This is a genomic window from Polaromonas sp. JS666 (genome assembly GCF_900103405.1).
In the GTDB taxonomy this organism is placed as follows: Bacteria; Pseudomonadota; Gammaproteobacteria; order Burkholderiales; family Burkholderiaceae_C; genus Polaromonas.
In genome coordinates this window covers 4,496-231,042 of the sequence record NZ_FNHX01000002.1, presented here as the reverse complement: position 1 = coordinate 231,042, position 226,547 = coordinate 4,496, and the positions used below count along the sequence as shown (strand labels likewise).

Here is a 226,547-nt window from a genome sequence, read left to right as displayed (position 1 = left end):
GCCCAGCTGTTCGGCAGCGAGCGCGCCATGCGCATCTGGCTGGACCCGGCCAAGCTGCAGGGCGTCAGCCTCTCGGCCAACGACGTCAACACCGCGATCCGCGCGCAGAACGCCCAGGTATCCGCCGGCAGCATAGGCGACCGGCCCAACGTGGCGGGGCAGGGCATCGCGGCCACGGTGGTGGTCAACGGCCAGCTCGCCAATGTCGAGCAGTTCGGCAACATCGTGCTGCGCGCCAACACCGACGGCTCGTCGGTGCGCCTGAAAGACGTGGCGCGCATCGAGCTGGGCGGCCAGTCCTACGCGACCTCGGCGCGCCTGAACGGCAAGCAGGCCATCGGTATCGGCGTGCAGCTCGCACCCAGCGGCAATGCCCTGGCGTCGGCCCAGGCCGTGCGCGCCAAGATGACCGAGCTCGAGCGCTATTTCCCGCAGGGCATGAAGTGGAGCATTCCCTACGACAGCTCGCGTTTCGTCAAGATCTCGATCTCGCAAGTGGCCGAGACCCTGTTCGAGGCTGTGGCCCTGGTGTTCCTGGTGATGTTCCTGTTCCTGCAGAACTGGCGCTACACCATCATCCCGACCATCGTGGTGCCCATCGCGCTGCTGGGTACCTTTGCCACCTTGCTGGCGCTGGGTTTTTCGATCAACGTGCTGACCATGTTCGGTATGGTGCTGGTCATCGGTATCGTGGTCGATGATGCGATCGTGGTGGTCGAGAACGTCGAGCGCATCATGACCGAGGAAGGACTGCCGCCGCTGGAAGCCACACGCAAGGCCATGCAGCAGATTTCGGGCGCCATCATCGGTGTGACCGTGGTGCTGATCTCGGTGTTCGTGCCGCTGGCCTTCTTCGCCGGCTCGACCGGCAACATCTACCGCCAGTTCTCTGCGGTGATGGTGTCGTCCATCGCCTTCTCGGCCTTCATGGCCCTGTCGCTCACGCCGGCGCTGTGCGCCACGCTGCTCAAACCCGTCGAGGCCGGACACCACCACGCCAAGACCGGCTTCTTCGGCTGGTTCAACCGCGGCTTCTCGCGCACCGCCAAAAGTTATGAAGGCGTTGTCGCGCGCATCCTCAAGCGCGCGGCGCGCTACCTCATCATCTACGTGGCCATCATTGGCGCGGTCGCGGTGGTTTACCTGCGCCTGCCGACTTCCTTCCTGCCCAACGAAGACCAGGGCAACCTGCTGGTCAACGTGCAGCTGCCGCCGGGCGCGACCTACGAGCGCACGCTGTCGGTGATGCAGACCGTCGAAGGCTTCATGCTCAAGCAGCCCGAGGTCGAAAGCATGGTCGGCGTGCTGGGCTTCAGCTTCTCCGGCCAGGGCCAGAATGCGGCGCTTGCCTTCGTGACCCTCAAGGACTGGAAGGAGCGCGACGGCGACGCGCACTCGGCCAGCGCCGTGGCGGGCCGCGCCTTCGGCGCGCTCATGGGCGTGCGCGACGCCTTCATCTACCCGCTGAGCCCGCCGCCGATTCCGGAGCTGGGCACGGCTTCGGGCTTCAGCTTCCGCCTGCAGGACCGCGGCGGCGCGGGCCACCAGGCGCTGGTCAACGCGCGCAACCAGTTGCTGGGCATGGCGTCCAAGAGCCCGGTCCTCGCACAGGTGCGCCCCGACGGCCTGGAAGATGCGCCGCAGCTGCAGATCGACATAGACCGCGACAAGGCCAACGCGCTGGGCGTCACCTTCGACTCGATCAATTCGGTGCTGTCGACTTCGCTGGGCTCGAGCTATGTGAACGACTTCCCGAACCAGGGCCGCCTGCAGCGCGTGGTGGTGCAGGCCGACGCGCCGGCGCGCATGCAGCCCGACGACCTGCTCAGGCTCAACGCCAGCAACAGCAAGGGACAGCCCGTGCCGCTGTCGGCGTTTGCCACCACGCGCTGGATCACCGGCGCGATGCAAACGGTGCGCTACAACGGCTACCCCGCGATGCGCATAGGCGGCAGCGCCGCGCCGGGCTACAGCACCGGCGCCGCCATGGCCGAGATGGAAAAACTCGCGGCCCAGCTGCCGCAGGGCTTCGGCTTTGAATGGACCGGCCAGTCGCGCGAGGAAAAACTCGCCGGCTCCCAGGCCACGCTGCTCTACGGTTTCGCCATCCTGGCGGTGTTCCTCTGCCTGGCCGCGCTGTATGAGAGCTGGAGCATCCCGCTGGCGGTGATCCTGGTCGTGCCGCTGGGCGTGATCGGTGTGCTGCTGGCGACCTTGTTCCGCGGCTATGCGAACGACGTGTACTTCCAGGTCGGCCTGATCACCATCATTGGCCTGTCGGCGAAGAACGCGATCCTGATCATCGAGTTCGCCAAGGACCTGCAGGCCCAGGGCCGCAGCGTGATCGAGTCCGCCCTGGCGGCGGCCCATTTGCGATTCCGTCCCATCATCATGACCTCGCTGGCCTTCGGCCTGGGCGTGGTGCCGCTGGTGATCGCCTCGGGCGCGGGCTCGGCGAGCCAGCGCGCCATCGGCACCGGCGTGATTGGCGGCATGGTCACCGGCACGGCCCTGGCGGTGATTTTTGTTCCCGTGTTCTTCGTGGTGGTGCGCGGCCTCTTCAAGGGCAGCGAACGGCAAAACAGGATGTATTCCGAGCATGCCAAGGCGGCGGGCATCACCGGAGAGGAAGGAAATGAAGGTAAGGTCCATGAGTAAATCCCCATCCAGGTTCCCGCAGCTTCTGGCGCTGGGCGCGGCGGCGTTGCTGGCCGGCTGCTCCATGATCCCGAAGTACGAGCGGCCGGCCGCCCCGGTGGCCGACCAATACCCCACTGCCTCGGGCTGGATCGCCGGGTCGGCGCGGACGCAGCCTAGCGCCAACACGCCGGCCGCGGCCGACATCGAGTGGCAGACCTTCTTCAGCGACCCGCAGCTGCGCAAGCTGATCGACGCGGCGCTGCGCAACAACCGCGACCTGCGCATCGCCGTGCTCAACATCGAGCAGGCGCGCGCGCAGTACCGGATACGGCGTGCCGACCAGTTCCCGACCATCAATGCGGGCATCACCGGTTCGCGCCAGCCCAATGCCAACGGCAACGGCAGCATCACCAGCGCCTACACCGGTGGTTTGATCATGACCTCCTACGAGCTGGACTTCTTCGGCCGCGTCGCTGCCCTCAAGGAGTCGGCGCTGGCACAGTACCTGGCGACGGAAGAAGGGCGCAAGACGACCCAGATCAGCCTGATCGCCGCGGTGGCCAACACCTACCTGAGCCTGCTGGCCGACGAGGAGCTGCTGGCGATCACGCAGCAGACGCTGGCCACCCGCGAGGAATCCTTCAAGCTCAGCAAGCTGCGTTTTGACAACGGCGTCAGCTCCGAACTGGACTTCCGCCAGGCCGAGTCGCTGACCGAGGCCGCACGTGTCTCGCTGGCCCAGCAGGTGCGCCAGCGCGCGCTGGACCAGAACGCCCTGACCTTGCTGATAGGCCAGCCGCTCGCCGGCGAGCTGGCTGTGGCGTTGCCGGCCGGCAAAGGCCTGGCCGATGCGCCCATGATGGTTGACGTGCCCGCCGGCCTGCCTTCCGACCTGCTGACGCGCCGCCCCGACGTGCGCCAGGCCGAGCAGCAGCTGCTGTCCGCCAATGCCGACATAGGCGCGGCACGCGCGGCATTTTTTCCGCGCATTTCGCTCACGGCCAGCGCCGGCAGCGCCAGTTCGCACCTGTCCGGCCTTTTCAAGAGCGGCTCCTACGGCTGGACCATGGCGCCGCAGCTGATCCTGCCGCTGTTTGACGCGGGCCGCAACAGCGCGGGCCTGGATTCGGCGAACGCCGGGCGCGACATCGCCGTCGCTCAGTACGAAAAATCCATCCAGACGGCTTTCCGCGAAGTGGCCGATGCCCTGGCCGGCCGTGCCACCCTGGGTGAGCAACTGCGCGCCCAGCAGGCCCAGGCCAACGCCGAAGCCACGCGCTTCAAGCTGGCCGACCTGCGCTACCAGAACGGGGTGGCCAGCTACCTGGACCAGCTCGACGCCCAGCGCGCGCTGTTCACCGCGCGCCAGGCCGTGGTGCAAACCCGCCTGGCCCAGCTGCAAAGCCAGGTCACGCTCTACAAGACGCTGGGCGGAGGTTGGAAGGAGCCGCCCCCTGAAGAAGCCCTGAGCCTGAAGGCTGACACCCAGCTCAGCCGCTAAAATCGTCCGCCGCCAAACCCGGCCGCCCGCTCCCAGTTCTGGGGGCGGGCTTTTTTTTGTCGGTTTCCAGGCCGCGCGCCCCATCGCCATGCGCGCCCGGCATTCATTTGTGAGCAAGTGTGCCGGATGTATCCGTGCTGGCCTTGCGATGCGAGGTCTCTTAAGAGACACGGCATGCTAATTGCTGAAGGGTTACTCCCTACGAAGCGGCCTCGGGGGCGGCGGTATATTCGCGCCGACCGACAGGCCAAACGTCGAGCCTCCGATGGGAGGCGAGATGCTCCATCCACCACGGCGGGCCATAAGCTCGCCGGTTTTTTTATTCGGGAGTGCAAACAAGCATGAACTCAAACTGGACGATGAAAACCCTGGCCAGCGCCGTGCTGCTGGCCTGTGCCGGCCTGGCCGCCGCGGCCAGCGTGCCCGCGGGCGTGAAGCTGCATGAAACCCAGGAACTGGTCCGCAACAACGGCTCCGAGCCCGAAACCCTGGACGCCGCGCTGGCGACGGGCGTTCCGGCCAACAACGTGATCCGCGACATGTTCGAAGGCCTGTGCGCCGCGGACAACAACGGCAAGATCGTGCCCGGCGTGGCGGAAAGCTGGAAGCAGGTCGACCCGCAAACCTGGGTCTTCAAGCTGCGCAAGAACGCCAAGTGGTCCAACGGCGACCCGGTGACCGCCGACGACTTCATCTACAGCATGCGCCGTTTCGTCGACCCGGCGACCGCCTCCAAATATGCCTCCACTTATGGTGTCTTCCTGCTCAATGCCAAGGAGATCATTGAAGGCAAGAAGCCCGTCACCGAACTGGGCGTCAAGGCCGTCGATTCCTACACCCTGGAAATCAAGACACCTTTCCCGGTCAACTTCCTGCCTGAGGTCGTGTCCAATCCCCAGCTCGCGCCCCTGCACAAGGCCACCATCGAAAAATTCGGCAAGGACTGGACCCGGCCCGCCAACATGGTGAACAACGGCGCCTTCTCGCTCAAGGACTGGCAGGTCAACAGCAAGATCATCCTGGCCAAGAACCCCGCTTACTGGGATGCGAAGAACGTCCAGCTCACCAAGATCACCTATCTGTCGGTCGAGGACGGCAATGCCGACGTCAAGCTCTACGAGTCTGGCGAAAACGACTGGGTCTACCAGCTTCCCCCCGGCACTTACGACAAGTACAAGGCGCAGTACCCCAAGGAGATCCGCAACACCGACATGCTGGGCCTGCGCTACTACTCGCTCAACAACGCGGACCCGGCCCTCAAGGACATCCGCGTGCGCAAGGCGCTGTCCATGGCGCTGGACCGCGATATCCTGGCGCAGCGTGTCACGGCCGACGGGCAGACCCCGGCTTACGGCGTCATCGTCAAGGGCACCTCGGGCGCCGACGTGACGGCCTACGACTGGGCCAAGTGGCCTGCCGACAAACGCATTGCCGAAGCCAAGAAGCTGCTCAATGAAGCCGCGCTGCCGCCCGGCACCAAACTCAAGTTCTCCTACAACACCAGCGATTACCACAAGAAGATGGCCATCTTCGCGGCCTCCGAGTGGAAGACCAAGCTGGGTCTGGACGTTGAGCTCGAGGCCATGGAGTTCAAGGTGCTGATCAAGAAGCGCACCGACAAGGACTACCAGATCGCCCGCAACGGCTGGATCGCCGACTACAACGACGCCACCACCTGGCTGACCCTGGTGCAGTGCGACTCCGACCAGAACTACCACAACAGCTGCAACCGCAAGGCCTCCGCGCTGATCGATGAAGGCAACCAGCAACTGGACCCGGCCAAGCGCAAGGTCCTGCTGACCCAGGCGGCGAAGATGATCATGGAAGACTACCCCATCATCCCGCTGCTGCAGTACACCGTGCCGCGCCTGGTCAAGCCCTATGTGGGCGGTTATTCAACCACCAACGCGCTGGACCGCTACCGCGGCAAGGACCTGTACATCATCAAGCATTGAGGGCCGGCCGGGCGGGCGCCGCCGCGCGCCTGCCTGTCCCTGACCTGCTTTTCACCGCTTTCCAAGATCTTTCTGATGCCATGCCGGCCGTTCAGGGCCAAGCTGTACCCGGCCCGCGCGTTCCATGCGTTCATGCACTCATGCCCTCATGCCCTCACACTAGCCCGGAGATATCCTCATGTGGTCATACGCCTTCAGGCGCGTCCTGGCGACCCTACCGACCTTGCTGGCAGTCGTCACCGTCTGCTATCTCCTGCTGCACGGCACGCCCGGCGGCCCTTTCGATGAGGAGCGCAAGGTGTCCGCCGCGGTGCTGGCCAACCTGCAGGCCAAGTACCACCTCGACCTTCCGTTGTGGCAGCAATACCTGTATTACCTCAATAGCCTGCTGCATGGCGACCTGGGCGCATCCTTTCGCTACGCCGACTGGTCGGTCAACGAGCTGGTGGCCAAGGCGCTGCCGGTTTCCGCGGCGATAGGCGGGGGCGCCATCGTCATCTCTCTCTTTGTCGGCGTCTTCCTCGGCACCATGGCCGCCTTGCGGCAGAACAGCGCCATCGACTACCTTGTCATGCTGCTCGGCAACGCGGGCCATGTGTTCCCGTCTTTTGTGATCGGCCCGGTGCTGATCCTGGTGTTCGCGGTCTGGCTCAAGGTCGCGCCGGCCGGCGGCTGGGACGATTTTTCGCCGCGTTTCATGGTGCTGCCCATGCTGCTGCTGATCTTCATCAACGTGGCCACCATAGGGCGCGTCATGCGCGGCAGCCTGATCGAGGTGCTGCACAGCAACTTCATACGCACCGCGCGCGCCAAGGGCCTGCCCACGCGCACCATCATCCTGCGCCACGCCCTCAAGCCCGCGCTGTTGCCGGTGGTGTCCGTCATGGGCCCGCTGGCGATTTCCTCGATCACCTCGGCCATCGTGACCGAGTCGGTGTTCTCGCTGCCGGGCATAGGCAAGCTCATCGTCAACGGCGCCGCCAACCGCGATTACACCCTGGTGCTGGGCCTGGTGGTGCTGGTGACTGTGATCGCCGTGACGCTCAACCTGCTGGTCGACCTGGCTTACGCCTTGCTTGACCCGAAGATCCGGTATTGAGGCGGGACGCCATGCTGTTCAGGAACAAAAACAAACAGGACCGTCTGGCCGCGGCGCTGGGCAATGCGCTGCCAACATCGCCGGCCGACATCGCGGGGCGCAGCCCCTGGACCGACGCCCGCGTGCGCTTTCTGCGCAACAAGGCGGCGGTGTTCAGCCTGGGCCTGCTGGCCTTGATCACACTGTGCTGCATCGCCGGCCCGTGGCTGCTGCCGCATGCCTTTGATGCCGCCGACTGGGACGCCATGAGCTTGCCGCCTACGTTCAAGAACGCGCATTTTTTCGGCACCGACGAGTCGGGCCGCGACCTGCTGGTGCGCAGCCTGGTCGGCGGCCGCGTGTCGCTGCTGGTGGGTTTTCTGGCCACCTTGTCGGCCGTCACGCTGGGCATTGTCTGGGGCGCGACAGCGGGCTTCATCGGCGGCAAGGTGGATGCCTTCATGATGCGCGTCGTCGACATGATGTACGCCGTGCCCTATCTGCTGATCGCCATCCTGATGGTGACCATTCTGGGGCGCGCTTTCTACCTGGTGGTGATCACCATCACCGTGTTCTCCTGGATGGACATGGCGCGTGTGGTGCGCGGCCAGACCCTGTCGCTGCGCTCGCGCGAGTTCATCGAGGCGGCGAGGGCGCTGGGCGTGCCGACGCGGCGCATCATCTTCCAGCACATCGTTCCCAACCTGCTGGGCATCGTGGTGATCTACACCACGGTCACCGTACCGGCCGTGATCCTGGTCGAGTCGGTGCTGTCTTTCCTGGGGCTGGGCATCCAGGAGCCGATGACAAGCTGGGGCGTGCTGATCCACGATGGTGCATCCGTCATGGAGGTGTCGTCCTGGATGCTGCTGTTCCCGGCCGGCCTGCTGTCGCTGACCCTGTACTGCTTCAACTACATCGGGGACGGCCTGCGCGATGCGCTGGACCCCAAGGAACGCTGAGCCGCACCATGAGCCTGATCGAAGTCAACAACCTCGGCGTGCAGTTCCAGACCCAGGACGGGCTGGTCTACGCCGTCAACGGCATCAACTTTTCGTTGGACCGGGGCCAGACCCTGGGCATCGTCGGCGAAAGCGGTTCCGGTAAAAGCCAGAGCGTGCTGGCCATGATGGGCCTGCTGGCCAGCAACGGCAAAGCCACCGGCCAGGCGCTTTACCAGGGCCGCGACCTGCTGGCCATGCAACCGGTCGATCTCAACAAGATACGCGGCAACCGTGTGGCCATGATCTTCCAGGACCCCATGACCTCGCTCAACCCTTACCTCACGGTGGAGCGGCAGATGACCGAGGTGCTGCAGTTCCACAAGGGCCTGGACCGCAAGGCGGCGCGCGCCCGTTCGGTGCAGCTGCTTGATGCTGTCAAGATTCCCGATGCGGCGGGCCGCATCACCCTGTACCCGCATGAGTTTTCGGGCGGCATGCGCCAGCGCGTGATGATCGCCATGGCCTTGCTGTGCGAGCCCGAGGTGCTGATCGCCGACGAGCCCACGACCGCGCTGGACGTCACGGTGCAGGCGCAGATCATCGCCTTGCTGCGCGAGCTGCAGCGCGATTTCGGCACCGCCATCATCATGATCACGCACGACCTGGGCGTGGTGGCGGGCCTGTGCGACGAGGTGATGGTGCTTTACGGCGGGCGCGTGATGGAGCAGGGCAGCGCCGACAGTGTTTTTTACCGCGCCTCGCATCCCTATACCGTGGGCCTGCTGGGCGCCATACCGCGCCTGGACGCGGAAGGCGAAACGCTGGTCGCCATTCCCGGCGCGCCGCCGAATATGGCGAAGCTGCCCAGGGGCTGCCCGTTCAGCGAACGCTGTACCTTGTCCAGTGAGCAGTGCGTTGAGATCTTGCCCGCGCTGCTGCCGGCCGAACACGATGCGGCCGTGCTCAGGGCCTGCCACCGCTCGGTCCAGGCTGTGTCGGAACTCGCGGCGAAGGAGCCCAGCCATGCATGAGGCCGCCCAACCCATTTTGTCGGTGCGCGACCTGCAAGTGCACTTCAGGATCAAGGCCGGCGGCGCCTGGCCCTGGTCGCCGGCCCGCATCCTCAAGGCCGTGGACGGCATTTCCTTTGACATCCATGCCGGCGAAACCCTGGGCGTGGTGGGCGAGTCGGGCTGCGGCAAATCGACGCTGGCGCGCGCGGTGCTGAACCTGATCCCGGCCACCGCCGGCAGCATTGCCTGGATGGGCCGGGAGATGACCACGGCCTCCAGCGACACCTGGCAGGCGGCCAGGGCGGACATCCAGATGATCTTCCAGGATCCGCTGGCCTCGCTGGATCCGCGCATGACCATCGCGCAAATCATTGCCGAGCCGTTGCGCACGCACCGCCCGGCCATGCCCGAGGCCGAGGTGATGCAGCGCGTCAAGGCCATGATGGGCCGCGTCGGCCTGATGCCGCAGCAGATCAACCGTTACCCGCACGAATTCTCCGGCGGCCAGTGCCAGCGCATAGGCATTGCGCGCGCGCTGATCCTGGAGCCCAAGCTCATCATCTGCGACGAGCCGGTGTCGGCGCTGGACGTCTCCATCCAGGCGCAGATCATCAACCTGCTCAAGGAACTGCAAAAGTCCATGGGCCTGGCGCTGATCTTCATTGCCCACGACCTGGCCGTCGTCAAACACATCAGCGACCGTATCCTGGTGATGTACCTCGGGCACGAAATGGAAGTGGCGCACAAAAAAGCGCTGTACGCGGCGCCGCGCCATCCCTACACCCAGGCCTTGCTGTCGGCCATCCCGATTCCCGACCCGGCGCTGGAGCGCAAAAAAGTGATCCAGCTGCTGCAGGGCGACCTGCCTTCGCCCATGGCGCCGCCTTCAGGCTGTGTGTTCCGCACGCGCTGCCCGCTGGCGATTGCGCGCTGCGCCGAGGAGGTGCCGGCCTTGCGCCGACTGAGCGATGAGACGGAGGCGGCCTGCCTGCTGGCCTAGCGCCTTCTCAACGGAAGACGCACAGGTAGAGCACGAAGATGGCGACCAGCCACAGCGTCTCGACCAGCATCAGCGCCATGGGCCGCCAGCCCAGCTTGACCAGTTCCTCGAAGGAGGTCTTGATGCCCAGCGCCGCGATGGCGACCACCAGGCAGACGCGCGAGACCTGGCCCAGCGCCTCGTTGAGCCGCGGCGTGACCACGCCCAGGCTGTTGGCCAGCACCAGGGCCATGAATCCGACCAGGAAAAAGGGCAGCAGCGGCGTGCGCGGGCCGGCGTCGCCGGTGCTGCTGCGCCTGCGCCAGTACCAGGCCAGCACGGCGACCACGGGCACCAGCAGCGTAACGCGAAACAGCTTGACGATGACCGCGACGTCGCCGGTCTCGTGCGACATCATCAGGCCCGCGCCCACGACCTGCGCCACGTCATGGATGGTGCCGCCCAGAAAGATGCCGGCGCCGCTGTCATCCAGCCGCAAAATTCTGGCCAGCAGCGGGTAGACCACCATGGCCAGCGTCGACAGGCCGGTGACGCCGACCACGGTCAGCAGCGTGTGGCGCTCGTTGTCCGGCGTTTTGGGCATGACCGCCGCCACGGCCAGGGCCGCCGATGCGCCGCAGATGGACACCGCGGCGCCGCACAGCAGGCCGAAGTCGGTGCCCAGGCCCAGCCGACGCGCCAGCCAGGCACCCAGCGCGATGGCGCTGGCAACGGCGATCACCGCGGTGGCCAGCGGCCCCATGCCCAGCTGCCCGATCTGCGCCAGCGTGATGCGCGCGCCCAGCAGGGCCACGCCTATGCGCAGCAACGTCCTGGCGCAGAACTCGATGCCGGGCCGGCAGCGCGCGTCCTGGTAGAGGAAGTGAAAGGCCAGGCCGAACAGCAGGGCGTACAGCAGCTGCGGGCCGCCGTAGTGCTCGGAAAGAAAGGTCGCGCCCAGCATGATGAGCAGCGGCAAGGCCAGGCCCGGCCACAGGCTGCGGGTGCGAAGAAACCAGGGACGCGCAGCGCTAGGCATGGTCGTGCAAACCTCGTGGAAAAGAAACGAAGGGAAGAGGCGCCCGGAAGGCGCGAAAGACATGGAACAGGGGGCTCGGAGGGCCCCCGGGGCTCAGGCTTGCAGCGCGGCAAAGCCCTGCTGCAAATCGGCCAGCAGGTCGGCCGGGTCCTCGAGCCCGATGTGCAGGCGGATGATCTGGCCGCGGCCCGACCAGTCGGTCACGCTGCGGGCGTTGCGCAGGTTGGCCAGCGTGACCAGGCTTTCATAGCCGCCCCAGGACGCGCCCAGGCCGAACAGCCGCAGGCCGTCGATCAGGCGCTCGGCGGCGGCCTGATCGAAGCCCTGCCGCAACTCGAAAGACAGCAGGCCGTTGGTGCCCTTGCAGTCGCGTTGCCAGATGGCGTGGCCCGGGTGGCTTGGCAGGGCCGGGCAGAACACGCTCGCCACTTCGCTGCGCGCCTGCAGCCAGGCCGCCACCTTCAGCGCGCCGCTTTCATGCACGGCCAGGCGCGCGGCCATGCTGCGCGTGCCGCGCAGCACCAGGAAGGCGTCGTCGGGGCTCACCGTCATGCCGAAGGCGTCGCTGCGCTCATTGAGCGCCTGCCAGGCGGCTTGCGTGGTGGCGACGGTGCCCATCATCACGTCGGAATGGCCCGACAGGTATTTGGTCGCGGCCATGACCGACACGTCGGCGCCCAGTGCCAGCGGCCGGTACTGGTAGCCGGATCCCCAGGTGTTGTCGGCCACCAGCAGCGCGCCCCGCGCATGGGCGATGGCGGCCAGGCGCGGCAGGTCGCACATCTCATAGACCAGCGAGCCCGGGCACTCGGTGTACACCATGCGTGTGCCCGGCTCGATTTTTTCCTCCACGTCGCTGCCGTCGGCCGCAAAAAAAGTGCAGCGGATGTTGTAGGGCGTGAGGAAGGACTCCACCAGCTTGCGCGCCGGCTCATAGACGCCGTCCGACATCAGCACATGGTCGCCGGGCTTGAGGTAGGCCAGCAGCGTCATGGCGATGGCGGCCAGGCCCGTGGGGAACAGCCGCGTACGATAAGCGCCTTCAAGTTCGCTGACCATGTCTTCCAGCGCGTAGTTGGTCGGGTTGCCGCGGGCCCCGTAGGTGAACACGCGCTCCTCGCCGCGCCGCTGGCGCATCTCGCGCTGGTGCGCCGTGCTGTCGAACAGCACGGTGCTGGCGCGCACCACCGGCGGGTTGACCGGCCGCCCGCCCTCATAGGCCGGCTGCTTGCCGGCATGGACCAGGCGGGTCAGGGCGGACGGGCTGGGCAAGTCGGCCGGCGGCGATTTTTTATTCATGTCGGGGAAGCCTTGGTGAATGAGCGATCAGTCTAGCTTGGCGCCCGAGAGTTTGACGACGCGCGACCAGCGGGCGATGTCGGTCTTGAGCTGCGCGGCGAAGGCTGCAGAGGTGTTGCCGACCACTTCGCTGCCGCCCTCGGTGATCAGCTTGCTGACTTCCGGCGTCTTCAGGGCGCGCACGATGCTGTCGTGCAGGTAGGCCACGCGCTCAGGGGGCGTGCCGGCCGGCGCGAAGAAACCGTACCAGTCTTCAAAGGTGGTGTTCTTGTAGCCCAGCTCTTCCAGCGTCGGGACCTTGGTGAACACGCCGATGCGGCGCGGGCTGGTGACGGCCAGGGCGCGCATCTTGCCGTTCTGGATGAAGCTGGACACCGAGGCGGTGGAGGTGATGAGCACGTCCACCTGGCCGCCCAGCAGGTCGGTGATGGCGGGCGCCGCGCCCTTGTAGGGCACGTGGGTCATGCCGATGCCACTGTCCTTTTCCAGCACCACGCCGACCAGGTGCGAGAGCGTGCCGTTGCCGGGCGTGGCATAGGTGACGCGTCCGCCGGGGGCCTTGGTTTGCGCGGCCAGGTCGGCAAAGCTTTTCAGGGGCGAATTGCTGGGCACCACCAGCACCAGCGGCGCGGCGTTGATCTGGGTGATGGGCAGGAAGTTCTTCAGCGGATCGAAGCCCGGCGAGGCGTACAGCGTCGGGTTGACGGCCATCAGCGAGACCTGGCCCGTGAGCACGGTGTAGCCGTCGGGCTTGGCGTCGGCCACGGCCTTGGCGCCAATGTTGCCGCCGGCGCCGCCGCGGTTGTCGACGATGGCGCTCTGGCCGGTGATGTCGGACAGGCGGGTGGTGACAAAACGCGTCGTGGCGTCATTGCCGCCGCCGGCCGGGAAGGGCGAGACGAATTTGATGGCCTGGTTGGGGAAGCCGCCGATCTGGGGCATGGGCTGTGCGGATGCGGCGCCGTGCACGGCGAGCAGGGCGCAGCAAAGCGAGGCGGCGGTGAATTTCAGCTGGGCAAGCATGAGGGCTCCTGAATGGATGGAAGCAAAAATGAAAAAAGAAGAGCGAGGGCGCCGGGTCGGCGAACTCAGGCGTGGGCGGCGGCTTCGGGCAGATGAAAGGCCTTGAGTTCCTGCGCGTCCAACTGCCCGATCAGGTTGACTTCCCAGGCCAGGTACTGGCGGGCCGCCTCCTTGTTGCCGTCGTGCCGGTCGTGCACGAAGAACAGGTAGTCGATGCAGTCGCTGTCGGCCGGGATGTTTTCAGAGGCCTGCAGCGGCAGGCCGGCGGCGCGCCAGCCGTCCAGGCCGCCTGCGAGCAGGCTGGGCTTCAGGCCCAGTGCCTGCAGGTCCACCGCCGCGCAGGCCGCCACCGCGGGCTCATCGGCAATCAGCACCACCGGGCGGTGCTCGCCGGCCAGGGTCTGCGCCAGGCGCGGCCGTATGGACCAGCGTGTGCCCGCGATGTGTTTCTGGCGGAACTGCATGCTGGGGCGCAGGTCCACGGCGCAGACGCTGCCGTCGGCCAGGCCGTCCTTCAGCGCCTGCGCGCTGGTGGCGGGCAGCGCGGGCAGGCCCACGGGCGCCGCGGCGGGCAGGGCCAGGCCGCTGGCCAGGCCCTGGCCCAGCACGCTGGCATCGTGGCCCAGCTGGCGCAGCCAGCTTGCCACCGTGAGCGCGCGCATGCCGTCGGTGTCGAACAGCACCAGGCGGGCCTTGCGCACGCCCACATACTGGTCGGTGGCCTGGATCAGCTGGCCGCCCGGCGTGTGCTGCGCGCCGGGCAGGCTGCCCTGCGCGAATTCCTCGGGGCTGCGGACGTCGCACAAAAACAGCGTGCGCTGCGCGTCGCCGGCCCAGCTGCGAACCGTTTGCGCGTCGACGACGGGCACGTTGAAGCGCTTTGCCAACGCCTGGGCTGCCGCGCGCATGTCGGCGGTCCCCTGCGGTTGCGCCGATTCGGGGTAGCGGCGCGTACCGCCGTGCTCGAGCTTGAGGTCGGCCAGGTACCAGCCCTGGGTGCCGTTTTCGAGTGCCGACACGGGGTTGCGCACCCCCAGGTTGATCAGCGTCTGCGCGCCTATGATGCTGCGCGTGCGGCCCGCGCAGTTGATCACGATGTGGGTGCTCTCGCTGGGCACCAGGTCGCGTATGCGCAGGGCCAGCTCGCCGTTGGGGCAGCTGATCGCCGTCGGTATGTTCATCTTGCGGAACTCCGAGAACGGCCGCCCGTCCAGCACCACGACGTCGTCCTTGCGCTCTATCATCGCCGCCAGTTCGGTCGCGCTGACCCGGGGCGTGTGGTAGACCTGCTCGGCCAGTTCGCCGAAAGTCTTGGACGGCACGTTGACACCCGCGAACAGCGCAAAGCCGGCCGCCTGCCAGCCGGCGGTGCCGCCTTGCAGCACCTGCACATCGCTGTAGCCGATCGCGGCCAGGCGGCGCGCGGCCAGGGGTGCGGCGCCCTTGCCGTCGTCGTCATAGACCACCAGCCGCACAGCTTTGCGCGGCGCCAGGCGCGGCGCGTCCAGCTCGAGGCGGCTGTAGGGCAGGGTGATGCCGTAAAACAGATGCGACTGGCCGTACTGGCCGTGCTCGCGCACATCGAACAAGGCGATTTCTTCGCCGTCGTGCAGCCAGGCTTTGAGCGTGGCCGCGTCTACAAAACGTGTCATGGAATAGATGCGTGTGGGTTCGAGAGATTCGGGGAGGGGAAAGGAGGCGCGGGTGCTCAGCGGCGGGTCTGCACGCCTATGCCCATGGTTTCGTAGGTGCCTTTTTCCAGGTCGTAGCTGGTGCGCGAGGTCAGGGTCTCGAGTGCGCGGCCGTACATGTGCAGGTGGCGTATCACCTGGCCCGCGGGAATTTCCACCGAGTGGATGTCCTCCGGCAGCAGCGCGATGCCCGTGCCGGGTTCGACCACGACGGAGCTGACTTCCTTGAGCTGGGCCTTGCCCGGCATCGAGCCGTCGTCCTGGCGTTCGTACACGCGGTTGAGTTCCGTGCCTTCCACGGCGCTGATGCAGGCCCAGGTCGTGTGGTTGTGCGGCACGATGCGCTTGCCGGGGCGCATCACATTGAGGTAAAGCGCAAAGCTCTGGTCGGCGTCTTCGGCGATCAGGTAGCGCGCCTGCAGTTCGGGACTGACAGGGGCGTTGAACTCGGCCTCGCTCCAGAGTTCCCTGCGGTCGGCCAGCTGGTTCAGCACCGCCAGCACCTTGGCCAGGGACTGGCGGTTGGCTTCGCCGCTTCCAACAATAAGTTTAATGTTTTGAATGGCGGCGCCAACGGCCTGGCTGCGCTCTGCTTTTGCGGTGTTCATAGGCGTTTCCTGGGTGAAATTCCGGTTTGAAGGGCCTAATATAGTCAAGTCATATTTTTCAAACAACTCAGAAATAGAGATAAACGCATTAGCATTCGTAATATGAAGACAGCCCCGAGGAGGGTCCTCGCATGAAAACCCTTGACCTGGAATTGTTGAGGTCCCTGGTCGCCATTGACGAGCAGGACAGCTTTGCCGGCGCCGCCGTGCAGCTGGGCAAGACGCAGTCGGCGGTGACGCAGCAGATGCAGCGCCTGGAAGACCAGATCGGCCACGCGCTGTTTGAAAAACAGGGGCGCAGCAAGCGGCTGACGCCGCATGGGCAGAAGCTGCTCGAGTACGCGCGCCACTTGCTGGCCATCAACGACGACGCGCTGCGCAGCCTGCAGCAGGGCAGCCTGGAGGGCGTGCTGCGCATAGGCGCGCCGCACGATGTGGCCGACAACTTGCTGCCGACGCTGCTGGCGCAGGTGGCGCGCGTCTCGCCGCTGCTGCAGCTCGACATCCACGTGGGGCGCAGCCCCTTCCTGATGGAGTCGCTCAAGCGCGGCGAGATCGACATGAGTATTTCCAACCGCAACGACCCGGGGCTGGACGGCGTGGTGCTGCGCACCTCGCCCACGGTGTGGCTGTGTTCGGCCAACTATGTGCACGACCGCTCCAAGCCGGTGCCCTTGATCCTCGTGGAAGGGCCCAGCGTGTATCACCGGCTGGCGCGCGAGGCGCTCGATGCGGCCGGCATCGCATGGTCGCCCAACTACACGGCTTCCAGCCTGATCGGCATCAAGGCCGCGCTGCGCGCCGGCCTGGGCGTGACCGCGCGCGGCATTGAAACGGCGGGACCCGAGCTGCGTGTGCTTGGTGAAAACGACGGACTGCCGCGGCTGCCCGACCTCGACTATTACCTGTTCATCCGCAGGAACGTCATCAACCCGGTCACGCGCAAAGTCTTCGACATGCTCAAGGCCAACCTCGGTTTGATCCGCAGCGCGGCTGACCCGGTCTCGCCTGCGGGCAGGGCAGGGTCGATGCCGGGTGACTAGTGCATTGCCGGCGAATTGCCGACGTTCTACTTTCTACTTACTTGCGCAAGAGCGCGTGCGCAAATCCATGGTGGTCGTGGTTCTAGTAACCATGAGGCCGTAACAAATTGTTGGACGCAAGCCACATGAAGAGGCCAAACTCGCGAAGGGATGCGGCGCTTGCATCGGCACGGTGTACCCTTGCCGGACGCGGATGACTCACGGCATGGATCGGAGTTATCGGGCGTATGAGAACACATGCAAGGAGTGAGAGTTAATGTCTGTTTCAAAATTCCCCATCAAGCGGCGCACGCTGCTTGCTGGTTCCGCGGCCACCCTGGCGCTTGGCGCCGCACCCGCGTGGGCTGCCTATCCCGACAAACCCATCAAGATCATCGTTCCCTGGGCTGCCGGCGGCAGCACCGATGCCATTACCCGCGTGCTGGCGCAGCGCCTGAGTGAGGGCTTGAAGCAGCCCGTGGTTGTGGACAACAAGCCGGGCGGCGCGGGCCACGTCGGCATGGACCAGGCCGCCAAGTCGGCGCCCGACGGCTATACGCTGGCGATCATTGAGCTGTCCCATGTCTACGCGCCCGCGGTTGTCGCCAACCTACCCTACGACATCCTGCGCGACTTCACGCCGGTCACGCTGGTGGGCACCTCGCCCATGGTGCTGTTCACCGGCCCCGACGTCACCGACTTCAAGAGCTTCCTGAAATCCGTTTCCAATCCCAAGGGTGGGCCGTCCGCCATGGCGAACAGCGGCACGGGCTCCATCAGCCACCTGGTGGGTGAGCTGTTTTCCCAGGAGACCAAAGTCAAGTTCAACATGGTGCCTTACCGCGGCGGCGCGCCGGCCATGGTGGACCTGGCTGCCGGCCAGGTGTCCTCTTACTTCGCCACGCTGGCGACCGGCTCCAGCCTGATGGCTTCGGGCAAGGTCAAGGCGTTGGCCGTCACGGGCCGCAAACGCTCCGATGTTCCCATCCTGCGCTCCCTGCCGACGATGACGGAACTCGGCCTGAAAAACATGGACGTCGCCCAGTGGTGGGCGTTGGTGGCCCCGGCGACCACGCCGCTGGAAGTCACCGAACGGCTTCGCCTGGAACTGCTGTCCGCGATGTCGGACTTGAAGGTGGTGGAGAAGATGTCCGCCCTGGGTGTTGAAATGAAGGGTACTTCGCGCGACCAGCTGCGTAGCTTCCTGCGCTCAGAGTCCGAGCGCTGGCGCACCCTGGCCCGCAACGTGGGCCTCAAGCCGCAATAAGCGGCACCCGGCGCGACAGCGCTACAGGCCCAGCCAGCGTTGTGCGGCCGCCTGCAGCGCCTCTTGCGCGCCTGTCGTCAGCAAGGTGGTGTGGCCGGGCAAATCGCCCGGCCGCAACTGCCCGGCGGCCTGCAGCAAACGGCGGGCCTGCCGTGCGACAGGCTCGCCGGTTTCCACCAGCCGCACATCGGCTCCCACCAGCGCCTGCAGCGTGTCCCACGCGAAGGCGTAGTGCGTGCAGCCCAGCACCAGAGTATCTATCTGGCCGGCCTGGTTGCCGAAAGGCCCCATCGCCCGCGTGTATTGCTCGCACAGCACGCGGATCCGCGCAAGGTCATGGTTCTGTATCGCATCGGCCAGCCCGTCGCAGGGCTGCAGGATGAACTCGGCCTGGCCTTTTAATGACTCGTGCAGGGTGCGCAGCTTGGTGCTGGTCACGGTGCCGCGTGTCGCCATCACGCCTATGCGGCCTGTCCTGCTCAAGGCGGCGGCCGGCTTGAGCGCCGGCTCCACGCCGACCAGCGGCAGGTCCGGGTGCTCGGTGCGCACAAGATGGCCGGCGGCCGCCGTCGCTGTGTTGCAGGCGATCACCAGCGCCTTGATCGCATGTTCGTCGCGCAATTGGCGCACGACGGCGCGCGTGCGCTCTATGACAAAGGCGTCGCCGCGCTCGCCATAGGGCGCGAAACCCGCGTCGGCCAGGTAGATGAAAGACTCGGCGGGCAGTTGTTCCCGCAGCGCCTTGAGGATGCTCAGGCCGCCCACGCCGCTGTCGAACACGCCGACCGGCCGGGCGGCGCCGGTCTGGCTTTCGCTCACGCCGCCGCGACGGGAATGTTCTTGAATTCCCCGCTGGCGATTTTTTTCTGCCACTCGGCCGGGCCGGTGATGTGGGCGCTGGTGCCGCCCGAATCTACCGCCACAGTGACGGGCATGTCCACCACGTCGAATTCGTAAATCGCTTCCATGCCCAGGTCGGCGAAGCCGATGACCTTGGCGGTTTTGATGGCCTTGCTGACCAGGTAGGCGGCGCCGCCCACGGCCATCAGGTAGGCGCTCTTGTGTTTCTTGATGGCCTCGATGGCGACCGGGCCGCGCTCGGACTTGCCGATCATGGAGATCAGGCCGGTTTCAGCCAGCATCATTTCCGTGAAGCCGTCCATGCGCGTGGCGGTGGTCGGGCCGGCCGGACCCACGGCTTCGTCGCGCACAGGATCGACCGGGCCGACGTAGTAGATGACGCGGTTGGTGAAATCGACCGGCAGCTTCTCGCCCTTGGCCAGCATGCCCTGGATGCGCTTGTGCGCGGCGTCGCGGCCGGTCAGCATCTTGCCGCTCAGCAGCAGGGTCTGGCCGGGTTTCCAGCTGGCGACTTCTTCCCTGGTGAGCGTGTTGAGGTTCACCTTTTTGCTCTTGTTGTAGTCGGGAGCCCAGTTCACGTTGGGCCACAGGTCCAGCGAAGGCGGGTCCAGGTAGACCGGGCCGCTGCCGTCCATCACGAAATGTGCGTGGCGCGTGGCGGCGCAATTGGGGATCATGGCGACGGGCTTGCTGGCCGCGTGCGTGGGGTACATCTTGATCTTGATGTCGAGCACGGTGGTCAGGCCCCCAAGGCCTTGCGCGCCTATGCCCAGCGCGTTGACTTTTTCGAACAGCTCCAGGCGCAGCTCTTCGGTCTTGCTCAGCTGGGCGCCCGAGGACGACTTGGCCTGCAGTTCGTACATGTCCAGGTCGTCCATCAGGCTTTCCTTGGCCATCAGCACGGCTTTTTCGGCGGTGCCGCCTATGCCTATGCCCAGCATGCCGGGCGGGCACCAGCCGGCGCCCATGGTGGGCACGGTCTTGAGCACCCAGTCGACCACCGAGTCGCCGGGGTTGAGCATCACCAGCTTGCTTTTGTTTTCGCTGCCGCCGCCCTTGGCGGCCACGGTGACCTCGACCTTGTCGCCGGGGACCAGCTCGGTGAAGATCACGGCCGGCGTGTTGTCCTTGGTGTTCTTGCGCTCGAACTGCGGATCGGCGACGACCGAGGCGCGCAGTGTGTTGTCGGGGTGGTTGTAGCCGCGGCGCACGCCTTCGTTGACGGCGTCGTCAATGCTGCCGCTGAAGCCTTCCCAGCGCACGTCCATGCCGATCTTGAGGAACACGTTGACGATGCCGGTGTCCTGGCAGATGGGGCGCTGGCCGGTGGCGCTCATCTTGCTGTTGGTCAGGATCTGCGCGATCGCGTCCTTGGCCGCCGGGCTTTGCTCGCGCTCGTAGGCGCGCGCCAGGTGGGCGATGTAGTCCGTGGGGTGGTAGTAGCTGATGTACTGCAGCGCGGCGGCTACGGATTCGATGAGGTCGGCTTGCTTGATCGTGGTCATGGTGGGGTGGGGGGTCGTCGTTTTGGGGAATTCGGGCAAACCTTGCAATTATCCGTCTTCGCAAAACCCCTCAGATGAGAATTCTTCTCGTCTGCGGTCATACTTCAGTTTTCCCCCTTTTTGACAGCGCAGGACATTCCATGACGACAAGCAGCAGCACGCGCACCGAGCGCGACACCTTCGGCCCCATCGCGGTGCCGTCCGACAAACTCTGGGGCGCGCAGACACAGCGTTCCCTGCAGAACTTCGACATCTCGGGCGAGCAGCAGCCGCGCGAGATCATCAAGGCGCTGGCCCAGGTCAAGCGTTCCTCGGCCAGGGTCAACCATGCGCTGGGCCTGCAGGACGAGAAAAAAACCCAGGCCATCGTGGCCGCGGCCGACGAGGTGATCGCGGGCCAACATGCGGATGAATTCCCGCTGGTGGTCTGGCAGACCGGCTCCGGCACGCAGACCAATATGAACGTCAACGAGGTGCTGGCGAACCGCGCGAGCGAGATCCTGGGCGGCGAGCGCGGTGAAGGCCGGCTGGTGCACCCCAACGACGACGTCAACCGCAGCCAGTCCTCCAACGACGTGTTTCCGACCGCCATGCATGTGGCCGCGGTGGAGGCGCTGACCCACAAGCTGCTGCCGGCCATCGCGAAGCTGCGCGCCACGCTGGCGAAAAAGGCCCAGGACTTCGACGGCATCGTCAAGATTGGCCGCACCCATTTGCAGGACGCCACGCCGCTCACGTTGGGCCAGGAGTTTTCGGGCTATGTGGCGCAGCTGGACCACGGCGAAAAACATGTGCGCGCCGCCTTGCCGCACCTGTGCGAGCTGGCGCTGGGCGGCACCGCCGTCGGTACCGGCCTGAACGCGCCCAAGGGTTATGCCGTGCAGGTGGCGGCCGAGCTGGCCAGCCTCACGGGCCTGCCTTTTGTCACGGCGCCCAACAAGTTCGAGGCGCTGGCCTCGGTCGACGGCCTGGTGCATGCGCACGGCGCGCTCAAGACCCTGGCGGCCAGCATGATGAAAATCGCCAACGACGTGCGCTGGCTGGCCAGCGGCCCGCGCAGCGGCATCGGCGAGCTCAGCATTCCCGAAAACGAACCCGGCTCGTCCATCATGCCGGGCAAGGTCAACCCGACGCAGAGCGAAGCCGTCACCATGCTGGCGGCCCAGGTGTTCGGCAACGATGTGGCCATCAACTTCGGCGGCGCCTCGGGCAACTTCGAGCTCAATGTCTTCCGTCCCATGGTGGCGCACAACTTCCTGCAGAGCGTGCGCCTGCTGGCCGACGGCATGGTGAGCTTCAACGACCACTGTGCCGTGGGCATAGAACCGAACCGCGAACGCATCACCGAACTCGTGGATCGCTCGCTGATGCTGGTGACGGCGCTGAACACCCACATCGGCTACGACAAGGCCGCCTTCATCGCCAAGAAGGCGCACAAGGAAGGCAGCAGCCTGCGCGACGCGGCGCTGGCTTCGGGTTTTGTCACGGGTGAGCAGTTTGACCAGTGGGTTGTCCCCGGAAATATGGTTTAACCCCCGTCCAGGCTCACTTCGTGTAGCCTGTTCCCCCCTTTCAGGGGGCGGCGCCTGCGGCCTGGCGAAGCCAGTTCCGCGGCCCCTGCTGGCGCGGGGGCATCGGATACCGTTGACTTGTGCGTGTCTGGGAGAATAGGCGATGCTCAAATTTGTCCACCGCACACTGAACCAGTTCATCAACTCGCAGTCGCTGTCGGGCGTGGTGCTGGCGCTGGCGGCCGTGCTGGCACTGGTCGCCAGCAACTCGCCGTGGAGCGAAGCCTATATGCGTTTTGTGGAGCTGCCCGGCGAGCTGCGCCTGGGCTCCGACGCGCTGCTGCTGTCCAAGTCGCTGCTGCACTGGGTTAACGACCTGTGGATGGCGGTGTTCTTTTTCCTGGTGGGGCTGGAGATCAAGCGCGAGCTGCTGGACGGCGAACTGGCTTCGCGCAGCCAGGCACTGCTGCCGGTGGGCGCGGCGCTGGGCGGCATGGTGGCGCCGGCGCTCATCTATGTGGCGATCAATGCCGGCAATTCCGTCGCGCTGCGCGGCTGGGCCATTCCGGCCGCCACTGACATCGCGTTCGCGCTGGGCATCCTGGTGCTGCTGGGCAGCCGGGTGCCGGCTTCGCTCAAGGTGTTTTTGACGGCTGTCGCCATCATTGACGACCTGGGCGCCATCCTGATCATTGCCTTCTTCTACACCGACAAGCTTTCCTTGTCCGCCCTGGCCGCCGCGGGCGCGGGCGTGCTGGTGCTGCTGGCCCTGAACCGCACGAAGGTCATGGCGATAAGTCCTTATGTCGCGGTGGGGCTGGTGATCTGGCTGTTTGTCTACAAATCGGGCATACACGCCACCTTGGCCGGGGTGGTCACCGCGCTGGCGATTCCGCTGTCCGACGGCAAGGGCGGCTCGCCGCTCAAGGCGGCCGAGCACGCGCTGCACCCCTGGGTGGCGTTTGCGGTGCTGCCCATGTTCGCCTTTGTCAACGCCGGCGTGTCGCTGCAGGGCGTGACGCCGGCGACCTTGCTGCAAAGCGTGCCCATGGGCATCACGCTGGGCCTGCTGGTGGGCAAGGCGATAGGCGTGTTCGGCGCGTCCTGGCTGTTGATCCGCTTTGCCGGCGCGCGCCTGCCGGCTGGAGCCGGCTGGCGGCAGTTTTTCGGTGTCTGCCTGCTCTGCGGCGTGGGTTTCACCATGAGCCTGTTCATAGGCGCGCTGGCCTTTGCCGGCCAGGATGCCGCCTATGAAACGCAGCTCAAGCTGGGGGTGCTCTGCGGCTCATTGCTGTCCGGCGCGCTGGGCGCGCTGATGCTGTTGCGCAGCAGCAGCGCCGTGGAGGCGGTGAAGACACCCGCCTGAGGCTCAGTGCTTTTGCGCGGCGATGCCTGACATGATTTTGTCGGTGTAGGCGATCGCGATGGCCGACAGCAAGAAGGTGATGTGGATCACGGTCTGCGCGATCAGGACCTTGTCGGTGTAGTTGTCGGCGTTGATGAAGGTCTTGAGCAGGTGGATGGAGCTGATGCCGATGATCGCCGTGGCCAGCTTGACCTTGAGCACCGAGGCATTCACATGGCTCAGCCATTCCGGCTGGTCGCGGTGGCCTTCGAGGTTCATGCGGCTCACAAAGGTTTCGTAGCCGCCGACGATGACCATGATCAGCAGGTTGGAGATCATGACCACGTCGATCAGGGCCAGCACCACCAGCATGATGACCGTCTCGTTGAGGGACGCGACGGGTATGGCGGTTTTGTAGCCTATGCTGGTGATCAGCGATTGCAGGGCGGTCTGGCTGCCGAAGGCGGCTTCTATCAGGTGCCACAATTCGACCAGGAAGTGCATCACATACACCGCCTGCGCGGCGATCAGGCCCAGGTAGAGCGGCAATTGCAACCAGCGGCTGGCGAAAATCAGGTTGGGCAGCGGGCGCAGAGGGGAAATTTTGCCGGTGCTTGGGGTCTGGGTAGGTTCAGTCATGATGGCGTAAGCTGGGAGGGTTGCGGCATTGTAAGAGGGCGGCAGGCCACCCCCGGATTTGAGGCATTTGTAAGGTTCAAGCCAGTCAGTGGCTTGTAAGTGCGGCAGAAGACAGTACCACGCATTCAGTGACAAACAGGAGACAAAGCCAAATGAGCGCCCCCAATTCCGCGATTGAATCAACCCTGGTGGAGAACCGCGTTTTTCCGCCCGCCGCCGCCACCGTGAAGGCCGCGCGCATTTCGGGCATGCCGGCCTACCAGGCTTTGTGCGCCGAGGCTGAAAAGGATTTTGAGGGTTTCTGGGCGCGCCTGGCGCGCGAAAACCTCAGCTGGAAAAAACCCTTCACGAAGACGCTGGACGAATCCAACGCGCCTTTCTACAAATGGTTTGCCGACGGCGAGCTCAACGCCTCCTACAACTGCCTGGACCGCCACCTGGGCACGCCGACCGAGAACAAAAAAGCCATCATTTTTGAAAGCGACGACGGCAAGGTCACCAGCGTCACCTACAAGGAACTGCACGCCAGGGTCAGCCAGTTCGCCAGCGCGCTCAAGGGCGCGGGCATCAAGAAGGGCGACCGCGTCATCATCTACATGCCGATGACAGTGGAAGGTGTGGTGGCCATGCAGGCCTGTGCGCGCATAGGCGCCACGCATTCCGTTGTGTTCGGTGGCTTCTCTGCCAAGAGCCTGCAAGAGCGCATCCAGGACGCCGGCGCCGTGGCCGTCATCACCGCCAACTACCAGTTGCGCGGCGGCAAGGAATTGCCGCTCAAGGCCATCGTCGATGAAGGTATCGCCATGGGCGGCTGCGAGTCGATCAAGAACGTGATCGTCTACCAGCGCACCGCCACGGCCTGCAATATGGTGGCCGGGCGCGACAGCCTGATGCACGAAATCACGGCCAAGGCGGCGCCGGTGTGCGAGCCCGAATTCGTCGGCGCCGAGCACCCGCTGTTCATCCTCTACACCTCGGGCTCGACCGGCAAGCCCAAGGGCGTGCAGCACAGCACGGGCGGCTACCTGCTGTGGGCCAAGCTCACGATGGACTGGACCTTCGACATCCAGCCCGCCGACGTGTTCTGGTGCACGGCCGACATCGGCTGGATCACCGGCCACACCTATGTGGCCTACGGCCCGCTGGCGGCCGGCGCGACGCAGATCATCTTCGAGGGCATCCCGACCTTCCCGAACGCGGGGCGCTTCTGGCAGATGATCGAAAAACACAAGGTCACGATTTTCTACACCGCGCCCACGGCCATCCGTTCGCTGATCAAGGCCGCAGAGGCCGACGAGAAAGTGCACCCGGCACGCTCCGACCTCAGTAGCCTGCGCATCCTGGGCTCGGTCGGCGAGCCCATCAATCCCGAAGCCTGGATGTGGTACTACAAAAACGTGGGTGGCGAGCGCTGCCCCATCGTGGACACCTTCTGGCAAACCGAAACCGGCGGCCACATGATCACGCCGCTGCCCGGCGCCACGCCGCTGGTGCCCGGCAGTTGCACCCTGCCGCTGCCCGGCATCATGACCGCCATCGTCGATGAAACCGGCAAAGACCTGCCCAACGGCTCGGGCGGCATGCTGGTCGTCAAGCGTCCCTGGCCGTCCATGATCCGCACCATCTGGAACGATCCCGAGCGTTTCAAGAAGAGTTATTTCCCGGAAGAAATGGGCGGCACGATTTACCTGGCCGGCGACGGCGCGGTGCGCAATGCCGACAACGGCTATTTCCGCATCACCGGCCGCATCGACGACGTGTTGAACGTCTCGGGCCACCGCATGGGCACCATGGAAATCGAATCGGCGCTGGTGGCGCATTCCGCGCTGGTGGCCGAAGCCGCCGTGGTGGGGCGGCCTGACGATTTGACCGGCGAAGCCATCGTGGCCTTCGTGGTGCTCAAGCGCGCGCGCCCCACAGGCGAGGAGGCCAAGGCCATCGCCAAGGAACTGCGCGACTGGGTCGGCAAGGAAATCGGCCCCATCGCCAAGCCCAAGGACATCCGCTTCGGCGACAACCTGCCCAAGACACGCAGCGGCAAGATCATGCGCCGCCTGTTGCGCGGCATCGCCAAGGGTGAGGCTATTACGCAGGACACCTCCACCCTTGAGAATCCCGCCATCCTGGAGCAGCTGTCCGAGAAGCAGTGATTTGAATCTGCGTCAGGCATAAAAAAAGCCCGTCATCGACGGGCTTTTTTGCGGGCTTGTGAGCCGCTTATTTGGTTGCCAGGACCCAGGTCGCCAGTTTCTTGGCTTCTTCAGGGTTGACCTGCGCGTTCGCGGGCATGGGGACCGGGCCCCAGACGCCGGAACCGCCCTTGATGATTTTGGCGGCCAGCTTGTCGGCGGCGTCCTTCTGGCCGGCGTACTTGGCGGCGACATCCTTATAGGACGGACCGACCAGCTTCTTGTCGATGGCGTGGCAGGCCATGCAGTTCTTGGCGGTAGCCAGTTGCAGGTCGGCCAGGGCTGGCGTCGACACGGCAAAACCCGCGGTCACAAAAGCGATTACCGAAAGAATGCGTTTCATGGATTGTCCTCGTGGGGGAAGTTGTGGATTCGGTTACAGTCAATCAACGTGATTGTAGTGGTGCCGGTTGACCCTTGTTTCAAGGGGATACCCCTTGGCGCGGGTAGACATATTCAGGAGAAATTTCATGTTCTTTTTATTGCTGGGCATTGCCGCGTTGGTGCTTAAATACCTGGAGATCGGGCCGGTGGCTACTTTGAACTGGTTCATCGTGCTGTCTCCCTTTGCGATGGCCGTCGCCTGGTGGGCCTGGGCGGATGCATCGGGTTATACCAAGCGCAGGGAAATCGACAAGATGGCCAAGCGCAAGGACGACCGGATCGAAAAACAGCGTGAAGCCATGGGTATGCTCTCGGCCAAAAAGAGGAAGAAGTAGGCCCGAGCCGCCGCAAGTCCTTTATTCAAGGTACGACACCAATTTATCCGCTGTTCGCAAACTGCGAAGCGGCCCAAAGCAAAGAGCCCGTGAAGTCTGTAACTTCACGGGCTCTTGTCGTTTCAGTGGACCGGGGTCGGTTCAATAGTCGTCCAGCACCGCGCCCTTGCTGGCACTGGAGGCATTGAAGGCAAACTTGGCCTGCACGCCGCGGGTGTAACGTGGTGCCGGTGCCTTCCAGCCGACCTTGCGCTTGGCGAGTTCAGCATCGCTGATGTTCAGCTGCAGCAAAAGCTGCTTGGAGTCGATGGTGATGGAGTCGCCTTCGTTGATGAAGGCAATGTTGCCCCCGGCCGCGGCTTCGGGGGCGACGTGGCCGACCACCATGCCCCAGGTGCCGCCGGAGAATCGGCCGTCGGTGATCAGGCCCACGCTTTCACCGAGGCCGGCACCTATCAGCGCGCCGGTGGGGGCCAGCATTTCAGGCATGCCGGGACCGCCCTTGGGGCCGAGGTAGCGTAGCACCATCACGTCGCCGGCCTTGATCTTGCCGGCCAGGATCGCGGCCAGGGCCGACTGCTCGTCGTCAAACACGCGCGCCGGGCCGGTCATGACCGGGTTCTTCAGGCCGGTGATCTTGGCGACGCAGCCCTCGGGCGAGAGGTTGCCCTTGAGGATGGCCAGGTGGCCCTGGGCGTACATGGGCTTGTCGATGGGGCGGATCACGTCCTGGTCGGCGCGCGGCACATCGGGCACGTCCTTGAGCGTCTCGGCAATGGTCTGGCCGGAAATCGTCAGGCAGTCGCCATGCAGCAGGCCGGCGGCCAGCAGCGTTTTCATCACCTGGGGAATGCCGCCGGCGCGGTGCAGATCCACGGCGAGGTATTTGCCTGAGGGCTTGAGGTCGCACAGCACCGGCGTGCGCTGGCGCACGCGCTCGAAGTCGTCGATCGTCCATTCGACGCCGGCCGCGTGGGCGATGGCCAGGAAGTGCAGCACGGCGTTGGTGGAGCCGCCGGTCGCCATGATCACGGCGACCGCGTTTTCAATCGCCTTCTTGGTGACGATGTCGCGCGGCTTGATGTCTTTCTTGATGGCCTCGACCAGGACCTTGGCCGACTCCTTGGCCGAGTTCATTTTCTCGTCGTGCGGGTTGGCCATGGTGCTGGAGTAGGGCAGCGAAATGCCCAGGGCCTCGAAGGCGCTGGACATGGTGTTGGCCGTGTACATGCCGCCGCAACTGCCGGTGCCGGGAATGGCGCGGCGCTCGATCTCCAGCAGGTCCTCATCGCTCATGCGGCCGGCGGCGTTCTCTCCCACGGCTTCGAACACGCTGACGATGTTGAGGTCCTTGCCCTTGTAGCTGCCCGGCAGGATGGTGCCGCCGTAGACGTAGATCGCCGGCACGTTGGCGCGCAGCATGCCCATCAGGCCGCCCGGCATGTTCTTGTCGCAACCGCCGACCACCAGCACGCCGTCCATCCACTGGCCCTGCACGCAGGTTTCGATGCAGTCGGAGATCACCTCGCGGCTCACCAGCGAATACTTCATGCCTTCGGTGCCCATGGCCATGCCGTCGGAGATGGTCGGCGTGCCGAAGACCTGGGCATTGCCGCCGGCCTCCTCGATGCCGGCAATCGCCGCATCGGCCAGTTTTTGCAGGCCGCTGTTGCAGGGGGTGATGGTGCTGTGGCCGTTGGCCACGCCGACCATGGGCTTTTTGAAGTCGTCGGCCTCGTAGCCCATGGCGTAGTACATGGAGCGGTTGGGCGCGCGTGATTTGCCCTCGGTGATGTTTTTGCTGCGCGGGTTGGCAACGATGTTGACGGTTTTGGTGTTCATAGTGCGTCTCGTGGTGGATGTCTGTTTGGGTGTGCCCGGGCTGTGCCGCGGCAATCAGGAAAGCAGAGTATGCGTGCTTTGATTGATTCTTTCTAATCCATTATTTATGATCTATTAATATGTAATGCATATGAATGATGCCCTCAAGGCCGTGCACACGGCTTCCCGCAAACCGCCCCTGATCGAGCTTCGCCTGTGGCGCCAGTTCCTGGCCGTGGCCGAGGAGTTGCACTTCGGCCGCGCGGCGCTGCGCCTGAGCATGACCCAGCCGCCGCTCACGCAAGCCATTGCGCAGCTGGAGGCCTTGCTGGGCCTCAAGCTGTTCGACCGCACCAAGCGCAGCGTGCAGCTCACGGCGGCGGGCGCCGCCCTGGTGCCCGAGGCGCGCGACCTGCTGGCGCGCGCCCAGGCCTTGCCGGCGTATGCGCGCGCCAGCGCCGACGGCGAGGCAGGGCGTTTGCGGCTGGCTTTTGTCTCCACCGTGGGCTTTGAGTTGCTGCCGCGCTGGGTACGGGCCTTTCGCGAGCACTACCCGAAAGTGCAGCTGGAGCTGCTGGAGGCGACCGGCGACGTGCAATTGCAGGCCTTTGAACGCGGCGAGATCGACGCGGGCTTCATGCTGCATTCCCCTGGTTTTGCGCCGCCTGGCCTGGCCTGCCGGCGCATCAGCCAGGACCCGCTGGTGGTGGCGCTGCCCGAGCAGCACCCGCTGGCAAACAAGGCTGAACTGACTCTTGCGGACCTGCTGGACCAGGCCCTGGTGATTTTTCCGCGGCGCATCGTTCCTTCTCTCTACGACGCGATTTTTGCGATGTACCACGCGGCCGGGCAATTGCCGCAGGTCGCGCAGGAAGCCATCCAGATGCAGACCATCGTGAATCTCGTATCCGCCGGGCTGGGCGTGGCCTGGGTTCCCGAGAGCGTTCGGCAGTTCCAGCGGCCCGGCGTGGTGTACCGCAGCCTGCCGGCCGGCAGGCCTTCCATGCGCGGTGGGGCTCGGGGGGCTTCAGTCGCGGTACCCGGCTGCGAGACCAGCCTGGTCTGGCCAGGCGCCAGCGCCAACCCGGCGCTCGCGCGCTTTACGGCCTTTATCGGCGAGTAGAGCGGTAAAAGGCTTCGTCCTGTTCGCGTTGCCGGCGCGCCGCCACCGCGCTTTGCTGCTGCTGCCTTTCCGACGCGGTGAGTTCGCGCTGCTCCATCCGGCGCTGGGCTATTTCGCCCGCGCTGCTGCAGCGCGCGCCATGGTTGGCCTCGCAGTTGGCAATGATTTGTTTGTCGGTGAGCTGGGCTTGGGCAGCACCTTTGCGCAAGCCGCCCGGTGCCGGGGATGTGCCCTGGCGCGATGCGCCGGCGGCAGCTTCGGCGGCCGCCGCGCGCGCGTCGGCGGCCGCGTTTTCCGCCGCCCAGTCCTTTGGCGCGGCTGCGGCAGCAGCACCGGCGTTGCCATAGGGCATGCCGTCGGCCGGCGCCGGGGGAGCGGCGGACTTCGCGGGCGCCTGCATGATGAGTTTTTCGCTGCCGCCCTGGGTCGCGCAAGGTATTTGTGAAAACACTTTTTTGCCGTTCGCATCCAGGCATTGGTAGACCTGCGCGGCGGCGGGCTGCGTGAAGAACAGGCCCAGCAGGCAGAAAGCAAGGGCAGGGTGGAGGGCGTAGCGCATGGCGGGGTCCGTGACGGTGTTGCCGGCAGTCTAATCCAATGCAGTCGTCGCGTAAGCCCTTTCCTACGAGGCATGCGTGCAAAATACCGCCCATGCTTATCCACCCGCAAATCAATCCCGTCGCGCTCCAACTCGGCCCGCTGGGCATCCACTGGTACGGCCTGACCTACCTGGCAGCTTTTGGCCTGTTTTTCTTCCTGGCGACGCGGCGGCTGCGCCACCAGCCTTTTGCTTCCATCACCGGCCCGGGCGCCTGGTCGCGCAGGGATATTGAGGACATGCTGTTTCTGGGGGTGATGGGTGTGGTGGTAGGCGGGCGGCTCGGTTACTGCCTTTTCTACAAGCCCGGCTATTACCTCACGCATCCGCTGGAGATCTTTTTTGTGTGGCAGGGCGGCATGAGCTTTCACGGCGGCATGCTGGGGGTGCTGGCCTCGCAGTGGTGGTTTGCCCGCTCGCGCCAGCGGCCCTGGCTGCAGGTGATGGATTTTGTGGCGCCTTGCGTGCCCACGGGCCTGGCGGCGGGGCGCGTCGGCAACTTCATCAATGGTGAGCTGTGGGGGCGTTTTAGCGACCCGGCCCTGCCCTGGGGCATGGTGTTTCCGGGCAGCGGCTCCCCGCTGCCGCGCCATCCCTCGCAGGTCTACCAGTTCCTGCTCGAAGGCCTGCTGCTGTTCGTGCTGCTGTGGCTGTACGCGCGCAAGCCGCGCAAGACCGGCCAGGTCTCCGGCGCCTTCCTGCTGGGCTACGGCGTATTTCGTTTTATTGCCGAGTTTTTCCGCGAACCGGACGAGTTCCTCGGCATCCTGGCCCTGGGCATGAGCATGGGCCAATGGCTTTGCGTTCCCATGATCATCGGCGGCGCCTGGCTCTGGGTATGGGCGACAAAACGCGCTGAGCCGGCCTGAGGCCCGGCAAGACACCACAGGTGTGCTGCCCCGGGCGGGCGGCGCGCGCTGTTCGTATCCACGATCCGCAAGTCGGAGTCCGCAGCCTCCACTAGGGTTTCTCCCTGTCGTTTTCAGGCACAGCCTCTTGATTGCGCTGGGTTTATTTTTCATAATTACACGTAATTACTTGAAATTACCGTGGAATTGAGCGTTAAAACGCCGACGGTAAAGCGAGTTTCAGCAGGGGTTCGCCGTGCCGGCGGGCCGGGTCAGTCAAAGGGTCATGCCATGCGTCTTGTCCAGAATTCACTGCACCAGGAGGTCGCCGATACCCTGCGCGAGCAAATTTTCGCGGGCCAGCTGGCGCCCGGGAGCTTTCTGGACGAGGTTGCGCTGTGCGGGCGGCTGGAAATTTCGCGCACGCCGCTGCGCGAGGCGCTCAAAGTGCTGACTTCCGAGGGGCTGCTGCGCCATGAACCCCGGCGCGGCTGCTTCGTCAACGAAGTGACCGAAAAGGACCTCGACGACATCTTCCCGGTAATCGCGCTGCTGGAAGGGCGCTGCGCCTACGAGGCGGCGCGCAACGCGACCGACGCCGACCTCGCGGCGCTGACCACCCTGCACGAGCGCCTCAACAGCCATGCGGCGGCCGGCCGCATCAACGACTACTACGCCACAAATTTCGCGATCCACGAGGCCATCATCCTGCTGGCCGACAACCGCTGGCTGGCGCAGGCCATTGCCGACCTGCGCAAAATCCTCAAGCTCGCGCGGCTGCAGCAGCTTCACGCGCCGGGCCGGCTGGCACAAAGCCTGTCTGAGCACATGACGGTATTTGCCGCCCTCAAGAGCCGCGACAGCGAAGGCGCGGAAGCTGCCATGCGCACGCACCTGACGCGCCAGCGCGAAGCGCTGCGCGAGCTGGCCCGCAACCAGCGCTCCAGGGTGGCATCATGAGCGCCGCCGAGTGGCTCAGCCGCAGCGTTTCGCGCTTTACCAGCGACAAGGGCTCCGCGGGGAATACGGCGGCGCCAGCCGCTCCGGCGGCCAAAAAAGCGGCGCCCGGCGCAAGCCTGCCCGCGCGCAGCACGCATGAGCGGCTGCAGGCGACGCTGAGCCAGAAAGACGAGGCGCTGTCGCCGCGCGTGCTGCGCCGCACCTTGCAGGAGCTGCAGGCCATCATCGACCCGCGCGTGAGCGAGGTCGAGGGCGGCCGCCGTGCCATGGCCATCGCGGCCTGGTACGAGGGCGCCACGGCGGCGCGCCGGCGCGACCTGTGGATGCTCATGAGCGAGCAGTTCGTTGCCAACCCGCAAAAGGTCAAGGCCGCGCAGGCGCAGTTCGCGGCGGCAGTGGGCACGCCCGAGGAGGCGGTGGCCGAGGTGCGCTACCGGCGCGCCACGGTGTCGCCGCGCCGGCGCCTGTTGCAGCGTTTCAGCGTCTACCCGGGCGGCATCCAGTTCCTGGTCGACATGCGGGCCGAGATGCAGCCCAGCCTCAAGTCCGACAAGCGCCTCCTGGCGCTGGACGTGGAAATGGAATACATGTTTTCCACCTGGTTCGACGTGGGCTTTCTCGACCTGCGCCGCATCACCTGGGATTCGCCGGCCTCGCTGATCGAGAAGCTCATCAAGTACGAAGCGGTGCATGACATCAAGGGCTGGGCCGACGTGAAGAACCGGCTCGACAGTGACAGGCGCTGCTATGGTTTTTTCCACCCGCGCCTGCCCGAGGTGCCGCTGATCTTCGTCGAGGTCGCCATGGTCGAGCAGATTGCGGGCGACATCATGCCGCTGCTCGACGAACTGGCCGCGCCTTCGGACCTGAGCCGCGCCACCACGGCCATCTTTTATTCGATCAGCAACACCCAAGCGGGGCTGCGCGGCGTGAGTTTCGGCGACTCCCTGATCAAACGCGTGGTCGAGACGCTGAAGGAAGAATTTCCCAAGCTCAAGACCTTTGCCACGCTTTCGCCGATTCCGGGTTTTCGCAACTGGCTGGGCAAGAACGCCGGCGCCATGCTCGAAAAGCTGGGTGAAAAAGAACTCACGGCGCTGGGCCGGGCCGTGGGTTTCGAGCCGCCCGGCGCGGGACATTTACTCACGGCCATCGAGAATCCGCTCGCGCTCGGCGAAAAATCGCCGGTGCGCAAAATGCTGCTGCACTGCGCCGCCCATTACCTGGGACGGACCCTGGAAGAGGGCAAGCCGCTGGACCCGGTGGCGCGCTTTCATCTGGGCAATGGCGCGCGCATAGAACGCATCAACTGGGCGGGCGACCCCACGCCGAAAGGGCTCAAGCAGTCCTACGGCCTCATGGTGAATTACCTCTACGACCTCAAGCGCCTGGACAGGCACCGCGCGCAGCTCGCACAGGGGGAAATCCCCGTGTCAGGCGACATCGAAGATTTGTACATTTGAATGTGTACTTAAGAACACGGTTGAGGACGTATTGAAGATAGGTTTGGGTGGCGGCGGGCCGGGTTTATCACCCTTGAACTTCCGGTTTGCCTTTTTCTGATTTCGACAACGACAGGAGACAACAATGACTTTCAGTTTTCATGCCCGGGCTTCCCGGCGCGACATCTTGCGCGCCGCGGCCGCCGGCGCCGCGACACTGTCCTTCGGCAGCCATGCGCAGTCGGGCTGGCCTACCAAGCCTGTGACGATGATCGTGCCTTTCCCGGCAGGCGGCGGCACTGACGCCTTCGCCCGCCCCCTTTCCGCCCAGTTCGCGAAGCTCACCGGCAAGCAGCTCATCATCGACAACCGCGGCGGCGCCGGCGGCACGCTGGGGGCCAGCATCGCAGCCAGGGCCCAGCCCGACGGCTACACGCTGTTCATGGGCGCGGTGCACCATACCATCGCGCCTTCGATGTATCCCAAACTCGACTACGACATCGAGAAAGATTTTGTGCCGCTGGCCTTGATGGCCAACGTGCCGCAGGTGCTGGTGGTCAACCCCCGCAACCTGCCGTTCCCCGATTTCAAGGCTTATCTTGAAGCTGTGCGCAAGGCACCGGGCAAGTACAACTACGGATCAGCCGGCGCGGGCACTTCGCATCACCTGGCCGGAGAACTGTTCAAGCAGCAGACCAAGACCTTCATTACCCACATTCCCTACCGCGGCGCGGGCCCTGCGCTGCAGGACTTGATCTCGGGCAATGTCGACATGATGTTTGACGGCCTGGGTTCCTCGGCCAACCACATCAAGGGCGGGCGTATCAAGGCGCTGATGGTGTCCGGCACCAAGCGCAACCCGGCATTTCCGGATGTGCCCTGCGCCGGTGAGCTGGGCCTGCCCGACTACACCGTGACCACCTGGTACGGCATGTGGGCACCCAAGGGTACGCCGGCCGACGTGCAGGCGCGCATCGTCGAAGACCTGCGCAAGGCCGCCACCACCGACGAGCTCAAGGCCATCTGGGCCAGCAACGGCGCGGACTTCGGCAACCTCACGCCGCAGCAGTTCGGCGCTTTCGTGAGCAGCGAAGTCAAGCGCTGGTCGGCGGTGGTGAAGGCCTCCGGCGCCAAACTCGAATGACCGATTGATGGCTGGAGCTGTTTTACTCGAGGTGAAGGGCTCCCTGGCCTTTGTGACCCTGTCCCATCCGGGCAAGTTCAATGCCATGAGCCGCGCTATGTGGCGCGAGCTGCGCGCGGCCTTCGAAGGCCTCCAGCAGGCTGGCGATGTGCGCGGTGTGCTGGTGCGGGGCGAGGGCGGGCATTTTTGCGCGGGAGGCGATATCTCTGAATATGCCGGCTTCCGGTTTGAAGAATCCGCCTTGCGTGATTTTCACGAGCGCGATGTGTGGGGCGGCCTGCAGGCCATGCTCGATTGCGATGTGCCCATGGTCGCGCAGATCGACGGCAACTGCATGGGCGCCGGCCTGGAGATTGCCAGCTGCTGCGATATCCGCATCGCGGCCGACAATGCGAAGTTCGGCGCGCCCATCGCCAGGCTCGGTTTTCCGATGGCGCCGCGCGAAGCTGCGCTGGTGCTGCGTGCGGCGGGCGAGCTGACCGCGCGCGAAATGCTGCTGGCGGCCGCAGTGCTGGACGCTGATGAGATGAAGCGGCGCGGTTTCCTCAACCAGGTGCTACCTGCTGATGAGGCGATCGCCGCGGCCATGGACTGCGTGGAACGCTGCGCCGCCCTGGCGCCTGGTGCCGCCAGGCTGAACAAGCAGGCTTTGCGGGCGTTGGCCCAGGCCGGCAGCGAGCAAGCCGTGATGGAACTGGCAGCAAGTGCTTATCGCTACGCTGCGTCGCCCGAACACCGGGAAGGCGTGACGGCCTTTACTGAAAAACGCCAGCCCCGGTTTGACGGCCGGGCCGCTGAATCTATGACCACTGACAGCCTGAGCCATGAAAAACCATAACCTGTTCGCGGCACTGCGAGCCGCCTTCCCTTCCTCGCTGGACGATGTTGCCGTCGAAACCGACAATGGCCTGCGCTATTCATGGCGCGACCTTGAACGGGGCACCGCGATGGTGGCCAACCTGCTGGCCTCGCTGGGCTTGCCCGCGGGGGCCAGGGTGGCGGTGCAGGTCGAAAAATCGGTGGAAGCCATGATGTTGTACCTGGCGACCTTGCGCGCCGGTTATGTGTTCCTGCCGCTCAACACCGCCTACCAAAGCGCCGAGATCGAGTACTTCATCGGCAATGCCGAGCCTTCGGTGGTGGTATGCAGCAGCAAGAATTTCGGCTGGGTCAGCAAGATTGCCTTCAAGGCCGGCACGCGCAACGTCTTCACGCTGGACGACGACCGCACGGGCTCGCTGCTGGAGCGCGCCGCGCATTGCAGCGACCGGCATGAACCCGTGCAGCGGCAGGCCGACGACCTGGCCGCCATTCTTTACACCAGCGGCACCACGGGCCGTAGCAAGGGCGCCATGCTGACGCACGGCAATATGCTGAGCAACGCACTGGTGCTGAAAGACTACTGGGGCTGGAAGAAGGGCGACGTGCTGATCCACGCCTTGCCGATTTTCCATGTGCACGGCCTGTTTGTCGCCATCCACGGGGCGCTGATCAACGGCAGCAAGATGATCTGGCTCGCGAAGTTCGACCCCAAGCTGGTGGTCAGCAAGCTGCCCGAAGCCACCGTGTTCATGGGTGTGCCCACGCTTTACGTGCGCCTGCTGGCCGAAGCTGGCCTGACCCGCGAGGCCTGCCGCAACATGCGTCTTTTCGTCGCGGGATCGGCCCCCTTGCTGATCGAAACCTTCAACGAATGGAAGGAGCGCACCGGCCACACGATCCTGGAGCGCTACGGCATGTCTGAAACCGTGATGCTGACCTCCAACCCCTACCAGGGCGCCGAGCGGCGCGGCGGCACCGTGGGCTTTGCGCTGCCGGGCGTCAGCCTGCGCGTGCAGGGCGACGACGGGCAGCCCCTGCCGGCCGGCGAGATAGGCGGCATCCAGGTCAAGGGGCCGAATGTCTTCAAGGGCTACTGGCGCATGCCGGAAAAGACCAAAGAAGAGTTCACGGCGGACGGTTATTTCAAGACCGGCGACGTCGGCAAGATCGACGAGCGCGGCTACATCGTCATCGTGGGCCGCAGCAAGGACCTGATCATCAGCGGCGGCTACAACGTCTACCCGGCCGAGATCGAGGGCTATATCAACGACATGCCGGGCGTGGCCGAAAGCGCCCTGGTCGGCGTGCCGCACCCGGATTTTGGCGAAGTGGGCGTGGCCGTCGTGATCGCCAAGCCCGGCGCCGCGCTGGAAGGCGGCCGGATTGTGGGCGAACTCAAGTCCAGGCTGGCCAACTTCAAGATTCCCAAGCAGTGTTTTGTGGTTAGCGAGCTGCCGCGCAACACCATGGGTAAGGTGCAGAAGAATTTGCTGCGCGAGCAATACAAGGGCCTGTTTGCTTAAAACAGGCTAGGGCGCGAAATCGTCGACCTGGATGACCTTGTCCGCCGCACGCAGGTAGGCCAAGGCCAGTTCAGGGTTGCTTGAGGCCTGCGCGGCGCGCTCCATGGACGCGCTGCGGCGCACGGCCTTGTTGAGCTCCACCGTTTCCTCCCCCAACTGTTCGGCCAGGGCCAGCGCATCCATCAAGTCCCGCAAGCCGCCGCCGGCCGGCGTGGCCAGGTCGGGGCACAGGCCCCGCAAGAGCGCATTGTTGGTGCGTAGCCGCCTGGCCAGGTCCAGCAGCTGGACATCGCGCAGCGGTGCCAGCCGCGTGCTGCGGTTAAGCACCAGCGCGCCCACCACCCGGCGCAGCGGCGATGGAAAGTTGGCATAGAGCGCTTCCAGCGCATTGCCGGCCTGGTCGAGCTGCATGCGAATGGCGGCCCTGGCCACCGGCAGCATGTCGCCGTCCTTTTCAACGGCATATCGCCAGACGCAGGCGCTGGCCATATAGAGGTGGGCCAGCACATCGCCCAGCCGGGCCGACAGCAATTCCATGTGCTTGAGCTTGCCGCCCAGCAAGCCCATGGCCAGGTCGCAGGTGAGCGCGTACTGGCTGCTCAGGCGGGCGATCAGCCGGGCTTCCTTTTCCAGGCCCGCGGGCGGCGTGCCCCGCAGCGGTGCGCCCGCGATGCTGTGCCAGAAATTGCGCAGCACATGCCCGCCGTGGCCGATCAATGCTTCGCCCAGCGCCTGGGCGTCTTTGTCCCGCACCGCCTGCATTTCCTTCATCACGTAAGGGTGGCAGCGCACCGCCCCCTGGCCGAAGATGATCAGCGAGCGGGTCAGGATGTTGGCGCCTTCCACCGTGATGGCGATCGGCGCGCCGCGGTAGGCCACGGACAGCAGGTTGGAAGGGCCCTGGATGATGCCCTTGCCGCCCAGTATGTCCATGCCGTGGTTGACGGCGCGGCGGCCGGCTTCGGTCAAATGCACCTTCAGGATGGCGCTGGCCACGCTGGGCTGCTCGCCGTGGTCCAGCACCGCGGCGGTGTAGCGGCGCGCGGCGTCCGTTGCATAAAGCTCGCAGGCCATGCCGGCGATCACGCCCGCAATCGCATCGAAACGCCCGATCGGGAGCCCGAACTGCTCGCGCACCTGGCCGTAGCCATTGGTGACAAAGAGCGCGGTCTGCTGCATGGCCGAGCCCAGTGCCGGCAGCGAAATGGCCCGCCCGGCCGCCAGGCATTCCATGAGCATGCGCCAGCCCTGGCCGACCCGGGCCTCGCCGCCTATGACCCAGTCCATGGGGATGAAGACCTCGCGGCCCTCGATAGGGCCGTTCATGAAAGCCGCGTCCATGGGCCGGTGCCGCCGGCCGATCTCCATGCCGGGTTGCGGCACCGGGATCAGCGCGCAGGTGATGCCCAGCTCGCGCTGGCCCTCGGGCAGGCTTTCGTCGATGGCGTTAAAGGCCAGGCCCACGACGGTGGCCACCGGTGCCAGGGTGATGTAGCGCTTGGAGAAGTTCAGGCTGAAGCCGCGTACCACCCGGCCTTCAAACTCCCGCTCCACCAGCAGGCCGCGGTCGGGGATGGAAGCCGCGTCGGAGCCCGCATAGGGCGAGGTCAGCCCGAAGCAGGGCAGGTCGCGCCCGTCGGCCAGGCGCGGCAGGTAGTGCTGCTTCTGGGCATCCGTGCCGTAGCGCAGCAGCAGTTCGGCCGGGCCCAGGGAGTTGGGCACCATGACGGTCACGGCCGCGGAAATGTTCAGCGTGGCGATGCGCGTGACTACGGCGGCATGGGCATAGTGGCTGAAGCCCAACCCGCCATGCGCCTCGGGAATGATCATGCCGAAGAAGCGGTGCTCGCGCAGATAGGCCCAGACCTCGGCGGGGAGGTCCCCGGCCTGGTCGATGGCGAAGTCGTCCAGCATGGCGCATAGCGCGGTGACTTCCTTGTCCAGAAAGGCCTGTTCCGCGGCGCTGAGCACATTGGGCCCGGCGGCCAGCAGGGCGCCGAAATCGGGCCGGCCGGAGAACAGCCGGCCTTCAAAGCCGACAGTGCCCGCCTCGAGCGCGGCGCGCTCTGTGTCGCCCATCACAGGCAATGCCCGGGCAAAGGGTTTCATGGCGGCCCGGCCCAGCCAGCGGGAAAATCCCATGGGGTGTCTTTCGGAAGGGAAGTGAAAGCTTGCCCCAAAAGCGTACGCGGGGAGGGGGAAAGGCGCCTAGCGCCTTCGGCCCGTCCTGCTGTAGGCAGATTTGCCGGGCGGCCCACGGCAAGCCCTGATGCAAAGGCCGCATAGGAAGAAAGGTTCCCGTGCCTTCGACCCTCTTATACAATTGCTCCGGTCTGATTTTTGCTAGTGTTTCCTGGTTTTTACTTCCAAGTTTTTATAAGAGGAGTTGAGGACATTATGAAAAAGCATCTTGGGTATTGGGCGTTTTCGGCCATGCTGGTGGCGGCACTGACCGCCTGCGGTAAAAAAGACGAAGCGCCTGCTGCTGCCGCCCCGGCCGCCGCCGCGAGCGCACCGGCCCCCGTGGCCGCCGAGGAAAAGGTACTCAATGTCTACAACTGGCCTGACTACGTCGCCAAGGACATGGTGGCCAACTTCGAGAAGGAAACCGGCATCAAGGTCAACTACCAGACCTTCGAGAACAACGAAGCCCTGCATGCCAAGCTGGTCGCCGGCAACACCGGTTACGACATCGTCGTGCCGGGCGCCGTGTTCGCCAAGCCGCAGATCGACGGCGGCCTGCTCGCCAAGCTCGACAAAACCAAAATTGCCAACTATGGCAACCTGGATCCGGCCATCATGGAAAAACTGGGCACCATTGACCCGGGCAATGCCTACCTCGTGCCCTGGGCCTGGAGCTTCACCACGGTCGGCATCAACAAGGCCAAGGTCACCAAGGCCCTGGGTTCCACCCCTATGCCGGAAAACGCCTGGGACCTGGTGTTCAACCCGGTCTACACCGCCAAGCTCAAGGCCTGCGGCATCGCCTACCTCGACTCGCCCACCGAAGTGCTGCCGCCGGCCATGCACTACCTGGGCAAGAACGCTTACTCCAACGACCCGGCCGACCACAAGGCGGCGGCCGAGATGCTGGCCAAGGTGCGCCCGCACATCCGCATGTTCTCCAGCACCATGATTGACGACCTGGCCGGCGGCAAGGCCTGCGTGGCCCTGGCCTGGGCCGGCGACATCAACATCGCCCGCGGCCGCGCGCTGGAAAACAAGAGCGGCAACGAAGTCGAGGCCCTGCTGCCCAGCACCGGCGGCCTGATCTTCTTTGACACCCTGGCCATCCCCAAGGATGCCAAGCACCCCAACAATGCGCTGGCCTTCATCAACTACTCGCTGCGCCCTGAAGTGTCCGCCTCCCTGACCAACGAGCTGGGCTACGCCACCGCGAACAAGGCCAGCCTGGCCAACGTCAAGCCCGAAATTGCCAAGGACAAGGCGGTGTTCCCCGATGCCGACAACCTGAAGAAAATGGTGTCACCCGCAAGCTTCAGCAACGAAGCCCGTGAATCCATGAGCAATGTGTTCACCGCCTTCAAAAAAGGCAAGTAACGTTTTACTGATCCCTGGCAAGCGCTGATTTCAGTGTGAACCCGGCTGTGCATGCAATGTGTTGTGTGCACAGCTTTTTTTCATTTTGATGAAGGCAGGAAATCCTGTTCATGAATCTACCTCTCTCGGCCGGCGACGGGTTTTTGCGGACCGACCAGCTGGTCAAGCGCTTTGATGGCGTGGCAGCGGTCGATGATGTCTCGCTGTCCATCCACAAGGGTGAAATCTTCGCACTGCTGGGCAGTTCCGGCTGCGGCAAGTCGACCCTGCTGCGCATGCTGGCGGGTTTTGAAAAACCAACCTCCGGCGCGGTCTTCCTGGACGGCGTGGACATCGCGTCCTTCCCGCCCTACGAGCGGCCCATCAACATGATGTTCCAGTCGTATGCGCTGTTTCCGCACCTGACGGTCTGGGACAACATCGCCTTCGGCCTCAAGCGCGAAGGCATGCCCAAGCCCGAGATCGAAGCCCGCGTGCAGGAGATGCTCAAGCTGGTCCAACTCGAGGCCTTCGCCAAACGCAAGCCACACCAGCTCTCGGGCGGCCAGCAGCAGCGTGTGGCCCTGGCGCGCAGCCTGGCCAAGCGCCCCCAGCTGCTTTTGCTCGACGAACCCCTGGGCGCGCTGGACAAAAAGCTGCGAGAACGCACGCAGTTCGAACTTGTCAATATTCTTGAGTCGGTGGGCGTGACCTGCGTCATGGTCACGCACGACCAGGAGGAAGCCATGGCCATGGCTTCCCGTATCGCCGTGATGAGCCATGGCCGGGTGCTGCAGGTCGGCACGCCCAAGGAAATCTACGAGCACCCCAATTGCCGTTTTGTGGCCGACTTTATCGGCAACGTCAATATGCTGGAAGGTGAGCTCACGCTGGACGAGGCCGACCGCTGCGAAGTCACCACCGACCAGGGCGTGGTGAGCGTGGGGCACGGCATCAGCGGCACGCTGGGCATGGCGGTGGCCATCGCGGTGCGGCCCGAGAAGATCCATATCGCCAAGGCCCGCCCGCCTGGGGTCGGCAGCAACCTGTTCACCGGCAAGGTGCGCGAGATTGCCTATTTCGGCAGCTACAACACCTTCATCGTGGAAGCGGCCGGAGGGCGTACCCTCAAGATCACCGAGACCAACACCACGCGCCACGACAGCGACACGATCACCTGGGACGACCAGGTGTTCTTCTGGTGGGACGGCTCCGCGCCGGTGGTGCTGACGCAGTAGGCGCAGCCCACAGGCCTCAACGATTCAATTCCCGGCGATGAACAACATCCCCTCCTGGCTTCAGCTCAACCTCGGGCGGCGCTTCGTGATCGCCGTGCCCTATGTCTGGCTGCTGCTGTTTTTTGTGCTGCCTTTCCTGATCCTGCTACGCATCAGCGTGACGGACATGGGGGGCGGCGTTGATCCTTTTGCGCCGCTGATAGAGACGGTGAAGGGCTCCTGGCACGTCCTGCTGCGCTACAACAACTACGCGTCCATCTTCATCGACAACGCGCAGGACGCCGTGGGCGGCTTCGGCAACACCATCTACATGGAGGCTTACAAGACCTCGCTGAAGTACGCCTTGCTGACCACGCTGTCCTGCCTGGTCATAGGCTATCCCTTTGCCTACTTCATCGCGCGCTCGCGGCCCTCGATACGCCCGGCCTTGCTGATGCTGGTGATGCTGCCGTTCTGGACGTCTTTCCTGCTGCGTGTCTACGCCTGGAAGGGCATACTGGCCGACCAGGGTGTGCTCAACAACCTGCTGCTGTCGCTGGGCATCATCCAGGAGCCCATGGTGATGCTCTATACCGACGTCTCCATGCTGGTGGGCATGACCTATGTGTACTGCCCCTTCATGATCCTGCCGCTCTATGCCAACCTGGTGAAGATGGATTTTCGCCTGCTGGAAGCCGCGCACGACCTGGGCGCCAGCGCCTGGAAGGCCTTCTGGCTGATCACCGTGCCGCTCAGCAAGTCGGGCATCGTGGCCGGCTCCATGCTGGTGTTCATTCCCAGCGTCGGCGAGTTCGTGATCCCCTCGCTACTGGGCGGCGCCGAAAACATCATGATTGGCCGCGTGGTCTGGGACGAGATGTTCAGCAGCAACAACTGGCCGCGCGCGTCGGCGCTCGCGGTGGTGATGATTTTGCTGATCCTGGTGCCGCTGGCGTTTTATTACCGCTCCAGCAGCGACCGCGGCGCGCGGGGAGGGCACTGAGATGAAACTCAGCCTAAGGTTTTTTTCGCGGCTGGTGGAAAACAACGTGGGTCGGCTCTGGATGGGGCTGGTCTACCTCTTTCTTTACATCCCACTGTTTTTTCTCATCGTCTTTTCTTTCAACAGCACGCGGCAGGACGGTGTTTTCACCGGCTTTTCCACGCGCTGGTACGAGGCATTGCTGGCGGACTCGCGGCTGGTCGAAGGTTTCTTCCTGTCGCTCAAGGTGGCGCTGATCACCGGCACGCTGTCGGTGGTGCTGGGAACCTTTGCAGCCTTTGTGCTGGTGCGCTACCTGCGTTTTACTGGGCGCACCCTGTTTTACGGGCTGGTCAACGCGCCCCTGGTCATGCCCGAGGTCATCATCGGGCTGTCTCTGCTGCTGCTGATGGTGGCGGTGCAGCGCGCCGTGGGCTGGCCTGACCGCGGCTTCATCACCATCGTGACCGGCCACACCTTGCTGGGCATGGCCTACGCGACCGTGGTGGTCCAGTCGCGCCTGAGCGAAATGGACCGCACCCTCGAGGAGGCCGCCATGGACCTGGGCTGCCGGCCCATGCAGGTGTTTTTCCTGGTGACCCTGCCCAACATCGCGCCGGCTCTGGTGTCGGCCTGGCTGCTGACGTTCACGCTCTCGTTCGACGATGTGGTGATTTCGGAGTTTTTGTCGGGCCCGGGCGTGACGACCCTGCCGCAGGTGATCTTCAGCTACGCCCGCCGCGGCGTGAACCCGTCGATTTACGCGGCGGCGACGATCCTGATCACGGTGGTGTCGCTGGGCATCATCAGCTACAGCATTTATGTGATGCGCCGGCAAAAGCGGCTGGACCGCGAAATCAGTGCGGCGGCTCGACCGGAGCAGGCTTTTCCAGACCCCGTCCCGGCAAAGTAGCCAGCACCACGCCGGCCAGCGCGATGCCGAAGGCGCCGATCTGGGTGGGGTTCAGTGTTTCGCCCAGCACCATGACGCCGACCGCGGCGGCGCTGATGGGCAGCAGTACGGCAAACACGCCGGCTTCGTTGGCCGGGATGGTTTTGAGGCCTGTCATCCAGAGCCACACCGTCCAGACGCTGGCGGCCAGCGAATAAAACACCAGCAACAGCCAGAGGGTAGGCGCGACTCCGCCGAAGTCAAAACGCAAGGCCGCCCACAGGCCCAGCGGCGTGACGAGCGCAAAACCCCAGAGGTTGATCAGGGCCGAAATGCGTTTGGGGCTCAGCACACCGGTCAGCTTCTTGCCGATCACCGCATAGAAGGCCTCGCACAGGACAGCGCCCACCAGCAACAGGTTGCCCAGCCAAGCGTAGCTTGGCGCCAGTCCGCTTTGCGGCCCCGCTGCGGCGTGCCCCGCCGCTGGATTTTTGGCCAGCGACACCAGCGCGATGCCGACCACGGCACAGGCGACCGCGCCCCATACCCGCAGGCTGATGCGCTCGCGCAGGAAGAGCCAGCTCATGAGCGCGACGGCGGCCGGGATGGAGGCCATGATCACGCCGGCCGCGACGGCGCTGGTCATGCTCACGCCGAACAGCATGCAAATGGAAAACAGGAAGTTGCCCAGGAAGGACTCCAGGAACAGCAGGCGGGTGGTCTGCCGGCTCATGGGAGCCTCTCCAGCCGGCTTTTTGAGCCATCGCAGCATGGCTGCTCCTCCTATGCCAAAACGCAGCCAGGCGAGCAAAAAGACGGGCAGGGCGGCGACCAGTGGCTTGGACAGCGCCACATAGCTGCCCACCAAGGACATGCTGAGCCCGAGACAGGCGTAAGCCACAATGCGGTTCATTAAACTGGGAGTTCCTGTTGCAGCGGCCCTGCGGCCCGTCGGTTGCATGGGCCGGCAGGGGATGCCGACGCAGGCCGGAATCATGCCTTAGTTTTGAGGACCGAATTTCCCCGCCTTCCGATACCCAGGGCTTCACGCGATGACACCTTCCGCCACCCGCCATGTTTTTGTTTACGGCACCCTGCGCAAGGGGGAGGAGCGTGACATCAACCGCCTGCGGCCCGCGCCGCAGTGGGTGGGGCGGGCCCAGGTGGCCGGCGTCCTGCATCACCTGGGAAGCTACCCGGGCCTGGTGCTGGGCGGGACGGGTGTTGTGCATGGCGAGGTCTATGCCGTCAGCCCCGAGTTGGAGCGGGTGCTCGATGAGATCGAAGAGGTCTGGCCGCAGCAAACCGGTGAATACACCAAGTGCGAAGTGGCGGTGCAACTGGACACCATGCCCCCGCGCGAACTGCTGTGCGTGCTCTATGAAATTTCGTTGGAGCGCACCCGGGGCAAGCCCGTCATTGCCGGCGGTGACTGGGTGCTGCACCGCGCCGGCCGCCAAACCTGAACTCCAGGGCGCCTGCTGCAAGCGCGCCGGACCCCTCTTTGCTCCTGACTCAACCGCGCTGCTGCCGCGCCGTTCCGCCCTGCGCGGGCGGCGCCGGATATTTCACGATCCAATAAATTAATTTCACAATACAAAAATCATAAATGCTGCGCTGCGGAAATATTTCTCAATCCGAGAAATATGATTTTGTATTGCGATATTTTATTGATAGTTCTTTGATTTTGTTGAATTTTATTTTTGTCTTATATAAGACATAAGAGCTTCACAAAGTCTTGTAGAAGACTTAAAGTGAGTCCATCGCAGTCACCACTTTTTCTCTTCTTCAATTCTTTCAACTTCAAGGAGCCCACCATGCCACAAACCCTGACTGAACAACTGAGCCGCGACCAGCAGATTTCCGCCCTCGAAAAAGAATGGGCCACCAACCCCCGCTGGAAGGGCATCAAGCGCGGTTACAGCGCGGCCGACGTGGTGCGCCTGCGCGGTTCCTTCCCGATTGAGCACACGCTGGCACGCCGCGGTGCCGAAAAACTCTGGAACCTGGTCAACAACGAGCCTTATGTGAACTGCCTGGGCGCGCTCACGGGCGGCCAGGCCATGCAGCAGGTCAAGGCCGGCGTCAAAGCCATTTACCTCTCGGGCTGGCAAGTCGCCGCCGACAACAACAGCTACGCCTCCATGTACCCCGACCAGTCGCTGTACCCCGTCGACTCCGTGCCCACCGTGGTTGAGCGCATCAACAACACCTTCCGCCGGGCCGACGAGATCCAGCACTCCAAGGGCATAGACGCCGGCGACAAGGGTTATATCGACAACTTCGCGCCCATCGTGGCCGATGCCGAAGCCGGTTTCGGCGGCGTGCTCAACGCCTTCGAACTGATGAAGGCCATGATCAAGGCCGGCGCCGCCGGTGTGCACTGGGAAGACCAGCTCGCCTCGGTCAAGAAATGCGGCCACATGGGCGGCAAGGTGTTGGTGCCTACGGCTGAAGCCGTGCAAAAACTCGTGGCAGCCCGTATGGCTGCCGACGTCTGCGGCGTGCCCACGCTGGTGATTGCCCGCACCGACGCCGAAGCGGCCGACCTGCTGACCAGCGATTACGATGAAAACGACAAGCCTTTCATCACCGGCGAGCGCACGTCCGAAGGCTTCTACAAGACGAAAAAAGGCATTGACCAAGCCATCAGCCGCGCCATCGCCTACGCCCACTACGCCGACCTGGTGTGGTGCGAAACCGGCACGCCCGACCTGGAGTTCGCCAGGAAGTTTGCCGAGGCCGTGCACAAGGTGCACCCCGGAAAATTGCTGGCCTACAACTGCTCGCCGTCCTTCAACTGGAAGAAAAACCTCGACGACGCGACCATTGCCAAGTTCCAGAAGGAGCTGGGCGCGATGGGCTACAAATACCAGTTCATCACCCTGGCCGGCATCCATTCGATGTGGTTCAACATGTTCGACCTGGCCCAGGACTACGTCAAACGCGGCATGTCGGCCTATGTCGAGAAGGTGCAGGAGCCCGAGTTCGCGGCGCGCGACCGCGGCTACACCTTTGTGTCGCATCAGCAGGAAGTCGGCACCGGCTACTTCGACGAAGTCACCACGGTGATCCAGGGCGGCAAGTCCAGCGTGACCGCGCTGACCGGTTCCACCGAAGAAGAGCAGTTCCACTGAACTGGCTTCATTCCAACGATTACCCAGACGCTGGAGCCTTCACGGGCGCAGCTTTCAGCCCGGACAGGAACTTAGGGCCTGTCCGGGCTTTTTTGCGGCTGCTTTTTGGCGTAGAGTGATGTTTGTTACATAAAACACGACTTTGAACATCAACTGGAGGGGCTGCCGTGTCGGACTTAACCGTGGGTTTCAAGCGTATTTCCTGTCCCGATTGCGAGGGTTCCGGTGAACTGCGCATCGAGAGCGAAAACATCAACGAACACTTCGAGGTCGAGAAGCAGACCGTCATCACCGAATGCCCGCGTTGCCTGGGCCTGGGCTTTTTGCCGCCCAGCTCGCCGCAATAGCACTTCACCCGCCCGATAGGCCTGGCGGGCGGCCCCCCGGCAACCTGCCGTAAAATACGCGCATGCAATCAATCAAACTGGAAACAGGAAGGATCGTTCGGGTTATGACACCGCGAACTACGACCTCGTCCGTTTTCTGGAGTCATCCAGGGCGCTAGTCCGCACCCCTCGGTGATTATTTGCTACATAATTCATAGCTAACCTCCAAATACTTCTCCATCAAAGCGCGGCATGTTCCGCGCTTTTTTGTTTTCCCATTTTTCCCAAAAATTCATCCCATGATTCAGATCACGCTCCCCGATGCCTCCAAGCGCGAATATCCGCAAGCCGTCACGGTCGCCGAAGTCGCCGCCTCGATAGGCGCCGGCTTGGCCAAAGCCGCCCTGGGCGGCAAGGTCGACGGCAAGGTGGTGGACACCAGCTACCTGATCGCCAAGGACAGCGCGGTTTCCATCATCACAGCCAAGGATGCCGACGGGCTGGAGATGATCCGCCACTCCACGGCCCACTTGCTGGCCTATGCCGTGAAGGAGTTGTTCCCGGATGCGCAGGTCACCATTGGCCCGGTGATTGAAAACGGCTTTTTCTACGATTTTTCGTACAAGCGCCCGTTCACGCCGGAAGACCTGGCCGCGATCGAAAAACGCATGACGGAGCTTGCCGCCAAGGACGAGCCGGTGACGCGCCGCGTGCTGCCGCGCGATGAGGCCGTGGCCTACTTCAAGAGCATAGGCGAGCACTACAAGGCCGAGATCATCGCCAGCATCCCCGCCAATGAGGACGTGTCGCTCTATCGTGAGGGCGCTTTCGAGGATCTGTGCCGCGGCCCCCACGTGCCCAGCACGGGCAAGCTCAAATTTTTCAAGCTCATGAAGGTAGCCGGCGCCTACTGGCGCGGCGACCACCGCAACGAGATGCTGCAGCGCGTTTACGGTACGGCCTGGGCCACCAAGGATGAACTCCAGCAATATCTGACGATGCTGGAGGAGGCCGAAAAACGCGACCACCGCAAGCTCGGCAAGGAACTGGACCTGTTCCACATCGATGACCATGCGCCCGGCCTGGTGTTCTGGCACCCCAAGGGCTGGACGGTCTGGCAAGGCGTGGAGCAGTACATGCGCAGGGTCTACCAGGACAACGGCTACCAGGAGGTAAAGGGTCCGCAGATCATCGACAAGACGCTGTGGGAAAAAACCGGCCACTGGGACAAATACCGCGACAACATGTTCACGACCGAGAGCGAAAAGCGAGAGTACGCGCTCAAGCCCATGAACTGCCCCGGCCACATCCTGATCTTCAAGCAGGGCATCAAGAGCTACCGCGACCTGCCGCTACGCTACGGCGAATTCGGCCAGTGCCACCGCAACGAGCCTTCGGGCGGGTTGCACGGCATCATGCGCGTGCGCGGCTTCACGCAGGACGACGGCCATATTTTCTGTACCGAGGACCAGATCCTCAAGGAATGCGTGGACTACACCACCCTGCTGCAAAAGGTGTACGCCGACTTCGGCTTCAAGAACATCATCTACAAGGTCGCCACGCGCCCCGAGGCGCGCATCGGCTCGGATGAAAGCTGGGACAGGGCCGAGCATGCGCTGATGGAGAGCCTGCGTGCCTCCGGTTGCGAGTTTGAGATCGCCCCCGGCGACGGCGCGTTTTACGGCCCCAAGATCGAATACACGCTGAAAGACGCCATAGGCCGCCAGTGGCAGTGCGGCACCATGCAGGTCGATTTTTCGATGCCGGAGCGCCTGGATGCCGAATACGTCGGCGAGGATGGCAACCGCCACCGGCCGGTGATGCTGCACCGCGCGATTGTGGGCAGCCTGGAGCGGTTTATCGGGATTTTGATCGAGGAACACGCCGGCGCACTGCCGACCTGGCTGGCTCCCGAGCAGGTTTCGGTCCTCAATATCACCGATTCCCAGGCCGAATATGCCCGGGAAGTTGCCAAAACGCTGCAAAATCAAGGGCTTAGGGTCAACCTGGACCTGCGCAATGAGAAAATTACGTATAAAATACGGGAGCACTCGATGAAAAAGCTGCCTTACATCCTGGTCGTGGGCGACAAGGAGAAGGAAGCCGGATCCGTTGCAGTGCGCGCCCGGGGTAACAAAGACCTTGGAGTGATGCCTCTCGATGCGTTTGCCCAGCAAATTGCCTCTGACATCGCACAAAAAGCCTGAATTGCCGACAAACTCACCGGAGTTTGCTGGGGTTGAGCTTCTCGTCCTTGTGAGACGGGCGCAAGCCGCTATAGCTTTTATAGCAAGAGTTAAAGGATAGAACCATCGCTACTGAATTTCGTGACCGCCGTCACCGTGAAGAACGCAAGCACCGCTTGAACCGTGAAATCATGGCCCCCGAAGTGCGTCTGACCGGGCCGGACAACGAGCCTTTAGGCATTGTCAGCATCGCGGAGGCCTTGCGCCTGGCAGGTGAGGCCGACGTTGACCTTGTTGAAATCTCCCCCACGGCGGTTCCGCCCGTGTGCAGGTTGATGGATTACGGCAAGTTCAAGTACGCCGAGCAGAAGAAGGCGGCGGAAGCGAAGTCCAAGCAAAAAGTGATCGAGATCAAGGAAGTCAAATTCCGGCCCGGCACTGACGATGGGGACTACAACATCAAATTGCGCAACATCAAGCGCTTTTTGGAAGAGGGCGACAAGTGCAAGATCACCTTGCGCTTTCGCGGCCGCGAGATCACGCACCAGGAACTGGGTTTGGCCCTGCTGGCGCGGATTCGCGACGAATTGGCGGATTTGATCGTGGTGGAGCAGTTTCCCAAGCTTGAAGGCAGGCAGATGGTCATGATGATCGCGCCGGGCCGCAAGAAGCCCGGCGGCAAGCCGGCCGCGGAAACTGCGGCAGCACCGGCGCCCTCGGCCGCGGCCTGAGGGTAGCCAGAAGAGATACGGGTTTGCCGGATTGATCCGGCGGGCCTTTGAGGGGATGCCGCAAGGTGTTTCCTGTGAGGGTGGGCGACAAGCCTGCTTTCCGAAAGCGATGGGGTCAAGCCCGTCGCGACCAGCGGATGTTGCAAGACATCCGCCGGCAGTGGCAGGTGTCATCACCGGCCACTGACAAGTGGCTCGGGGCCATCAAGTCTGCGGAAGGTTCGCAGCGCCTCACGAGCACAAATGAAAAGGAGCATTTACATGCCCAAAATGAAGACCAAGAGCGGCGCTAAAAAGCGTTTCCGCGTTCGTCCGGGTGGTACCGTCAAGCGCGGCCAAGCCTTCAAACGTCACATCCTGACCAAGAAGACCACCAAAAACAAACGCCATCTGCGTGGTGCGGTGACTGTCCATGAGACCAATATGGGTCACATGGCACAGATGCTCCCAGGCCAGGGCATTTAATTAACGACGAACAAGGAGTACACACATGCCTCGCGTCAAACGTGGTGTAACGGCTCGCGCCCGCCACAAAAAAGTTTTAACCCTTGCAAAAGGTTTCCGCGGCCGCCGCGGCAATGTCTTCCGTATCGCCAAAGAAGCGGTAATGAAGGCCGGGCAATATGCCTACCGTGACCGCCGTACCAAGAAGCGCGTGTTCCGCCAGTTGTGGATCGCCCGTATCAATGCTGCAAGCCGTTCATTCGGCCTGACCTACAGCCAGTTCGCCAACGGCCTGAAGAAAGCCGGTATCGAGATCGACCGTAAGGTTCTGTCCGACATGGCCATCAATGACAGCGCTGCTTTCGGCGCCATCGTTGAACAGGTGAAAGCCAAGCTGGCCGCCTGATTTTCAGGCCAGGCAGTATTGACGCTATCAATCACTGCCTACGCAAGAAAATAAGGGCTGGAGCTTGAAAAGGCTCTGGCCCTTTTTTATGGTTTTTTCCGCAGTGCTTACTCTCAGTCGGCGTGATGCGAGTGCTGCCGAAAGCGCCTTTGCCGTTTTGTATTTCGAACAAGAGAACGTATGACCCAACCTGATGCCCTCCAAGAACTGGTCAGCAGCGCCCAGGCCAGCTTTGCGCAGGCCAATACGCCCGCCGACCTGGAAAACGCCAAAGCGCAGTTCCTGGGCAAGACCGGCCGTGTGACCGAGTTGATGAAGGGCATGGCGGCCCTCACCGTGGAAGAGAAAAAATCGCGCGGCGCCGCCATCAACCTGGCCAAGCAGGCCATTGAGGCAGCGCTGAACGCGCGCCGCCAGGCGTTGGCCGATGCCGAACTGCAAAAGCAGCTCAAAGCCGAAGCGCTCGACGTGAGCCTGCCCGGCCGCCAGCGCGTGCAGGGCGGCCTGCATCCCGTGTCGCTGACGCTGGAGCGTATCGAAGGCATTTTTGGCTCCATGGGCTTCGACGTCGCCCAGGGCCCCGAGATCGAGACCGACTGGTTCAACTTCACCGCGCTCAACACGCCGGAAGACCATCCGGCGCGGTCCATGCACGACACCTTCTACGTCGAAGGCGGCTCCGAGGCCGCGCCCAACTTGCTGCGCACCCACACCAGCCCGATGCAAATCCGCTATGCGGTGCAGCATGTCAAGAAGCACCGTGCCCTGATTGATGCCGGCGGCCGCATGCCTGAGATCCGTGTCATCGCGCCGGGCCGCACCTACCGCGTCGACAGCGACGCCACCCACTCGCCCATGTTCCACCAGTGCGAAGGCCTGTGGATAGGCGAGAACGTGAGCTTCAAGGACCTCAAGTTCGTCTTCACCGATTTTTGCCGCACCTTCTTTGAAAGCGACGACCTGGTGCTGCGTTTTAGGCCCAGCTTTTTCCCCTTCACCGAGCCCAGCGCCGAGATCGACATCCAGTTCCAGACCGGCCCGCTTGCCGGCCGCTGGCTGGAAGTAGCCGGCTCCGGCCAGGTGCACCCGAACGTGGTGCGCAACATGGGCCTGGACCCCGAGAAATACATCGGCTTTGCCTTCGGCATGGGCCCGGACCGCCTGACCATGCTGCGCTATGGCGTCAACGACCTGCGCCTGTTCTTCGACGGTGACATCCGCTTCCTCTCGCAGTTCCAGTCATAAGCCACAAGAACAAGAACAACAAGGTCTCACCATGCAATTCCCAGAATCCTGGTTGCGCGAATTCTGCAACCCGCCGCTCAATACCCAGCAGCTCGCCGACACCCTCACCATGGCCGGCCTCGAGGTCGAAGAGCTCAAACCCGTGGCGCCGCCTTTCACCAAGATCGTCGTCGGCGAGATCAAGGAGGCCGTGCAGCATCCTGACGCCGATCGCCTGCGCGTCTGCCAGGTCGACGTGGGGCAGGGCAGCCTGCTCAACATCGTCTGCGGTGCGCCCAACGCCCGCGTCGGCATCAAGGTGCCCTGCGCCCTGGTCGGCGCCGAACTGCCGCCTGGCGAAGACGGCAAACCTTTCCTGATCAAGGTCGGCAAGCTGCGCGGTGTCGAAAGCCAGGGCATGCTGTGCTCGGCGCGCGAACTCAAGCTCTCCGAAGACCATGGCGGCCTGCTCGAGCTGGCCGCCGATGCGCCGCTGGGCCAGGACATCCGCGAACACCTGCGGCTGGACGACACCCTGTTTACCCTCAAGCTCACGCCCAACCTCGCGCATTGCCTGAGCGTCTACGGCGTCGCGCGTGAAGTCGCCGCGCTCACCGGCGCGCCGCTGCACACGCCGTCCATCCCGGCCGTGGCCGCTGCCGATGCCACCAAAGTGCCGGTCAAAATCAGCGCGCCCGATCTCTGCGGCCGCTTTTCGGGCCGCGTGGTGCGCAACGTCAACACCAAAGCCGCCACGCCGCAATGGATGGTGGACCGCCTGGCACGCTGCGGCCAGCGCAGCGTGACCGCGCTGGTCGACATCTCCAACTATGTGATGTTCGAGCTGGGCCGCCCCTCGCACATCTTTGACCTCGACAAAATCCACGGCGGGCTTGACGTCCGTTGGGGCAAGCCCGGCGAGACGCTCAAGCTGCTCAACGGCAACACCGTGACGGTCGATGAAAAGGTCGGCGTGATCGCCGACGATGCCCAGGTTGAGTCCCTGGCCGGCATCATGGGCGGCGACGCCACCGCGGTGTCCGACGACACCAAACATGTTTACGTGGAGGCCGCTTTCTGGTGGCCCAAATCCATTGCCGGCCGTTCGCGCCGCTACAACTTCTCGACCGACGCGGGCCACCGTTTCGAGCGCGGCGTTGACCCCGGCCAGACCGTGGAGCACATCGAGCGCATCACCCAGCTGATCATCGACATCTGCGGCACGCCGCAAACCGTGTGCGGCCCCATGGACGACCAGCAGGTCAATGTACCCAAGGCGGCACCCGTCACCCTGCGCGTGGCACGTGCCGCCAAGGTGATCGGCATGCCGCTCACCCAGGCGCAGTGCCTGGACGCGCTGCAGCGCCTGGGCTTGCCGGTGACGCAGGGCGAGGGCACCCTCACGGTGACGCCGCCCAGCTACCGCTTTGACCTGCAGATTGAGGAAGACCTCATCGAAGAGGTGGTGCGCATGGTGGGCTACCAGCAGTTGCCCGACATGCCGCCGCTGGCGCCCATCACGGCGCGGCTGCGCCTTGAGGCCGAGCGCAGCCCCTTTGCCGTGCGCCGCGCGCTGGCTTCGCTGGGTTACCAGGAAACCATTAACTTCAGCTTCGTGGAAGAGCGCTGGGAGCACGAACTCGCCGGCAACGCTAACCCCATCAAGCTGCTCAACCCGATTGCCAGCCAGATGAGCGTCATGCGCTCCTCGCTGCTGGGCTCGCTGCTGCAGGTGCTCAAGTTCAACCTGGACCGCAAGGCCTCCCGCGTGAACGTGTTTGAGCTGGGCCGTGTCTTCCTGCGCGATGCCCAGGCCCAGAACACCGACACCAGCGTAGCCGGCTTCAACCAGCCCATGCGCGTGTCGGGTCTGGCCTACGGGCCGCGGGCCGCCCTCAATTGGAGCCAATCTGACAAGACGGTGGATTTCTTTGACGTCAAGGGCGATGTCGAGGCTTTGCTCGCGCCGCTCCAGGCGGTCTTTGCGCCCGCCGCGCATCCCGCCATGCACCCCGGCCGCTGCGCCAGCGTGTCGGTGGGCGGCAAGGCCATAGGCTTTGTCGGCGAGCTGCATCCGCAGTGGCGCCAGGGTTATGACCTTGCCCAGGCGCCTTTGCTGTTCGAGCTCGAACTGGACGCGGTCCTGCAGCGCCCGGTGCCCGAATTCAAGCCGGTCAGCAAACTGCAGCCCGTGGAGCGCGACATCGCCGTCATCGTGCCGGAGGGCGCCACGCACGCCGCGCTCATGGCGGCCATCCACGGCGCAGCCACGCAAGGCCTGCTCAAGGACGCCACCCTGTTTGACGTCTACAGGCCGCAGCAGGCCAGCGCCAGCATGCAACTGGGTGAAAAAAGCCTGGCCGTGCGCTTGGTGCTTTCGAGCGACACCGCTACACTGACCGACGAGGAGATTGAGGCGGCCGTTCAGGCGGTTCTCGCGAATCTGCAGGGTCAACTCGGGGCGCGCCTGCGTGCCTGAGGCTTCCACGAACCTTCCAAAATAAAAAACGCCAGGAGCACTGCCGCATGGAATTTTCTGTAGAAAGCCTGGAGACCCCGGCACTGACCAAGGCGCACCTCGCCGAATTGCTGTTTGAGCAGATCGGGCTCAACAAACGCGAATCGAAAGACATGATCGATGCGTTTTTCGACCTGATTTCAGACAGCCTGGTGGACGGAAATGATGTAAAAATTTCCGGTTTTGGCAATTTCCAGATCCGCACCAAGGCCCCGCGCCCCGGCCGCAACCCCCGCACCGGCGAAGCCATCCCCATCCAGGCCCGCCGCGTGGTCACTTTCCACGCCAGCCACAAGCTCAAAGACCAGATCCAGGGCGAAAACCCGGCCGAATAGCCTGGGCCCGCGCTCCCGGCGGCGCGGACACCGCCTTATTGCACCGTAGCGATGGATTGGTAACTTCGTGTTACTTGTGTGACGGAGCAACAGATTTCAAAAAAGCCAAGCAACTCTTTGCGCTAACTTTCGACTTAGAGTAGATTTGGAGGTTTCCTCCTTAGCGCATTGATTTAATTGGAGAAAACTCTTCCACCCATTCCGGCGAAACGCTATTTCACTATCGGTGAAGTCAGCGATTTGTGCGGCGTCAAACCTCACGTGCTCCGTTATTGGGAGCAGGAGTTTACGCAGCTGCGCCCGATGAAAAGGCGCGGCAACCGGCGCTACTACCAGCACCATGAGGTGCTCATGATCCGGCGCATCCGCGACCTGCTCTATGACCAGGGCTTCACGATCAGCGGCGCGCGCAACAAGCTCCAGGAAATCGTCCAGATCGAACGCGACAAGCGACGCAACGGGGAGGTCATGCTCGACGGTGTTGAAGTGCTTGAAGGCGGCGATTCGCTGCTCGAGGATTTTGAGGATTCAACCGATCACGCCGACTTTGAAGACAGCGAACCCGAGGGCGCCGACCTGCCCACAGGGGCTGCCGCGCAGCAAAGGTTGCTGCTGGTGCGCCGCGAGTTGTTCGAAATCCGTGATCTCCTGAGCAACAACCACTGAGAAGTGCTTTGCGGCAGGCTATAATCTAAGGCTTGTCGGTGTGTGGCGCAGCCTGGTAGCGCACTTGCATGGGGTGCAAGGGGTCGAAGGTTCGAATCCTTTCACACCGACCATTAAAACCAGCAGAGAGCCGGTTAGCGTTTGCTAACCGGCTTTTTTGTTTCTGCTTGCGATTACACCGCGGCGACAGTGCCCTGCACCGCCCGGCGAAGCGCGGCCCGCGCCAGCAGGCGCGTCGAGTCCAGAGTCGGCAAGGGCGAGTTCGCGTCGCTCATGATCAGCGGAATCTCGGTGCAGCCCAGCACCACGGCATCGCAGCCCGCGCCTTTCATGCGCGACATGACTTGCTGGAAATAGGTGATTGCCTCGGGTTTGAACACGCCGTACACCAGCTCGTCCATGATGATGCGGTTGATCTCGTCGCGTTCGGCGTCGGTGGGCCGCAGGTAGTCCAGCCCGCGTGCACGGAGTTTTTCAGGATAGACCTCGCTGCCCACCAGCCAGCGGGTGCCGGTGATGCCCAGGCGCAAAAATCCGCGCTGCGCGGCCTCCGCGGCGACGACCTCGGCAATGTGCAGCCAGGGCAGGGGCGAGCGCGCCTCCACGTGGGCGAAGGCCTGGTGGATGGTGTTGTCGGGGCAGACCAGGAACTCGGCGCCCGCCGCCTTGAGCTTGTGGGCCGAGGCCAGCATGATGTCGCCCACACCGCGCCAGTCGTTTTGGTAAATGCAGGCCATGTAGTCGGAGAGCGAGGGCGTATGCAGCGATACCTCGGGATGTGCGTGCGGGCCCAGCAGTTTGGCGCCTTCGGCGCAGATGGTCTGGTAACAAAGCGCCGCGCCTTCCGCGGAGCAGCCGACGATGCCGATGTGTTGGGGTTTCACCATGGTGTTCACGACCTTGTGCGAGGGATGCCGCCGCAGCGGGAACTCGCGCGGCTACCTGTTCAATTGGCGCCGCCACCGCGGGATTTCAACTCCCGGAAAACCCTGAGTGCTCAGGCGGGTTCAGGGGCCAGTTCGGGCGGGGCCGCGACTTCAGCTTGCCCGGCAGCGGCCTCGCCTTCGCCCAGTTCGCCGCCCAGCGCATCGAGCACATCGGGGATCAGCGAGGACAGCTCGCCGGTGATGATGGCCGCGTCGGTGTCAAAACCGTCGTCGTCCTTGCCGCTTTCCTGCACACCGTCCAGCACCACGTCGAGCAGCTTGAGTTTTTTGAGCTGCGCGGTTTCGGTCAGGACAAAGGACACACGCTCGTTCCAGGTCATGGCCAGCTGTGTGGGCAGCTTGCCGGCGGCGATGTGCTGGGCCACCTCGTCGATGTCCAGGGTGTGGCGCGAATAGCGCACCGTGGCCTTCTGGTCGTCGGGTGTCTTGAGTTCGCAGTCGCGGTCCACGGTGAAGTTGTAGGGCGCTTCGCGCGTCGACAGCCAGTGCGACATCGCGGCGGCGGCCGACATCTGCGTCTGTATGGGGCTGGCCTTGAGGCCGGGCAGGGCGCCGGGGATTTCGCTGAGCGCCTCCACCAGGTAGCTGATGACCTTGTCGGCGCCCGTGAGGTTGCCGGAATCGACCACCAGGAATTTGTTCACCGGGTCTATCCACAGCGTGGTGGTCGATCGTTTGGTGAAGGCGCGCGGCAGCAGGTCCAGCATGACTTCCTGCTTGAACTCTTTTTTGATCTTGGCGCCCACGCGCTCGCGGCCGGTTTCTTCCTTGTACTTCTCAATGCGCTCGTCCACCGCGGCCTTGACAGCCGAGGAGGGTACGGGCCGGCGCTCTGTGCACAGCCGCGCGATCACCGAGCGGCCCACGCTTTCGAGCAGCACGGTGCTTTTGTTGCCGCGCGGCGGGACCCAGCCGCTGGACTCGGGCTCGGTCGCGCCGCAGGGCACAAAGCGGTGGGACTGGAAAATTTCTTCCAACGCCTCCAGGGGCGGCAACACAAAATCATCGGCAATGCGGAAAAAGATCGCGGTATTGAACATGGATTCCGGGGAGGGTGTGGGAGACAGGGAAAGGAACCTGGCCGCGGGGCCGGGTGAAAGCGAAGGCCTTGTAGGGGATTCGCCGGTATGCGGGAAATTCTACCGGGTCTGCCCGGACGGGTTGCGCGGTCTGCCAGCGCTCAGGTGATGTCGGCGGTATGGATACCGAAGGCGCCCTTGCGCCTGTCTTCAAAATAACGCTCCAGGGTTTCCTTGACCGTCTTGAAGGCGATCTCATCCCAGGGAATTTCGGCCTCAGTGAACAACCGTGCCTCTATGGTTTCGTGGCCGGGATTGAACTCGGTGCTCAAAAGCCGCGCCCGGTAAAACAAATGGACCTGGCCGACGCGCACCACGTTCATCACGGTGAAAAGGCCCAGCATTTCAAACTGCGCGCCGGCCTCTTCATCGGTCTCGCGGGCCGCGCCCTGGGCGGTGGTTTCGCCCAGTTCCATGAAGCCCGCGGGCAGCGTCCACTTGCCCCATCGCGGCTCGATATTGCGTTTGCAGAGCAGCACCTGCGCGCCGTCCTCGCCCCAGGTGGGCACGGTGCCGACCACGTTGAGCGGGTTTTCGTAGTGGACGGTGTTGCAGGCCGGGCAGACCGCGCGCTCCTTGGTGTCGCCGTCATCCGGCAGCCTGTAGGCCACGGCGGTACCGCAGACGCGGCAGTGTTTCAGGGGAAGGCGGTGCATCAAATGAGTGTAGCGGCTTCGTGCCCGGCCCAAACCGCCCGGGCACGCGGCCGCCCTCAGGGCTTTTGCCTATTTGAGCGAGGAGTAGTTGAGCGGTACCCAAGCGTAGGACTTGCCGGCCGCCTTGCGCACATGGCCCAGGCCCGGGAAGGAGATGTGGGCCGAGCCGACCAGGTAGCCGCTCTTTGCCGCTGCGGCATAGGCCAAGGCGCGCTCTTTGGCGGCCGGTGCGGAATCGCTGTCGAACTTGATGGTGACGCCGGGGTCGTCGAACTGGACGGCCGCCACATGCATCAGGTCGCCCCACAGTACCAGCTTCTCGCCCTTGCTTTCCACCACATACACACTGTGGCCGGCCGTGTGGCCGTGGGTGGGTTGCGCGCTGATGCCGGGCACAAGTTCGGTGCGGCCCTCAAAAGTCTTGAGCTTGCCGGCTGCCGCGTAGGGCTTGATGGAGGCCATCGCGCCCTGGAAGAAGCCTTGCGACTCCTTGGGCGCCGCGTTCATCTTGGCTTCGTCCAGCCAGAAATCGGCGTCGGCCTTGTCCACGCGCACGATGGCGTTGGGAAAGGCGACAGCGCCGCCCGCCACCAGGCCGCCCACATGGTCGGGGTGCATATGGGTGATGTAGATCTCGTCGACCTGCTCGGGCTGGTAACCGGCCGCCTTGAGGTTGGCCTGCAGGCTGCCCAGTGTGGGGCCGAAGAGGCCCGCGGCGCCGGTGTCTATCAGCACCAGCTTGCTGCCGGTGTTGATGAGGTAGGCATTGACCGAGGTTTCCACCTTGTCGCCCAGGAAGGCGCGTTTCAGGGCCGCATCGACCTTGGCTGGTGTGGTGCGGGTCAGCAGGTCTTTGACGGGCAGCTTGACGGTGCCGTCCGACAGCGCGGTGACTTCAAAGTCGCCGAGCATGACGCGGTAATAGCCCGGGGCCTGGGTCTTGACCATGGGGCCAGCGGCAAAGGCGCTGAGCGCGGCGCCAGCCAGCAGGACGCTGAGGGCGAGGTGCTTGAAAGTGAAAGGACGCGGCATAAAGTTCCCTGTAGTTGTTGCTGTGTTGCGAATGATGTCGGAGCGCGTGTGAATGTAGGGGCTGGCCGGATTTTTTGCGCGCTGCTTTGGGCAATCCCCTGCTCGCGGATGGGCAACTCAGTGGCCCCGGGCGTTGAAACGCCATAAAAAAACCGGGCCTTGGCCCGGTTTTTGTGGGACTGTGCGCAAGCACGGACGGGGCTCAGGCCTTGGTCGTCTTGGTATGCTTTTCGATGAGGCTGCGCGCCGTGTCTAGCAGCTTCTTGCCGTCGAAGCCCTTTTTGTTCATGTCTTCCACCCACTCGACTTCCACTGTGCGCGATTTGCGGCGGAAGTCCTGGGCTTCGGCCGCGCTCACGGTGTAGATCGTGTTGCCGCGGTCGCTGGCCGTCTTGCGGCCGGGCACGTCGTTGCCCTGCTGCACCTTGCCGAGCCAGGCCGAGGTCGCCATGCCGGAATTGTTGTCGATGACTTTTTTGAGCTCGGGCGCCAGCGAGTTGTACTTGGCCTTGTTCATGGCCATCACAAAGGTGGTGGTGTAGAGGCTGCCGCCGGCGGGGTCGAACTCGGCGTGGAACTTGGTGAGTTCGTTGACCTTGACCGAAGGCACGACCTCCCAGGGAATCACGCAGCCGTTGATGGTGCCCTTGCTCAGCGCGTCGGGGATCTGCGGCAGCGGCATGCCGACCGGCGTGGCGCCCAGCACGCCCATGAGTTTGGTCACCTGCCGGGTAGGCGCACGCAGCTTGAGGCCGCGCATGTCGGCGATGGACTTCACGGGCTTGTCCACCGTGTGGATCACGCCGGGGCCGTGCACCTGCAGCGCCAGCACCTGGGTGTCCTTGAACTCGTCGGGCGCGACGGTCTGCACGTATTCCCAATAGGCCTTGGAAGTCGCTTCGGCGTTGGACATCATGAAGGGCAGTTCAAACACCTCGATGCGCGGAAAGCGCCCGGCGGTGTTGCCCGGCAGGGTCCAGACCACGTCGACCACGCCATCCTTGACCTGGTCGTAGAGCTGCACGGGCGTGCCGCCCAGCTGCATGGCCGGGTAGCCCTCGAACTTGATACGGCCGCCCGATTCCTTTTCGACTTTTTCCATCCAGGGCTTGTGCATGGCCAGCCAGACATTGGACGAGGGCGACATGAAGGTGTGGAACTTCAGGGTCACGGCCTGCTGGGCCAGGCCCGAGAGGGCCGGTGTGCCCAGCGCGGCGGCGGCGCCGGTTTTAAGAAGGGTTCGTCTTTGAATCATGGCGTGTCTCCTGTGGGCAATGGGGATAACTTAAGGCAAGCGAGCGGGTTTGAGAAGCGGTGAAAGCCCTAGCCGATGTATTTCACCAGCCATAGCGATATGCCGGGGAATAGCAGCAGCACCGTGGTGCGTATCGTGTCGCTGATGAGAAAGGGCATGACGCCCTTGTAGCTTTCGCTGATGGGCACGTCTTTCGCCAGCCCGTTGACCACATAGACGTTCAGCCCCACCGGCGGCGCCAGCATGCCGAAGCCCACCGTCATCAGCACCATGATGCCGAACCAGATCGCGGTGGATTCCTTGGCCATGCCGAAGTCCAGGCCCATGACCATGGGGAAAAAGATCGGTATGGTCAGCAGCAGCATGGACAGCTCGTCCATCACCGCGCCCAGCACCACGTAAAACAGCAGGATGGCCGTGACGACCATCAGGGGCGACAGGCCCCAGCTGCCGACCACGCCGGCGAGCTGGTTGGGCACCTGGGTCAAAGCCAGGGCGGAATTCATCAAGTCGGCGCCTATGAAGATCAGGAAAATCATGGCCGAGCTTTCCGCAGTGGCGTAAAAACACAGCTTGAACTTGGCCCAGGTGATCTCGCGCTTGAGCAAGGCGGCCACAAAGGTGGCTGCCGCGCCCACGGCCGCGCCTTCGGTGGGCGTGAACAAGCCGCCGTAAATGCCGCCGAAAACGATCATGAAGATGATGGCGATGGGCAGTATGCCCATCAGGGAAGCCAGGGTCATGGGCGGCCTGTCGTCGTCGACCTTGGGTGCCTGGCCGGGCACCAGCCGCACGTAGATGGCGATGGCCACCATGTAGCCGAACATCGCGATGATGCCCGGCACCATGGCCGCGGCAAACAGCTTGGCGATGTTCTGCTCGGTGAGGATGGCATAAATCACCAGCGGCACGGACGGCGGGATCAAGATGCCCAGGGTGCCGCCGGCCGCCAGAGTGCCCGTGGACAGCCGGCCCGAGTAGCCGTGGCGCTTCATCTCGGGCAGGGCCACGCCGGTGATGGTGGCGGCCGTCGCGACCGAAGATCCGCAGATGGCGCCGAAGGCCGCGCACGCGAGGATGGAGGCCATGGCCAGCCCGCCCTTGAAGCGGCCCATCACACCGGCCGCGAAGCTGAACAGCGCGCGGCTGATGCCTCCCTGCGTCGCGAAATGGCCCATCAGGATGAAGAGCGGGATCACCGACAGGTCATAGCTGGCAAATCGCGCGAAGGCCTGGGAGTTGAGGAAACTGGAAAATGGGCCCCAGCCGGTTTGCATCACGTAGCCGATGGCGCCCGCGGCGAACATGGCGACCGCAATGGGCACACGGATGGCCATGAAGACCAGCATGATGCCGAAAATGACCAGGGCGAGCGTGATGGAGCTCATATGTGCGCCTCCAGCTCGTCCAGCGCGTCGTGCGCGCCATGGTCATCGCCGAAGCCGAAAACGGCCTGGTAAAAACCGATCACGCAGGTCAGCACGAAGGGCGGGACCATGGCGGCGTATACCGTCCATTCCGGAAAGCCCAGAATCTGGGTTTCCGAGTGTGTCGCGTAGGAGTTGAGGCCGCCCAGCAGCGTGCGCCAGGCCAGCAGGCCGAAGATGATGCCCAGCAGCGCCGCGCCGAAACGGTCCAGCCTGTCGTTGGAGGTCTGGCTGAGTTTGGCCGTGAAAAAGTCCACGATGATGTTGCCGCGCTTGATCTGGCAAAAAGGCATAAAAAGCGCGATGGCCGCGCCGGTCACCACGCCGGTGAGTTCAAAGTCGCCGACCAGCGTGGCGCCCAGCAGGTTGCGGCCTATCAGGCTGGCGCAGGTCATCAAGGTGATGGCCGTGAGCAGCACGCCGGCCAGCACGGCGCAGAGTTTTGCGAGGAACTGCAGGATTTTCAAGAAGGGTCTCCGAAAAGCAGGACAGGATCTCGGGAACACCCCCAGACCGCATGCGCCGATTATCAGAATTGCGGCTTCATCCGGGCAGGCGGCTTACCCGAAGAGGCCGGGGTATTTGCGCGGTGATTACAACAGATGCGCGTTCATCGCGCAAACCGCCAGTCATAAAAAACAGCCGCGCGAGGCGGCCGTTCATGCTTGTCGCCGCCACCCGTGGTGTAGGCGCGGACATGGGCAAAGGTGTGCTTATGCGACCTTGATGGTCAGCGTGCCCAGGCCGGCCACGCTGCCGACCATGGTGTCGCCCGAGACCACCGCCGCCACACCTTCGGGCGTGCCGGTGTAAATCAGGTCGCCGGGCTGCAGTTCCCAGGCGGCCGACAGGTGCTCGATGGTTTCGGCGATGTTCCAGATCAGCTTGGACACATTGCTGCGCTGGCGGTCCGTGCCGTTGACCTGGATGTACAGCTCGGCGTTGTTCACGTCGCCGGCCTGGGCCGCGGGCGTGATCGGGCCTATGGGCGCGGAGTGGTCGTAGGCCTTGCCTATGCACCAGGGGCGGCCCTGTTTTTTCATCTCGCCCTGCAGATCGCGGCGCGTCATGTCCAGGCCCACGGCGTAGCCGTAGATGTGCTTATGCGCGTCGGCGGCCTTGATGTTTTTGCCGCCCGTGCCTATGGCCACGACCAGCTCGATCTCATGATGCAGGTTTTTGGTCAGGCTCGGGTAGGGAATGGTGCCGGTGCTGCCGGCGTCCACCGCGACGATGGCGTCGGCGGGCTTGAGGAAGAAGAAGGGCGGCTCGCGGCCGGTAAAGCCCATTTCCTTGGCGTGCTCTTCGTAGTTGCGGCCCACGCAGTAAATGCGGTGCACGGGAAACCGCTCTTTGCTGCCGACGACCGGGACGGACACCGTGGCCGGTGGGGTGATGACAAAACTCATGACAACCTTTCTTCTCTGTGTATGCCCAGGGCCTGGTGCACCGGGCGGTCTGAAAAACTGAACAGCACACACGATTGCGCCGAACGCAATTGCGCAGTGTGCCACGACGGAATCACAAAATGGTCGCGCGGGCCGAATTCAAAAGTCCGGGTTTCGCCATCGCGTGTGATGTCGACCGAACCCGAACCCTCGACCACGCTGAACACGGCGCCGTCGGTCTGGCGCCAGGGCTTGCCGGCAAAACCCGCGGGCAGGCGCTGCATGAAGGTCGCCATGGTGGGCATGGGCGAGCCGCCCGTGGCCGGGTTCACATAACGCAGCTTGACGCCGTCCCAGGCATCGATGTCGCCATGCATCTCCAGCTGGTGCAGGGTCTCGCGCGTGCGCTCGTAGGGATAGCTGAAGATGGGCGAGGTCTGGCCGAAAGGCGCGTCGTAGCGCATCGGCAGCATGTTGGCGCCGTAGCGGTGGCCGCTGATGCCCAGGGGCTTGGTGACCTCTTGCTGCCTGGCGCCGCCGTTCTCGGCAAAACCCGCGTCGAAAAAGCGCAGCATGGGAATGTCCAGGCCGTCCAGCCAGACCACCGGCGCGTCGGATTCGACGCGGCCTTCATGGCCGTGATCGTGCCAGGTCCAGCTGGGCGTGATGATGAAGTCGCCGGGCTTCATCAGCGTGCGTTCGCCGTCGACGGCAGTGAAAGCGCCGTGGCCTTCGACGACAAAGCGCAGCGCGCTTTGCGTGTGGCGATGGCTGGGCGCGATTTCACCGGGCATGATGACCTGCAAGCCGGCATACAGCGACTGCGTGATGCAGGACTGCCCGCGCAGGCCGGGGTTTTCCAGGATCAGCACGCGCCGCACCGCTTCTTCGGCGGTGATCAACTCGCCCGACTGCATCAGGAAGGGACGCACGTCGGCATATTTCCACAGCGCCGGCTGGCAGGGCGTGTTCGGCGACTGCGGCACCAGGGCGTGCAGCACTTCCCAGAGCGGCGTCATGCTGTGCGCCGAAATAGCCTCATAAAAAGCCTTGCGCGCGGCACCGCTGGGCACGGCGCTCTGGCCGTGGGCGGGAGGGGGCGTCATGTCCATGGGGGTGTCCTTCTTTGGTTAAAGAGCGCCGTCGTTGTCGAAATACACACCGTCCCGTGTGAGCAACTGCTGCAGCCGCTTCACGTCGGTCTCGGCAAAGCTCCGGCCCGCGCTGGGCATGGCCGCCGCCGTGCCGGCCGCCTGGCCCATCACAAAGCAGCCGCCGCTGGCGCGCGCGGCCGACTGACCCTCATGCGTCATCGAGGCGCAGCGCCCGGCCACCAGCAGGTTGGCCACGCCTTCGGGCACCAGCATGCGCCAGGGCAGCTCGTTGTAGGCGCGGCCTTCAGCGGCGTCGACGCTGCGCGGAAACTGCCAGTCGATGCGGCCGTCGGCATGCAGCTCCATGGGCCAGGCGTTGATGCCTATGGCGTCGTCAAAACTGGCCGAGGAAAGAATGTCTTCGCCGCTCAGGGCATACAGGCCTTTGATGCGGCGCGTCTCGCGTATGCCGACCTGGGGCGCGATGTCCACGATGGCGGAATCCGCGAAACCCGGCACCTCATTGCGCAGGAAGCGGAAGTATTCAGTGATCTGGCGCCGGCCTTCGAGTTCGCCTTCGCTCAACTGGCGCGCGTCGGTGGCGTCCATGGCCTTGCCCTGGGCATTGCGGATTTGCGTGACGTTGGCGCGCCATTCAGCCGGGTTCTTCTGCGGCCTCAAGATGGCGCCCTCGCGTGGAAACTTGTAGCGGCCCGGTTCGCGCGCCTGGCTCTCGGCCATCAGCGTGTTGATGGCCTTGAATTCGCCGACGGCCGCCAGCGCGAGCTGTGCGTCGACATGGCCGACACGGAACATGGTCGAGGGAAACAGCGCGCTGCCGTGACCGTCGCCGAGCTCAAACGGCACACCCGCGAAGTTCGCCACATCGGCATCGCCCGAGCAGTCGATAAAACGCGTGGCGCGTATCGCCTGGCGACCGGATTTGGTCTCCACCACCAGGGCGTTGATGCGACCACTCTCCATCACCACGGCCGCGGCCCAGGCATGGAAGAGGATGTGCACGCCGGCGGCCACCAGCAACTGGTCGGCCGCGCATTTGTAGGCCGACACGTCATAGGAGCGCACGCGTATGCGGCCCTGCATGCCGTCCTGCGGTGCGTTCAGGCCGCCCAGCGCGTCTATGCGCTGCAGCAGCTCGTCGGCAACGCCGCGCACCACTTGCGTCATCTGGCCGTTTTTGCGGCCGTAAAGGCCTGCGAAATTCGTGACACCGCCGGCCGTGCCCATGCCGCCCAGGAAACCGTAGCGCTCCACCAGCAAGGTGCGCGCGCCATGCCGCGCGGCGCTGACGCTGGCGGCCAGGCCGGCGGGACCGCCGCCCACGACGACCACGTCAAACTCGCCGTAAATCGGCAAACTGCGCGCGGGTTCAGTGATGGAGGACATGGCTGTCTTCAGCTGCCTATTCAATTTTGATACCACGCGACTGAATGATGCCGCCCAGGATGGCGGCCTCGTCCTTCACGCGGCTCTTGAGGCCGTCGGGCGAGGTGCCCACGGCCTGCCAGCCCTGGTTGAACAGCTTTTGCCGGGTGTCGGCATCGCGGATGATGCGCGGCACTTCCTGGGCCAGCCGCGCCTGCGCGGCTTTGGAGAGGTTTGCCGGGCCTATCAGCGCCGTCCACACCTCAAGGTTGAGCTTGGTCACGCCGGCATCGGCCAGCGGCGGCACTTCGGGCACCAGCGAGGAGCGCCCGCCGGCCAGGCCTATGGCCTTGAGCTTGCCGGCGCGCACATGCGGCATGGCCACGCCGGGCGGGATCAGCGCCATCTGGATCTGGCCGCCCAGCATGGCGGTGACCACCTGCGGGTTGCCGGCAAAAGGCACGTGCACCGGCGTGAGGCCGGGTACGCGGCTTTTGAGCAACTCCATGCCCAGGTGGGCGACCGAGCCGTTGCCGACCGAGCCGTAGTTCCATTGGGCGCCGCCCTGGCGCGCGGCGGTGAAGAAGTCGGCCCCGCCAGGCTCGTTCGCGGGTGCCACCAGCACCAGCGGCGCGGTGGCCAGCAGCGAGATGGGCGTGAAGTCTTTGGCCGGGTCGTAAGGCAGCTTGGGGTAGAGCAACTTGGCCGAGGTCAGGTTGCCGTTGATGACGACGCCCAGCGTGTGGTCGTCGGTGGCTTTGGCGACCTGGTCGGCTGCGATATTGCCCGATGCGCCGGGTTTGTTCTCGATGACCACCGGCTGGCCCAGCACGCGGCTTAGCGGCTCGGCCAGGGTGCGGGCCGCCATGTCGGGTGTGGAGCCGCCGGGAAATCCCACGAGGATGCGCACTGGCTTGCTCGGCCAGGCGGCGGGGGAGGCGGCCGCGGCGGATTGCGCGCAGGTGGCCAAAAAAACGGCGGAAAACACGCTGGCAAAAGGCTTCATCACAACAGTCCCTGGAGCTTTAAAACCGTCATTGGAACAGTTTTGACGGCTCGATTCCGTCGTACATCCACTTCAGGCCCGCAAAGCCCGCGCTTTCGGTGCCGCTCTGGAACATCTGGTTGCGAAGTTCGCGTTGCACGCCGGCCGCGTGGTAAATATCACCATAAAAGCGCGCGGTCAGCTGCACGCGGCCGGTGCGCAGGTAGCGCTTTTGCTGGTACTTCTGGAACGCTTTTTCCACGTCGCCGCGGGTATGGCGCAGCGCTTCGCGCAAGACCACCGCGTCTTCGATGGCCTGGCCGGCACCCTGGGCCAGGTATTGCAGCATGGGGTGGGCCGCGTCGCCCAGCAGGGTCACGCGCCTGTCGGTCCAGTTCTGGACCGGCTCGCGGTCGCACAGCACCCACATCTTCCAGGTCTCTATCTTGCCTAGCAGTTCCTTGACCTGCGGGCAGGCCTGGGCGAAACGCTCATTGAGTTCGGCCGTGTCGCCAAAGGTGTTCCAGCCTTCGTCGTATTTGTTGCTGTGGAAGACCGCGACCAGGTTGAACAGCTCGCCGCGGCGCAGCGGGTAGTGCACCAGGTGGGTTTTTTCACCGCCCCAGAGCAGCACGTCATCGCTCCACAAATGGGCCGGGACATCTTCGCGCTTGAGCACCGCGCGATAGGCGATGTGGCCGGACACGCGGGGCTTGCCGTCGCCGACCACGGCCTCGCGGATGCGGCTCCACATGCCGTCGGCGCCTATCAGCGCGCTGCCTTCTACGGCCTCACCGCCTTCGAGCCGCAGCGTCACGCCGCCGGCTGACTGGTCAAAGGACTCCACCTTGGCGCTGGTACGCAGGGTGATGTTGGGCAGGGCGCGGCAGGCGTCCAGGAAGACCTGGTGCAGGTCGGCGCGGTAGATCACGCCGTAAGGGAAGCCGTAAGTCGCACGGGCCAGGTCGCCCAGCGGCACCCGCACCACTTTTTCGCCGGTGCGCACGTCGTTCATGCCAAGGCCGGTGGGGAAGAAGGCCACGCGGTTGATGGCTTCGGTCAGGCCCAGGTAGTCGAACATGCGGAAGATGTTGGGGCCCAGCTGGATGCCGGCGCCGATCTCGCCGAAGCTCGCCGCCTGCTCGAACAGGGTCACGCGGTGGCCGTCCTGGGCCAGCACCATGGCCGCGGCCAGACCGCCGATGCCGCCGCCCGAGATGAGAAGAGGAAGTGCGGATGTGCGTGCCATAGGTGAGCGGTGGGGTGAGGGCTGAACCAGAGAGGGTTTGGGTTGGATGTCTTTATGATAAGTATACTTATTAATAAGGCGCTTGGTACCTTGGTACTTACCCTGAATGGCAAAGTGGGCCGTTAAACTCCGCACATGGCAAAAACATTTAATTTCAGCGAAGCTCCCGGGCACCTGATCCGTCGCGCGCAACAGCTCGCGGTGGCGATTTTCATGGAGGAAACGGCCGGTTTTGATGCCACGCCGGTGCAGTTTGCCATCCTGAACGCCTTGATGGACGACCCCGGCGAAGACCAGATCACGCTGTCGGGCCGGGTGGCCTTCGATCCGGCCACCTTCGGCTCGGTGATAGGGCGGCTGGAAGCCAAGGGCTGGGTCAAGCGCGAGGCCGATCCCTCCGACAAGCGCCGCAAATTGCTGTGGACCACGCCTGAGGGCGAAAAAATCGCGCTGCAGATGAAACGCGCCGTCAGCAAGACCCAGCAGCGCATCCTGGCCCCGCTGGAGGAGAACGAGCGGGTCCAGTTCAACCAGCTACTGGCCAAGCTGGTCACCGGCCACGAGAACGACGGCCGCTAAGCCGGCATGCCAATAAAAAACGGGGCTTTTCAGCCCCGTTTTTTATTGGGTTCAACCAGGCTTCAGGCTGACTTGGCGAGCAGGTCGAAATGCTCCACTGTGGGCGGGCCGGCAAAAAACGGCCCGACGATGGCGCGCCAGTCGGCAAATGCCGGCGACTGGCGGAAGTCGACGGTGTGGTTTTCCAGCGTATCCCAGAAGATCTGCAGGATGTAGCGCTCGGGGCTTTCAATGCCCTTGTTGACCTTGAAGCCCTGGAAGCCCTTGGACTTGGAAATCACTTCCCGCAGGCCGCGCTGTATGGCTTCGTCAAAAGCGGCCTGCTGGCCGGGGTGGATGCGGATGTCGGCGAGTTCGAGGATCATGAAAAAAGCACTCCTTTGCTTCGATGTCTCAGTATTGGGTTGCCGGTAACTGTACCGTCAATCCGTCCAGCGCCGGCGTGAGCTTGATCTGGCAGCTCAGGCGGCTGGCGGCGTTGCGTGGCGCGGCGGTGAATTCCAGCATGCCCAGCTCCTCGCCGTCGGGCGGCGGCAGGCTGGACGCGAAGGGCTCCTGAACATGTAGATGGCAGGTGGCGCAGGTCAGCAGGCCGCCGCAGTCGGCGGCGATGCCGTCTATGCCGGCCGCCACGGCGGCTTCCATCAGGCTTTTGCCGGGCTTGCCCTGTACCGAGGTGGCGCGGCCGTCGGCCGCGATGAAATGAATCGTGATCATGGTGTGGGGTAATGCCGTCTGAGGTCGTCAGATGCGGCTGAAGTATTCGCGGCGCTGCCAGTCGTCCTTGTCTTCGGCGCCATCGTGGCGGCTGATTTCCGCCTGTTTGATGTGTGTGAAGCAGTCGATGAAAGTATCGCCCATGCCCGCCGCCAGCGTGGCGTCGGCTTTCAGCGCCTCCAGGGCCTCGCCCAGGCTGCTGGGGATTTTCTCGGCGCTGCCGCCATAGGGCGCGTCGGTGGCCGGCGGGGCCTCGAGGCGGCGCGTGATGCCGTCCAGCCCGGCATGGATTTGCGAGGCGATGTAGAGATACGGATTGGCGGCGGGCTCGCCCAGGCGGTTTTCGATGCGTGTGCTGTTGTCATTGCACTGGCCGATTACGCGCAGCATGGCGCCGCGGTTGTCGCGGCCCCACAAGATGGACTGCGGCGCCAGCGCATTGGGCCGAAAGCGCCCGAAGCCGTTGAGGGTGGGCGTGCAAAAAGCCGTCATGCCGCGCGCATGCGCGAGCAGCCCGGCCAGGTAGTGCTCGCCGGTTTCCGAGAGCGTGAATTGCGCATCCGCCGGCGTACTGCCGGCGGCCGGGCTGGCGCGCTTGAACAGGTTGGCGCCGGTTGTCAGGTCCACCAGCGATTGGTGCAGATGCCAGCCGCTGGACATGATGTTGGGAAAGGGCGGGCGGCACATAAACGTCGCGTGGTAGCCGGCGCGCCGCAGCGCCTGTTTCACCGCGCTGCGAAACAGCACCATGTTGTCGGCCGCTGCCAGTGCGTCGGTGGCCTCGAACACCGCCTCGACCTGGCTGGGGCCAAGCTCGATTTCCAGCGACAGCAGCGGCAGGCCCAGCGCCTGCGCCGTGCGTTGCACGATGCGCAGCGGCTCCTCTGCCATGTCCGCCCACTGCTCGGACAGCAGCTGGTAGCCGGGGTGGATCATGCTCACCTCTGGGGGTAGGCCGGGCCAGCCGGCCAGTTCGGGGTCCAGTTGCGGGTTCGGCCCGCCTTCGTTGATGCGGTAGATATGGAACTCGATTTCCAGCCCGCACTTCATGCCGTAGCCGGCTTCGGCCAGCTTGGCCAGCGCGTCTTGCAGCACTCGGCGTGTGTCGAGTGTGACCGGCCTGCCGTCGGGAAACCAGGGCTGGCATTGCAGCCAGCCGGTTTTCTCTGCCCACGGCAATTCTTTCAGGCTGGCCGGGTCGGCCAGCAGCATCACATTGCCGCCGAATTCAAAACCGGGCAGGCCCGCGGCACCGCCGGCCTCGAACACCTTGTAGGCGGTGCGGTCGGCCGTGTCCTTGAGCAGCAGCGTGCTGACCATGCCCACGCCGTCGGCCATGGCTTGCGCCGCGGCGGCGGCCACCAGCGTCTTGCCGCGCAGCATGCCGTGCAGGTCGCACCAGGCAAAACGCAGCAGCTCCAGGCCGCCGGCCTCGATGCGCCGCAGCGCCTCGGCCTGGGCGGCTTGCCGCGCGGCGTCGTGCACGCCGCATTGCGCCGCGAAGCTCATGGTTGTGTGGCGGTGTCGGCCGGCGCGGGCGAGCTGGCTTTGGCGTCCAGCCAGGGCGCGCCCTCACGCTTGGCGCGGGCGTTTTGCTGCCACCACTGGTCCCATTCGCCGGCCGGGGCGATGCCGTCCACCGTGTCCGGGCCGGTGATCATCGCGGCTTGCGCGGGGTCGGCGATGCCGGGCGCCACGCCGCCGTTCTGCACGGTCTCAATCGCTTTCAGCAGCACGCGCCGGTTGGCCATGATGACCTTGTCGGAGGTGGCCAGGTGCTCGCGCGTGCGGTCCTGGATCGCGCCCATGCTTTCCACCGCCCACTGGTCGTGCACATTGATGTCTTCCTCGCCCATGCCCAGGTAGGTGGTGCTCATCTGCTCTTCGGCATTAAAGCCCCAGTCGTTGTGGCGGCCGGCCTTGGGGATGTAGTCGGGCAGGGCGATGAACTGCTGGCGCTGCGCGCGCATGCTTTCGCGGTCCAGAGGGCCGGCAAAGCTCGTGAAGAAGGTGTACCAGTAGGTGTGGGTGTCGTCCACCGGCACATGCATCTGGGTGATGGTCATGGTCTCCGACAGCGGGATCACAAAGGTGGCCGGGAAGATGGCGTTGGTCACGCGCACGTGGGTGAGCTTGTCGGTCATGGCGCGCAGCGCGGTCAGCTGCATGCCCCAGGGCTTGTTCTCGAAGCTGATGTCGGGCTGAGCGAACTCGCGCATGATGCGTGTCATCGGCCACTGCTCGCCGTCCTTGCTGCCGGCGCTGGCGCTGCGAAACTGCTTGCCGGCCGGGTTTTCGCCGATCTGCTCCAGCGGGTCGTCCTGCAAGAAGCGATGCAAAAAGGACGGATGCGCCGGGTCTATGCCCACCTCAAAGGACTGCAGCCAGTTGGCGTTCCACAAACCCTTGAAGGCAAAGCTGTGCGTGGCCGGCGCGGTAAAGCAGTCAAACGCCGGGAAGGGCGGCGGCGTGCTGCCCTCGTCGCCCAGCCAGGCAAACAGCACGCCGGCCTTTTCCATCACGGGGTAGCTGCGCTGGCGTATGCGCTCGCACAGTTTGCTGCCGGTGGGTTCGGCCGGCGTTTCGAGGCAGCGGCCGTCGGTCGCGAACTTCCAGCCGTGAAAGGGGCAGCGCAGGCCGCCGCCTTGTTCCAGGCTTTCGCGCCGGCCGAAGGACAGGTCGGCGCCGCGGTGCGCGCAATCGCGGTCCAGCAGGCCCCAGGCGCCGGAGGCATCCTTGAACAGCACCAGGTCCTGGCCGAAGAGCTTGAGTGCCTTGACCGGGCGGATGGCCATGCGCGGGTCCAGCGCCGGGTTGAATTCGTCGACCAGCGCGGCGGGCTGCCAGTACTGGCGCAGCAGCTTGCCGCAGGGCGTGCCCGCGGTGATGCGGGTCAGCAGTTGGTTTTGTTCGGCGTTCATGGCGGGGCCTTGTGGTGCAGGGTAAACCTAAAAACGGTATACCAAATTTAAAATTCAGTGTACATTCACGGCCATGAACTTGCAAGAAACCGTTTTGATGCAGTTGCGCGACCTGATCCTGCGCGGCGAGTTCGAGCCCGGCCAGCGGCTGGCCGAGCAGCAGCTGGCCGAGCGCCTGGGCGCCTCGCGCACGCCGGTGCGGGCCGCGCTGGTCACGCTGGAGCAGGAAGGGCTGGTCGAGGCCAACGACACCGGCAAATACCTGGTGCGCCAGTTCACGCCGCGCGAGGTGTCCGACGCCATCGCGGTGCGCGGCCACCTTGAGGGCATGGCGGCGCGCCTGGTGGCCGAGCACGGCGTGTCGCGCCAGCTGCAGCTCGATTTGCAGTCCTGCCTGGATGAAGGTGACAGGGCGCTGACGGCCAACCCGCTGGGCTATGAGAACTACGCGGCCTATGCCGCCATGAACGACCGCTTCCACGCGCTGATCCTGGAGGCCAGCGGCAACCGCGCCTTGCAGCGCGCGATCCAGCTCAACGACAAGCTGCCGTTCGCCTCAGCCTCGGCCATGCTGCCCATGCAGTCCACGCTGGAGCAGGACCGCGACTGGATGCACTATGCGCACCGCCAGCACCACATGCTGTTCGCCGCGCTCAAGGCCGGCGAGGGCGCGCGCGCCCAAGCCCTGGCTGTGGAACACACCGAGGTGGCGCAAATGAATATGCGCATGGCGCTGGAGCGGCGCGCCGAGACCGAAAGTGTGCTGCCGGGCTTGCGTCTCGTCGTCGGTCGTTAAACCTTAGCGCTCGCCCAGCAGCAGCTTCAAGTCCACCGAATCGGCAACGGCCTTGTTGCCGGCATCGCCCAGGTGCAGGTGGTCGCCCGAGTCGTAGGCGGGCAATATCCTGAGCGGATTTTTCGGGTCGCGCACCACCGCATCAAAGTCCAGCACCGCGTCGAATTCGCCGCTGCCGCGTATCCACGCATTGATACGCTGGCGCAGCGCGTCTTTCTCGGGGCTGTAGTAGTTCGCAACCGGCGAGCCTGGCATGGTCAGCGCTCCTTCAAAAGGCGTCAGCGTGGCGCCGGCGATGCGCACGCCGCGGCTGCGCGCGCGGGTGATCAGCTGCCGGTAGCCGGCAATCAGCGCTTCGGCCTGCGTGGCCGGCTCCGTGGGTTCAAAGGTGCTGCCGGGCCAGCTGATGTCGTTGATGCCCATGAGCAGCACCACGCCGGCCACGCCGGGCTGGCCCAGCACGTCGCGCTCAAAGCGCGCCAGCGCATTCGGGCCCATGTGGTTTTTGAGCACCCGCCCGCCCGAGATCCCGGCATTGAGCACGGCCACGTTTTGGCCGGCCAGGCGGCGCGCGAGGAAATCGGGCCAGCGGCTGTCGCTGCCCGGCGTGGAGGCCGCGCCGTCCGTGATGGAATCGCCAAAGGCCACCACGCTGCGCGTGCCGGGCGCAGCCTCCACGAGCACCGCGCTCAGGAAGAGGCGGCTGTTCACCACGCTGTCGGCTTTTACGGTGGCCGCGCCGGCCACATTGCCCGACACGATTTGCGCGGGCTGCAGGCCGTCCCAGTGAATGGTCGTGAGGGCTGTTGTTTGCGGAAAGTAGAGGCTGACAGCCAGGCGCTGCAGCGGCGCGACGGTGAAGTCGACCGGGTCGCTCACGAGGGGCGCGCCCGCAGGCACGGTGGCCGTGGCCTGGCCGCCAAACGTCAGGGCCAAGCTGGGGCCGCGGGTGCTGCCCGCGGCATCGCCCGCCGCCGCGATATGGGCCGCGCCAATCCGCAAGGGCTGCGTGCCGTATTCGTTGGACAGCACAATGCGCACGCGCAAGCCTCCCACGCCGGCGCGCACGATCTGGCGCACGGTCTGGTCCTGCAAGCTGGCCGGAAGGCCCAGGGGCAGGGCGAAATCGCCGGCCCAGATGGGCTGGGGGCTGGCGGTCCAGCCTGGAATCCAGTTGCCATCGGCCGCTTGCGCCGGTGGAGCCAGCGCGGCGCTGAGCAATGCGGCGAAAAGGACGGGCTTCAAGGCGCGGAGTTTGAGCAAGGTATTCATGGCGATGTTGCTCAGCAGGTGGCGGGAATGGCTTGCAGTTCGGCCTTGTCGCGCGACAGGCTGTACAGCGTGACGGCGATGCCCGCCACGGTGATCAGCGCGGCCAGCCAGCTCAGGCCGCCCAGGCCGAAGGTACTGCTCACGACCAGGCCGCCCAGCCAGGCGCCCAGCGCATTGCCCACGTTGAAGGCGCCTATGTTGAGGCTGGCCGCCAGGTTCTGGCCCGCGCCGTGGGCCTGCTGCAGCACGCGCATCTGCAGCGGCGCCACCGTGGCGAAAGAGGCCGCGCCCAGCAGCCCGACGAAAAGCACCGTGGCCACCGGCGAGTGCAGCACAAAACCCATGGCGCCCAGCACCAGCGCCGTCGCGCCCAGCGTCACCAGCAGGGACATGCGCAGGCCGCGGTCGGCCAGGCGCCCGCCCAGCAGGTTGCCGATAAAGATGCCGCCGCCGAACACCAGCAGGATGGGCGACACCGCGGCTTCGCTAAAGCCGGTGAGCCGGGTTAGTATGGGCTGGATATAGGTGAAGATCGCGAACACGCCGGCAAAACCGAAGACCGTCATCAACAGGCCCAGCATGACTTGCGGGCGGGCCAGCCCGGCCAGTTCCTGGCGCAGCGAGGCGCCGCCGTTTTCCGCCGCGCTGCGCGGCACAAAGACCGCCAGCACCAGGAAGGCCAGCAGGCCTATCAGCGCCACCACCCAGAAGGTGGCGCGCCAGCCATGGTGCAGGCCCAGCCAGGCGCCGGCCGGCACGCCCAGCAGGGTGGCCAGCGACAGGCCGCTGAACATGATGGCAATCGCCGAGGCCTTGCGCTCGGGCGCGACCAGGCCGGTGGCGACGATGGAGCCCACGCCGAAGAAAGTGCCGTGCGCCAGCGAGGTGATCACGCGCGCCGCCATCAGGCTGGCGTAGTCGGGTGCCAGCGCGCAAGCCAGGTTGCCCAGCGTGAAGATGGCCATCAGCGCCAGCAGCACGGTTTTGCGCGGCAGCTTGCGCGTGGCCAGCGTCAGCACCGGCGCGCCCACCGCCACGCCCAGGGCGTAGCCGGAAATCAGCAGCCCAGCCGAAGCGATGCTGACGCCCAGGTCGGCTGAGACCTGCAACAGCAGGCCCATGATGACAAACTCGGTCGTGCCTATGCCGAAGGAGCCGACGGTGAGGGCCAGCAGGCCTAAAGGAAGGGAGGGTGATTTTTGCGCAGCCATGAAAGTCGCCAGAAAAAATGAAGATGCGGCTAGTGTGGAGGTGCGAGGACATCTTGACTAGAATGGCCTGGAGACAATCATTTGTGAATTGAATTCACAGTAATCCGGTGAAAATAGCCCTACCGTGCCCCGCATAGACGTCAACCGCTCCGGCGAAATGGAAGCCTTTGTCCAGGTGGTGGACAAAGGCGGGTTTTCCGCCGCCGCGCGCCAGCTGTGCATGACGCCATCGGCCGTCAGCAAGTTGGTCACCCGGCTGGAGGCGCGGCTGGGCACGCGCCTGGTCAACCGCTCCACCCGCAAGTTGCAGCTCACGCCCGAAGGCACGACGTTTTACGAACAAAGCACGCGCGTGCTGGCCGACATGGACGAAGCCGAGCGCGGCGCGGCCGCCGGCGCCATGCCGCGCGGGCGCGTCAGCATCAACGCCAGCATGCCGACCGCGCACTGCCTGCTACTGCCGCTGGTGCCGGCCTTCCACGAGCGCTATCCCGACATCTCGCTGGACATCACATTGACCGACCGCGTGGTCGACCTGCTGGACGAACGCACCGACGTGGCGATACGCTGGGGCGCGCTCGCCTCGTCCCAGCTGGTGGCGCGGCACCTGGGCGATACGGCGCAGCACATCGTCGGCAGCCCGGCCTACCTGGCGCGCCACGGCACGCCGCGCACGCTGCAGGAGCTGGAGGCGCATCAGCGCCTGGCCCATACCTTCAAACGCAATATGCATTACTGGCCGGTGCGCGTGGACGGCCAGATCCAGCAATTGCCCATCACCGGCTATGCGCGCGCGAGCGACGGCGAGGCGTTGCGCCACCTGGTGCTAGCCGGCGCGGGCCTGGCCCGCATGTCGCTGTTCCACATACGCCGCGACCTGGACGCGGGCCGCCTGGTGGCCGTGGCCGAGGACCTCAACCCGGGCGAGCGCGAACCCATCCACGCGGTGTTTGTCGGCCGCGGCGGCCGCCTGCCGGCGCGTGTGCGCGTGCTGCTGGATTTCCTGGTGGAGCAGGTCACGCAGGAGGTGCTTGATGCCGGCGGCGTGGGGCCAGATTACCTGCCCTGACCGCCCTGGTAGCCGGCAGCCTGCGGCTGGCTAGGTACAAGCCACTAGATAGCTTTCCCTATGGTTGCCTGCCCGGGACCTGCCTAGTATTCCCATATGGGGCCGCTCCCGGCCATGGAGAATTGCTATGCACCGCCTTTCGTTTCGTACCCTGGGATTTGTCCTTGTGTTGCTCTCATCGGCCGGTGCCAGCCTGGCGCAGGAGCGCTTTACGCCTTCCGCAGACGGCCAGGAAGTCACCGACAGCCGCACCGGCCTGATCTGGCGCCGCTGTGCCGAGGGCATGGTCTTCAAGGGCAAAACCTGCACCGGGCAGGCGGCCTTCCTGAACCAGCCCGATGCGGCGGCGCGCGCCAAGGCGGCTTCCGCGCCGGGGGCCGAATGGCGCTTGCCCATTCTCAAAGAGCTGTCCAGCATTGTTTCTGCACGGGAAGCCGACGTGGACAAGGCGGCGATAGATCCCAATGCCTTTCCCGCCACGCCGGTGGCCCGTTTCTGGACTTCCAGCAGCACCGGCCCGGGCTATTTCACCTTTGTGGGTTTCAGCGACGGCAGCGCCGGTGAAGCCCCGCGCGCCACGTCGGCCGCGGTGCGCCTGGTGCGCGGCGGGAAGTAAGAACTACTCTTTCGCGACCTGCAGCACCAGCTTGCCGAAGTTTTCGCCGTTGAAGAGCTTGAGCAGGGTTTCGGGGAAGGTGTCCAGGCCGACGACCACGTCTTCCTTGCTTTTCATGGTACCGGCCTTGAGGTAGCCCGCCATCTCGGCCACGCCCACGTGGTAGCGGTCGGCATAGTCGAAGACCACGATGCCTTCCATGCGGGCGCGGTTCACCAGCAGCGACAGGTAGTTGGCCGGGCCCTTCACCGGCGTGGTGTTGTTGTACTGGCTGATCGCGCCGCAGATGATGATGCGGGCGCCGCGCGCCAGGCGCGCCAGCACCATGTCCAGGATCTCCCCGCCCACGTTGTCGAAGTAGATGTCTATGCCCTTGGGGCAGTGTTCCTTGAGCCCGGCGCGCACGTCGCCGTTCTTGTAGTCGATGCAGGCGTCGAAGCCCAGCTCCTTGACCACCCAGTCGCACTTGGCCTTGCCGCCGGCGATGCCGATCACGCGGCAGCCCTTGAGCTTGGCGATCTGGCCCACGGTCTGGCCCACGGCGCCGGCCGCGCCCGACACCACCACAGTTTCGCCGGCCTTGGGCAGGCCCACTTCCAGCAGGCCGAAGTAGCCCGTCATGCCGGGCAGGCCCAGCACATTGAGCCAGGACGTCAGGCCCAGGCGCGGGTCAATCTTGAACATGCCGCTGCGCTTGACCTGGTCGGCCGGGATCAGGCAGTACTCCTGCACGTCGAGTGCGGCGTTCACATAGTCGCCCACGGCGAAGGCCGGGTTCTGCGAGGCGATCACCTTGCCCACGCCGCCGGCGCGCATCACCGCGCCGATTTCCACCGGCGGGATGTAGCTCTTGGCGTCGTTCATCCAGCCGCGCATGGCCGGGTCCAGCGACAGGTACAGGGTTTTGACAAGCACGCCACCCGGGCCGGGTTCGGCCACGGGTTCGGTGGTGAAGCTCCAGTTGTCGCGTGTGGGCAGGCCGACGGGGCGGCTGGCCAGGCGAATCTGGTGGTTGCTCAGGCTGGTGATGGCGCTCATGGGTGTCTCCGCTGTATCTGTTGAGAGGGGTGTCGCAGGCATGGTAGCGGCGGGGCGGCCCGGCGTCAGTCGCGCAGGCGATTCGCCCTGCCCCGCCACAGGGGGCGCTTGAAGCCACACGAGATGTGCGATGGCTAGGAGGTATTCAATCCAGCCGGGGCCGCGGAACCGGCTTTGCCGGGCCGCAGGCGCAGCGGCCCCCTTTCGTGATGAAAGGGGCAGGGAGATGCCGCAGGCTCACGAAGTGCGCGACCGTGGGGGCCATGGTTTATGCTTTAGAGATGAAACTCCACAACTATTTCCGCTCTTCCGCATCGTTTCGTGTACGCATCGCGATGGAGCTCAAGGGCCTGAGCTACGACTACATTCCCGTGCACATCGCCAAGGGAGAACACAAGCAGCCGGCTTATGCCGGCCTGTCCGCCGACACCCTGGTGCCGCTGCTGGAAGTCGATGGCGAAAAACTCTCGCAGTCCATGGCCATCATCGAATACCTGGACGAAAAATACCCCACGCCGGCCCTGCTGCCGGCCGATGCGCTGGGCCGCGCCAAGGTGCGCGCGTTGGCCCAGTCGATTGCCTGCGAAATCCATCCCGTCAACAACCTGCGCGTCCTCAAATACCTGGTGAAAGAGCTCAAGCTCGATGAGACGGCCAAAAACGCCTGGTATGTGCACTGGTGCCGCGAAGGGCTGGAGGCCTTCGAGCGCCAGCTGGCGCAATTGCCGGCATCGACCTATTGCTACGGCGACACCCCCACACTGGCCGACTGCTGCCTGGTGCCGCAAATCTTCAACGCCAAGCGCTTCAATGTGAGCTTTGACGGCCTGCCGCGCACCATGGCCGCGTTTGACGCCTGCATGGCGCTGCCGGCCGTCCAGAAGGCCCAACCTTCGGCTTGCCCCGACAACGAGGCTTGATCTGCTTGTGCATGCGGACTGGCTGATTCCCGACTGGCCGGCGCCGGCCGGCGTGCGCGCGGTGTTCACCACCCGGGCCGGTGGCCTGTCGGCCGCGCCTTACGACAGCCTGAACCTGGGCGACCATGTCGGCGACTTGCCGGCCAAGGTCGCGGCAAACCGTACCTTGCTGCGCCAGGCCCTGGGCAGCCGCGCGGTCTTCCTGCAGCAGGTGCATGGCAGTGAGGTGCTCGCGCTGGACGCGGCTACGGAAGACGGCCAGCAGGCCGATGCCTGTGTGACCCAAGAGACCGGTGTGGCCTGCACCATCATGGTGGCCGACTGCCTGCCGGTGCTGCTGGCATCAGCGGACGGCACCAGGGTTGCCGCCGCGCATGCCGGCTGGCGCGGGCTGGCGGGGCAGGGCGGGCAAGGCGTGCTGGAAGCGGTTCATGCCGCCATGAAGGCCGACGCCCGCACCCTCGCATGGCTGGGCCCCTGCATAGGGCCTTCAGCCTTTGAGGTCGGCGTCGAAGTCAAGGCCGCCTTCGAAGCCGCCCAGCCTGAAGCCGCCAGCCTCTTTGTACCCACCGGTGCCGGCAAATACCTGGCCGACCTTCCGGGGCTGGCGCGGCTGCGTTTGCAGGCGCTGGGCATGACCCGCATCTATGGCAATGACGGCAGCGATGCCTGGTGCACCGTGCGAAACCCCGCGCGGTTTTTCTCGCACAGGCGCGATGCCGGGCCGGCGGGCAACGGTTTTGGCACGACGGGGCGCATGGCCGCCTGCATCTGGCGCGCTTGAAGCGCCGCGGTCAGGGGCTCTTGGGGGGGTCTTGCGCGGCGGGCATGTGGGCTTGCGCTGCTTTCTCGCGGGCCGCGTCTTCGGCTGCAGTTTGCTGCAGGAGTTCCTGCGCCGCGCGCTTTTTGAGGGCCTTGCTGCGCGCAGGCGCGCCCATCAGGTAAACCACCAATGCCACAGGCCCCAGTCCATAGAGTACAAAGGTAAACACCGCCCCGAGGACCGTGCCGTTGCTGTTTGTCGCTTCGGCAACGCTCATCATGAGCACAACGTAAATCCAGGCGATGACAACCAAATACATAAATACTTGAAACTGGGCGTGCAGTCGGAAATTTTTAAAGCAAATCCTACGATACTGGTGGTGTGCTCAAAAGAGTCACCGAGACTCAACATGATCGGGGATATAAATGGATTCTGACGCAAACCGGGCCCAGGCGGCCCGTCAGATGCAAGAGACTTTTGCCGCGGGCCTGCAACAGGCCATGGGGGCCATGGCAAGCGGCATGCCGGCGGGCTTTGGTTTTCCCAACGGCGTGAGCGGCGCGAACGGCGCCCAGGGCCAGCCCCTGCTGCAGTTCGACCCGGCCAAGCTCCAGGAACTGCAGCAGCGCTACATCGCGGATGCCTCGGCGCTCTGGAACCAGGGCCTGCAGGACGGCGCTGATACCCTGGTGGCTTCGGACCGCCGCTTCTCCAATGAAGCCTGGAAAACCAATCCGGTCTCGAAATTTTCCGCCTCTACCTATTTATTGAACGCCCGTACCTTGATGGAGCTGGCCGACGCCGTGCAGGCCGATGCCAAGACGCGCGCGCGCGTGCGTTTTGCCGTCGAACAATGGATGGCGGCCACCGCGCCCAGCAACTTCCTGGCGCTCAATGCCGAGGCGCAGCAAAAAGCCATCCAGAGCCAGGGTGAAAGCATCGCCCAGGGCATCACCAACCTGCTGCACGACATGAAGCAGGGCCATGTCTCCATGACCGACGAGCGTGTGTTCGAGGTCGGCAAGAACGTCGCCACCACCGAAGGCGCGGTGGTATTTGAAAACGAATTCTTCCAGCTGCTCGAATACAAGCCGCTCACGGCCAAGGTCTATGAAAAGCCCTTTTTGCTGGTGCCGCCCTGCATCAACAAGTTCTACATCCTGGACTTGCAGCCCGAGAACTCGCTGATCCGCTATGCGGTCAGCCAGGGCCACCGTACCTTTGTGGTCAGCTGGCGCAACCCCGACGAGTCCATGGCCGGCAAGACCTGGGACGACTACATCGAGCATGCCGCCATCAAGGCCATCGAAGTGGTGCAGGACATCACCGGCGCCAAAACGCTCAACGCCCTGGGCTTTTGTGTGGGCGGCACCATCCTGGGCACGGCGCTGTCGGTGCTGGCCGCGCGCGGCAAAAAACCGGTGGCCAGCGCCACCTTGCTCACTTCCTTCCTGGACTTCACCGATACCGGCATCCTGGACATCTTCATCGACGAGACCTCGGTCAAGTACCGCGAGGCCGAGATGGGGCAGGGCGGTTTGCTCAAGGGTCAGGACCTGGCTTCGACCTTCAGCTTTTTGCGGCCCAACGACCTCGTCTGGAACTACGTGGTGGGCAACTACCTCAAGGGCGAGACACCGCCGCCCTTTGACCTGCTCTACTGGAACAGCGACTCCACCAACCTGCCCGGGCCTTTTTATGCCTGGTACCTGCGCAACACCTATTTCGAGAACAACCTGATCAAACCCGGCAAGGCCGTGGTCTGCGGGCAGAAGGTCGACCTGCGCAAGGTCGACATCCCGGTCTACCTCTACGGCTCGCGCGAAGACCACATCGTGCCGATTGGCGGCGCCTACGCCTCCACCCAGCACCTGCCGGGCCCCAAGCGTTTTGTGATGGGGGCCTCGGGCCACATCGCCGGCGTGATCAACCCGCCGGCCAAGAAAAAACGCAGCTACTGGACCCGCGACAAGCTGCCGCAGGGCAAATTCCCCGCCACCCAGGCCGAATGGCTCAAGGGCGCGACCGAGCACCCCGGCAGCTGGTGGACCGACTGGTCGGACTGGCTCAAAGGCCATGCCGGCAAGCAGGTCGCCGCGCCCAAGGCCTACGGCAGCCGCAAATACCCGGTCATAGAGCCCGCGCCGGGCCGCTACGTCAAGGCCAAGGCCTGAGCGCCGGCGCCCGCGGCCCTGTCATCATTGTTTAAAAACCACTCCAGAAACTTCAAAAAGGGAACACACCATGGAAGACATCGTTATCGTTGCAGCCGGCCGCACCGCGGTGGGCAAATTCGGCGGCTCGCTGGCCAAGATCCCCGCGACTGAACTCGGCGCGGCCGTCATCAAGGGCGTGCTGGAGCGCTCGGGCCTGAGCGCCGAGCAATTGGGTGAAGTCATCCTGGGCCAGGTGCTCACGGCCGGCGTCGGCCAGAACCCGGCGCGCCAGGCCGTCATCAAGGCCGGCTTTCCCAACGGCATCCCGGGCCTGACCATCAACGCGGTCTGCGGCTCGGGCCTCAAGTCGGTCATGCTCGCGGCCCAGGCCGTGGCCACGGGCGACAGCGAAATCGTGATCGCCGGCGGCCAGGAAAACATGAGCGCGGCACCGCATGTGCTCAACGGCTCGCGTGACGGCCAGCGCATGGGCGACTGGAAGATGGTCGACTCCATGATCGTCGACGGCCTGTGGGACGTCTACAACCAGTACCACATGGGCATCACCGCCGAGAACGTCGCCAAAAAATACGGCATTGACCGCGCCGCGCAGGACGCGCTGGCCCTGGCCAGCCAGACCAAGGCCGCGGCCGCACAGGACGCCGGCAAGTTCAAGGACGAAATCATCCCTGTCACCATTCCCCAGAAGAAGGGCGATCCGGTGGTGTTCGCCGCCGACGAATTCATCAACCGCAAGACCAGCGCCGAAGGCCTGGCGGGCCTGCGCCCGGCCTTCGACAAGGCCGGCGGCGTGACGGCCGGCAATGCCTCGGGCCTGAACGACGGCGCCGCCGCCGTGATGGTCATGACGGCCAAGAAGGCCGCCGCGCTGGGCCTGAAGCCGCTGGCCCGCATCGCCAGCTACGCCACCACCGGCCTGGACCCGGCCTACATGGGCATGGGCCCGGTGCCGGCCTCGACCAAGGCGCTGCAGCGCGCCGGCTGGAAAGCCCAGGACCTGGACTTGCTCGAAATCAACGAAGCCTTCGCGGCCCAGGCCTGCGCGGTCAACAAGGAAATGGGCTGGGACACCAGCAAGGTCAACGTCAACGGCGGTGCCATCGCCATCGGCCACCCGATTGGTGCGTCCGGTTGCCGCATTCTGGTGACGCTGCTGCACGAGATGGCGCGCCGCGACGCGAAAAAAGGCATCGCCAGCCTGTGCATAGGCGGCGGCATGGGGGTAGCCCTGACCCTGGAGCGCTGAGCCAGGGGTCACAATGTCCCAACCGGCACACATCCTGCATACGCAGTGATCGCAGCCATGGCGCGCGTTGGGACATTCAACGGTTTTCAGGCAGTTCAAAGCGTTAAAGACAGTTCACAAAATCAATCAAGGAGATCGCAATGGCAAAAAAAGTAGCGTACGTCACGGGCGGCATGGGCGGCATTGGAACCGCCATCTGCCAGCGCCTGGCTAAAGACGGTTTCACGGTGATCGCGGGCTGCGGCCCCACGCGCGACTATGCCAAGTGGCTCGATGAGCAGAAGGCGCTGGGCCACACCTTTTACGCCTCGGTGGGCAATGTCGGCGACTGGGACTCCACCGTCGCGGCCTTCGACAAGGTCAAGGCCGAGCACGGCCCGGTGTCGGTGCTGGTCAACAACGCCGGCATCACGCGCGACGGCCAGTTCCGCAAGATGAGCAAGGCCGACTGGGACGCGGTGATTTCCACCAACCTCAACAGCATGTTCAACGTGACCAAGCAGGTCATCGAGGGCATGATTGAAGCGGGCTTCGGCCGCATCATCAACATCTCTTCGGTCAACGGCCAGAAAGGCCAGTTCGGCCAGGTCAACTACTCCACCGCCAAGGCCGGCCTGCACGGCTTCACCATGGCGCTGGCGCAGGAGGTCGCGGCCAAGGGCGTGACGGTCAACACCGTGAGCCCGGGCTACATCGGCACCGACATGGTGAAAGCCATCCGCCCCGACGTGCTCGAAAAAATCGTCGCGGGTGTTCCGGCCAAGCGCCTGGGCCAGCCCGAAGAAATCGCCTCCATCATTGCGTGGATTGCGTCCGAAGAGGGCGGCTATGCCACCGGCGCCGACTTCTCGCTCAACGGCGGCCTGCACATGGGCTGAGGCCCGCCGGGCGCTTTGAAGAACCCCGCCTCGGCGGGTTTTTTTGTGCCCAATGCACGCGGGGTTGAAACGAACACCCTGCGAAGCTGTGGGGACTTGGCGGGTGGGCGCTCACGCGTCTGTAGTAAATTAAAGCCACGTGTTCTACGGGGACAGCCCGCCTGCCGGGCTGCGTCGCAGGCCTTAGAACCTGTTCACGGCCTAAACGGGGCCGCGCAAGTACCTTCTCGGGATGGGATGCAAGGCGCGGTGCGCCGCCCATAGTTCATCTATGGGCTAGCGCCGCAACGCCGCAGACCGCCCGAGAAGGCACTTGCCCTCCGGGTTGGGGTGAAATCGGGCGATTGAGCCACCCAGGCCCTTGCATGGGCATGAGCCCATGCGGCGGTCCCGGTCGGCCCACTCATCCCGATTGCACCCCAACGCGGCCCCGTTTAGGCCGTGAACAGGTTCTTAACCACTCTCCAAAAGGAATCCCTCCCGCATGCCCCACAGCGTCTCCCTGATCAGCACCATCGCCGCCGGCTTGGGCCTGGCGCTTGTTTTTGGTTTTCTCGCGGTGCGGCTGCGTTTGCCCGCGCTGGTGGGTTACCTGCTGGCGGGCGTGATCATCGGGCCCTTCACGCCGGGCTTTGTGGCCGACGCGGAGATCGCCAGCCAGCTTGCTGAAATCGGCGTGATGCTGCTGATGTTCGGCGTGGGCCTGCATTTTTCGCTCGACGACCTGCTGGCGGTGCGCAAGATCGCCGTGCCCGGCGCTGTCGTGCAGATGACGGTGGCCACCGCCCTGGGCATGGGTCTCGCGCACTGGTGGGGCTGGAACCTGGGCGGCGCGCTGGTGTTCGGCCTCTCGCTTTCCGTGGCCAGCACCGTGGTGCTGCTGCGCGCGCTGGAAAGCCGCGGCATCCTCGATTCGGTCAACGGGCGCATCGCCGTGGGCTGGCTGGTCGTCGAAGACCTGGCCATGGTGCTTGTGCTGGTGCTGCTGCCGCCGCTGGGCGGCTGGCTGTCGGGCAAGGTCGATGCCGACGTCAACGCGCTGTGGAAAACGCTGGGCATCACCTTGCTGCAGGTGGGCGGCTTTGTGGCCCTGATGCTGGTGGTGGGGCGGCGCTTTTTTCCGTGGGTGCTGTGGCAGGTGCAGCGCACCGGCTCGCGCGAGTTGTTCACGCTGTGCGTGGTGGCGGCCGCCGTGAGCATCGCCTTCGGCGCCACGGCGCTGTTCGGCGTGTCCTTCGCGCTGGGCGCCTTCTTCGCCGGCATGGTGATGCGCGAGTCCGAGTTCAGCCACCGGGCCGCCGAGGAGTCGCTGCCCCTGCGCGACGCTTTCGCCGTACTGTTTTTTGTGTCGGTGGGCATGCTGTTCGACCCCTGGGTGTTGCTGGAGCGGCCGCTGCAGGTGTTGGCCGTAGTGGCCATCATCATCGTCGGCAAGACGCTCGCGGCCGGCGTGCTGGTGCTGGCTTTCCGCTACCCGCTCAACACGGCGCTCACGGTCTCGGCCAGCCTGGCGCAGATCGGCGAGTTCTCCTTCATCCTGGTCGGCCTGGGCGCCTCGCTGGGCCTGCTGCCGCCCGAGGGGCAAAGCCTGGTGCTGGCCGGCGCCCTGATTTCCATCGCGCTCAACCAGCTGGTGTTCAAGGCGGTGCAGCCCCTGCAGCAATGGATACTGGCGAAGTCGCCGCTGGCGCGCAAGCTCGAGGCGCGCGACGACCCGACCGCCGAACTGCCAGCCAGCACCGACGAAAAATATCTGTCCAACCACGTGGTGCTGGTGGGCTACGGGCGGGTGGGGCGGCGCATTGCCGAGGCGCTCAAGGCGCACCACGTCCCCTTTGTGGTGGCAGAGCAGAACCGCGAGGCGGTGGAGCGGCTGCGGGCCGAGGGAACGGCTGCCGTGTCAGGTGATGCCGTGGAGGCCGAAGTGATGGTGCAGGCCCACATCGCGCAGGCGCGCATGCTGGTCATCGCCACGCCCGACACGCTGGACGTGCGGCAGATGGTGGCGACGGCGCGCGCGCTCAACCCCGCCATTGAAATCGTGGTGCGCACCCACAACGAGGCCGAAGCACGATTGCTTGACAGCGAGAAGGCCGGCAAGGTCTTCCTCGGCGAGCAGGAACTTGCCCAGTCCATGACCCGCCATGTGCTGGAGCGCTCCGGCGCGGCCGCGGCGCCGGGCGCAAGCCACTAGTGCTTCAGGCCGTGGCGAGCGGCGTGTCGATGAAAGGCCTGATGTTGCGCATCGCGCGCGCGACGTAGTCTTCTTTTTCTCCCACGGGTGCGACGTAATGCATCGCACCGTGCGCCTCCGCCAGGCCCACCAGGCGGGCAATGACCCAGGCGGCCAGGTATTGCGAGGCCAGGCAGCCGCCCGCCGTCGCCACATTGCCCCTGGCCACAAAAGGCTGGTTCAGCACGGTGACGCCGGCTTCCTCGACCCAGGGTTTGGTCGTCAGGTCGGTGCAGGCTGGTACACCGGCAACCAGCCCGAGTTTTGCCAGCACCAGCGTGCCCGAACACTGCGCGCCCAGCAGTTGCCGCGCAGGGTCCAGCCGCAATTGCGCCATCAAGGCCGCATCGGCCACCACCTCGCGCGTGCGCATGCCGCTGCCGACGATGACCGCGTCGGCGGCGCTGGCCTCGGCCAGCGATGCCTGCGCCTCGAGCACCACGCCGTTCATGGACTTCACGCGCGCGGTGGGGCTGGCGATCGACACGCGCCAGCCCGGCTTCCTGACGCGGTTGAGGATGCCGAGCGCGATCAGCGAGTCGAGTTCATTAAAACCTTCAAAGGTGAGGATGGCGATGTGCATGGTGGCGGTTTCTCCGTGGTGTATGGATTCAGGTGGGGCCATCGTAGACATGCAACGCAATACAATCAAATGATTGTCATGGATACATCGCCCTATGGCCCAGGCCCGCTACAAACAACTGGTTGATACGCTCGCGGCGGACATTCGCGCGGGGCGATTGCCGCCGGGCACGCGCCTGCCCACCCACCGCCGGCTCGCCGAACAGCATGGCCTGGCGCTGGTGACGGCGACGCGCGTTTATGCGGAGCTCGGGGCCATGGGCCTGGTCAGCGGCGAAACCGGCCGCGGCACCTTTGTCAGGGAGAGCACGCTTGCGCGCGAACTGGGCATAGACCAGCACGTCGTGGCTTCGGGCATGGTGGACCTGAACTTCAACTACCCCTCGCTGCCGGGCCAGGCCGAGTTGTTGCGGGAAGGCTTGCGCCAGCTTGCCGCCTCCGGCGACCTGGAGGCCCAGCTGCGCTACCAGCCGCACGGAGGGCGCCCGCATGAGCGAGCGGCCATGGCGCGCCACCTCGCATCCCGGGGCTTGAGCGTTGGCGCGGACCAGGTGATGATTGTGAACGGCGCCCAGCAGGGCCTGGCCATCACCGCCATGGCGCTGCTGCAGCCGGGCGATGTGGTCGCGGCCGACGCGCTGAGCTATCCGGGCTTCAAGGTGCTGGCCCAGGCGCATCGCCTGGAACTCGCGCCGATTCCGGCGGCCGGCAACGGCCCCGACCTGGATGCGCTGGAACGCCTGTGCCGGCGCCGGCGTGTGCGCGCCGTCTATGCGATGCCGACGCTGCACAACCCCCTGGGCTGGGTCATGGGCGCGAGCCGCCGGCGCCAGCTGGTGGCCATTGCCCGGCGCCATGGCCTGCTCATCATCGAGGATGCGGCCTATGCTTTTCTCGCCCAGGACCCGCCAGCCCCGCTGGCGGCGCTGGCCCCCGAAATTACGGTTTATGTGTCAGGGCTTTCCAAGAGTGTGGCGACCGGTTTGCGCGTCGGCTTTGTTGCCGCGCCCGCTGACGATGTCCCCGGGCTGGAGCGCGCGATCAGGGCCAGCACCTGGAACACACCCGGCGTGATGACGGCGCTGGCCTGCGGCTGGCTGGAAGACGGCACGGTCGCCCGCCTCGAATCGGAAAAACGCGGCGATGCTGAAGCCCGCCAGAGGATTGCCGCCGAGGTCTTCGCGGGGCTGCGCTGTGTGCGCCATCCGGCGTCTTATTTTGTCTGGCTGCCGATGGTGGAGGAGCAGCGGGCCGACAAGCTTGCCGCGGCGCTCATGCGCGAGGGGATTTCGGTGTCCACGGCCGAAGCCTTTGCGACCACCGCCCAGGTGCCGCATGCCATCCGACTGGCCCTGGGCTCGGTAGCGCTGGAAACGCTGCGCGAGGCGCTGCAAAAAGTCAGGCGCGCTGTAGATGCGCAGGCCTGGTGAGCGCGCGGCCTAGTTCTTCGCCCTGGCCCGCAGCACGGCCGAGCGCACCAGTGGCAGCCTGTCGTTGCCGAAGTACATGTCCTCGCCCACAAAAAAGGTGGGCGAGCCGAAGGCGCCCCGGCGTATGGCTTCGTCGGTGTTGGCCTTGAGTTGCTCCTTGATGTCGGGTCTGGCGATGCCCGCGAGAAACGCTTCGGCATCAATGCCCACCTGCCGGCAAATCGCGGCCAGCACCTCGTCCTGCGAGATGTCTTCCTCGCGCGTGAAATAGGCCGCGAAGGTGGCTTCGATGAACGCCAGGTAGTGAGGCTGCGCCGCGGCATCCTGCGCGATCCACAGGCAGCCGCGCATGGCCTTGACGCTGTTGACCGGGAATATCCTGGGCGGAAAGGCGATCTTCAGGCCGGCTTCGCGCGCGTTGTCGCGCACATCCTTGAGCATGTAGCGGTTCTTGGGCGTGTCCATGTCTTCGCGCGCTGCGTAAATGCCTTTGTTGACGCTGTTGAAGATGCCGCCGACCAGCACGGGCTTCCAGTTGATGCCCTCCTGGAGTTCGGCCGCCAGCGGCTGGATGTTGCGAAAGGCGATGTAGGTCCAGGGGCTGGAGCAGTCGAAGAAAAATTCAATCATGGTGTGTCTCTTGGGGCTGTTTCTTTGTTGGGAAGGTCAGGACATCTTGTGCGCGCCTTCGCGCACGCTTTGCGCGGTCTGGCCGAACAGGGCCTTGCGCGCCTCTTCGGTCAGGGCCGGCGCGCGCAGTTCCTTGCCCAGGTCCAGCCCGCGTTTGATGGCCAGCCTCTCGAACAGGGCGTCGTACCAGCGCTGCACATGCGGAAATTTTTGCAGGTCCACCTGCTGCGCCTTGTGGGTGCGCACCCAGGGGAAGATGGCCATGTCGGCAATGGAGTAATCGGCGCCGGCCACAAACGCGCCCGTGCGCGCCAGCTGCGCATCGAGCACACCGTAAAGGCGGTCCACCTCCTTGCCGTAGCGGTCTATGGCGTAAGGAATCTTTTCGGGCGCGTACAAAAGAAAGTGGCCGTTTTGCCCGGCCATGGGGCCCAGGCCGCCCATCTGCCACATCAGCCATTGCAGGGCCTGGTAGCGCTCGCGCAGGCCTGAGGGCAGGAAGCGGCCGCTTTTTTCGGCCAGGTAAAGCAGGATGGCACCGCTTTCAAATATCGCCACGGGTGCGCCGCCGCCGGCGGGTGCGTGGTCGACGATGGCCGGCATGCGGTTGTTGGGGCTGATGGCCAGGAAGTCCGGCGCGAACTGCTCGCCCTTGCCGATGTTGACCGGGTGCAGGCGGTAGGGCAGGCCGCATTCCTCCAGCATGATGGAGATCTTCCAGCCGTTGGGCGTGGGCCAGTAATGCAGGTCAATCATGGGAATCCTCAAAAAAGAAGTGCGTCAGATCAGGTAGGCCAGCTGCGGGTGGTCGGCGGCGAGACGCCGCGCTTCGCTGCCGCCCGGCGTCATCATGCTGAAGTCCGAAAAATCAAAGCCCGGCCCGACCATGCAGGCCACCAGTGTGTAGCCCGCGGCATCAGCGGCTCGGGGCCTGGCGGCTTGCCACAAGCCGGCCGCCACGACATGTTGGGGCAGGGTGGCGGTGCTCACGGGGCCCAGGACCACGCTGTGCAGGCGGCTGTCCGCCGCGTCCCAGGTCCAGAGGTCCAGCGGCGCGCCTTCCAGGTGCACCCAGGCCTCGTCGGACAGCACGCGGTGCCAGCGCGAGTGCTGCGCGGTTTCGAGCAGGAAATAAATCGAGGTCAGGGCGCTGCGCGCGGGCCTGCCGTCCTGCGGCGCCACCTCGCCCGCGGAGCGGAACACCTCGCGGTACCAGCCGCCTTCCGGGTGGGGCTGCAGTTGCAGCTGTTCAATCAGTTGCCGGGTGCGGGGTGTCGGTGTCGATGGCATGAGGCGCAGTGTGCCTCAAACCCGCCAGGGCTTTCAACCGGCAAGGATTGCCCCCGCATCTTGCGGGGCAGCCTCTCTATTCGAGGTCTTCAATGGCCAGGCTGTGGTACTTCTGCGCGTAAGAGAAAGGCACTTTGCGCACCACCTCCATGATGCGTTCCGTGGCATCCTTGTTGGGCACGGGAATCATCAGCGCATGGTGGCCCTCGCGGGCCAGGTCCACGTATTTGTGGACGGTGGCGCCCTCCGTGCCGACGCGCGGCAGGTGCACGTCCGAATGGCCATCGGCGCGGCCGAGGTCGGCGATGATGTCTTCCGGCGTCAGCAGCATGACGCCGTCGCTGCCCACTTCCAGCTCATGCGCCACTTGTTTGGCGTCTTCGGCGTCCGGGAACATGATGAAGGCGTATCCGGTGGGGTAAAACACACCGCCCATACTGAGCATTTTTTTGGTCAGCTCAAAGTGCTTCATGGCGAATCCTTTCATGCTTGCGTTGCAACAACGAATCATTAAGGCGCGGAAACTGGGTATTTCCGGTCAGCGCTTACATCCTCTTCCTGTAAGACATGAACGTCAAGGCCCCCACGGTCGCTCACTGCGTGTAGCTCCCGAGGCCTTGCAGGCCGCGGCTCGCGAGACGCTTCGCCTCTGTCGCCCGTCCAAGCCTGCGCAAGCAGGCTTGGAGCCGCGGGCTCCAGCCCCTCGGGGGCCGCCCGCCTGTGGCCCGGCAAAGCCGGTTCCACGGCTCATGCTTGCATGAAGAGTTTCAGTAGTGCAATGAGCTGCAAGCTACATGCAGTCATGTGGCCGTAGGAGCTAGTTCAGTTCTTCAAGCTTGATGGTGGGGTCTGCCATTACCCGCACCGTGCTTTGCAGCCCCTGCAGGATCTGGTTGGCAAAAAAGCTGCTCTGGGTGTCGGGCTCCAGCGCCGCCATCACGAGGTTGGCCATGGGCTGGTTGAGCGGCACATAGTAGCTGCCGCGCGGCACGTCGACCACACCGCGCGCCAGGCTGACCTGCACCTTGATGATGGCATTGCCGTCGGCGATGGCCCCGCGCACATCCTGGCGTTCGCCCGAGGTGCTGGCCGTTTCGCGGTAGCTGTCGCCCAGCATGGATCCCTGCTCGGCAACGCGCATGACCTGCACGCCGTGCAGGCGCAGCCTGTCGACGGCCACGGTGGACGCGGCCGACAGCCAGTAGCCGCAGGGGCGGGCCCGGGCCTTCAGGGTGCGCAACGCCAGCGCGGAATCCCAGTCCACGCTGACGGCCTTGTCGGCGCCGGTGACCGGGTCCAGCATCAGCAGTTCGTACTGGGCGGCGGTGGGGGCGGCTTCGACGATGGCCTGCTCCTTGCAGGCCTGGGTGCTAACTTCCTTGTCGAGGTAGGGGCGCAGCTGCTGCAACTCGCCCGCGCGCTGGGCGGTGCTGGCCAGCACGCTGGTGATGGCCGTGACCTGGGTGTGCACGCGCCGCTGGATATGCAGCCGGCCTATGCCGACGCCGCGCGTCTCGATCAGCAGGCTGATGGCGTTTTTCAGCCCGCTCACGTTACGGCCGGTGTCGGGCTGGGTGCCCCCCATGGAGATTTTTTTGTCGGCCAGGTCGCTGGAGGTGGTGTAGTACCACTCGCTGCTGAGGTTCTGGCCCTTGAGCGCGGCCAGCAGCGGGCGGCGGTACCACTCTTCGGCGGCCTTGGTCAAAAACTCGGGCAGGTTGGCGGTGGTGGCGTACTGGAACAGCGCGTCGAACTTCTGCACCGCGCCGAATTTCTGCAGGTAGCGGCCCACCACCGTGTATTCATGGGCATCGACCACCACGGTCGGGTTGTAGTCGCGGGCCAGCCGGGCCAGTGCCTGGGCTTCGGGTGTGTTCAGCAGCAGGTGGTCGCGGTTCATGTCCAGGCCGCCACTGGTGGCGCGCTGGTCGATGGCGGCGCCGTCGGGATTGCCGCGCGGAACGATGACCACGTTGATGCGCTCGAGCGCCGGCTGCAGCAGGCCCTGCGCGAGTTCGCGCGCGATCACCAACAGCGCCTCGCTGCCGGCCGGCTCGTCGCCGTGCTGCTGGCCGACCAGCAGCACCGTGGGTTTGCCGGCGGCCTGCATGACAGCCGGGTCCGTACCGCCGGCACGCGTCAGCACCAGCGCCTCCAGCGTTTCGCCGCGCTGCGAGCGGCCTATCGGCAGCACGCTGGCTCGCAAGCCCGGCGTGCGTGTGGCGGCCGCCGCCTGTTCCCGCAGCCAGGCCTGGATTTCGGCCTGGGTGGTGAAGCTGCTACGGCCTGCTTGCAGGCCGGGTGTGTTGTAGCTCACCGAAGGCGCCGGGAAGCGGGCGGCAACGGCGGCGCTGTAAGGAGCGGGCGCCTCAGCCTGGGCGGCGGGCGAGGAGGGCGGCGCGGCCGGTACGGGCGCTACCTGCACGGCGGCCGGCGGGGCAGGGCGCGGCGCGGCGGGTGCCGGAGCGACAGTGGCAGGCTGTGCCGAAGGCGGTGTCCATGGCGGCAGCGGAACGGAGGTGCAGGCAGCCAGCAGGGCCAGCGGCGCGAGCAAAGCCAGCGGGCGCAGGCGCTGAACGTAGGGGGTGGGGCGTTGCGTGGCCCGGGTTCGCGGCATGGTGGTCGTCATGGATTTTTGCGTCTCAAGCATGGCCTGGTGCTACAAAGAATGGAGCGCTCATATTACCCGGCTTGCCGCCCCGGCCGCATGGCGGTTTGACGAAAAATGGCGGGTGTCCGTACATGTAACGGCCGTGCCGGCGCCGGCGCAAAACCCTTGGCGCCGCGGGTAGAGGCCTTTCTGGGAAAATGCGGCCATGCCTCTTGCGGTTTCCACCACTTCTTTCTCGCACCCTCCGGTTGCCGGCCATCCCTGGCGCCTGAGCGTGGCCCCCATGATGGACTGGACTGACAGGCATTGCCGCCACTTTCACCGGCTGCTGTCGCGCCATGCCCTGCTTTACACCGAGATGGTGACCACGGGTGCGCTGATCCACGGCGACGTGGAGCGCCACCTGCGCTTCAATGCCGAAGAGCATCCCGTGGCCCTGCAGCTGGGCGGCAGCGAGCCGGCCGACCTGGCGCAGTGCGCCAGGATGGGCGAGCAATGGGGTTATGACGAAATCAACCTTAACTGCGGCTGCCCCAGCGAGCGCGTGCAGCGCGGCGCCTTCGGCGCCTGCCTGATGGCCGAGCCGCAGCTGGTGGCCGATTGCGTGAAAGCCATGGTCGACGTGGTAGCTGTGCCGGTCACGGTAAAGCACCGCATCGGCATCGACAAGGGCGAGAGCTATGAATTTGTGCGCGACTTTGTGGGCACGGTCAGCGAGGCCGGCTGCAAGGTCTTTATCGTGCACGCCCGCAATGCCTGGCTCAAAGGCCTCTCGCCCAAGGAAAACCGCGAGGTCCCGCCGCTGCGCTATGAACTCGTGCACCGCCTCAAACGGGAATTTCCGCACCTGGGGATTTGCATCAACGGCGGCATCAACACGCAGGAAGAGGTGGCCGGGCACCTGGCCGCGCTTGACGGCGTGATGATAGGCCGCGAGGCCTACCACAACCCCTGGTGGCTGGCGTCCTGGGACAGCGCTTTCTTCGGCGCCGCCGAATCCCCGCTGAGCCGCGAGGCTGTGGAGTCGCAGATGTGCGACTACATGGTGCGCGAGGCCGCCGAGCACGGCACGCCCAAGAGCGCCATCGCGCGCCACATGCTGGGCCTGCGCAACGGCCTGCCCGGCGCGCGGCGTTGGCGCCAGGTCTGGAGCGACCATCGCCTGCGCGATATGCCGCCGCATGCCGTGATGACCTTGGCGCATGAAATGCCGGCTTCATCGCCATCGGCGCCCGCCGATGCCACCGCCATGGCCCATGCCTGATTCCGCGCAAAAACAGGCGCGCCGGGCGCTGGCCCTGCTCTGGTTGGTGCCGGCGCTCTGGACAGTCAACTACATCGTGGCGCGCAAGGCACCGGGCGTGATAGGCCCTTATCTGCTGGCTTTCGGCCGCTGGGGCCTGGCGGCCTTGTTGCTGCTGTTGCTGACCCGGTCCGAGTTGTGGCGCCAGCGGGAGCACATCGCCAAGGTGTGGTGGCAGTATGTGGTCTTGGGCACCCTGGGCATGGTGATCTGCGGCGCCTGGGTTTACCAGGGGGCGCGCTCCACGGGCGCGATGAACATCGCGCTGATTTATTCGGCCTCGCCGGTGCTGATAGGCCTGGGCGCGGTGGTCTGGCTGGGCGAGCGCCTGAGCCTGCGCCAGGGCCTGGGCGTGGTGCTGGCCATTGCCGGGGTGGTGCATGTGGTGGTCAAAGGCCAGTGGACCGCGCTGGCCGGCGTGCAGTTCTCGGCCGGAGACCTGTGGATCGTGGCCGCCACGGTGTCCTGGGCGGCTTATGCCTTGCTGCAAAAGCAGTGGCCCAGCCCGCTGGGCGCCACGGCCCGCCTGGCCGCCATCTGCATAGGCGGCACTTTGGTGCTGTTTCCCTTGACGATGTGGGAAATGTCACGAGCCGAGGCCTTGCCGCTGAGCGGCTACGGCCTGTGGCTGATCGTGGTGGCCGCGATTGTGCCGGGGCTGGGCGCTTACTGGATTTACGGTTGGGCGCAAAAAATCCTGGGGGCCAGCCGCGTGGCGGTGTCGCTTTATCTCGGGCCTTTGTATGCGGGGCTGGCCGCCTGGGGTGTATTGGGCGAACCGTTGGGCTGGCACCACGCGGTGGGTGCCGCATTGATCTTGCCCGGCGTATTTTTTGTAACGGGCGCCGGCAAGGGGCTGACGAAAAAACATTCAAGGCCCATACTGACAGAAGGAACTTGAAATTCCTGACACGCGTTGGCGACTTCGGCTTGCGTCCTGCTGTTTGTCTGTGCAACGCGTGTGCATGAGTTTTGTCTTTTGAATGCGCCCGGGCCTTGAAATGGATCACATCCAGCGATCGCACTCTTCAAGAAGATCTCCCGGAGCTGCCTGATCGCCTGCACGATCAGCTACTGAAAATATAGCAAGCTCAAGGGCCGGCATGACAGGCACACACCGTTGCCGGCATGTGCACAGAAGCACACACATCATTCGCATTCGTTAAAAAATACGCTGTACCTATTCGCGCATTTGGAAAATAATGGAGTCGATAGTTCGTTGGAACTTTCCATTGAAGTTGCGATCTATCAGTCACCTGGTGTGAGACAAAAGTTCGATGCATAGCGCGGAATCTGGAGCAGGTTTCCATCTCGAGTCGGGGTTCTTCGGTACCCGCGCGCAAAGGAGGATTTATGGATGTCGTCCGTAATTTTCTGACGCGTTATGAGCAGACGCGAGAAGAGGAACTGTCCATCGAGGACTACCTCGATGCCTGCAAGCGCGATCCTCTGGTCTATGCCACCGCGGCCGAGCGCATGCTCGCCGCCATCGGCGAGCCTGAGCTGCTGGACACCCGGCACGAGCAGCGCCTGTCGCGCGTGTTCGGCAACAAGGTCATCAAGATCTACCCGGCATTCAAGGACTTCTACGGCCTGGAGGATCCCATCGAGCAGGTGGTTTCCTACTTCCGCCACGCCGCGCAGGGCCTGGAGGAGAAAAAACAAATCCTGTACCTGCTGGGCCCCGTGGGCGGCGGCAAGTCGTCGATCGCCGAGCGGCTCAAACAGCTGATGGAGCAAGTGCCTTTTTATGCGCTCAAAGGCTCGCCGGTCAATGAGTCGCCTCTCAGCCTGTTCAACAACACCGAGGATGCTCCCTTGCTCGAAGCGCAGTACGGCATCGCGCCGCGCTACCTGCAGCGGGTGATGTCGCCGTGGGCGGTCAAGCGCCTTGAGGAATACGGCGGCGACATCCGGCGTTTTCGCGTGGTCAAGCGCTTTCCTTCCATCCTGAAGCAATGCGCCATTTCCAAGACCGAGCCCGGCGACGAGAACAACCAGGACATTTCCTCGCTGGTCGGCAAGATCGACATCCGCAAACTGGAAACCTATGCCCAGGACGATCCCGACGCCTACAGCTATTCCGGCGGCCTGTGCCTGGCCAACCAGGGTTTGCTGGAGTTTGTCGAGATGTTCAAGGCGCCCATCAAGGTACTGCACCCCTTGCTGACCGCCACCCAGGAGGGCAACTTCAAGGGCACGGAAGGCTTCGGCGCGATTCCCTTCGACGGCATCGTGATGGCGCACTCCAACGAAAGCGAGTGGAAGGCCTTCAAGAACAACCGGAACAACGAGGCTTTCCTGGACCGGATCTACATCGTCAAGATTCCCTACTGCCTGCGCGTGTCGGAGGAAATCCGGATCTATGAAAAACTGATCCACAACTCCTCGCTGCGCGAGGCCATCTGCGCGCCCGGCACTTTGAAGATGATGGCGCAGTTTGCCGTGCTGACGCGCCTGAAGGAGCCCGAGAGTTCCAGCATCTTCAGCAAGCTGCAGGTGTACGACGGTGAAAACCTCAAGGACACCGACCCGAAAGCCAAGAGCTACCAGGAATACCGCGACTACGCGGGCGTCGACGAGGGCATGAACGGCATCTCGACGCGATTTGCCTTCAAGATTCTGTCCAAGGTGTTCAACTTCGACTCCACCGAGATTGCGGCCAACCCGGTGCACCTGATGTATGTGCTGGAGCAGCAGATAGAGCGCGAGCAGTTCCCGCCGGAGACCGAGCAGAAGTACCTGGCTTACATCAAGGAAATCCTGGCCATGCGTTATGCCGAGTTCATCGGCAAGGAAATCCAGACGGCCTACCTGGAGTCCTATTCGGAGTACGGCCAGAATATTTTCGACCGCTACGTGACCTACGCCGACTTCTGGATCCAGGACCAGGAATACCGCGACACCGATACCGGGGAGATCTTCGACCGCTCGGCGCTCAATGCCGAGCTCGAAAAAATCGAGAAACCGGCCGGCATCAGCAACCCGAAAGACTTCCGCAACGAGATCGTCAATTTTGTGCTGCGCGCGCGCGCCAACAATGCCGGCAAGAACCCCTTGTGGACCAGCTATGAAAAGCTGCGGACCGTGATCGAGAAAAAAATGTTCTCGAACACCGAGGACCTGCTGCCGGTGATTTCCTTCAATGCCAAGGCCAGCGCGGACGAGCAGCAAAAGCACGAGGACTTCGTCAACCGCATGGTCGCCAAGGGCTACACCACGCGCCAGGTCCGCCTGCTGTGCGACTGGTACCTGCGGGTGCGCAAGAGTTCCTGAGTCCATGGCGCGCCGCGGCGGACGCGCCATGTGTCATGTGTATGTGACCGGAGATCACCGTGCTCCAGCAAGTCATTGACAGGCGGTTGTCGGGAAAGAACAAGTCCATAGGCAACCGCGAGCGTTTCCTGCGCCGCTTTCGCGAGCAGATACGCGATACCGTGCGCCGCGCCGTCGCGGGCCGCAGCATCCATGACATCGAACAGGGCGAAGACGTCACCCTGCCGCGGCGCGACGTTTACCAGCCGGTGTTTGAGCACACCGGCGGCACGCGCGAGAGCGTGCATCCCGGCAACCGCGAATACGTGCGCGGTGACCGCATTGCCAAGCCGCAGGGCGGCCGCGGCGGCGGCTCGGGCGGCGAGGCCAGCCCCGACGGCGTGGGCGAAGACGATTTTGTCTTTCGTATCACGCGCGAAGAGTTCATGCAGTACTTCTTCGACGACCTCGCGCTGCCAGACCTGATCCGCACCCAGCTCCTGCCCGATGCGCCGGAATGGAAATCGCGCCGCGCCGGTTTCATCTCCGACGGAACGCCGACCAACCTGCACGTCGTGCGCTCGCTGCGGGTTGCGCTGAGCCGCCGTATCGCCATCGGCGGGGAAACCCGGCGGCAATTACATGAGATGGAAGCGCAACTGGCGCTGGCTGAGCGCGGGGCGCCCGGTTTGCCGGGCGAGATTTTGGCCCTGAAAACACAGATCGAGGCGCTTCGCCGGCGGCTCAAGACCATCCCGTTTTTTGATCCCTTCGACCTGCGCTACCGCAACCGGGTCAGGGTGCCGCAGCCCAGCGCCAAGGCGGTCATGTTCTGCCTGATGGATGTCTCGGGTTCCATGGATGAAACACGCAAGGACATTGCCAAGCGGTTTTTCATCCTGCTGTACCTGTTCCTCAAAAAGCATTACGAGAGGACCGACGTCATCTTCATCCGCCACCACACCCAGGCGACCGAGGTGTCCGAAGAAGAGTTTTTCCAGTCGACCGAGACTGGCGGCACCGTGGTGTCCAGCGCCCTGGCCTTGATGCACCAGATCATCCAGGAGCGCTACCCGCCCGGCGACTGGAACATTTATGGCGCCCAGGCCTCGGACGGCGACAACTGGCACCAGGATTCGGCCCGCTGCCGCGAGCTGCTGGTTGGCAAGCTGCTGCCGGTGTCGCGGTATTTTGCCTACGTCCAGGTTGGTGAAGAGGACCAGAACCTCTGGGAGGAGTACACCCAGGTGCAGGAGGAGCACCGGAACTTCGCGATGCGCAAAGTCGGCGCCGCCGACGAGATCTTTCCGGTGTTCAGGGAACTGTTCAAAAAAGGCGTCAAGCCATGACAAAGACCAGCGCGAAAAAACCTGCCGAAGTGGCCGTACCCGGTTTTTCGGGCTTGTCCGGTGTATCCGGTTTGTCCGATACAGGGCGCCGGCGCGCCTGCCTGCCCAGCCCGTCCGACTGGTCCTTTGAGTTGATCGAGCTCTACCACGGCGAGATCGCGCGGACCGCGAAGTCCTTCGGCCTGGACACTTACCCGGTGCAGCTCGAAGTCATCACCGCCGAGCAGATGATTGACGCCTATGCGTCGGTGGGCATGCCGGTCAACTACCGGCACTGGTCCTTCGGCAAGCAGTTCATCTCGACGGAAAAAAATTACCGCCGCGGCCAGATGGGGCTGGCTTATGAAGTCGTGATCAATTCCAACCCTTGCATCGCCTACCTGATGGAAGAAAACACCATGCCCATGCAGGCGCTGGTGATGGCCCATGCCTGTTACGGCCACAACTCCTTCTTCAAGGGCAACTACCTGTTCCAGATGTGGACCGATGCCGCCGCCATCATCGATTACCTGGTCTACGCGCGGGCCTACATCAGCGAATGCGAGGAGCGCCACGGCTGGGAGCCCGTCGAGCAGTTGCTGGACTCCTGCCATGCGCTGATGAGCCATGGCGTGGACCGCTACCAGCGCTCGCAGAAGCTGTCGCTCGCGGAGGAAGAGAGCAGGCGCAAGGACCGCGAGGCCTATTTGCAGCAGCAGCTCAACGACCTCTGGCGCACGGTGCCCAAGCCCGCCGACAAGCCGGCCGAAAAACCCAATCGCCGCTTCCCGCCGGAGCCGCAGGAAAACATCCTGTACTTCATCGAAAAAAACGCGCCCCTGCTGGAGCCCTGGCAACGCGAGGTGATCCGCATCGTGCGCAAGATAGGCCAGTACTTTTACCCGCAGCGCCAGACCCAGATCATGAACGAAGGCTGGGCCACGTTCTGGCATTACACGCTGCTCAACAGCATGTACGAAGAGGGCTTGCTGACCGACGGTTTCATGATCGAATGCCTGCGCTCCCACACCAATGTGATTTACCAGCCGCCGGTGACGCACCCGGCCTACAGCGGCATCAACCCTTATGCGCTGGGTTTTGCCATGTTCACCGACCTCAAGCGCATTTGCGAGTCCCCCACCGACGAAGACCGGCTATGGCTGCCGGATGTCGCGGGTTCGGACTGGCGGGAGACGCTGAATTACGCGATGCGGCATTTCCGCGACGAGAGTTTCATCGGGCAATACCTGTCGCCCCATTTGATACGCGAGTTCCGCCTTTTTTCCGTGGTGGACGATGCCGGCCAGCCCGAGCTGGAGGTGGCGGCCATCCATGACGCCGATGGTTACCGGCATGTGCGCGAGGCGCTGTCGCGCCAGCATGACTTGAATTACCGCGAGCCCAATATCCAGGTCTGGGACGTGGACGTGCGTGGGAACCGCTCGCTAACGCTGCGCCACAGCCGCCACAACGACAGGACACTCACCGACGACGTCCAGGAAGTGATCAAGCATGTCGCGCGCCTCTGGGGTTTCCGCGTGCTGCTCGAAAGCGTGGACAAGCATGGCAAGGTGGTGCAGCACTGGGAGGCGCAGCCGCACGCCTGACGCCAGCCATGGGCCTGTCAGGCTGCCGCTTCCAGTCCGTTCTTGAAGTGTTCGCGCATGCGCTGCGCGGTGGCCTCGGCGTCGCGCGCGGCCAGCGCCTGCATGATGGCGCGGTGTTCGGCCAGCGACTCTTCGATGCGGCCGCTCTTGAGCAGGGAGTTGTGGCGGTTGAGCTTCATCACCTTGCGCAGGTCGGCCACCATCTGGTCGCGCCAGCGGTTGTTGGCGATTTCCAGCAGCCGCATGTGAAAGGCCTCGTTGATCTCGAAAAAGCGTTCGCGGCTGCCGGCGGCTTTTTCAAGCTCCTCGTGCAGGCCCTGCAGTTCCTTGAGCTGCGATGGTGTCGCTTGGGCGGCCACCACGCCGGCCGCGTCGCTCTCGAGCAGGGCGAGCAGGTGGTAGACGTCGGCCAGGTCGCGTTCGGAGACTTCCGTCACGTAGGCGCCGCGCCGCACCTTCATGGTGACCAGGCCTTCGGTGGCCAGCACCTTCAGGGCCTCCCGCAGCGGCGTGCGGCTGATGCCGTATTCCTCGGCCAGCTTGAGCTCGTCTATCCAGCTGCCCGGCGCCAGCTCGCGGCTGAAAATGCGCTGGCGCAAAAGCTCGGCGACTTCTTCATAAAGCGCTCGGGGAGTCAGGGACACGGCGGCCATGGACATAGGGTGTTTTTGGGTGGGGCAGGAAGCTTCAGCAGGGCGCTGCTTCCTGTCAGCGCTGGCGGTATCTTAACTGAAACTGAATTTTGCATCAATAATTATAAATGATGTAAACTTGCCTCCGATTCATGTATTCATCTCGGCTTGAGCCTATGCTGCTGGCATCGCAGCCCCTGGCCTGAAGCCCTGTACGGTAACAACATCCCATGTCCAAGCCCCATTCCGAACCTGAATTTCCCGCTGCCAGCCTTGAGGCCTGGGCCAAGGCCGCCGCCAAGTCGGCGCCCGGCGGCGACCTGGGCGCACTCAACTGGCAAACGCCGGACGGCATCAGCGTCAAGCCGCTGTACACGGCCGAGGACGTCAAAGACCTTCCGCATACCAATACGCTGCCGGGCTTTGAGCCCTTCATTCGCGGCCCGCAGGCCACCATGTACGCGGTGCGGCCGTGGACGATTCGCCAGTACGCGGGTTTTTCCACCGCCGAGGAATCGAATGCCTTCTACCGCAAGGCGCTGGCCGCTGGCGGACAGGGTGTCTCGGTGGCCTTCGACCTGGCCACGCACCGCGGCTACGACAGCGACCACCCGCGCGTGACCGGCGACGTGGGCAAGGCCGGCGTGGCCATCGATTCGGTCGAGGACATGAAAATCCTGTTCGACCAGATTCCGCTGGACAAGGTCAGCGTCTCCATGACCATGAACGGGGCGGTGCTGCCGGTGCTGGCGGGTTATGTGGTGGCGGCCGAAGAGCAGGGCGTGAGCCAGGACAAACTGAGCGGGACCATACAGAACGACATCCTCAAGGAGTTCATGGTCCGCAACACCTACATCTTCCCGCCCCAGCCCAGCATACGCATCATCGGCGACATCATTGAATACACGGCGCAGAACATGCCCAAGTTCAATTCGATCTCGATCTCGGGCTACCACATGCAGGAAGCCGGCGCCAACCAGGCGCTGGAGCTGGCCTTCACCCTGGCCGACGGGAAAGAGTATGTGAAGACCGCGCTGGGCAAGGGCCTGGATGTCGATGAGTTCGCCGGGCGGCTGAGCTTCTTCTGGGCCATAGGCATGAACTTCTACCTGGAGGTCGCCAAGATGCGCGCCGCGCGCCTGCTGTGGTGCCGCATCATGAAGGGCTTCAATGCAAAAAGCCCCAAGAGCCTGATGCTGCGCACCCACTGCCAGACCTCGGGCTGGAGCCTGACCGAGCAGGACCCCTACAACAACGTGGTGCGCACCACCATAGAGGCCATGGCCGCGGTCTTCGGCGGCACGCAAAGCCTGCACACCAATTCCTTTGACGAGGCGATTGCTCTGCCCACCGAGTTCAGCGCCCGCATCGCCCGCAACACCCAGCTCATCATCCAGGAAGAAACCCACATCCCCCAGGTGATAGATCCCTGGGCCGGCAGCTACATGATGGAAAAGCTGACCCAGGACATGGCCGACGCCGCCTGGGCCATCATCGAGGAAGTCGAGGCCATGGGCGGCATGACCAAGGCCGTGGACAGCGGCTGGGCCAAGCTCAAGATCGAGGCCGCCGCGGCTGAAAAACAGGCGCGCATCGACAGCGGCAAGGACGTCATCGTCGGCGTCAACAAATACAAACTCAAGACCGAAGATGCCATCGAGTCGCGCGACATCGACAACGTGGCCGTGCGCGAGGGCCAGATCAAAAGGCTCAAGGCCATCAAGGCCGGCCGCGACAACGCGGCGGTGCAGGCCGCGCTGGACGCCTTGACGGCGGCCGCCGAAAATAACAGCGGCAATCTGCTGGACCTCAGCATCAAGGCCGTGCGCCTGCGCGCCACGGTGGGCGAGGTCAGCGATGCCCTCGAGAAAGTCTACGGGCGCCACCGCGCCGATACACAAAAGGTGACCGGTGTGTACGCTGCCGCTTATGACTCGGCCGAAGGCTGGGAAACCCTCAAGACCGAAATCAACGCGTTTGCCGAGGAGCAGGGCCGCCGCCCGCGCGTGATGATCTCCAAGCTGGGCCAGGACGGCCACGACCGCGGCGCCAAGGTGGTGGCCACGGCCTTCGCCGACCTGGGTTTCGACGTCGACATGGGGCCGCTGTTCCAGACGCCCGAAGAGTGCGCACGCCAGGCGATTGAAAACGACGTGCATGCGGTGGGCGTCTCCACGCTGGCCGCCGGCCACAAGACGCTGGTGCCGGCCATCATCGCTGAGCTCAAGAAGCAGGGCGCCGACGACATCATCGTGTTTGTGGGCGGTGTGATTCCGCGCCAGGACTACGACATGCTTTACGAAGCCGGCGTGAAGGGCATCTACGGCCCGGGCACACCGATCCCGGCCAGCGCCAAGGATGTGCTCGAACAAATACGGAAAGCCGTTAATGCCTGACTCTCAAAAAAAGGATCCCGTTGGGCGGTGGGTCTGCGCTGGCCTACTTTTCGTTATTCTGTTTCCCATTGGGATCTTCATGATGATTGCAGGCCAGACTTTTGGGGCGGTTCTCATGCTGTTTCTGCTGTTTGGGTTTGTTGGCGCTTTGCTTTTTGGCTCCGATGAACTGCTGAAAAAAATGGCACGGTGGCCGAGTTTCTGATGTCGCCGATTGTTGATTTTCATGATGGCCTGTTGGGGCTGAGTGAGGGCACCGCCCAGCGCCGCGCCATCGCCAAAGCCGTCACGCTGGTGGAGTCCATCCGCGTTGATCCTGGCCGGCACCGGGAATGTGCGGGACCAGATTCAAGCCGCTGTTGTGAAAGGAGCGTGCGGTGACGGACATCAGTGTGCGCCTGTCCCTGCAGCCGGTGCTTGCCGCCGACTTCGAGGACATGCTGGCCTTGCGCATAGACGCGATGCGGCCCAGCCTGGAGCGTGTCGGCCGCTTTGACCTCGCACGCTCGCGCGAGCGCTTGTCCGCCGGTTTTTTTCCGCAGTACATGCAACACATCCTGCTGGACGGCGAGCGCATCGGGTTTTTCACGCTCAAGCCCGAAGGCGCTGAAGGTGAAATGGCCCTGCGGCTTGACCATCTGTATCTGCGCAGCAGCGCCAGCGGCCAGGGTATAGGCTCCTGGGTGCTGCGCCAGGTGCTGGCGCAAGCGCGCGAACGCGGCCTGGCCGTGAAACTGACCGCGCTCAAGGAAAGCGACGCCAACCGTTTCTACCTGCGCCATGGTTTTGTGCTGCAGGGCGAAGAGGGCGTGGACCTGCACTATGAATGGCCCGTGGTGGAGCGCGTGGCGTGATGGCAGCGCCAGACTTCCTCCAGGCCATCCTGGGCCCGGACGCCATGGCCCAGCGCCGCGCGATCGCCAAGGCCATCACGCTGCTGGAGTCCACGCGTGCCGACCACCGCGCCCAGGGCGACGAACTGCTCACGGCCTTGCTGCCGCACACCGGCAAAGCCACGCGCCTGGGCATCAGCGGCGTGCCCGGCGTTGGCAAGTCCACTTTTATCGAGGTACTGGGCCTGTACCTGATTGCACTTGGCCATCGCGTCGCGGTGCTCACCGTCGACCCTTCTTCCTCCGTCTCGGGCGGCTCCATCCTGGGTGACAAGACCCGCATGGAAAAGCTCTCGGTGCATGAACGCGCCTACATCCGGCCCAGCCCCTCCAGCGGCAACCTGGGCGGTGTGGCCGAAAAAACGCGCGAAGCCATGCTGGTGTGCGAAGCCGCCGGCTACGACGTGGTGATCGTGGAAACCGTGGGCGTGGGCCAAAGTGAAACCGCTGTGGCCAACATGACCGACATGTTTGTGCTGATGCAGTTGCCCAATGCCGGCGACGACCTGCAGGCCATCAAAAAAGGTGTGATGGAGCTAGCCGACCTGGTCATCATCAACAAGGCCGACATCGACGCCGATGCGGCCATGCGGGCCGAAGCCCAGATCACCTCGGCCATGCGCCTGTTCGGCCTGGTCAACAACGCCATGAGCAGCGAACAGGCCGCCAACTTCGACAAAAACTGGCACCCGCAGGTGATCCAGCTCAGCGCGCTGCACAACAAGGGCGTGGACCTGTTCTGGACGGCGGTGACGCGGTTCAAGGACTTGCAGACCGCCAACGGCCAGTTCGCCGAGCGGCGCAGGCAGCAGTCGCTCTCCTGGATGTGGGAGCGCATAGATGCCGGCCTCAAGCAGGCCTTTCGCCAGGACCCGCAGGTGCGTGAGCGCCTGCCCGGGCTCATCGCCGAAGTGACGCGCGGTGAAGTTGCGGCCTCCACCGCCGCACGCAGCCTGCTGGCCCTCGCTGCCAAAGGATGGGACCGATGAAAAAGGCGGCCATCTTTTGCGCATTGCTTTTGCAGGCCTGCTTCGCCTGGGCCGGTGGCCTGCCGGCCGGCGAGCCGGGCAGCTTTGTCTTCACCGACAGAGGCTTTTTCGCGGACAAGCCCGTCACCGTGTATTACTACAAGGCGCGCAGCGCCGGGTCCGATGCCCGGGTGATGATGGTGATCCACGGCATGGAGCGCCAGGGCTCGCGCATGCGCGACAACTGGCTGCCTTTTGCCGAGAAAAACAAGCTCATCGTGTTGGCCCCCGAATTCGACGAGGCGCGCTTTCCCTCGCGGCTGTTCAACATGGGCGGCATCGAAGGCCGCGACCGCAGCCAGTGGTCCTTCCAGATCGTCGAGCACTTGTTTGATTTTGTCCGCGCCGATGAAGGGCTGTCGGCACCCGACTACCTGCTGTTCGGCCATTCGGCGGGCGGGCAGTTCGTGCACCGCTTCATGCTGTTGACGGAGGCGCCGCGCGTGTCCGTCGCGGTGGCGGCCAACGCCGGCAGCTACACCATGCCCAGCTACCCCGGCGCCATGGACGACAAGTTTCCTTATGCGCTCAATGAGGGCATCGTCAGCCCCGACAAGCTCAAACAGGTCTTTGCGCGCAAGCTGGTCGTGCTGCTCGGCGAGGCCGATATCCAGACCGACGCGGCCAACCTGCCCAAGGCCAGGCAGGCCACGGCCCAGGGCGTGAACCGATTCGAGCGCGGCAGCAACTTCTTCGCGCAGGCCCAGGCGCAGGCGCAAAAGCTGGGCGCGCCCCTGGCCTGGGAGCGCGTCACCGTGCCGGGCGTGGGGCACGACTCGCGCCGCATGAGCCAGGCCGCCGCGCGCCTTTTGTTTGAATCAGCCCGTTAAATTCTCATCGTCCAATCGCGGAACACACCATGCAAGAAATCCTTGAACAACTCGAAAAGAAACGTGCCGCGGCCCGCCTGGGCGGCGGGCAGAAGCGCATAGACGCGCAGCACGGCAAAGGCAAGCTCACGGCGCGCGAACGGCTGGAGCTGCTGCTGGACGAAGGCACGTTTGAAGAATGGGACATGTTTGTCGAGCACCGCTGCACCGACTTCGGCATGCAGGACAACAAGATTCCCGGCGACGGCGTGGTCACCGGCTACGGCATGATCAACGGCCGCCTGGTCTTCGTCTTTAGCCAGGATTTCACCGTGTTCGGCGGCGCCCTGAGCGAAGCCCATGCCGAGAAAATCTGCAAGGTGATGGACCAGGCCATGAAGGTGGGCGCGCCCGTCATAGGCCTGAACGATTCGGGCGGCGCCCGCATCCAGGAGGGCGTGGCTTCGCTGGGCGGTTATGCCGACGTGTTCCAGCGCAATGTGATGGCCAGCGGCGTGATCCCGCAGATCAGCATGATCATGGGGCCCAGCGCCGGCGGCGCGGTGTATTCACCGGCGATGACCGACTTCATCTTCATGGTCAAGGACAGCTCCTATATGTTTGTCACCGGCCCCGAAGTCGTCAAGACCGTGACGCATGAGGAGGTCACGGCCGAGGAACTGGGCGGCGCCACCACCCACACCACGCGCAGCGGCGTGGCCGACCTGGCGTTTGAGAACGACGTCGAGGCGCTGCTGATGCTGCGCCGCCTCTACAACTACCTGCCGCTGAACAACCGCGAAAAAGCCCCGGTGCGCCCCAGTGCCGACCCCGCCGGCCGCATGGACCTGAGCCTGGACACCCTGGTGCCCGAGAACCCGAACAAGCCGTACGACATGAAGGAACTCATCGTCAAGACGGTGGACGACGGCGACTTCTTCGAGATACAGCCCGAATACGCGAAAAACATCATCATCGGCTTTGCCCGCATGGAAGGACAGACCGTGGGCATCGTCGCCAACCAGCCGCTGGTGCTGGCCGGCTGCCTGGACATCAAGAGTTCCATCAAGGCCGCGCGTTTTGTGCGCTTTTGCGATGCCTTCAACATTCCGGTGATCACCTTTGTCGACGTGCCCGGCTTCATGCCCGGCACCAGCCAGGAATACGGCGGCATCATCAAGCACGGCGCCAAGCTGCTGTACGCGTATGCCGAATGCACCGTGCCCAAGATCACCGTGATCACGCGCAAGGCCTATGGCGGCGCCTACGACGTGATGGCCTCCAAACATTTGCGCGGCGACGTCAACTTCGCCTGGCCCAACGCCGAGATCGCCGTGATGGGCGCCAAGGGCGCGGTGGAGATCATCTTCCGCGAAGACAAGGGCGACCCGGCCAAGCTGGCCGCCAAGGAAGCCGAATACAAGGCCCGCTTTGCCAACCCTTTTGTGGCCGGTGCGCGCGGTTTTATCGACGACGTGATCCTGCCGCATGAAACGCGCAAGCGCATCTGCCGCTCGCTGGTGATGCTGCGGGACAAGAAGATCGAAAACCCGTGGCGCAAGCACGGCAACATTCCGCTGTGAGCGCGCCGTGATCAGCCACTACCCCCGATTCCGCGCAGGCGCGGCGCCCGGCCTGGTGCCCAAGCTGGGCGGCCTGCCCTGGGGGCTGCCGGTGCGCCTTTGGCCCGTCTGCAAGGAGTGCGGGCGGCCCATGAGCCATCTTGCGCAGCTGCCGGCCGCCGCGCCCGAGCTGCCGCTCGCCGATGGCGAAGTGCTGTTTCTTTTCAAGTGCGAGTGGGACAGCGTCTGCAGCTTCTGGGAGCTTGATGCCGGCGCCAACACCGCTTTCACGGTGCCGCGAAGCGAACTGGGCGCGCTGGCCACCGAGCCGCCGACTGATTCCAAGGACGGACCGCCGGCCGTGCTGCCCGAGCTGGGCGTCGTGAGCTGGCGTGCTGACGACGACGGCGCGCCGCCCGAGCTTGAGGATGCGTTCTACGACGATACCCGCTATTTTCAGTTGCCTGAGGAAGTTGCGCATCCGCACAACTGGGCGAGCGCCTGGCGTACCAAGAGCGGGGGCGTTCCCTATTGGACGGCCAATGGTGTGCAGCAAAGCCCGCCCGGCAGGATGCTGCTGCAAATCGACAACTGGGTGGAACTGGAAGGCGGCGGCACGGCCGAGGTCGCCAACTTCTGCTCGGACGGCACCGCCTATGTGTTTGTTGATCACTCACAAAGTCCACCGGTCTATTCCATGTTTATCAATCGCTGACCCCGATAGAGAGAGCTTATGTTCAAGAAAATACTGATCGCCAATCGAGGTGAAATCGCCTGCCGGGTCATCAAGACCGCCCGCAAGATGGGCATCCAGACCGTCGCCGTGTATTCCGATGCCGACAAGGACGCGCGCCACGTCGAGCTTGCCGATGAGGCCGTCAACATAGGCCCGGCGCCCAGCCGCGACAGCTATTTGCAGGCCGACAAGATCATCGCGGCGTGCAAGCAGACGGGCGCGCAGGCGGTGCACCCCGGCTACGGCTTCCTGAGCGAGAACGCGGGTTTTGCCAAGCGGGTCGAAGAAGAAGGGATTGTCTTCATAGGCCCCAAGCATTATTCGATTGCCGCCATGGGCGACAAGATCGAGTCCAAAAAGCTGGCCGGCGCGGCGGGTGTCAACTGCATCCCCGGCGTGAACGACGCGATTGACAGCGCCGAGAAGGCCGTGGAGATCGCCAAAGGCATTGGTTACCCGGTGATGATCAAGGCCAGCGCGGGCGGTGGCGGCAAGGGCTTGCGTGTGGCTTTTAATGACAAAGAGGCCCTGGAAGGTTTTACCTCCTGCCGCAACGAGGCGCGCAACAGCTTTGGCGACGACCGCGTCTTTATCGAGAAGTTTGTGGAGGAACCTCGCCACATCGAAATCCAGCTGCTGGGCGACAGCCACGGCAATGTGGTCTACCTCAACGAACGCGAATGCTCGATCCAGCGGCGCCACCAGAAGGTGATTGAAGAGGCGCCGTCGCCTTTTATCAGCGACGCGACACGCAAGGCCATGGGCGAGCAAGCGGTGGCGCTGGCCAAGGCGGTGAAGTACCAGAGCGCCGGCACGGTGGAGTTTGTGGTCGGCAAGGACCAGAGCTTTTATTTCCTCGAAATGAACACCCGCCTGCAGGTGGAGCACCCGGTGACGGAATGCATCACCGGGCTGGACCTGGTGGAGCTGATGATCCGCGTGGCCGCCGGCGAGAAGCTGCCGATCGCGCAGAAGGACGTGCAGCGCAATGGCTGGGCGATTGAATGCCGCATCAATGCCGAAGACCCTTTCCGCAGCTTCCTGCCTTCCACCGGCCGGCTGGTGCGCTTCCAGCCGCCCAAGGAAACCATGTTCGCGGCCGACACCGCGCAGCTGTACGGCGTGCGTGTCGACACCGGCGTGGAGGACGGCGGCGAGATCCCGATGTTTTACGACTCGATGATCGCCAAGCTCATCGTGCACGGTAAGGACCGCAAGGAAGCCATCGCCAAAATGCGCGAGGCGCTCAATGGTTTTGTGATCCGCGGCATCTCGAGCAACATTCCCTTCCAGGCGGCCTTGCTGGCGCATCCCAAATTTGTCGCGGGCGATTTCAACACCGGTTTTATCGCCGAGAACTACGCCAAGGGTTTCCAGGCCGAAGATGTGCCGCATGAGGACCCGTCCTTTCTGCTGGCGCTGGCGGCCTACGTGAATCGCCGCATGCTGGGCCGTGCGGCCGGCATCAGCGGCCAATTGCCGGGCCATGGCGTCACGGTGGGCGAAGAGTTCGTCGTCGTCAGCCTGGGAGCGGCGGGGCAGAACACGCCGCACCCGGTGACGGTGGGCGACTACCAGGCGCAAACCGGTTCCGGCACGGTGGAGGTAGGTGCCAGGAGTTATGAGATCTGCAGCAACTGGCATCTGGGCGGCGCGCGCATTCGCGGCACCGCCAACGGCCAGCCTTTTGCCGCGCAAGTTGAGCGCGGTGTCGGTCGTAACCCGCTGGCCATCCGTATTGCCCATAACGGCACACGGTTGGACGCGCTGGTACTGACGCCGCGCGCGGCGCAGCTCCATGCCCTGATGCCCTACAAGGCGCCGCCCGACATGAGCCGCTATGTGCTGTCGCCCATGCCAGGCCTGCTGGTGGACGTGGCGGTGCAGGTCGGCCAGAAGGTGCAGGCCGGTGAGCGCGTGGCGGTGATTGAAGCCATGAAGATGGAAAACGTGCTGTTCGCCATTGCGGACGGCGTGGTCGGAAAAGTGCTGGCCGCCAAGGGCGAGTCGCTGAGTGTGGACCAGCCCATCGTGGAATTTGTCTGAGGGTAGCCAGAGGAGTGCGCCATGGACCAACAGGAATTTGAATCCGGCTTGCAGCGTGACGGTTTTGCCGCCGCAGTGCGGGTGGAACGGGCGGTGGGCTACAGCCTCGCCGAGCATCAGCATCCTTTTGATGCGCGGGCCTTCATTCTTGAGGGTGAGATCACCTTGACTGTGGCTGGCGTTGCGACAACCTACAGGCCCGGCGATGTGTTCCGCCTTGCGGCGGGCACCGAGCATCTTGAAAGCGCCGGCCCTGCCGGCGTGGTTTATCTTTCCGGCCGCAGGGAGGCGGCTTCCTCATGACGCGTCCATTCAAGGTATTGGGTATCCAGCAGATCGCCATTGGCGCCACAAGTAAAGACCGGCTGCGTACGCTGTGGGTCGACATGCTGGGCCTGGAAGTGACCGGCAATTTTGTGAGCGAACGCGAAAACGTTGATGAGGACATCTGCGCGATCGGCAGCGGTCCCTTCAAGGTCGAAGTCGACCTGATGCAGCCGCTGGACGTGGACAAAAAGCCCGCGGTGCACACCACGCCGCTCAACCATGTGGGCCTGTGGATAGACGACCTGCCCAAGGCCGTGGAATGGCTGGGGGCCAAAGGCGTGCGCTTCGCGCCCGGCGGCATACGCAAGGGCGCGGCGGGTTTTGACATCTGCTTTCTGCACCCCAAGGCCAGCGAGGAGTTTCCGATCGCGGGCGAGGGCGTGCTGATCGAGCTGGTGCAGGCGCCGCCCGAAGTAGTCAAGGCGTTTTCCGCCCTGGGCTGAAAAGCGGGCTTACTCTTGTGTGCGCTGCGCCCGGGCCCGGGCCAGCGCGGCTTCGATCACGGCGCGTTTGCGGTCCACTACGGCGGGGTCGGTTTCGGGGCGTGCGGCGGAGGCCGTCGGCGCCACGGGTGTTGAACCGGTGGGCTTGCCGTCTTCTTTCTTCTGCCGGGCCTGATGGCCTGCATAGCGCGCCTTGGCCGTGTCGGCCTCCTGCTGCGACCAGGCTTGCCAGCCGGTGCGCGAGCCGGTGACGTTTTCCAGGCTGATGCAATCGACCGGGCACACCGGGATGCACAGCTCGCAGCCCGTGCACCAGGGCTCGATCACGGTGTGCATCATCTTGTTGCTGCCCATGATGGCGTCGGTCGGGCAAGCCTTGAGGCACAGGGTGCAGCCTATGCACCAGTTCTCGTCGATGATGGCCAGGGCGCGCGGGCCTTCCGTACCGTTGGCGGGGTTCAGGGGCAGGGCGGGCAGGCCGGTGATGGCCGAAAGGCGCCGCACGCCTTCGGCGCCGCCCGGCGGGCATTGGTTGATGGCGGCCTCGCCCGCGGCCATGGCCTGCGCGTAGGCCGCGCAGTCGGGGTAGCCGCAGCGGGTGCACTGGGTCTGGGGCAGGGCGGCGTTGAGGCGCTCAAAAAGGCGCAAGTCGGTAGGGGAGCTCACCGGCCTATTGTCCTACCAGTCACGGCCTTGCGGCCCGGCCGTGCCGTACAGGCCTTCAGGCTTGTTTGCCGCGCGCCGTCTTTTTGGCCGCCGGCTTTGCAGCGGACTTGGCCGTGGATTTTGCGGTGGTTTTTGCCGCCGCTGCCCGTTTGGCTGGAGCCGAAGGCCGGTTGTTCGCCTGGATAAAGGCCTTGACCTGCGGGTAGACGATCTCGCGCCAGCGGCGGCCGCTGAAGATGCCGTAATGGCCCGCACCCTTGACTTCCAGGTGCTTTTGCAAGGCCTTGGGGATGTTGTGGCAAAGGCTGTGGGCCGCCTCGGTCTGGCCTGAGCCGGAGATGTCGTCCAGTTCGCCCTCGACGGTGAAGTGGGCCGTGGTCTTGATGTCCTGGGGCCGCACGCGCTCCAGTTCCCCGTCCACGTTTTTGACGTCCCAGGTGCCGTTGACCAGCTTGAACTCCTGGAACACCGTCTTGATGGTGTCCAGGTAGTAATCGGCGTCCATGTCGAGCACGGCGTTGTATTCGTCGTAGAACTTGCGGTGCGCCTCGGCGCTGGCGTCGTCGCCCTTGATCAGGTCCTTGAAGTAGTCGTAGTGGCTGCTGGCGTGGCGGTCGGGGTTCATCGCGACGAAGCCGGTGTGCTGCAAAAAGCCGGGGTAGACGCGGCGCCCGGCGCCCGGGAAGTTGCTGGGCACGCGGTAGATCACATTGTTCTCAAACCACTCGTAGCTCTTGTTCATGGCCAGGTTGTTGACGGCGGTCGGCGACTTGCGCGCATCGATGGGGCCGCCCATCATGGTCATGCTCAGCGGCGTGGTTTCGCCGCGGGAGGCCATCAGCGACACCGCCGCGAGCACCGGCACGGTGGGCTGGCACACGCTGATGACGTGGCAATTGCCGTAAATGCCCTGGATGTGGCGGATGAATTCCTGCACGTAGTTGACGTAGTCGTCCAGGTGAAAGGAGCCGTCGGACAGCGGAACGGTGCGCGCGTTTTTCCAGTCGGTGATGTAGACCTTGTGGTCCTTGAGCATGGTGCGCACGGTGTCGCGCAGCAAGGTGGCGTAGTGGCCGGACAGCGGTGCCACGATCAGCACCGCGGGTTCGCCCTTCAGGCCCGTCAGCGTGGCCGGGTCGTCGGTGAAACGCTTGAAGCGGCGCAGTTCGCAAAAGGGTTTATCGATTTCCACGCGTTCGTGGATGCTGACCTCGGTGCCGTTGACGTCGACGGTGCGGATGTCAAAAGCCGGTTTTTCGTAGTCCTTGCCCAGCCGGTAGATCAGGCTGTAGCCGGCGGCCACGCGCTGGGCAAAGGGGTTTTGCCCGAGGGGCGACAGGGGGTTGCCGTAGAGCTTGGCGGCGGCCTGCGCGAAGTCGACAAAGGGCTCCATCAAGGTGCGCTGGGTTTCATAGACTTGGTACAGCATCGGGGGTCAACCTTGGGTTATGTCGTTGTGATGTCGTTATGACAGGTAAATCGTAGTATGTTGCAGTGCAATATAACAGGGGCTGGCCGCACTGTTTTGAGGAAAACCACCAATTCCGGGCTCTTTTCACGGCTTTGGTGCCAAAGCACCACGAGGCGGCGGCCGGGCTTGTTTTTGCGATAAACCGCCGCCACCTGCGGAATTGAAGGAACACTTACTATTTTGCCTCCCGGCCGGCGGTTTTGCCCGCTCCGATGCCGTACTTCGCGAACAGGAAACAACAATATGCTCCCCACCATCGACGCCTCGGCGCTGGACCGAATCGCCTCCCTGAAGAAATCCGACAGGATGCCGGTGGTTTTTGTGGGCCACGGCAGTCCCATGAATGCCATCGGCGACAACGAATACCGGCGCAGCTGGCAGGCGCTGGGCGCCGAATTTGGGGCCAAATACCCCAGGCCGCAGCTGATTTTGTGTATTTCCGCCCATTGGCTGACCGAAGGCTGGTGGCTGACCGCCATGGACAAGCCCAAGACCATCCACGATTTCGGTGGTTTTCCGCAGGAGCTGTTCGACCAGCAATACCCGGCGCCGGGCGACCCGGCCGCCGCGCAGGCCATCAGCCAGTTGGTACGCCAGCGGGCCTCGGCGCCGCTGGGGCTGGACGAAAGCGAGTGGGGGCTGGACCATGGCGCCTGGTCGGTGCTCAAGCCCATGTTCCCGGACGCGGACATCCCGGTGATCCAGCTCAGCATGGACTACGGCCGCGCGCCCGAGGACCACTATGCGCTGGCCAAGCAGCTCAAGGCCTTGCGTGAGCGCGGGGTGCTGGTCGTGGCCAGCGGCAACATCGTGCACAACTTGCGCCAGATGCAGCGCGGCGCGGCCGGCAACCAGGCCTATGACTGGGCGCTGGAATTCGACCAGATCACGGGCGGCTATCTGCAGCAGGGCAACCTCGATGCGCTGCAGAACTTCCAGAAGCTGGGCCAGGTCGCCAAAATGGCCCACCCCACTTATGAGCACTACCTGCCCTTGCTGTATGCGGCCGGCGCTGCCGACGGCAAGGAGCCCATGCGCTTTTTCAATACCAGCTTCCAGGCTGGTTCGATTTCGATGCGCTCTGCGGTCTGGGGCTAATCAAACCCGGATCAAGCCTGGATTTGCAGCCAGGGCCAGCGTTCCTGGTAGGCGCTGGCTTTTTTCTCAAACAGTGGCCGGTGCGGGCACAGCGGGTTCGGGCTGAGCCGGCCCTGGTAGAGCTCGTCCAGGCTGTTGGGCGCGTAAAGCGCCAGGCCTGAAGCGCCGGCTTGCAGGCCCACGCAGGTGCTGGTGACCAGGAAACGGTCTATGCCGTCCCGGGAACTGCGCAGGGCAGGGTAGGGAAAGCCGAAGTAGTCCTGGTACCAGGTATGGACCCGGGCCTGGTTTTTTGCTTCCACCGTGATGCCCAGATCGGCAAAAGTGGACTGGACCCGCGCATGGACCCGGGCCTCGGCCGCCTCCGAAAGGTCGGCGGGGTCGAAGTAGAACAGGTCATAGTCCTTGATATGGGCTTCGGGCGAATTGCCCGAGCGCACATTCCAGACCGTCTGGAACAGGCAACCCGCGACCAGCCAGGCATCCGGCAGGCCCAGGGCGGGTAGCTGCTGCAGGATGCGCTGGTTGTGGCGGTTTTGCAGGGCGTCCCGGATGAAACCATCCGGGCTGGGAGGAAGAGAGATCGGCAGGGAAATCAGACGACCTTGGCGATGGCCGCGCAGACGTAGTCGATGTTCTTGCTGTTGAGCGCGGCCACGCACATGCGGCCGGTGTCAGTACCGTAGACGCCGAACTCATTGCGCAGGCGCACCATCTGGTCCTTGCTGAGGCCGGAATAGCTGAACATGCCGATCTGGGCGGTGATGAAGCTCATGTCCTGCTTGACGCCGGCGGCCTTCAGGCCGTCCACGAGCTTTTGGCGCATGGCCTTGATGCGCACGCGCATTTCCGCCAGTTCCTGCTCCCACTGGGCGCGCAGCGCCGGCGTATTGAGCACCGTGGCCACCACCATGCCGCCGTGGATCTGCGGGTTGCTGTAGTTGGTGCGAATGACCAGCTTGAGCTGCGACAGCACGCGGTCGGCTTCTTCCTTGGATTCGCAGAGCACTGACAGGGCGCCCACGCGTTCGCCGTAGAGGCTGAAGCTCTTGGAAAACGAGGTCGACACAAAAAAGCTGAGGCCTGCAGCCACAAATTTGCCGATGACGGCGCCGTCTTCCGCGATGCCGTGGCCGAAGCCCTGGTAAGCCATGTCGAGGAAGGGCGTGAGCTTGCGTGCCTTGACGGCGGCGATTACCTGGTCCCACTGGGCCGCGGTGATGTCGTAGCCGGTCGGGTTGTGGCAGCAGGCGTGCAGCACGACGATGGTGCCTTCGGCCGCGGCGTTCAAGGCGGCGAGCATGCCGTCGAAGTTGACGCCGCGCTTGGCGGCATCGTAGTACGGATAGCTTTCAACCACAAAACCGGCCTGGCTGAACAGCGCGCGGTGGTTTTCCCAGCTTGGGTCGGAAATCAGCACCTTGGCGTTGGGGCTGAGCTTTTTGAGGAAGTCGGCTCCCACCTTGAGGCCGCCCGTGCCGCCTATGCCTTGCACGGTGGCGACGCGGCCGCTCTTGACCGGTTCGCTGTCGGCGCCGAAGACGAGGCCCTTGACGGCCGCGTCGTAGGCGGCGATGCCGTCAATCGGCAGGTAGCCGCGGGCCTTGGGCGATTCCATCATTTGCTTTTCGGCCGCCTGCACACATTGCAGCAAGGGGAGCTTGCCGTTGTCGTCGTAGTACACGCCCACGCCCAGGTTGACCTTGTTGGGATTGGTGTCGGCATTGAACTGCTCATTCAGGCCCAGGATGGGGTCACGCGGGGCCATTTCGACAGCGGTAAACAAAGACATGAAATATCCTCAGAAAAAGTGAAAAAAGGCGAAAGCGACGGTACGGGATTCAGGTCAAAGATTTAGGTCACAAGTTGACCGGAAAAAAGGCTACAAGAGGTATCAACACGGCGGTCGGAGGGCGATGGGGGATTGCAATTCCCATTTTCGGCCGAATGTCGTATTCTGTTTGGTTGCCCCGAATTTTAACGGGGCTTGATCGAGGTTTTATGCCAGAAGCTATTGAAGTCATAACCGAGGTGGTGGATCCGGCCCCGCGCGAGGGCCAGTTTGTCCGTTTCCCGGATTCGCCGTTCGAGTTGTTCCAGCCCTATCCGCCGGCGGGCGACCAGCCGGTGGCGATCGAGCAGCTGGTCGAGGGCGTCAGGGACGGCGAGGTGTTCCAGACCCTGCTGGGCGTGACCGGCTCGGGCAAGACCTTCACCATGGCCAATGTGATCGCCCGCCTGGGCCGCCCGGCCATCGTATTTGCGCCCAACAAGACGCTGGCGGCGCAGCTGTACAGCGAATTCCGCGAGTTTTTCCCCAAGAACGCGGTCGAGTATTTCGTCAGCTACTACGACTACTACCAGCCCGAGGCCTACGTGCCACAGCGCGACCTTTTCATTGAAAAGGACTCGGCCATCAACGAGCACATCGAGCAGATGCGGCTGTCGGCCACCAAGAGCGTTCTGGAGCGGCGCGACACCATCATCGTCGGCACCGTCAGTGCGATTTACGGCATAGGCGCGCCCGAGGATTACACGCAGATGCGTTTTATCGCCCGCATAGGCGACAAGATGGGCCAGCGCGACGTGATTGCGCGGCTGATCCGCATGCAATACACGCGCAACGAGCAGGATTTCGCGCGCGGTACCTTCCGGGTGCGCGGCGACGTGATCGACGTCTTTCCGGCCGAGCATTCCGAGCTGGCCATACGCATAGAGCTGTTCGACGACGAGATAGAGTCGCTGCAGCTGTTCGACCCGCTGACCGGCCGTATCCGCCAGAAAATCCCGCGTTTTGTGGTCTACCCCAAGAGCCACTACGTCACGCCGCGCGACAAGGTCATGACGGCGGTGGAGACCATCAAGCTGGAGTTGTCCGAACGGGTGGCCCAGTTCGTCGCCGACGGCAAGCTGGTGGAGGCCCAGCGCATCGAGCAGCGCACCCGCTTTGACCTGGAGATGCTCAGCGAAATCGGCCACTGCAAGGGCATCGAGAACTACACCCGCCACCTGAGCGGCTCGCCGGCCGGATCGCCGCCCTCGACGCTATGCGACTACCTGCCCAAGGACGCGCTGATGTTCCTGGATGAAAGCCACGTCATGATCGGCCAGCTCAACGCCATGTACAACGGCGACCGGGCGCGCAAGACCACGCTGGTGGAATACGGCTTTCGCCTGCCCAGCGCGCTGGACAACCGGCCGCTCAAATTCGAGGAGTTCGAGTCCAAGATGCGGCAGGCCATCTTCGTGTCGGCCACGCCGGCGGCCTATGAGCAGGAGCATGCCGGCCAGGTGGTGGAGCAGGTGGTCCGGCCCACCGGCCTGGTCGACCCGCAGGTCGAGGTGCGGCCGGCCACCCACCAGGTCGACGACGTGCTGCAGGAAATCCGCATCCGCGTCGAGAAGAACGAACGGGTGCTGATCACCACGCTGACCAAGCGCATGGCCGAACAGCTGACTGACTACCTGAGCGACAACGGCGTCAAGGTGCGCTATTTGCACAGCGACGTGGACACGGTGGAGCGCGTGGAAATCCTGCGCGACCTGCGGCTGGGCGCTTTTGACGTGCTGGTGGGGATCAACCTGCTGCGCGAAGGCCTGGATATTCCCGAGGTCTCGCTGGTGGCCATCCTGGACGCCGACAAAGAGGGCTTTCTGCGCGCCGAGCGCAGCCTGATCCAGACCATAGGCCGGGCGGCCCGCAACCTCAACGGCCGCGCCATCCTGTATGCCGACCGGATCACCGACTCCATGAAAAAAGCCATGGGCGAGACCGAGCGGCGGCGCAACAAGCAGATCGCCTTCAACCTCGAGCACGGCATCACGCCGCGCAGTGTGGTCAAGCGCATTCGCGATCTGATTGACGGCGTCTACAGCGAGAAATCCGGCAAGGAAGCCGAAAAGCTCGAGATGCAAAAGGCGCTGGTCGAGGACATGAGCGAAAAAGACATTGCCCGCGAAATCAAGCGCCTGGAAAAGCAGATGATCGAACACGCCAAGAACCTGGAGTTCGAAAAAGCCGCCCGGGTGCGGGACCAGCTGCACAGCCTCAAGGAACAGGCTTTCGGCGCCCCCGGCGTCGACAATGTGCTGCCTTTGCCCGCTGCGGGCCAAGCCCGGGCTTGAGCTGAAACGTCCCCCAGTCATCAAATGCACCATACCGGTGCATTTGATGACTGGGGCTACGGGTTAGTCCTCATGTTTTTGGGGCGCCCAGCGGGAAAACCCCTGCTTGTGTTAAACTTGACGAAAACAGTCAAGAACAATACCAGAACAACAAAAAGCCCCCGCGATACCGGTTGACTGACCTGGGCGGCTGGAGGAAGAGTTCCCTGTAAGCCACAAGTTTGCAGGGTGAAAACGACAGTCAAGCCATTTAAAGGAGCTTGTTATGCGCCTCACAACCAAAGGCCGCTTTGCGGTCACTGCGATGATTGATTTGGGACTGCGCCAGAACAACGGCCCGGTCACCTTGGCCGCTATCAGCCAGCGCCAACAGATTTCCCTGTCCTATCTCGAACAGCTGTTCGGCAAGCTGCGCCGCCATGAGCTGGTGGAGTCCACCCGGGGTCCCGGCGGCGGTTATACCCTGGGCCGCAAGGCTTCGGAGATCACCGTGGCCGACATCATTGTCTCGGTGGACGAGCCGATCGACGCTACCCAGTGCGGCGGCAAGGAAAACTGCCTGGGCGAGGGCGGCCGCTGCATGACGCACGAACTGTGGGCATCGCTGAACAGCCGCATGGTGGAGTTCCTGGATTCCGTGACCCTGCAAAAACTGGTGGAAGACCAGCTCGCCAAGGGCGTGGTGATCGAAAACACCCCGCAGGTCAAGAAGGCCATCTTCACGGCGCCGGCCGTCAAGCCGGTACGCGTGAATGCGCCCAACTCGGTCTTCGCACTGGGCAACGCGTTCTCCAAATCCTGATGGAGCCGGGCCGGCATTTGCCCGGCCCCATCCCTTCGTGAACTGATTGCATGACCTTGGATCGCGCTGCCAGCCAGCCCGTGAATAAAAAGAGCTAGCCACATGGACACCCCACACTTTCCCATTTACATGGACTACAGCGCCACGAACCCCTGCGACCCGCGGGTGGTGGACGCCATGATTCCCTGGTTGCGCGAACACTTCGGCAACCCCGCTTCGCGCAGCCACGCCTGGGGCTGGGAGGCGGAAGCCGCGGTCGAAAAGGCGCGCGGGCAGATCGCCGACCTGATTGGCGCCGACCCGCGCGAGATCGTCTGGACCAGCGGCGCGACCGAGTCCAACAACCTGGCGCTCAAAGGGGCGGCCCATTTCTACAAGACCAAGGGCAAGCACATCATCACGGTCAAGACCGAGCACAAGGCCGTGCTGGACACCTGCCGCGAGTTGGAGCGCCAGGGTTTTGAGGTGACTTATATGGACGTGCAGGCCGACGGCCTGCTGGACCTCGAAGCACTCAAGGCCGCCATCCGCCCCGACACCATCCTGGTCAGCGTCATGTTCGTCAACAACGAAATCGGCGTGATCCAGGACATCCCGGCGATCGGCGCCCTGTGCCGTGAAAAAGGCATCATCTTCCATGTGGACGCCGCCCAGGCGACCGGCCGCATCGACATCGACCTGGCCACCTTGCCGGTCGACCTGATGAGCTTGACCTCGCACAAGACCTACGGTCCCAAGGGCATAGGCGCCCTGTACGTGCGCCGCAAGCCGCGCGTGCGGCTGGAAGCTCAGATGCACGGCGGCGGCCATGAGCGCGGCATGCGCTCGGGCACGCTGCCCACGCACCAGTGCGTGGGCATGGGCGAGGCCTACCGCATCGCCAAGGCCGAAATGCACGAAGAGAACAAGCGCATACGTGCCCTGCACGAGCGCATGCTCAACGGCCTCAAGGACGTCGAAGAAGTGTTCCTCAACGGCCACGCCGACAAGCGCGTGCCGCACAACCTGAACATGAGCTTCAACTTTGTCGAGGGCGAGTCGCTGATCATGGGCATCAAGGGCCTGGCGGTGTCCAGCGGTTCGGCCTGCACCTCGGCCAGCCTGGAGCCCAGCTATGTGCTGCGCGCCCTGGGCCGCAGCGACGAACTGGCGCATAGCAGCCTTCGCATGACGATTGGCCGCTGGAGCACCGAAGAAGAAATTGACTACGCGGTCGCCACCATCAAGGAAAACGTGGCGAAACTGCGCGAACTGTCTCCCCTGTGGGAGATGTTCAAGGATGGCGTGGACCTGTCCACCATCCAGTGGGCTGCACACTGAGCAGCGCGCCCGACAGCTTAAAGAGGTAAACAAAATGGCATACAGCGAAAAAGTGGTGGACCACTACGAAAACCCCCGCAACGTCGGCTCCTTTGAAAAGGGCGACGAATCGGTAGGCACCGGCATGGTCGGCGCGCCGGCTTGCGGCGACGTGATGAAGCTGCAGATCAAGGTCAACCCGGTGACGGGCGTGATCGAGGATGCACGCTTCAAGACTTACGGCTGCGGTTCCGCTATCGCTTCCAGCTCGCTCGTGACCGAATGGGTCAAGGGCAAGACGCTGGACGAAGCGGCCAGCATCAAGAACAGCGCGATCGCCGAAGAGCTGGCCTTGCCGCCGGTCAAGATTCACTGCTCCATCCTGGCCGAAGACGCCATCAAGGCCGCCGTGAACGACTACAAACAAAAGCACGCGCACTGATCAAAACCGCGTTACCCGTCAGCTGTTTCATTTCCGAGTGATTTAAATGTCCGTAACCCTCACTGATGCAGCCGCAAGGCACGTGACCCGCTACATGACTAAGCGCGGCAAAGGTGTTGGCGTGCGCCTGGGCGTCAAGACCACCGGCTGCTCCGGCCTGGCTTACAAACTGGAATACGCCGACGAGATCGCGCCGGAGGACGTCGTGTTTGAAGACAACGGTGTCAAGGTGTTGGTCGATCCGAAAAGCATGGCTTATATCGACGGCACCAAGCTGGACTTTGTGCGTGAAGGCTTGAACGAAGGTTTCAAGTTCATCAACCCCAACGAGCGTGACCGTTGCGGCTGCGGCGAAAGTTTCCGGGTTTGACGGGCCGGCGGTCTTACGCGTGCCGCACCCTTACCCAAGCCGCCTCCACTGATGGTGCTGGCGGCTTTTTCTCGGCATGAACCTTCAATCCACTGATTTCGAGCTTTTCGGCGTGCCCCAGCGTTTCGCGCAGGATCGCGCCGCGCTGGACGCGCGCTGGAAGGACCTGCAGCGCGAGGCGCACCCCGACAAGTTCGCTGCCCAGGGCGCGGCGGCGCAGCGTGTGGCCATGCAGTGGTCGGTGCGCATCAATGAGGCCTACCAGCGCCTGAAGGACCCGCTGAAGCGGGCGAGCTATCTGTGTGAGCTCAATGGCGCGCCCATCGACGCCGAGAAAAACACCGCCATGCCGCACGATTTCCTGGTGCAGCAGATGCAGTGGCGCGAAGCGCTGGATGAGGCCGAGACCGCCGAGGATTTTGAAGAAATCGCCTCGCAGGCGATGTCGAGTGGGCGCGAGAAGCTGTCAAAAATAGCGCAATTGCTGGACGTGGACAGGGACTTTCCCGCGGCCGCCCGGCAGGTCAGAAGCCTTATGTTTATTGAGCGCTTTGCCAGCGAAGTCGATGCGCGCATCGACCTGCTGGGACAATAGGAACCTGTTCAAGGCATTACAGAAAAAGTACGACAAGCACGCATGGCACTCCTGCAAATCTCCGAACCCGGCCAGACGCCCGACCCGCACCAGCGGCGCATTGCGATCGGCATCGACCTGGGCACCACACACTCGCTGGTCGCCAGCGTGCGCAACGGCGTGTCCGAATGCCTGCCGGACGAGCAGGGAAGGGTGCTGCTGCCCAGCGTGGTGCGCTATCTGGAGGGCGACAAGCGCCAGATCGGCTATGAGGCCCTGGCGGCGCAGGTCGAGGACCCGCGCAATACCATTTCTTCGGTCAAGCGCCTGATGGGGCGCGGCATTGACGACATCGGCAGCCGTACCCAGCTGCCTTACGAGCTCAACGACAAGCCGGGCATGGTCACGCTGCAGACCGTTGCCGGCGAGAAAAGCCCGGTCGAGATCAGCGCCGAGATCCTGGCCACGCTGCGCTACCGCGCCGAAGACACCTTTAACGACGACATCTACGGCGCCGTGATCACCGTGCCGGCTTACTTCGATGACGCCCAGCGCCAGGCCACCAAAGACGCCGCGCAACTGGCGGGCCTGAATGTGCTGCGCCTGCTCAATGAACCCACGGCGGCCGCGATTGCCTACGGCCTGGACAACGCCAGCGAAGGCGTTTACGCCGTCTACGACCTGGGCGGCGGTACTTTCGATATTTCCATCCTGCGCCTGACGCAAGGCGTTTTCGAGGTGGTGGCGACCGGCGGCGATTCGGCGCTCGGCGGTGACGACTACGACCGCGCGCTGGTCGACTGGGTGCTGGCCAAGGCGGGCCTGGCGGCCGATACCCTCACGCCTGCGGACAAAGCTGCCCTGCAGCGCACCGCGCGAAACTGCAAGGAAGCGCTGTCGGCCGCCGATCCCGTGCCTTTTTCGGTGCAGCTGGCCAAGGCCCTTGTCAACTTCGAGATGAAGGCCGAAGACTTCGAAACCGCGACGGCCCATCTGACCCAGCGCACGCTGGCAGCCGTCCGCAAGGCGCTGCGCGATGCCAGGCTGGCCAAGGAAGACATCCAGGGCGCGGTGCTGGTGGGGGGCTCCACGCGCATGCCTCAGGTGCGCAAGGCGGTGGCCAGTTTCTTCGGCCGTGAGCCGCTGGTCAACCTCAATCCCGACGAAGTGGTGGCGCTGGGCGCGGCCATTTCCGCCAACCAGCTGGCCGGCAACAACACCGGTGATGAGTTGCTCTTGCTGGATGTGATTCCGCTGTCGCTGGGCATAGAGACCATGGGCGGGCTGGTCGAACGCATCGTGCCGCGCAACCAGACCATTCCCACGGCCATGGCGCAGGACTTCACCACCTACCAGGACGGCCAGACCGCCCTGGCCCTGCATGTGGTGCAGGGCGAGCGCGACCTGGTGGCCGACTGCCGCAGCCTGGCCCGCTTCGAATTGCGCGGCATTCCGCCCATGGTGGCCGGCGCCGCGCGCATCCGCGTGACTTTTACGGTCGATGCCGACGGCCTGCTCAGCGTCAACGCGAAAGAGCAGGTCAGCGGTGTCGAGGCGCGCATTGACGTGAAGCCTTCCTACGGCCTGTCCGACGAAGACATCGCGCGCATGCTGCAGGACAGTTTTTCGACCGCCCAGCAGGACATGAATGCCCGCGCCCTGGCTGAGGCCAAAGTCGATGCGGACCGCATGATCCTGGCCACACAAAGCGCGCTGGCCGCGGATGCCGACCTGCTGAGCCCTCCTGAACGCGCACAGATCGACAGCCTGATCACCGGCCTGGCCGACACGCGCGCGCACGGCGACGCGGCCGCGATAGAGGCAGCCACCCAGGCCCTGGCCAAAGGCACAGAGGCCTTCGCCGCCCAGCGCATGAACCGGGGCATCAAACAAGCCCTGGCCGGTAAAAACATCGAGGCGGTTTGAGCCGACTGACTGAGACAACCATGCCCATCATCAAAATACTGCCTCACCCCGAATACTGCCCGCAGGGCGCTGAAATCAGCGCGCCGGCCGGCACCTCGATCTGCGAAGCCCTGCTCGACAACAAGATCAACATCGAGCACGCCTGCGACTTGAGCTGCGCCTGCACCACCTGCCACGTTGTCGTGCGCGAGGGCTTCGACTCGCTCAACGAGCTCGACGAAAACGAGGAAGACCTGCTGGACCGCGCCTGGGGCCTGGAGCCCAATTCGCGCCTGAGCTGCCAGGCCGTGCTGGCCCAGACCGACGTGACGGTGGAAATACCCAAATACTCCATCAACCACGCCAAGGAAAACCACTGAGTTTTCGGGGAAAACCGGGCGTGGGCGGCCCTGCGCGGAGGCGATAATCGAGCCATGCGCCAAATCGTTCTTGACACCGAAACCACCGGTCTTTCCGCCGAAAACGGCGACCGCATCATCGAAATCGGCTGTGTGGAGTTGGTGGCCCGCAAGCTCACCGGCAACAATCGCCACTTCTACCTGAACCCCGAGCGCGACAGCCATGAGGACGCGCTCAAGGTCCACGGCATCAGCAACGAGTTCCTGAAGGACAAGCCCAAGTTCGCCGCCGTGGCCGACGAGCTGCTGGAATACCTGCAGGACGCCGAGATCATCATCCACAACGCGCCCTTTGACGTGAGCTTCCTCAACAAGGAACTCGAACTCATAGGCCGCCCGCCCATCAAGCATTGCGTGGCCAAGGTCACCGACAGCCTGATGATGGCCAAGGAGCTGTTTCCGGGCAAACGCAACTCGCTGGACGCTCTGTGCGACCGGCTGGAGGTCGACAATTCAGGCCGTACCCTGCACGGCGCCTTGCTGGATGCTGAACTGCTGGCCGACGTCTACATCAACCTGACCCGTGGGCAGAACGCGCTGGTCATGGATGTGGGCGATGCGGCCCAGGAGGGCGACAACAACGTACCGCAGATAGACCTGAGCCTGTTTGAACTGCCTTTGCTGGCGGCCAATGAGCAGGAAGCCGCCGAACATGAAAAATTGCTGGCCGGGATCGACAAGGCGAGCAAGGGAAAAACGGTCTGGCGCGCCCTGGCGGCCTGAACTGAGACGCAATTCCGGAGGTGGGTCGGAAAAATGGCCCAAAACACCATATAATCATAGGCTGACCGATAGGGCGGTTAGCTCAGGGGTAGAGCACTGCATTCACACTGCAGGGGTCGCAAGTTCGAAACTTGCACCGCCCACCAGAATTTGACGAAGAAAAAGGCCAAGTCTTGCGACTTGGCCTTTTTTCATTGGGCGCCGTTTTTTCGCGGACTTAGAGCACTTCGCTCGCGAAATCAGCCAGGCGTGAACGCTCGCCGCGCGCCAGCGTGATGTGCCCGCCATGCGGCCAGCCTTTGAAGCGGTCCACGGCAAAGGTCATGCCCGAGGAGCCTTCGGTCAGGTAGGGCGTGTCAATCTGCGCCAGGTTGCCCATGCAGATGATCTTGGTGCCCGGGCCGGCCCGCGTGATCAACGTTTTCATCTGCTTGGGCGTCAGGTTTTGCGCCTCGTCGATGATGACGTACTTGTTCAGAAAGGTACGGCCGCGCATAAAGTTCATGCTTTTGACCTTGATGCGCGAGCGGATCAGCTCGTTGGTGGCGGCGCGGCCCCATTCGCCAGAACCGCTGTCGGTCTTACCCAGCACTTCGAGGTTGTCGTCCAGCGCACCCATCCAGGGGCCCATTTTTTCCTCTTCGGTGCCGGGCAGGAAGCCGATGTCCTCGCCGACGCTGACCGTGGCCCGCGTCATGATGATTTCGGTGTAGCGCCGGTCGTCGAGCACCTGCGTGAGGCCGCTGGCCAGCGCCATCAGCGTCTTGCCGGTGCCCGCCGTGCCGGCCAGCGTGACGAAGTCGACTTCGGGGTCCATCAGCAGGTTCATGGCGAAATTTTGCTCGCGGTTGCGCGTGGTGACGCCCCAGACGGCGTTTTTGAGGTGGTTGTAGTCCTTCAGGGTCTTGAGCACCGCGGTTTTCGCCCGGATTTCCGTCACACGGGCATACAGCGGCGGCTCGCCAGGGGCCTCAAAGAACACAAACTGGTTGATCAGCAGGCTGCCCACAATGGGGCCGGTGATGCGGTAGAAGGTGTGGCTGCCTTGCTGCCAGCTTTCGATGGTCTTGCTCTGGCGTGTCCAGAAATCCGCGGGCAGGGCCAGCGAACCGGAATACAGCAGGTCGCCGTCTTCCAGGGTTTTGTCGTTCTGGTAGTCGTCGGTCGCCAGGCCCAGGGCGCGCGCCTTGACGCGCATATTGATGTCCTTGGACACCAGGACCACCTCGCGCGGCGCATATTCCTTGCGCAGGGCCTCGACCACGCCCAGGATCTGGTTGTCGGCCTTGCCCTGCGGCAGGCTCATGGGCAGCGTGTAGTCGAGCGGCTTGGTCTGGAAAAACAGGCTGCCGCCCGCTTCAGGGTGGCCGGTGGTGTCCAGCTTCAGGCCCTTGCCGATATCGGCGCCCTGGGCGCCTGCCAGCGCGTCCAGCGTGCGGCTGGTCTGGCGGGCGTTGCGCGCCACCTCGGTCATGCCCTTTTTATGGCCGTCGAGCTCTTCGAGCACGATCATGGGCAGGAAGATGTCATGTTCCTCGAAGCGGAACAGGCACATCGGGTCGTGCATCAGCACATTGGTGTCCAGCACGAACAGCTTGGCTGGGCCGGTGCGTTTGGGCTTTTTTGGCTTGACCGGCTCGGGCAGGGCAATGCTCTCTTTTTTACGGCTGTTTGCAGGCGTTCTGTCTGGGTTGGAAGGCTCTTTGCCTTTGAAGGCCACCGGGTGGCTGCCTTCTCCTGCCGCGCGGCTGTCAAACAGGTCCATTACCGGGGGTTTCTGGGCGGATTCGGTACGCTCCGTTTTCCGGGCGACTTTCGAAGGCGAGCGGGCGGGCGCGTCGAGCGCATCAGGCGAGAGCAGGGCGGCACGTTTGGTCGGGGCGGGGGGGAGGGGCATAGTGCTTAAAACTCTCTAAAAAAGAGGGGTTCCAGAAGCGAAAAAGCCGCCTTGAAACCAGGGCGGCTTTTTCTTTTGGCGCAGTTGCGAAGGTCAACAGCATGAGTTCATTATGCACAACTCAAGTGACAGGGCAATCCTTTGTTGCTAACTGGCCTCAGTGGGGTTTCAGGCGGCTTTTTTGAGGGCCTTGACGGCCTTGAGCACGTCGTCCACATGGCCAGGCACTTTCAGGCCGCGCCACTCCTCTTTGAGCAGGCCGTCGGCACCCACCAGGAAGGTGCTGCGCTCTATGCCTTTGACCTTTTTGCCGTACATGATCTTGTTCTTGACCACGCCGAACATGTGGCACATTTTTTCTTCGGTGTCCGCGATCAGCTCGAACGGCAGTTCAAGCTTGGACTTGAACTCGTCGTGGGATTTCATGTTGTCGCGCGAGACGCCGAAGACCGTCGCGCCGGCCTTCACGAAGTCCTTGTAGCGGTCACGGAACTGCATGGCTTCCGTGGTGCAGCCAGGCGTGTTGTCCTTGGGATAGAAGTACAGCACCACGACTTTGCCGAGGTGGGACTGGTTGGAAACCTTGATGCCGCCGGTGGCGATCGCTTCAAATTCGGGGAGTGGTTTATTGACGACGACTGCCATACTGAGTAGACCCTGACGAAAGTAGTTGTAATTGGCCGCGCCTTTTGACAACCGACCCGGGACGTCATCCCGGGATGTGGTGCCAAGTGCAACCCTAGATTTTACCCTGAAAGAGAGGTCATTTCAGGCTTCTGTTCCTTCTGTTTCAATCAGCAGGGCGGCAATCACCTGGCGGCCTTCACCCGCGAGGATGTTGTAGGTGCGGCAGGCGGCAAGCGTGTCCATGGTTTCAACGCCAATGCGCTGCTCCATCAGGGCGCGCAGAAACGCGGGAGGCACAAAGCGCAGGCGGGCGCCGCTGCCGAAGATCACGAGTTCGGGCCGGGTTTCGGCCAGCAGGGCGAAGTGCTCGGCGGTGAGCTGCTCAAAGCGTGCGCAGTTCCAGTTGAATTTCTCGCCGCGCGAGCCGATCACGACGCTGTGCTCGATTTTTTCGGCCACACCCTCGCGCCCCAGGCCCACCCAGCCGGGGCCGTAGCCGAGGATGGACTGGACGTCGAGGCGGTCTGGCTGAAGTTTCATGCGGAAAGGGTCCGGGCGTTGTGAGGTGTGGCGCGGCTGTGCGCGGGGGCTTGTGTGCGGCTGTTTTGCCAGCGAAAAGCCTCTTTTATGTGGTCAAATTATAGATTCCGCCCGAATTCCACGCTGCAATGCGCCGTATCGCCCCGGTTGGCGGCAGGGTGAGCGGCGCGGCCTCCGTCCAAAGTCTTCTTAACGCTTCATGAAACCGATCACCAAATCCGCCAAGCTTGCCAATGTGCTGTACGACATCCGCGGCCCGATCATGGACGCCGCCAAGCAGATGGAGGAAGAGGGCCAGAAGCTCATCAAGCTCAATATTGGCAACCTCGCGGTGTTCGGTTTTGACGCGCCCGAGGAAGTCCAGCAGGACATGATCCGCAACCTGCCCGCCTCGGCCGGTTATTCGGACAGCAAGGGCATTTTTGCGGCGCGCAAGGCCGTGATGCATGAAACCCAGAAGCAGGGCATCAAGGGCGTCACGCTGGACGACATTTACCTCGGCAACGGCGCGAGCGAGCTGATTTCCATGGCCACCAACGCCTTGCTCGACGACGGCGACGAATTGCTGCTGCCGGCGCCCGACTACCCGCTGTGGACCGCGTCCACCAGCCTTTCGGGCGGCACGCCGGTGCACTACCGCTGCGATGAAAACAATGGCTGGATGCCCAACCTGGACGACATCCGCGCCAGGATCACGCCCAAGACCAAGGCCATCGTGGTCATCAACCCCAACAACCCCACGGGCGCGCTGTATTCCGACGAGCTGCTCAAAGGCATCATCGGCATCGCGCGCGAGCACGGCCTGGTCATCCTCGCCGACGAGGTCTACGACAAGGTGCTGTACGACGGCGTCAAGCACACGGCGATTGCCAGCCTGTCGACCGACGTGCTCACGTTGACCTTCAATTCGCTGTCCAAAAGCTACCGCTCCTGCGGCTACCGCGCGGGCTGGCTGGTGGTGTCCGGCCCCAAGAAGCAGGCGCAGGACTACATCGAAGGCCTGAACATGCTGGCCAACATGAAACTGTGCTCCAACGTGCCGGGCCAGTGGGCCATACAGACCGCGCTGGGCGGCTACCAGAGCATCAACGACCTGACCTGCGAGGGTGGGCGCCTGCGTCGCCAGCGCGACATGGCCTACGAACTCATCACCGCCATTCCCGGCGTCACCTGTGTCAAACCCAGCGCCGCGCTCTACATGTTCCCGCGGCTGGATCCCGAGGTCTACCCGATCAAGGACGATCGCCAGTTCTTCCTGGAACTCCTCAAGGAGACCAAGGTCATGCTGGTGCAGGGCACGGGCTTTAACTGGGCCGAGCCTGACCACTTCCGCATCGTTTTCCTGCCGCATGAGGAAGACCTGCGCGAAGCCATAGGCCGCATTGCGAAGTTCCTCGAGAACTACCGCAACAACCGAACTTGACCCTGTATTCGGCCCCTCTCCTTTTTTCGCACCCCTTGGGGTGCGGGCATCCAAGATCAACGTAAAGCAAGACCCGAGCGACTATGAAACCGACGAATTTGAGCCCCATCCGCGTAGGCCTCCTGGGCATAGGCACGGTGGGCAGCGGCACCTACAACGTGCTCCAGCGCAACCAGGAAGAAATCCGCCGCCGTGCCGGCCGGGGCATTGAAATCACCATGGTCGCCGACCTCGACGTGGCGCGCGCCAAGGCGGCCGTCGGCGCGGGTGTGCAGGTGGTGGACGACGCGCGCAAGGTCGTGGCCAGCCCCGACGTCGACATCGTGATCGAGCTCATAGGCGGCTATGGCATCGCCAAACAACTGGTGCTGGAAGCCATTGAGGCCGGCAAGCACGTGGTCACCGCCAACAAGGCGCTGCTGGCCGTGCACGGCACCGAGATTTTCGCGGCGGCCCACCGCAAGGGCGTGATGGTGGCGTTTGAGGCGGCCGTCGCCGGCGGCATCCCCATTATCAAGGCGCTGCGCGAGGGCCTCACGGCCAACAGCATCCAGTGGATCGCCGGCATCATCAACGGCACCACCAACTTCATCCTGTCCGAGATGCGCGACAAGGGCCTGGACTTCGACGCGGTGCTCAAGGAAGCACAGCGCCTGGGCTACGCCGAGGCCGATCCCACCTTCGACATCGAGGGTGTGGACGCCGGCCACAAGGTCACGCTGATGTCGGCCATCGCCTTCGGCATCCCGGTGCAGTTCGACAAGGCTTACGTCGAGGGCATCACCGGCCTGGCCGCGCAGGACATCCGCTATGCCGAGCAGCTCGGCTACCGCATCAAGCTGCTGGGCATCACCAAGCGCGCCGCCAACGGCATCGAGCTGCGCGTGCACCCCAGCCTGGTGCCGGCCAAGCGCCTGATCGCCAACGTGGAAGGCGCGATGAATGCCGTGGTGGTGCAGGGCGACGCCGTCGGCACCACGCTGTACTACGGCAAGGGTGCGGGCAGCGAGCCGACCGCCAGCGCCGTGATCGCCGACCTGGTGGACATCGCCCGCCTGCACACGGCCGATCCCGAGCACCGCGTGCCGCACCTGGCCTTCCAGCCGGACGCCATGAGCGACCTGCCCGTGGTGCCCATGGCCGAGGTCGTCACCAGCTACTACCTGCGCCTGAAAGTCGCCGACGAGGCCGGCGTGCTGGCCAAGGTCACCGGCATCCTGGCCGGCGCGGGCATCAGCATAGACGCCATGCTGCAGCGTGAAGCCGATGAAGTGGGTGGCGAGGGTTCCACCCACACCGACCTCATCATCCTCACGCACGACTGCGTGGAAGCCAAGATGAACAGCGCCCTGGCGCAAATGCAGGGGCTGCCCACGGTGCTGGCGCCCATCACGCGCATCCGCAAGGAGGAGCTGGCCTGATGCTGTACATCTCCACCCGCGGCCACGCCGACCGCAAGCGCTTTTGCGAAATCCTGCTCGAGGGCCTGGCGCCGGACGGCGGCCTGTATCTGCCCGAAAGCTATCCGCAGGTTAACGAGGCAACCCTGGCCAAATGGCGCGGCCTGGCTTATGCCGACCTGGCCTTCGAAATCCTCTCGCTGTATGTCGACGACATTCCCGCTGTCGATCTCCAGGCAATCTGCCGCAAGACCTACACCGAAGAGGTGTTCGGCACAAAAGCCATCGTCCCGCTGAAGAAGCTCGAGGGCGGCCTCTACCTCGAAGCCCTGTCCAACGGCCCTACGCTGGCCTTCAAGGACATGGCCATGCAACTGCTGGGCAACCTCTTTGAGTACGAGCTGGCGCGGCGCGGCGAAGAGCTCAACATCCTGGGCGCCACCAGCGGCGACACCGGCAGCGCGGCCGAATACGCCATGCGCGGCAAAAAAGGCGTGCGCGTCTTCATGACCTCGCCGAACGGCCGCATGAGCCCCTTCCAGCAGGCGCAGATGTTCAGCCTGCAGGACGAGAACATCCACAATATCGCGATCGAAGGCGTGTTCGACGACTGCCAGGACATCGTCAAGGCCGTGTCCAACGACCTGGCCTTCAAGCGCCAGTACAAGATAGGTACGGTCAACTCCATCAACTGGGCGCGCCTGATGGCGCAGGTGGTGTACTACTTCGCCGGCTACTTTCAAGCGACCCGTTCGAACGCGGAGAAGGTCGACTTCACCGTCCCTTCCGGCAACTTCGGCAATGTCTGCGCCGGCCATGTGGCCCGCATGATGGGCCTGCCCATAGGCAAGCTGGTGGTGGCCACCAACGAAAACGACGTGCTCGACGAGTTCTTCCGCACCGGCGTCTACCGTGTGCGCAGCAGTGCCGACACGCATGAGACCTCCAGCCCCTCCATGGACATTTCCAAGGCCTCGAACTTCGAGCGCTTTGTGTTCGACCTGTTGGGCCGCGATGGCGCCAAGACCAGGGCCTTGTTCCACGACCAGCTCGGCAGCCAGGGCCGTTTTGACCTCAGCGCCGAGCCGGCTTTCAAGGCCGCCGCGCAGCGCTACGGCTTTGTCAGCGGCAAGAGCATCCATGCCGACCGCCTCGCGACGATTCGCGACACCCACAAGCGCTTCGCCACCACCATAGACACGCACACTGCCGATGGCGTGAAGGTGGCGCGCGAGCAGCTCCAGCCCGGTGTGCCCATGGTCGTGCTGGAGACCGCGCTACCCATCAAGTTCGCGGCCACGATTGAAGAAGCGCTGGGCCATGCACCCGAGCGGCCCGCCAAGTTCGAAGGCATTGAAGAGCTGCCCAAGCGCGTCAAGGTGCTGCCCGCCGATGCGGCCGTGATCAAGCGCTACATCGCCGACCATGTGCATTGATCCGGGCCGCAGCCCCGCCTGGAAAGCCCGGCCATGAACGTCGTCGGCTTCGCCGGCTACTCCGGTTCGGGCAAGACCACGCTGGTCGAAAAGCTGATCCCCGCACTCAAGGCGCGCGGCCTGCGCGTGTCGGTGGTCAAGCATGCCCACCATAAATTCGACATCGACCACCCCGGCAAGGACACCTTCCGCCACCGCGTGGCCGGCGCCTTCGAGGTGGTGGTGGCTTCGCAGAACCGGCTGGCGCTGATGCGCGAGTTTGAAAAACCGGCCGAGATGTCGGTGCACCAACTGATCGCCGAGCTCTACGGCGGTGTGGACTGGGTGCTGGTCGAAGGCTTCAAGAGCAGCGACCTGCTCAAGATCGAGGTCTGGCGCGGCCCCTCGGCCGACTATGCCGGCAAACCCTGTCTCTACATGGATGACGACTTCATCGTCGCCATCGCCACCGACGCCCCCGGCCAGTTGCCTCAGGCAACCTTGCGCCCTGTGCTGGATTTGAACGACGGCGATGCCGTGGCCGAGTACCTGGTCAACAATCAGGAACGCTTTGCCTATTCCTTCGAAGACCGCTTCGGCTAGGCCTGGGTAAAGGTCAGCTCCAAGCCAGCCAACTTTGTTCTGTTCATGCCCTTGTTCCGGACACCCCGACCATGAGTTCTGCTTCCACCACCACGCCCGCCAGCCCCGCGCCCCAGCCCGGCCGCGCGCCCCTGAAGCCGCTGGATCAGGCGCTGGCCGAATTGCTGGCCCGCGCGGCGCCCTTGGCCGGCGCTGAGGCGGTCTCCACTTTTGACGCGGACGGCCGTGTGCTGGCGCAGGACCTGCTCTCCAGCCTCGACGTGCCGGCGCACGACAACAGCTCCATGGACGGTTATGCCGTGCGCGCTTCCGACTGGGTTGAGGGCGCCGTGCTGCGGGTCGGCCAGCGCATCCCGGCCGGCAGCAGCGGCCATGCGCTGGCGCCGGCCTCGGCGGCGCGCATCTTCACCGGCGCGCCCATTCCGCCCGGCGCCGATGCCGTGGTCATGCAGGAAGACTGCGAGGCTGTGGATGAGGGCGTGCGCATCAAGGCCCAACCCCAGCCCGGCCAATGGATCCGCCGCCGCGGCGAGGACGTCGCCGCTGGCGCCGTGGTGCTGCGCCGCGGTGAACGCCTGACACCCGCCTCGCTGGGCCTGGCCGCCAGCATAGGCTTTGACAAACTGCAGGTCGCGCCCCGCGTGCGTGTGGCCCTGTTCTCGACTGGCGATGAGCTCGTAATGCCCGGCGAGGTCGCGCCGGCCGACATGAAGCCCGGCGCCATCTACAACTCCAACCGTTTCTTTTTGCGCGCCTTGCTGTTGCGCCTGGGCTGCACGGTGACCGACCTCGGCATCGTGCCCGACCGGCTGGACGCCACCATCGCCGCGCTCAAGGGCGCGAGCCAGGCGCACGACCTGATACTCACCAGCGGCGGCGTGTCGGTCGGCGAGGAAGACCACATCAAGCCGGCCGTGCAGGCGCTGGGCGAACTCGCCCTCTGGCAGATCGCGATGAAGCCGGGCAAGCCCTTTGCCTACGGCAAACTCGGCGGCGCGCATTTCATCGGCCTGCCGGGTAACCCCGTGTCCAGCTTTGTGACCTTTCTGGTGCTGGTGCGTCCCTTCCTGCTCAAGCTGCAGGGCGCGGCCGAGGTGGCCCCCAGCCCCATCGCATTGCCCGCGCATTTCGACTGGCCCAAGGCCGACAAGCGCCGCGAGTTCTTGCGCGCCAGGCGCAATACCGCCGGCGGGCTGGAGCTGTTCGGCAACCAGAGCTCGGGCGTGCTGACCTCGGCCGTCTGGGGCGATGGCGTGATCGACAACCCGGCCGGCCAGGCGATTGCCCATGGCGACATGGTGCAGTTCATCCCGTTTTCGGCGCTGATGGCCTGACGCGCCACATCAAGGCCTTCCCATGAAAGTCACCGTCAAATACTTTGCCTCCATCCGCGAAGCCATAGGGCAGGGCAGCGAGCTGCGCGACACCCGCGCCACCACGCTGGCGGCCCTGCGCGACGAACTGCTCGCGGCCACGCCCGCGCATGCCGCCAGCCTGGCGCGCGGCAGGTCGGTGCGCATGGCGCTCAACCAGGTGATGTGCGATGAAACGGCCGCCCTCAGTGAAGGCTGCGAAGTCGCTTTCTTTCCGCCCGTGACCGGCGGCTGAGCCCGCCCCTTCAGGCGGCCAGCAGCGCGTCCAGCCCCTGCAGGCGCTCGGCCAGTTCGGTGGAGGCTCGTGTCATCGGGCTGCGCAGCTCATTGCGAAGCAGGCCTTGCCCGGCCAGGACGGCCTTGAGCGGTCCGGGGTTGGGCTCGGCGAACAGGCCTTCAATCAGCGGCTGCAGCGGTGCCCACAAGGCCTCGGCCCCCGCCAGGTCGCCTGCCTGGATGCGCCGCAGCACTTGCACAAAACGTTCCGTGTGCAGATGGGCTGCCGCCGCAATCGCGCCCCGGCCGCCCTGCGAAGCAGTCGCGAAAATATTCACATCCTCGCCCGCCAGCACCTGCAAGCGCCCATCGGCAATCAGCGCCCGCGTTTTCGCCGGGTCGCCGCCGCAGTCCTTGAGCGCCTGTATGCGCGGGTGGCCGGCCAGCGCCAGGATCGTTTCAAGCTCCATGCGGCTGCCCGTGCGATAGGGAATGTCATAGAGGATCACCGGCACGGCGCTCACGTCGGCCAGGGCGGTGAACCATTCGATCAGCCCGGCCTGCGAAGGCCGGATGTAGCTGGGCGCGGGCAGCAGGATGCCGGCCAGGCCCAGTGTGCCCAGAGCCTTGATGCGCGCCGCCATCTTGCCCAGGTGGTAGCCCGACAGGCCCATGACCACCGGCAGGCCGGGGGCTTGCGCCATCACGGTCTGCAGTGTTGCCAGCTGCTCGTCCTCGTCCAGCGCGGCGGCTTCGCCGGTGGAGCCGCAGACCACCAGTCCGGCGATGCCGCTGCCGCGATAGTGCGCGACCAGGCGCTTTAAGGCGCCGTGGTCGACTTTGCCCTGGTCAAACGGGGTGACAAGAGGGATCCAGAGACCCGAAAAATCGGTGTTGGCCTGATCGGCGCTGAGCGCTGTTTGCATGAAGACACATCCCAAAAAACTGACCGGCTTGAAAGGCCGTCGTCAGAACAAGAGAAGGTGCCCGCAAAAGACTAAGAGTAATAACCGGCGGTTCCATCGCTCATTCGACGACGGAACCGCAGCCCCGGTCAAATGAGCAACGGTTTTTTCGATTTGCTGGCGCACAGCCCAAGGCCGCGGGCGCTGTCGTGCGTCCGGGTGGCGAAGGGGCGGGTGGGGCCAGTCATGCGGCAAATCTTACCGTAGGCGGCTGCTTTGAGGGTGGGCGAGTGGCAAAATTGCCACTATGGCTTCACCGCGCGTCCTGATCACCACCGATGACTTCAACCTCGCCGACGAGGTGGCCGCACTGCGTGCCGGCGACAAGCGGGTGGGCGCTGTCTGCACCTTCACAGGCACGGTCCGTGACCGCAATGACGGCCTGAGCGTCAGCAGCATGGAGCTGGAGCACTACCCCGGCATGACCGAAAAAGCCATAGAGGCCATGATCGACGAGGCCATGGCGCGCTTTGACATCTTCGGCGCGCGCGTGATCCACCGCGTCGGCCTGCTGCAGCCGCTGGACCAGGTGGTGATGGTGGCCGTGACCTCGGCGCACCGCGGCGAAAGCTTCAAGGCCTGCGAGTTCCTGATGGACTACCTCAAGACCCAGGCGCCGTTCTGGAAAAAAGAACAAACGCCCGAGGGTGCGCGCTGGGTCGATGCGCGCGTTGCCGACGACGCGGCGCTGGCCAAATGGGGCATCACGGCATCCAACGCCTGATGTTCAGTAGCTGACCGGGTCCCGGTACACCGCTTCGTCGTGAATCGCCCAGTAGGCCTCATACAGCCGCGTCGTGATGGGGCCGGGAAACTGCGGCAGGGGTACGCCATCAAGCTTTGCAATCGGCAAAATGCCGCCACCGGTCGAAGTTAAAAACACTTCGTCGGCACTGCGCAGCAGCGCGGCGGGTACCGGCGCTGCCCTCAGCGGGATGTCCAGGCGCCCGCACAGCTCCATCGCGGTGCGCCGCGAAATCCCCTCAAGCACGCCCTGGTCGGCCGTGTACACGATGCCATCCTTGGCCATGAACACGTTGAAGCCCGGGCCTTCGGTGATGTTGCCGGCAGCGTCCACCACGCAACTGGTATCGCGCCCACGGTCGTAGGCGTCGAACATGGACTGCACCATGTCCATCCAGTGGTAGTTCTTGACGGTCGGGTCCACCGAGGCCGCCGGAATGCGTTGGCGGTCGCTGATGTGCAGGTCCAGCCCGGCCAGTTGCTTTTCTCGCGAGGCGATCCAGACATAGGGCAGGGCATAGGCGTAAAACCGGTTCTGCGCCAGGCGCGGGTCGCGCGCGCCGCGCGGCGGCACACCGCGGGTGCAGACCATGGCAACGTAGGCGTCCTGCAGGCCGCCGGCGCGCACGCAGGCGTGCAGGATGTCCCGCAGCTCACTGCGGCTGTAGGGGATGGCCAGGTGCATCTTTTCCATGCTGGCGAAAAAGCGCTCGATATGGTCGCCGAGCCGGAAAAAAGCGCCTTGCCAGGTGCTGGCCACGTCGTAGGTCACGTCCGAACGGGTGAAACCCCAGTCAAACAGGGAAATCTTGGCTTCCGACAGGGGCACGAATTCGCCTTCGACAAAGGCGCAACCGCCCTCGAATTCACCGGTTTTGACATCACGCATGGCGGTTTTCCTTAGTTAACTTGGAATGGGAGAGGAGCTTGCGAATTAATTGTACGAAGTTCAATATTAATTGAACGCTTTTCAATAAACCATAAAATGGCGCATTATTTCTGCTTCTGGAAACCGCCTTGCCCACCAAACCGCCTCCACCCCGTCGCGCCGGGCGTCCGCGCAAAACCGGCGACGCGGCAGGCGGCGCGGCACTGAGCCGCGAGTCCATCCTGCAAGCCGCGCTGGCCCTGATAGACCGCCAGGGCCCGCAGGCCTTCAACATCCGCGAACTGGCCCAGGCGCTCAAGGTGTTTCCGTCGGCGATTTACTGGTATGTGCCCAGCCGCAATGAACTGATTTCCGGAGCGGTGGCGCTGGCCATGAACGGCGTGGCCGACGACCTGGTCACGGGCCGCTGGCAGGCGCGCCTGGCCGCCTTGCTGCGGCGCTACCGCGAGGTGCTCAGGCGCCACCCCAGGCTGGCTCCCCTGGTGGCCAGTGAACTGATCTACAACGCGACCTTTGACGCCACCATGCTGGACCACCTGGTGCAATTGCTCGAAGACGCCGGTTTTGCCGGCGCCGACCTGGTCGATGCCTACAACGTGGTGTTTGCTGCCATGTGCGGTTTCGCGACCATGGAGCTGTCCACCGCGCCGGCCGAAGACGCCCAGGCCTGGGAAAGCGCCTGCCGCGCCCAGATCGCCCGCGTCGACGCGGCTCGCCAGCCCGCGCTTGCGCGGCATCTGGACGCAATGCAGAACCGGGCGTTTGTGTTGCGCTGGTCCAGTGGCGACGGTCAACCGCTGGACAGCGGCTTTGAGGCCTGGGTCGATGTGATCGTGCGCGGCGTCGAGTCGCGGGCCAGAGCCTTGCGCACCACGGCGAAAGCTTCAAGGCCCGCGAGTTCCTGATGGACTACCTCAAGACCCAGGCGCCGTTTTGGAAAAAAGAACAAACGCCCGAGGGTGCGCGCTGGGTCGATGCGCGCGTTGCCGGCGACGCGGCGCTGGCCAGAGGGGGAATTTTGACCAATAACGCGTAAGCTACGCGATCTTTTAATTGCGAAGGGGAGGCATTCGATGTTTCGTCGTTACAGCGTTTTTTCACTGTTTATCTGCTTTATTGGCTTGACCGGTTGTGCAAGCAACATCACACGACAAACGCCCGATGTGCAGACCAGGCGGGTTAGCAGCGCCGAGGTCGTCTGGGTTAATCCCGGTGCTATACCCATGGCCGTCACCACCTCTTCTTATGGCCTCTACTCCTCACCGCCCGCTCCAAATATTGGATACGCCACGAAGGAGGTCGGAGAATTGTTGACTGAAATCCGGTCGCAAATGAGTACCCAAATTGAAACAGCCCTGAAAGAAGGCGGTGCGATACGCGGCGACGATGCGCAAATTCACATCCGGGTCACTGGGACACACCACACCATCACGGGTCCAGGAGCCGTTTTGGTTGTTTCTGTTCATTTCAAGGAATCACCGCCAGGCGCGAAGCCATGGTCCGTTGAAATTAAGGGCGGCACACCCATCGGCAGTGACAACAAAAGCGTAGCAAGCAAGTTTGCGAGAACGGCTGTTGAGGAGTTGGCCGCAGCAGGAATTATTAAGGCAAAGCCGCAATAATTTCGGCCGCTTGGCTTGTCAATTCAGGTAGCGGGGCTTTTCCGCCTGTTCCAACGGCTCCTCGGCATCGGTTGCCGCTTCAAGGCTTGCCGTCTGAGGTGACTTGAGCCACTGGGATTTTTTGAGGCACTTGTTCAGGAGCTGCAACAAACCTTGAGCAAGCTGGGTGCTGATGGCGATCCGCACATGGCGCCCCGGCTCCGGCCCTTTTTCGGTGAAGTCCAGCTGCAGCTTGCCGGATTTCAGCAAGGCCATCTTGACTTCCGTCACCAGCAGCGGTTCCTTGCCCAGCGGCAGCGCGGCATCCTTGGCCTGGTAGGGCGTCTTGAAATCGCCGGCATAGGTCTGGGCTTCTTTTTTGAAGTTCTCCACCATGCGCTGGCGCTGGACGTCCTGCGGCGCCGCCGGGTCAATACCCTCAGCCTGCCGGGCCAGTTGGTCGGCGGCGGTCCGGGTCAGGACCGGCATCAGGGAGAGTGTCATGCGGCGGGTCAGCCACAGGCGCAATTCCTCGCTGTCATGGCTGCTGATGCGCACCAGGAGCCTGTCCTGCTCCTGGTGGTAGGTCACTGAGACCTGGTGGATGTTCATGGGGCGATTTTAGGGGCGGCGGGAAAATGCTTGAAAACCGGCCCCGGCTCCCCAGATACTGTGCAACACCCATCCGGATGGGCTTGGAGCCAGGCCTGCCGGAATCCACGGAGCCCTATTCATGCGACAAGACAAACTCACGACCAAATTCCAGGAAGCCCTGAGCGACGCGCAATCCCTCGCGCTGGGCAATGACAACGGCTACATCGAGCCGGTTCACCTGCTGGCTGCCATGCTGCGCCAGGACGACGGCCCGCGCGCGCTGCTGGAAAGGGCCGGCGTCAACGTGGGCGGCCTCACGCAGGCCGCCGACGCCGCCGTCAAAAAACTGCCCCAGGTGCAGGGCCAGGACCAGATCCAGGTCGGCTCCGAGCTCGCCAAGCTGCTGCAGGCCACTGAAAAAGAAGCCATCAAACGCAATGACCAGTTCATCGCCGGTGAACTCTTTTTGCTGGCCGTGGCCGACAGCAAGAGCGACGTGGGCCGCCTGGCCAAAGAGAACGGCCTGACCCGCAAGGCACTCGAAGCGGCGATTGACGCGGTGCGCGGCGGCCAGGGCGTGAACAGCGCCGACGCCGAAGGCCAGCGCGAAGCCCTCAAGAAATACTGCATGGACCTGACCGAGCGCGCCCGCCTGGGCAAGCTGGACCCGGTCATAGGCCGCGATGATGAAATCCGCCGCGCCATCCAGGTGCTGCAGCGCCGCACCAAAAACAACCCCGTGCTGATCGGCGAGCCCGGCGTCGGCAAGACCGCCATCGTCGAAGGCCTGGCCCAGCGCATCGTGGCCGGCGAAGTGCCCGACTCCCTCAAGGGCAAGCGTGTGCTCTCGCTTGACATGGCCGCGCTGCTGGCCGGCGCCAAGTTTCGCGGCGAGTTTGAAGAGCGCCTGAAATCCGTGCTCAATGAACTGGCCAAGGACGAAGGCCAGACCATCGTCTTTATCGACGAGCTGCACACCATGGTGGGCGCCGGCAAGGCCGAAGGCGCGATGGACGCCGGCAATATGCTCAAACCGGCGCTGGCGCGCGGCGAACTGCACTGCGTGGGCGCCACCACGCTGGACGAATACCGCAAGTACATCGAAAAAGACGCCGCCCTGGAGCGCCGCTTCCAAAAAATCCTGGTGGGCGAGCCCACGGTGGAGGCCACCATCGCCATCCTGCGCGGCCTGCAGGAAAAATACGAAGCGCACCACGGCGTGCAGATCACCGACCCGGCCATCGTGGCCGCGGCCGAACTGAGCCACCGTTACATCACCGACCGCTTCCTGCCCGACAAGGCCATCGACCTGATCGACGAAGCCGCCGCCAAGATCAAGATCGAGATGGACTCCAAGCCCGAGGTCATGGACAGGCTGGACCGCCGCCTGATCCAGCTGCAGATCGAGCGCGAAGCCGTGCGCCGCGAAAAAGACGAAGCCTCGCAAAAACGCTTCGAGCTCATCGAAGAGGAAATCGCCAAGCTGCAAAAAGAGATCTCCGACCTCGATGAAATCTGGCAAGCCGAAAAAGCCCAGGCACTGGGCTCCAAGGACGTCATGGAGGAAATCGACCGGATCCGCTTCCAGATCGAGGAGTTCACCCGCAAGGGCGACTTCAACAAGGTCGCCGAGCTGCAATACGGCAAGCTGCCTGAGCTTGAAAAGCGCCTCAAGGAAGCGCAGGACAGCGAAGCCAGCAAGGGCAAGTCCAACGCGCCCACGCTGCTGCGCACCCAGGTCGGCGCCGAAGAGATCGCCGAGGTTGTGGCGCGCGCCACCGGCATCCCGGTCAGCAAACTGATGCAGGGCGAGCGCGACAAGCTGCTGCAGATGGAAGGCAAGCTGCATGAGCGCGTGGTCGGCCAGGACGAAGCCATCAGCGCGGTGGCCAACGCCATACGCCGCTCGCGCTCGGGCCTGAGCGACCCGAACCGCCCGACCGGCTCCTTCCTGTTCCTGGGCCCCACGGGCGTGGGCAAGACCGAGCTGTGCAAGGCGCTGGCCGGCTTCCTGTTCGACAGCGAAGACCACCTGGTGCGCGTCGACATGAGCGAATTCATGGAAAAGCATTCGGTGGCCCGCTTGATAGGCGCGCCCCCGGGTTATGTGGGCTATGAGGAGGGCGGCTACCTGACCGAGGCCGTGCGCCGCAAGCCCTATAGCGTGCTGCTGCTCGACGAGGTCGAAAAAGCCCACCCCGACGTGTTCAATGTGCTGCTGCAGGTGCTGGACGACGGGCGTCTCACGGACGGGCAGGGCCGCACGGTGGACTTCAAGAATACCGTGATCGTCATGACCAGCAACATCGGCTCGCCCATCATCCAGTCCATGGTCGGCAAGCCGACGGAAGAGATCAAGGAAGCGGTGACCGATGAGCTCAAGAACTATTTCCGGCCCGAGTTCCTGAACCGGATTGACGAGACCGTGGTGTTCCACGCGCTGGATGCGAAGAACATCGAGTCCATCGCCCGGATACAGCTCAAGGTGCTGATCGCCCGGCTGCGGAAGATGGACCTCACGCTGGATGTGTCGGAAGCGGCAATCGCCGAGCTTGCCAAGGTCGGCTTCGACCCGGTGTTCGGCGCCAGGCCGCTCAAGCGCGCCATCCAGCAGCGCATCGAGAACCCGCTGAGCAAGCTGCTGCTCGAAGGGCGCTTCTCGCCCAAGAGCACGATACCGGTGGACGTGGACCCTATCCGCGAGCCGGGCGTGTTCAGGTTTGAATCGACGGTTCACTAGAGGCCTGTTGACAGGCTCCGGGCCACCGTTTTCATGGTGAGCCTCACAGCCCGCTCCGGCTCCCGTCGGGGCGGGTTTTTTTACGGCTGTGCCATGGGGAAATGCTGGAATCGTCCTACAGCAGCACTGCCGCGCGCGTCCTACCATGGGCTTCTGCCCATCGGATACGCCATGCCCAATCGCCTTGCCCGCGCCGCGCTGCGCACCGCCTGCCTGGCGGCAGGCATGGCTGTTGCCCCGCAGGCCGGTGCCCAGGCCCCTGGCACCCCGGACCCGGGCGTGCGCACCCTGCGGCCGGTGACCATCAGTGCCAAGGCCAACAGCGACCCGGTCGAGAAGTCCTACCGGAAAATGATTCGTGGCATGGACCTCTTTGAGCGCGAAAAAAGCCTGGCGCCCAATGCCTCGCTGCGCTTCAAGCTGCTGCCGCGGCGGCGCGAGACCGACATGAATGCGATTGCCATGGAGGTCATTGGCACGACCGTGGACTTTCCCGTGGCCATCGCGCCCGACCAGACTTTCAGCCTGCCGCGGGATACCAAGGCTTTTGCCGAGGATGCGCAGGTCATTCCCAACCGCAAGGCGCAAAGCATGACCTGGCGCACAGAGATCCGCACGCCGGGCCTGCCGCCGGGCACGCGGCGCCTGGGTGATTTACGGCTGGAGTGCAGGGTGGGCATGGAGGCCGGCCTGGTCTCGCGCAGCGGCGGTGTGGTGGATCGGATTGCCGGCGCCGTGTTCGACACGCCGGCTTATTGCGACAAGAAGGTGCCGCTCTACCTGTTCTTTTCCGAGCGGCCGCTGTTCAGCGTCACGCTGACGGCCGGCGCGCGCCGGGAAGTCTTGCCCCTGGTCATGCTGTACGCCGCCGCGAGCGACGACCCCAAGCTGGACAAGGACCTGCCCGACTGCGACTGCGAAGTGCTGGTGGACCGCACCTATTTCCTGCCGCTGGGCGACCGCAGCTGGCCCGACGACACGCTGGTCGAGTTTGACTACATGGAGGGCGGGTGATGGCACCGGGCAAGCTGCTGGCCTGCATCAGCCTGGTGCTGGCGGGCTGCGCGGCCACGCCTGAGGAAACACGCCCGCCTTTCCGCGACAGCCAGCTGTCCATGCAGGGGGCGCAGGCCCTGTTGGTCCCGGGCACCAGCACCAAGGCCGATGTCGCTGCCGCACTGGGCCCCGCCACCGTGGTCCGCTTTGACAGCGGCTATGAGGTCTGGGCTTACCGGGAGAAGCCCCCCAAAAGCGAAACACCGGGTGCCGAGTTCGTGGTCCTGTTCACGCCGGCAGGCGTCGTGCAGAAAACCCGGATACGGCCCCGCTACGAGGTGCCAGCCAAGTAGCCGGCTCAGTCGCCCAGGCCCACAAAGATGTTCTGCACGTCATCGTTGGCATCGACGGCCGCCAGGAAGGCCTCGACCTCTTCGAGTTCGGCGGCGCTCAGGCTGGCTGGGCTGATGGGGTTTTTGGCCTTGTAGCCCAGCTTGGCCGACAGCACGGTAAAGCCTTGCGCAGGCAGGGCGCGGCTCACGATGTCCAGGTCGGCGTGGTCGGTCAGGAAGGTCGTCGTGCCTTCTTCATGGCCCGGCTCAAAGTCCTGGGCGCCCGCTTCAATCGCGGCGAGTTCGGGGTCGGCGCCGGCCACTTGCGGCTCGGCTTCAATCATGCCGACGTGGTCGAAGTCCCAGGAGACCGAGCCCGAGGTGCCCAGGTGCCCCTTGCGGAACAGCACGCGGATTTCCGAGGCCGTGCGGTTGAGGTTGTCGGTCAGGCATTCGACCATGAGGGGCACGCGGTGCGGCGCGAAGCCTTCATAGATCACGTGCTCGAAATGCACGGTGTCGCCGGTCAGGCCGGCGCCTTTCTTGATGGCCCGCTCCAGGGTGTCCTTGGGCATGGAGACCTTGCGGGCCTGCTCCACCACCAGGCGCAGGCGCGCGTTCGAGGCCGGGTCCGCGCCGTTGCGCGCCGCCACCATGATTTCCTTGGCCAGTTTGCCGAACAAGCGGCCCCTGGCGTTCGCGGCCAGTTCCTTGCCTTTTGCTTTCCACTGCGCGCCCATGTCTGTTCTTCCTTGCTGTTGTTGTATCCGGGGGGCCCTGCGGCAAAGCGTCAATCACGCGCCGCGCGACCCGGGGGTCTCCGGTTATACACCCATACGGCGCGACCGGGACAGTAGGACGGCACCGACGCGAATTTCAGTCGCTTTCCGCCTGAACGCCGGCGGCGCGGCGCCTAAGTTGGACCCCTGTCAACATGGAAAGGAGCTGACATGCCAAGAGGTGACAAATCGGCCTATACCGACAAACAACAGCGCAAGGCGGAACACATCGAGGAAGGCTACAGGGACCGCGGCGTCGGCAAGGAAGAGGCCGAGCGGCGCGCCTGGGCCACGGTGAACAAGGAAACTGGCGGCGGCAAAAAATCCGGCTCGGGCCGCGGCAAGGCGGAAAACCATGCGCCTTCGCGCAAGGGCGGGCGGCTAGGCGGCGCGGCGGCTGCGTCACGCCCCGCGGCCGAGCGCTCGGCCTCTGCCAAAAAGGCCGCGGCGACGCGCAAGCGGAACGCCGCTTCGAAATAAGGCTAGCTGGTTTACTTGACCGGGATCACGGTGCCGGCCGGCACCGGAACGGCCGTGACGCTGTTTTGCGGCGAGCCTTCAATGACGCGGTCCGAATAGGTCAGGTAGACCAGCGTGTTGCGTTTGGTGTCTATCATGCGCACCACGCGCAGCCGCTTGAAGACCAGCGAGATGCGCTCGCTGAACATCTCTTCCTGCTTGTCCAGCGGCTTGTCGCCAAAGCTGATGACGCCGGTCTGCCGGCAGGCGATGGAGGCTTCGGCCTTGTCCTCGGCCAGGCCGAACGCGCCCTTGAGGCCGCCGGTCTTGGCGCGCGACACATAGCAAGTGACGCCGGCGACCTTGGGATCGTCATAGGCGTCGACCACGATCTTGTGGTCCGGGCCTATGAACTTGAACACGGTGTCCACCGCGCCGATTTCCTCGCCGCCCGCGCCGCCGCAGGCGGACAGGAGCAGCAGCAGGCTTAGCGTGCTGAAGGCGGGGCGCAGGCGCCGTAGGTATTGGGTGCTCATGGAATATCCCTCCTGGTATGTGTTGGATGCCGTGGGCTCGCGCGGCCCGGGTTTCTAATGTACAAAACCCGCGCGCCGTGCAAACCGCCCCTGTGCAAGAAGGGCAAGCAAATGTCAGCTCAAGGCTTTAAAAGCTCAAAAAAGCCGCTGGCCAGGCGCTCGCCATTGACCATGATGTCCACCTCATGGCGGCCCGCATGGTGCACGCGGGTCGTGAAGTCGCGCACCACCTGGCTGCGCGAAAGCTGCAGGCTCTGGCCCGGCGCCAGGTCCAGTTCCTTGAGCTTGAAGACCTTGGCCGAACTGCTGCCGGCCTTTTTGACGTAGTGGATCGCGTAGTCCACCACCAGGCGCTGGCTCCGGCGCGAGGTGGACTGCAGCGTGAACGACAGCTCCAGGCGCTCGCCCAGGCTGAGTTTTTTTGGGCTGACGGAAAAGCCGCTGATGCTGACGGCCGCTTTTTTGCCGGCGCCTATCACGCCCAGCGCCTGTTTGTCGCCCTGTTTGATCAACGTGCGCAACGCATGCCGCGCGATCCACGCGGTGTGCGGGTTCTCCAGCGGCCAGCCTTTCAGGCGCCCCAGCACCCACGCCGGGTGCAGCTTGGTGATGTCGTTGAGGTGGTTGGCCACCGACTTGCGCACATAGAGGCTGCCGTCGGCCTTGAGCGCTTCCAGGATGGGCGCGGCCAGCTCAGGGTCGGCCATCAAGGCATCCAGCCGGAAAGACCAGGGCAGGCGAGGGCGGCTGCCTTCGCTGGCCAGGCGCCGCACATGCTCGCTCTTGTCCTTGGCCCAGGTCTTCATCACGGCCAGCGTGCGCCCAGGGTCCTGGCGGATGAATTCGCGAATTGCGAACTCCGAGCTGCCGAAGGTGGTGAAAAATTTGAGCGCCTCCATGGAGGTGTCAAAGTCCTCGCGCCCGTACAGGCCCACATAGTCCGGCAGCACCAGGGTCACAAAGCCGCTGTTGATGCGCGGCGCGAGCTTGCGCAGGATGGCGATGCTCTTGCGGTAGTCGGCGGGCAGCGTGGCGTGCAGGCATTCGCTGGTGCGCCGCAGGCGCTGCATCAGCGACAGCGCGTCCAGCCCGGGCAGCGCCAGCGCCAGGAATTGCTTGCTGTCAAAACGCGGGTAGACCGCCGCGGTCTCCGCCGCGATGTGGCGATAACGCGCGGGATCGAAGATGTTTTTCAGGGCGGGTGCGGCGGTGTCGGGCATGGCGACCGATTCTGCCATCGCACGCTTTTTTCCAGGCTGCTTATTGCAAAGCGGTCCGTGGGTCGAAGGTCTTGAACGCCTCGGCCATGTCTTCATAGGCCTTTTTGGCGGCCTTGCTGCCGGCCGGCGGCTGCGCCAGTTGCAGCACAAAGTAGAAGTCGCCCGCTGGCTTGCCCGGCAGGCCCCGGCCCTTGAGCCTGAGCTTGCTGCCCGGCGACGAACCCGCCGGGATGGTGACTTCGACCCAGCCCGTGGGCGTGGGTGCCTCGACCTGCGCCCCCAGGGCGGCCTCCCAGGGCGCCACGGGCAGAGTCATGGAGACGTCGCGGCCCTCGGCGCGGTAGAGCTTGTGCGGCAGGAATTCCACCTCCAGGTAGAGGTCGCCGGCGCCGCTCTTGCCGGTGCCGGGCGCGCCCTGGCCGGCCAGGCGGATTTGCTGGCCGGCGCGTATACCCTTGGGGATGGTGAATTCAATGCTGCGCGCCTGGCCGCGCTTGCCGGGCACGCTGAGCTGCAGCGTGCGGGTGGCGCCCTGGTAGGCGTCCTCGAGGGTGATCTGTATCTTCGCGTGCTGGTCCTCGCCGCCCGTGTCGAAACCACCGAAGCCGCCGCCGCCCAGGTCGGCACCCATGCCGCGGAAGATGGCGTCAAAAAAGTCGCTGTGGTCAAAGCCCCCGGCCTCGCCGAAAAATCCGCGGCCTTCGGCTTGCTCGCGGGCCTGCCAGCCCGGCGGCGGCCGGAACTCCTGCCCGGCCTGCCAGTTGGCGCCCAGCCTGTCGTAGGCGGCGCGTTTTTCGGGGTCGCGCAGCACCTCGTAGGCTTCGGCAATTTCCTTGAAGCGCGCCTCGGCGTTTTTTTCCTTGCTGACGTCGGGGTGGTATTTGCGCGCCAGCTTGCGATGGGCTTTTTTGAGCTCATCGGGCGTGGCATCGCGCGCCACGCCCATGATCTTGTAATAGTCCTTGTATTCCATGAAATACCTTTGCCAGGATGGGTTTAGCTGGCGGCCGCCCTGTCGGGCAGCCGCCGTCAACCTCATAAATGGGGACGGCAGCCCCAGGGTCAACCCGCAGTCGCGCTGGAGTTGCGCCCCTACTGCGCGGGCCCGGCGCTCCCTATCATGGCCGGATGATTTCCAGCACCCCCCGGACACCGCTTCGTACCCTGTTTGACGCCCAGCACCAGACCAGCCGCGCACAGGCCGAGGTACCGCTGGCGCTGCGCCGGGACCGCCTGCTGCGCATACGCGCCTTGCTGGACCAGCACGGCGCCGAACTGGCGCAAGCCGTCAATGCCGACTTCGGCGTGCGCTCGCCCCAGCTCACTGAAATCGCCGACATTTTTGTGCTGCGCTCGCTGCTGTCCAGCACGCTCAGGCAACTGCCCCGCTGGATGAAGCCCGTCAAGGTGCGCACGCCGCTATACCTGCAGCCCGCACGCGCCTATTTGCAGCGCCAGCCGCTGGGCGTGGTGGGCGTGATCTCGCCGTGGAACTATCCGGTGCAGCTTTCGCTGGGCCCGGTCATCACGGCGCTGGCCGCGGGCAACCGCGTGATGCTCAAGCCCAGCGAACTGACGCCGCGCACCTCGGAACTGCTGGCGACGCTGCTGGGGCAATCCTTTGCGCCCGACGAGCTTTGCGTGGTGCAGGGCGACGGCCAGCTGGCCGCCGAATTCGCCGGCCTGCCGTTTGACCACCTGTTTTTCACCGGTTCTACCGCCGTGGGCCGCAAGGTGGCCGAGGCCGCCGCCGCCAACCTGACGCCGACCACGCTGGAGCTGGGCGGCAAGTCCCCCTGCATCATCGATGCCTCCTGCGACATCGACAAGGCCGCCATCAAGATCGCGCACGGCAAGCTGCTCAACGCCGGCCAGACCTGCATCGCGCCCGACTACGTGCTGCTGCCCCGGGGCAGCGAAACCGCGTTTGGCGAGGCCTTTGCCCGCGCCGTGGCGACGCTGTTTCCCACCATCATCGGCAACCCCGACTACGCGGCCATCATCAGCCCGCGCCACCTGGAGCGGCTGCAGGCGCTGCTGGCGCAGGCCGAAGGCGAGGGCGCGCGCCTGCAGGCCGTCCAGCCCGACACCGCAGGTATGGCTGGCGTGGCTGCGGCTTCGCGGCAGATGGCGCCGGTGCTGGTGTTTGACCTGCCGGCCGGCTCGAAACTGCTCAGCGAGGAAATCTTCGGCCCCATACTGCCGGTGATTCCCTACACGGCCATCGACGAGGCGATCCGCTACGTCAACGCCAGGCCGCGGCCGCTGGCCCTGTACTGGTTCGGCACCGACACCGGCTCGCGCGACCATGTGCTGGCGCGCACCGTGAGCGGCGGCGTCACGGTGAACGACACGCTGATGCACATCGCCCATGAAAACCTGCCCTTTGGCGGCGTCGGCGACAGCGGCTGGGGTGCCTACCACGGCGAAACCGGCTTCCTGCGCCTCTCGCAGCAAAAACCGGTGATGCTGCAATCGAAGTGGGCGCGCGGGGATTTGTTTTACCCGCCTTATGGCAAGCGGTTTGAGCAGGTGATGGGCTTGCTCAAGCGCCTGATCTAGCGCTGGGCCGTCAAGGCGCCGTCCCGAACACCTGCGTCCAATAAATCCCCTGGCTGCTCTGCCTGTTCACCACAAAGGCGGCGCCCATTTCGCTGAAAGCCGGCGACATGATGTTGGCGCAGTGGCCGGGACTGTTCATCCAGCCGCGCATGGCCGCATCGGCGCTCAGCTGGCCGGCGGCGATGTTTTCGCCGATGGCCTCCCAGGCGTAGCCGGCGCGCGTGGCCCGGCCGTCCACCGTGCTGCCGTCGCGGCCGGTGTGGCTGAAGTAGCCGTGGCGCGCCATGTCGCCCGCATGGGCGCTTGCAATGCCGCTCAGCGTGGGGTTGAGCCGCAGCGGCGGCGCCGGCGCGAATGCCTTGTCGCCGCAGCGCTGCGGCCGGGAGCGCGCTTCGTTGACCAGTGCCAGCACCCGCGCCTGCACCTCTTCGGCCTGCGCTGCGGCCGGCGGCGAAAAGGGCGCGGCTAGCACGACCCAGGTTTGGGTGCCGCGCTGGTGGAAACCGGCCTCCAGCAGTTCAGCGTGCAGGGCGGCGCCGCAAGAGCCGCCCAGCGCCTTGGGCGCCAGGGCCGCGGCCCCGCTGGCGCCGCGCACCGTGATCTGCAGGGTACTGACGGCGCGGTAGTCCACGGTTTGGAGCGCGCTGTCGAGCTTGCGGCCGTCCGCGATCAGGGAGGCGGCGCGCGACAGCGCGGCATTTTCACGCAGCGGGGCGGCCGGGCGGCTGCCTTTTCCGCAGCCTTGCTGGCGCAAGGCGTTCAGCGCGCGCAGCAGCGCCGGGTGGCTTTGTGCCGCGGATTGCGCTTGCGCCGGGCCGGTGGCGGCCAGCAAAAAGGCCAGCGCCGCGCAGCCGGCGGCGCGCGGCCATCCGATTTGCGCTTTCGCCAGCCCGCTCAAGATATGCATGCACCCATGATAGCCAGCCGTGCAGCGCGCGCGGCACGGGCTCCCGGCATAGTCACGGCGAGCCGATACGATAATTTCGACGAATCCGAACCCTTTTGGCATCGGCGGGCCTCTTTGTCAGCATTCACCACAGCCAAGGAGTTCCTGATGTTTTTCCTGCAACGAAATCTTCCCGCCTGGGAGCGGGCCCTGCGTCTGGGCGGCGCGCTGCTGCTGGCCTGCGCCGGCCTGCTGTGGCTGCCGGCCGGCTGGCCCATGGCGCTTGCCCTGGCCGGCGCGGCGGGGCTGGGCCTGACGGGTATTGCCGGCTTTTGCCCCGCTTGCGCGCTTGTCGGCCGCAAGCCCGTGGCCAAAGGTAAACCATGAAAGCCAGCGCCCAACTCGTGGATGCCGCGCGCGGCGGCGACACCCAGGCCATCGCCCAGTTGCTCACGCAGTGCCAGCCCGACCTCAAACGTTTTGCGCGCCGCACCTGTTCCAGCGCCGAGGATGCCGAAGACGCGGTGCAGGCCGCGCTGTGGCAGCTTTACCGCAAGATAGGCGCGCTGCGCACCGCGGCGACCTTTGCCGTCTGGCTGTTTCGCATCGTCGAGCGCGAATGCTTTCGCCTGTTTCGCGGCCGCAAGGGTGCGCAGGGCCAGGAGGGCGTCGATGTGGAGGCCGTCGCGGCGCAGGCGCTGCCGCTGGACTTGCGGCTGGATTTGAGCCGCGCCATCGCCGCCTTACCCGAAGCCTGGCGGGAGGTGCTGATCCTGCGTGACGTCGATGAGCTCACGGCGCCCGAGGTGGCGCAGCAACTGGGCCTGGGCGTGGAGGCGGTCAAGAGCCGGCTGCACCGGGCGCGCGCCATGGTGCGGGAGCGCCTGATGGCCAGCGGCTACTGGAACAAGGATGGCGGTATCGACGGCCTGCGATGAGCACCGGCTACCGGTCGTCCTCGGAACCCCCACCGGCGGTCGAAAGCATGGGGTAGCAGCCTTGGCACCCCCGTAGAATGGCCCCCAAAATAACCTGGAGGGGTGGTCATGCCTTTTGTCGGATTGGGATTGCATTTTTTTGTGGCGGTGTTCTTCGCCGTTCACGCCCTGCGCAGCGGCCAGCAGCTGTACTGGCTGATCATCCTGTTCTCCTTCCCCCTGCTGGGCAGCATTGTCTACTTCCTGGCGGTCTACCTGCCGGACTCGCGGCTCGAACGCGGCGCGCGCAAGGTGGTGGCCGCCGCCGCGAAGACACTCAATCCCACGCGCGAACTCAAGGAGGCGCATGCCGCCTTCGACTACACGCCGACCGCGCAGAACCAGATGCGGCTGGCCGCCGCGCTGCTGGAAGCCGGCCAGCCCCTGGAGGCCGCGCAGAGCTACGACGCCTGCCTCAAGGGCCCGTTCGCGTCCGACCTGGAGATCAGGCTGGGCGCGTCGCGCGCCTATTTCGCCTGCGAACGTTATGCCGAGGCGATTACCCACCTGGAGTTCATCCGAAAGACCGACGCCGGCTTCCGCGCGGAACAGGTTTCGCTGTTGCTGGCGCAGGCGCTGGCCGGCGCCGGCAGGGGCGTGGACGCCAGGGTGGAATTCGAATCCGCGGTGGAGCGTTTCGGCAGTTTCGAAAGCCGCGCCGAATACGCCATCTGGGCCGCGACCACCGGCGACACCGCCACCAGCGCGCGCCTGCAAATTGAACTGCAGCGCTCCATGGACCGCTGGAACCGGCACACCCGGGAGCTCAACAAGCCCTTGCTGCGCCGGCTGAATGCGGCATTTGACCGCCGCTGAAGACCACGTGCCCGGGCCTTGTCGCTGACCGGCATCGAATGCGCCTGGGCCGCCCCTCATTCAAAGTCCGCCTGCTGGTGATGCTGGCGGCGGTACCCTTGATCACCTGGTTCGCGGTCAAGCCCGTGCGGGTGGTCGCGCCAACTCTGGCGGGCGTGAGCTGCCTGAACGCGTCGGTCTGCGTCGACGACCCCACCCGGCTGGTAGAGGCCGCCGGCCTGTACGCGGAGGCCGTGGCTTTTGTGCCGGAACTGCTGGGTCCCTTCAAAGGCAAACCCCGCGTGATTTTTTGCGCGACGCAAGCCTGTGCCGACGCGTTTGGCCTGGGTGCGCGCGCGGCGGTCACCGTGGGCACGCTGGGCACAGTGATAGGCCCGCGCGCCTGGGAGTCTTTTTTTGTGCGCCACGAACTGATCCACCATGCGCAGGCTGAGCGTATCGGCACCTTGCGCCTGCTGTTCAAGCCCCAATGGTTTGTGGAGGGCATGGCCTATGCGCTGAGCCAGGACCCGCGGCAGCCGCTGACCGAGCCTTTTGAAAGCCAGCGCAGGCGTTTCCTGGCCTGGTATGGCGCCGTCGGCAAGCAGGGCCTGTGGCAGGCGGCCCGGGAGCTTTAGGCCCGCTGCACCTATTTCTGGAAATGGCTGGGCGGCTGTCCCATCGCCGCCTTGAACATCGCGGTGAAGGCGCTGTCGCTGGCATAACCACTGGCCGCCGCCACGGCGCTGACCGACAGCCCGCGCGTGAGCAGGGGCAGGGCGTGGGCCAGGATGGCCTGCTGGCGCCATTGCTGGTAGCTCAGGCCCAGCTCGTCGCGGAACAGCCGGGCCACGGTGCGCTCGCTGGCGCCGGTGTCCGCCGCCCATTCGGCCAGCGTGGCCCGCTCGGACGGCGCGCGCAGCACCGCCTCGCACAGGGCGCGCAGCCGCTTGTCGCCGGTTTGCGGATGCGGCATGGGCACGCCCAGGGCCTGGATGTCGGCATGCGTGAGTTCGTCCAGCACCAGGCCGCTGAGCAGTTGTTCGCGTGATGGCGCCAGTGGGCGTTCGGGTGAGGCCGCGTCGAGTGCACTGATCGATTCGCGCAGCAGTGGCGACACCACCAGCACGCGGCAGCCGCTCCAGCCCTTGGGCGTGGCGCTGGCGTCAATGTAGAGCGTGCGGAATTCGGCGGCCTCCAGCACGGTGATGTGGTGCTGCGCGCCGGGCGCGATCCACACCGCGCGCGAGGGCGGCACGATGTAGGTGATTTCGCCGCCCGCGCCGTCGCTCTCGGCCGTGACCTGCACGACGCCGGTGGCGCAATAGGCCAGCTGGGCCCAGGCGTGGGAATGCGGCTCGAAGTGGGTGTCGGCCGGCATGGAGCGGGCGCGCACGCGCACCGGCCGCTTGGGGCTGGGCGTGAAGCTGTCGGTGTCGCCCACCGGCATCAGGCGAAGAGGGGTGCTACGCGGCATGCTGGATCGTGGTTTCGGTGGCTTGCATGGGTTTGTCTGAAATTCGATGAATCATGGCTATTTGTCGCATTTCAGCAGGCAAGGCCAATACTACGATAGCGCCATGAACACTTCAAGCACCGCGGCCGCGCCCGCCGGCAACGCGATTTCACTCAAGCAGGACGCCAGCGTGATCGGCCTGGTCGGCACCGCCCACCTGATCAGCCATTTCAGCCAGCTGCTGCTGGCGCCGCTGTTTCCCTGGCTGAAGGAAGCCTTTAACGTCAGTTATGCCGAGCTCGGCTTTCTGATGACCCTCTTTTTCGTCACCTCTTGCGCGGTGCAGGCGCTGTCGGGTTTTGTGGTCGACAAATTCGGCCCACGCCCCATCCTCTTCGGTGGCCTCACTTTGCTGGGCCTGGCGGCCTTCGGTTACTCCATCAGCACCAGCTACTGGATGATGGCCGGCTTTGCCGTGATCGCCGGCGTAGGCAACGGCGTCTTCCACCCTGTGGACTACACGCTGCTCAACCGCAAGGTCAGCGCGCCGCGCCTGGGCCATGCCTACAGCGTGCATGGCATCACCGGCAGCCTGGGCTGGGCATTGGCCCCGGCCATGCTGGTACCGCTGACCTTCGCGTTTTCCTGGCGCGTGGCGCTGGCCTGCGCGGGTGTGTTGGCCTTTGCGGTGCTGGCGGTGCTGGTGGCCAACCGTGACAAGCTGACCTTGAGCGTGACGGCGCCGGCCAAGGGCGCGCCGGCGGCCGACAGCTCGCTGGGCTTTTTGAAGATTCCCGCGGTCTGGATGTGTTTTGCCTTTTTCTTCTGGTACGCGATCGTGCTCAGCGTGGTGCAGGCCTTCGCGCCCGAGGCCGCGCGCCACCTGCATGAGGTGCCGCTGCCGCTGGTCGCCATGTGCCTGACTATTTATATGGTGTGCAGCGCCGGCGGCATGGTGTTCGGCGGTTTTCTCGCCTCGGACCCGGCGCGCTGCGAGCGCATCGTGGGCGCGGGTTTTAGCGTGGCGGCGGTGTTCGCGCTGCTGCTGGCCCTGGGCAGCTACCCGGCCTGGGTGGTGCCTGTGCTGTTCGGCGTCATGGGTTTTGCCTCGGGCATCGCCGGGCCCTCGCGCGACCTGCTGGTCAAGCGCTCCACGCCCGAAAATGCCTCGGGCCGCGTCTATGGCGTGGTCTACGCGGGCCTGGACATTGGCCAGGCCGTTTCGCCGCTGGTTTTCGGCGCGATGATGGACCACGGCCAGTACCGCGGTGTGCTGCTGGGCCTGGCGCTGATGCAGGCGGTGCTGATCGCCAGCGCCTTCAATGTGCGCCGCGTGCGCCGCACGGCCCTGCCGGCCGCGGGCCGGCTGCCCACGGCCGTCTAGAAAGCCGGGGCCGGGCCGCGGCTTGTGTGCGCGGCAGCAACGGTTTTTGGGTGGAGTTGCGCGCGCCCGTGGCCTGAAAAGGAGGCCAGGCCTATACTGATTTGCATGACTCTCGACAGGCATGCAACCAAGTTTTCGGCCTGCGCCCTGCTGGCCGCAGGCCTGCTTTTGCCCACATTGGCCGCCGCGCAGATCGCGCCGCTGAAGTACGAATTGACCGGCGACCTGGGCGGCGCCGTTTACGGCACACAAAGCGTGATCCGCAGCAAAGGCAGTGAAACCCGTTTGCTGCCCTACGGTTTTTTTGACTACGGCCGCCTCGCCGTGCGTGTGGACACCCTGAGCCTGAAGACCGTCAAATTCGGCTACGGCTACCTCGAGTTCGCAGGCCGTGTCAGCCAGGACGGCTGGCGTGCCGACACCGCCGCGCTGTCGGGCCTCAAAGACCGCAAGACCCCGATTCCGCTGGGCATAGGCACTTTCCAGGAAACGCCTTACGGCGCCTTGTTCCTGAACGCTTTTGTCGATGCCAACAAGTCGCACGGCAGCCTGCTGGAGGCCACGTACGCGGCGGAGTTCAAGGTGGGAAGCTGGTCCTTCTTTCCGCAGCTGGGGCTGGAATACAGCAACGCCAAATACAACAACTACCTCTATGGCGTCAGCGCAGCGGAGTCCGCCGCCAGCGGCTTCTCGGTCTACAACGCCGGCGCCTCGACCTCCCCGGTGCTGGGGCTGGGCGTGGACGTGCCGCTGGGCGAACCCTGGACGCTGACCATGCAAGTGCGCCGCAAATGGCTGGATTCTTCGGTGCGCAACAGCCCGCTGATCAGCCGCCGCACACAGGACACTGGCTTTATCGCCGTGTCTTACCGCTTTAGATAAGCGGGCTTCAGACCGCGGATTTGTGCCGGGCGATGCAGGTGTCCAGCACCTCGCCGCTGCCCCGCTGCCACCAGTTGCCCGTCGAAAAAATCTCCACCTCGCTATAACCCGCGAAGCCCTGGGCTTCCACCCAGTCGCGGATTTTCGGGATATCGATGACGCCGTCGCCCATCATGCCGCGGTCGTTGAGCAAATCGGTGGTCGGCGTCAGCCAGTCGCAGACGTGGAAGGCCAGCAGCCGCTCCTTGCCGGCGCGCCGGATCTGGGCCTGGAGCTTGGGATCCCACCAGACGTGGTAAACGTCCACTGCCACGCCGAGCGCGCCGCTTCTGGCGGGGTCCAGCGCATCACAGACGTCCAGCGCATGCTCCAGGGTGTTGATGCAGGCGCGGTCGGCTGCATACATGGGGTGCAACGGTTCTATCGCCAGCGGCATGCCTGCGGCCCTGGCGTATTCCAGCAGGGTGGCGATGCCGTCAAACACCTGGCTGCGCGACAGCGCGATGTCCTTGTGCGCCGCCTTGCCGGCCAGCGCGCCGGGCAGGCCGCCCACCACCAGCACCAGGCAGGCGGCGTTCAACTCGCAGGCCTCGTCGACGGCGCGGCGGTTGTCGTCGTGCGCGGCTTTGAGGCCCGCCGCATCCGCCGCGGGAAACATACCGCCGCGGCAATAACCCGAGAGCTGCAGCCCATGGGTTTTGACCAGTTTTGAAATGAGCGGCAAGCCGGCGGCGGCCACCTGGTCGCGCCAGGGCGAGATCGCGCGTATGCCGCGCGCCGCGCAGGCTTCGAGGATGTCCGTGAGCGGCTGCTCGACGCCGCGGTGCTTGCGCACGGTCGCGGTGTTGATGGAGAGCCAGCGGTGGTCTTGGGAGAAATTTCTCATGGCGACGTTTGATTCGGGTCGATGGGAGGCGGCGCGGTTTTGCGCCGGCGCAGTTCGCGGATGATGGCCGCGTTGTCGAGTTCGCCGTCACCGGCGGCGACCGCCGCGCGCAGCAGGGCTGCATGGGTTTCGGACAAGGGCAGTTTCTGGCCTTCGGCCGCGGCGCCCTGGATCATCAAGTTGACGTCCTTGAGGTGCTGATGAATGCGTGACTGCGGCGCAAAATCTTCCTCCGCCATCATCCTGCCCTTGGCCTCGGCGGCGCCGGACGTGGCGGGGCTGGCCAGCACCAGCGCCAGGAACTGCTCGGGGCTGATGCCCATGTTTTCGGCGAAGACCATGCCTTCGGCCAGCGCCGCCCGGTTCAGGCCCAGCACGAGGTTGGTCGCGAGCTTGGCCTTGGCACCCATGCCGGTGCCGCCGACGTGGATGCGTTTGCCTGAAATGGCGGACAGCACGGATTCGCATGCCTGCAGTCCACCGGCCTCACCACCCAGCAGCAGGGTGGCTTCACCGGCGGCTATTTGCTGGCTGGAGCCCGAGAGCGGGGCTTCGATGAAGGTGATGCCGCGCGCCCCCAGCCGCGCGGCCAGGGCTTCAAGCTCATGGGGTGTGCCGGTGGAGCAATCGATGATGCTGCGAACGCCGAAGATGGACAGCAGGCCTGCCGGCCCTTCGACCACTTTGAGTACGTCATCGGTATGAAAGACGGCCAGCACCGTGCAAGAAGCCGCATTGGCAACTTCGACCAGGGAGCTGGCAGCGCGGCCGCCCTGGGCGGTGAGGGCCGCCCGAGCTTCTTCGCGCAGGTCAAACCCCGTGACCTGGAAACCGGCAGCCATCAGGCGCCGCGCGAGCGCCATGCCGACCAGGCCCAGGCCGACGATGCCTATGGAGTTGTCCGCCGCCATGGGTTCACGCCGCGAGCGACGCGCCTCCGCAGATCTGGATGTCCTGGCCGGTGATGGCCGCGGCATCGGGTGAGAGCAGGAAGGCGACCAGCGCGGCGATCTCCCCGGGCTGGATCAGCCGGCCCAGGGGCGGCAGCTTGGGCGGGGTGTTGGCGCGCGCCGGGTCGGCGAGCATGGCGGTTTCGGTGGCCGCCGGGGACACCACATTGACGGTCACGCCCGAAGCCGCGGTTTCCGCGGCCCAGCTGCGCGCCAGGGCCACCAGCGCCGCCTTGGTCGCCGCATACTGGCTGCGGCCGGCCATGCCGCGCGCCACGCGGCTGCCGACCAGCACCACGCGGCCTGCGCCGGCCTGCGCCATGGCGGGGACCACCCGGTTGGCGATGCGCGTGACGGCATCGACATGGAGCTGCCACATCAGCTGTGAATCCTCGTTGGACAGCTCACCGAGCCGGCCCACGCGCAGCACGCCGGCGGCATGGACCAGGGCCTGCACGGTGCCCGCCGAGCGCAGGACGCGCTCCGTGGCTTCAACCTGGCACAGGTTGACCTCGGTGGATGAAAACGCCGGGTGCACGATGCGCGCGGGCGCGATGTCCAGGCCTATCACGTCCCAGCCCCGGTCCAGCAGGGCCTGGGCGATGGCCAGGCCTATGCCCGAGCTGCTGCCCGTGACGAGTGCGCGTTTCACATCTTCAGCGGCCATGGCGGGAAACCTTATTCGACACGGATGTTGCCGTCCGTGATGATTTTCTGCGAACGCGCCATGTCGGTGTTCTGGAATTTCGCGAAGTCCTCCGGGGTGCCCGGCGTCAGAACCAGGCCTTGCTGTATGAGTTTTTCGCGCATGTCGCCGGCCAGCGCCTTGCTGGTCTCGGCGTTGAGCTTGTGCGTGATCTCGGCCGGCAGTTTGGCCGGTGCCCAGAGGCCGTACCAGCTGTAAAACTCAAAGCCCGGAATCGTCTCGGCCACCGTCGGTACATCGGGCAGGCTGGGGGCGCGCTTGTCGCCGGTGACAGCGACGACGCGCAGCATGCCGCTCTTGTGGTACTGCAGCGAGCCGAGTATGGGATCTATGAAGCCGTCGATCTGGCCGCCTATCAAATCCTGGAAGGCGGGCGCCGTGCCCTTGTAGGGAACCACGGTGTATTCGATGCCGCCGGCGCGCTTGAGCAGCTCGGTCGAAAGATGGCCCGCCGAGCCTATGGAGCCGACCGCGAAGGTCATTTTTCCGGGGTTGGCCTTGGCGTAAGCGATCAGCGATTTCACGTCGGTGACCGGCAGGTTTTTGTTGATGGCCACCGACAGCGGCGCCTTGGCGACCAGCGAGATGGGTGTGAAGTCCTTGACCACGCCATAGGGCACGGACTTCATGGTCATGGGCGCGGTCGTGAAGGTGGAGGCGTTAAAGAGCAGGGTGTAGCCGTCCGCGGGCGCCTGCGCCACCAGGCCGGCGCCTATGGTGCCGTTGCCCCCCGCGCGGTTTTCCACGACAAAGGGCTGGCCCATCTGCTCGCCCAGCTTTTGCGCAAGTTGCCGGCCCACCGCGTCCAGCGTACCGCCGGGCGGGAAGGGGATGATGACCTTGACCGGTCGGGAGGGGTAAGCCTGTGCCGCGGCGCCGAAGGCTGCGGCTGCCAGGCCGGCGGCCAGGGTGGCCTTGAGGAAAGTGCGTGTCTTCATGCTTGTCTCCAGGGTTTGTAATGAGAGGCTGGCGGAAGCTTCTGGCGGCTTCTTTGCTATGTTTTCTACTGAATTCCGTGCAGCGACAACAGCGTCTTCATGCGCTGGGTGGCGAGTTCGGGGTGTTCGAGCAGGTTGGCCGCATCGGCCAGGCGAAACAGTTCCGCAAAATGCTGCAGCGAACGTGTGCTCTGCTGCCCGCCCACCATGGTGAAGTGGCTCTGGTGGCCGTTGAGCCAGGCCATGAAGACCACGCCGGTTTTATAAAACCGCGTGGGCGCGGCAAAAATGTGGCGCGACAGTGGCACCGTGGGGCCCAGGATGGCGTGGAATTTCTCCACATGGCCCTGCGCCAGTTCGCCGAGTGCCGCGCTCGCGGCCGGTGCGATGGCGTCGAAGATGCCCAGCAAGGCATCGCTCTGGCCGTGCGTTATTTCCTTGCCGAAACCGTCGCCGGCAATCAGCTCGGCGTAGTTGAAATCGTCGCCGGTGTACATGCGCACGACAGACCCGTCAGCCCCTCCGGTAGCGGGCAGCCTGCGGCGCATCGCGATTTCCTTGTCCTTGTCGAGCAGCGAGATCTTGATGCCGTCGACCTTGCCGGCATGGGCGTTGATGATGCCGAGCGCGGTGTCCATGGCTTTTTCCACATCGCCGCTGCCCCAGTAGCCGGCCAGCGCCGGGTCGAACATGTCGCCCAGCCAGTGCAGCACCACGGGCTGCCTGGCCTGGCGCAGGATGCGGTCGTAGACGCGCTCGTAGTCGGCCGGGCTTTTGGCCACGCGGGCCAACGCGCGCGAAGCCATCACGATGAGCTTGCCGCCCAGCTTCTCGATGGCCTCCATCTGCTCTTCGTAGCCGCGAATGACCTCGTCCACGCTTTTGACGTTTTCCAGCACCAGGTGGTCGGTGCCGCAACCGGAAGCGACGAACGCGCCCGGAACATCCTTGGCGGCGTCCAGCGAGCGGCGTATCAGCTCCAGCGAGGTCGGCCAGTCCAGGCCCATGCCGCGCTGCGCCGTGTCCATGGCTTCGGCCACGCCCAGGCCCAGCGACCACAGGTGGCGGCGGTAGGCGATGGTGGCGTCCCAGTCGATGGCGCAGGCCAGCCACGGGTCCACCGCCGCCAGCGGGTCGGCCACCACATGCGCGGCGGAATAGGCGATGCGGTTGAACTTCAGCCCTGCGGCGGGTTTGACGGGTGTGCTGCCGCGCAGCGTGTAGGGCTTGAGGCCGCCGCTATCGCCGGCATGGGGCAAGGTCAGTGTCAGTGCCATGGCATGCCCCTCAAACCTTCAGCGGCGGCACGTCTATCCAGCGCCGCTCTTTCCAGCTTTGCAGGGCCGCCTCGACCAGTTGCACGCCCTTGGCGCCTTCGGGCAGCGTCCACTTGTAGGGTTCGTTCTCGACCACATGGCGAATGAAGTGCTCCCACTGGATCTTGAAGCCGTTGTCGTAGGTCTGCGAGTCCGGCACTTCCTGCCATTGGTCGAAGAAGTTCATCATTTGCTTCTCGTCGGGGTTCCACACCGGGCGCGGCGTGGTCACGCGCGACTGGGCGCGGCAGCTTGAGAGACCCGCCACGGCCGAGCCGTGCGTGCCGTCCACATGGAAGGTGACCAGGTCGTCGCGGCGCACGCGGGTGGCCCAGGACATGTTCATCTGGGCGATGACCGGCTCGCCGTTGTGGCCTGTGAGCTCCGCCGTGGCATAGGCCGCGTCGTCGGCGGTGGCCTTGTAGGGCTTGCCGGCTTCGTCCCAGCGTTCGGGAATATGGGTAGCGCCTATGCAGGAGACGGATTTGACCTCGCCGAACAGGTTGTCCAGCACATAGCGCCAGTGGCACATCATGTCCAGGATCATGCCGCCGCCGTCTTCGCTGCGGTAGTTCCAGCTCGGGCGCTGTATGGGCTGCAGGTCGCCCTCGAACACCCAGTAGCCGAACTCCAGGCGCACCGACAGCATCCGGCCGAAGAAGCCGGCGCGGCGCAGCATGTCGAGCTTGCGCAAGCCGGGCAGGAAGAGCTTGTCCTGCACGGCACCGTGCTTGAGGCCGGACTTTTCAGCCAGGCGGGCAATTTCGACGGCCTCGTTGAGGTTGGTGGCGATCGGTTTTTCGCAGTAGACATGTTTGCCGGCGCGTAGGGCCTTGGCCAGCAGGGTGGGGCGCATCTGCGTGGTGCCGGCATCGAAGAGGATCGTGTCGTCCTTGGTTTTCAGCGCTTCGTCGAGATCGGTTCCCCAGCGCGCGAGGCCATGGGCCTTGGCCAGGGCCTCGATCTTTTCGGCGTTGCGGCCGATCAGGATGGGGTCGGGCATGACCTTGTCGCCGTTGGAGAGCGTCACGCCGCCCTGTTTGCGGATCGCGACGATGGAGCGGATCAGGTGCTGGTTCATGCCCATGCGTCCGGTGACGCCGTGCATGATGATTCCGAGTCGTTGGGTGGCCATGGGGTCCTTCTCTCTTGGGTTTGGGTAATGCGGCGGCCGCACCCTGGTCCGGCCAGGGGTGTTGAAAGGGTGCGGGGACGCTGCGGGGAAACTTGCCGGGTGTTACTGGGTGGGTTGCAAGCCGGCGGCCTTGACCAGCACGGCATTGCTCTTGATTTCGTCCCTGATGTAGGCGTCGAACTGCTCGGGCGGGAGCGTCCATGCATCGGCGCCCAGGGCGGCGAAGCGTTCCTTGACTTCGGGGGTGTTCAGGGCCTTGGTCACTTCGTCGTGCAGGCGGTTGACGATGTCGCGCGGCGTCTTGCCGGGGGCCATCATGCCGATCCAGAAGTTGAATTCCGAACCCGGAACGCCGGCTTCCGCCGTGGTGGGAACCTGGGGCAGGGCGCTGGCGCGTTTGGGTGAACCGACCGCAAGGGCGACGAGCTGGCCGTTCTTGATCTGGCCGATGACCGGCGCGATGGGTGAGAAGTAGTAGTCGACGCGGCCGGAGATCACTTCAGTCACCGCTTCGCCGGAGCCCTTGAAGGGAATGTTGGTGGCTTCGATTTTTGCGGCGAGCTTGAACTTTTCGGCGTTCAGGTGGGTGGCGCTGCCCTGGCCGGCCGATGCGAAGTTCATGCTGCCGGGCTTGGCGCGCGCGGCGGCCAGCAGTTCCTGCAGCGTCTTGATGTTTTTGGACGGCGACATCACCAGCACATTGGGTGTGCTGGAAATCGGCGTCACGCCCGCGAAGTCGGCCACGGTGTCAAAGGGCAGCTTGGCGAAGGTCGAGGGGCTGACCGTGTGCGAGGACGAGTGGATCATGATGGTGTAGCCGTCCGGCGCGGCCGTGGCCACGGCCTGCTGGCCTATGGTGCCGCTGGCGCCGCCGCGGTTGTCGATCACCAGCGTCTGGCCCATGCTCTGGCTCATCTTGTCGGTGATGGCGCGGGCAATGATGTCGGTGGTGCTGCCGGCGGCGAAGGGCACGATGACACGGATGGGCTTGTTGGGATAGGCGCCCTGGGCGCCCGCGATCAGGGGTGGCAGCGCCGCCAGGCAAGCAAGGCAGGCCAGAGCGGCGCGACGTGTGAAGTTCATGGGCTTTGTCTCCTGAAAGAGGTCATTGAAGGGCTGCCAAAGGCCTGTCCATGCCGCCGGTGTTGTTGGGATGCCGGTGTGCAGTTTACGCCTAATTCACCATTAAGTGAATTACGAATTGTAAAAACAGCCTTGTCGCCGCGTCAATGACGGCCAGGATCAGCTTCTAAGGACATACCCTAGGATCACCTCGCACATGTGCGAGAGCCGCTCGTGGCGGGCTTTGGGCGCCATCAGGTCGCGCCCGAAGATGGCCGACAGCGTGTGGTTGTTCGACAGGTAGAAATACGACATCCCGGCGATGGACACGTAAAGCTGCACCGGGTCGATGCCGCCGCGAAACAGCCCCTCCGCGCGCCCGCGCTCGAGGATTTCCGCCAGGGTCTGAACCAGCGGCGAGTTCATTTCCTGCACCCGGCTGGACATGGCCAGGTGCCGGCCCTGGTGCAGGTTTTCACTGTTGAGAAGCGTCAGGAATTCGGGGTGGGCGATGTAGTACTCCCAGGTGAATTCCGTGAGGCGGCGTATGGCCTGCGCCGGCTCCATGTCGCGCAGGTGCAGCTCCGTCTCCGCCGCGCGGATGTCGGCGTAGGCCTTCTCCAGCACCGCCAGGAAGAGCTCGTCCTTGCTCTTGAAGTAGTAGTAGATCAGGCGCTTGTTGATGTCCGCGCGCTCGGCGATCCGGTCCACCCGCGCGCCGCCAAGCCCGTGCTGCGCGAACTCGTCGCGGGCGGCCAGCAGGATGGCCAGTTGGGAGCGGTCGGCATCGCGCGAGCGGGGTTCGGCGGGCTTTGTTTTGAGGGGCGGCATGGCGAGAATTTAACTGTTTGGTGAATTAAAGCAAGAAATCTTCCAGCGATAGCGCCGTCGGATGTACACAGGGTGGAAGGGTACCTCCATAATTCGACAGGTACCGGCCGTCCGCGCCGGCGCCCTGGGCAAAGGAGATGGCCATGAGCAATTCAGACACACCTAAAGACGGCGACTTCGCAAACTGGATAGACCAGAAGGCCGAGGCGCTCAAATTTCAGTTGGGTGAAAAATTCCCCGTGCCGCCGCCCGAGCTGCATTCTCCCTCGGTGCATGTGGAGACCGGCCGGCAAAAGCTGGAAGAAGTACTGCTCGAACACGAAGAGCCCACGGAAGAGTTTCTCGAGGAACTCCGAGCCCTGGAAGGCGCACCGCCCTTGAGCGACGAAGAGCTGGCTCGCCAGGCCCTGGAAGCCGGCGGCGGCGACGGCGACGCTGCCACGCCGGAATAAGCGCAAGGATGATGGCTCGCTGTTACCTCAAGCCAGGCAGGCGAATGGACCCTCGGGGATATCCGGTCAGCACTTGAGGTGCGCCAGGGGCAGCTCGGTGCTGCTCTTGATGCGGTTGAGCACGATATTCGACCGGATGCTGCCCACGCCCTGGATGCGGGTCAGGCGGCGCAGGACTTGCTCCGATAGCACGCCGAGGTCAGCGGCGACGATCTGCAGGATGTAGTCCGACTCGCCCGCTACCGAATAGCATTCCAGCACTTCCGGAAAGCCGGCTATTTCGCGTTCGAACGCCGAGCCCTCCTCACCGCTGTGCCGGGTCAGGGTGACATAGGAGATGGCACGCACGCCAAGGCGTATGGCCTTCGGCTCCAGCAGGGCCACATAACGGCGGATGATGCCGGCGGCCTCCAGGCGCTGCACCCGGCGGCTGACCTGCGATCCCGACAGGTGCACCTGTTCCCCAATTTGCTGGTGGGTGGCGTGCGCATCGCGCTGCAATGCGGCCAGAAGACTGATATCAAAGCTATCAAGCAGCGAATCATCGTATTTGTCTGATTTCATGCGTGAATTATGCATGTTCGGCCCATTCCAGCCTGCAACTTGCACACCCTTTGCACGGCCAATTCACCACAATCAAAGGCTCTAAACAGCGTTTGAGGAGCACGATCTTGGCCGCAGCCACAAGTGATTTATTGGATAAACCCGTCGGCCTGGCCGTGCGTGATGTGAAGGGCGTGCTGTATGGAGCGCATTGATCCAGGCACATTTGGCCGCCTGCAGGCCGATTGGCCCCATTGGCATTTCAGCACCGAGCGCGGTGGCCTCATGGCCCGCAGCCTGGTGTTTGCCGACTTTGCCCAAGCCTTTGGTTTTATGGCGCAGGTGGCGGTGACGGCCGAGAAGCGCGACCACCACCCGGAGTGGCGCAATGTCTACAACCGCGTGGAGATCACGCTCACCACACACGATGTGCAAGGCCTCTCGCCGCGCGACCTGGAACTGGCGCGCGTGATCGACGCGGCTTGTGATGGCCGGCTGCAGGAGATGCCAGTATGAACACGCAGCTCAGCTCTAGCAAACACGGCCTGGCCGCGGGGATGAAGCCCACACGGGCCGACTGGACCATAGACCAGGGGTGGGACCACTACAGCGCCGCGGAGCATGCCACCTGGAAAGTGCTTTTCGAGCGCCAGAGCCGTTTGCTGCCGGGTCGTGCCTGCGACGCTTTTGTACAGGGAATGCGCGATCTGCCTATTGCCGCGGACCAGATTCCGGATTTCCGCCGTCTCAACGAGGTGCTGCTGCGCCGCACGGGCTGGCAGATCGTGGCGGTGCCGGGGCTTGTGCCCGACGAGGTGTTTTTCGAACACCTGGCGAACCGGCGCTTTCCGGCCGGCCATTTCATTCGCAAGCCGCATGAGCTGGATTACCTGGAGGAGCCCGATGTGTTCCATGACGTGTTCGGCCATGTGCCCATGCTGATGAACCCGGCCATTGCCGACTACATCCAGGCCTATGGCGCAGGCGGGTTGCGAGCGCAAAAGCTGGGCGTGCTGGCCCAGCTGGCCCGGGTGTACTGGTACACCGTGGAATTTGGCCTGGTGCAGCAGCAAGACGGGCTGCGTATCTATGGCGCGGGCATCGCATCTTCCGCGTCGGAAACGCTGTTTGCGCTGGACGACGCTTCCCCCAACCGTGTGCGTTTTGACCTGCCGCGCGTGATGCGCACGCACTACCGGATCGATGATTTTCAGGAAACCTATTTCGTCATCAACGATCTTGACGAGTTGATGTCCCTGGCAAGCATTGACTTTGCGCCGCTGTACGCCCAGGTTCGGCACCAGCAGGAGTTTGTGCCGGGCCAGCTACTGCCCGGCGACGTGGTGCTGAACCGCGGCACGGGGCGCTACCACGACACCCGACGGGGAGGAGAGTGAGATGGATTTTTCCAAAAAAACCGTGTTGATCACCGGCGCGGCGGGCAATCTTGGTGCTGCGGTCGCCGAATTGCTGTCGGCGCGCGGAGCCCATCTGGTGCTGCTGGATTTGCGGCGCGAGGGGCTGGAGCAGCGCTACGGCCAAACCGCCGATCGGCATATGCTGCTGCCCGTCAACCTGCTGGAGTCCGCGGACGTGCAGGCAGCGGTCCTGGCGGCGCAGGAGCGGTTTGGCCGCATTGATGTGTTGTGCAACCTGGCGGGTGGTTTTCGCATGGGGCCACCCGTACACGCGACCCAGGACGGCGATTGGGATTTTCTGATGGATGTCAATGTCCGCACGCTTTTGAACATGGTGCGTGCCGTCGTGCCCGGCATGCTGGCGGCGGGTGGCGGCAGCATTGTCAATGTCGGGGCGCAGTCGGCACTGCGCGGTGCCGCCCACATGGGGGCGTACTGCGCTTCCAAGGGCGCCGTCATCCGTTTGACCGAATCCATGGCGGCTGAATTGCGGGAGCAAAACATTCGCGTCAACTGCGTGCTGCCTTCCATCATCGACACTCCCGAGAACCGGGCCGCCATGCCGGAGGCGGACCCCGCGCGCTGGGTGTCTCCGCAAGACCTGGCCCAGGCCATCGCGTTTCTGGCATCCGACGCCGCGCGCGCCGTGCACGGCGTTGCCTTGCCGGTCAGCGGGCTCAGCTGAGGCGGGGCTCAAAGATGTTCCAACACATAGAAGCTTTTGCGGGCGATGCCATCGTGGCGTTGAACGAAGCGTTTCACCGGGATCCCCGGCCGCACAAGGTTAATTTGTCGATCGGCATTTACTGCGACGAACAAGGGCAGGTACCCGCGCAGCATGCCGTGTGTGAGGCCGAGCGACACCTGGCTGCGGCCAGGCAGCCCAAGCCCTATTTGCCGATGGAGGGGATCGCCCGTTTTCGCAACGCCATGCAGGAATTGCTGTTCGGCGCGGGGCATGCGGTGTTGCTCCAGGGGCGGGTCGCGACCGTGCAGACCGTGGGCTCCAGCGGAGCGCTTAGGGCGGGGGCTGAGTTCCTGCGCCAGTGGTTTCCTTCCAGCGGTGTCTGGCTGAGTGATCCCACTTGGGACAACCACCGCAGCCTTTTTGAGAGCGCGGGCATTGTCGTTGGCACGTACCCGTATTACGACCCTGCCGGCGGCGTGCGTTTCGACGCCATGCTGGCCGCCTTGCGAGAGTTGCCGCCCCGCAGTGTGGTGCTGTTGCATGCCTGCTGCCACAACCCCACAGGTGTGGATTTGACCCACGCCCAGTGGCTGGAGCTGATTCCCCTGATCCAGGATCGCCAGTTGATTCCGTTTCTGGATCTGGCCTATCAAGGCTTCGGCGAAGGTATTGAGGAGGATGCTTTTTCCGTGAGGCTGCTGGCGCAGGCGGGTATCCAGTTTTTGATCGCCAATACCTTGTCCAAAAGCATGGGCTTGTACGGAGAGCGGTGTGGTGCCTTGAGCGTGGTGTGTGCGGATGAGCGGCAGGCCGAACGAGTGCTCGGGCAAATCAAGTTCACCGTACGCCAGAATTACTTCAGCCCGCCCGCGCATGGCGGGCAGATCGTTGCCCATGTGCTGGGTGACCCGGTGCTCCGCGCATCATGGGTGCGCGACCTCACGGGCATGCGCGAGCGTATCCGGTCGCTGCGCCGGCAGTTGCATACAGCACTGGGCCGAAAGTTGGCGGGAGGCGATTTTGCTTACCTGCTCAGCCAGCGCGGCATGTTCAGCTATACCAACCTGAGTGCAGAGCAGGTCCGGCGCTTGCGTGAGGAACACGCGATTTATCTGGTGAAGTCGGGCCGCCTCTGTATTTCCGGCTTGAATGCGGCTAACGTGGAGCGGGTGGCCGATGCGATTGTTGCGGTGCAATAGGGCTTGCGGGTAGCGCCGGTTTCTTCCATACGGCCGGGGGTGTGGCCGTGGCGCAAACAAGGTGGATTCACGATGTCGGTGCGATCCGGCAGACATTCCCAATGGCTGCACAATAGCAGGCATGACTGTAGCGACATCCTCCTCCATTTCATCCCCTGGGTCGAAGCTTGCCACTGCGCAGCTTGCCGGCCACCTCCTCGTCGATTGCCTTTTGGCCCAGGGCGTCACCCACGCATTCGGTGTGCCCGGTGAAAGCTACCTGGCCGTGCTTGACGGCCTGCATGCGCGCCGGGACAAGATCCAGTTCGTCACCTGCCGGCAGGAAGGCGGCGCGGCTTTCATGGCCGAGGCCCACGGCAAGCTGACCGGCCGGCCCGGTGTGTGCATGGTCACGCGCGGCCCGGGCGCCACCAATGCCTCCATCGGCGTGCACACGGCCTTCCAGGACTCCACGCCCATGGTGCTGCTGGTGGGCGACGTGGCCAGCGACTGCCGCGACCGCGAGGCCTTCCAGGAGGTGGACTACTTCAACTTCTTCGGCCCCAGCACCAAGGGTTTCGCCAAACGCGTGGAGCGCATCGACGAAGCCGACCGCATTCCCGAATACGTGGCGCGCGCCTTTGCCACCGCGATGAACGGCCGTCCCGGCCCGGTGGTGCTGGTGCTGCCCGAAGACATGCTGACCCGCATGACGGCCGCGCAGCCGCTGCCGCGCGTGGAGGCGGTGCAGGCCTGGAGCGACCCGGGCTCGCTGCGCACGCTGCGCGAGATGCTGCTCAAATCCGAGCGCCCGCTGATCATCGCGGGCGGCGGCGGATGGACGCCGCAGTCGGCGCAGGCGCTGCAGCGCTTCGCCGAAAACTGGAAGCTGCCGGTGGGCAACGCCTTCCGCTTCCAGGACACTTTTGACAACCACCACCCGCTTTATGCGGGCGACGTGGGCATAGGCCTCAATCCCAAGCTGGCCGCGCGCGTCAAAGCCAGCGACCTGATCATCGCCATAGGCCCGCGCCTGGGCGAGATGACGACCGGCGGCTACACGCTGCTGCAGGCGCCGCGCCCCGCGCAGAAACTGGTGCACATCCATGCCAGTGCCGAGGAGCTCAACCGTGTCTACCAGGCCGACCTGGCGATCAATGCCACCATGAATGCCGCCGCGCGCTCGCTGGAAGTGCTGACGGCGCCGGTGAGCGTGGCCTGGGAGGCCTGGACGGCTTCAGCCAATGAGGACTACCTGGAAAATCTCAAGCCCACGCCCTCGGCCAACCTGCCGGGCGACATCGACATGCCGGCCATCGTCGGCCTGCTGCAAAAACATTTGCCGCTTGACGCGGTGCTGACCAATGGCGCGGGCAACTTCGCGAGCTGGGTGCACCGCTTCTTCCGGCACCACGGCCTGGTCAAGGGCCACAAGACACAGCTGGCGCCCACGGTGGGCGCCATGGGCTACGGCGTGCCGGCCGGCATCGCGGCGGCCATCACGACGGGCCGGGTGGCCTTCACCATCGCGGGTGACGGCGACTTTTTGATGAACGGCCAGGAGCTGGCCACGGCCGTGCAGCACGGCGCCAAAAGCATCATCGTGCTGCTCAACAACGGCATGTACGGCATCATACGCATGCACCAGGAAAGGGAGTACCCGCGGCACGAAAGCGGCTCGCGCCTGAACAACCCGGACTTCGCCGGCCTGGCGCGCGCCTACGGTTATGCGGGTGTGCGCATCACGCGCACGGCCGAGTTCGAGGCCGAACTGCTGGCGGCGCTGGAACGCAAGGAGGGCACGCTGATCGAGGTGACGCTGGATCCGGAAGTCATCACCACGCGCGGCACACTGTCGTCCATCACCCAAAGCGCGCTGGCCAGGGTGTCGCAGCAATCGCAGCAGTAGCCCAGCCTCTGGGCATAAAAAAAGGCCGGGGTGACCCGGCCTTTTTTGTGGGCGGCGGCTTCAGGATGAAGCCGCCTTGTGCACCCAGGATTACTCCTTGATGTCCACCGCGTAGAAGTTGTGGCGGCCGAAGGGGCTGTTCTTGTAGCCGATCACGCTCTTGCGCACGGGCTTGAGCTGCACCGCGTGGGCGATCGTGAACCAGGGAGCTTGCTCCTTGAAGATGACCTGGGCCTGCTGGTAGAGCTTGTTGCGCTCCGCGGGGTTGGTCACGGTCTTGGCTTTCAGGACCAGGTCTTCATAAGGCTGGTAGCAGAACTTGGCGATGTTGGAGCCGCTGGCCGACTGGGCCGAAGCGCAGCCGAGCAGGGTGTACATGAAGTTGTCAGGATCGCCGTTGTCGCCGGTCCAGCCCAGCATGCCCATCTGGTGCTCGCCGGCCTGCAGGCGCTTGCGGTACTCGCCCCATTCAAAGCTCTTGATCTCGGCGGTCACGCCGACCTTGACCAGGTCAGCCTGCATCAACTCGGCGATGCGCTTGGCGTTCGGGTTGTAGGGGCGCTGCACGGGCATGGCCCACAGGTCGGTGGTGAAGCCGTTGGGGAAGCCGGCCTGGGCCAGCAATTTCTTGGCGGCTTCGGGGTTGTACTCGTCGTCCTTGATGGCGTTGTTGTACGCGGCCATGGTCGGCGGGATCGGGTTCTTGGCGGCAACGCCGGTGCTCAGGTACACGCCCTCGACAATGGCTTTCTTGTTGATCGCCATGTTGATGGCCTTGCGCACGCGCACGTCGTCAAAAGGCTTCTTGGTGGTGTTGTAGGCCATATAGCCCACGTTCAAGCCGGCCTGCTCGACGATGGTCACGTTGGGGTCCTTGCGGATCGCGTCCAGGTCGGCGGGGTTGGGGTAGGGCATGACATGGCATTCACCCTTTTGCAGCTTGGCCCAGCGCACCGACGCGTCAGGCGTGATCGAGTACACGAGGTCGTCGATCTTGGCCTTGCCGCCCCAGTACTGCGGGAAGGCCTTGTAGCGGATGATCGCGTCTTTCTGGTACTGCACCAGGTAGAAGGGGCCGGTGCCGACCGGGTCCTGGTCGATTTTTTCCGGCGTGCCGGCCTTGAGCATGGCGTCGGCGTATTCCTTGGACTGCACGGCCGCGTAAGGCATGGCCAGGTTGGCCAGGAAAGGCGCTTCAGGCTTGTCCAGCGTGATCTTGACGGTGAGGTCGTTGACCTTTTCCACCGACTTCAGCAGCTTGGGCATGCCCATGTCGCTGAAGTAGGAGTGGTTGGGGCTGGTGACCTTGAAGAAGGCGTTGTCTTCTTTCCACTGGCGCTCGAACATGAACAGCACGTCGTCGGCGTTGAAGTCGCGCGTAGGCTTGAAGGCCTTGTTGGAGGCGTGCCATTTCACACCCTTGCGCAGGTGGAAGGTGTAGGTCAGGCCGTCGGCGGAAATGTCCCATTTTTCGGCCAGGCCGGGGACGACCTTGGTGCCGCCGTATTCGAATTCGACGAGGCGGTTGTAGACGGGTTCGTTGGCATCGAACGAGGTACCCGTGGTGTTGACGCCAGGGTAGAAGTTCTCGGGGCTGCCTTCAGAGCAGAACACCAGCGTCTTTGCGGAGACGGGTGAAAGTGCCAGCAGCGCTGGCAGGGCGACGGCGCACAGCAATGCGCGCTTGACCGGGCGTAGCCGGCTTGCACTTGGTTTGGTCTGAATCATTTGACGATCCCTTTGGAGGTTAATGCTGCTTCGCAGCGGGGCTTGCGGCCAGATTGCGCAACATTTGTGACGTTGAGCGCTCTGGTCATTAAAAAACGTGGCCTGGAAACCATGCAGGGTGTGCACGGTTTTGGGTCACGCAGTGAGAAAGTTTTCAGCATAGTGGCATGCAACCTGCCGGTCCGCAACCTCGCGCAGCTGCGGCCTTTCGGCGCGGCAGCGGTCGGTGACGTGCGGGCAGCGGGTGGAAAAGACGCAGCCGGTGGGCGGGTTCAGCGGCGAGGGCAGCTCGCCCTTGAGCACGATGCGCTGCCTGACGCCGGTGCTGCCGGCCAGGCCCGGCGTGGAAGCCAGCAAGGCCTGGGTGTAGGGGTGCAGGGGCCGGTTGAACAAGGCGTTTTTCTCGCCTTGCTCGACTGCGTGGCCCAGGTACATGACCAGCACGTCGTGGGCGATGTGGCGCACCACGCCCAGGTCGTGCGAGATGAACAGGTAGGCCAGGCCCATGGACTGCTGCAGGTCGGCCAGCAGGTTGAGCACCTGGGCCTGGATGGAGACGTCCAGCGCCGAGACGGGCTCGTCGGCCACTACCACCGTGGGGTTGAGCATCAGCGCGCGCGCGATGGCGATGCGCTGGCGCTGCCCGCCCGAAAACATGTGAGGGTAGCGGTCGTAGTGCTCGGGGCGCAGGCCCACCATGGCCAGCATGGCGCGGGCCTTGGCGGCGCGCTCCTCGGCATTGAGGCTGGTGTTGATCTCGAGCGGCGCTTCCAGGATGGCGCCGATTTTCTTGCGCGGGTTCAGCGAGCCGTAGGGGTTCTGGAATACCAGCTGCACGGCTTTGCGCAGGCCCTTGCGTTCTTCCTGGGCGCCGTTCACCGCATCGATGCCGGTGATGGTCAATTCGCCACCAGTCGGGGTTTCGATCAGTGACACCATGCGGGCGAGGGTCGACTTGCCGCAGCCCGACTCGCCGACCACGGCCAGCGTCTTGCCGGCATGGACCGAGAAGGACACGCCGCCGACGGCCTGCAGGTGGTCGGACTTGCGCATGAAACCGCGGCGGATCTCATAGACCTGCCTCAGGTTTTTGGCCTCGACGACGGGGCCTGTGGGCAGGGCGGGGTTGGTGATGGCGGCGGTGCTCATTGCGCGGCCTCCACCAGCGGGGTGTCGCGTTCGATGTTGGCCTGCCGGCTGGGGTCGCCCAGCGGATAGTGGCAGCGCACCATGCCGTCCTTCCAGGCGCGCAGCAACGGGCGCTCGTTGCGCGAATGCTCGGTGGCGTAGGCGCAGCGCGGGGCGAACAGGCAGCCCTTGGGCCGGTCGTAGAGGCCGGGCACCATGCCGGGAATGGTCGCCAGGCGCGCGCTGCCGTCGCTGCGCTCGGGCAGGGCCGACAGCAGGGCTTCGGTATAGGGGTGCTGGGGCGTGTTGAAGAGGGCGTGCGCGGCCTGCTCTTCCATGATCTGGCCGGCGTACATAACCGCGATGCGCTGCGCCATTTCGGACACCACACCCATGTTGTGGGTGATCAGCACCAGGGCCATGCCGCGCTCCTTCTGCAGGCTGCGCAACAGGTCCAGGATCTGCGCCTGGATGGTCACGTCCAGCGCCGTGGTCGGCTCGTCGGCGATCAGCAGGCGCGGGTTGCAGGCGATCGCCATGGCGATCATCACGCGCTGGTTCATGCCGCCCGAGAGCTGGTGCGGATAGGCCTTGAGCCGGGTTGCGGGCGAATTGATGCCGACCTGCTCGAGCAGTTCGATGGCCTTGCGCGTGGCGGCTTTTTTGTCCATGCCGAGGTGTAGGCGCAGGGTCTCGGTGATCTGGAAGCCGATGGTGAAGCAGGGGTTCAGGCTGGTCGTGGGTTCCTGGAAGATCATCGCCACGTCCTTGCCGATGAGCTTGCTGCGCTCGCCGGGCGACAGCGTGAGCAGGTCGTGGCCGGCAAAGCGCAGTTTGTCGGCCTTGACGCGGCCGGGGTAGGCCACCAGGCCCATCAAGGCCATCATGGTGACGCTTTTGCCGGAGCCGGATTCACCGACGATGCCCAGGACTTCGCCTTCCTCGAGGGACAAGCTGATGCCGTCAACGGCGTGCATGACGCCGTTTTGCGAGGGGAACTCGACAGAGAGGTTTTCTATTTCTAACAATGCCATACGAAATCTTTCAGCGCTTCAGCTTGGGGTCGAACGCGTCGCGCAGTCCGTCGCCCAGCAAATTGAAGGCCAGCACAGTGATCAAAATTGCGAGGCCGGGGAAGGTGACCACCCACCAGGCGCGCAGCACGAATTCGCGGGCATCGGCCAGCATGGTGCCCCATTCGGGGGAGGGCGGCTGCGCGCCCAGGCCCAGGAAGCCCAGGGCGGCCGCGTCCAGGATGGCGGTGGACACGCCCAGCGAGGCCTGCACGATCAGCGGGGCCGTGCAGTTGGGCAGGATTTCGCTGAACATCAGGCGGATGCGGCTGGCGCCGCTCATGCGCGCGGCTGTCACGTAGTCGCGCGAGGTCTCGGCGATCACCGCGGCGCGTGTGATGCGCACGTAATGCGGCAGCACCACGATGGCCACGGCCAGCATGGCGTTCATCAGGCCGGGGCCGAGGATGGCCACGATCACGATGGCCAGCAGCAGGCTGGGCAGGGTCAGGATGATGTCCATCAGGCGCATCACCGCGATCTCGAAGATGCCGCGGAAAAAACCCGCCAGCAGGCCCAGCACCGTGCCGACGATGACCGACAGCGCCACCACGGCCAGGCCTATGACCAGCGAGAGGCGGGCGCCGTACATCAGGCGTGAGAGGATGTCGCGGCCTATCGCGTCGGTGCCCAAGGGGTAAGTCCAGGAGCCGCCCGCCTGCCAGGCCGGCGGCTTGAGGAACACCGAGTTGTCGGTGATGTTGGGCGCGTGCGGCGCCAGCAGCGGCGCGAACAGCGCAACCAGCAGCACGCCGATCACGATGGCCAGGCCGATCACGGCGCCGTTGTTGGCGCTGAAGTAGTTCCAGAATTCGCGCAGCGGGTGCGGCGGCGCGGGCGCGGTAGCGGGTTTCAAGGTGGCCGTGCTCATCGCTGGTGCCTGATGCGTGGGTTAATGATGCCGTAGGTGATGTCCACCAGCAGGTTGACGGCCATGACGATGGCGCCCAGCAGCAAGATGCCGCCCTGCAGCACGGGGTAGTCGCGGCGGCTGATGGCTTCAATCAGCCACTTGCCGACGCCCGGCCAGGAAAAAATGGTTTCGGTCAGGATGGCGCCGGTAAACAGCACGCCGACCTGCAAGCCGATCACGGTGATCACCGGGATCAGTGCGTTGCGCAGCGCATGCAGGGCCACCACACGCAGGTTGGACAGCCCCTTGGCGCGCGCGGTGCGGATGTAATCTTCGCCCAGCACTTCCAGCATGGCCGAGCGCGTCATGCGCGCGATCACCGCCAGCGGGTTGGTGCCCAGCACGATCATGGGCAATATCAGGTGCGAGGCCGCCGACCAGAACGCGCCCTTGTCGTCCGAGAGCAGCGAGTCGATCAGCAAAAAGCCGGTGGTGGGTTCGATGAAGTACTGCACCGACAGCCGACCCGAGACCGGCGTCCAGCCCAGTTGCACCGAGAACAGCAGGATCAGCAGCAGGCCCCACCAGAAAATCGGCATGGAGTAGCCCGTAAGGGACACCCCCATGACGCCGTGGTCGAGTATGGAGTTTCGCTTGACCGCTGCCAGGATGCCGGCCGGGATGCCGATCAGCAGCGCGAACAGGATGGCGCACAGGGCCAGCTCGATAGTGGCCGGAAACAGCGTGAGGAACTCGCGCAGCACGGGCTCCTGCGTGATCAGCGACTTGCCGAGGTCGCCCTTGAGCACGCGGCCGATGTAAATGCCGTACTGCACCATAACGGGCTTGTCCAGGCCGTACTCCTTGAGCAGCTGGGCATGGCGCACCGGATCGATGCCGCGTTCGCCCGCCATGGTTTCAATCGGGTCTCCCGGCACCATGCGGATCAGGAAAAAGGCCAGCAGCGTCATCCCCAGGAAGGTGGGAATGATCAGGCTCAGACGGGTAAAGATGAAGCGCAGCATTATCGCGAGATGGAAAAACGCGGGATGCTAAAGCAGCGTTTAACGCGTGCAGGGAAATTTGCGTCGCGAAGGCGACAGGTGGGGCGCGCGGAAACGTCCGCCGCCCCGGTCTTCAAATGCAATGGCATCAACATGGGGAATCTTGTCTTGTCTAGTCAGGCCCGGGGCAGTGCCGCGGGGAATTTTTTATCTTAGCAACATTAGCTTCATTTTTCGGTATTGCCGCCGCCGGCGGGCTACCGAGTAACCCTATGGCATCAGCACGCCTACAGCGGCGCTTGCGGCGCTAATGAAGCCTGCCTGGAAGGCAAAAAGAGTAATGCAGGATGCGTGCCAGAGGGCATGTGCCGCGCCTCGATGCAGGAAGAAGCGGGCACAAAAAAAGGCCGGTGAAACCGGCCTTTTCGAAATCGGCGAAAGCCGATTACTTGACGTGCTTGCCGATCAGGCCAGCCATCTCGAACATCGACACTTGCGCCTTGCCGAAAACGGCGCGCAGTTTTTCGTCGGCGTTGATCATGCGCTTGTTGATCTTGTCCTGCAGGCCCTTGGATTTGATGTAAACCCACAGCTTGCTGACAATCTCGGTGCGTGGCAGAGGCTTGTCGCCCACCACGGCTGCCAGTGCGGGGCTCAAGGTCAGCGCCTTCATGAACGCTGCATTGGGCGTGCGCTTTTTGGCGGGCGCTTTTTTCGCTGCTGGCTTTTTGGCCGCAACCTTCTTGGCGGGAGCTGCTTTCTTCGCGGCTACCTTTTTCGCAGGCGCTGCTTTTTTCGCAGGAGCCTTCTTCGCTGGAGCTGCTTTCTTTGCAGCTACTTTCTTTGCCGGAGCAGCCTTTTTAGCAGGCGCTTTTTTAGCCGGAGCTTTTTTTGCAGTTGCCATGATTGATTTTCCTTCTAGAAGTTGATAAATCACCACCCGGATAACTACTTCCTTGTGGCAATGCGGATGCTACTGGAGAAAAACGCAGTTTCCTAGCGAAAAACCACTTTATTTGCGCCCGGATGTTGCAGATTTACCTCTGAAAATCAGGAAAACGCCCATGAGAATCACGCCGCAGGCGGCCCATTCGCCCCCTGTGACCCGCTCTCCGGCGAAAAAAGCGCCCAGGAAAATCGCGATCAAGGGGTTCACAAAGGCGTAGCTGGTAGCCACCGCGGGCGAGGCATTGGCCAGCAAATACAGGTAGGCGCTGAAGGCGATCAGTGAGCCGAACACCACGAGATAGAGCCAGGCGAGCAGCGCCTCGGGCTGCGCCGGCCAGTTCGCGGCGGCCTCGCGGTGTTCACCCAGTGCAAGAGAAATCAGCATCAACACCGCGCCGCCGCACAACATTTCGCTGGCAAAACCGGCGGGACCACCGGCCAGCGGCAAGCGCGTGGCGGACAGCACCGAGCCCAGCGACCACAGCAGCGTGGCGCCCGCGATGCAGGCCAGACCCACGGGCGCCGCGCCGAAACTCGCGCCCCGCACCAGCATCAGCACGCCCGCCAGCCCCACCGCCATGCCGATGAACTCCAGCCGGCTGGGCCGCTGGCCCAGCAGCAGGCCCCAGGCCGACACCAGCATGGGCACGATGGCGATGAAGGTGGCGATCAGGCCCGAGCCGATGTGGACTTCGGCCGAGGCCGTCAGCCCCATGCCGCCGCCCAGCATCAGCGTGCCGATGACGGCCGCATGGACCCATTCGCGCCGGCTGGGCAGCTTGTGCCCGCGCGCCAGCACCCAGGCCATCAGCAGCACGCCGGCCGCCAGGAAGCGTGTGCCCATCTGGAAAAACGGCGGAAAACTGAGCAGCGCGAAGCGGATCGCCAGGTAGGTCGAGCCCCAGACCAGGTAGCAGGCGAGCAGGGCCGGGATCAGCAGCGCCGGCGCTTTGCCGGCGGAGGGGGAGGAGAGGGTGGTGGAAGTCATGCCGGGATGTTAGGTTGCCCTGCGCGCCCGGGCCATGCAAAATTAACGGCAAAACCGCAAGCGGCCTTTGAATTTAAAGCTTGAAACCCACTATGACCGAAACCACCGAATGGGACCACTACGACAGCCGCATCCTCGGCGAGCTGCAGCGCGACGCGCGCATCACCATGGCCGAGCTGGGCCGCCGCGTGCACCTGAGCCAGCCGGCGGTGACCGAGCGCGTGCGCAAGCTCGAGCTCGGCGGCGTGATCAAGGGCTACCGGGCCGAGGTCGACCTGAGCCGCCTGGGCTACGGCATACGCGCCATCGCCCGCGTGGGGCGGGTCGAATACGCCCGCGTCGTCAAGCTGATCGAGCAGACGCCCGAGGTCATCAATGCCTACAACGTCACCGGCGAGGACAGCTGGGTGCTGGAAATCGCGGTGATCGACGTCGCCCACCTGGATGCGGTGGTGACCAAGTTCTGCATCCTCACCGAGACCTCGACGTCCATCGTGCTCAACGCCCCGCGCGAAAACGCCGTCGTGCTGCCGGCACGGCGTGAGGACATCAAGCCGGTGATCAAGAAGGTCACCGGGAAATAAGCCCGCCTGACCCCTGCTTGGGGTCAGCCCTTCAGACCTTTGTAGAGCATGTAGGCAGCCAGGACGTAGAGGATGCTCGCAAACACCCGCTTGAGCTTGCCCACCGGCAGGTTGTGCGCGGCCTTGGCGCCCAGCGGCGCCGTGAGGAAGCTGCACACGGCGATCACCAGCAGCGCCGGCAGCCAGATGTAGCCGAAAGAGTTGGCCGGCAGGTCCTGCACGCTCTGGCCGCTGACCACATAGCCCAACACATTGGCCACGGCGATCGGAAAGCCCAGCGCCGCCGAGGTCGCCACCGCGCTGTGGATGGCCACGTTGCACCAGGTCATGAAGGGTACGCTGATGAAGCCGCCGCCCGCGCCGACCAGACCCGACAAAAAGCCGATAAAGCCGCCGGCCGCGAACTGGCCCGCCGTGCCCGGCATCTGCCGCGTCGGTTTGGGTTTTTTGTCCAGGAACATCTGCGTGGCGGAAAAGCTCACGAACAGGCCGAAGAAGATCGCCAGGTAGGAGCCCTTGAGCAGCGCGAATACGCCCAGGCTGCCGATGATGCTGCCGATCACGATGCCGGGCGCCAGCCGCTTGACGATGTCCCAGCGCACCGCGCCGCGCTTGTGGTGCGCGCGCACGCTGGAGATCGAGGTGAAGATGATGGTGGCCATGGAGGTGGCGATGGCCATCTTGACGGCCAGGTCCGGCGCCACGCCGCGATTCGACATGATGATGGTGATGAAGGGCACCATCAGCATGCCCCCGCCTATGCCCAGCAGTCCGGCGAGAAACCCGGTGCCCACGCCCAGCAGGGCCAGTTCAACAATCAGGAGGGGTTCAAGCATCATGGAGCGTCAGGCATGTGGCCGCGGGCCTGCGGCGCTTCGCGGGAAGCGCTGCCGCACACGGTGGGGTTGGTGGAGGGGAAAGAGGGAGGGCGCAAGGCGATGGCGGGAAATAAGGTGTCTGCGAGTGCCACTGGACCGTCATCCTGAACCGGGGGTTCAGGTGGGCGAGGGCAGTCGGGTTTCGGGTTCGTCTGACGCGAGACGATCACACCTGCCGGACAATTTACCAAGCCCGTGCTCAAAGAGCATTGGTTCAAGGAAATATAAAGCCCAATGCGCATCGCAGACGTCTTCATTGTAGGCCTTTGCGGCCTTGCCCGGGACGCGATGAAGGGATCTGCGACGGGATAGAGGGGCAAGCGCCGCTGCCGGCGCGCGCCCGACTTCAAAGCAGGCGGCCGTCTATGCCCAGGGCGGTGTCCAGACGCTGCAGCAGGGCCGCGAGCTGCGGGCTGTCGGCATTGCCGGCGGCCTCGGCCGGCGCGGCCGCCGGCACGGGGGCGGCGCCCGGCGTGCGCTCGGGAAGCTCGAAGGCCAGGTTCAATGCCGCCAGCACGGCGATGCGGTCGCGCGCCTTGATTTTTCCGGCGTCGCGGATCCGGCACATGGCCATGTCGACGCGGTTGACCGCGTCCAGCATGCGCGCGTCGCCGTTTTCGGGGCAGCCCAGCAAATAGCTTTGGCCCATGATTTGTACTTCGAGCTGCTTCATGACTCGCTTCCCGCGGTGGTTTTATGGCCGTGGCCGCTGCTTTCGGGCAGGCGCTCGAGCAGGGCATCGACGCGGGCGCGGGCCGCGCCCAGGCGCGACTTGAGGGAGTCGCGCTCCTGCGTCAGCAGGCCGACCTGCTCGGCCAGCAGCTCGTTGGTGCGCTGCAATTCCTCGTAGCGCAGCAACAGGCGCTCGACGCGTTCGGTGATCTGGTCGATTTGGGTTTGGTTCGCCATGGCAAGCCCGATTGTAGGGTTTGCGGCCTGAACTGGGGAAGGGCCGCGTAGAATCGCCCCTGTTGGTGCCCGCAGTGTGGTTCACATGCTGCAGTTCAACGGGAAGCAGGAGAGCGTCAAAGCCAGGCATCGGGTCAAGCCCGAAGGCCGGCGCCCAGACCTTCAACCTGCGCTGCCCCCGCAACGGTAAAACGGACGAATGCGCTTTTCCGGCCTCACGGCCAGCGCGCATTCAGCTTTCATCATCAGCCACTGAGCGCCTTGAACAAGCGTTTGGGAAGGCGATGGAGGCAGCTCCGTCAGCCCGGATACCGGCCAACAAGGTGAACGCGCACGTCCAGTCCCTGGACTGGGTGTTTGTAACGCTCACACACCGGCGGGGAAGCCGGTGAGGGCCCATTGCTGACTGTTGATTCATGAAAATTGCTCCCCACGCACGCCTGGCCGTGCTCCCGACGGCGCTGGCCGCCGCATTCCCGCTGGCCTTTCTGGCGGCGTCTCCCGCCCTGTCGCAGACCGCCCAAACCGCGCAGGCCGCCCCGGCCGTTGTCGCGCCGCAGCTCAGGGAAATGGTGGTGAGCGCCACGCGCAGCGCCCAGCCCATCGGCGACGTCGTTGCCGACGTCACCGTCATCGACCGCGAAACCATAGAACGCGCCGGCCCGGTCGGGCTGGCCGACATCCTGGTGCGCGTGCCGGGCATACAGATCACCCGCAACGGCGGCACAGGCGCGAACACCAGTGTGTTTGTGCGCGGCGGGGAAAGCCGCCACACCCCCGTCTTCATCGACGGCGTGCGGGTGGAGTCGCAGGCGACGGCCGGCGGTGCTTCGTGGAGCAATATTCCGCTGTCGCTGATCGACCGGATCGAGGTCTTGCGCGGCCCCAGCAGCGCCATTTATGGCTCCGACGCCGTGGCCGGCGTGATCCAGATCTTCACCAAACGGGGCGAAGGCCCCTTCTCGCCCTCCGTGTCGGTGGGCTATGGCTCCTACAACACCAGACGGGTCGAACTCGCCGCCAGCGGGTCGGCGGGTGCATTCGACTATGCGCTGGGCTTGAGTCAGGGCCAGAGTGACGGCTTCAACGCGCGGACCATCGCGAGCCAGAACCCCGATGCCGACGGCTACAAAAGCCTGGGCGCCAACGCCAAGCTGGGTTTGCAGGTCAACCCCGACCACCGCATTGAAGCCAACGTGATGCAAAGCCACACGGACTCCCAATACGACGGCGGCCCCACCCGCGACTACCGCCGCATCGCCGACCTGCAGACCCTGGGCCTGCAGTGGGAGGCCAAATGGTCCGACCGCTACAGCACCAGGCTGGCCCTCACCCAGGGCACTGATTCCGGCGAGGAGGGCCTGAACGGCTCGACGCCCCAGATTTCCTACGACAAGAGCACTATCAGCACGTTGCTGCTCCAGAACGAATACCGCCTGGGCGCCCACCTGCTGAGCGCCGCACTCGAAAGCCGAAGGGATGTGTTCCGCCTGGTTGGCTCCGCGGTCATACCGGGGGGCGCGAGTGTGCTCAACAAGAACCGCTCCCTGGACGGCGTGAGCCTGGGCTACGGCTGGAGCGGCGGCGCGCACACCGTGCAGCTCAACGCCCGCCACGACAGGGACAGCGAATTCGGCGGAAAGACCACCGGCTCCGCGGCCTATGCCTTTGCGCTCACGCCGCAGTGGAAGGTGTCCGCCTCCGCCGGGACGTCTTTCCGCGTCCCCACGCTGTACCAGCGCTTCAGCATCTACGGCACCTCGACCCTCAAGCCCGAATCCGGCCGCAGCGTGGAAGCGGCGCTCAAATACAGCCAGGGCACATCGCAGTACGGCATCACGGTGTACCGCAACCGCCTGAGCAACCTGCTGAGCTTTGTCACGGGCAACGGCCCCTGCACCAACGGCGGGCCGCCGACGGTGCTGGCCAACCGCGGCTGCTATGCCAATACCGCGCAGGCCCAGTACACCGGGCTGACGCTTACGGCGGCAGAAATGGTGGGCAATGTCCGCATCCACGGCTCGCTGGATTTGCAGAACCCCAAGAACCGGATCACCAACCGCACCCTGCAGCGCCGCTCGCGCCAGTACGCAACGCTGGGCGCCGAAATGCCGCTGGGCGGCTGGCAGCTCGCGACCGACCTGGTGATGGCCTCGCATGCCTTCGACAGCGATAACACCAACGTGGTGCTGCCCGGCTACTCGGTCATGAACCTCAGTGCCACGACGGCGCTGTCCCCTGACTGGAAGCTGGTGGCCAAACTGGAGAATCTGACCGACAAGATTTACCAGACCGCCAACACCTATGCGACCGCCCGGCGTAACCTCTATGTCGGTGTGACCTGGGCACCCCGCTAAACCTTTATCCCGACCCTCCATGCCACAAACCGTCCGCTGTCCCGCCATCCTTGTCGCCGCCCCGGCCTCCGGCCAGGGCAAGACGACGGTGGCCTGCGCGCTGGCGCGGCTGCATGCGCGCCAGGGGCGGCGCGTGCGGGTCTTCAAGTGCGGGCCGGATTTCCTGGACCCGTGCTGGCACGCCCTGGCGAGCGGCGCGCCGGTGTACCAGATGGACCTGTGGATGACCGGCGAGGCCGACTGCCGGGCGCGCTTGCATGAGGCCGCGCAGGAGGTGGACCTGATCATTGTGGAAGGCGTGATGGGCCTGTTTGACGGCGAGCCCAGCGCGGCCGACCTGGCGCAGCGCTTCGGCCTGCCGGTGCTGGCGGTGGTGGATGCCTCGGGCATGGTGGCGACCTTTGGCGCGCTGGCCTTTGGCCTGCAGCACTACCGCCCCCACATGCCCTGGGCCGGGGTGCTGGCCAACCGCGTGGCCAATGCGCGCCATGCGGCCATGCTGCAAGCCAGCGTGGCGCCCGAGCAGTGGCTGGGCGCGGTGTTGCGCGATGCCGCCATGAGCCTGCCCAAGCGCCACCTGGGCCTGACCGTGGCCACCGAAGTGGCGGACGCCATGGAGCGCCTGGACGCCGCGGCCGACGCGCTGGCCGATACGCCACTGGGCCGGATGACGCTGGAAGATTGGCAGCGCTGGGCGGTGGACTTCGCGGCCCCTGAAACCCCCGCTCGCATGGTGCCGGCGCTGCGCGGCAAGACGATTGCCGTCGCGCGCGATGCCGCCTTCTGTTTTATCTATGCCGCCAACCTCGACACCCTGCGCGCGCTGGGCGCCGAGCTGGCGTTTTTCTCGCCGCTGGCCGATGCGGCGCTGCCCGCCTGCGACGCGCTGTGGCTTCCCGGCGGCTACCCCGAGCTGCATGCGGAGACGATTGCCGCCAACACCGCGCTGCGCGGCAGCCTCGTAGCGCATGTCGCCGCGGGCAAGCCCGTATGGGCCGAGTGCGGCGGCATGATGGCGCTGTTTGACACCCTGGTCACGCTGGACGGCCGGCGCCATGCGCAGTGGGGCGTGCTGGCTGGCGAGGTGAGCATGCAAAAGCTGCTGGCCGGCCTGGGCCCGCAGCAGCTGCAACTGGCCGGCGGCACCTTGCGCGGCCATACCTTCCATTACTCGACCACGGCCACGCCTTTACAGCCCGTGGGCCGCACCTCGCGGCCCGGCACCACGCCGGCGCCCGACGCGGGCGAGGCCGTGTGGCAGCATGGCGCCGTGCGCGCCAGCTACTTCCACGCCTGGTTTCCCTCCTGCCCCGAAGCCGTGGTGGAACTGTTTAGCGCGCCCGCCGGAGTGCCCGCATGAGCGCCGACCTGCTGCATTTCAATCCCGGCCCGCAGCGCATCGTCTGCCTGACCGAGGAGACCACCGAGTGGCTCTACCTGCTGGGCCAGGAGCGGCGCATCGTGGGCATCTCGGGCTACACCGTGCGGCCCAAACGCGCGCGCGACGAGAAGCCGCGCGTCAGCGCCTTCCTGAGCGCCAAGCTGGACAAGATCATGGAGCTGCAGCCCGACTGCGTGCTGGGCTTTTCGGACCTGCAGGCCGATATCGCGGCCGACCTGGTCAAACGCGGCGTGCAGGTCACCATCTTCAACCAGCGCAGTGTGGCCGAAATTTTTTCCATGTTGTTCCAGCTCGCGGCCATCGTGGGCGAAGCGGAGCAGGGCGCGCGGCGCATCGCGCAGATGCAGGACGGCCTGCGCGCCATGCAGGCGGCCGCGGCGGCCAGGGTGGCCGCCGGCGCGCGCCGCCCCAAGGTGTTTTTTGAAGAATGGGACAGCCCGCACATCAGCGCGATCCGCTGGGTGTCCGAGCTGCTGGGCATGGCCGGTGGCGACGATTGTTTCCCCGAGCTGGCACAGGAGTCCCTGGGCAAGAACCGCATCATCGCCGATGGCGCCGAGATAGCCCGCCGCAACCCCGACATCATCCTGGGCTCCTGGTGCGGCAAAAAATTCCGGCCCGAGAACGTGGTGGCGCGGGAAGGCTGGGGCGCGGTGAACGCCGTGCGCCATCAGCAGCTGTTTGAAATCAAGTCGCCCGACATCCTGCAGCCCGGCCCGGCCGCGCTGACCGATGGCGTGGCCAGGATGCACCAGATCGTCCTGCAGTGGATGGACGCAGAGCAGGCCGGAGCTTTCAAGCCATGAGCACCATGACGATCGCCAAAAGCGAACTGGTCCTGGGCGGCCAGAAAAGCGGCAAGTCGCGCCGGGCCGAAATGCTGGCCCAGCACTGGCTTGCGCAGTCGCCCGGCCACCGTGCGGTGATGATCGCCACCGCCAGGCCTTGGGATGAGGAGATGCGCGAACGCATACGCCGACACCAGCAAGACCGCGCCGAGCGTGTGCCCGGCATGGCGACCGTTGAAGAGCCGGTTCAGCTGGCCCAGGTCCTTTCCCAGCACAGCGCCGCCGACACCCTGGTCGTCGCTGACTGCCTGACGCTGTGGCTCACCAACCTGCTGATGCCCGCGCCGGGTATGGAACTCAAAGACCCCGCCCAGGCCGCGCGTGAACAGGCGGCCCTGCTGGTCAAGGCCCTAGCCTCCGCCCCTGGGCCGCTGGTGCTGGTCGGCAACGAAATCGGCCTGGGCGTCATTCCCCTGGGCCGCGAAACCCGTGCTTTTGTCGATGCGCTGGGCCTGCTGAACCAGCAAGTCGCGGCTGCCTGCGAGCGCGTGACCTTGATGGCCGCGGGTCTGCCGCTGACCTTGAAAGCTCCTTTGTGAAACGCATCGCCTTTCTTTTGTTTCTGCTCTGCCTCGCCCTGGGCTCACCCGTGCGTGCGCTGCAGCTGACCGACGACCGCGGCACGACCGTCACGCTGCCCCGGGCGCCGCAGCGCATCGTCAGCCTGCTGCCTTCGCTGACCGAGACCGTCTGCGAGCTGGGCCGTTGCCAGAACCTGGTCGGGGTGGACCGCTATTCCAATTTCCCCGCCAGCGTGCAGAAGCTGCCCCAGGTCGGCGGCGGGCTGGATCCCAACATCGAGATGATCGTCGCGCTCAAACCCGATGTGGTGCTGCTGGCCACCTCTTCGCGCGCGGGCGACAGGCTGCAGGCCCTGGGCCTCAAGGTGGTGGCGCTGGAGCCCCGAAGCCATGCCGACGTGCAGCGCGTGATGCTCAAGCTGGGCCAGCTGCTCGAAGTGCCCGATGCCGCGCGCATCTGGCGCGCGATCGACGCCGGCGTCTCGGCCGCGGCCCAGTCGCTGCCGCCCCAAGTGCGCGGCACGCGGGTCTACTTTGAGGTCAACCAGGGCCCGTATGCGGCCGGGGAGTCGTCCTTTATCGGCGAGACGCTGGCGCGGCTTGGCGTCAAAAACATCGTGCCGGCCAAGCTCGGGCCTTTTCCCAAGCTCAACCCCGAATACATAGTCCGCGCCAATCCCGACCTGATCATGGTCGGCCAGCGCAGCGCCGACGGCCTGCAGGCGCGGCCGGGCTGGCAAGGCATTCGCGCGCTGCGCGAGCAACGCGTTTGCATCTTCCCGACCGAAGAGGCCAATGTGCTGGTGCGCCCCGGCCCGCGCATGGCCGAGGGCGCGCGCCTGATGGCCCGCTGCCTCATGGATAAGGCCCCCAAGGGAGCCAAACCATGATGCAGGCCCGCGTGTGGTGGCTGGTCTGGGCTGGTGTGCTGGGCGCGCTGGCCCTGGTGGCGCTGGGTATCTGCGTGGGCAGCGCCGGGCTGGAGAACCTGATCGGGCCGCTGCTCAATCCCGCGCAAGACCCGCCGCAAACCGCGATGGCGCAGCAAATCCTCTGGCAGATCCGCCTGCCGCGCACCCTGGGCGCCTGGGCCGCCGGCGCTTTGCTGGGCCTGGCGGGCGCGGTGGCGCAAGGCCTGTTCCGCAACCCGCTGGCCGATCCCTACTTGCTGGGCAGCGCCTCGGGCGCCTCGCTCGGTGTGGCGCTGGCGCTGGCCGCCTTGGGCGGCGGCGCCGGCATGTTGGGCGGCAACATGATGAACGGCGGCGTGGCCGTCAGCGTGTTCTCCAGCAGCCTGTGGGTGCGCCTGGGCCTGACCGGGGCGGCCTTCCTGGGCGCCGTGTTCGCGGTGATGCTCACGCTGGTGCTCTCGCGCGGCGTCGGCCACACCCTGCGCCTGCTGCTGGCCGGCGTGGTGGTGGGCGTGGTGCTGGGCGCCATGACGCACCTGGTGCTGCTGTTTTCACCCGAATCGCTGCAGGCCATGCAGGCCTTCATGCTGGGCTCGACAGCCTTTGTCGGCTGGACCTCGTGCATCCTCATGGCCAGCGTGTGGGGTGTCTGTGTGCTGGCCGCCTGGCTGCTGGCGCGTGTGCTCGACGGCCTGAGCCTGGGCGACGCCACGGCCGTCAGCCTGGGCCTGCCGGTGGCGCCCATGCGCGCGGCGCTGGTCGCGGTGCTGGCGCTGGCCACGGGCACCGCCGTGGCGCAGACCGGGCTGATCGCTTTTGTGGGCCTGGCGGCGCCGCACCTGGTGCGCTCCGTGGTCAAGACCACGCATGCCCACCTGATGCTGCTGTCCAGCCTGATGGGCGGCGTGCTGCTGATGGCCGCCGACACGCTGGCGCGCGGACTGATGGCGCCGCAGGAGCTGCCCGTGGGCATGCTCACCGCGGTGCTGGGCGGCGGCTACCTGCTGTGGCTGATGCACCGCAGCAGCAACCTGGGCGGAGGGCGCGCGGCATGAGCACCGTGACCACCCCCATTGCCCTTGGCGCGCAGTCCATCTCGGCCAGCCTGGGCCATGGCGTGCAAAGGCAGCAGGTGCTGCACGGCATAGACCTGGACATCGCCGCCGCGCGCTGGACCAGCATCGTGGGCCCCAACGGCGCGGGCAAGTCCACCTTGCTCAAGGCTCTGGCCGGCGTGCTGCCGCACGGCGGAAGCGTCACGCTGCTGGGCCAGCCCCTGCAGCAGCTGCCGCACCGCGAGCGCGCTCGCCAGCTGGCCTGGCTGGGCCAGAACGAAACCTCGGCCGACGACCTGACCGTGTGGGACGTCGCCATGTTGGGCCGGCTGCCGCACCAGGCCTGGCTAGCGCCGCCCAGCGCGGCCGACCGTGCGGCGGTGGAGCAAGCCCTGCGCGCCACCCGCGCCTGGGACTGGCGCCAGCGCGCGCTGGGGCAGCTGTCGGGCGGCGAGCGCCAGCGCGTGCTGCTGGCCCGCGCCCTGGCGGTGCAGGCCCAGGTGCTGCTGATGGACGAGCCGCTGGCCAACCTGGACCCGCCGCACCAGGCCGACTGGCTGGACGTGGTGCGGGCCCTGGTGGCCGAGGGCAAGACCGTGGTCAGCGTGCTGCATGAGATCACCATGGCACTGCACGCCGACAGCCTGGTGGTGATGGCCGAAGGCCGCGTCACCCACCAGGGCCCCTGCGCCGACCTGGCCACCCACCGGGCCCTGGAAGATGTATTCGACGGGCGCATTGCCGTCCACCCCTTGCAAGGGCAGTGGATCGCATTGCCCAAAGTTACCCAACCTCCCAAGAGGGCTCCCATGCAAATAGAAAACCCACCTTCGGCCACCCCCTACGAAAAGCCCACCGGCGAACGCCGCGGCCTGGTCCTCATCAACACCGGCCACGGCAAGGGCAAAAGCACGGCCGCCTTCGGCCTGGCCTTGCGCGCCCACGGCCGCGGCAAGGCCGTCAAGGTCTACCAGTTCATGAAGGTGCCCAGCGCGCGCTTTGGCGAGCACCGGCTGTTCGAGCAACTGGGCATCCCGATTGAAGGCCTGGGCGACGGCTTCAGCTGGAAGAGCCGCGACCTCGAGCACTCGGCCCAACTGGCGCTGGACGGCTGGGCCCGGGCCGAAGCCACGATACGCGCCGGCGAGCACTTCATGGTGGTGCTCGACGAAATCATGTACCCCTTGCGCTACGGCTGGGTTCCGCTGGAGGCTGTGCTCAGCTGCCTGCGCGAACGGCCGCCGCATGTGCATGTGGTGCTGACCGGCCGCAATGCGCCGGCCGAGCTGGTCGATCTGGCCGACACGGTCACTGAAATGACCTTGATCAAGCATCACTTCAAAGCCGGCGTCCCGGCCCAACGCGGCATCGAAGACTAGAGCCATGTTTTCCTCCGTTTCCCATTCGGCCAGGCGTCTGCTGCCTTCCGCGGCATCGCTGGCAACACTGGGGCTGCTCTCCAGCTTCGCGATGGCGCAGGGCACGCAGCCGGTGTCGCGCATCGTCACGCTGGCGCCTTCGCTGACCGAGGCCGTGTGCGCGCTGGGCCACTGCGCGCAGCTGGTGGGTACGGACCGCCATTCCACCTGGCCCAATTCGGTGCAGGTGCTGCCCAAGGTGGGCGGGCTGGAAGACGCGCAGATCGAACGCATAGTCACCCTGCGCCCGAATATGGTCCTGCTGGGGCCGCGCAGTCGCGCCGGTGAAAGGCTTAAGGCCCTGGGCGTGCCGGTCATGATGTTTGATGCCCGCACCCATGCCGATCTCAGACGCATGCTGCTCAAGCTCGGCGAGACGCTGGGCGAGCCGGCGCGTGCGAGCGAGCTGCTGGCCCGCATGGAGGCCGAGCTCGACGCCGCGGCCGCGCGCATGCCCGCCGCTCTGCGCGGGCGCAGCGTGTATGTGGAAGTGGGGGCGGGCTCGTCCGCCGCCAGCGACAAGAGTTTTATCGGCGAGACCGTCGCCAGGCTGGGCCTGGTTAACGTCGTGAGCGGCGAGCTGGGCCTGTTCCCCCGGATCAACCCCGAGCTGCTGCTGCGCCGCCCGCCCGACATCATCATCGGCCCGCGCGCCACCTTGTCCAACCTGTCGGACCGTCCCGGCTGGAGCACGCTGCCCGCGGTGCGCCAGCAGCAGCTGTGCCTGCTGGACACCGAGCGCATGGACCTGCTGTCGCGCCCCGGCCCGCGCCTGGGCGAGGCCGCACAAATGCTGGTGGAGTGCCTGAGCGCACTGCCGCCCCGTTAATTTTTTCAACCGAGACACATCATGCAAACCCGAAAAATCCCCGCCACTATCGTCACCGGCTTCCTGGGCAGCGGCAAGACCACGCTCTTGCGCCACCTGCTGGCCAACGCGCAGGGCCGCCGCATCGCGGTCATCGTCAATGAGTTCGGCGAGCTCGGCATAGATGGCGAACTGCTGCGCGGCTGCGGCATAGGCTGTGGCGAGAACGGCGAAGAAAACGGCCAGCTCTACGAACTGGCCAACGGCTGCCTGTGCTGCACCGTGCAGGAAGAGTTCGCGCCGGTCATGGAAAAACTGGCCGCGCGCCGCGACCAGATCGACCACCTGATCATCGAGACCTCGGGCCTGGCCCTGCCCAAGCCGCTGGTGCAGGCCTTCCAGTGGCCCACGCTGCGCAACACCTTCACCGTCGATGCCGTGGTGACGGTGGTGGACGCACCCGCGGTGGCCGCCGGCGACTTTGCCGACGACCCTGTCGCCGTGGACGCGCAGCGCCGCGCCGACGACAACCTGGACCATGAATCGCCGCTGCACGAGTTGTTTGAGGACCAGCTGGCCACGGCCGACCTGGTGGTGGTGCACAAGACCGACGGCTTGACGGCCGCCCAACTGGCCGGCGTGGAAACCGCGATCCGTGCCGAGACCGCGCCCGGCGTCAAGCTGGTGCAGGCCCAGCATGGCCGCGTCGACATCGGCGTGCTGCTGGGCCTGGGGCGCGCGGTGGAAGACGTCATCGACCAACGCAAGACCCACCATGACGAGGAAGAAGACCACGACCATGACGCCTTTGACTCGGTGCAGGTGGCGTTGGACGTGCCCGGTCGTGATGCGCTGCTGGCTGCCTTGCGCGGCGTGGTGGAGCGCCATGAAATTTACCGTGCCAAGGGCTTTGTGGCCTTGCCCGGTTCGGCCATGCGTCTGGTGGTGCAGGGCGTGGGCAGCCGTTTCGACAGCTACTTCGACCGCCCCTGGCGCGAAGGCGAAGCGCGGCAATCACGGCTGGTGCTGATCGGCTCCGAATTGAATGCCGCCGTGTTGCAAAGCGAACTGGGTGCGGCACTGGCAGCGCCCGTCGCGGCCTGAAATACCGGAAGACTTTATGCATCTGCTCTCCACCCGCCCCGGCGGCCACGTTGAAGACGGCGGCCAGGGTGTGGTGCGCGTGGAGCAGACGCCGGGCGACATCGTGGTGCTCAGCGCGGCCGACACCACGCTGTCCCTGCTGGCCGATGCGGCGCAGCAGTTGCCCGCCGGCTTTCCCACGGTGCGCCTGGCCAACCTGATGTGGCTGCGCCAGCCAGCCTCGGCCGACATGTACGTCGACGAGGTGCTGCAGCATGCGCGTGTGGTGGTCATAGACCACTTGGGGGCCGCCAGCGACTGGGCCTATGTGGTGGAACGGGTGCGCGAACTGGCGGGCGCGCGCGGCCAGTGGCTGGCCTTGTTCTCGGGCGATGCCGCCGAAGACCTGCAGCTGCTGCTGCGCAGCACCGCCCCCCATGAGGATTGCCGCGAACTCTGGCGCTGCCTGCGCGAAGGCGGCCGAGACAACGCCCGCACATTTTTTGAACTGATAGGCCATGCCGCCTTCGACCTGGGCGCACGCCCCGCGCCGCCCGAAGTGCTGCCGCCCGCCATGGTCTACCAGCCGCTGGAGACCGCTCCTTGGCGAGACGGCGTCCCGGCCGCGCTGCTGGTGTTTTACCGCGCCCATCTGCAGGCCGGCAACACCGCGGTGTTTGACGCCATGCTGGCCGCACTGAGCGCTGAAGGCCTCAACACCGTGGCCGTGGCGGTGGATTCGCTGAAGAACTCCACCAGCCTGGCGCTGCTGCGTTCGCTGGCCGCTGAACACGGCGTGGGTGTGGTGCTCAACGCCACCAGCTTCGCCATCACCGCGCTCGATGGCGACGACCTGGACAGCGTGCAGGGCGCGCAGATGGAGCCCCTGGCCGGCGATGCCCCGGTGCTGCAGCTGATCACCGCGGGCTGCTCACAGGAGCAGTGGCAGGCCGACCCGCACGGCCTGGCGCCGCGCGACCTCGCGATGCAGGTGGTGCTGCCCGAGGTGGACGGCCGCATAGGCACACGCGCCATCAGTTTCAAGGGCCTGGCCTGGCGCTGCGAACGCACCGAGGTGGACGTGGTGCGCTACCAGCCCGAGCCCGAACGCATGGCTTTTGTGGCCGAATTGGCGCGCCGCTGGTGCGCGCTGCAGTGCAAGCCCAACGACACCAAGCGCGTCGCACTGGTGCTGGCCAACTATCCCAATGACGACGCTCGCCTGGCCAACGGCGTGGGCCTGGACACGCCGGCCTCCACCGTGGCCCTGCTGCGCGCCATGCGAGAGGCAGGCTACGCCACAGGCGAATTGCCCGAAAGCGGCGATGCCTTGATCGCCGCGCTGGTGGCGGGCGTGACCAACAACCTGGACGCCAACCCCATGCGGCCCGCCGGGCAGAGCCTGGCCATGGCGGACTACCTGCAGGATTTCAACCGCCTGGACGCGGCCAGCCGCGATGCCGTCAACACGCTATGGGGCCCGCCCGAACAGGACCCGATGGTGCGCGGCGGCCGCTTCATGGTCTCCGGCCTGCGCCTGGGTAACGTGTTTGTCGGCATACAGCCCGCGCGCGGGCGCGACCTGGACCTGGTGGCGACCTACCACGATGCCGACCTGGTGCCCACGCACAACTACCTGGCCTTCTACTTCTGGCTGCGCCGCCAGTTTGCGGTGGATGCCGTGGTGCATGTGGGCAAACACGGCAACCTCGAATGGCTGCCCGGCAAAAGCGTGGCACTGGGCGCGGCCTGCTGGCCCGATGCCATCCTGGGACCGCTGCCGCACCTCTATCCCTTTATCGTCAACGACCCCGGCGAGGGCAGCCAGGCCAAGCGCCGCACGCAGGCCGTCATCATCGACCACCTGATGCCGGCGCTCACGCGCGCCGAGACCTACGGCCCGCTGCAAAAGCTGGAGCGGCAGATGGACGAGTACTACGAGGCCTTGTCGCTGGACCCGCGGCGCGCGCGGCGCCTGCGCGAGGACATCCTCGCGCATGTGCTCGCCGAGGGCCTGCATGCCGACCTGGGCTTTGCCAAACCTGCCGACGACGCGGGCCGCGAGGCGCTGCTGCAGCGGCTGGACGCCTACCTTTGCGAGATCAAGGAATCGCAGATCCGCGACGGCCTGCACATACTGGGCAGCTCGCCGCTGGGCCGCCAGCAGGTCGACACGCTGGTGGCGCTGGCGCGTTTTCCGGGCGGCGCGGCCGCCGGCCAGCGCAGCCTGCTCGCGGCACTGGCCCAGGACTTGAAGCTGGACGGCGTGGAAGGTTTTAACGCGCTAAGCCCCGAGTGGGCCGAGCCCTGGAACGGCCCGCGCCCAGCCGTGCTGCAAGCGCAAAGCGAGGACGCCTGGCGCCATGCCGGCCACACGCGCGAGCGCCTGGAGCTGCTGGCCCGCCAGCTGGTGGCCGGCCATGTGGTGGCCGATGCGGCATGGGATGAATCCGCCTGGCCGCACAGCACGCCGGTGCTGCGGCGCATGCGCGAGGTGCTGCGCCCGCGCCTGGACGCCTGCGGCCCAGAGGAAATTGCCCAGTGCCTGCGCGGCCTGGCCGGCCGTTTTGTGCCGGCCGGCCCCAGTGGCGCACCCTCGCGTGGCCGGCCCGACGTGCTGCCCACGGGGCGCAACTTCTATTCGGTGGACACACGCGCCGTGCCCACCCAGACCGCCTATGCCATGGGCGCGGCCGCCGCCGAACGTGTGGTCGAACGCCACCTGCAGGACCACGGCGAGATGCTGCGCTGCCTGGGCCTGTCGGTCTGGGGCACCAGCACCATGCGCACCGGCGGCGAGGACATTGCCCAGGCCTTTGCCTTGCTGGGCGTGCGGCCTAAGTGGGCCGAGGGCAGCAGCCGCGTGGTGGACATCGAGGTGCTGCCCATGGCCATGAAGCACCGGCCGCGTGTGGACGTGACCCTGCGCGTGTCGGGTTTCTTCCGCGATGCCTTCCCCAATGTGATAGACCTGTTCGACACCGCGGTGCGTGCCGTGGCCGCGATCAGCGAAGAGGATGAACCCGACGAGGTCAACCCGATACGCGCGCGCGTGCGGCGCGAGGCGCTGGAGGCGCAAGCCAGGGGCTTGAATGCCGAGGCGGCCGAACGCGAAGCCAGCTGGCGCGTCTTCGGCCCGCGCCCCGGCGGCTACGGGGCCGGCTTGCAGGAAGTCATGGCCAGCGGCCGCTGGAGCGACGGCGCCGACCTGGCCCAGGCCTATCTGCGCGCCGGCGCCTTTGCCTACGGCCAGGGCGGGCATGGCGTGGCGGCACGCGGCAGCTTCGAGCAGCGCCTGGCCGGCCTGGACGCGGTGCTGCACAACCAGGACAACCGCGAGCACGACGTGCTCGATTCGGACGACTATTACCAGTTCCAGGGCGGCATGGCGGTGGCGGTGCAGCAGCTGGCGGGCGCGCCTGCGGCGCTCTACCACGGCGACTTCAGCGTGCCCGGCGCGCCGCGCATACGCACGCTGGGCGAGGAAGTGGCGCGCGTCGTGCGCTCGCGCGCCGTCAACCCCAAGTGGCTGGAGGGCGTGCGCCGCCACGGCTACAAGGGCGCGTTTGAAATGGCGGCCACGGTGGACTACCTGTTCGCCTTTGACGCCACCACCGGTGTGGTGGGCGACCACCAGTACGCGCTGGTGGCCGAGGCCTATCTGCACGACGACATCAACCGCGCGTTTTTGCGGCAGCACAACCCCGGCGCCTTGCGCAGCATTGGCGAGCGCCTGCTCGAGGCCATGCGGCGCGGCCTGTGGCAGGCGCCGGGCGAGCACCGCGAACGCATTGAAGAGCATCTGCTGGCGCTGGAGCGCCGGCTTGAAGAACACGGAGAAGGACCCCTGGCATGAACACTCCCGAACTGAACATTTCCGCCGAGGCTGTTGAACCCGCCGAGCGCGCGGCCTTTCCGTTTACCGCGCTGGTCGGCCAGCCGCAGCTGCAGCGCGCACTGCAGCTCGCCGCCATAGACCCGGGCATAGGCGGCGTGCTGATCAGCGGCCCGCGCGGCACGGCCAAGTCCACCGCGGCGCGTGCGCTGGCGGCGCTCTTGCCCGGCGCGCCCTTTGTCACCTTGCCGCTGGCCGCCAGCCTGGAGCAGCTGGTGGGCACGCTCAATGTGGAAGACGTGCTGCGCGACGGCCGGGTGCGCCTGGCGCCGGGCCTGCTGGCGCGCGCTCACGGCGGCGTGCTCTATGTAGATGAGGTCAACCTGCTGCCCGATGCGCTGGTGGATGCCTTGCTGGACGCGGCCGCCAGCGGCGTGAACACGGTGGAGCGCGACGGCATCTCGCGCCAGCATGCCGCGCGTTTTGTGCTGGTGGGCACCATGAACCCGGAGGAGGGCGAGCTGCGCCCGCAGCTGCTGGACCGCTTTGGCCTGTCGCTGGTGCTGGCCAACCCGGTGGATGCCGCGCAGCGCACCGCCATCCTGCGCGCGCGCCTGGGCTTTGACGAAGATCCCGCCGCCCTGGCGCGGCAGCATGCGCAGGAGCAAGCCGCCTTGAGCGCGGCGCTGGTGGCCGCGCGTGCGGCGCTACCGAGCCTGGCCTGGTCCGACGAGGTGCTGAACCATGCGGCGGCTTGCGCGATCGCCGCCGGTGTGGACGGCATGCGCGCCGACCTGGTGATGCTGCGCGCCGCGCGCGCGCTGGCGGCGCTCGAAGGGCGCGGCGAAGTGACGCCGGCCGATGTGGATGCCGTGGCCGAACTGGCGCTGGCGCACCGCCGGCCCGAGGGCAGTGCGGCCCAGCCACCCGGCGCAAGCGGCCAGGCGCCACAAACCCCGCAAGCTCCCGAACGCCCGCAGGAGCAGCCGTCCGCGGCATCTGTACCGCAAGGCGACTGGGGCGCGCTGCCGGCCCAGCCCGAAGGCACGGCCAAGGTCCAGGCGATCGCGGGGTGGCCGCCAAAAAAAGCCTAGGCCACCGCAGCCGCCGCCCGCGCAAAGGGCCCGGCAGCTGGCGGTGGCCTCCCTCGCACACGCCTCTCACAACAACCGCGACACCCGGTGCCCGGCAGCGCAGCGCCGCCATCGCCTGGCTGCCCACGGTTGTGGCCAAGGGGCAGTCGCCGCTCAAGCGCGAGCACCTGCGCCGCCAGCCCGTGGCACTGCGCCCCAGCCGGCTGCACTGCATCGTGCTCGACACCTCGGGCTCCATGCGCCGGCACGGCCGCCTGGCCCTGGCCAAGGGCCATGCCGCGTTCATGATCGAGCAGGCCGCGCGCCTGGGCGACGAGGTGGCGCTGCTGCGCTTTGGTGGGCAGGGCGTGGAGCTGCTGCTGCCGCCCGGCCCCGCGCGTGCCGCCGGCAGCCAGCGCCTGCGCCCCGTGGGCGGCGGCGGCGGCACGCCGCTGGCCGAGGCCCTGGCGCAGGCCGGCCGCCTGCTGCAGCGCAGGCTTCAGCGCAACGGCCCCATCGAATGCTGGCTGTGGCTGCTGACCGACGGCCGCACGCTGGAGCAGCCGCTGCCGCCGGCCGCGCAGCACCTGGTGATCGTGGACTTTGACGATGCCAGCAAACCCCTGGGCCGCTGCGCCGCCTGGGCCGCCCGATGGGGCGCCGAGCACCGCCTGGCGTTGCCCGCCGCATGAATCATTTACAGACCTGACCTTTCCACACCGATGCCCGATACCGAAATCATTGTCTGCACCACCTGCCGCCCGGCTGGCGCATCGCGCGAGCTGCCCGCCCACGGCCTGGCGCTGTTCGAAGCCGTGCAGGAGGCGCTGCTGGTCTGCGAACTCGACACCGGCGAGCACAAGGGCCTGCAGCTGCGCGGCCTGGCCTGCATGAGCGGCTGCTCGCGCGCCTGCACCGTGACGCTGCAGGCGCAGGGCAAATTCAGCTATTACTTCGGCGACCTGGTCCCCGACCCCGAAACCGCGGCCCAGGTGATTGCCTGCGCGCAGCTGCACAAGCACAGCGCCGACGGCAACCTGGCCCGCAACACCCGGCCCGAGCGCCTGCGCGGCGGCATACTCGCGCGGCTGCCCCCTGTCGGCCTGGGCTCGACATGACGGGCCGAATCCATTACGTTTGCATCAATCAAGTTTCTTTTTTCACCCACCAACCCTAGCAACCCAAGGAGATCGCCATGACCGAACCGACAACGCTGACCCACAGCCCTTCCGACGTCCTGAACCCCGGCCTGGCCGTGCTGCGCCCGCTGCTGGGCGCCGCCGCGCTCGGCCTGGTCGTCCTGTACGGCGTGGCTTTCGCCGAAAGCCCGCTGGCCCACAACGCCGCGCACGACGTGCGCCACATCACCGTCAAACCCTGCCATTGAGCAGCCCCCGGGAGACATCCATGATTTTTCAACGACTGATCTGGGCGGCCCTGGCCACCGCGGTGGTGGTGGGCAGCCTGCAAACCGGCGTGCAGCGCTGGCAGGCCGCTCCGCTGATTCTGGCGGCCGAGGTGTACGAGGAGCAAAAGGCCGAGGCGCCCAAGCCGGCCGAAGCGCCCGCAGCCCATACGCATGCCGCAGGCACCGCCGCTCATGACCACGAGCATCCGCAAGGTGCTGCCAAGGAATGGGAGCCCGCCAACGGCGCCGAGCGCACCGGCTGGACCTGGGTGGCCAATATGCTGCATGCCTTCAGCATGGCGCTGCTGCTGTTCGCTGTCATGGGCGTATGGCTTTACCAGCGCGGTACTGCGGTGGCCTCGCTGCGCCTGGCCGGCGTGGTGGCGGCGGCCGGCTGGCTGAGCTTTCACTTCTGGCCCTCGCTGGGCCTGCATGCGGAAGTGCCCGGCATGGAAGCCGCGCCGCTGCAGGCTCGCCAGCTCTGGTGGGTGCTGGCGGTGGCCAGCGCGGCCGGCGCCTGCGCCGTGGCTGGGTTCTCGCGCGCATCCTGGCGCTGGCTGGTGGCCGCGGTTTTGCTGGCGCTGCCCTTTGTGGTGGGCGCGCCCAAGCTGCAGGGCGATGCCCTGGCCGGCTTCGGCCCTGAAGCCCACGCCGCGCTCGAGCAGCTGGGCACGCAGTTCATCTGGGCCACCACCTGGGTGTCCCTGTCGTTCTGGGTGAGCCTGGGACTGGCGGGCGGATGGGCTTTCCAGCGCTGGGTGCGCCCGGCTTTGCTGGCGGTGCTGCAGCGCGCCGATGCGCCCGCCGTGGCCGCCGTGCAAGCCCCGCAGTGAGTGCTCCGGCGGGTTCTGTGTCCACCGTCGGGGCGGGCCCGGCCGATCCGGCCGTGCCCGCTCACGCCTTTAGCGCCGTCGAGCAGCAGGCGGTGTATCGGGCCATTTACGAGCGGCGCGACATGCGCCACTTCAGCGGCGGCATGGTGGCCGACGAGCTGCTGCAGCGCCTGCTGTCGGCCGCGCACCATGCGCCCAGCGTCGGCTTTATGCAGCCCTGGCGTTTTATCCGTGTGCGCAGCAGGCCCTTGCGCGAGGGCGTGCATGCGCTGGTTGAACAGGAACGCGTGCTCACGGCCAAAGCCCTGGGCGAGCGCGAAGACGAGTTCATGAAACTCAAGGTGCAGGGCGTGCTGGACGCCGCCGAGGTGTTGGTCGTGGCCTTGCCGCCGGGCCGCGAGCAGCATGTGTTCGGCCGCCGCACCCTGCCCGAGATGGATCTTGCCTCGGCGGCCTGCGCCATCCAGAACCTCTGGCTTGCGGCCCGCGCCGAAGGGCTGGGCATGGGCTGGGTCTCCATGTTCGATCCGCAACAGCTGGCCGCGCTTTTGCGCATGCCCGAAGGCAGCAAACCGATCGCCGTGCTGTGCCTGGGGCCGGTGCAGGCCTTTTACGAGCAGCCCATGCTGCAGGCCGAAAAGTGGGCGCGCCGCGCGCCGCTGGCCGACATGGTGTTTGAGGACCTCTGGGGTGCCGCGCCTTCTTCCCCAGAAGCGCCATGATGGCCTGGACCGGCCTCTACCTTTTGCACAGCCTGCCTTATGCCGCCGGCTGCATGGTGCTGGCCCTCGGCTTGGCGCTGTGGATAGACAAGTACATGGGCGAGCCGCCTTCGCCTGTCCACCCGGTGGTCTGGATGGGCAACTACCTCAAGGCCTGCGGCAGCGTGACGGTGCGTTGCGCGCCGCCGGCGGCATTTGTGCTGGGCGCGCTGGCCTGGTGGCTGGGTGCAGCGCTGGTCGGCGCCATCGCCTGGGGCGCGCAGGCGCTGGTGTTCTGGCAACTGGCCGGCTATGCCGCGGCGCCGGCCTGGCAGGCCGCCATCGACAGCGTGCTGCTGGTCGTGCTGATGGCCTGGCTGCTCAAGTGTATGCTGTCCTGGCGCATGCTGCGCGAAGAAGTCGGCGCCGTGGAACTGGCGCTGGGCCAGTCGCTGGAGGCCGGGCGCGAGCGCCTCTCGTGGCTGGTGAGCCGCGACACCGCGCAGCTCAGTGCCAGTCAGGTGCGCGAAAGCGCGATTGAATCGCTGGCCGAAAACCTCAACGACTCGGTGGTCGCGCCCATTTTCTGGTTTGTGCTGCTGGGCCTGCCGGGGGCAGCCGTCTACCGCTTTGCCAACACCGCCGATGCCATGTGGGGCTACCGCGGCGTTTATCGCGGCAAGAACTGGGAATGGGCTGGCAAATGGGCCGCGCGCGCGGACGACGTGCTGTCCTGGCTGCCGGCGCGCCTCACGGCCTTGCTGCTGGCGCTGGCGGCGCGCGGCTTGCCCCTTCATGCCCTGTGCCGCGAAGCTCGCAGGACGCCTTCGCCCAACAGCGGCTGGCCCATGGCGGCCATGGCGCTGGCCCTCGGTGTTTCGCTGGGCAAGCCGGGCGTCTACATCCTGAACCCCCGGGGGCGGCCGCCCGAGGCGACGGACACCGCACTGGCCCAGGGCCTGGCCGCCCAGGCGGTGTTTGCGCAGGTCTTTCTTGCCATGGCGGCGATGCTGCTGGCAGCGATGGTGGCGGCATGAGCATCAAGCCGTCCCGCGTCCACGGTGGGCCCGACGGCCTGGGCGTGCCGCAGCATGATTTTTCGACCAACAGCAATGCCTGCGGGCCATGCCCAGTGGCGCTGGCCGCCGTGCGGCAGGCGGACGCCACACGGTATCCCGATGCCGGCTACACGGCCTTGCGCGCGCGGCTGGCGGCCTTTCATGGGGTGGACCAGGTGCGTGTGCTGCCGGCCGCGAGCGCCAGCGAATTTATCTTTCGCATCACGGCCTTGGCGGCCGGGCAGGGCGCGCGCGCCGTCTGGCTACCGCCTTTTAGTTACGGCGATTACGCGCAGGCGGCTGCCGCGCATGGCCTTGCCACGGTCAACGAGCCTGATGATGCGCAACTGCTCTGGGCCTGTGAGCCTTCCAGCCCGCTCGGGGCCGCGCAGGATAGTTTGAGTGCGCTGGCCGATGGCCGCCAAACCCTGCTTGTGCTGGACCGTGCCTACGAGCCTTTGCGGCTCAGCGCCGCACCCACATTAACGAACCGGCAACTCGACAGCGTCTGGCAGCTCTGGACACCCAACAAGGCCTTGGGCCTGACCGGCGTGCGCGCCGCCTATGCGATAGCGCCGCTGGGGCAAGAGGGCAGCGCCGCCGCGCTGGAGCAGCTGTGCCCTTCCTGGCCCGTGGGCGCACATGGCGAGGCCATGCTGCAGGCCTGGACCAGTGGGGAGGCGCAGGAATGGCTGGCTGCCAGCCTCAAGACTTTGCGCGAATGGAAGGCCAGGCAAATCGCGGCTTGCGAATCCCTGGGCTGGCGCTGCCTGTCCAGCGGGGCCAATTTTTTCTGCGCGCAGCCGGCCTTGCCTGAGGGTTTGAGCCTGCAAGAGGCGCTGGCCGCGCTGCGCGCCCAGGGCATCAAGCTGCGCGACACCACCTCCTTTGGCCTGCCCGGCCATGTGCGCCTGGGTGTGCAGCCGCCCGCTGTGCAGGATGCGCTGCACAATGCGTGGCAACAACTCCACCTAACTAATTCATGAGCGCAAAAAGTGTGATGGTGCTCGGCACCACCAGCGGCGCCGGCAAAAGCTGGCTGACCACCGCGCTGTGCCGCTACTACGCGCGCCAGGGGCTCAAGGTCGCGCCCTTCAAGGCGCAGAACATGAGCAATAACGCCAGGGTGGTTTCCCAAGGCGAGATCGGCAGTGCCCAATATTTCCAGGCCCTGGCCGCGAGGGCCGTGCCCGACGTGCGCATGAACCCGCTGTTGCTCAAGCCCGAAAAAGACACCCAAAGCCAGGTTGTGCTGATGGGCCAGGTCAATGCCGAGCTCTCGCGCATGGAGTGGCGCGGCCGTAGCGCTTCGGTCTGGCCCGTGGTGTCACGCGCGCTCGATGAGCTGATCGCCGACAACGACGTGGTGGTGATGGAGGGCGCGGGCTCGCCCGCCGAGATCAACCTCAAGGCCAGCGACATCGTCAATATGCGCGCGGCCCAGCACGCCAAAGCCGCCTGCCTGCTGGTGACCGACATAGACCGCGGCGGTGCGTTTGCCCATCTCTACGGTACCTGGGCTTTGCTCGATGAAGCCGAGCGGCGCAGCATCAAGGGTTTTGTGCTCAACAAATTCAGGGGCGACGCCAGACTGCTGGCGCCCGGCCCGCAAATGCTGCAGGACATGACGGGTGTGCCCACGGTGGCCACCTTGCCCATGTGGTGGCAGCACGGCCTGCCCGAGGAAGACGGTGTATTTGACGACCGCAGCGTGGCCAGCGGCGCTGTGACCCGAACCGTTGCGGTGATCGCTTATCCGCGCATCAGCAACCTCGATGAATTCCAGCCGCTCAAAAACGTGCCCGGCCTGCGCCTCAAGTGGGTGCGCAGCCCGGCCGAGCTCATGGGCGCCGACTGGGTCATATTGCCCGGCTCCAAGCACACCAGCGGCGACCTGGCCTGGCTGCGCGCGCAGGGGCTGGACCAGGCCGTGGCCGCGCACGCCGGCCGCGGCGGCGCGGTGCTGGGCATTTGCGGCGGCCTGCAGATGCTGGGCGAGGCGCTGATAGACCCGCACGGCATTGACGGCAACGCGCCCGGCCTGGGCTTGTTGCCCGTGGTCACGGTGTTTGACGAAGCCAAGACCGTGCGGCACCGGCAGGCCGCCTTCACGCCGCTGCGCGGGCTGTGGGCCGGCTTGTCGGGCGTGGGCGTGCAGGGTTATGAAATCCACCACGGCCAGACCGCGCCGCATTCGGCCATGGCGGCGGCCGGCGACATCGCGCATGCGGTGATGGCCGAAGGCCTGGCCTGGCAAAACCAGGCCGGCAACGTGCTGGGCCTGTATCTGCACGGCATGTTTGAAGACCCGCGTGTGCTGCAAGCCTTGTTCGGCGCGGCTGTGCCCACGCTGGACTCGGTGTTTGACGGGCTGGCCGATTACATCGCCGAGCACTTCGCGCCCGGCGTTCTGCAATCGCTGATCAGCAATCGCTAACCCATCATTGAACGCGCTTGAGCGGCCCGAAACAGGCCTCAAGTGAAGCGGCCTTGCAGACGATGAACTGGTCCTGCTTGGGACTGAACTGGATAAAGCGGATCACGCTTTCGTCCCCGTCCGTATGCAGGTCGCCCGAGCAGTCGCGCTTGCCGTTGCTGCTGGTCACGGTTTCGGTCAGCGGGTAAAAGCCCGTCGTTGTGGGCTTGGCCGGCACCTGGTAGTCGCCCTGGGTGACTTCCTCACCGCTGGTGCCCAGACGCCTGCCGTCGGTGCGGTATTGCCAGGTTTCGGTGCAGGTCTTGCCGGGCAGGGTCCAGCTCCAGGTGCCCACAATCGGATGGCTTGTTGCGGAGCTGGGGGCGGCGGGCTGGGCTTGCGCGAGGGTGCAGCACAGCAGGGCGGAAAGAATGCTGGGTCGTAAAAAAAGGTTCATGGCGGTGTGTGGGCGCTAAGGGCTATCCCGCGATTATGAAGACGCGGTGTAAAGCACCGGCGGGCCGCGCAGCCAAAGCCCTTGCCCGCTACGGGCGCTTTTGCGGCAGCTTGAGCGTCAGCGTGGTGCCCGTAGCCGAGGAATGCAGCAAAAGCTCCGCGCCTATGGCCTGGGCGCGGCGCTGCTGGTTGGCCAGGCCCTTGCCGCCGCCGGCCAGCGCCTCGCTGATGGAAAAACCGCCGCCGTTGTCGGCAATGATCACGCTGACATAACCGTCTTCGGCGCCGGTCATCACCCTGATCTGCGTGGCGTTGGTGTGCTTGAGGGTGTTGGTGAAGGCCTCCTGCAGGATGCGCAGTATGTGCAGCGCGTTGCGCGGGTTCAGCCAGTCCAGCGGCGGCACGTCGGAAACTTCCCAGCGCAGCGAGATGCCGGCGCCCGCCAGGCGCGGGCCCAGGCGAAAGCGCAGCGTGGCCAGTAGCAGCAGCAGGTCGGCCTCCACCGGCTCCATCGAATCTATGGTCAGCTTGAGGTCGTCTATACAGCCCTTGAGGACCTCGGCCACCTCGGCCTCGCCCAGCCGGCCGCCCTCGACCACGCGCAGCGCGCTGACCAGCGAGGAACCCAGGCCGTCGTGCATGTCCTGCGTGAGGCGCTGGCGCTCCTGGCTCAGCAGCTCGCGCTGCTCGACTTCGCGCAGCCTCTCATAGCTCGCCGCGAGTTCGGTTTCGCGGTTCTTGAGGCTTTCTTCCAGCCCGGTGTTGAGCTGCTCCACGGTGGCCAGGGCGCCCACGTACTGGCGGAACATGATCACCACAAACACGCCGAACATCAGCATGGCCGCATAAGGCGTGAGGTAGTAGCTCTCCAGGTCCAGCACGTACTTGAGGCGTGCCCAGTCGTAGACGCCGAACACATAGTTGACCAGAAAGACTGTTGACAGCATCTTCGCGTCCAGCGAGCGGCTGCGCCATGAGTGCCACAGCCCGACCGCCACGATGATTGTGGCCATGGAGATCAGCAGCAGGTGGGCATAGGGCCGCAGCGCCAGCAGGCTGGAGAAGACGGAGGCAAAGGGCAGCGTGACGATAGAAAACACCACAGCCATCGCCAGCATCACGCGACTGAGCCGGGGCATGGCGCGGCCGTGCAGGAACTGCAGGAAGTAGTGGGTGATCAGCGACTGCCACATCAGGGCATTGAGGGTCAGCCAGATAAACCAGGCGTCGCTGACGATGAGTTTTTCGGGGCCCAGCTGGAAATGCCAGCGGCGCGTGGCACCCAGCACCGCGATCGCGAACAGGTAGAGGCTGGCCGGCTGGCGGCGCACCACCCAGACAGCCAGAGAGAAAAGCCCCACCGCGAGGAAGGCCGCGCTGCACATAAAGGGCAGCTGGTAAGCCAGCCAGTCGCGCTTGGCGGCCATTTCGACCAGGCTGTCGGAGTCGCCGGCATAGAAGGAGGAAATCCCGGCCTCGGGCGAGGGCAGGCTGTCCAGTCGTATCAACAGGGTTTTCGGCGGCGGGCTGTCGGCGGTCAGGTTCAGCGGCAGCAGCAGCGCGGGGTGGTTAAAGAGGTTCCAGACCGGGCTGCCGGTGGAGCGGTAGCGCAACTGCCCGTCGGCATACACCGCGATCTGGCCGGCGGCGAGCCAGCGTATCAGGTAGAAATGCGTGGGGCCTTTGCTTCCCTGCAGCGCATCGAGGTGTATGCGCAGCCAGGTAGTGACCACCGGCCGCTTGCCGGTATCCGAAGCGGCCGGTGTTTCAATCACGCGCGGCAATGCCACCTGGGTCCAGCTTCCGGACAGGGCGCCGTCGTCGACCGTGGCGGCCAGCGGCTTGAAGCTCGCCGCCTCCACGCGCAGCATCTCGGCCTGGGTGTAGTGCACGACAGTCCCCGCGGCCCAGGCGGCGGGGCCGCAAGCCAGCAGCCAGGCACACAGCAGCAGCCAGCGAAGCATGCCTTCGCGCAGCTCAGGCCGCCAGAATGCCCTGGTTCCTGGCTTCATAAATCGCTTCGGCCCGGGAGTTCACATTGAGCTTGCTGTAAATACGCCGCACATAGGTCTGCACCGTGTGCTGCGAGACCTGCATCAGCCGCGCGATCTCGTCGGCGGTAAAGCCTTTGGTGATCAGCTCCAGCACTTCCTTTTCGCGGCTGGACAGCACGGCCTGCTCGCCGGCGGCCGGGGCCGGCGCGGCAGCCGGTGCCACCGGAGGCGCGGCGCGAAAGCGCATCAGAATCTGCCGCGCGATCAGCGGGCTGATCGGGCTGCCGCCGCCGTGCAGGCTGCGGATCTCGTGCAGCATGTTCTCGGGCTCGCTGTCTTTCAGCAGGTAGCCCGATGCGCCGGCCTCTATGGACTGCAACACATGCGCCTCATCGCCGAAGGCCGTGCACACCATGATGGCGCAGGTCGGCCACTGCGCATGCGCCGCGCGTATCACGTCTATGCCCGAGCCGTCGGGCAGGCCCAGGTCCACCAGCAGCACGTCGGCGGGCGCGCTTTGCAGCGACTGCAGGCCTTGCGCGCGCGTGCTGGCCAGGCTCATCAGGCGTATATCGGGCGAGGCCGCAATGGCGGTCACGATGGCGTTCTGGAAAAGGACGTCATCCTCCACGAGCGCCACGTGGATGAGGGACGGATTGGGGCTGGTCTGCTGCATCTCGGTTCCTGCATTGGCGCATGCCTTGTGCATGCCTGGCTTGCTCACCATGAGGGCGTGAGCGGGCGGCTGGAAATAATGCCATTGTGCTTCAAGGACGGGCCATTGCGTGTCCCCATATCTAGGGACAGTTTGGGATCCCGTGCGGCACGGAATTCCGGCCTGTTCGCCGGAAAGAGGGACAACAGCGTATCGGCGGATGACGGTGTTAACGCTTTTGTTGCAATCGGCGGAATCACATGGTTGCGGGGCGCTTTTCCGGCAGGCGCAATGTCAGCCGTGTGCCGGCTGCCGATGATTCAAACGCCACATCACCGCCTATGGCCTGCGCGCGGCGTCGCTGGTTGGCCAGGCCCTTGCCGCCGTTGCCTAGCGCTTCCTCCACCGCAAAGCCCTTGCCGTTGTCGGTGATGCCGACGCACACCCAGCCGTCGCCCGCGGCGGTGGTTACGCGTATTTCGCTGGCCTGGGCGTGCTTGAGGATGTTGGCGAAAGCCTCCTGCAGGATGCGCAAAATGTGCAGCGCGTTTGAAGGGTCCAGCCAGTCCAGCGCGGGGAGTTCCTGAACTTCCCAGAGCAGCGTGATGCCGGTGCCTTCCAGCCGGGGCTCGAGCCGAAAACGCAGTGTGGCCAGCAGCAGCAACAGGTCGGCTTCAACCGGCTCCATCGAGTCGATGGCGAGCTTCAGGTCGTCCATGCAGTCCTTGAGGGTTTGCTTCACGCGTTCGTCGCTCATGCCGCCGACCTCGACGGAGCGGATGGCGCTGATCAGCGTCGAGCCCAAGCCGTCGTGCATGTCCTGCATCATGCGCTGGCGTTCGTTGCTCAGCATCTGCTGCTGGGCGATCTCGCGCAGGCTGCGGTGGCTGGCTTCAAGTTCGGCTTCGCGCGCCCGCAGGCGCTCGGCCAGGCTGGCGTTGACCTGCTCGACCTCCGCAATGGCGCCGGTGTAACGGCGGTACATCACGTAACCGAAGACGCTGAAGGTGATCGCGTTGGTATGCGGGCCCAGATACCAGTTTTCGGGGCTGATGAAATTATTCTGTACCAGCCAGTCGGTCGCGCTGAAGAGCGTGGCCAGCACCGTCCCGATGGCCACCACCATGGCGTCGCGCGAGCGCCCCCAGGCGTTGACGATGCCCGCCACGCTGACGCTCACGCCCATCAGTGCGGCCACCACATACAGCATGGGCGTGGTCCTCGGCGTGTTGGGCAGGGCCGGCCACAGGGGCAGGGTCAGCAGGGCCATCAGCACGGACGCGGTGATCAGTGCCCGCGTCAGCCACAGTTGCCGGCGCCGGTGCAGCAGGCCGATTGAAAAGTGCACCACCGTGACCAGCCAGAACAGCGAGTTGACGGTGAACCAGGCAAACCAGTCGTTGGCAATCGGGAAGTTCACATAGAAATGCAGGCCCCGGATGAAGGACATGGCCGCCAGCACAAAAAACAGCAGGTAGCCCGGCTCATGCCGGCGCCGCAACCACACCAGCAGGGCGAAGATGCCGACCGCGAGGAAAGCCGAGCTGAACATGCCCGGCAATTCCTGCTGCAGCCATTGGCGGCCGTGGTAGCGCCAGCTGATGGCATCCACCGGGCCCAGCCACAGTGACGACAGCGCCACTTGGGTCGCCGCCGTGTGCTCGATGCGCAGCGTGATCTCGCGCGGCGGGCGGCCATCGGGTGATTTCTCCAGCAGCACCCACAGCGGCGTGTGCGGGCTGTTCCATAAGGGGCCTTGCTGCTGTGCGGTGTGTATCAGGTGACCGTCGGCATACACCGCGAGGGTGCCGTCGGTGCGCACGCGGGCCGCATACAGCGCCAGCGGCGCGGACGATGCCGGGACCGGCGGCACGGTCAGTCGAAACCAGCTGGTGCGTGTGACGGGTGCCACACCGGCGGATGCTGCCGCCCGGGCCTGTCCCAGCACCGAGACGGGCAAGGCGTGCGGCAGCGCAACGGGTTGCCAGTGGTCCAGCAGGGTTTGGCCGTCGAGGGTGAGCGGTGGCGAGGTGAAGCCCGCATCGGTTTGCACCTGCCAGTCAGCCTGGGTGAGATGCAGGGCCGCTGCGCCGGGGGAAGCACCCGCGCGGGTGTCCGCAGAGTCGCAGGCGACAAGACCCGTCAGCACCGCGGCTGCTGCCAGCAGCGCTACGCGGGGCAAAAAACGCAGGAGCCGGTGGTTATGAAAGGGCATGCGCACGGCAACTACTGCGACAGAATGCCCTGGTGCCTGGCTTCGTAGATCGCTTCAGCCTTGGAGGTGACCTTGAGTTTGCTGTAGATGCGCCGCACAAAAGTGCGCACCGTGAAGGGCGACAACTCCATCAGCCTGGCAATTTCCACCGCGGTGAAACCTTTGGTGATGTAGTCCAGCACTTCCTTTTCACGCGCCGACAGCAGCGAGGACGCGTCGATATCGGCGGGCGTCGTGCCGGCGCCCGCTGCGGTGCTGCGGCGAAAGCGCGCCAGCACCTGCCGGGCGATGATGGGGCTGATCGGGCTGCCGCCGCTGGCCAGGCTGCGGATCTCGGCCGCCATTTTCAGCGGTGAGCTGTCTTTCAGCAGGTAGCCGGCAGCGCCGGATTCGATCGACTGCATCACATGCGTCTCGTCGCCAAAATTGGTACTCACCATGATGCTGCAGGCCGGCCACTGCTGGGAAGCCGCGCGGATCACGTCGATGCCTGAGCCATCGGGCAGGCCCAAATCAACCAGCAGCACATCGGCCGGCGGTCGCTTGAGCATCTGCAAGCCTTCGGCGCGGGTGCCCGCCGCGCCCACCAGGCGCATGTCAGAAGCGCCCTGCACCACGCGACTCAGCGCCCCGCGAAAGCTCGGATCGTCCTCGACGATTGCGACGTGGATCACGGGCAGGTCTTGTTCAGCGGGAGGTGCATTCATCAGGCGACATTTTGCGACGGTTTTGGTCGCACGACTCGCTATTCGTGTAGATTGTTTGTTCTACATGCAAGCCGGTAACCGGTGTCTGGTCACCGGCAAGGCCTGTTCGCTGCCCGTCAGTGCCGGTGATCATGCCACCCGGATGATCCATGTGCTATATTTTTGATAGCGATTGGCGCCCATTTCTGCTGGTCTAAGGTCCAATATTGAGTCCGGGAGCGACCCCTGAAGATATCTGGGTGTAGCGAATATGTGCGACAGACAGCGGCTTTCGTGTTTCGTACGATGACGGCCGGTCAGGCAGGCGTTCCACAACAGCGGGGGGGCGCCGGCCCGACTGATTGGCGAGCAACCTGGTTCGCTGCAAGTCCCGCCCGTCAACGAAAGCTTCCATGAAAAGCCACGCCAGCATGAACCGTATTTACCGCCTCGTCTGGAACACCGCCCTGAGCCTGTGGGTGGCTGTGGCTGAGAACGCCAGAGGCAAAAGCAAGGGCGGCTCGGTTCGCCCAAGTGTGGATTGCAGTTCGGTTCATCAAGGTGATGGCGGGTATGGGGGCGAAGGTGGTGGCGGGTTCACGCTTAACGCCGTCTGCAAGGCGGCTCTCGGTGTTCTGTCATCTCTCTTGCTTATGGTTCCGCAGGCGGACGCTGCAGATGCGGCCAATGCGGCCGTCGTCGCCGGCGCAGGCACCGTCGCCACCGCGGGCAACGTCACCACGATCAACCAGGCGACGCAGAGACTGGCGATTGACTGGACTTCACTGTCCACCCGTGCCAATGAGGCTTTGGTATTCAACCAGCCCAACGCGCAGGCTATTGCGTTGAACCGCATCACCGGCAGCAGCCCCAGCGAGCTGCTCGGCAGCCTCACGGCCAATGGCCAAGTGTTTATCCTGAACCCGAACGGTGTGCTGTTTGGCGCGGGGTCGCAAGTGAACGTCGGCGGACTGGTGGCTTCTACCTTGAACATGAGCAATGCCGACTTCATGGCCGGCAACAACGTGTTCACGGGCTCCGGCGGCTCGGTGGTGAATCAGGGCACGCTGAACGCAGGGCAGGGCGGCTACCTGGCGTTGCTGGCCCCCGAAGTGCGCAACGAAGGTGTGATGACCGCCACGCTGGGCACTGCGCTGCTTGCCGCTGGCAACAAGGTCACGCTGAACCTCGACAACGGCAGCCTGCTGGGCTACAGCATTGACCAGGGCGCGATCAATGCGCTGGCCGAGAACAAACAGCTGATCCAGGCCAACGGCGGGCAGGTGCTGCTGGGCGCGAAAGCGCTCGACAGCCTGACCTCCGCCACGGTGAACAACACCGGCATCATTGAAGCGAAGACCCTTGCCAACAAGGCCGGCCGCATCATGCTGATCGGCGACATGGAACACGGCATGGTCCATATCGGCGGCACGCTGGATGCCAGCGCACCCGACGGCGGTGACGGCGGCTTTATCGAAACCAGCGCCGCGAACTTCAGGATACTGCCAAGCTTCAGGGTCAATACGCGGGCGCCGCAAGGCAAGAACGGCAACTGGCTGCTGGACCCGGCCACGATGACCATTGCGGCCGGCAATGGTGCGGCGGCCAACACCATTTATGAGGACACGCTTGAAGCCGCGGGTTCCGACATGACCATCCAGGCCACGGACTCGATCAACACGACGGGCAACTTCAGCAATGCCGATGTGGAAATGCCCAGTGGCCTGAACCTCATCATCAAGACGACCGGGGCAAGCGGCACCGGCATAGACCTCACGGGCAGCGGGGACGGCACCGCCCTGACCTTCAAGGTCTCAGGCGGCGGCACGATTAACGTGAATACAGCCTCGGCCTCCCAGTCCATCAAGAGTTCCGGGCTCGCCGTGACCGGCGGCGCCGGCACGATCACCGTCAACTCCGCCGGCGCGCTGGATATCAGCAACGCGGCTGTGCAGACTGCCGGAGGGGCGATCTCGCTGACCGGGGCGGGCCAGGCCGGAAACTCGGGCGTGTTGGTGTCCCAGAGCACCGTGAACGCAGGCACCGGCGCCCTCACCATCAACGGCATCACGGCGGACACGGCGCAGTACGGCGTGCTGCTGGACCGTGCCACCCTCACCAGCGGCAATGCCAACATCAGCAGCGCCAGTTCAGCCATCAAGCTGGCCGGCAGCAGTTTGACCAGCAGCGGAAACATCAGCATTGACGCATCCAATACCAATTCAGGCAATAACGCGGTCGAGCTGGTCAACAGCGGGGCCACACAGACCAACGTCAGCACCACCGGCAGCGGCACCATAGGCATCACCGGAAAGCTCAAGAGCGGCGGCGCCGCTGCTGTCGCCGCCAGCGGCTCGGCGGCAGGCGTGGCCATCACCAACTCCAACGTGGCAGGCGGCGCCGGCACTATCACCATCATCGGCGAGTCGGGCTGGGGCACCATCATTGCCCAGGCGGCCCGCGGGGTGCGGCTGGACTCACTGGCCAAGGTCACGGGTACGGGCAACATCGCCGTTACCGGCAATGCACACACCACGTCGACGGCCCACAGCGTCGCCGTTGAGCTGGGCACCGGCTCCGAGGTGTCCAGCACCGGCGGCAACGTGGAGGTCAGGGGCCAGATGCTCAGTGCCCTCGCCGCCGCCGCGGATACCAAGGGCATCATTGCAAAAGGCAAGCTGCAGTCCGGCGCGGCCAGTCGCATCTTTCTCGACGGCGTCGCTGATATGGACGATGGCACGACCGGCATCGGCATCCTGGTCGATGCCGGCGCCGACCTGATCGCGGGCACGGGCGGGCTCTCCGTTTCAGGTGCTGGGCAGGGCCTCTCGACAACGGCAACCTTCACGGGCATCTCCATGGCGGGCGGCAGCCTCAGCTCGACCGGCGCGATCAGCATGGACGGCCGCGGGAATTCGGCGGTGGTACACGCTGCCGGTTCCCAGGGCCTGAGCCTGACCGGCGGCAGCATCAACTCCAACGGCGCGGCCATGTCGCTGCTCGGGTCGGGTATGGCGCCGGCCTCGCCGGCCATCAACTTTGACCTGAACATCAACGGCACCGGCATCAACAGCGGGGGCGGGGACATCGCGCTGCGGGGTGAGCGTGTCAACATCGGCAGCGCCGTCAACGCGGGCGCGGGCAGGGTGACGATCAATACGGTCAGCAGCTTCCGGGCGATCACGCTTGGCGGGGCGTCTGAAACCGCCGCCATGAACCTGAGCAACGACGAGCTCAACCGGATCACCGCTTCGGCGATCGCGATCGGCCGCATCAACAACACCGGCGGCATCGTGATCGGCAACACCGGGGGCGATATCAATCTGGCCAGCTCGCCGACCCTGAGCCTGATCAACAACAACGTCACGGGCGCGATCAGCCAGACGGCGGCCATCACTGTCGCCAACCTCAACGCCAATGCACGAAGCGTCGTCCTGGCCAATACTGGCAACCAGATCAGCCAGATCAGCGGGCGGGCCTACGACACGGCCAATTTCCAGGTCCGCTCCGCCTCTGCGCTGTCTGTGGGAACGGTTGACGGAACGGCCGGCATCACCCACTCCGGAACCGGTATGGTGATGCTGCACAGCAGCGGCGCCGTGACGCAAACCCAGGCCATCGTCGGGAACACCTTGCAGGTCACCAGCTTCGGGGGCATGACGCTGACCAACGCAGGCAACCGGATCCAGAGTTTCGGCAACCTCACCAACAGCTTATCGGGCAACCTCACCCTTCGCAACACCGCCGCCACCGCCAGCTTCCTGAGCGGCATTTTCAGCCAAGGCCGCGTCGATATCGCCAACACGGGCAATATCTTTTTGGGTGGCAGCGCCCTTTCAACTTCGAGTAACGCCACGGGTACGACTGCGGGCACCGCCGGCTTCAGCCTGGTGGCCACGGGCGGCATCAGTGCGCAAACAGTCTCGCCCAACATCTGGACCCCCTCGGGTGGCTCGGTCTACCTGGAGGCGGGCAACGGCAGCATAGGCGCCAGCACCGCTGCCCCGGTGACTATCTGGGACGCGAGCTCGGTCACCGCGGTGGCGAACGGCGGCGCTTCGCAAGTCAACCTCGCACTGAATAGTGGCGCCAGCCTCGAAAACATCAGCGCACCGGGCGCTGTCAGCGTCACCGCCGCGGCCGGCAACCTCGCGGTCAAGACGGTGGCCGGCAGTTCAGTCACCCTTGGTGCCGCGGCCGGCACCATCACGGATGCCAATGGCGCGGCCAACAACATCACCGCCACCACACTCAACGCATCCGCGCGCGACGGCATCACGCTGGGCACCGATGTGACCGGCCTGCAAACGTTGACGACCACAGGCGCCACCGGCGACATCAGCATCGCCGCCGCCAATGCCGTCAACACCAGCAACTTCGGCATCACCACCAACGCCGGGTCGGCACAGACGGTCAGCCTGTCGTCAAGCGCCGGCATCACGGTAGACGCCGCCTTCGGCAATGTGCAGGACAAATTGAAGTTGACCACGACCGCCGGCAACATCGCCATCAATGGCGCGCTGACGGCCAGCGAGCTGATGCTGAGCGCCGCCGGCACCAGCACCCAAACCGCAGCGATCACTGCAACCGGCCTGGAGTTGCTGGGCACCGGCACGCACACGCTCAACAACGCAGGCAATGCGGTGACGACGCTGGCGGGCAACACTGGCAATGCCGAGTACTCGCAAGCAGGTGCGCTGTCTGTCGGCACCGTCAACACTGTGGGCCTTACCGCTACCGGCAAAGTGCTGGTGCGCACTACGGGCGCGGCCAGTGACCTCACGCTGAACAACGGCGTCACTTCCGGCAGCGCGGCCAATGATTCACTGGTGCTGGCCGCCGGCCGCAACTTTGTGAACAACGCGGGCGCAGGCGCGCTCAATCCCGGCGCGGGCCGCTTCCTGGTGTATTCGACCGATCCGACAGCCAACACCTTCGGCGGCCTGGTCTCCACCGGCAATGCCTTTGGCCGCACCTTTGCGGCCAACGCACCGACCCATGCGTCGATGACTTCTCTCACCGGCAACCGCTTTGTCTACAGCGTTGTGCCGACGCTCAATGTGAGCGGCGACAACCAGAGCAAGGCCTACGGTGGCGCCGACCCGGCTCTCACCTACACCGTCAACAGCGGCCTGGTGGCGGGCGACACCGCGGCTACTGCGCTGGGCGGCGCGCTGTCGGCGCCCACAGGTACTGCCACGACCGGCCCCACGCATGCCATCACGCAGGGCACGCTGGCGTCGGCCCTGGGTTACAACGTCGTCTACACCAACGGCACGCTGACGATGACCGGTACGCCGCCCGCACCACCTTTGCCTGCATCTGCTTTCGGCGTGACTGCAGCACTGGACGGGGCATACGTGACCGCGCTCAACACCATTGCCGGCACGGACAAACTCACGGGCAACAGCATCGACAGTGAATCGACCGTGCTCGATGATGCCGCGCTCATCAAGGCACTGAACACCGCCGCCGCGGAGGCCGAAGGGCAGGACAAAGCCGAATAGGCAGCGTCGCTTTGAGGGGCGCTGGCCCCCACCCCAGCCCTCCCCCAGTGGGGGAGGGAGCAAGAGGGGTATGTACTCCCTCCCCCTCTGGGGGAGGCTTGGGTGGGGGCCTGCAGCAGTGTCACCAGAACTGGGGACAGACAGTTGACATGCCCTTTGCCACAGTAGGGCAACCATCAACCCGGGGCCCGGCCGGGCCCCCCTGTTGTCCTGGCTTGGAGAGACTGGATTGAACTGTTACCCCACCACTGTCCTGCTTGCAGGAGGCGACGCGCTGATGCGCGACGGCCTCAGGATGCTCTTGTGCCGGCACGATGGCTTTGAGGTCGTGGCGGAAACCGACGATGTTGCGGCCGTGGTGCCGCTGGCGGGCCTGCTCCTGCCCCCGCCGCAATTGGTGCTGCTGGATATGGACCTTCCAGGTGCGCCGCCGCTGGATATCGTGTCCGCCATCAAGGCCGGTTTTGGCGGCACCGTCAAGGTGCTGGTGCTGACCGGCGAGCTGCGGCCCGGCGTACTGCGGCAGGCATTGTCGGCGGACGCCGACGGCTACGCGCACAAAAGCGAAGACGGGGCTGAGCTTATGCGGGCTGTGCAGGCGGTGCTCGCCGGCCGGCAGCATGTCAGCCGTGGCATCGCCAAGGTCTTCCTGCCGGGCTCCCTGCGCAGGGATGCGCCTGATGGGTTACCCGCCGCCACGCCGCGCCAGCGCGAGATCATGTCCCTGGTAGCGTGCGGGCTGAGCAACCGCGAAATCGCCAAAGTGCTGTCCCTCAGCGTGTTCACGGTGCGCACCCACCGGCAAAACCTGGGCGAGAAATTCTCGCTGCGCAACGCGGCCCAGATCACGGCTTGCGCCGTGCGGTGCGGTTACTACACGCCGCCCTGAGCGGCGCCTTGCCGGTGCCCCAAATTGGGGACGCCATCCCTGCCGGCCCCTTGTCCCCAAAACTGGGGACAGACAGGCCGGTTGCCATCGCATAGCATGCCCGAGGCGGGTATTGACTGTTGCCGCGCGTGCTGCATGATGGGCGGCAAAGGGCATACACTGCCGGGCACGCCGACAGGAAGCGGTGGCCACGAGGCAAGCAAAAATAAAGAAGGCCGGGAAGCGCTATGTGGAACATTCTGAAGGCTTCGCTGCTGCTGGCAGCGCTGGCCGCTTCGGGTGCGGGCCGTGCCGAGCCGACGGAAATCTCTTTTTATTTCCCCATCGCGGTGGGCGGCCCCGTCGCCAAAAGCATTTCGGCGCTGGCCGCCGATTTTGAGAAAAGCCACCCCGACATCCGTGTCACGCCCGTCTACACCGGCACCTACAAGGATTCCATCGTCAAGGCGCTGACGGCGCACAAAAGCGGCACGCCGCCCGATGCGGCCGTGCTGTTCGCCGTGGACGTTTACACACTGATCGACGCCAATGCCATCGTGCCCTTCGACGACCTGGTCGCCGACGCCGCAGATGTGGCCTGGCTGCGCGGCTTTTACCCGGCCTTGATGGCCAACAGCCGCGCCGCCGGCCAGACCTGGGGCGTTCCCTTCCAGCGCTCGACCATCCTGCTTTACTGGAACAAGGCGCTTTTCCGCCAGGCCGGCCTGGACCCTGAACGCCCGCCGGCCAACTGGGCGGAGATGGCCGATTACGCGCGCAAGCTGACGCGGCGCGACGCGGCCGGCAACACCACGCAGTGGGGCCTGCAGATCCCGTCCTCCGGCTTTCCCTATTGGCTGTTCCAGGGCCTGGCCACGGGCAACGGCGCCGAACTCATGAACGCGGCAGGCACCAAGACCTACTTTGACAAGCCCGCCGTGGTGGATGCATTGCGCTATTGGGTGGGCCTGTCGCGCGAGCACAAGGTGCACCCGCCCGGCATCGTCGAATGGGGCACCACGCCCAACGACTTCCTGGACGGCAAGGCCGCGATGATCTGGACCACCAGCGGCAACCTGGGCAACCTCAAGGCCAAGGCCGGCTTTGATTTCGGCGTGGGCATGCTGCCCGGCAATACGCGCCGCGGTTCGCCCACGGGCGGCGGCAATTTCTATGTGTTTCGCAAGGCCTCGCCGGCGCAGCAAAAGGCCGCCTTCCGTTTTATCCAGTGGATGGTCGCGCCCGAACGCACCGCGCGCTGGGGCATTGACTCGGGCTACATCGCCGTCAGCCCGACGGCCTGGGAGACCAGCGCCATGAAAAAGTATGTGGCGGAGTTTCCGCAGGCGGCGGTCGCGCGCGACCAGCTGCCGCAGGCCGTGGCCGAACTTTCCACGCATGAGAACCAGCGCGTGACGCGCGCGCTCAACGCCGGCCTGGCGGCGGCGCTCACCGGCGCCAAGACGCCGCAGCAGGCCCTGAAGGACGCGCAGGCCGAGGCCGAGCGCATCCTGCTGCCTTACCAGCGCTAACAGCCACACGCATGGCCAACAGATCTTCTTCCTCGTCTTCCTTGCCCGGTGCCGTGAAGGCGCAGCCACCGGCCATCCGGCGGCTGCGTTTTTTCAGCTACCTGCTGCCCTGCGTGGTGCTGGGCCTGGCGCTGGCAGCGGCCTGGTATTTCTGGGAACGGGAACGCCAGGAGATTGAACAGGCCCTGCAGGTCGAGTTTGACGCACGCGTGCGCGAGACCACCAGCCTGTTTCGCGAGCGCATGCTGGCCTACGAGCAGGCGCTGCGCGCCACACACGGGCTGTTTGCCACGTCCGACAAGGTGCAGCGCGGGGACTTCCAGTCCTTTGTGGCCAATCTGCGCATCCAGAACCACCCGGGCCTGCAGGGCATGGGCTTTGCGCTCATTGTGGCGCCCGACGAGCGCGAACGCCACATCGCCATGGTGCGCAGCCAGGGTTTTCCGGCCTACACGGTGCAAGCACCCGGCGACAGCGGCGCCAGCACCTCGGCGCTGTACTTTGAGCCGACGGGTTCCTCCTTCCTGAGCACCCTGGGCACCGACTATTTCGCAGAGCCCTCGCGCAGGCCCGCCATGGAGGCCGCTCGCGACAGCGGCGGCATCGCGGTCTCCAACAAGGTCAAACTGCCCGAGGAGGACGCGGCGCAGGTGCAGGCCGGCTACCGCATGTACCTGCCGGTCTATAAAAACGGCACGCCGCACGCCACGGTGGCCGAGCGGCGCGCCAACATCTCGGGCTGGATCTACGCCGCCTTCAGCATGGACGGCCTGATGGACAACATCCTGGGCGAGCGCGCCAATATCACCGTCGAGGTTTACGACGGCGCGGGGCAGGGCGACGACCAGCTGATAGACACCTACAGCGACCGCGTGGGCGGGGAGTCCGCCGTCAAGCTGTTCTATGCGACGCAGCAGGTGGAGGTGGGCGGCTACGGCTGGACGCTGACGGCGCGCTCGCTGCCCAACTTCACCACCGCCATCGCCATCAGCAAGCTGCAGCTGGTGGCCCGCCTGGGCGCAGCGGCCAGCGCGATGCTGGCGCTGCTCACCTGGGTTTTGCTGCGCCGCCGCCTGCGCGCGCTCAGCGCCGCCGAGCATCTGCGCAGCGCCAAGGAACACGCCGAAGCGGCCAGCCGCGCCAAGTCGCAATTTCTGGCGGTCGCCAGCCATGACCTGCGCCAGCCCATACAGGCCCTGAGCCTGTTTGTGGCCACGCTGCAGGCCATGGCCGGGCGGCCCCAGATACCGGGGACGGAAGTCAGCCACATCGCGCAGCGCCTGCAACTGGCGCTCAACGGCTTGGGGCGTTTGCTCAATGGCTTGTTCGATTTGTCGCGGCTGGACAGCGGTACGGTGGACGTGGCGCGGCGGCCTGTGGAGGTGGCGGGGCTGCTGGCGGAGCTGAACAATGCATTTGCCGGGCCGGCCGGGGCCAAAGGCCTGGGCTTCAAGGTGCGCGCGCCGCGCGGCCTTTGGGTCGACACCGACCCGCTGGTGCTGGCGCGCGTGCTGTCCAACCTGGCGGCCAATGCGGTGCGCTACACCGACAAGGGCCGCATCCTGGTTGGCTGCCGGCCGCGCGGCAACCTGCTGGAGTTCCAGGTGTTCGACACCGGCATAGGCATCGCCGACGACGAGCGCGCGCGCATCTTCGGCGAGTTCTACCAGGTGCCCGACGTGGCGCGCGAACGCGAGCACGGCCTGGGCCTGGGGCTGGCCATCGTGTCGCGCTCGGTGCCGCTGCTGGGTGGAGAAATTCGTGTGCGTTCGACGCCGGGCAAAGGCTCGGTGTTTTCCGTCACGCTGCCGCGCGCGGCGGCGCCTGCGGCAGCGGAGCCTGGTGCGGCACACGCGGCAGGCCATTTCACGGGTAGCGTGCTGGTGGTCGACGACGACCCCGTGGTGCGCGAGTCCATGCAGCGCCTGCTGGGCGAATGGGGCCACCAGGTGCGTGTGGCCGCCACGCTGGGGGAGGCGATCAATGCCGCAGCCGAGCAGGCGGACTCGCTGGAACTGGTTCTCACCGATTACCACCTGGGCCATGGTGTGACCGGCCCCGAGATCGTCGAAGCGGTGGAGCGCCGCCTGGGCCGGCAGGTGTCCGCCGTCATCATCACCGGCGATACCTCCGCCGAAACAGTTGCCGAGGCAGCCCGCAACGGCCTGCGCCTGCTCTACAAGCCGGTGGAGCCGCGTGTACTGGCCGCATTGATGAAAAGCATTCAATGAGCATCACCATGACATCCACTCCCTCCACCATCGCGACCACCCGAATCATTCTTGCTGAAGACCATGTGCTGATGCGCGACGGCCTGAAGATGCTGCTGGGCACCCAGCCAGGTCTTGAGGTTGTCGCGGAAACCGGCGACGGCATGGCGGTGGAAGCGCTGGTGAGGCAATTCAACCCCCAACTCCTGTTGCTGGACCTGGGCCTGCCCGGTCAGCATGGCGTGAAGATCGCCGCCAGCATCAAGGCCGAGTGCAGCGACACCGTCAAGGTGCTGGTGCTCACCGGCGACCTGCAGGCCGACTCCGTCAGGCAGGCGCTGGCCGCGGGCGCCGACGGTTATGTGCACAAAAGCGAAGACAGCGCCGAGCTGCTACAGGCCGTGCATGCCGTGCTGGCCGGCCGGCAGTATGTGAGCAGCAATATCGCCGCGGCCTTTTCACCGCGCGCACGGCTGGTGGACTCCGCGGGAGACAGCCTGGTCGCGACGCCGCGCGAGCGCGAGATCATGTCGCTGGTGGCGCGCGGCTTGAGCAACCGCGAGATCGCCGAGCTGCTGGCCATCAGTGTGCTGACGGTGCGGACGCATCGGCAGAATTTGATGGAGAAGTTTTCCTTGCGGAATGCGGCGGAGATCACCGCTTACGCCGTGCAGCGCGGCTACTACAGCCCCGTCTGAACCACAAAGCATTTGTTTCTTCGGCTTGTCCCCAAAACTGGGGACAAGCCCGCGCACCTGCGCCCGCTGCTCCGCCCGCTACTGCATCGGCAGTATTGCTGCGCTGAAGCCCGTTACAGAAAATCGCCCGCATGTGATTCGTAAGTCCATGCGTCTTGCTGTTCTGTGAAGGTTGATGGGTGGCCAAAGTGCGCGTCCCAAAAGGGAAATTTTCACATCGGCATTAGCGCCATGTCCCCATAACTAGGGACATACAGGCGGGGAGTGGACTTTTACGATTTGCACGTTTTGTCACAGGCGCGCGAGGCGCGTGCCTGTGGCCGGTAGTCGCCTAGGTCCTATTTTTTTTTCCGGAAGTCCTCATCATGAAAAGCCACGCCAGCATGAACCGCATCTACCGTCTTGTCTGGAATGCCGCCCTCAGCCTCTGGGTGGCGGTGGCGGAAAATGCCAAGGGGCGCAGCAAGGGTGGTTCGGCGCGCGGCAGCGTGCAGTGGGATGACGTAGAGGCGCAAGGAGGAAGTGGAGGCGAGGGCGGCGGCGCGGGCTTCAGGCTTAACACCGCCTGCCGGGCGGCATTGGTACTGCTGGCTTCCCTGGCCATGCTCACGCATGAAGTACGCGCGGCCGATGCGGCCAATGCCAGTGTGTCGGCTGGCGCCGCCGGCATTTCGACGGTGGGCAACACCACCACCATCAACCAAAGCACCCAGCGTGTGGCCATCGACTGGACTTCGCTCTCCACCGCAGCCAACGAGGCGCTGCGGTTCAACCAGCCCAATGCGGCGGCCATTGCGCTGAACCGCATCACGGGCAGCAGCCCCAGTGAGCTGCTGGGCAGTCTGACGGCGAATGGCCAGGTTTTCATTCTCAATCCCAACGGCGTGCTGTTCGGTGCGGGCTCGCAGGTCAACGTCGGCGGCCTGGTGGCTTCGACGCTTTCCATGAGCAATGCCGACTTTATGGCCGGCAACCATGTGTTCACCGGCTCGGGCGGCTCCGGCTCTGTGGTCAACCAGGGCACGCTGACGGCGGCCAATGGCGGCTACATCGCCTTGCTGGCGCCCGAGGTGCGCAACGAAGGCGTGATAGGCGCAACGCTGGGCACGGCCTTGCTGGCGGCCGGCAACAAGGTCACGCTCAATATCGACAACGGCAGCCTGCTGGGCTACAGCATCGACCAGGGGGCAGTCAATGCGCTGGCCGAGAACAGGCAGCTCATCAAGGCCGATGGCGGCCAGGTGCTGCTCTCGGCCAAGGCCATGGACAGCCTGACCATGGCCACAGTGAACAACACCGGCGTCATCGAAGCCAAAACGATCCAGAACAAGGCCGGCCGCATACTGCTGATGGGTGACATGGAGACCGGAACGGTCCATGTGGGCGGCACGCTGGATGCGAGCGCCCCCAACGGCGGCGACGGCGGGTTTGTTGAAACGTCCGCCGCGCACGTCAAGGTGGCCGACAGCGCCAGGGTCACTACGCTGGCCGCTGAAGGCAGTGGCGGCCGCACCGGAAAATGGCTGATAGACCCGAACGACTTCACCATCTCCGCCACGGGCGACATGTCTGCCGCGGCCGTCGCGACCGCCCTGACCGGCGGCAATTTTGAAATCGCGACCGCCACCATGGGCACGGCCGGCGGCAACGGCGACATCCACGTGAACCAGGCTATCAACCGGACGGACAGCAACACCTTTACCTTGACCGCTGAGCGCGACATCAATATCAACCAGGCTATCGGGAAAAGCGCTGGAGGCGCGGCTGGTTTGACAATGACCGCCGCGGGCAATATCGGTTTTAACGCCAATGTCACTTCCTCCTCCGGCGCCCTGGCGCTGACGGCCAACGCCGGCGGCGACATCACCGGCGGCGGAACCCTGAACACGAACACCGGCGCGATAGACATGACGGCCGGCGGCAGCATCGGCGACCTGGGGCAGATCAATGCAGGCAGTTTGAAGCTGAAAGCCACCACGGGTGAACTGATCGTGAATAGCGGCGTGGACTGGCGAGCCAGCTCCTTCGACCTGTACGCGGGCACGAACATCCGGGGCAGCGACCCCAACTCCCCCGCCAACGTCATGGTCTTGGGCAACGGCAACTTCACTGCGTCAGCGGGCAACACGGGCAACGGCCGAATACGCGTGAACGCCTCCAGCGGCGCCATAGGCACGCTCAACCTGACTTCGCAGGGAACGGGCGGCGGCGGGCAGATCGATTTCAGCAGCGATTCGGCCGTCGGCAACCCGTTCATCACCGCTGCCCATGACGTGAGCGTCAGCGTGAGCGGCAACCTTAACTTCAACGCCTTGACCCTGACGGGCGTCAACCAGAACGTCAACATGGCGGCCAACGGCGGCACTCTGACGCTGGGTGCCTTTAATGCCGGAATGGGCAACCTGACTTTGTCGGGCGGCGCCATCGCCATGGGCGGCGCCCTGAGCGCCAAAGACCTCAGCCTGAGCGCGACCAACGGCCTGAACATCAACCAGGACCTCACGGCGACCGGCAACCTGGCGCTCGCCGCGAGCAATGCGGCCATCCAGCAAACCGCCGGTGCCCTGGTGGTAGGCGGTACGACCAGCGTCAACGCCGGCGCGGGCCAGGTGAGCCTGACCGGCACCAACAGTTTCACCGGCGCGGTCAGCGTCAGCAACCTTGGCGCGAACAATGTCGCCATCAACGCCGGCAGCGGCTCGCTCACGCTGGGCTCCTCATCGGTCGGCAGTGGCATGGTGGCTCTGAGTGCGACCGACGCCGCCGCAGGCGACATCACCATCGCCAACGGCGCAACCGTCAGCGCCAATGGCGGCAATGTGCAGCTCACCGGCCGCGACATCACCTTCAACGGCACAGGCGCTGTCACCACCACGGGCGACGTCTATCTGGCCGGGCGGAACATCCGGCAGGGCGGCACCGGCGTTGCCGTCACGGCCAACAACCTGGCGATACGCTCCAGCGGCTACGTCGGCAACAGCGGCGCTGCGGACAAGCTCAATACCCAGGTGAACAAGCTCTCTGCCGTGGCGCCGGGCGCGATCTCGGTGAGCAACACCGGCGCGCTGACGGTCGACACCGCCACTTTCGCGGGTTCGACGGTTCCGGGCGGCGCCATCGCCGGCGTGAGCAGCACGGGCGGCGCGATCTCGCTGGCCACCGTCGACACAGGGGGGGGGGCGGACAACCTGACGCTCAACAAATCCGTCACCACCACCGGCGGCGCGGCCAACACCATCAACCTGCAGGCCAACGACGACTACACCCAGAACGCGGGTGCCTTTGTGACAACCGTGGGCGCCAATGCCACGCTGGGTGCGGGCCGCAACATCATGATCAGCGAGACCGGCAATGCCGTTTCCACTTCGGGCGCCAACGGCGCGGTGGATTCCAACGGCCAGGCCGCCGGCAATATCAGCATCACGACCTCGGGCGCCGCCGGCGCTGCCATCAACATCCTGGGCAACCTGGCCGCCAAGGGGGGCGGCGCGAACAACGGCAACTATGTTTCCAACGTCGGCAATACCGGCGGCCGGGGCGGCGACGTCACCTTGTCCACGGCGGGAAGTACCAACTGGATCAGCGTCGGTAGTATTGATGCCGCCGGCGGCAACGGCGCGGCCAATTCGACGGGCGTCTACGGTGTGGGCGGCAGCGGCGGTGTGGTCAACATCACCACCAACGGCGCCGGCTCGGCCATACAGACGGGCAATATTTCTTCCGCCGGCGCGACGACAGGTTATATCGGCGACGGCGGCCATGCCGGGGCCGTTACGGTGACCGCGTCGGGCGCGACGTCCGGCGTGACGACGGGCAATATCTCGGCCTTTGGCGGCGCGGTCAACGGCCAGCCGGCACTGGGCTTTAGCGGTGGCAACGGCGCCAACGTGACGGTCAGCGGCACCGGCAGCATCACCACAGGGTTCATCGACACCCACGGCGAGGGCGCCACCGCCAACAGCGGCCGCAACAATATGACGACCGGCAAGGGCGGCAATATTGCCGTTACCACCACCACCAACGGCTCCGACATCAGCACCGGTGCCCTGAGCAGCCACTCCAAGGACGCCTTCTGCGTCAACAACCGCAGTTGCACGCTACAGGCGGCAGGCAACATCACCATCACTTCAAAGGGCTTCGTAAAGATCAACGGTGACGTGCATGCCCAGGGTGGCAATGCCAACGGAGGCAACGTCGCCAAGAACGGCGCTGCCGCGGGCAATGTGTCCATCACTTCGAACACGACAACGGCCGGCAAGACCGTGCTGATCAACGGCGGTATCTATGCCAATGGCGGCAATGGCGTCTTTAATGGAAACGGCGGCGCGGCTGGTACGGTCACCGTGAGCTCGAATTCCCTCAACGGCGACATCGGCATCAACGGCGGCATTTCCGCCAAAGGCGGCTCGGGCAGCACGGCTGGCGCCAGCCAGGCCGTGAACGTCACTGCGACCCAGGGCGCGGTATGGCAAGGCCTGGGCAACTGGTTTGACGGCCTTACGGTGGCGGTGAATGCCAACAAGGGCATAGGCGCGGGCAGCGGGCTGGATATGAGTGGCGTCACACCCATGGACATGAGCGGGCGCTTGGGCATCATGCCGGTCACCGGCACCGCGCAGAACAAGTTCACCAGCGCATCCGGCTCGACCCGGGTTGTTTTCGGCGGCGGGGCCGCGAACGTGGCCGGTACCCAGGTGCAGAACCTGAACTTCAGCGGTGACCTGGACATCGCCACCGCCAACGGTGCACTCAACGTGGGCGCCATGACGCGCACCGGCGCGGGCAATATCTTGCTGACGGCCAACGGTGGCGACCTGACCATCAACTCGGGCAATGTGCTGACGGCCGCCAACGGCAACATCGCTCTCCAGGCCAGCGGCAACGTGGTGTTTGTCAACAACTCTCTGGCGCAGACCACGGGGGGCGACCTGTATGTGAACGCAGGCGGAAGCATCCAGCAGACCAACACCGCGACGGCGCTTAGCGGCAACAAGCTGGCGCTGCGGGCCGGCGGCTACATCGGTGACGGCGCGGGCGGCGACAACACACTCAACACCAGCGTGAATGCGCTGTCGGCCGTAGCCGGCGGCAACATTGGCATCAGCAACAACAAGGCGCTGGCGATTGACCAGGTGACGTTTGGCGGCGCTACCGTTCCTGGCGGCGCCATCGACGGTGTGTCGACCACCGGCACCGGCAATCTGGCTGTGAGCACCACGGTCGACACTTTGACGGTGACCGCGCCTGTTTCTGTGGCCGACGGAACGCTGGCCCTCAGTGGCGCCACCGATCTCATATTGGACAGTTCCGTCACCAACCCCGGACGCGCAGTGCAACTCACCGCCGGCAGCGGCAGCATCAGCGGCACGGGCGAGGTCGTAGCCGGCACGATCACGGCCACCGCGGCTACCGGCATCAACCTGCTGGCTGATACGGCGGCGCTGACGGCCACCAGCACTTCGGGGCCTATCGCCGTGACCACTGACTTTGCGGTAAGCGTTGAAAATGTTTCCACCACGGGCACGGTGAATCTGACGGCCACGGCCGGCAACCTGGAAGTGAAAACCGTTTCCGGCTCCGCGGTGACGCTCACAGCCGCGGCTGGCGCGATCAACGACGCCAACGGCACCGACAACAACATCACAGCCGGCACACTGACCGCTTCGTCTCATAACGGCATCACCCTGGGCACCGATGTCAGCGGCCTGCAGACGCTGTCTACTACCGGCATTTTTGGCGACATCACCATCACCACCGCCAATGCGCTAAACACCGCCAACTACAGCATCAGCACCAACGGCGGATCGGCGCAAAACGTCAGCCTGACGTCCAACTCCACCTCGGGCATAACCGTGGGCAATGCCTTTGCCGCCACCAACGACAACATCAGCCTCACAGCCACGGCTGGCGACATCAGCCTGGGCAGTGCCATCGGCGCCGCGGGACTGGCGCTCAATGCCCAGGGCAGCATCAACGCGCCGGCCGCCATCAATGTGAGCGGTGTGTTTGAACTCAAGGGCGGCACTTTCAGCCAGGTTGGCAGCTTGCCGTCGTTCACTGCCAATGACTTCCGCATCAGCGGCGGCACCTTTGTGCGCGCGCTGGCCGGTGACGGCCTGAGCACCGGCACGGCCTACCAGATTGCCGACATCTACGGCCTGCAGGGTGCGGGCTCCGCCGGCATGCTGGACAAGAACTTCAAACTGGCCAACAACATTGATGCCAGCGGCGCCGTGAGCTGGAATGCGGGTGAGGGCTTCACTCCTGTGGGCACTACCCTCTCTGCATTCGCCGGCAGCTTGAATGGCCAGAACCACGTCATCAGCAACCTGACCATCAACCGGGCCGCCAGCGACTATATTGGCTTGTTCGGGGTGACGTCGGTGTTCAGCGCGATCAGCAATCTGGGATTGGTGGGCGGCAATTTCACCGGGAACTACCGGGTCGGCGGGCTGGCCGCAAATAGCATAGGAACCATCACCAACAGCTATGTCATGAACACGACGCTCACCGGGCTTAGCGATGTCGGTGGGCTGGCAGGGTTTAACGGTGGGACGATCACCAACAGCTATGCAGCGGGCGGTGCGGTCAGTGGATACCAGGTGGGCGGCCTGGTGGGCAACAACTCCGGCTCTGTGGTCAGAAGCTATGCGTCCACCAGCGTGAGCGGCACCGACGCCGGTGGCCTGGTGGGCGGCGGCGGCTCGGTAACCAGTAGTTTCTGGGACACCCAGACCACGGGCCAGGCCACCAGCGCGGGCGGCGGCACGGGCATACTCACCGCGGACATGATGAAGGCCCAGACCTTTATCGACGCCGGCTGGAATGCCAGCAACATGGGCGGCGATGGCAGCACCTGGCGCATCTACGAAGGCAACACCGGCCCGCTGCTGCGCAGCTTCCTGACTGCGCTGAATCTGGGCGACACCAGCTTGACCTACAACGGCGGCACGCAGACGGGCGGCACCACCGCCGTTGCGGGTGTGTCGGGTAGCAACGCCAGCGGGCGCAATGCGGGCAGCTACGCCACCGGTTATTACTCGAACCAGCAGGGTTACGACATCATCGGCGGCGGGCTGAACATCGCCAAAGCCGACCTGACGCTGAGCAGCAGCAACGTGACCAAGACCTACGACGGCACGCTCTCGGCCGCCGGCACGGCGGTGGCCGCGGCGAGCACGGCACTGCTGGGCGGCGACACCGCCAGCGGCGGCAGCTTTGCCTTTACCGACAAGAATGCGGGCACGGGCAACAAGACCGTGACGCCGACCGGCGTGACGGTCAATGACGGCAATGGCGGCAACAACTACAACGTCAGCTATGCCGACAACACCACCAGCACCATCAACAGGGCCAACCTGACGGTCACCGCGACCGGCGTGACCAAGACCTATGACGGCACGACCAGCGCCACGGGTACGGGCACGGTGGGCGCGCTGGCCGGTGCGGCCGCCGGTGAGCTGGTCAACGCCGCCGGCAGCCAGGCCTTCCTGGACAAGAATGCCGGCACGGGCAACAAGGTGGTGCGCGCCAGCGGCGTGACCATCAAGGACAGTGGCAATGCCGACGTCACGGGCAACTACAACATTGCTTATGTGGACGATGCCACCAGCACCATCAACAAGGCCAGCCTGACGGTGACGGCCACCGGCGTGACCAAGACCTATGACGGCACGACCAGCGCCACGGGCACCGGCACGGTGGCCGCGCTGGCCGGCGCAGCTGCGGGCGAAGTGGTGGATGCCGCCGGCAGCCAGGCCTTCCTGGACAAGAACGCCGGTACTGCCAACAAGACGGTGCGCGCCAGCGGCGTGACCATCAAAGACAGCGGCAACGTCGACGTGAGCGGCAACTACAACATCACGTATGCCGACAACACCACCAGCACCATCAACAAGGCCAACCTGACGGTCACGGCGACGGGCGTGACCAAGACCTATGACGGCACCTTGAGCGCCACGGGCACGGGCACGGTGGGCGCACTGGCCGGCGCGGGCGCCGGTGAGCTGGTCAATGCCGCCGGCAGCCAGGCCTTCCTGGACAAGAACGCCGGCAGCGCCAACAAGACGGTGCGCGCCAGCGGTGTGACCATCAAGGACAGCGGCAATGCCGACGTGAGCGGCAACTACAACATCGCCTATGTGGACGACACGA

203 protein-coding genes, 2 tRNA genes, 3 pseudogenes and 1 riboswitch (1 of these 209 cut by a window edge) are annotated in these 226,547 nt (G+C 65.0%); of the genes and pseudogenes, 128 read left to right on the top strand and 80 right to left on the bottom strand.

The window, feature by feature from the left end:
• The 7 genes from BLQ85_RS05475 to oppF all read left to right on the top strand — a co-directional run.
• Positions 1-2,658, top strand: the 3' portion of a protein-coding gene (locus BLQ85_RS05475; RefSeq protein WP_074575344.1) for an efflux RND transporter permease subunit. The gene continues 522 nt to the left of window position 1, outside the view; only the last 2,658 of its 3,180 coding nucleotides appear in the window; its start codon lies beyond the left edge, outside the window; the stop codon is at positions 2,656-2,658.
• Positions 2,651-4,141 carry an efflux transporter outer membrane subunit gene (locus tag BLQ85_RS05470; protein WP_254779720.1) on the top strand — a complete coding sequence of 497 codons (1,491 nt, stop codon included), beginning with the start codon at positions 2,651-2,653 and terminating at the stop codon, positions 4,139-4,141. The genes BLQ85_RS05475 and BLQ85_RS05470 overlap by 8 nt, the downstream gene beginning before the upstream one ends.
• Positions 4,142-4,482: 341 nt before the next feature.
• Entirely contained in the window at positions 4,483-6,096 is a 1,614-nt protein-coding gene (locus tag BLQ85_RS05465) for a peptide ABC transporter substrate-binding protein (protein WP_074575342.1), read from the top strand.
• A 178-nt stretch (positions 6,097-6,274) separates the two neighbouring features.
• Positions 6,275-7,195 carry an oligopeptide ABC transporter permease OppB gene (gene oppB / locus BLQ85_RS05460; RefSeq protein WP_074575341.1) on the top strand — a complete coding sequence of 307 codons (921 nt, stop codon included), beginning with the start codon at positions 6,275-6,277 and terminating at the stop codon, positions 7,193-7,195.
• Positions 7,196-7,206: 11 nt separating this feature from the next.
• Positions 7,207-8,136 carry an ABC transporter permease subunit gene (locus BLQ85_RS05455; protein ID WP_254779718.1) on the top strand — a complete coding sequence of 310 codons (930 nt, stop codon included), beginning with the start codon at positions 7,207-7,209 and terminating at the stop codon, positions 8,134-8,136.
• An 8-nt stretch (positions 8,137-8,144) separates the two neighbouring features.
• Entirely contained in the window at positions 8,145-9,149 is a 1,005-nt protein-coding gene (locus BLQ85_RS05450) for an oligopeptide/dipeptide ABC transporter ATP-binding protein (protein WP_074575340.1), read from the top strand.
• Positions 9,142-10,131: a murein tripeptide/oligopeptide ABC transporter ATP binding protein OppF gene (gene oppF / locus BLQ85_RS05445; RefSeq protein ID WP_074575339.1), complete on the top strand. Its 990-nt coding sequence runs from the start codon at positions 9,142-9,144 to the stop codon at positions 10,129-10,131. Before BLQ85_RS05450 ends, oppF begins: the two co-directional genes overlap by 8 nt.
• Positions 10,132-10,138: 7 nt before the next feature.
• On the opposite strand, the gene BLQ85_RS05440 is transcribed toward oppF, so the two are convergent.
• From BLQ85_RS05440 to BLQ85_RS05420, 5 genes are all read right to left on the bottom strand, one after another.
• Positions 10,139-11,149 carry a YeiH family protein gene (locus BLQ85_RS05440; protein ID WP_074575338.1) on the bottom strand — a complete coding sequence of 337 codons (1,011 nt, stop codon included), beginning with the start codon at positions 11,147-11,149 and terminating at the stop codon, positions 10,139-10,141.
• Positions 11,150-11,242: 93 nt separating this feature from the next.
• Positions 11,243-12,448: a cystathionine beta-lyase gene (gene metC / locus BLQ85_RS05435; RefSeq protein WP_074575337.1), complete on the bottom strand. Its 1,206-nt coding sequence runs from the start codon at positions 12,446-12,448 to the stop codon at positions 11,243-11,245.
• A gap of 27 nt (positions 12,449-12,475) precedes the next feature.
• On the bottom strand, positions 12,476-13,471 hold the full coding sequence (locus BLQ85_RS05430; protein WP_074575336.1) for a Bug family tripartite tricarboxylate transporter substrate binding protein: 996 nt from the start codon (positions 13,469-13,471) through the stop codon (positions 12,476-12,478).
• Between the two features lie 65 nt (positions 13,472-13,536).
• On the bottom strand, positions 13,537-15,123 hold the full coding sequence (locus BLQ85_RS05425) for a rhodanese-like domain-containing protein (protein ID WP_074575335.1): 1,587 nt from the start codon (positions 15,121-15,123) through the stop codon (positions 13,537-13,539).
• Between the two features lie 56 nt (positions 15,124-15,179).
• Positions 15,180-15,770, bottom strand: coding sequence for a cysteine dioxygenase family protein (locus BLQ85_RS05420; protein WP_074575334.1), 591 nt, complete (start codon positions 15,768-15,770; stop codon positions 15,180-15,182).
• Between the two features lie 131 nt (positions 15,771-15,901).
• Here BLQ85_RS05420 and BLQ85_RS05415 point away from each other — a divergent pair, with 131 nt between their 5' ends.
• On the top strand, positions 15,902-16,813 hold the full coding sequence (locus tag BLQ85_RS05415) for a LysR substrate-binding domain-containing protein (RefSeq protein WP_074575333.1): 912 nt from the start codon (positions 15,902-15,904) through the stop codon (positions 16,811-16,813).
• A gap of 256 nt (positions 16,814-17,069) precedes the next feature.
• Positions 17,070-18,059 (top strand): Bug family tripartite tricarboxylate transporter substrate binding protein, encoded by a 990-nt coding sequence (locus BLQ85_RS05410; protein ID WP_074575332.1) that lies wholly within the window; start codon positions 17,070-17,072, stop codon positions 18,057-18,059.
• 21 nt (positions 18,060-18,080) lie between these two features.
• Here BLQ85_RS05410 and murI read toward each other — a convergent pair whose 3' ends face one another.
• Complete coding sequence (gene murI / locus BLQ85_RS05405) at positions 18,081-18,878, bottom strand: glutamate racemase (RefSeq protein ID WP_074575331.1); 798 nt, start codon at positions 18,876-18,878, stop codon at positions 18,081-18,083.
• Entirely contained in the window at positions 18,875-20,425 is a 1,551-nt protein-coding gene (locus BLQ85_RS05400; RefSeq protein WP_074575330.1) for a fumarate hydratase, read from the bottom strand. Before BLQ85_RS05400 ends, murI begins: the two co-directional genes overlap by 4 nt.
• Before the next feature lie 140 nt (positions 20,426-20,565).
• On the opposite strand from BLQ85_RS05400, the gene fumC reads away from it, so the two are divergent.
• Together fumC and nhaA are read left to right on the top strand one after the other, a co-directional pair.
• Entirely contained in the window at positions 20,566-21,957 is a 1,392-nt protein-coding gene (fumC, locus tag BLQ85_RS05395) for a class II fumarate hydratase (protein ID WP_074575329.1), read from the top strand.
• A 142-nt stretch (positions 21,958-22,099) separates the two neighbouring features.
• Positions 22,100-23,302: a Na+/H+ antiporter NhaA gene (gene nhaA / locus BLQ85_RS05390; protein ID WP_074575328.1), complete on the top strand. Its 1,203-nt coding sequence runs from the start codon at positions 22,100-22,102 to the stop codon at positions 23,300-23,302.
• A gap of 3 nt (positions 23,303-23,305) precedes the next feature.
• Here nhaA and BLQ85_RS05385 read toward each other — a convergent pair whose 3' ends face one another.
• Entirely contained in the window at positions 23,306-23,920 is a 615-nt protein-coding gene (locus BLQ85_RS05385) for a YqhA family protein (protein ID WP_074575327.1), read from the bottom strand.
• A gap of 152 nt (positions 23,921-24,072) precedes the next feature.
• On the opposite strand from BLQ85_RS05385, the gene acs reads away from it, so the two are divergent.
• Complete coding sequence (gene acs, locus BLQ85_RS05380; RefSeq protein ID WP_074575326.1) at positions 24,073-26,070, top strand: acetate--CoA ligase; 1,998 nt, start codon at positions 24,073-24,075, stop codon at positions 26,068-26,070.
• Between the two features lie 67 nt (positions 26,071-26,137).
• Here acs and BLQ85_RS05375 read toward each other — a convergent pair whose 3' ends face one another.
• Positions 26,138-26,452, bottom strand: coding sequence for a c-type cytochrome (locus BLQ85_RS05375; RefSeq protein WP_074575325.1), 315 nt, complete (start codon positions 26,450-26,452; stop codon positions 26,138-26,140).
• A gap of 127 nt (positions 26,453-26,579) precedes the next feature.
• Here BLQ85_RS05375 and BLQ85_RS05370 point away from each other — a divergent pair, with 127 nt between their 5' ends.
• On the top strand, positions 26,580-26,828 hold the full coding sequence (locus BLQ85_RS05370) for a TIGR04438 family Trp-rich protein (RefSeq protein WP_074575324.1): 249 nt from the start codon (positions 26,580-26,582) through the stop codon (positions 26,826-26,828).
• A gap of 141 nt (positions 26,829-26,969) precedes the next feature.
• Here BLQ85_RS05370 and ilvD read toward each other — a convergent pair whose 3' ends face one another.
• Positions 26,970-28,670, bottom strand: coding sequence for a dihydroxy-acid dehydratase (gene ilvD, locus BLQ85_RS05365; RefSeq protein ID WP_074575323.1), 1,701 nt, complete (start codon positions 28,668-28,670; stop codon positions 26,970-26,972).
• 130 nt (positions 28,671-28,800) lie between these two features.
• Here ilvD and BLQ85_RS05360 point away from each other — a divergent pair, with 130 nt between their 5' ends.
• Complete coding sequence (locus tag BLQ85_RS05360; protein WP_074575322.1) at positions 28,801-29,772, top strand: LysR family transcriptional regulator; 972 nt, start codon at positions 28,801-28,803, stop codon at positions 29,770-29,772.
• Here BLQ85_RS05360 and BLQ85_RS05355 read toward each other — a convergent pair.
• Complete coding sequence (locus BLQ85_RS05355; RefSeq protein WP_074575321.1) at positions 29,759-30,331, bottom strand: DUF4124 domain-containing protein; 573 nt, start codon at positions 30,329-30,331, stop codon at positions 29,759-29,761. The genes BLQ85_RS05360 and BLQ85_RS05355 overlap by 14 nt on opposite strands.
• 92 nt (positions 30,332-30,423) lie before the next feature.
• Between BLQ85_RS05355 and lgt the strand changes: the two genes are divergently transcribed.
• The 6 genes from lgt (at position 30,424) to BLQ85_RS05325 (ending at position 37,109) form a co-directional block, all read left to right on the top strand.
• Positions 30,424-31,239, top strand: coding sequence for a prolipoprotein diacylglyceryl transferase (gene lgt, locus BLQ85_RS05350; protein ID WP_074575320.1), 816 nt, complete (start codon positions 30,424-30,426; stop codon positions 31,237-31,239).
• A gap of 270 nt (positions 31,240-31,509) precedes the next feature.
• Complete coding sequence (locus tag BLQ85_RS05345; protein ID WP_074575319.1) at positions 31,510-32,178, top strand: GntR family transcriptional regulator; 669 nt, start codon at positions 31,510-31,512, stop codon at positions 32,176-32,178.
• Positions 32,175-33,641 (top strand): malonyl-CoA decarboxylase domain-containing protein, encoded by a 1,467-nt coding sequence (locus BLQ85_RS05340; protein ID WP_074575318.1) that lies wholly within the window; start codon positions 32,175-32,177, stop codon positions 33,639-33,641. The genes BLQ85_RS05345 and BLQ85_RS05340 overlap by 4 nt, the downstream gene beginning before the upstream one ends.
• 124 nt (positions 33,642-33,765) lie before the next feature.
• Entirely contained in the window at positions 33,766-34,764 is a 999-nt protein-coding gene (locus BLQ85_RS05335) for a Bug family tripartite tricarboxylate transporter substrate binding protein (RefSeq protein WP_074575317.1), read from the top strand.
• A 7-nt stretch (positions 34,765-34,771) separates the two neighbouring features.
• The gene (locus BLQ85_RS05330) at positions 34,772-35,602 is read left to right on the top strand and encodes an enoyl-CoA hydratase/isomerase family protein (protein WP_074575316.1); all 831 of its coding nucleotides are present in this window, start codon (positions 34,772-34,774) and stop codon (positions 35,600-35,602) included.
• Entirely contained in the window at positions 35,589-37,109 is a 1,521-nt protein-coding gene (locus BLQ85_RS05325; RefSeq protein ID WP_074575315.1) for a malonate--CoA ligase, read from the top strand. Before BLQ85_RS05330 ends, BLQ85_RS05325 begins: the two co-directional genes overlap by 14 nt.
• A gap of 6 nt (positions 37,110-37,115) precedes the next feature.
• Here BLQ85_RS05325 and BLQ85_RS05320 read toward each other — a convergent pair whose 3' ends face one another.
• Positions 37,116-39,251, bottom strand: a complete 2,136-nt coding sequence (locus BLQ85_RS05320; protein ID WP_074575314.1) for an acyl-CoA dehydrogenase — start codon at positions 39,249-39,251, stop codon at positions 37,116-37,118.
• Positions 39,252-39,506: 255 nt separating this feature from the next.
• Here BLQ85_RS05320 and BLQ85_RS05315 point away from each other — a divergent pair, with 255 nt between their 5' ends.
• From BLQ85_RS05315 to BLQ85_RS05300, 4 genes are all read left to right on the top strand, one after another.
• Complete coding sequence (locus BLQ85_RS05315; RefSeq protein WP_074575313.1) at positions 39,507-40,670, top strand: extracellular solute-binding protein; 1,164 nt, start codon at positions 39,507-39,509, stop codon at positions 40,668-40,670.
• A 110-nt stretch (positions 40,671-40,780) separates the two neighbouring features.
• A complete protein-coding gene (locus BLQ85_RS05310; protein WP_074575312.1) occupies positions 40,781-41,887 on the top strand; it encodes an ABC transporter ATP-binding protein in 1,107 nt (368 codons plus the stop codon).
• A 37-nt stretch (positions 41,888-41,924) separates the two neighbouring features.
• Positions 41,925-42,869 (top strand): ABC transporter permease, encoded by a 945-nt coding sequence (locus BLQ85_RS05305; protein WP_074575311.1) that lies wholly within the window; start codon positions 41,925-41,927, stop codon positions 42,867-42,869.
• A gap of 1 nt (position 42,870) precedes the next feature.
• Positions 42,871-43,761, top strand: a complete 891-nt coding sequence (locus BLQ85_RS05300; protein ID WP_074575310.1) for an ABC transporter permease — start codon at positions 42,871-42,873, stop codon at positions 43,759-43,761.
• Here BLQ85_RS05300 and BLQ85_RS05295 read toward each other — a convergent pair.
• A complete protein-coding gene (locus BLQ85_RS05295) occupies positions 43,706-44,653 on the bottom strand; it encodes a DMT family transporter (RefSeq protein WP_074575309.1) in 948 nt (315 codons plus the stop codon). The genes BLQ85_RS05300 and BLQ85_RS05295 overlap by 56 nt on opposite strands.
• A 139-nt stretch (positions 44,654-44,792) precedes the next feature.
• Between BLQ85_RS05295 and BLQ85_RS05290 the strand changes: the two genes are divergently transcribed.
• From BLQ85_RS05290 to BLQ85_RS05240, 12 genes are all read left to right on the top strand, one after another.
• The gene (locus BLQ85_RS05290; protein ID WP_074575308.1) at positions 44,793-45,206 is read left to right on the top strand and encodes a gamma-glutamylcyclotransferase family protein; all 414 of its coding nucleotides are present in this window, start codon (positions 44,793-44,795) and stop codon (positions 45,204-45,206) included.
• Between the two features lie 351 nt (positions 45,207-45,557).
• Positions 45,558-46,877 (top strand): isocitrate lyase, encoded by a 1,320-nt coding sequence (aceA, locus tag BLQ85_RS05285; protein ID WP_007870714.1) that lies wholly within the window; start codon positions 45,558-45,560, stop codon positions 46,875-46,877.
• A gap of 167 nt (positions 46,878-47,044) precedes the next feature.
• Positions 47,045-47,224 (top strand): hypothetical protein, encoded by a 180-nt coding sequence (locus BLQ85_RS24155; protein WP_139200899.1) that lies wholly within the window; start codon positions 47,045-47,047, stop codon positions 47,222-47,224.
• Between the two features lie 278 nt (positions 47,225-47,502).
• The gene (gene thrS, locus BLQ85_RS05280) at positions 47,503-49,410 is read left to right on the top strand and encodes a threonine--tRNA ligase (RefSeq protein WP_074575307.1); all 1,908 of its coding nucleotides are present in this window, start codon (positions 47,503-47,505) and stop codon (positions 49,408-49,410) included.
• 104 nt (positions 49,411-49,514) lie between these two features.
• Positions 49,515-50,120, top strand: a complete 606-nt coding sequence (infC, locus tag BLQ85_RS05275; RefSeq protein ID WP_074575306.1) for a translation initiation factor IF-3 — start codon at positions 49,515-49,517, stop codon at positions 50,118-50,120.
• Between the two features lie 261 nt (positions 50,121-50,381).
• Positions 50,382-50,585 carry a 50S ribosomal protein L35 gene (gene rpmI / locus BLQ85_RS05270; RefSeq protein WP_007870723.1) on the top strand — a complete coding sequence of 68 codons (204 nt, stop codon included), beginning with the start codon at positions 50,382-50,384 and terminating at the stop codon, positions 50,583-50,585.
• 25 nt (positions 50,586-50,610) lie between these two features.
• Positions 50,611-50,970 (top strand): 50S ribosomal protein L20, encoded by a 360-nt coding sequence (gene rplT, locus BLQ85_RS05265; RefSeq protein WP_007870727.1) that lies wholly within the window; start codon positions 50,611-50,613, stop codon positions 50,968-50,970.
• Positions 50,971-51,150: 180 nt separating this feature from the next.
• Positions 51,151-52,215, top strand: a complete 1,065-nt coding sequence (gene pheS, locus BLQ85_RS05260; RefSeq protein WP_074575305.1) for a phenylalanine--tRNA ligase subunit alpha — start codon at positions 51,151-51,153, stop codon at positions 52,213-52,215.
• A 31-nt stretch (positions 52,216-52,246) separates the two neighbouring features.
• Positions 52,247-54,673 (top strand): phenylalanine--tRNA ligase subunit beta, encoded by a 2,427-nt coding sequence (gene pheT, locus BLQ85_RS05255; RefSeq protein ID WP_074575304.1) that lies wholly within the window; start codon positions 52,247-52,249, stop codon positions 54,671-54,673.
• Positions 54,670-55,047 carry an integration host factor subunit alpha gene (locus BLQ85_RS05250; RefSeq protein ID WP_256375431.1) on the top strand — a complete coding sequence of 126 codons (378 nt, stop codon included), beginning with the start codon at positions 54,670-54,672 and terminating at the stop codon, positions 55,045-55,047. The genes pheT and BLQ85_RS05250 overlap by 4 nt, the downstream gene beginning before the upstream one ends.
• A gap of 177 nt (positions 55,048-55,224) precedes the next feature.
• Positions 55,225-55,713 carry a MerR family transcriptional regulator gene (locus tag BLQ85_RS05245; protein WP_074575302.1) on the top strand — a complete coding sequence of 163 codons (489 nt, stop codon included), beginning with the start codon at positions 55,225-55,227 and terminating at the stop codon, positions 55,711-55,713.
• 36 nt (positions 55,714-55,749) lie between these two features.
• A tRNA-Pro gene (locus tag BLQ85_RS05240) sits at positions 55,750-55,826 on the top strand.
• A 60-nt stretch (positions 55,827-55,886) separates the two neighbouring features.
• On the opposite strand, the gene BLQ85_RS05235 is transcribed toward BLQ85_RS05240, so the two are convergent.
• The 12 genes from BLQ85_RS05235 to BLQ85_RS05180 all read right to left on the bottom strand — a co-directional run bounded on the left by BLQ85_RS05235 (position 55,887) and on the right by BLQ85_RS05180 (position 68,211).
• Entirely contained in the window at positions 55,887-56,600 is a 714-nt protein-coding gene (locus BLQ85_RS05235; protein WP_074575828.1) for an aspartate/glutamate racemase family protein, read from the bottom strand.
• Positions 56,601-56,710: 110 nt separating this feature from the next.
• A complete protein-coding gene (locus tag BLQ85_RS05230) occupies positions 56,711-57,700 on the bottom strand; it encodes a recombination-associated protein RdgC (protein WP_074575301.1) in 990 nt (329 codons plus the stop codon).
• Between the two features lie 140 nt (positions 57,701-57,840).
• Positions 57,841-58,395 (bottom strand): NUDIX hydrolase, encoded by a 555-nt coding sequence (locus BLQ85_RS05225; RefSeq protein WP_175456048.1) that lies wholly within the window; start codon positions 58,393-58,395, stop codon positions 57,841-57,843.
• Positions 58,396-58,464: 69 nt separating this feature from the next.
• Positions 58,465-59,427: an MBL fold metallo-hydrolase gene (locus BLQ85_RS05220; protein ID WP_074575299.1), complete on the bottom strand. Its 963-nt coding sequence runs from the start codon at positions 59,425-59,427 to the stop codon at positions 58,465-58,467.
• 202 nt (positions 59,428-59,629) lie between these two features.
• On the bottom strand, positions 59,630-60,682 hold the full coding sequence (locus tag BLQ85_RS05215; RefSeq protein ID WP_074575298.1) for a TRAP transporter substrate-binding protein: 1,053 nt from the start codon (positions 60,680-60,682) through the stop codon (positions 59,630-59,632).
• A 68-nt stretch (positions 60,683-60,750) separates the two neighbouring features.
• Positions 60,751-62,070: a TRAP transporter large permease gene (locus tag BLQ85_RS05210; RefSeq protein ID WP_074575297.1), complete on the bottom strand. Its 1,320-nt coding sequence runs from the start codon at positions 62,068-62,070 to the stop codon at positions 60,751-60,753.
• On the bottom strand, positions 62,067-62,576 hold the full coding sequence (locus tag BLQ85_RS05205) for a TRAP transporter small permease (protein ID WP_074575296.1): 510 nt from the start codon (positions 62,574-62,576) through the stop codon (positions 62,067-62,069). The genes BLQ85_RS05210 and BLQ85_RS05205 overlap by 4 nt, the downstream gene beginning before the upstream one ends.
• A gap of 246 nt (positions 62,577-62,822) precedes the next feature.
• Positions 62,823-63,518, bottom strand: coding sequence for a fumarylacetoacetate hydrolase family protein (locus tag BLQ85_RS05200; RefSeq protein WP_074575295.1), 696 nt, complete (start codon positions 63,516-63,518; stop codon positions 62,823-62,825).
• Entirely contained in the window at positions 63,515-64,609 is a 1,095-nt protein-coding gene (gene gtdA / locus BLQ85_RS05195) for a gentisate 1,2-dioxygenase (protein WP_074575294.1), read from the bottom strand. Before gtdA ends, BLQ85_RS05200 begins: the two co-directional genes overlap by 4 nt.
• Positions 64,610-64,627: 18 nt before the next feature.
• Positions 64,628-65,998 carry an FAD-dependent oxidoreductase gene (locus tag BLQ85_RS05190; protein WP_074575293.1) on the bottom strand — a complete coding sequence of 457 codons (1,371 nt, stop codon included), beginning with the start codon at positions 65,996-65,998 and terminating at the stop codon, positions 64,628-64,630.
• A 16-nt stretch (positions 65,999-66,014) separates the two neighbouring features.
• On the bottom strand, positions 66,015-66,983 hold the full coding sequence (locus BLQ85_RS05185) for a Bug family tripartite tricarboxylate transporter substrate binding protein (RefSeq protein WP_074575292.1): 969 nt from the start codon (positions 66,981-66,983) through the stop codon (positions 66,015-66,017).
• A gap of 28 nt (positions 66,984-67,011) precedes the next feature.
• On the bottom strand, positions 67,012-68,211 hold the full coding sequence (locus tag BLQ85_RS05180; RefSeq protein ID WP_074575291.1) for a 3-hydroxybenzoate 6-monooxygenase: 1,200 nt from the start codon (positions 68,209-68,211) through the stop codon (positions 67,012-67,014).
• Positions 68,212-68,346: 135 nt separating this feature from the next.
• On the opposite strand from BLQ85_RS05180, the gene BLQ85_RS05175 reads away from it, so the two are divergent.
• Complete coding sequence (locus BLQ85_RS05175; protein WP_074575290.1) at positions 68,347-68,790, top strand: MarR family winged helix-turn-helix transcriptional regulator; 444 nt, start codon at positions 68,347-68,349, stop codon at positions 68,788-68,790.
• Between the two features lie 62 nt (positions 68,791-68,852).
• On the opposite strand, the gene BLQ85_RS05170 is transcribed toward BLQ85_RS05175, so the two are convergent.
• Genes BLQ85_RS05170 through BLQ85_RS05155 form a run of 4 tightly spaced genes read right to left on the bottom strand, consistent with a single transcriptional unit; the run spans position 68,853 to position 72,428 of the window.
• Positions 68,853-69,155, bottom strand: a complete 303-nt coding sequence (locus BLQ85_RS05170; protein ID WP_074575289.1) for an antibiotic biosynthesis monooxygenase family protein — start codon at positions 69,153-69,155, stop codon at positions 68,853-68,855.
• 28 nt (positions 69,156-69,183) lie between these two features.
• Complete coding sequence (locus BLQ85_RS05165; protein WP_074575288.1) at positions 69,184-69,507, bottom strand: 2Fe-2S iron-sulfur cluster-binding protein; 324 nt, start codon at positions 69,505-69,507, stop codon at positions 69,184-69,186.
• Between the two features lie 27 nt (positions 69,508-69,534).
• On the bottom strand, positions 69,535-71,016 hold the full coding sequence (locus BLQ85_RS05160; RefSeq protein WP_074575287.1) for a glutamine synthetase family protein: 1,482 nt from the start codon (positions 71,014-71,016) through the stop codon (positions 69,535-69,537).
• The gene (locus tag BLQ85_RS05155) at positions 71,013-72,428 is read right to left on the bottom strand and encodes a Rieske 2Fe-2S domain-containing protein (protein ID WP_074575286.1); all 1,416 of its coding nucleotides are present in this window, start codon (positions 72,426-72,428) and stop codon (positions 71,013-71,015) included. Before BLQ85_RS05155 ends, BLQ85_RS05160 begins: the two co-directional genes overlap by 4 nt.
• 73 nt (positions 72,429-72,501) lie before the next feature.
• Between BLQ85_RS05155 and BLQ85_RS05150 the strand changes: the two genes are divergently transcribed.
• The gene (locus BLQ85_RS05150) at positions 72,502-73,224 is read left to right on the top strand and encodes a GntR family transcriptional regulator (protein WP_074575285.1); all 723 of its coding nucleotides are present in this window, start codon (positions 72,502-72,504) and stop codon (positions 73,222-73,224) included.
• A gap of 3 nt (positions 73,225-73,227) precedes the next feature.
• Here the strand turns inward: BLQ85_RS05150 and BLQ85_RS05145 are convergent, their stop codons facing one another.
• Together BLQ85_RS05145 and BLQ85_RS05140 are read right to left on the bottom strand one after the other, a co-directional pair.
• Positions 73,228-74,496: an SGNH/GDSL hydrolase family protein gene (locus tag BLQ85_RS05145; protein WP_074575284.1), complete on the bottom strand. Its 1,269-nt coding sequence runs from the start codon at positions 74,494-74,496 to the stop codon at positions 73,228-73,230.
• 11 nt (positions 74,497-74,507) lie between these two features.
• Positions 74,508-75,707: an MFS transporter gene (locus BLQ85_RS05140; protein ID WP_074575283.1), complete on the bottom strand. Its 1,200-nt coding sequence runs from the start codon at positions 75,705-75,707 to the stop codon at positions 74,508-74,510.
• Positions 75,708-75,831: 124 nt separating this feature from the next.
• Here BLQ85_RS05140 and BLQ85_RS05135 point away from each other — a divergent pair, with 124 nt between their 5' ends.
• Both BLQ85_RS05135 and BLQ85_RS05130 read left to right on the top strand, forming a co-directional pair.
• Positions 75,832-76,776 carry a LysR family transcriptional regulator gene (locus tag BLQ85_RS05135; protein ID WP_139200898.1) on the top strand — a complete coding sequence of 315 codons (945 nt, stop codon included), beginning with the start codon at positions 75,832-75,834 and terminating at the stop codon, positions 76,774-76,776.
• Between the two features lie 127 nt (positions 76,777-76,903).
• Positions 76,904-77,392 carry an Lcl C-terminal domain-containing protein gene (locus tag BLQ85_RS05130; RefSeq protein ID WP_083336752.1) on the top strand — a complete coding sequence of 163 codons (489 nt, stop codon included), beginning with the start codon at positions 76,904-76,906 and terminating at the stop codon, positions 77,390-77,392.
• Between the two features lie 3 nt (positions 77,393-77,395).
• Here BLQ85_RS05130 and BLQ85_RS05125 read toward each other — a convergent pair whose 3' ends face one another.
• A complete protein-coding gene (locus tag BLQ85_RS05125) occupies positions 77,396-78,430 on the bottom strand; it encodes an NADP-dependent oxidoreductase (protein WP_074575281.1) in 1,035 nt (344 codons plus the stop codon).
• 281 nt (positions 78,431-78,711) lie between these two features.
• Here BLQ85_RS05125 and maiA point away from each other — a divergent pair, with 281 nt between their 5' ends.
• Positions 78,712-79,350 carry a maleylacetoacetate isomerase gene (maiA, locus tag BLQ85_RS05120; protein WP_074575280.1) on the top strand — a complete coding sequence of 213 codons (639 nt, stop codon included), beginning with the start codon at positions 78,712-78,714 and terminating at the stop codon, positions 79,348-79,350.
• A 7-nt stretch (positions 79,351-79,357) separates the two neighbouring features.
• The gene (gene pgeF, locus BLQ85_RS05115; protein WP_074575279.1) at positions 79,358-80,134 is read left to right on the top strand and encodes a peptidoglycan editing factor PgeF; all 777 of its coding nucleotides are present in this window, start codon (positions 79,358-79,360) and stop codon (positions 80,132-80,134) included.
• 10 nt (positions 80,135-80,144) lie between these two features.
• Here the strand turns inward: pgeF and BLQ85_RS05110 are convergent, their stop codons facing one another.
• The gene (locus BLQ85_RS05110) at positions 80,145-80,432 is read right to left on the bottom strand and encodes a hypothetical protein (protein WP_074575278.1); all 288 of its coding nucleotides are present in this window, start codon (positions 80,430-80,432) and stop codon (positions 80,145-80,147) included.
• A gap of 106 nt (positions 80,433-80,538) precedes the next feature.
• Here BLQ85_RS05110 and phaC point away from each other — a divergent pair, with 106 nt between their 5' ends.
• The 4 genes from phaC (at position 80,539) to ybaL (ending at position 86,608) form a co-directional block, all read left to right on the top strand.
• The gene (gene phaC, locus BLQ85_RS05105; protein ID WP_074575277.1) at positions 80,539-82,287 is read left to right on the top strand and encodes a class I poly(R)-hydroxyalkanoic acid synthase; all 1,749 of its coding nucleotides are present in this window, start codon (positions 80,539-80,541) and stop codon (positions 82,285-82,287) included.
• Positions 82,288-82,357: 70 nt separating this feature from the next.
• Positions 82,358-83,536 (top strand): acetyl-CoA C-acetyltransferase, encoded by a 1,179-nt coding sequence (locus BLQ85_RS05100; protein WP_074575276.1) that lies wholly within the window; start codon positions 82,358-82,360, stop codon positions 83,534-83,536.
• Between the two features lie 140 nt (positions 83,537-83,676).
• Positions 83,677-84,414: an acetoacetyl-CoA reductase gene (gene phbB, locus BLQ85_RS05095; RefSeq protein WP_007866947.1), complete on the top strand. Its 738-nt coding sequence runs from the start codon at positions 83,677-83,679 to the stop codon at positions 84,412-84,414.
• Positions 84,415-84,898: 484 nt separating this feature from the next.
• The gene (gene ybaL / locus BLQ85_RS05090) at positions 84,899-86,608 is read left to right on the top strand and encodes a cation:proton antiporter domain-containing protein (protein WP_074575275.1); all 1,710 of its coding nucleotides are present in this window, start codon (positions 84,899-84,901) and stop codon (positions 86,606-86,608) included.
• Between the two features lie 4 nt (positions 86,609-86,612).
• On the opposite strand, the gene BLQ85_RS05085 is transcribed toward ybaL, so the two are convergent.
• Entirely contained in the window at positions 86,613-87,230 is a 618-nt protein-coding gene (locus BLQ85_RS05085; protein ID WP_074575827.1) for a DJ-1/PfpI family protein, read from the bottom strand.
• Between the two features lie 94 nt (positions 87,231-87,324).
• Here BLQ85_RS05085 and BLQ85_RS05080 point away from each other — a divergent pair, with 94 nt between their 5' ends.
• Positions 87,325-88,659 carry an aminotransferase-like domain-containing protein gene (locus tag BLQ85_RS05080; protein ID WP_074575274.1) on the top strand — a complete coding sequence of 445 codons (1,335 nt, stop codon included), beginning with the start codon at positions 87,325-87,327 and terminating at the stop codon, positions 88,657-88,659.
• Between the two features lie 9 nt (positions 88,660-88,668).
• On the opposite strand, the gene BLQ85_RS05075 is transcribed toward BLQ85_RS05080, so the two are convergent.
• The 5 genes from BLQ85_RS05075 to BLQ85_RS05055 all read right to left on the bottom strand — a co-directional run bounded on the left by BLQ85_RS05075 (position 88,669) and on the right by BLQ85_RS05055 (position 93,208).
• Complete coding sequence (locus BLQ85_RS05075) at positions 88,669-89,289, bottom strand: 2-hydroxychromene-2-carboxylate isomerase (RefSeq protein ID WP_074575273.1); 621 nt, start codon at positions 89,287-89,289, stop codon at positions 88,669-88,671.
• 36 nt (positions 89,290-89,325) lie between these two features.
• Positions 89,326-90,045, bottom strand: a complete 720-nt coding sequence (locus BLQ85_RS05070) for a glutathione binding-like protein (protein WP_074575272.1) — start codon at positions 90,043-90,045, stop codon at positions 89,326-89,328.
• A gap of 24 nt (positions 90,046-90,069) precedes the next feature.
• Entirely contained in the window at positions 90,070-90,579 is a 510-nt protein-coding gene (locus BLQ85_RS05065; protein WP_083336751.1) for a cupin domain-containing protein, read from the bottom strand.
• 76 nt (positions 90,580-90,655) lie between these two features.
• Positions 90,656-91,051 carry a hypothetical protein gene (locus BLQ85_RS05060; RefSeq protein WP_074575826.1) on the bottom strand — a complete coding sequence of 132 codons (396 nt, stop codon included), beginning with the start codon at positions 91,049-91,051 and terminating at the stop codon, positions 90,656-90,658.
• Between the two features lie 345 nt (positions 91,052-91,396).
• Entirely contained in the window at positions 91,397-93,208 is a 1,812-nt protein-coding gene (locus BLQ85_RS05055; RefSeq protein WP_074575825.1) for a M14 family metallopeptidase, read from the bottom strand.
• Positions 93,209-93,395: 187 nt separating this feature from the next.
• Between BLQ85_RS05055 and dusA the strand changes: the two genes are divergently transcribed.
• From dusA to BLQ85_RS05030, 5 genes are all read left to right on the top strand, one after another.
• Positions 93,396-94,454 (top strand): tRNA dihydrouridine(20/20a) synthase DusA, encoded by a 1,059-nt coding sequence (gene dusA, locus BLQ85_RS05050; protein WP_074575271.1) that lies wholly within the window; start codon positions 93,396-93,398, stop codon positions 94,452-94,454.
• Positions 94,447-95,394: a DMT family transporter gene (locus tag BLQ85_RS05045; RefSeq protein ID WP_074575270.1), complete on the top strand. Its 948-nt coding sequence runs from the start codon at positions 94,447-94,449 to the stop codon at positions 95,392-95,394. Before dusA ends, BLQ85_RS05045 begins: the two co-directional genes overlap by 8 nt.
• A 452-nt stretch (positions 95,395-95,846) precedes the next feature.
• Entirely contained in the window at positions 95,847-97,769 is a 1,923-nt protein-coding gene (locus BLQ85_RS05040) for a PrkA family serine protein kinase (protein WP_074575269.1), read from the top strand.
• Positions 97,770-97,822: 53 nt separating this feature from the next.
• Positions 97,823-99,097, top strand: a complete 1,275-nt coding sequence (locus BLQ85_RS05035; RefSeq protein WP_074575268.1) for a YeaH/YhbH family protein — start codon at positions 97,823-97,825, stop codon at positions 99,095-99,097.
• Positions 99,094-100,683, top strand: a complete 1,590-nt coding sequence (locus tag BLQ85_RS05030; protein WP_074575267.1) for a SpoVR family protein — start codon at positions 99,094-99,096, stop codon at positions 100,681-100,683. Before BLQ85_RS05035 ends, BLQ85_RS05030 begins: the two co-directional genes overlap by 4 nt.
• A 17-nt stretch (positions 100,684-100,700) precedes the next feature.
• Here BLQ85_RS05030 and BLQ85_RS05025 read toward each other — a convergent pair whose 3' ends face one another.
• Positions 100,701-101,336 (bottom strand): GntR family transcriptional regulator, encoded by a 636-nt coding sequence (locus BLQ85_RS05025; protein ID WP_074575824.1) that lies wholly within the window; start codon positions 101,334-101,336, stop codon positions 100,701-100,703.
• A 209-nt stretch (positions 101,337-101,545) separates the two neighbouring features.
• Between BLQ85_RS05025 and scpA the strand changes: the two genes are divergently transcribed.
• From scpA to BLQ85_RS04980, 10 genes are all read left to right on the top strand, one after another.
• Positions 101,546-103,711, top strand: coding sequence for a methylmalonyl-CoA mutase (gene scpA / locus BLQ85_RS05020; protein WP_074575266.1), 2,166 nt, complete (start codon positions 101,546-101,548; stop codon positions 103,709-103,711).
• Positions 103,704-103,916, top strand: a complete 213-nt coding sequence (locus BLQ85_RS24145; RefSeq protein ID WP_139200896.1) for a hypothetical protein — start codon at positions 103,704-103,706, stop codon at positions 103,914-103,916. Before scpA ends, BLQ85_RS24145 begins: the two co-directional genes overlap by 8 nt.
• Before the next feature lie 172 nt (positions 103,917-104,088).
• Complete coding sequence (locus BLQ85_RS05015) at positions 104,089-104,565, top strand: GNAT family N-acetyltransferase (protein WP_074575265.1); 477 nt, start codon at positions 104,089-104,091, stop codon at positions 104,563-104,565.
• Positions 104,565-105,593 carry a methylmalonyl Co-A mutase-associated GTPase MeaB gene (gene meaB, locus BLQ85_RS05010; protein ID WP_074575264.1) on the top strand — a complete coding sequence of 343 codons (1,029 nt, stop codon included), beginning with the start codon at positions 104,565-104,567 and terminating at the stop codon, positions 105,591-105,593. Before BLQ85_RS05015 ends, meaB begins: the two co-directional genes overlap by 1 nt.
• Positions 105,590-106,462 carry an alpha/beta hydrolase family protein gene (locus BLQ85_RS05005; protein ID WP_074575263.1) on the top strand — a complete coding sequence of 291 codons (873 nt, stop codon included), beginning with the start codon at positions 105,590-105,592 and terminating at the stop codon, positions 106,460-106,462. The genes meaB and BLQ85_RS05005 overlap by 4 nt, the downstream gene beginning before the upstream one ends.
• Before the next feature lie 29 nt (positions 106,463-106,491).
• On the top strand, positions 106,492-108,024 hold the full coding sequence (locus BLQ85_RS05000) for an acyl-CoA carboxylase subunit beta (protein WP_007866994.1): 1,533 nt from the start codon (positions 106,492-106,494) through the stop codon (positions 108,022-108,024).
• 130 nt (positions 108,025-108,154) lie between these two features.
• Entirely contained in the window at positions 108,155-108,718 is a 564-nt protein-coding gene (locus BLQ85_RS04995) for a hypothetical protein (protein WP_254779716.1), read from the top strand.
• Positions 108,719-108,736: 18 nt separating this feature from the next.
• Positions 108,737-110,785: an acetyl-CoA carboxylase biotin carboxylase subunit gene (locus BLQ85_RS04990; protein ID WP_074575261.1), complete on the top strand. Its 2,049-nt coding sequence runs from the start codon at positions 108,737-108,739 to the stop codon at positions 110,783-110,785.
• Positions 110,786-110,806: 21 nt separating this feature from the next.
• The gene (locus BLQ85_RS04985; protein ID WP_074575260.1) at positions 110,807-111,088 is read left to right on the top strand and encodes a cupin domain-containing protein; all 282 of its coding nucleotides are present in this window, start codon (positions 110,807-110,809) and stop codon (positions 111,086-111,088) included.
• Positions 111,085-111,555 (top strand): VOC family protein, encoded by a 471-nt coding sequence (locus tag BLQ85_RS04980; protein ID WP_074575259.1) that lies wholly within the window; start codon positions 111,085-111,087, stop codon positions 111,553-111,555. Before BLQ85_RS04985 ends, BLQ85_RS04980 begins: the two co-directional genes overlap by 4 nt.
• A 9-nt stretch (positions 111,556-111,564) precedes the next feature.
• On the opposite strand, the gene rsxB is transcribed toward BLQ85_RS04980, so the two are convergent.
• Both rsxB and BLQ85_RS04970 read right to left on the bottom strand, forming a co-directional pair.
• On the bottom strand, positions 111,565-112,221 hold the full coding sequence (gene rsxB, locus BLQ85_RS04975; protein ID WP_074575258.1) for an electron transport complex subunit RsxB: 657 nt from the start codon (positions 112,219-112,221) through the stop codon (positions 111,565-111,567).
• Between the two features lie 55 nt (positions 112,222-112,276).
• Positions 112,277-113,650, bottom strand: a complete 1,374-nt coding sequence (locus BLQ85_RS04970) for a polyhydroxyalkanoate depolymerase (RefSeq protein WP_074575257.1) — start codon at positions 113,648-113,650, stop codon at positions 112,277-112,279.
• Between the two features lie 285 nt (positions 113,651-113,935).
• Here BLQ85_RS04970 and ygiD point away from each other — a divergent pair, with 285 nt between their 5' ends.
• On the top strand, positions 113,936-114,790 hold the full coding sequence (gene ygiD / locus BLQ85_RS04965) for a 4,5-DOPA-extradiol-dioxygenase (protein WP_074575256.1): 855 nt from the start codon (positions 113,936-113,938) through the stop codon (positions 114,788-114,790).
• An 11-nt stretch (positions 114,791-114,801) separates the two neighbouring features.
• Here ygiD and BLQ85_RS04960 read toward each other — a convergent pair whose 3' ends face one another.
• Both BLQ85_RS04960 and BLQ85_RS04955 read right to left on the bottom strand, forming a co-directional pair.
• Positions 114,802-115,374 (bottom strand): nucleotidyltransferase family protein, encoded by a 573-nt coding sequence (locus tag BLQ85_RS04960; RefSeq protein ID WP_074575823.1) that lies wholly within the window; start codon positions 115,372-115,374, stop codon positions 114,802-114,804.
• 11 nt (positions 115,375-115,385) lie between these two features.
• Positions 115,386-116,582, bottom strand: coding sequence for an amino acid aminotransferase (locus BLQ85_RS04955; RefSeq protein ID WP_074575255.1), 1,197 nt, complete (start codon positions 116,580-116,582; stop codon positions 115,386-115,388).
• A gap of 209 nt (positions 116,583-116,791) precedes the next feature.
• Here BLQ85_RS04955 and uvrB point away from each other — a divergent pair, with 209 nt between their 5' ends.
• The 10 genes from uvrB to BLQ85_RS04905 all read left to right on the top strand — a co-directional run bounded on the left by uvrB (position 116,792) and on the right by BLQ85_RS04905 (position 125,595).
• A complete protein-coding gene (gene uvrB, locus BLQ85_RS04950) occupies positions 116,792-118,915 on the top strand; it encodes an excinuclease ABC subunit UvrB (RefSeq protein ID WP_074575254.1) in 2,124 nt (707 codons plus the stop codon).
• Positions 118,916-119,180: 265 nt separating this feature from the next.
• Positions 119,181-119,717 (top strand): Fe-S cluster assembly transcriptional regulator IscR, encoded by a 537-nt coding sequence (iscR, locus tag BLQ85_RS04945; protein WP_007867011.1) that lies wholly within the window; start codon positions 119,181-119,183, stop codon positions 119,715-119,717.
• Between the two features lie 102 nt (positions 119,718-119,819).
• Positions 119,820-121,037 (top strand): IscS subfamily cysteine desulfurase, encoded by a 1,218-nt coding sequence (locus BLQ85_RS04940; RefSeq protein WP_007867012.1) that lies wholly within the window; start codon positions 119,820-119,822, stop codon positions 121,035-121,037.
• A 34-nt stretch (positions 121,038-121,071) separates the two neighbouring features.
• Positions 121,072-121,458: a Fe-S cluster assembly scaffold IscU gene (iscU, locus tag BLQ85_RS04935; RefSeq protein WP_007867013.1), complete on the top strand. Its 387-nt coding sequence runs from the start codon at positions 121,072-121,074 to the stop codon at positions 121,456-121,458.
• A 46-nt stretch (positions 121,459-121,504) separates the two neighbouring features.
• Positions 121,505-121,828 (top strand): iron-sulfur cluster assembly protein IscA, encoded by a 324-nt coding sequence (gene iscA / locus BLQ85_RS04930; protein ID WP_074575253.1) that lies wholly within the window; start codon positions 121,505-121,507, stop codon positions 121,826-121,828.
• A 76-nt stretch (positions 121,829-121,904) separates the two neighbouring features.
• On the top strand, positions 121,905-122,423 hold the full coding sequence (gene hscB / locus BLQ85_RS04925) for a Fe-S protein assembly co-chaperone HscB (protein WP_074575252.1): 519 nt from the start codon (positions 121,905-121,907) through the stop codon (positions 122,421-122,423).
• Between the two features lie 42 nt (positions 122,424-122,465).
• Positions 122,466-124,328 (top strand): Fe-S protein assembly chaperone HscA, encoded by a 1,863-nt coding sequence (hscA, locus tag BLQ85_RS04920; RefSeq protein WP_074575251.1) that lies wholly within the window; start codon positions 122,466-122,468, stop codon positions 124,326-124,328.
• 20 nt (positions 124,329-124,348) lie between these two features.
• A complete protein-coding gene (gene fdx / locus BLQ85_RS04915) occupies positions 124,349-124,687 on the top strand; it encodes an ISC system 2Fe-2S type ferredoxin (RefSeq protein ID WP_074575250.1) in 339 nt (112 codons plus the stop codon).
• A gap of 54 nt (positions 124,688-124,741) precedes the next feature.
• Positions 124,742-125,449 (top strand): DNA polymerase III subunit epsilon, encoded by a 708-nt coding sequence (dnaQ, locus tag BLQ85_RS04910; RefSeq protein WP_074575249.1) that lies wholly within the window; start codon positions 124,742-124,744, stop codon positions 125,447-125,449.
• Positions 125,450-125,520: 71 nt separating this feature from the next.
• Positions 125,521-125,595, top strand: a tRNA-Val gene (locus BLQ85_RS04905).
• A gap of 71 nt (positions 125,596-125,666) precedes the next feature.
• Here BLQ85_RS04905 and BLQ85_RS04900 read toward each other — a convergent pair.
• The 3 genes from BLQ85_RS04900 to BLQ85_RS04890 form a co-directional block, all read right to left on the bottom strand.
• On the bottom strand, positions 125,667-127,346 hold the full coding sequence (locus tag BLQ85_RS04900) for a PhoH family protein (RefSeq protein WP_074575248.1): 1,680 nt from the start codon (positions 127,344-127,346) through the stop codon (positions 125,667-125,669).
• Positions 127,347-127,514: 168 nt separating this feature from the next.
• Complete coding sequence (locus BLQ85_RS04895; RefSeq protein WP_007867029.1) at positions 127,515-127,991, bottom strand: peroxiredoxin; 477 nt, start codon at positions 127,989-127,991, stop codon at positions 127,515-127,517.
• 123 nt (positions 127,992-128,114) lie between these two features.
• The gene (locus BLQ85_RS04890; RefSeq protein WP_074575247.1) at positions 128,115-128,513 is read right to left on the bottom strand and encodes an Mth938-like domain-containing protein; all 399 of its coding nucleotides are present in this window, start codon (positions 128,511-128,513) and stop codon (positions 128,115-128,117) included.
• Between the two features lie 199 nt (positions 128,514-128,712).
• Between BLQ85_RS04890 and BLQ85_RS04885 the strand changes: the two genes are divergently transcribed.
• From BLQ85_RS04885 to BLQ85_RS04860, 6 genes are all read left to right on the top strand, one after another.
• Positions 128,713-129,936 carry a pyridoxal phosphate-dependent aminotransferase gene (locus tag BLQ85_RS04885; protein ID WP_074575246.1) on the top strand — a complete coding sequence of 408 codons (1,224 nt, stop codon included), beginning with the start codon at positions 128,713-128,715 and terminating at the stop codon, positions 129,934-129,936.
• A 98-nt stretch (positions 129,937-130,034) separates the two neighbouring features.
• A complete protein-coding gene (locus BLQ85_RS04880) occupies positions 130,035-131,357 on the top strand; it encodes a homoserine dehydrogenase (protein WP_074575822.1) in 1,323 nt (440 codons plus the stop codon).
• A complete protein-coding gene (gene thrC / locus BLQ85_RS04875; RefSeq protein WP_074575245.1) occupies positions 131,357-132,772 on the top strand; it encodes a threonine synthase in 1,416 nt (471 codons plus the stop codon). The genes BLQ85_RS04880 and thrC overlap by 1 nt, the downstream gene beginning before the upstream one ends.
• Positions 132,773-132,805: 33 nt before the next feature.
• The gene (gene mobB / locus BLQ85_RS04870) at positions 132,806-133,354 is read left to right on the top strand and encodes a molybdopterin-guanine dinucleotide biosynthesis protein B (protein ID WP_074575244.1); all 549 of its coding nucleotides are present in this window, start codon (positions 132,806-132,808) and stop codon (positions 133,352-133,354) included.
• Positions 133,355-133,425: 71 nt separating this feature from the next.
• Positions 133,426-134,688 carry a molybdopterin molybdotransferase MoeA gene (glp, locus tag BLQ85_RS04865; protein ID WP_074575243.1) on the top strand — a complete coding sequence of 421 codons (1,263 nt, stop codon included), beginning with the start codon at positions 133,426-133,428 and terminating at the stop codon, positions 134,686-134,688.
• Positions 134,689-134,710: 22 nt separating this feature from the next.
• Positions 134,711-134,962, top strand: coding sequence for a MoaD/ThiS family protein (locus tag BLQ85_RS04860; RefSeq protein ID WP_074575242.1), 252 nt, complete (start codon positions 134,711-134,713; stop codon positions 134,960-134,962).
• 10 nt (positions 134,963-134,972) lie between these two features.
• Here BLQ85_RS04860 and dapA read toward each other — a convergent pair whose 3' ends face one another.
• Positions 134,973-135,869, bottom strand: coding sequence for a 4-hydroxy-tetrahydrodipicolinate synthase (gene dapA / locus BLQ85_RS04855; protein WP_074575241.1), 897 nt, complete (start codon positions 135,867-135,869; stop codon positions 134,973-134,975).
• Positions 135,870-136,155: 286 nt separating this feature from the next.
• Here dapA and BLQ85_RS04850 point away from each other — a divergent pair, with 286 nt between their 5' ends.
• Positions 136,156-136,632 carry a molybdenum cofactor biosynthesis protein MoaE gene (locus BLQ85_RS04850; protein WP_074575240.1) on the top strand — a complete coding sequence of 159 codons (477 nt, stop codon included), beginning with the start codon at positions 136,156-136,158 and terminating at the stop codon, positions 136,630-136,632.
• 3 nt (positions 136,633-136,635) lie between these two features.
• On the opposite strand, the gene BLQ85_RS04845 is transcribed toward BLQ85_RS04850, so the two are convergent.
• Positions 136,636-137,541 carry an aminotransferase class IV gene (locus BLQ85_RS04845; protein WP_074575239.1) on the bottom strand — a complete coding sequence of 302 codons (906 nt, stop codon included), beginning with the start codon at positions 137,539-137,541 and terminating at the stop codon, positions 136,636-136,638.
• A gap of 128 nt (positions 137,542-137,669) precedes the next feature.
• On the opposite strand from BLQ85_RS04845, the gene BLQ85_RS04840 reads away from it, so the two are divergent.
• The 3 genes and pseudogenes from BLQ85_RS04840 (at position 137,670) to BLQ85_RS24140 (ending at position 139,163) form a co-directional block, all read left to right on the top strand.
• Positions 137,670-138,446: a TetR/AcrR family transcriptional regulator gene (locus BLQ85_RS04840; RefSeq protein ID WP_074575238.1), complete on the top strand. Its 777-nt coding sequence runs from the start codon at positions 137,670-137,672 to the stop codon at positions 138,444-138,446.
• Positions 138,407-138,577: pseudogene (locus BLQ85_RS04835) on the top strand (molybdenum cofactor biosynthesis protein MoaE); the annotation flags it as partial. The gene BLQ85_RS04840 and the pseudogene BLQ85_RS04835, both read left to right, overlap by 40 nt.
• A 37-nt stretch (positions 138,578-138,614) precedes the next feature.
• On the top strand, positions 138,615-139,163 hold the full coding sequence (locus BLQ85_RS24140; RefSeq protein ID WP_139200895.1) for a hypothetical protein: 549 nt from the start codon (positions 138,615-138,617) through the stop codon (positions 139,161-139,163).
• Between the two features lie 18 nt (positions 139,164-139,181).
• Here BLQ85_RS24140 and BLQ85_RS04830 read toward each other — a convergent pair whose 3' ends face one another.
• Complete coding sequence (locus BLQ85_RS04830; RefSeq protein ID WP_074575237.1) at positions 139,182-139,754, bottom strand: hypothetical protein; 573 nt, start codon at positions 139,752-139,754, stop codon at positions 139,182-139,184.
• A gap of 121 nt (positions 139,755-139,875) precedes the next feature.
• Here BLQ85_RS04830 and clpB point away from each other — a divergent pair, with 121 nt between their 5' ends.
• The 3 genes from clpB (at position 139,876) to BLQ85_RS04815 (ending at position 143,825) form a co-directional block, all read left to right on the top strand.
• On the top strand, positions 139,876-142,476 hold the full coding sequence (gene clpB / locus BLQ85_RS04825; protein ID WP_074575236.1) for an ATP-dependent chaperone ClpB: 2,601 nt from the start codon (positions 139,876-139,878) through the stop codon (positions 142,474-142,476).
• A gap of 171 nt (positions 142,477-142,647) precedes the next feature.
• Positions 142,648-143,490, top strand: coding sequence for a hypothetical protein (locus tag BLQ85_RS04820; RefSeq protein WP_083336750.1), 843 nt, complete (start codon positions 142,648-142,650; stop codon positions 143,488-143,490).
• Positions 143,490-143,825 carry a hypothetical protein gene (locus BLQ85_RS04815; protein WP_074575235.1) on the top strand — a complete coding sequence of 112 codons (336 nt, stop codon included), beginning with the start codon at positions 143,490-143,492 and terminating at the stop codon, positions 143,823-143,825. The genes BLQ85_RS04820 and BLQ85_RS04815 overlap by 1 nt, the downstream gene beginning before the upstream one ends.
• A gap of 5 nt (positions 143,826-143,830) precedes the next feature.
• Here the strand turns inward: BLQ85_RS04815 and BLQ85_RS04810 are convergent, their stop codons facing one another.
• Entirely contained in the window at positions 143,831-144,544 is a 714-nt protein-coding gene (locus BLQ85_RS04810) for a YebC/PmpR family DNA-binding transcriptional regulator (protein WP_074575234.1), read from the bottom strand.
• Between the two features lie 210 nt (positions 144,545-144,754).
• On the opposite strand from BLQ85_RS04810, the gene BLQ85_RS04805 reads away from it, so the two are divergent.
• Positions 144,755-145,063 (top strand): plasmid stabilization protein, encoded by a 309-nt coding sequence (locus BLQ85_RS04805; RefSeq protein WP_074575233.1) that lies wholly within the window; start codon positions 144,755-144,757, stop codon positions 145,061-145,063.
• Positions 145,064-145,074: 11 nt separating this feature from the next.
• Here the strand turns inward: BLQ85_RS04805 and BLQ85_RS04800 are convergent, their stop codons facing one another.
• From BLQ85_RS04800 to BLQ85_RS04790, 3 genes are all read right to left on the bottom strand, one after another.
• The gene (locus BLQ85_RS04800; protein ID WP_074575232.1) at positions 145,075-145,578 is read right to left on the bottom strand and encodes a CreA family protein; all 504 of its coding nucleotides are present in this window, start codon (positions 145,576-145,578) and stop codon (positions 145,075-145,077) included.
• Between the two features lie 119 nt (positions 145,579-145,697).
• Complete coding sequence (locus BLQ85_RS04795) at positions 145,698-146,816, bottom strand: DNA alkylation repair protein (RefSeq protein ID WP_254779714.1); 1,119 nt, start codon at positions 146,814-146,816, stop codon at positions 145,698-145,700.
• 22 nt (positions 146,817-146,838) lie between these two features.
• Positions 146,839-147,771 (bottom strand): DnaJ C-terminal domain-containing protein, encoded by a 933-nt coding sequence (locus tag BLQ85_RS04790; RefSeq protein ID WP_074575231.1) that lies wholly within the window; start codon positions 147,769-147,771, stop codon positions 146,839-146,841.
• A gap of 155 nt (positions 147,772-147,926) precedes the next feature.
• On the opposite strand from BLQ85_RS04790, the gene BLQ85_RS04785 reads away from it, so the two are divergent.
• Positions 147,927-149,360 carry a coniferyl aldehyde dehydrogenase gene (locus BLQ85_RS04785; protein WP_074575230.1) on the top strand — a complete coding sequence of 478 codons (1,434 nt, stop codon included), beginning with the start codon at positions 147,927-147,929 and terminating at the stop codon, positions 149,358-149,360.
• A 10-nt stretch (positions 149,361-149,370) separates the two neighbouring features.
• Here BLQ85_RS04785 and BLQ85_RS04780 read toward each other — a convergent pair whose 3' ends face one another.
• Positions 149,371-150,267 (bottom strand): CAP domain-containing protein, encoded by an 897-nt coding sequence (locus BLQ85_RS04780; RefSeq protein ID WP_175456046.1) that lies wholly within the window; start codon positions 150,265-150,267, stop codon positions 149,371-149,373.
• A 147-nt stretch (positions 150,268-150,414) separates the two neighbouring features.
• On the opposite strand from BLQ85_RS04780, the gene BLQ85_RS04775 reads away from it, so the two are divergent.
• The 4 genes from BLQ85_RS04775 (at position 150,415) to BLQ85_RS04760 (ending at position 152,656) form a co-directional block, all read left to right on the top strand.
• Positions 150,415-150,633, top strand: a complete 219-nt coding sequence (locus tag BLQ85_RS04775; RefSeq protein WP_074575229.1) for a YgaP-like transmembrane domain — start codon at positions 150,415-150,417, stop codon at positions 150,631-150,633.
• A complete protein-coding gene (locus BLQ85_RS04770; RefSeq protein WP_074575228.1) occupies positions 150,630-151,184 on the top strand; it encodes an RNA polymerase sigma factor in 555 nt (184 codons plus the stop codon). The genes BLQ85_RS04775 and BLQ85_RS04770 overlap by 4 nt, the downstream gene beginning before the upstream one ends.
• Before the next feature lie 108 nt (positions 151,185-151,292).
• Positions 151,293-152,039 carry a hypothetical protein gene (locus BLQ85_RS04765; RefSeq protein WP_074575227.1) on the top strand — a complete coding sequence of 249 codons (747 nt, stop codon included), beginning with the start codon at positions 151,293-151,295 and terminating at the stop codon, positions 152,037-152,039.
• A 38-nt stretch (positions 152,040-152,077) separates the two neighbouring features.
• Positions 152,078-152,656 (top strand): hypothetical protein, encoded by a 579-nt coding sequence (locus tag BLQ85_RS04760; RefSeq protein WP_074575226.1) that lies wholly within the window; start codon positions 152,078-152,080, stop codon positions 152,654-152,656.
• Positions 152,657-152,667: 11 nt separating this feature from the next.
• Here the strand turns inward: BLQ85_RS04760 and BLQ85_RS04755 are convergent, their stop codons facing one another.
• Positions 152,668-153,495: an AraC family transcriptional regulator gene (locus BLQ85_RS04755; protein ID WP_074575225.1), complete on the bottom strand. Its 828-nt coding sequence runs from the start codon at positions 153,493-153,495 to the stop codon at positions 152,668-152,670.
• Between the two features lie 103 nt (positions 153,496-153,598).
• Between BLQ85_RS04755 and BLQ85_RS04750 the strand changes: the two genes are divergently transcribed.
• Entirely contained in the window at positions 153,599-154,858 is a 1,260-nt protein-coding gene (locus BLQ85_RS04750) for an MFS transporter (protein WP_074575818.1), read from the top strand.
• Positions 154,859-154,963: 105 nt separating this feature from the next.
• Complete coding sequence (locus tag BLQ85_RS04745) at positions 154,964-155,740, top strand: MipA/OmpV family protein (RefSeq protein ID WP_074575224.1); 777 nt, start codon at positions 154,964-154,966, stop codon at positions 155,738-155,740.
• Positions 155,741-155,747: 7 nt separating this feature from the next.
• Here the strand turns inward: BLQ85_RS04745 and BLQ85_RS04740 are convergent, their stop codons facing one another.
• The 8 genes from BLQ85_RS04740 to BLQ85_RS04705 form a co-directional block, all read right to left on the bottom strand.
• On the bottom strand, positions 155,748-156,626 hold the full coding sequence (locus BLQ85_RS04740) for a sugar phosphate isomerase/epimerase family protein (RefSeq protein ID WP_074575223.1): 879 nt from the start codon (positions 156,624-156,626) through the stop codon (positions 155,748-155,750).
• Positions 156,623-157,537: an NAD(P)-dependent oxidoreductase gene (locus BLQ85_RS04735; protein ID WP_074575222.1), complete on the bottom strand. Its 915-nt coding sequence runs from the start codon at positions 157,535-157,537 to the stop codon at positions 156,623-156,625. Before BLQ85_RS04735 ends, BLQ85_RS04740 begins: the two co-directional genes overlap by 4 nt.
• Before the next feature lie 4 nt (positions 157,538-157,541).
• Positions 157,542-158,243, bottom strand: coding sequence for an SDR family NAD(P)-dependent oxidoreductase (locus BLQ85_RS04730; RefSeq protein ID WP_074575221.1), 702 nt, complete (start codon positions 158,241-158,243; stop codon positions 157,542-157,544).
• Positions 158,244-158,254: 11 nt separating this feature from the next.
• Positions 158,255-159,220, bottom strand: a complete 966-nt coding sequence (locus BLQ85_RS04725; protein WP_074575220.1) for a Bug family tripartite tricarboxylate transporter substrate binding protein — start codon at positions 159,218-159,220, stop codon at positions 158,255-158,257.
• 65 nt (positions 159,221-159,285) lie between these two features.
• On the bottom strand, positions 159,286-160,497 hold the full coding sequence (locus BLQ85_RS04720) for a dihydrodipicolinate synthase family protein (RefSeq protein WP_074575219.1): 1,212 nt from the start codon (positions 160,495-160,497) through the stop codon (positions 159,286-159,288).
• Between the two features lie 10 nt (positions 160,498-160,507).
• On the bottom strand, positions 160,508-161,671 hold the full coding sequence (locus BLQ85_RS04715) for a Gfo/Idh/MocA family protein (protein ID WP_074575218.1): 1,164 nt from the start codon (positions 161,669-161,671) through the stop codon (positions 160,508-160,510).
• Positions 161,672-161,773: 102 nt separating this feature from the next.
• On the bottom strand, positions 161,774-162,754 hold the full coding sequence (locus BLQ85_RS04710) for a tripartite tricarboxylate transporter substrate binding protein (protein WP_074575217.1): 981 nt from the start codon (positions 162,752-162,754) through the stop codon (positions 161,774-161,776).
• Positions 162,755-162,913: 159 nt separating this feature from the next.
• The gene (locus BLQ85_RS04705; RefSeq protein ID WP_074575216.1) at positions 162,914-163,564 is read right to left on the bottom strand and encodes a TetR/AcrR family transcriptional regulator; all 651 of its coding nucleotides are present in this window, start codon (positions 163,562-163,564) and stop codon (positions 162,914-162,916) included.
• Between the two features lie 143 nt (positions 163,565-163,707).
• Here BLQ85_RS04705 and BLQ85_RS04700 point away from each other — a divergent pair, with 143 nt between their 5' ends.
• Entirely contained in the window at positions 163,708-164,016 is a 309-nt protein-coding gene (locus tag BLQ85_RS04700; protein WP_074575817.1) for a hypothetical protein, read from the top strand.
• Positions 164,017-164,082: 66 nt separating this feature from the next.
• Here BLQ85_RS04700 and BLQ85_RS04695 read toward each other — a convergent pair whose 3' ends face one another.
• Positions 164,083-164,580, bottom strand: coding sequence for an Lrp/AsnC family transcriptional regulator (locus BLQ85_RS04695; protein WP_074575215.1), 498 nt, complete (start codon positions 164,578-164,580; stop codon positions 164,083-164,085).
• 180 nt (positions 164,581-164,760) lie between these two features.
• Here BLQ85_RS04695 and BLQ85_RS04690 point away from each other — a divergent pair, with 180 nt between their 5' ends.
• The 5 genes from BLQ85_RS04690 to BLQ85_RS04670 all read left to right on the top strand — a co-directional run bounded on the left by BLQ85_RS04690 (position 164,761) and on the right by BLQ85_RS04670 (position 169,752).
• Positions 164,761-165,075 (top strand): 4a-hydroxytetrahydrobiopterin dehydratase, encoded by a 315-nt coding sequence (locus BLQ85_RS04690; RefSeq protein WP_074575214.1) that lies wholly within the window; start codon positions 164,761-164,763, stop codon positions 165,073-165,075.
• Entirely contained in the window at positions 165,072-165,956 is an 885-nt protein-coding gene (gene phhA / locus BLQ85_RS04685) for a phenylalanine 4-monooxygenase (protein ID WP_074575213.1), read from the top strand. The genes BLQ85_RS04690 and phhA overlap by 4 nt, the downstream gene beginning before the upstream one ends.
• A gap of 1 nt (position 165,957) precedes the next feature.
• Positions 165,958-166,662, top strand: a complete 705-nt coding sequence (locus tag BLQ85_RS04680) for an SDR family oxidoreductase (protein ID WP_074575212.1) — start codon at positions 165,958-165,960, stop codon at positions 166,660-166,662.
• A 14-nt stretch (positions 166,663-166,676) separates the two neighbouring features.
• Positions 166,677-167,864, top strand: a complete 1,188-nt coding sequence (locus BLQ85_RS04675) for an amino acid aminotransferase (RefSeq protein ID WP_074575211.1) — start codon at positions 166,677-166,679, stop codon at positions 167,862-167,864.
• Positions 167,865-167,985: 121 nt separating this feature from the next.
• A complete protein-coding gene (locus tag BLQ85_RS04670; protein ID WP_074575210.1) occupies positions 167,986-169,752 on the top strand; it encodes a thiamine pyrophosphate-binding protein in 1,767 nt (588 codons plus the stop codon).
• A gap of 90 nt (positions 169,753-169,842) precedes the next feature.
• Here BLQ85_RS04670 and BLQ85_RS04665 read toward each other — a convergent pair whose 3' ends face one another.
• From BLQ85_RS04665 to yedA, 7 genes are all read right to left on the bottom strand, one after another.
• Positions 169,843-171,480, bottom strand: coding sequence for an ABC transporter substrate-binding protein (locus BLQ85_RS04665; RefSeq protein ID WP_074575209.1), 1,638 nt, complete (start codon positions 171,478-171,480; stop codon positions 169,843-169,845).
• A 135-nt stretch (positions 171,481-171,615) separates the two neighbouring features.
• Positions 171,616-172,629: a peptide ABC transporter ATP-binding protein gene (locus BLQ85_RS04660; RefSeq protein ID WP_074575208.1), complete on the bottom strand. Its 1,014-nt coding sequence runs from the start codon at positions 172,627-172,629 to the stop codon at positions 171,616-171,618.
• Positions 172,626-173,642, bottom strand: coding sequence for an ABC transporter ATP-binding protein (locus BLQ85_RS04655; protein WP_074575207.1), 1,017 nt, complete (start codon positions 173,640-173,642; stop codon positions 172,626-172,628). The genes BLQ85_RS04660 and BLQ85_RS04655 overlap by 4 nt, the downstream gene beginning before the upstream one ends.
• Positions 173,643-173,652: 10 nt before the next feature.
• Positions 173,653-174,552 (bottom strand): ABC transporter permease subunit, encoded by a 900-nt coding sequence (locus BLQ85_RS04650; RefSeq protein ID WP_074575206.1) that lies wholly within the window; start codon positions 174,550-174,552, stop codon positions 173,653-173,655.
• Complete coding sequence (locus BLQ85_RS04645; protein ID WP_074575205.1) at positions 174,549-175,559, bottom strand: ABC transporter permease subunit; 1,011 nt, start codon at positions 175,557-175,559, stop codon at positions 174,549-174,551. Before BLQ85_RS04645 ends, BLQ85_RS04650 begins: the two co-directional genes overlap by 4 nt.
• Positions 175,560-175,983: 424 nt before the next feature.
• Positions 175,984-176,442: an SWIB/MDM2 domain-containing protein gene (locus tag BLQ85_RS04640; protein ID WP_036840065.1), complete on the bottom strand. Its 459-nt coding sequence runs from the start codon at positions 176,440-176,442 to the stop codon at positions 175,984-175,986.
• 108 nt (positions 176,443-176,550) lie between these two features.
• Positions 176,551-177,474, bottom strand: coding sequence for a drug/metabolite exporter YedA (yedA, locus tag BLQ85_RS04635; protein WP_074575204.1), 924 nt, complete (start codon positions 177,472-177,474; stop codon positions 176,551-176,553).
• A gap of 92 nt (positions 177,475-177,566) precedes the next feature.
• On the opposite strand from yedA, the gene BLQ85_RS04630 reads away from it, so the two are divergent.
• Complete coding sequence (locus tag BLQ85_RS04630; protein ID WP_074575203.1) at positions 177,567-178,058, top strand: Lrp/AsnC family transcriptional regulator; 492 nt, start codon at positions 177,567-177,569, stop codon at positions 178,056-178,058.
• A 23-nt stretch (positions 178,059-178,081) separates the two neighbouring features.
• On the opposite strand, the gene BLQ85_RS04625 is transcribed toward BLQ85_RS04630, so the two are convergent.
• The 3 genes from BLQ85_RS04625 to BLQ85_RS04615 all read right to left on the bottom strand — a co-directional run bounded on the left by BLQ85_RS04625 (position 178,082) and on the right by BLQ85_RS04615 (position 179,845).
• Positions 178,082-178,897: a sulfite exporter TauE/SafE family protein gene (locus tag BLQ85_RS04625; RefSeq protein WP_074575202.1), complete on the bottom strand. Its 816-nt coding sequence runs from the start codon at positions 178,895-178,897 to the stop codon at positions 178,082-178,084.
• Between the two features lie 385 nt (positions 178,898-179,282).
• Complete coding sequence (locus BLQ85_RS04620; protein WP_074575201.1) at positions 179,283-179,609, bottom strand: cell division protein ZapA; 327 nt, start codon at positions 179,607-179,609, stop codon at positions 179,283-179,285.
• Positions 179,606-179,845, bottom strand: a complete 240-nt coding sequence (locus tag BLQ85_RS04615) for a DUF904 domain-containing protein (RefSeq protein WP_074575200.1) — start codon at positions 179,843-179,845, stop codon at positions 179,606-179,608. Before BLQ85_RS04615 ends, BLQ85_RS04620 begins: the two co-directional genes overlap by 4 nt.
• Positions 179,846-179,891: 46 nt before the next feature.
• Positions 179,892-180,180, top strand: a riboswitch (cobalamin riboswitch).
• 81 nt (positions 180,181-180,261) lie between these two features.
• Between BLQ85_RS04615 and BLQ85_RS04610 the strand changes: the two genes are divergently transcribed.
• The 20 genes and pseudogenes from BLQ85_RS04610 (at position 180,262) to BLQ85_RS04515 (ending at position 201,593) form a co-directional block, all read left to right on the top strand.
• The gene (locus tag BLQ85_RS04610) at positions 180,262-182,202 is read left to right on the top strand and encodes a TonB-dependent receptor domain-containing protein (protein WP_074575199.1); all 1,941 of its coding nucleotides are present in this window, start codon (positions 180,262-180,264) and stop codon (positions 182,200-182,202) included.
• 19 nt (positions 182,203-182,221) lie between these two features.
• The gene (locus tag BLQ85_RS04605; RefSeq protein WP_074575198.1) at positions 182,222-183,562 is read left to right on the top strand and encodes a cobyrinate a,c-diamide synthase; all 1,341 of its coding nucleotides are present in this window, start codon (positions 182,222-182,224) and stop codon (positions 183,560-183,562) included.
• The gene (locus tag BLQ85_RS24135) at positions 183,559-184,410 is read left to right on the top strand and encodes an ABC transporter substrate-binding protein (protein ID WP_074575197.1); all 852 of its coding nucleotides are present in this window, start codon (positions 183,559-183,561) and stop codon (positions 184,408-184,410) included. Before BLQ85_RS04605 ends, BLQ85_RS24135 begins: the two co-directional genes overlap by 4 nt.
• A complete protein-coding gene (gene cobU / locus BLQ85_RS04595; protein ID WP_074575196.1) occupies positions 184,407-184,991 on the top strand; it encodes a bifunctional adenosylcobinamide kinase/adenosylcobinamide-phosphate guanylyltransferase in 585 nt (194 codons plus the stop codon). Before BLQ85_RS24135 ends, cobU begins: the two co-directional genes overlap by 4 nt.
• A complete protein-coding gene (locus tag BLQ85_RS04590) occupies positions 184,988-185,863 on the top strand; it encodes an ABC transporter substrate-binding protein (RefSeq protein WP_074575195.1) in 876 nt (291 codons plus the stop codon). The genes cobU and BLQ85_RS04590 overlap by 4 nt, the downstream gene beginning before the upstream one ends.
• Entirely contained in the window at positions 185,860-186,939 is a 1,080-nt protein-coding gene (locus BLQ85_RS04585; RefSeq protein WP_074575194.1) for a FecCD family ABC transporter permease, read from the top strand. Before BLQ85_RS04590 ends, BLQ85_RS04585 begins: the two co-directional genes overlap by 4 nt.
• Positions 186,936-187,724: pseudogene (locus BLQ85_RS24530) on the top strand (ABC transporter ATP-binding protein); the annotation flags it as partial. The gene BLQ85_RS04585 and the pseudogene BLQ85_RS24530, both read left to right, overlap by 4 nt.
• A gap of 24 nt (positions 187,725-187,748) precedes the next feature.
• Entirely contained in the window at positions 187,749-188,318 is a 570-nt protein-coding gene (gene cobO, locus BLQ85_RS24525; protein WP_175456061.1) for a cob(I)yrinic acid a,c-diamide adenosyltransferase, read from the top strand.
• A 4-nt stretch (positions 188,319-188,322) separates the two neighbouring features.
• Positions 188,323-189,186 carry an ABC transporter substrate-binding protein gene (locus BLQ85_RS04570; protein WP_074575193.1) on the top strand — a complete coding sequence of 288 codons (864 nt, stop codon included), beginning with the start codon at positions 188,323-188,325 and terminating at the stop codon, positions 189,184-189,186.
• Between the two features lie 21 nt (positions 189,187-189,207).
• Positions 189,208-190,269: a cobalamin biosynthesis protein CobW gene (gene cobW, locus BLQ85_RS04565; RefSeq protein ID WP_074575192.1), complete on the top strand. Its 1,062-nt coding sequence runs from the start codon at positions 189,208-189,210 to the stop codon at positions 190,267-190,269.
• 16 nt (positions 190,270-190,285) lie between these two features.
• Positions 190,286-194,104, top strand: coding sequence for a cobaltochelatase subunit CobN (gene cobN / locus BLQ85_RS04560; RefSeq protein WP_074575815.1), 3,819 nt, complete (start codon positions 190,286-190,288; stop codon positions 194,102-194,104).
• Positions 194,101-195,177 carry an ATP-binding protein gene (locus BLQ85_RS04555; RefSeq protein WP_074575191.1) on the top strand — a complete coding sequence of 359 codons (1,077 nt, stop codon included), beginning with the start codon at positions 194,101-194,103 and terminating at the stop codon, positions 195,175-195,177. Before cobN ends, BLQ85_RS04555 begins: the two co-directional genes overlap by 4 nt.
• Positions 195,156-195,848 carry a vWA domain-containing protein gene (locus tag BLQ85_RS04550; protein ID WP_083336746.1) on the top strand — a complete coding sequence of 231 codons (693 nt, stop codon included), beginning with the start codon at positions 195,156-195,158 and terminating at the stop codon, positions 195,846-195,848. Before BLQ85_RS04555 ends, BLQ85_RS04550 begins: the two co-directional genes overlap by 22 nt.
• Before the next feature lie 30 nt (positions 195,849-195,878).
• Positions 195,879-196,274, top strand: a complete 396-nt coding sequence (locus BLQ85_RS04545) for a DUF1636 family protein (protein ID WP_074575190.1) — start codon at positions 195,879-195,881, stop codon at positions 196,272-196,274.
• A 77-nt stretch (positions 196,275-196,351) separates the two neighbouring features.
• Positions 196,352-196,543, top strand: a complete 192-nt coding sequence (locus tag BLQ85_RS04540; RefSeq protein WP_074575189.1) for a CbtB domain-containing protein — start codon at positions 196,352-196,354, stop codon at positions 196,541-196,543.
• 20 nt (positions 196,544-196,563) lie between these two features.
• The gene (locus tag BLQ85_RS04535) at positions 196,564-197,397 is read left to right on the top strand and encodes a CbtA family protein (protein ID WP_074575188.1); all 834 of its coding nucleotides are present in this window, start codon (positions 196,564-196,566) and stop codon (positions 197,395-197,397) included.
• 17 nt (positions 197,398-197,414) lie between these two features.
• Positions 197,415-198,119, top strand: coding sequence for a 5,6-dimethylbenzimidazole synthase (gene bluB, locus BLQ85_RS04530; RefSeq protein WP_074575187.1), 705 nt, complete (start codon positions 197,415-197,417; stop codon positions 198,117-198,119).
• Complete coding sequence (gene cbiB, locus BLQ85_RS04525) at positions 198,116-199,135, top strand: adenosylcobinamide-phosphate synthase CbiB (RefSeq protein WP_371327262.1); 1,020 nt, start codon at positions 198,116-198,118, stop codon at positions 199,133-199,135. The genes bluB and cbiB overlap by 4 nt, the downstream gene beginning before the upstream one ends.
• Positions 199,132-200,142, top strand: a complete 1,011-nt coding sequence (locus BLQ85_RS04520) for an aminotransferase class I/II-fold pyridoxal phosphate-dependent enzyme (RefSeq protein ID WP_074575186.1) — start codon at positions 199,132-199,134, stop codon at positions 200,140-200,142. Before cbiB ends, BLQ85_RS04520 begins: the two co-directional genes overlap by 4 nt.
• Positions 200,139-201,593 carry a cobyric acid synthase gene (locus BLQ85_RS04515; protein ID WP_074575185.1) on the top strand — a complete coding sequence of 485 codons (1,455 nt, stop codon included), beginning with the start codon at positions 200,139-200,141 and terminating at the stop codon, positions 201,591-201,593. Before BLQ85_RS04520 ends, BLQ85_RS04515 begins: the two co-directional genes overlap by 4 nt.
• 4 nt (positions 201,594-201,597) lie before the next feature.
• Here the strand turns inward: BLQ85_RS04515 and BLQ85_RS04510 are convergent, their stop codons facing one another.
• From BLQ85_RS04510 to BLQ85_RS04490, 5 genes are all read right to left on the bottom strand, one after another.
• Positions 201,598-202,029, bottom strand: a complete 432-nt coding sequence (locus tag BLQ85_RS04510; protein WP_074575184.1) for a hypothetical protein — start codon at positions 202,027-202,029, stop codon at positions 201,598-201,600.
• 88 nt (positions 202,030-202,117) lie between these two features.
• Positions 202,118-204,040: a sensor histidine kinase gene (locus BLQ85_RS04505; protein WP_074575183.1), complete on the bottom strand. Its 1,923-nt coding sequence runs from the start codon at positions 204,038-204,040 to the stop codon at positions 202,118-202,120.
• Positions 204,006-204,698, bottom strand: coding sequence for a response regulator transcription factor (locus BLQ85_RS04500; protein ID WP_074575813.1), 693 nt, complete (start codon positions 204,696-204,698; stop codon positions 204,006-204,008). Before BLQ85_RS04500 ends, BLQ85_RS04505 begins: the two co-directional genes overlap by 35 nt.
• Before the next feature lie 235 nt (positions 204,699-204,933).
• Positions 204,934-206,892 (bottom strand): sensor histidine kinase, encoded by a 1,959-nt coding sequence (locus tag BLQ85_RS04495; protein ID WP_074575182.1) that lies wholly within the window; start codon positions 206,890-206,892, stop codon positions 204,934-204,936.
• Positions 206,893-206,903: 11 nt separating this feature from the next.
• Entirely contained in the window at positions 206,904-207,599 is a 696-nt protein-coding gene (locus BLQ85_RS04490) for a response regulator (protein ID WP_074575181.1), read from the bottom strand.
• A gap of 392 nt (positions 207,600-207,991) precedes the next feature.
• On the opposite strand from BLQ85_RS04490, the pseudogene BLQ85_RS24945 reads away from it, so the two are divergent.
• The 7 genes and pseudogenes from BLQ85_RS24945 to BLQ85_RS04460 form a co-directional block, all read left to right on the top strand.
• Positions 207,992-208,096 (top strand): annotated as a pseudogene (locus BLQ85_RS24945) (ESPR domain-containing protein); the annotation flags it as partial.
• A gap of 135 nt (positions 208,097-208,231) precedes the next feature.
• Positions 208,232-213,085, top strand: coding sequence for a beta strand repeat-containing protein (locus BLQ85_RS04485; RefSeq protein WP_254779712.1), 4,854 nt, complete (start codon positions 208,232-208,234; stop codon positions 213,083-213,085).
• Between the two features lie 229 nt (positions 213,086-213,314).
• Positions 213,315-213,974, top strand: coding sequence for a LuxR C-terminal-related transcriptional regulator (locus BLQ85_RS04480; protein ID WP_139200894.1), 660 nt, complete (start codon positions 213,315-213,317; stop codon positions 213,972-213,974).
• Positions 213,975-214,201: 227 nt separating this feature from the next.
• Positions 214,202-215,485, top strand: a complete 1,284-nt coding sequence (locus BLQ85_RS04475; protein ID WP_074575178.1) for an ABC transporter substrate-binding protein — start codon at positions 214,202-214,204, stop codon at positions 215,483-215,485.
• A gap of 11 nt (positions 215,486-215,496) precedes the next feature.
• Positions 215,497-217,716 carry a CHASE domain-containing protein gene (locus BLQ85_RS04470; protein ID WP_083336744.1) on the top strand — a complete coding sequence of 740 codons (2,220 nt, stop codon included), beginning with the start codon at positions 215,497-215,499 and terminating at the stop codon, positions 217,714-217,716.
• An 8-nt stretch (positions 217,717-217,724) separates the two neighbouring features.
• The gene (locus tag BLQ85_RS04465) at positions 217,725-218,393 is read left to right on the top strand and encodes a response regulator (protein WP_074575812.1); all 669 of its coding nucleotides are present in this window, start codon (positions 217,725-217,727) and stop codon (positions 218,391-218,393) included.
• Positions 218,394-218,758: 365 nt separating this feature from the next.
• On the top strand, positions 218,759-226,547 hold a 7,789-nt coding region (locus tag BLQ85_RS04460), incomplete at its 3' end, for a two-partner secretion domain-containing protein (RefSeq protein ID WP_074575176.1).

Bases quoted from the DNA above. Each gene is read 5' to 3' on its own strand.
- BLQ85_RS05030 (WP_074575267.1), top strand. From the start codon at position 99,094: ATGACAAAGACCAGCGCGAAAAAACCTGCCGAAGTGGCCGTACCCGGT.
- BLQ85_RS04895 (WP_007867029.1), bottom strand. From the start codon at position 127,991: ATGGCAGTCGTCGTCAATAAACCACTCCCCGAATTTGAAGCGATCGCC.
- BLQ85_RS05355 (WP_074575321.1), bottom strand. From the start codon at position 30,331: ATGCGCTACGCCCTCCACCCTGCCCTTGCTTTCTGCCTGCTGGGCCTG.
- pheS (WP_074575305.1), top strand. From the start codon at position 51,151: ATGACCCAACCTGATGCCCTCCAAGAACTGGTCAGCAGCGCCCAGGCC.
- phaC (WP_074575277.1), top strand. From the start codon at position 80,539: ATGGATTCTGACGCAAACCGGGCCCAGGCGGCCCGTCAGATGCAAGAG.
- BLQ85_RS05070 (WP_074575272.1), bottom strand. From the start codon at position 90,045: ATGATTGACCTGCATTACTGGCCCACGCCCAACGGCTGGAAGATCTCC.
- BLQ85_RS04545 (WP_074575190.1), top strand. From the start codon at position 195,879: ATGCCCGATACCGAAATCATTGTCTGCACCACCTGCCGCCCGGCTGGC.
- BLQ85_RS05110 (WP_074575278.1), bottom strand. From the start codon at position 80,432: ATGTATTTGGTTGTCATCGCCTGGATTTACGTTGTGCTCATGATGAGC.
- BLQ85_RS05330 (WP_074575316.1), top strand. From the start codon at position 34,772: ATGGCTGGAGCTGTTTTACTCGAGGTGAAGGGCTCCCTGGCCTTTGTG.
- cobN (WP_074575815.1), top strand. From the start codon at position 190,286: ATGCATCTGCTCTCCACCCGCCCCGGCGGCCACGTTGAAGACGGCGGC.
- BLQ85_RS05185 (WP_074575292.1), bottom strand. From the start codon at position 66,983: ATGAAGCCTTTTGCCAGCGTGTTTTCCGCCGTTTTTTTGGCCACCTGC.
- BLQ85_RS05085 (WP_074575827.1), bottom strand. From the start codon at position 87,230: ATGCACATCGCCATCCTCACCTTTGAAGGTTTTAATGAACTCGACTCG.
- BLQ85_RS05465 (WP_074575342.1), top strand. From the start codon at position 4,483: ATGAACTCAAACTGGACGATGAAAACCCTGGCCAGCGCCGTGCTGCTG.
- BLQ85_RS04955 (WP_074575255.1), bottom strand. From the start codon at position 116,582: ATGTCTTTGTTTACCGCTGTCGAAATGGCCCCGCGTGACCCCATCCTG.
- dnaQ (WP_074575249.1), top strand. From the start codon at position 124,742: ATGCGCCAAATCGTTCTTGACACCGAAACCACCGGTCTTTCCGCCGAA.
- BLQ85_RS05410 (WP_074575332.1), top strand. From the start codon at position 17,070: ATGTCTGTTTCAAAATTCCCCATCAAGCGGCGCACGCTGCTTGCTGGT.
- aceA (WP_007870714.1), top strand. From the start codon at position 45,558: ATGCCACAAACCCTGACTGAACAACTGAGCCGCGACCAGCAGATTTCC.
- BLQ85_RS05295 (WP_074575309.1), bottom strand. From the start codon at position 44,653: ATGAACCGCATTGTGGCTTACGCCTGTCTCGGGCTCAGCATGTCCTTG.
- BLQ85_RS05200 (WP_074575295.1), bottom strand. From the start codon at position 63,518: ATGAGTTTTGTCATCACCCCACCGGCCACGGTGTCCGTCCCGGTCGTC.
- rpmI (WP_007870723.1), top strand. From the start codon at position 50,382: ATGCCCAAAATGAAGACCAAGAGCGGCGCTAAAAAGCGTTTCCGCGTT.
- maiA (WP_074575280.1), top strand. From the start codon at position 78,712: ATGAAACTCCACAACTATTTCCGCTCTTCCGCATCGTTTCGTGTACGC.
- oppB (WP_074575341.1), top strand. From the start codon at position 6,275: ATGTGGTCATACGCCTTCAGGCGCGTCCTGGCGACCCTACCGACCTTG.
- BLQ85_RS04735 (WP_074575222.1), bottom strand. From the start codon at position 157,537: ATGGCGGCGGACAACTCCATAGGCATCGTCGGCCTGGGCCTGGTCGGC.
- BLQ85_RS05130 (WP_083336752.1), top strand. From the start codon at position 76,904: ATGCACCGCCTTTCGTTTCGTACCCTGGGATTTGTCCTTGTGTTGCTC.
- iscA (WP_074575253.1), top strand. From the start codon at position 121,505: ATGTCCGTAACCCTCACTGATGCAGCCGCAAGGCACGTGACCCGCTAC.
- BLQ85_RS04515 (WP_074575185.1), top strand. From the start codon at position 200,139: ATGAGCGCAAAAAGTGTGATGGTGCTCGGCACCACCAGCGGCGCCGGC.
- BLQ85_RS04720 (WP_074575219.1), bottom strand. From the start codon at position 160,497: ATGGCACTGACACTGACCTTGCCCCATGCCGGCGATAGCGGCGGCCTC.
- BLQ85_RS04740 (WP_074575223.1), bottom strand. From the start codon at position 156,626: ATGAGAAATTTCTCCCAAGACCACCGCTGGCTCTCCATCAACACCGCG.
- BLQ85_RS05155 (WP_074575286.1), bottom strand. From the start codon at position 72,428: ATGAACGCCGAACAAAACCAACTGCTGACCCGCATCACCGCGGGCACG.
- BLQ85_RS04645 (WP_074575205.1), bottom strand. From the start codon at position 175,559: ATGCTGCGCTTCATCTTTACCCGTCTGAGCCTGATCATTCCCACCTTC.
- BLQ85_RS05375 (WP_074575325.1), bottom strand. From the start codon at position 26,452: ATGAAACGCATTCTTTCGGTAATCGCTTTTGTGACCGCGGGTTTTGCC.
- BLQ85_RS05165 (WP_074575288.1), bottom strand. From the start codon at position 69,507: ATGATCACGATTCATTTCATCGCGGCCGACGGCCGCGCCACCTCGGTA.
- BLQ85_RS05400 (WP_074575330.1), bottom strand. From the start codon at position 20,425: ATGACCACGATCAAGCAAGCCGACCTCATCGAATCCGTAGCCGCCGCG.
- BLQ85_RS04815 (WP_074575235.1), top strand. From the start codon at position 143,490: ATGGCACCGGGCAAGCTGCTGGCCTGCATCAGCCTGGTGCTGGCGGGC.
- BLQ85_RS04670 (WP_074575210.1), top strand. From the start codon at position 167,986: ATGACTGTAGCGACATCCTCCTCCATTTCATCCCCTGGGTCGAAGCTT.
- BLQ85_RS04985 (WP_074575260.1), top strand. From the start codon at position 110,807: ATGGACCAACAGGAATTTGAATCCGGCTTGCAGCGTGACGGTTTTGCC.
- BLQ85_RS04995 (WP_254779716.1), top strand. From the start codon at position 108,155: ATGAGCCATCTTGCGCAGCTGCCGGCCGCCGCGCCCGAGCTGCCGCTC.
- BLQ85_RS04755 (WP_074575225.1), bottom strand. From the start codon at position 153,495: ATGCCGCGTAGCACCCCTCTTCGCCTGATGCCGGTGGGCGACACCGAC.
- BLQ85_RS04675 (WP_074575211.1), top strand. From the start codon at position 166,677: ATGTTCCAACACATAGAAGCTTTTGCGGGCGATGCCATCGTGGCGTTG.
- pheT (WP_074575304.1), top strand. From the start codon at position 52,247: ATGCAATTCCCAGAATCCTGGTTGCGCGAATTCTGCAACCCGCCGCTC.
- BLQ85_RS04940 (WP_007867012.1), top strand. From the start codon at position 119,820: ATGGACACCCCACACTTTCCCATTTACATGGACTACAGCGCCACGAAC.
- BLQ85_RS04610 (WP_074575199.1), top strand. From the start codon at position 180,262: ATGAAAATTGCTCCCCACGCACGCCTGGCCGTGCTCCCGACGGCGCTG.
- BLQ85_RS05140 (WP_074575283.1), bottom strand. From the start codon at position 75,707: ATGGCTGCGCAAAAATCACCCTCCCTTCCTTTAGGCCTGCTGGCCCTC.
- BLQ85_RS04830 (WP_074575237.1), bottom strand. From the start codon at position 139,754: ATGAACATCCACCAGGTCTCAGTGACCTACCACCAGGAGCAGGACAGG.
- BLQ85_RS04485 (WP_254779712.1), top strand. From the start codon at position 208,232: ATGGTTCCGCAGGCGGACGCTGCAGATGCGGCCAATGCGGCCGTCGTC.
- BLQ85_RS05415 (WP_074575333.1), top strand. From the start codon at position 15,902: ATGAAAACCCTTGACCTGGAATTGTTGAGGTCCCTGGTCGCCATTGAC.
- BLQ85_RS04475 (WP_074575178.1), top strand. From the start codon at position 214,202: ATGTGGAACATTCTGAAGGCTTCGCTGCTGCTGGCAGCGCTGGCCGCT.
- iscR (WP_007867011.1), top strand. From the start codon at position 119,181: ATGCGCCTCACAACCAAAGGCCGCTTTGCGGTCACTGCGATGATTGAT.
- BLQ85_RS05125 (WP_074575281.1), bottom strand. From the start codon at position 78,430: ATGAGCGCCATCACCAGCCTGAGCAACCACCAGATTCGCCTGGCCAGC.
- BLQ85_RS24135 (WP_074575197.1), top strand. From the start codon at position 183,559: ATGAGCGCCGACCTGCTGCATTTCAATCCCGGCCCGCAGCGCATCGTC.
- BLQ85_RS04680 (WP_074575212.1), top strand. From the start codon at position 165,958: ATGGATTTTTCCAAAAAAACCGTGTTGATCACCGGCGCGGCGGGCAAT.
- phbB (WP_007866947.1), top strand. From the start codon at position 83,677: ATGGCAAAAAAAGTAGCGTACGTCACGGGCGGCATGGGCGGCATTGGA.
- ybaL (WP_074575275.1), top strand. From the start codon at position 84,899: ATGCCCCACAGCGTCTCCCTGATCAGCACCATCGCCGCCGGCTTGGGC.
- BLQ85_RS04785 (WP_074575230.1), top strand. From the start codon at position 147,927: ATGATTTCCAGCACCCCCCGGACACCGCTTCGTACCCTGTTTGACGCC.
- BLQ85_RS05080 (WP_074575274.1), top strand. From the start codon at position 87,325: ATGGCCCAGGCCCGCTACAAACAACTGGTTGATACGCTCGCGGCGGAC.
- BLQ85_RS05055 (WP_074575825.1), bottom strand. From the start codon at position 93,208: ATGACGACCACCATGCCGCGAACCCGGGCCACGCAACGCCCCACCCCC.
- BLQ85_RS24140 (WP_139200895.1), top strand. From the start codon at position 138,615: ATGTTTCGTCGTTACAGCGTTTTTTCACTGTTTATCTGCTTTATTGGC.
- BLQ85_RS05150 (WP_074575285.1), top strand. From the start codon at position 72,502: ATGAACTTGCAAGAAACCGTTTTGATGCAGTTGCGCGACCTGATCCTG.
- BLQ85_RS04820 (WP_083336750.1), top strand. From the start codon at position 142,648: ATGCCCAATCGCCTTGCCCGCGCCGCGCTGCGCACCGCCTGCCTGGCG.
- dapA (WP_074575241.1), bottom strand. From the start codon at position 135,869: ATGCAAACAGCGCTCAGCGCCGATCAGGCCAACACCGATTTTTCGGGT.
- BLQ85_RS04495 (WP_074575182.1), bottom strand. From the start codon at position 206,892: ATGCCCTTTCATAACCACCGGCTCCTGCGTTTTTTGCCCCGCGTAGCG.
- yedA (WP_074575204.1), bottom strand. From the start codon at position 177,474: ATGACTTCCACCACCCTCTCCTCCCCCTCCGCCGGCAAAGCGCCGGCG.
- BLQ85_RS05425 (WP_074575335.1), bottom strand. From the start codon at position 15,123: ATGACACGTTTTGTAGACGCGGCCACGCTCAAAGCCTGGCTGCACGAC.
- acs (WP_074575326.1), top strand. From the start codon at position 24,073: ATGAGCGCCCCCAATTCCGCGATTGAATCAACCCTGGTGGAGAACCGC.
- glp (WP_074575243.1), top strand. From the start codon at position 133,426: ATGAGTTCTGCTTCCACCACCACGCCCGCCAGCCCCGCGCCCCAGCCC.
- BLQ85_RS05005 (WP_074575263.1), top strand. From the start codon at position 105,590: ATGAAAAAGGCGGCCATCTTTTGCGCATTGCTTTTGCAGGCCTGCTTC.
- BLQ85_RS05235 (WP_074575828.1), bottom strand. From the start codon at position 56,600: ATGGTGAAACCCCAACACATCGGCATCGTCGGCTGCTCCGCGGAAGGC.
- BLQ85_RS05040 (WP_074575269.1), top strand. From the start codon at position 95,847: ATGGATGTCGTCCGTAATTTTCTGACGCGTTATGAGCAGACGCGAGAA.
- BLQ85_RS05175 (WP_074575290.1), top strand. From the start codon at position 68,347: ATGGCAAAAACATTTAATTTCAGCGAAGCTCCCGGGCACCTGATCCGT.
- BLQ85_RS05310 (WP_074575312.1), top strand. From the start codon at position 40,781: ATGAATCTACCTCTCTCGGCCGGCGACGGGTTTTTGCGGACCGACCAG.
- BLQ85_RS04695 (WP_074575215.1), bottom strand. From the start codon at position 164,580: ATGAAATCAGACAAATACGATGATTCGCTGCTTGATAGCTTTGATATC.
- BLQ85_RS05340 (WP_074575318.1), top strand. From the start codon at position 32,175: ATGAGCGCCGCCGAGTGGCTCAGCCGCAGCGTTTCGCGCTTTACCAGC.
- BLQ85_RS04970 (WP_074575257.1), bottom strand. From the start codon at position 113,650: ATGCTGTACCAAGTCTATGAAACCCAGCGCACCTTGATGGAGCCCTTT.
- BLQ85_RS04535 (WP_074575188.1), top strand. From the start codon at position 196,564: ATGATTTTTCAACGACTGATCTGGGCGGCCCTGGCCACCGCGGTGGTG.
- iscU (WP_007867013.1), top strand. From the start codon at position 121,072: ATGGCATACAGCGAAAAAGTGGTGGACCACTACGAAAACCCCCGCAAC.
- BLQ85_RS04520 (WP_074575186.1), top strand. From the start codon at position 199,132: ATGAGCATCAAGCCGTCCCGCGTCCACGGTGGGCCCGACGGCCTGGGC.
- cobU (WP_074575196.1), top strand. From the start codon at position 184,407: ATGAGCACCATGACGATCGCCAAAAGCGAACTGGTCCTGGGCGGCCAG.
- meaB (WP_074575264.1), top strand. From the start codon at position 104,565: ATGGCAGCGCCAGACTTCCTCCAGGCCATCCTGGGCCCGGACGCCATG.
- thrC (WP_074575245.1), top strand. From the start codon at position 131,357: ATGCTGTACATCTCCACCCGCGGCCACGCCGACCGCAAGCGCTTTTGC.
- BLQ85_RS04790 (WP_074575231.1), bottom strand. From the start codon at position 147,771: ATGGAATACAAGGACTATTACAAGATCATGGGCGTGGCGCGCGATGCC.
- BLQ85_RS04630 (WP_074575203.1), top strand. From the start codon at position 177,567: ATGACCGAAACCACCGAATGGGACCACTACGACAGCCGCATCCTCGGC.
- BLQ85_RS05315 (WP_074575313.1), top strand. From the start codon at position 39,507: ATGAAAAAGCATCTTGGGTATTGGGCGTTTTCGGCCATGCTGGTGGCG.
- BLQ85_RS04620 (WP_074575201.1), bottom strand. From the start codon at position 179,609: ATGAAGCAGCTCGAAGTACAAATCATGGGCCAAAGCTATTTGCTGGGC.
- thrS (WP_074575307.1), top strand. From the start codon at position 47,503: ATGATTCAGATCACGCTCCCCGATGCCTCCAAGCGCGAATATCCGCAA.
- BLQ85_RS04780 (WP_175456046.1), bottom strand. From the start codon at position 150,267: ATGCATATCTTGAGCGGGCTGGCGAAAGCGCAAATCGGATGGCCGCGC.
- BLQ85_RS05470 (WP_254779720.1), top strand. From the start codon at position 2,651: ATGAGTAAATCCCCATCCAGGTTCCCGCAGCTTCTGGCGCTGGGCGCG.
- BLQ85_RS05420 (WP_074575334.1), bottom strand. From the start codon at position 15,770: ATGAACACCGCAAAAGCAGAGCGCAGCCAGGCCGTTGGCGCCGCCATT.
- clpB (WP_074575236.1), top strand. From the start codon at position 139,876: ATGCGACAAGACAAACTCACGACCAAATTCCAGGAAGCCCTGAGCGAC.
- BLQ85_RS05320 (WP_074575314.1), bottom strand. From the start codon at position 39,251: ATGGGATTTTCCCGCTGGCTGGGCCGGGCCGCCATGAAACCCTTTGCC.
- BLQ85_RS05305 (WP_074575311.1), top strand. From the start codon at position 41,925: ATGAACAACATCCCCTCCTGGCTTCAGCTCAACCTCGGGCGGCGCTTC.
- gtdA (WP_074575294.1), bottom strand. From the start codon at position 64,609: ATGGACATGACGCCCCCTCCCGCCCACGGCCAGAGCGCCGTGCCCAGC.
- BLQ85_RS04510 (WP_074575184.1), bottom strand. From the start codon at position 202,029: ATGAACCTTTTTTTACGACCCAGCATTCTTTCCGCCCTGCTGTGCTGC.
- BLQ85_RS04470 (WP_083336744.1), top strand. From the start codon at position 215,497: ATGGCCAACAGATCTTCTTCCTCGTCTTCCTTGCCCGGTGCCGTGAAG.
- BLQ85_RS04490 (WP_074575181.1), bottom strand. From the start codon at position 207,599: ATGAATGCACCTCCCGCTGAACAAGACCTGCCCGTGATCCACGTCGCA.
- BLQ85_RS04665 (WP_074575209.1), bottom strand. From the start codon at position 171,480: ATGATTCAGACCAAACCAAGTGCAAGCCGGCTACGCCCGGTCAAGCGC.
- BLQ85_RS04625 (WP_074575202.1), bottom strand. From the start codon at position 178,897: ATGATGCTTGAACCCCTCCTGATTGTTGAACTGGCCCTGCTGGGCGTG.
- cbiB (WP_371327262.1), top strand. From the start codon at position 198,116: ATGATGGCCTGGACCGGCCTCTACCTTTTGCACAGCCTGCCTTATGCC.
- BLQ85_RS04900 (WP_074575248.1), bottom strand. From the start codon at position 127,346: ATGCCCCTCCCCCCCGCCCCGACCAAACGTGCCGCCCTGCTCTCGCCT.
- fdx (WP_074575250.1), top strand. From the start codon at position 124,349: ATGCCCATCATCAAAATACTGCCTCACCCCGAATACTGCCCGCAGGGC.
- rplT (WP_007870727.1), top strand. From the start codon at position 50,611: ATGCCTCGCGTCAAACGTGGTGTAACGGCTCGCGCCCGCCACAAAAAA.
- BLQ85_RS05025 (WP_074575824.1), bottom strand. From the start codon at position 101,336: ATGGCCGCCGTGTCCCTGACTCCCCGAGCGCTTTATGAAGAAGTCGCC.
- BLQ85_RS04705 (WP_074575216.1), bottom strand. From the start codon at position 163,564: ATGCCGCCCCTCAAAACAAAGCCCGCCGAACCCCGCTCGCGCGATGCC.
- BLQ85_RS05160 (WP_074575287.1), bottom strand. From the start codon at position 71,016: ATGAGCTTCGCGGCGCAATGCGGCGTGCACGACGCCGCGCGGCAAGCC.
- BLQ85_RS04770 (WP_074575228.1), top strand. From the start codon at position 150,630: ATGAAAGCCAGCGCCCAACTCGTGGATGCCGCGCGCGGCGGCGACACC.
- uvrB (WP_074575254.1), top strand. From the start codon at position 116,792: ATGCCAGAAGCTATTGAAGTCATAACCGAGGTGGTGGATCCGGCCCCG.
- BLQ85_RS04885 (WP_074575246.1), top strand. From the start codon at position 128,713: ATGAAACCGATCACCAAATCCGCCAAGCTTGCCAATGTGCTGTACGAC.
- BLQ85_RS05210 (WP_074575297.1), bottom strand. From the start codon at position 62,070: ATGAGCTCCATCACGCTCGCCCTGGTCATTTTCGGCATCATGCTGGTC.
- BLQ85_RS05440 (WP_074575338.1), bottom strand. From the start codon at position 11,149: ATGCCTAGCGCTGCGCGTCCCTGGTTTCTTCGCACCCGCAGCCTGTGG.
- ilvD (WP_074575323.1), bottom strand. From the start codon at position 28,670: ATGAACACCAAAACCGTCAACATCGTTGCCAACCCGCGCAGCAAAAAC.
- BLQ85_RS04500 (WP_074575813.1), bottom strand. From the start codon at position 204,698: ATGCAGCAGACCAGCCCCAATCCGTCCCTCATCCACGTGGCGCTCGTG.
- cobO (WP_175456061.1), top strand. From the start codon at position 187,749: ATGCAAATAGAAAACCCACCTTCGGCCACCCCCTACGAAAAGCCCACC.
- BLQ85_RS04700 (WP_074575817.1), top strand. From the start codon at position 163,708: ATGAGCAATTCAGACACACCTAAAGACGGCGACTTCGCAAACTGGATA.
- cobW (WP_074575192.1), top strand. From the start codon at position 189,208: ATGCAAACCCGAAAAATCCCCGCCACTATCGTCACCGGCTTCCTGGGC.
- BLQ85_RS04800 (WP_074575232.1), bottom strand. From the start codon at position 145,578: ATGAGCACCCAATACCTACGGCGCCTGCGCCCCGCCTTCAGCACGCTA.
- BLQ85_RS05430 (WP_074575336.1), bottom strand. From the start codon at position 13,471: ATGCTTGCCCAGCTGAAATTCACCGCCGCCTCGCTTTGCTGCGCCCTG.
- BLQ85_RS05360 (WP_074575322.1), top strand. From the start codon at position 28,801: ATGAATGATGCCCTCAAGGCCGTGCACACGGCTTCCCGCAAACCGCCC.
- oppF (WP_074575339.1), top strand. From the start codon at position 9,142: ATGCATGAGGCCGCCCAACCCATTTTGTCGGTGCGCGACCTGCAAGTG.
- BLQ85_RS04655 (WP_074575207.1), bottom strand. From the start codon at position 173,642: ATGGCATTGTTAGAAATAGAAAACCTCTCTGTCGAGTTCCCCTCGCAA.
- BLQ85_RS04505 (WP_074575183.1), bottom strand. From the start codon at position 204,040: ATGAAGCCAGGAACCAGGGCATTCTGGCGGCCTGAGCTGCGCGAAGGC.
- BLQ85_RS04845 (WP_074575239.1), bottom strand. From the start codon at position 137,541: ATGCGTGATGTCAAAACCGGTGAATTCGAGGGCGGTTGCGCCTTTGTC.
- dusA (WP_074575271.1), top strand. From the start codon at position 93,396: ATGCCTCTTGCGGTTTCCACCACTTCTTTCTCGCACCCTCCGGTTGCC.
- BLQ85_RS05450 (WP_074575340.1), top strand. From the start codon at position 8,145: ATGAGCCTGATCGAAGTCAACAACCTCGGCGTGCAGTTCCAGACCCAG.
- BLQ85_RS05370 (WP_074575324.1), top strand. From the start codon at position 26,580: ATGTTCTTTTTATTGCTGGGCATTGCCGCGTTGGTGCTTAAATACCTG.
- BLQ85_RS05000 (WP_007866994.1), top strand. From the start codon at position 106,492: ATGCAAGAAATCCTTGAACAACTCGAAAAGAAACGTGCCGCGGCCCGC.
- BLQ85_RS05145 (WP_074575284.1), bottom strand. From the start codon at position 74,496: ATGAATACCTTGCTCAAACTCCGCGCCTTGAAGCCCGTCCTTTTCGCC.
- BLQ85_RS05230 (WP_074575301.1), bottom strand. From the start codon at position 57,700: ATGTTCAATACCGCGATCTTTTTCCGCATTGCCGATGATTTTGTGTTG.
- BLQ85_RS04795 (WP_254779714.1), bottom strand. From the start codon at position 146,816: ATGGCAGAATCGGTCGCCATGCCCGACACCGCCGCACCCGCCCTGAAA.
- BLQ85_RS04690 (WP_074575214.1), top strand. From the start codon at position 164,761: ATGGAGCGCATTGATCCAGGCACATTTGGCCGCCTGCAGGCCGATTGG.
- hscB (WP_074575252.1), top strand. From the start codon at position 121,905: ATGAACCTTCAATCCACTGATTTCGAGCTTTTCGGCGTGCCCCAGCGT.
- BLQ85_RS04775 (WP_074575229.1), top strand. From the start codon at position 150,415: ATGTTTTTCCTGCAACGAAATCTTCCCGCCTGGGAGCGGGCCCTGCGT.
- BLQ85_RS05190 (WP_074575293.1), bottom strand. From the start codon at position 65,998: ATGTCCTCCATCACTGAACCCGCGCGCAGTTTGCCGATTTACGGCGAG.
- BLQ85_RS04805 (WP_074575233.1), top strand. From the start codon at position 144,755: ATGCCAAGAGGTGACAAATCGGCCTATACCGACAAACAACAGCGCAAG.
- BLQ85_RS05290 (WP_074575308.1), top strand. From the start codon at position 44,793: ATGACACCTTCCGCCACCCGCCATGTTTTTGTTTACGGCACCCTGCGC.
- BLQ85_RS04990 (WP_074575261.1), top strand. From the start codon at position 108,737: ATGTTCAAGAAAATACTGATCGCCAATCGAGGTGAAATCGCCTGCCGG.
- BLQ85_RS04570 (WP_074575193.1), top strand. From the start codon at position 188,323: ATGTTTTCCTCCGTTTCCCATTCGGCCAGGCGTCTGCTGCCTTCCGCG.
- BLQ85_RS04730 (WP_074575221.1), bottom strand. From the start codon at position 158,243: ATGGCCGCTGAAGATGTGAAACGCGCACTCGTCACGGGCAGCAGCTCG.
- BLQ85_RS05345 (WP_074575319.1), top strand. From the start codon at position 31,510: ATGCGTCTTGTCCAGAATTCACTGCACCAGGAGGTCGCCGATACCCTG.
- BLQ85_RS04860 (WP_074575242.1), top strand. From the start codon at position 134,711: ATGAAAGTCACCGTCAAATACTTTGCCTCCATCCGCGAAGCCATAGGG.
- phhA (WP_074575213.1), top strand. From the start codon at position 165,072: ATGAACACGCAGCTCAGCTCTAGCAAACACGGCCTGGCCGCGGGGATG.
- BLQ85_RS04540 (WP_074575189.1), top strand. From the start codon at position 196,352: ATGACCGAACCGACAACGCTGACCCACAGCCCTTCCGACGTCCTGAAC.
- BLQ85_RS05100 (WP_074575276.1), top strand. From the start codon at position 82,358: ATGGAAGACATCGTTATCGTTGCAGCCGGCCGCACCGCGGTGGGCAAA.
- scpA (WP_074575266.1), top strand. From the start codon at position 101,546: ATGTCCAAGCCCCATTCCGAACCTGAATTTCCCGCTGCCAGCCTTGAG.
- mobB (WP_074575244.1), top strand. From the start codon at position 132,806: ATGAACGTCGTCGGCTTCGCCGGCTACTCCGGTTCGGGCAAGACCACG.
- BLQ85_RS05075 (WP_074575273.1), bottom strand. From the start codon at position 89,289: ATGATTGAATTTTTCTTCGACTGCTCCAGCCCCTGGACCTACATCGCC.
- BLQ85_RS04710 (WP_074575217.1), bottom strand. From the start codon at position 162,754: ATGAACTTCACACGTCGCGCCGCTCTGGCCTGCCTTGCTTGCCTGGCG.
- BLQ85_RS04715 (WP_074575218.1), bottom strand. From the start codon at position 161,671: ATGGCCACCCAACGACTCGGAATCATCATGCACGGCGTCACCGGACGC.
- nhaA (WP_074575328.1), top strand. From the start codon at position 22,100: ATGCTCAAATTTGTCCACCGCACACTGAACCAGTTCATCAACTCGCAG.
- BLQ85_RS05180 (WP_074575291.1), bottom strand. From the start codon at position 68,211: ATGGCACGCACATCCGCACTTCCTCTTCTCATCTCGGGCGGCGGCATC.
- BLQ85_RS04585 (WP_074575194.1), top strand. From the start codon at position 185,860: ATGATGCAGGCCCGCGTGTGGTGGCTGGTCTGGGCTGGTGTGCTGGGC.
- BLQ85_RS05045 (WP_074575270.1), top strand. From the start codon at position 94,447: ATGCCTGATTCCGCGCAAAAACAGGCGCGCCGGGCGCTGGCCCTGCTC.
- BLQ85_RS04850 (WP_074575240.1), top strand. From the start codon at position 136,156: ATGGCTTCACCGCGCGTCCTGATCACCACCGATGACTTCAACCTCGCC.
- BLQ85_RS04660 (WP_074575208.1), bottom strand. From the start codon at position 172,629: ATGAGCACCGCCGCCATCACCAACCCCGCCCTGCCCACAGGCCCCGTC.
- BLQ85_RS05220 (WP_074575299.1), bottom strand. From the start codon at position 59,427: ATGCCGCGTCCTTTCACTTTCAAGCACCTCGCCCTCAGCGTCCTGCTG.
- BLQ85_RS04650 (WP_074575206.1), bottom strand. From the start codon at position 174,552: ATGAGCACGGCCACCTTGAAACCCGCTACCGCGCCCGCGCCGCCGCAC.
- BLQ85_RS05385 (WP_074575327.1), bottom strand. From the start codon at position 23,920: ATGACTGAACCTACCCAGACCCCAAGCACCGGCAAAATTTCCCCTCTG.
- BLQ85_RS04980 (WP_074575259.1), top strand. From the start codon at position 111,085: ATGACGCGTCCATTCAAGGTATTGGGTATCCAGCAGATCGCCATTGGC.
- BLQ85_RS04890 (WP_074575247.1), bottom strand. From the start codon at position 128,513: ATGAAACTTCAGCCAGACCGCCTCGACGTCCAGTCCATCCTCGGCTAC.
- hscA (WP_074575251.1), top strand. From the start codon at position 122,466: ATGGCACTCCTGCAAATCTCCGAACCCGGCCAGACGCCCGACCCGCAC.
- BLQ85_RS05325 (WP_074575315.1), top strand. From the start codon at position 35,589: ATGAAAAACCATAACCTGTTCGCGGCACTGCGAGCCGCCTTCCCTTCC.
- BLQ85_RS04605 (WP_074575198.1), top strand. From the start codon at position 182,222: ATGCCACAAACCGTCCGCTGTCCCGCCATCCTTGTCGCCGCCCCGGCC.
- BLQ85_RS04810 (WP_074575234.1), bottom strand. From the start codon at position 144,544: ATGGGCGCGCAGTGGAAAGCAAAAGGCAAGGAACTGGCCGCGAACGCC.
- BLQ85_RS05065 (WP_083336751.1), bottom strand. From the start codon at position 90,579: ATGCCATCGACACCGACACCCCGCACCCGGCAACTGATTGAACAGCTG.
- BLQ85_RS04555 (WP_074575191.1), top strand. From the start codon at position 194,101: ATGAACACTCCCGAACTGAACATTTCCGCCGAGGCTGTTGAACCCGCC.
- BLQ85_RS05300 (WP_074575310.1), top strand. From the start codon at position 42,871: ATGAAACTCAGCCTAAGGTTTTTTTCGCGGCTGGTGGAAAACAACGTG.
- BLQ85_RS05335 (WP_074575317.1), top strand. From the start codon at position 33,766: ATGACTTTCAGTTTTCATGCCCGGGCTTCCCGGCGCGACATCTTGCGC.
- BLQ85_RS04750 (WP_074575818.1), top strand. From the start codon at position 153,599: ATGAACACTTCAAGCACCGCGGCCGCGCCCGCCGGCAACGCGATTTCA.
- metC (WP_074575337.1), bottom strand. From the start codon at position 12,448: ATGAATAAAAAATCGCCGCCGGCCGACTTGCCCAGCCCGTCCGCCCTG.
- BLQ85_RS04760 (WP_074575226.1), top strand. From the start codon at position 152,078: ATGCGCCTGGGCCGCCCCTCATTCAAAGTCCGCCTGCTGGTGATGCTG.
- ygiD (WP_074575256.1), top strand. From the start codon at position 113,936: ATGCTCCCCACCATCGACGCCTCGGCGCTGGACCGAATCGCCTCCCTG.
- lgt (WP_074575320.1), top strand. From the start codon at position 30,424: ATGCTTATCCACCCGCAAATCAATCCCGTCGCGCTCCAACTCGGCCCG.
- BLQ85_RS04615 (WP_074575200.1), bottom strand. From the start codon at position 179,845: ATGGCGAACCAAACCCAAATCGACCAGATCACCGAACGCGTCGAGCGC.
- BLQ85_RS04465 (WP_074575812.1), top strand. From the start codon at position 217,725: ATGACATCCACTCCCTCCACCATCGCGACCACCCGAATCATTCTTGCT.
- BLQ85_RS05225 (WP_175456048.1), bottom strand. From the start codon at position 58,395: ATGCACCGCCTTCCCCTGAAACACTGCCGCGTCTGCGGTACCGCCGTG.
- BLQ85_RS04725 (WP_074575220.1), bottom strand. From the start codon at position 159,220: ATGAAGACACGCACTTTCCTCAAGGCCACCCTGGCCGCCGGCCTGGCA.
- BLQ85_RS04640 (WP_036840065.1), bottom strand. From the start codon at position 176,442: ATGGCAACTGCAAAAAAAGCTCCGGCTAAAAAAGCGCCTGCTAAAAAG.
- BLQ85_RS05455 (WP_254779718.1), top strand. From the start codon at position 7,207: ATGCTGTTCAGGAACAAAAACAAACAGGACCGTCTGGCCGCGGCGCTG.
- BLQ85_RS05060 (WP_074575826.1), bottom strand. From the start codon at position 91,051: ATGAAGCACTTTGAGCTGACCAAAAAAATGCTCAGTATGGGCGGTGTG.
- BLQ85_RS04745 (WP_074575224.1), top strand. From the start codon at position 154,964: ATGACTCTCGACAGGCATGCAACCAAGTTTTCGGCCTGCGCCCTGCTG.
- BLQ85_RS05215 (WP_074575298.1), bottom strand. From the start codon at position 60,682: ATGATTCAAAGACGAACCCTTCTTAAAACCGGCGCCGCCGCCGCGCTG.
- BLQ85_RS04765 (WP_074575227.1), top strand. From the start codon at position 151,293: ATGCCTTTTGTCGGATTGGGATTGCATTTTTTTGTGGCGGTGTTCTTC.
- fumC (WP_074575329.1), top strand. From the start codon at position 20,566: ATGACGACAAGCAGCAGCACGCGCACCGAGCGCGACACCTTCGGCCCC.
- BLQ85_RS24145 (WP_139200896.1), top strand. From the start codon at position 103,704: ATGCCTGACTCTCAAAAAAAGGATCCCGTTGGGCGGTGGGTCTGCGCT.
- BLQ85_RS05170 (WP_074575289.1), bottom strand. From the start codon at position 69,155: ATGATCCTCGAACTCGCCGACATCCGCATCCACCCCGGCCAGCAGGCC.